Below are 194515 nucleotides of genomic sequence, written 5' to 3' on the forward strand. Positions count from 1 at the left end.
GCTGATCTCTTCCTTCAACACCTCGTCACGCTTGTCACGGGCCGAGGCTGGGCGATGTTTGCGCGCATAGTAAGTACTCGGAGCGATCTTCACGCCGGCAGCACGCAGCGTGGCACAGATCGGCTCGTGCTGGTCGGAGTTTCTGCCCACAGCTCGCGTGTTTTCTTGGCTTCCTCAGCGGTGTCGATAATGCGGACAGCGAACTTCTCGTGTGCCACATCGTGAATCGCGGGGTACTCGATGAGCAGATCGAGATCTGTATGCCACTCGTCCCATCGAGCCATAGTCGCGTTGTGGCGAGTGACAGCTATTGCAGGTTCACTCCACACCTCGGCGGTACGCGTCTTGTTGAACGAGCGATGCAGGCGAATCTCGGTGAGGTGGGCGGTCAAGAGTAGAAGAACTGACCCCACCGCCAGAATTGCGACGAAACCAATTAGCAGCGTCAAGAAGTCGTGGCCGAGACCGGACGTCATGAATGTAAGCCAATCTTTGACTTCCACCTGCTCTGAGGTACTGGCGATTGTGTCCGTGGTCATGACCGGTCACCCGTGATCATGCTCAGGTTCTTGACCGCCTTCCGCATGGACCCGGCCGTATCCTGGTCGGTCAGCACTGACCGGACACTTGGTCCGCTGCTGTCCAGCGCGGTCAGTAGGTCGGTCAGCACGGCGACCGTGTCCGCGACCTCCTGACCGAGGTCCGTGATCTGCTCCAACTCGAACTGGTCACTGTTGGCCAGGCCGGTCGCGAAAGCTTGCTCAAGGAGTTTGGACTTCTTCTTGACCAGCGGCAGAGGTGCCCGTGTGCCTGCGTTCAGTTCGTTGACCACCCGGACAATGTGCGCCCCGGACAAAGGAGCGTCCGTGCCGGTCATGGTGACCGTGATCGGCTCGATTCCCAGGTCCGAGGCCAGCCGGTCAGTGTCCGGCACCTGACCGGTCATGCGCCACGACTCTTCGTACTCAATGACCTCGGCATCCACGATGTCTTCTGACCGGTCAGCCGGGGGAGTTGGACGCTGAGGCTGGTAAGACTTGCCGTCCAAACCGATGACCGGGGCAGGGGCCGCAGGTGAATCATTTGGCTCACCTGCGCGGCCTGTCGTCTCAGGTGTCCCATTTGGGACACCTGCATCAGCTACCCGGCGGTCAATTGTTGACTTACTGATATCAGTGGCGGCAGCGATGCCCCGCACGCTCATTCCTGCTGCGCGAAGTTCCCCGATCACTTGATCCTCGAGATCCTTCGGCGGGCGAAGGCTTACATCTCTGAATTCTTCGTCGAGGTAGTCCTGCCATGATTCGTAACCAAGAGCTAACCAGATGCGCCCTTGCCATGCAGTGGAAATTTTAACTTGCAGGGAACCGTAGTCGCCCTTTAGCTCTTCCGTCAGTTCGCGTGCCTCAGCTTCCGTGAACTTCGACTCCAGTGTGATGCTCATTGATTGACACCTCGATCCACGGCAGCCAGCTCATCGGCTTCATCCAGGTCTACGAGGAAGTTCGAAATAGGAATGTTGAGACCTGCCGCGAGCGATATCAGTTCACCAACTCGGAAGCCTTCATTGCGTTACATGCGATCCGAGAACGTGGCTTGAGAGACACCGGCCATTTCGGCGGCTTCTCGTTGAGACTTGCCAGCTCGGGCTAGTTCGATCCGTATGTTCCGTCTGACTACTTCAATCCATCTCATGAAACGCAGACTATCGGCTCACACGATACTTTGCAACGAAAATGATCGCGTGTCCCGAATTTTGCACGCCTCATCCGTTGAACATCGTCTCAGGCTTGATAGGGTTGGAGTATGACGATTTCAGAGATGGATTCCCAGATGACCACGCACGATACTCCTGCGACGGACGCCGCCATGGAGGTCAAGCTCTGGACGGTGCGCAAGCGAGTAACACAGAAGAGGCTCTCTGGATTGCTGGGGTTGCCGCAGAGTTCGGTCTCTGCGCGCCTGAACGGGAAGAAGCCGTTCAGTATTGACGAGCTCTATAAGATCGCAGGCTTGATGGAGCTGAGCCTTGGTGAGCTGCTGGGAGAGCGGTTGGTGAATGAGAAGAACCCCCAGCCAGTTGAACTGGCTGGGGGTTCTGCCACCTTGGTGGCGGGGGAGGGATTTGAACCCTCGACCTCCGGGTTATGAGCCCGGCGAGCTACCGAACTGCTCCACCCCGCGTCGTGGTCTTAACTTTACATGAGGGGTCACCTCACGGCCAAACCGAATACAGGTGACCTCCGACACATGGTCACCGGCTGTTCACTCGCAGGGGTTGCACATGGTTGAAAATTGAACTATATTCTATCTCGTACTTCAAATTTCAAGCAAAAGGAGAAATCATGACTGCTCTGCCACAGGGACTCATCGCCGGAACCTGGAACATCGACCCCGTCCACTCGGAGTTCACCTTCACTGCTCGCCACGCGGGCGTCTCGAAGGTCCGCGGCCACTTCGAGGAGATCTCCGGCAGTGTCAATGTCGGAGAGACTCTCGAAGACAGCGTCGTGTCCGCCGAGGCTTCCGCGGATTCGATCAACACCCGCAACGAACAGCGCGACGGTCACCTCAAGAGCGGTGACTTCTTCCTGGCCGAGGACCACCCGAAGCTGAGCTTCAAGTCGACTGCGATCAAGGCTGATGCCGCTGATGAGTTCGCGACCGTCGGTGAGCTGACGATGCGCGGCGTGACCAAGGAAGTCACCTTTGCAACCGAATTCGCCGGTGTGGCCACCGACCCGAACGGCAACCAGGTCGCCGGCCTCTCAGCCACCGCCACGGTCAACCGCAAGGACTTCGGAATGACCTTCGAAGCCGTCCTGGGCGGGGGAGAACTCCTCGTCTCCGACAAGATCAAGATCGAGCTCGAACTTGAGCTTGTCAAAGCCTGATCTTTCCTGAGCAGCACTGCCGCTGACCGGCCGGTGTGCCGTCAGCAAAAGCCTGAGTCAGCAGGCCGGAGTCGGCACGCCTGACTGTCGAGGCGGCGTGGCTGCCCGATGCAGAAGGGGCGAACCGCATGTGCGGTTCGCCCCTTCCCTCATATCTCGGCAAAGCGCTTCCTGCGCGCTGTCGTCTGGCGTGTTCTCAGCGCAATCGACCAGAGGCCCGATAGCTGTTCAGGGCCTTCGCCGCAGAGCCGCCGGGTTCTCCCGCAGATGCCGGCCGAGGGACATGAACAGCTGCGCACCCTTGTCGACGTCGGCGTCGGACTTGCAGAAGGAATACCGAATCGATGCCCGATAGGTCTCGTGTGCCGGGCTTCCCTGCCTGCACAGTGCCGGTACGGGAATCCCGACCAACGAATATTCCCTTGCCAGCAGATCATTGAGCTCAAAGGCATCGAGGTCGGTCAGCGCAGAGAAGTCAACCACTGTGAAATAGCCGGCGCGCGGAGTGGACACTTCAGCGCCCGGCACCGAGCGACAGGCGGGCACGAGAACCTCGGCGCGTGCCCGCAGCGAAGCTCGGTTCTCGGCGACGAACTGCGAATCGCCGACCAGCATATCGGCCATTCCGATCTGCATCGGACCGCCGGCCGTGAACGACAGGAACTGCTTGACGGTCTGAACGGCCTGGCGAACCTCGGGAGAGGCGATGACCCAGCCGATCTTCCACCCCGTCGTGTTCCATGATTTGCCCGCCGAGGAGACCGTGACGACGCGTGCAGACTCCTCGATGGCAACTGCGGGAGGGACATGCCCCAGATCAGTGAGGACGAGCTGCTCGTAGACCTCATCGGAGAGCACCCAGGCGTCGACCGCCTCGGCGGCTCGACCGATGCGAGCGAGATCAGCGGCAGAGAAGATGAACCCGGTGGGATTGTGCGGAGTGTTGACGAGGATGATCGCCGGATCGACCTCGGCGATCACTCGGTCGAAAGCCTCCCAGTCCGGGGAGAAGTCACCACGGCCATCGGGGAGGATCGGCACCGTGTGCAGAGTTCCGCCGGCAGCGGCGACCGCCGCCGGATAGGAGTCGTAGAACGGTTCGAAGGCGACGAGGGAGCCGCCGCGCGGCAGCAGTGCGAGGATCGCAGCGGTCAGGCCCTCCGTGGCGCCTGCAGTGTAGAGCACCTCGTCAGGATCGACGTGCTGGCCGAAATCGCGTCCGCGTTGAGCGGCCACAGCCTCGAGCAGCTGCGGGTATCCCTGACCGGGGGCGTACTGATTGAAACCGGCCCGCATCGCCTCTTCCGTTGCGGCGATGAGCTCGTCCGGGGGCTCCGTGCCTGGAGCGCCCTGCCCCAGGTTGACGGCTCCGACCTCGGCGGCGAACTTCGTCATCTGCCCGTAGATCGTCTCACCGATCGACCCATCAGGATTCGTCAGACCGGCGGCCCTGGCCATCTCATGCCACAGCGGGGCTCCCATCATGTCCGGCATCAGGAGGCCTCCGCGGGAGCGACCCGACCGAGTCGATCGAGTGCGGCTTCATGGAGTCGAGAATTGCTGGCCAGCGCATTGCCGCCGAACGGCCCCGGAACACCGGCCGTGTTCGTGAAGGTGCCTCCGGCTTCGAGGATGATGGGTACGAGCGCTCCCATATCGTAGAGCGCGAGCTCGGGTTCGCAGGCGAGGTCGACAGCCCCCTCGGCGAGCAGCATATAGGAGTAGAAGTCGCCGTATCCGCGAGTGCGCCACAGCGAATCGCAGAGATCGAGGAACTCATCGAGGATGCCGAGTTCCTTCCAGCCCGAAAGCGACGAATATGACAGGGACGCATCGGCGAGAGAATCGACGGATGACACAGCGATGCGTTCGGCCGGGGAGCCGAGCTCGGTCGCGTAGGCGCCTTGGCCCGTTTCCGCCCACCATCGGCGCCCGAGCGCTGGAGCGGAGACGACTCCCAGCAGCGGCTGATCACCGTCGTAGAGGGAGATCAGCGTCGCCCACACCGGCACTCCGCGCACGAAGTTCTTCGTTCCGTCGATGGGATCGATGATCCACCGTCGCGATGACTGCCCGTGTGCACCGAATTCCTCACCGAGCACGCTGTCATCGGGTCGAACCTCTGTGAGGTGATCCACGATCGCCTTCTCCACTGTTCGGTCGCATTCGGTGACCGGGGTGAGATCGGGTTTGGTTTCGACGGCGAAGTCCTGTGCCCGGAAGTGCGGGTGGCTGATGGCATCGGCGAGATCGGCGAGTTCGATCGCCAGGTCGAGGTCGTTCATGCCTCCAGCCTATCCAGTCGAGGGCAGCAGCCGGCGCAGAGACTCCAACCGTGAGACTCCTCCCGGTCCGGCCTTGCCATCGGCCACCCATTCATCGAGTCGGCAGCCGGGAGAGTCCGTGAGGTGAGTGCATCCGCGGGGGCAATCGGCCGTGGCCTCGACGAGCTCGGGGAAGGCGGAGAGCAGGGTCTCCCGGTCCACATGGGCCAGGCCGAAGCTGCGCACTCCCGGGGTGTCGATGAGCCATCCGCCGCGTTCCAACGGCAGGCACACGGCCGAGGACGAGGTGTGACGTCCGCGCCCGGTCACATCGTTGACATGGCCCGTCGCGCGGTCGGCGGCGGGAACGAGAACGTTGGTCAGCGTGGATTTGCCCACCCCGGAATGGCCGACGAGGACGCTGATGCGTCCACGGAGACGCTCGGCCACCTCGGCGTGGGGTTCTGTCTCGTCGCGGGCCGCAGCGTTCGCGGTGATTGTCGCATCGGTCGGCTCAGAATCGGGAACGATGGAGGATTCGACGATGTCGATCCCGGAGGCGGAGAAGCGTTCCTTCAGTTCCGTCGCCGGGTGCAGATCCGTCTTCGTGACGATGATCACGGGGGTGATCCCCGCGTCGAAGGCCGCAACGAGGGCCCGGTCGATGAGGCCGAATGAGGGCTCGGGATCCATGGTGGCCGTGACGATGCCCATGACGTCGACGTTGGCCACGAGGACGCGCTCGGTCGGGTCGGTGTCATCGGCGCTGCGGCGCAGCAGGGTCTGCCGTTCGGTGATCTCCACAAGCCTGGCCAGGGATCCTTCCGTCCCGGAGGTGTCGCCGACGAGACGGACGACGTCTCCGGGAACGATTGCCTGTTTGCGCAGGTGCGAGGCGCGCACCGCCGTCACCGAGGTGGCCCCCCGTGACCGTTTGCCCTTCTTCCGAAGCGGGGGACTCGACGGGAAGTTTCCGTCGTCGTCAGCGAGGATGACGCGGTACCGACCCCGGTCGACCGCGGTGACCAGGCCGGATACGGCATCCTTGTGGTCGGGGCGGTTCTTCGTCCGAGGGCGTGAACCGCGGCGGTTCGGTCGGGGACGGTAGTCCTCGTCGTGGAAGATCTTCGCCATATCAGGCTCCGGGGGTGAGCATGGCTTCCCACAGCTGAGTGAAGGCAGGCAGGGTCTTGGCCACAGTGCCGGCGTTCTCGATGACCATCCCGTCATTGCGCAGGGCAAGGACGGCACCGGCCATGACCATGCGGTGGTCGTGGTAGGTATGCCACAGCGCCGGGCGAAGGTGAGTGGTGCCGGTGATCGTCAGGGCCTCGGCATGTTCGACGACATCGACGCCGATGGCACCGTACTCTCTGGTCAGAGCCGCCAGACGGTCGGTCTCGTGCCCACGCAGATGCCCGATACCGCGCAGCTGCGACGTTCCCTCGGCCAAAGCTGCGAGAGCCGAGACCACTGGGGTGAGTTCGCCGACGGCCGACAGGTCGAGATCGACCGCGGTGAGCCGGTCCGGGCCCTGCACATGCAGACCTTCCCTATCGAGGCGCACCGTGGCTCCGAACGCCTCGGCGATCCCGCGGAAGCCGTCGCCTGCCTGCGTCGTGTGCACGGGCCAGTCGGCGATGGTCACGGATCCGCCGGTGGCCACAGCCGCCGCTGCGAAGGCAGCGGCATTGGACAGGTCGGGTTCGACCTGCACGTCGAGACCGCGCGGAAGTCCTGGTTCGACGATCCAGCGCTCGGGTTCGGGCTCGCTGATGTCGACGCCTGCGTCGCGGAGGACTTCGATCGTCATATCCACGTGCGTCCGGCTGGGCACCGAGTTTGCAGTGTTGGTGAGTTCGAGTCCCAAAGGCATGACGGGAGCGGCGAGGAGCAGACCAGAGACGAACTGGCTGGAGGCGCTGGCGTCGATGCCGAGGTGGCCGCCGCGCAGCTGAGAGTCGGCGTGGATCGTTATCGGCAATGTGCTCGCGGCGGAGGTGATCGACGCACCGAGCTCCCGCAGCGACTCGATCGTCACCGACATCGGCCGCACCCGGGCCTGCTCATCGCCGTCGAGGAGGACCTCACGGCCGGTGAGCGCGGCAAGTGGGGGGATGAAGCGCATCACGGTTCCGGCGAGACCGCAGTCGATGGTGATCGGCGCGGAATCCTGCGCAGCTGCGTCTGTGGGCGCGTGCCCGCCTGAGAAAGGGATCGGCTCGATGTGGAGCGCATCGCCGTCTTCGTCGATCACGGCGCCGAGGCGACGCAGGGCGTCCACCATGAGCAGGGTGTCGCGGCTGCGCAGCCACCCCTTGAGATCGGATCCGGAACGGGCGAGAGCCGCAAGGATGAGATAACGGTTCGTCAGGGACTTGGAACCGGGAACGGACACTGTGGCAGAGACGGCGGAACCGGCGACCGGCGGCTGCCAGTCGCCGGTCGCCGGGGGAGTGTGCGTGGAGATGTCAGTCAACTCCGAGTGCGCTCAGAGCCTGTTTCGAGGTGTCTTCCACGCTCGACCACAGGTCTTCGGCGGCATGCTGGGTCCGCCACCACAGGCCGGGGCGTCCAGCAGTGTCGACGGCGGCGAGCAGGGCACCGCCGAGCATCGAGGTGCGCAGCAGAGTGCGCTCGTTGCGGGCTTTCTTCTCTTCCTTCGACGTCGTCTTGTCAGCAGACAGACGCTCACCGACGGTGTCGAGCAGGTAGGTGCCGACGAGGATCGATGCGCTGAGGCGGGGGAAGCGTCCGATGGCGAGCATCGAACCGGCAGCGACCTGTGCAACACCGGTGGCTCGGGCGAGAGTCACTGCGTCGACGGGGACGTCGACCTGCTTGCGAGCCTGGTTGAGGAGCGGGCCGACCGATGCGGCCGCTGCCTCCGGCTTGCGCAGTCGTTCGACTCCGTTGAGGATGTAGCCGGCGGCCAGCATGGGCCGTGCGATAAGACGAATGGGAGACACAGTGGTCCTTCCTACGTGGCGGGCATCTCACTCGCAAGCATAACTGCTGCGGTGGGAATAGTGGGACGTCAGTCCGATGTTGTACGGGGTGAAGCCATTCGACGGGTGCACCCGTCTGGAAGTCGACAGGCAGAAGGAGAAGTCTATGAGCGCCACTGCCGTCCTGGAGAGAACGGGCGTACCATTGACTGCGATGACCGAATCAGTCAAAGAAGCCCCCGAAACCGACGCCGAGAGGTCGGCGCGTTTCGAACGGGATGCTCTGGAATATGTCAACCAGCTCTACGCAGCTGCTCTGCGTATGACCCGTAACCCGGCAGACGCCGAAGACCTCGTCCAGGAAGCCTATGCGAAGGCGTATGCCGCCTTCCACCAGTACAAGCCCGGAACCAACCTCAAAGCCTGGCTGTACCGGATCCTGACGAACACCTTCATCAACAACTACCGCAGGAAGCAGCGTCAGCCGCAGGAACACGGCAGCGAAGACATCGAGGACTGGCAGATCGCACAGGCGAACAGCCACTCGTCCTCCGGCGGTCGTTCCGCCGAACTCGAAGCCCTCGACCACCTTCCCGACTCCGACGTCAAGGAAGCACTCTCTGCACTGCCCGAAGACTTCCGCATGGTCGTCTACTATGCCGATGTCGAAGGCCTGCCGTACAAGGAGATCGCCGAGATCATGGAGACGCCGATCGGCACTGTGATGTCCCGACTGCACCGCGGTCGCCGACAGTTGCGGGAGATGCTGGCCGACTATGCCGCCGAGCGCGGTTTCGTGAGTCCTGAGGGAGGTGCGAAATGAGCGACGAAGGCTGCTGCGAAAGCGTCAGAAGCGAGTCTCTGATGCGCATCTACCACTACCTCGACGGGGAACTGACGACGACGGAGATCCGCGAGATCTCGATCCACCTCGAACAGTGTCCGTCGTGTCATGACGAGTACGAGATCGAAGCGCTGCTCAAGGAGCTCGTCCGTCGATCGTGCAGCCACGACCGTGCCCCGATGGGACTGCGCGAGAAGATCCGCCAGCGGATCGCACTCGAACAGAACTCCTGACCGGAGGCTCGAGTGCTGTCCGGGAGTCCGGACACAGCGAAGGCGGGAAGAGAATGAATTCTCTTCCCGCCTTCGTCATTCACCGAACGTATCAGCGAATCATGAGTTCGGACGCTTGCCGTGGTTTGCTTTCTTACGACGGCGATCGCGACGCTTCCGGCCACGCTTGCTCATTGTGCCCTCCTTTGATAGACGGTTAATTCTCTCATGATCGCCCGAGCAGAGCAAAGTCGAACCAGGTCACAGACCTCGCCGGTCGGGCGCCTCGGGACGTCGCGGTTCGTCACCGAGCTTGCTGTGCGGCATGGAGCCGCACAGGGGCCTCAGCTGTCGCCGAGGACGTCCTGGACTCCAAGCCAGTTGAACCAGCCGCGGTGGAGTACCAGCCAGGCCAGCAGGCCATAGCCTTCCTGCGCCGGCAGATGGTCCCGCGACGAAGCGACCTCACGCTGCCATACGGGATGGCCGAGGAGCGGAGTGAACGTGTCGACGTAGGTGATGCCGCGCCTCTTGGCCACATCGGAGAAGCTGGCATTGAGCTCAGCGATGCGACGATTGCGATCCCCGTCGTGTTCCGGCGGCGGCCCCAGCACGAACGTCGGGACCTTCCGGGTCAGAGCCTCGTCGAGGATATTGGCCACATCGAGGCGAGCCCTGGCCACGGAACGTCCCGAATCGAGATCCCCGGATCCCAGAGCCAGCACCAGGCGGTTGTCTCCGTCCGGAGTGAATCGCAGAGACGCCTCGGCGATCGTGCGCGCATGCAGGCCGGCGGAATCCTCGGTCGGCACGGCCAGCGGGTACACCTTGAGTTCCGGGAGGCTCGGCAGGGTCCTCGCCGTCACCCGACCGACCCAACCGAGGCCACGGCCATCGCCGTGGCCGGCGACCAGGGGGCCTCCGACCACGGCGACGGTTGTGGTGATGTCGCTGCTCACCGGCTGAAGATCCGGTCGACGAGTTCCTTCTGCTGACCATCGTGGAAGTGCTTGAGCCCGGTCGAGGTGGCGGCAGAAGCCGCACGAGAAATGACCTTGACCTCACGGCCACCGAGGAGCTGGGGGAGGTGCAGTGCCATGAACGGCCATGCTCCCTGGTTCTCCGGCTCTTCCTGAGCCCAGACGATCTCGGCATCGGCCGGGAAGCGATCGAGCACGGCGGTGATGGCCGCCTCATCGAGCGGGTAGAGCTGCTCGAGGCGGACCAGAGCCATCCTCGTGTCGTTGTCCTTCTCGCGCTTGGCCTTGAGGTCCCAATAGAGCTTCCCGGCGACTAGGACGACACGCTCGACCTGCGAGGCATCGACATCCGTATCGTCGACGACGGCCTGGAACTTACCCGAAGTGAAATCCTCCGGTGAATTCGCAGCGGCCTTGAGGCGCAGCATTGACTTCGGGGTGAACACGATGAGCGGGCGTTTGTTCGTCGTCGAGGCGTGGCGGCGCAGCAGGTGGAAGTACGAGGCGCCCGAGGACGGGTAGGCCACCGTCATGTTGTTCTCCGCGCACAGCTGGAGGTAACGCTCGATGCGACCCGAGGAATGGTCGGGTCCCTGCCCCTCGTAGCCGTGGGGCAGGAGCATGACGACACCGGAGTTCTGCTGCCACTTCTGCTCGGAGGAGGAGATGAACTCGTCGATGACGGTCTGCGCACCCTGTGCGAAGTCACCGAACTGAGCCTCCCACGCCACGAGGGCGTCCTTGCGTTCGACGGAGTAGCCGTATTCGAAGCCGACGGCGGCGTACTCGCTGAGCAGGGAGTCGTAGACCCAGAATCGAGCCTGCTCCTCGGTGAGGTTCTGCAGCGGCGTCCATTCGTTGCCGTTGACCGAGTCGATGAGCACCGAGTGGCGCTGGACGAAGGTCCCGCGACGGGAGTCCTGGCCTGCCAGCCGCACCGGCACGCCGTCCATGAGCAGCGAACCGAAGGCCAGCAGCTCGGCGAAGCCCCAGTCGATTCCGCCCGACAGCGACATCTCCTTGCGCTTCTCGAGCAGCGCCCGCAGCTTCTTGTGAACCGTGAAGCCCTCGGGGATCTCGGTGAAAGCCTCGCCGATGCGCTGCAGCGTCTCGGGACTGATGGCCGTCTCGGCATCGGAGAAGGCCTCGATGTCGCTGGGCTCGTAGGGAGCGTTGAACGCCTCTCCATCGTAGGGGCCGGTTTCGGCCTCCTTGGTCTCGGCGAAGGCCGATTCCAGCTTGGCCTGATAGTCCTTGAGCGCTTCGGCGGCCTCTTCGTCGGTGATGCACTTTCTGCCCACGAGCGATTCGGTGTAGAGCTTGCGCACCGAACCCTTCTTCTCGATGAGCGAGTACATCGTCGGCTGGGTCATCGACGGATCGTCGCCCTCGTTGTGGCCGCGACGGCGATAGCACACGAGGTCGATGACGACGTCCCGGTTGAACTCCTGGCGGTATTCGAAGGCCAGGCGGGCGGCCCGGACCACGGCTTCGGGATCATCGCCGTTGACGTGGAAGATCGGAGCGTTGATCGACTTGGCGACGTCCGTGCAGTAGAACGAGGAACGCGCCGAGGCAGGGGGAGTGGTGAACCCGACCTGGTTGTTGATGATGACGTGGACCGTTCCGCCGGTGCGGTAGCCGCGCAGCTCAGAGAGGTTGAGCGTCTCTGTGACCACGCCCTGTCCGGCGAATGCGGCGTCGCCGTGGACGAGGACCGGCAGCACGGTGAAACCGGACTCGCCCTGGTCGACGAGATCCTGCTTGGCGCGTACGATGCCTTCGAGGACCGGATCGACGGTCTCGAGGTGGCTGGGGTTGGCCGCGACGTAGACGCCGGTGGTGTTGCCTGCCGGCGAGGTGAACGAACCCTTGGTGCCCAGGTGGTACTTGACATCGCCGGAGCCCTGGACGCTGTCCGGAGACATGGTTCCGTCGAACTCACGGAAGATCTGCGCATAGGACTTGCCGGCGATGTTCGTCAGCACGTTGAGGCGACCACGGTGGGCCATGCCGATGGCGACCTCATCGAGGCCGGTGTCGGCGGACTGGTTGAGGATCTCGTCGAGCAGGACGATCGCGGACTCTCCGCCTTCGAGGCTGAAGCGCTTCTGTCCGATGTACTTCGTCTGGAGGAAGGTCTCGAAGGCCTCGGCGGCGTTGAGACGGCCGAGGATGTGTCCCTGCTCCGAACGGGTGAGCTCCTGATGCGGGACCTCGATCTTCGACTGGAACCAACGGCGCTGGACCGGGTCGGCGATGTGCATGTATTCGAAGCCGGTGGTCCGGCAGTAGCTCTCACGCAGCAGTCCGAGGATGTTGCGGAAGGGCATCATCGGCTTCGATCCGAACCCGCCGGTGGGGAACTCGCGTTCGAGATCCCACAGGGTCAGACCGTGCTGATTGATGTCGAGATCCGGGTGGGACCGCTGACGGTAGACCAGAGGATCGATATTGGCCATGAGGTGACCGCGCGTGCGGTAGGCATCGATGAGCTCGATGACGCGTGCGGTCTTGTTGACGTCGTCCTGGTCTTCGGCCGAGACGTCGGGAACCCAGCGCACCGGCTCATAGGGCAGGCGCAGGGATTCGAAGACATCGTCGTAGAAGCCGTCTTCGCCGAGCAGGTAGCTGTGGACGAGCTTGAGGAACTCGCCCGAACCGGCTCCCTGGATCACGCGGTGATCGTAGGTCGAGGTCAGGGTCAGCACCTTGGACACGGCCAGAGAGTTGATGGTCTGCTGGCTGGCACCCTGGAACTCGGCGGGGTAGTCGAGCGCGCCGACGCCGATGATGCAGCCCTGGCCCTTGGTCAGACGCGGAACGGAGTGGACCGTGCCAATTCCGCCGGGGTTCGTCAGCGAGACGGTGGTGCCGGCGAAGTCGTCGGCGGTGAGCTTGCCCTGCCGTGCCTTGTCGACGAGGCCGTCGTAGGCGTCGACGAACTGGCGGAAGGTCAGCGTCTCGGCCTTCTTGACGTTGGGCACCAGCAGGGTGCGTGATCCGTCCTTCTTCGGCACGTCGATGGCGAGGCCGAAGTTGATGTGGGCGGGGGAGACCATCACGGGCTTGCCGTCGCGGACGTCGTAGGAGACGTTCTGCGAGGGGAAGTTCTGCAGGGCGCGGATCACGGCGAAGCCGATGAGGTGGGTGAAGGAGACCTTCCCGCCTCGGGTGCGCTTGAGGTGCGAGTTGATGACGATCCGGTTGTCGATGAGCGCCTTGGCAGGCAGGGCCCGGACCGAGGTGGCGGTCGGGACTTCGAGCGACTCATCCATGTTCTTGGCGATGAGCTTCGCGGGGCCGCGCAGGGGAGTGATCGTCTCCTCCGGTGCGGGCTTCGGTGCGGCTTCCTTCGCGGTGACCTTCGGCACGGACTTGGTCTCTGCCTTCAGCGTCTCGGACTCAGCCGAAGACGGGGAGACGCCGCGAGAGGTCTCACGGGAGGTCGCCGGGGCTGCAGCTGAGGCAGGGGCCTTGGCATCCGACTTATTCGCGGCCGGCTTCGCCTCCTGCTCGGCGGCTGGCTCGGCAGCGGACTGAGCGCCTCCGCCGTTCTTTTCGTACTTGTCGAAGAAGGGCCACCAGGACTGGTCGACCGAATTCTTATCTGACTTGTACTGCTCATACAATTCCTCGACCAGCCACTCATTCGACCCGAAGTCTTCAACGGTGCGGTTCGGAGTATTGACGGACACGGCGTTGATCGCCTACTTCCTGATTCAAGACTTGCTGCTTAACGACATCTCCAAGCCTAACGTGATGTGCCATCGAATGTGCAGTTAAGGGACAATAGTGTTATGCGTTTCATCTCAAATGACCCGAACACCGATCTCACCTACTCCGATGTCTTCCTCGTGCCGAACTCGTCGGGGCTGACTTCGCGCTTCGAAGTCGACCTCACGACGACCGATCCGACCGGGTCGACGACGCCGCTCGTGGCAGCGAATATGACCGCGGTGTCCGGTCGACGGATGGCGGAGACGATGGCACGTCGCGGAGGACTGGCGGTGCTGCCCCAGGACATTCCGCTGAACGCTGCGCAGGAGACCATCGCCTGGGTCAAGAGCCGCGACCGAATCTTCGAATCCGCGCTGCGCTTCTCACCCGAGGACACAGTGCTCAATGCTCTGCACGTGCTGGCCAAGCGTCCGCACGGCTTCGGCGTCGTCGTCGACGACGCGGGAAGGCTCGAAGGCATCATCAATGCCGCAGATCTGCGCGGAGTCGATCGCTTCACCTCGGTGGCGGAGCTGTTGGACTCCTCACCGCATGTCATCCGCGCCTCCGAGGTCGACTGGGAGGACGCTGCGCAGCTGGAGTCCCTGTTCGAGTCGATGACGGAGTCGCGTGCCGATTTCGCCGCCGTCGTCGACGATGAGAACACGGTGCTCGGCAGCCTGACTCCGAAGTCGCTGCTGCGCTCGTCCATCTACACGCCCAATGTCGACGATCGGGGACGGCTGAAGATCGCCGTGGCCATCGGCGTCAACGGTGCCGCGGTCGAACGTGCCACTGCGCTGGTCGAGGCCGGTGCGGACGTCCTCGTCGTCGACACCGCCCATGGCCATCAGGTGAAGATGCTCGACACACTGTCGGCGATCGCGGATGACGAACTCGGGGTGCCGATCGTGGCCGGAAACGTCGTCACCGCCGAAGGGGTCCGCGACCTCGTCTCTGCCGGTGCCGACATCGTCAAGGTCGGAGTCGGCCCGGGCGCCATGTGCACGACCAGGATGATGACCGCGGTCGGTCGTCCCCAGTTCTCCGCGGTGCTCGAATGCGCCGAGGCGGCTCGCGAGCTGGGTGCCCACGTGTGGGCCGACGGCGGGGTCCGCTACCCCCGCGATGTCGCTCTGGCCCTGGCGGCCGGGGCCTCTCAGGTGATGGTCGGATCCTGGTTCGCCGGGACCCACGAATCGCCCGGCGACCTGCTCGTCGACGGAGAGGGCCGGAAGTACAAGGAGAGCTTCGGCATGGCTTCGGCTCGGGCCGTGGCCAACCGGACCAGAGCGGAATCGGCCTTTGCGCGCGCTCGGAAGGGACTGTTCGAAGAGGGCATCTCTTCGTCAACCATGTACATCGACCCTGAATCTCCTGGGGTCGAGGACCTGCTCGACGGCATCACTTCGGGCGTCCGCAGCTCCTGCACCTATGCCGGAGCCGGTGATCTCGGAGAATTCGCCCGTCTGGCCGCGGTCGGTGTCCAGAGCGCCGCCGGCTACGAAGAGGGCCGACCGCTGTCGGGAAGTTGGTAAGATCTCTTCATGCACAGTGACAGTCCCGGCCGGCGGGAAGCCGGCGCCCCAGATGACGACCCTCACCCCGCGAGGGTCTCACACCTCACCTGCTCTGCTGAGCAGATAGCGAACGGCGGGGACAGCCACTGATGGAATGGATACTCCTCGCCCTCGCACTGCTGCTCATCCTCGGCACCGGAGTCTTCGTCGCAGCCGAATTCTCGCTGTTGACGCTCGACCGCCACACAGCCGATAAGGCGGTTGAAGAAGGTATCGTCGGCGCGAAGACGCTGCGGCGTTCGATGACCCACTTGTCCACCCAGCTCTCGGCAGCGCAGGTGGGCATCACGATCACCACTCTGCTCACCGGTTACCTCATGGAACCGTCCTTGGGCAGGCTGCTGGCGCCGCTGTTCGAGGCCTGGGGCGTCGGCCCCGGCCTCGCGGCCCCGCTGGCGCTGACCATCGCCCTCATCGTCTCCACCGTGGGATCGATGATCTTCGGAGAGCTCGTGCCGAAGAACCTCGCCATCGCTGTGCCGCTGGCGACCGGTCGCATCGCCGCACCGATGCAGTACGTCTTCTCGATCGTCTTCAAGCCCGTCATCGCCGTCCTCAACGGCACGGCGAACAAGATCCTCATGTCGATGGGCATCGAGCCGCAGGAAGAAGGTTCGGTGGGGCGTTCCCCGGAGGAGCTGACCTCACTCGTGCGGCATTCCGCCGAGGAGGGCGTGCTCGATGAGCAGACAGCAGGTCTGCTGGAGAGGACTCTGAGCTTCTCCGATCGCACCGCGGAAGACGTGATGACTCCGCGCACGCGCATGTCCACGGTGGACAAGGACACCACGGCTCGACAGATCATCGAACAGGCCCGGGACACCGGATTCTCCCGGTTCCCCGTGGCTGACGAGGACAAGGACCACATCGTCGGAGTCGTTCACGTCAAACAGGCCTTCGCCGTGCCTCCGAGCAACCGCGACGACGCCTACGCAGGAGGGCTGATGACCGAGGTCCGTGAGATCCCGGAGACGCAGCGCCTCGACCCGCTGCTCTTGGAGCTGCGCGCAACCGGCCTGCAGATGGCTGTGGTCGTCGATGAGTTCGGCGGCACAGCTGGAGTGGTCACCCTCGAGGATGTCGTCGAGGAGCTCGTGGGAGAGGTCGCCGATGAGCACGATCGGATGCGCGTCGCGGCACGACCGGCTCGCGACGGCTCCTGGATCGTGCCCGGTCAGCTGCGACCCGATGAGATCTCGTCGACGATCGGGGCCACCATCCCGGAGGACTCGGACTATGAGACTCTGGCCGGATTCGTCCTCAAGGAGCTCGGACGGATTCCCGAACCGGGTGACGAGGTCCGCATGGAGGACGCCCGCATCGTGGTCGAACGGATGCACGGACGACGCATCGAACGCCTCCGGGTCGTGCTGCGCGCCGCCGACTCAGGGGCATTCGAAACCGGAGGTGAGACTCGATGAGCGCCGATTGGTTCGGACTGGTCTGGCTGGTCGTTCTCCTGCTGGGCAACTCCTTCTTCGTCGCCGCCGAATTCGCGGTGGTCGCTGCCAAGCGATCACAGATCGAACCGCGAGCGGCCGAAGGCTCCGCGGCGGCCAAGACCGCTCTCTATGCGATGGAGCACGTGTCACTGATGCTGGCGATCTGCCAGCTCGGCATCACCGTGTGCTCCCTGCTTCTGGGCAATGTGGCCGAACCGGCCATCCACCACCTGCTAGCCGGTCCCCTCGAGGGCCTGGGCATTCCCGCCGGACTGTCCTCGACGATCTCCTTCGTCCTGGCGCTCGGCGTCGTCACCTACCTGCACGTGGTCATCGGTGAGATGGTGCCGAAGAACCTGGCGCTGGCCGCCTCCGGTCAGGCCGTGATGCTGCTGGCGACACCGCTGGTGTTCCTGGCGCGGGTCTTCGGTTTCGTCATCCGCCCCCTCAACGGCCTGGCCAATGGGGTCCTCCACCTGTTCAAGATCGAGGCCCGTGACGAGGTCAACGAGGCCTATACGATCGAGCAGGTCGAATCGATCGTGGCCGAGTCGAAGCGTGAGGGACTGCTCAGTGATGACACGGGGCTGCTCAAGGGTGCCATCGAGTTCAGCGACAAGACTGCGTCCGACATCATGGTCCCGATGTCCGAACTCATCACGATCTCGGACAAGGTGACCCCGAACGAGCTTGTGACCTTGGTCGGCAAGACAGGCTTCTCCCGATACTTCGTCGTCGGTGACGACGGGTATCCGCAGGACTACCTCCACATCAAGGATGTCCTCTACGCGGACACCGAAGAGGCCTTCGACGCTCCTGTACAGAGCAAGCGATTCCGCCCCCTGTTCACGGTCACCGCCGATGACGAGGTCGAGGAGGCGCTGGCGCAGATGCAGAAGGCGGGAATCCATGTCGCCCGCGTCATCGACTCGCAGGCGCAGGTCCTCGGCCTGCTGTTCCTCGAAGACGTGCTCGAGGAGCTCGTCGGCGAAGTCCAGGACGCGATGCAGCGGGGACGATTCGACCTCCGCCGCTGAGCATTCTGCGCCGGCCGATCCGCCCGGCTCACCCATTCGCCTCGACGCCGGTCTACTGATTGCGGGGAAGCGGCCGTCGAGGCGTCGCGTCCGCACCCGGCGCTGTGCCAGTGCGCGGGGCCATGCGTTCGGCCGTGAGGCCATGCCTGTGCTCGTGGGAAGTGCCGTCCGGCGCGGAGTTCCAAACGTGACCGACTGTGTAACGGTTCGTAACGAAACAGTGATTCAGGACACCTGGAGTGGGGCGCCTGTAGTGATTTTTGACCACACATCGTCAGAGAATGACCTGGTCACACGCTGAGTATGAACTTAAAGTGACATTCTGTAACGATGTCGTTATAGTGTTGTGACATAAGCTTTCGGGCGCCCGGCAGAGGGCTTCCACCGCACAATCTTCACCAACAGTATGGAGCACTATGTCGAGTGAGCTCTCGACCGTCGAGGCGCCGCCGGTCCGCCGACGTGATCTGCGGAAGCAGAACGCCTCTTCGCAGGTTTCGACGATCAACTCTTCGCATCCCGTGACATCGCAGTCGCGGAACAGCGCATCCGCAGCCCTCTCGCCTCGTCGCGCGGCGATGGCCGCCGAGGCCCGCGCAGCTGCGGGCTCACCGCGACGGGCAGCGATGTCCAAAGAGGCTTCTCGGCCGATGACCCCTGCAGGTCATACGTTGACGCTGGCCGCGGCTCAGCTCGGCAACCGCGGTTCCGACGGTTCGCTGCTGCGTTCGGTCCGCCGCCGTCAGGTCACCACCTTCTCCGCTCTGGCCACCGTCTCGGTCACCGGCACCGCCATCGCTGCCGTGATGGTCGCCGGCAACATGAGCGGCAACCAGGAAGTCAAGGTCGATGACACGGCCGCACAGTCCCAGCCACGTGCGATCAACGCCGAATCGGTGTCCGCCGACCTCAAGGTCGACGACGATGACAAGACCTCGATGACCATCGGCGCTCCGAGCGCCAAGCAGACCAAGGTCGACGCGGCATCTCGCGCGATCACGAAGACCGTTCTGCCCGGCTGTGACGAAGCAGCACCGAAGGGCGAGGCGAGCAACGGCGAGCTGCCCGACGGATGGCTGTGCGAGATCGGCGTGGGCAACCACAAGCTGCGCTCCGATGCGGCCGTGTCGTTCGCGAAGATGAACGCTGCCTTCAAGAAGGACACCGGCAAAGACCTCGCAGTCACCGACTCCTACCGGTCGCTGGAATCACAGGTCTCCGTCGCCTCACGCAAACCCGGCTTCGCAGCTCGTCCCGGAACCTCCAACCACGGTTGGGGCCTGGCGCTGGACCTCGGTGCGGGAACGCAGAACGGAACCGGCCAGCAGTACGAATGGCTCGTCGCCAACGCCGAGAAGTTCGGGTGGGAGAATCCGGACTGGGCCAAGCGCAATTCCTATGAGCTCTGGCATTGGGAATATGTGCCCGGCCGCAAGGCTATGAAAGGTGCCTGATCTGCTCGAACATCGCTGATCACAGCCCCTCGACACCGCGGGCAGTCCTCGAAGGGCTGCCCGCGGTGTCGTTTTGGGAGGTGGTGCCCAACGGTGATAGAGTTGCATCCGTTGCCCGCGTAGCTCAGTGGATAGAGCGTCTGCCTCCGGAGCAGAAGGTCGTAGGTTCGAATCCTGTCGCGGGCACCGCGACGCCGCCCATCTCAACTTCTGAGGTGGGCGGTTCTGCATAGGCGGTCCGAGTGGTCGGAGGCGCAGACAGGATCTAAGGTAGTCGGAGACGAGACCCGGACCGCGATGTGAGGCATACGATGTCGGAACCTGCTGAAGAGCCCGTCCAGACCAGCGCGGCGGATGATGAGATCGTCCTCCGAGCGCAGGGACTGCGCAAGAGCTTCGGTCGCGGTGATACGGCAGTCGACGCTCTCGATGACATCAGCGTCGACTTCGAATCGGGACGCTTCACCGCAATCATGGGACCCTCCGGATCCGGAAAATCGACGTTCATGCATGTGCTTGCCGGGCTCGACCGTGTCGATTCGGGTTCGATCATCATGCGGGGCCAGGACATCACCCGTCTCAACGACCGGCAGCTGACCCAGCTGCGGCGTGACCGCGTCGGCTTCATCTTCCAGGCCTTCAACCTCGTCCCGACGCTGAGCGCTGAACAGAACATCGAACTGCCGGTCTCGCTGGCCCGGAAGAAGATCGATCGTGAGTGGAAGGCCGAAGTGGTCGAACGCCTCGAACTCGGCGATCGTCTGCAGCATCGTCCGCACGAGCTCTCGGGCGGTCAGCAGCAGAGAGTCGCCGTGGCCCGGGCTCTGCTGACGCGGCCGGATGTCATCTTCGCCGATGAGCCGACGGGAAACCTCGACTCCCATGCCGGAGCGGAGGTCTTGTCCCTGCTCGGTCGGGCCACGACTCTGTACGGGCAGACGATCATCATGGTCACCCACGACCCCGTCGCGGCATCGCACGCCGGCCGGGTCGTTCTGCTCAAGGACGGGCGAGCCACGGGTGAAGTTCGTCAGCCGACGCGCGAGAGCGTGGTCACGGCGCTGAGTGAACTGAGCTCTCTGTGATCGCAGTCGCCTTCGCGCAGATTCGGATCCACTGGGCCCGATTCCTCGCAATCGGCCTCGGCATCGCATTGGCTTCCGGATTCGTCGCAACCACCCTGATCATCAACTCCTCGCTGCAGGACAGCCTCGAACACGCCGTCGGCCGTTCTTTCGAGAAGGCCGACCTCACCGTCGTCCCGGACAGAGACGTCTTCGTCGGGGGAGACGAGGCCTCTCCGCTACTGCGCCCCTTGGCCGAAGTCGACGGGGTCGCTACCGCGTCGTTGTCGGCCCGCACAGTGACCACGGGCCGAAGTGCCGCATTCTCCGAAAGCTCTTTTGCGCTGTCTCCGGTGCCTGCCGATGAACGGCTCGACACGTTCGATATGGTCTCCGGTCAGCGACCGGAAGCGACGACGGACCTCGTGCTCGACACTCGCACGGCCAGCGATCTCAACGTCGGAGCCGGCGATGAGATTCGCTTCACCGTCGATGCGGTGCCAGTGGAGAGCGGAAACGATGACATGCCGATCTACCGGGGTCCGAGTCAGAGCAGCGTCACCTTCTCCGTCGTGGGCATCGCCGAACTGGGGCAGGATCCGGCCCTGCCCGGCGCCACTCGAGCGCTGACGACAGCATCGGGCTATCAGGAGTATTTCGCCCAGCAGGGCGATGTCATCGCCATTCAGATCGCCCTCGAGAGCGGCGCGGACCCAAAGGCTGTGCGTACTCAGCTGCAGAGGGTCATCGACGGTTCGGAACTGAGCGGCAGCCTCGAAGCGCTCTCCGTGGACGATGCCGTGAAAGCGAAGACCGACCGCCTCTCCGGCGGCAACGCCGTCGTGACCGGTCTCCTGCTCGTCTTCGCCGGAATCTCCGTCATCGTCGCCATCCTCGTCGTTTCCAACACCTTCTCCGTCATCGTCGCCGGACGCCGTCGGGAATTCGCTCTGCTGCGCTGCCTCGGCGCAACCCGCCTGCAGATGTACGGCTCGGTCGTGGCCGAAGGGCTCTTCGTCGGATTGCTCGGGTCGATCTTCGGTGTGCTCGCCGGGGTCGTCGGCAGTCGCGGACTGATGGCTGTGGCGGTGCGCTACTGGCCGCAGGAGTTTCCCTACGACACTCTCACCGTTCCCGTCTCCGCCTTGGTCAGCGGTGTCGTCGTCGGGGCCCTGCTGACGATTGTGGCCACCATCCGACCGGCTCGCAGTGCCATCGCTGTGACACCGCTCGAAGCACTCCAGCCCTTCGACGTCTCCACCTCGCCGAGCACCCGCGCCCGTCCCCGCCATCTCGTGGGTTTCGGCTGCATCGGGCTGGGAGTGGTTCTCGTTATCGTCTCGGTCTATGCGGTGTCGGCTTCGCAGCTCTGGATCCTCGGCGGAGCGCTGGGTGGGGGACTCGTGGTCACTGGGCTGGTCATCAGCGCGGCGAAGATCATCCCGCCCGTCGTCGCATGGACGGGGGAGGTGCTGTTCAGCCCTTGGGGCGTTCCCGGTCAGCTGGCGACCCTGAACACATTGCGCAATCCGCGTCGCACCGCGGCCACAGCCACGGCGCTCATCATCGGTGTGACCTTGGTGGCAACGATCCTCGTGGGCGGCATGTCGACGAAAGCGACGATCAGCCACGGACTCGACCAGCGTTATCCCGTTGACATCTCCGTGCCGCTGTCGGGCCTCGTCGATGATGATCAACTCGACGATGTGCGCGAGATCCCCGGCGTGTCCACCGCGGTCATCGCCCACCGCGCCGAGGCGGTCGAAGACTTCAAGGGCTCCCGCCCCGAGATCTTCGTCATCGACCCGGACAGCGCCGAGACTGTACTCGGAGGCGGGGCCGCGAATATCGTGTCCGGACGAGTCACAGTCCCCGAAGATTATCCTTCACCGACAGTGCGGGTGAAGGGGCTCAACGAGATGAGCGTGCCCGTGCACAGGGACGGCCTCTCCAGTCTCGCTTTCTTCACCACCCCCGACGTCGGCAACGATCTCGGCATCTCGGCGACGACGACGGCCGTGCTCGTCCGCCTCGACGAGGATGTCGACGTCGACGAGATCACCCGCATCCGTCAGTCCGTGGCCGAGACGCTCGACGTCTCCAGCGACGAGGTCGGCGGCTCGGCCGTCGCGCGGGGCGCCTATTCCGAACTCATCGATGTCATGCTCGCCGGGGCCGTGGCTCTGCTCTTCGTCTCCGTGGTCATCGCGCTCATCGGCGTCTCGAACACGGTCAGCCTCTCCGTCATCGAGCGCCGCCGGGAGAACGCGCTGATGCGGGCGCTGGGGCTGAGCATTGCGCAGCTGCGGACTCTGCTGGCGCTCGAGGCGGTCCTCATCTCATCGGTGGCCGCACTGCTGGGACTCGTGCTCGGCGGTGCCCTGGGCATCGTCGGCACACGGTTGGTCACCCACGACTACTCCACCGACCTCATCGTCCACTTCTCTGCCCCGTCCTTCCTGGGCATACTCGGAGTGGCGGTCGTCGCCGGCATCCTCTCCGCTCTGGCACCGGCCAGGCGAGCGTCCCGACTCTCACCGGTCGAAGGTCTCAAACTCGACTTCTGATGGGCCCCGGCCACCGAACCAGGCGTCGGTGTCTGATAGGAAAGAGCTCATGAACTCCGCGCGCATCCGCATTCTGATCGTCCTCGGAATCGTCTTCGCTGCCTTCAATCTGCGCCCCGGAGTCACCGGGCTCTCGCCTCTGCTCGACGCCATGGGCGAAGAGATCGAACTGAGCGCGGTGTTCCTGGCCGTCATCGGAATGCTGCCGCCGCTGCTCTACGGCATCAGCGGTTTCATCACCCCGCGGCTCTATGCCCGCTTCTCCGGACTCGCCCTGACCTTGGCTGCCATGGTGATGGTCATGATCGGACTGAGTGTCCGCGCGGTCATCGTTTCGCCGTCGCTGTTCCTGGCGCTGAGCGTGTTGGCCCTGCTGGGAATGGGCATCGGCAACGTCGTCCTCCCGCCTCTGGTGAAATCGTATTTCCCCGACAGGGTGGCCCTCATGTCTACCGTGCACGTCGGGCTCCTTCAGTTCGGGACGTTCATTCCGCCGCTCGCGGCGGTTCCCCTCGCCTCCGGTGCCGGTTGGAGAGGCTCACTGCTCGTCTGGGCCGGTTTCGCAGCTCTGGGTGCGGTCGTGTGGATCGTCATCCGCATCGTCAGGCCCGCACCCGCCGCCGAGGTGGCCGTCGCCGTCGTCGGGGGCAGTGAGCTCTCCCGCCTTCTGCACAGCCCTCGGGCCTGGGCGCTGATGACGATGACGGGTCTGACGTCATTCAACAACTTCATCCTCTTCACCTGGCTGCCGGGCCTGCTCACCCGCTCCGGGTTCGATGCTGCCTTCGGCGGGGCGATGCTGGCGCTGGTCACCGCCATCCCTCTCGTCCTCGGATTCGTACTGCCGACCCTGGCTCAGAAGATGACCTCGGCCTATCCCATCGTCGTCGGCTTCTGCCTCAGCCTGGCCGCGGGGTACCTGGGTCTGTGGCTGCTGCCGACAGCGGCTCCCGTGCTGTGGACTGTGCTGATGGGCATCGGCATCTCCACGTTCCCACTCGCTCTGACGCTCATCACCCTTCGCGCGCGAAATGCCGAGGCGGCGGCTTCCCTGTCCGGCTTCGTCCAGGGCGGCGGTTACCTCCTCGCGGCCACCGGCCCGCTGATCTTCGCCTTTCTCCTCCAGAGCTTCGACAGCATGTGGCCGGCATTCGTCGTGGTGCTCGCCTCGGTGGCCGTCAAATTCTTCGTCAGTCACGCCGCCTGCCGACCCGGCGCGATCTGAGGCCCAGCGGGCATCCGTCTCGTCATGAGAGCGAAGATGACATCGGATTCGTCGTCGCCGTCCGGGCCCGAGTACTCTGTTCGAGTGACCCCGGAAGACTTGCAGACTGCACTCGCGCGCGCCTTGGCGACGGCCGAGGCAGGCCTCGTCGCACCGGGGTTCATCATGCAGATCGATGTCCTGGCTCCGAACCGTTCCGAACTCGGTGACTGGACGACACCCGTGGCGCTGCGCGCCGCCGCTGCACCCGAGCAGCGGACCGAGCTCGCCGCACATCTGTGCATCGAACTGCGTGCCCTGACCGGGGTGGCGGATGCCGTCATCGCCGGGCCCGGCTTCGTCAACGTGACCCTCACTCCCGCTGGCCGAGCACATGTGCTCAGCGACATCATCACCGCAGCGGGGGAGACCGATTCGATCGTGGGAGCGGAACACGACGAGTCGCCGCTGCGCACACTGCTCGTCGCTGCGGACCGGGAATCGGCACAGGCGCCTGTCGCCGGTGATCTCGACCGTGACGTCGACCCGGTCGCGGTGAACAGCCTGCAGCGCAGCCATGCCGCCGCCTGCCGGGAGCAGCGGCGGGCGCACCGGGCGGGAATCCTGTCCGAGGCCGTCGACGCGGCGAGACTCGACGATCCGAGCGAAACTCGATTGCTCAATGCCGTGGCGGGACTGCCGTCAGCGCTGGAACGCTCGCGCCGCCTCGGCGAGAACGATCTGTTCGTCAACGCTCTAATCGAGCTCGGCGATGCCGTCGAGGACTGGATCCGCCGCTGCCCGGTCACTCCGACGGTCGATGAGGACATCACCGTCACCCATGCCTCCCGGCTCTTCGCTCTGAGAGCTGTAATCATCGTCCTAGCCGCAGGACTACGACAATTGGGCGCTTCGGCCCCGGAGAGGATCTGATGCCCGCACATATCGCAGGGACACTGCACGCGACACCTGCCCCGGTGTGGCTGCCCTATCCCGATGACGTCAATGCGCTGCTGCCGAGTCTGTGGTCGGACAACGTCACGAAGACCGACGACGGAGTGCTCACGATCGCCGGTCATTCCGTGACGGACCTGGCCGAACGCTACGGGACCCCCACTCTCGTCATGGACGCCGCTGACTTCCGCAGCCGTGCCGAGGTCTACCTGAGCACGTTCTCCAACGCCTTCTCCGTGGAGAAGGGACTGGCCGGAGCCGATGTGTTCTACGCCGGGAAGGCCTTCCTGTGCACAGCTGTGGCCCGCTGGGTGCATGAGGCCGGGCTCGGCCTCGACACCTGTTCCCTGGGCGAGATGATGATCGCCCGCGCCGCCGGTGTCCCCGGCGACCGCGTCGGGCTGCACGGAAACAACAAATCGGCGGCGGAGCTCGAATACGCCCTCGACTACGGCGTGTCCAGGATCTTCGTCGACAGCCTCGATGAGGTCGCACGTCTGGAATCCATCGCTGCGGCCAGAGGAACGGTCGCCCCGGTCATGCTGCGAGTCACGGTCGGCGTCGAAGCGCACACCCACGACTTCATCGCCACGGCCCACGAAGACCAGAAGTTCGGGCTCTCTCTCGCCGACGGCACCGCCGCCCGGGCCGCCCGTCTGGTCGTCGAATCCGAACATCTGCGTCTCGACGGTCTCCACTCCCATATCGGTTCGCAGATCTTCGACATCTCCGGATTCCAGGTCGCCGCCGCCCGCGTACTCGCCTTCCGAGCCGAGATCATGGGTGAACACGGCATCGACCTTCCCGATGTCGACCTCGGCGGCGGCTTCGGCATCCGCTACACCTCCCAGGACACCCCGATCCCGGTCGCGGAGATGGCCGCAGAGCTCGCCGCCGTCGTGGCCAAGGAATGCCGGGGCCTGGGCACGAGCGTGCCCAGGATCTCCATCGAACCAGGTCGCGCCATCGTCTCCCCGGCGGTGTTCACTCTCTACGAGGTCGGCACCGTCAAACAGGTGAGCACGGACAGCGGCACCCGCACATATGTCGCTGTCAACGGGGGAATGAGCGACAACATCCGCACGGCGCTCTACGACGCGGACTATTCGTGCACCCTGGCCAACCGGAACTCGAACGCCGAGCCTGCGATCGTGCGGGTCGTCGGCAAGCACTGTGAATCCGGTGACATCATCGTCCGCGACGAATACATGGGTGCAGACGTCACCGCAGGCGATCTCGTCGCGGTCCCCACCACCGGGGCGTACTGCCGCTCGCTGGCCAATAATTACAACCATCTGCCCCGGCCGGGCGTGCTGGCCGTCGAGGCCGATAGAGTTGAGTGGATCGTGACCCCCGAAGACCACACGCAGATGTTCGCCACGGATCCGGGAATGGCCGGGGGAGAGGCGTCGAACTGATGAGTGTGAGAGACAAGAGCGGAAAAGGTGAGGAAATGCAGGCACTGAAGGTTGCCATGCTCGGATGCGGAGTCGTCGGCACGGAGGTCGCCGCCCGAATCCAGAATCGTGCGGAGGGCCTGGCCGAGCGCATCGGCGCTCCGTTGGAGCTGAGCGCCATCGTCGTCCGCGATGCCTCGAAGGCCCGTCCGGGAATCGACGAGAAGCTGTTGACGACCGACGCCGAGGCGGCCATCGCCGGAGCCGATATCGTCGTCGAGCTGATGGGCGGAATCGAACCCGCCCGCTCGCTCATCACCGCAGCGCTGCGCCAGGGTTCATCGGTCGTGACCGCGAACAAGGCTTTGCTGGCCGCCAGCTACGGCGAGCTCATGTCCGCTGCCGACGCCGCTGGTGTTCGCCTCGAGCACGAAGCGGCGGTGGCAGGGGCTATCCCGATCATCCGACCAGTCGGCGATTCGCTGGCCGGCGACCGGATCGAACGCATCATGGGCATCGTCAACGGCACGACGAACTACATCCTCGACCAGATGGACTCTGAGGGCTGGGATTTCGACCAGGCGCTCACCGCCGCCCAAGGGCTCGGATACGCAGAGGCCGATCCGACCGCTGACATCGGCGGACACGATGCGGCGGCGAAGGCTGCGATCCTGTCGTCTCTGGCATTCCATGCACCCGTGTCGATCGACGACGTCCACGTCGAAGGCATCGAAGGCGTCACCGCCGAGATGGTCGAGACCGCCCGGGACCAGGGCTTCGTCATCAAACTCCTCGCCGTGTGCGAACGTGTGGCCTCATCACCGGCGGGCGCCGGACTCTCGGCGCGCGTCTATCCGGCGCTTCTCGACCAAGGGCACGCACTGGCATCCGTCCGCGGTGCCTTCAACGCCGTGTTCATCGAGGCCGAAGCCGCCGGCGAGCTGATGTTCTACGGACAGGGAGCCGGGGGAGCACCGACCGCTTCCGCCGTGCTCGGCGACCTCGTGTCCGTGGCCAGGCGCAAGGTGCTCGGCGGACGCGGACAGTACGAACGCCCCTTCCACGAGGACTACCCGATCCTGCCGATCTCGGCGATCACGACCAGGTACCACATCACCCTCGACGTGGTCGACCGTCCTGGTGTGCTCGCCGCGGTCTCCGAGGTCTTCGCCGATGAAGGGGCATCCATCGAACTGATGCGACAGACGATCGGGGACATCGACGACAACGGCGTCCAGCACGCGAAGCTCGTGCTGGCCACCCACTCGAACACCGACTCGACTCTGCAGAAGACGGTCGATCGACTCGTCGATCTGCCTGTCGTCCACACCGTCAAATCCGTGATCCGCGTAGAAGGACAGTGACTATGAACTACCCCAGACACCAGTGGCAGGGCGTCGTCGAGGAATATCGCAGCCTCCTCGACATCTCCGCTGATACTCCTGCCGTCACACTCGGTGAGGGCGGGACCCCGCTGATCAGGGCGGAGAAGCTCAGCGCACGCACCGGTGCCCAAGTGTGGGTGAAGTACGAGGGCCTCAATCCGACTGCGTCGTTCAAAGACCGTGGTATGACGATGGCGATCACAAAGGCTGTGGCCCATGGTGCCAAAGCCGTCATCTGCGCCTCGACGGGCAATACCTCGGCCTCTGCCGCCGCCTATGCCACGAAGGCCGGACTGACCTGCGCTGTGCTCGTGCCCACCGGGAAGATCGCGCCGGGGAAGATGAGCCAGGCCATCGCCCACGGAGCGACTCTGCTCGAAGTCGACGGAAACTTCGACGACTGCCTGACGCTGTGCCGCAAGCTCTCGGAGTCTTACCCGGTCCATCTCGTCAACTCGGTCAATCCCGATCGTATCGAAGGTCAGAAGACCGCGTCCTTCGAAATCGTCGACGTCCTCGGCGACGCTCCCGACATCCATGTTCTGCCCGTCGGCAACGCCGGCAACATCACGGCGTACTGGAAGGGCTACAACGAATACCGCGAACACGGGATCTCCAAACAGCTGCCTCAGATGTGGGGCTTCCAGGCCGCCGGTGCCGCACCGCTGGTGCTCGGTCACCCCGTCGACGAACCGGACACGGTGGCGACCGCCATCCGCATCGGCAACCCCGCCAGCTGGACGCAGGCCGAAGCGGCGCGTGACGACTCGGGCGGTCTCATCGATTCGGTCACCGACGACGAGATCCTCGCCGCCCACAAGATCCTGTCCAGCGAAGAGGGCATCTTCGTCGAACCCGGTTCGGCCGCCTCGGTGGCGGGTCTGCTGAAGATGGCCGACGCCGGTCGGGTCCCTGCCGATGCGACGATCGCGGTCACCGTGACCGGTCACGGACTCAAGGACCCCAGCTGGGCACTGCACACCGCCGATGGGTCCGATATCGAGACCAAGCGGGTCTCCGTCGACGCCGTCAGCGCCGCACGCGCCCTGGGACTCGAGGACAGCTGAGGGTGCGCGTCCGACTCGAGGTCCCGGCCACCTCGGCGAATCTGGGACCTGGCTACGACTCGTACGGGCTGGCCCTCGACATCATCGACACCCTCAGCCTCACCGTCCACGACGCAGCGGTCGATCCTCACCGCTGCGTCGAGGTGACGGGGGAGGGCGCCGAGGTGCTGCCCCGGGACGGCTCGCACCTGATCATGCGCATCATCGGTGAGGTGCTCGACTCGGAGTTTCCCGCCGTCGCGGCGGATTTGAAGCCGCGTCTGTCGCTGGAGTGCGACAACCGGATTCCTCATTCCCGCGGACTCGGCTCCTCGGCCGCGGCCGTCGTGGCCGGCATCGGCCTCGCAGCGGAACTCGGAGCCTGGTCGACCGGAGTCGAGCTGAGCCGGGACCGGATCCTCGAGATCGCCACCGCCGTCGAGGGGCATCCGGACAACGCTGCCCCCGCAATCTTCGGCGGACTCACCGTCTCTCTGTCGGAGCCTGTGAAGTCGTGGCAGGTGCCAGTGCGCACCGTCGAGACGGTCACTGTGCTCGTGCCGTCGTTCCGCCTTGACACCGAGGTTGCACGTGGACTCATTCCCGCCGGCATCGATCACGCGATCGCGGCTGACAATTCGGCTCGGGCGGGCCTGCTCGTCCACGGGATGAGCAATGACTCCCAGGTGCTCTACGAAGCCACCCGCGACCAGCTCCATCAGGAATTCCGTCGCGGCGCCTATCCGGAGTCGATGGCGCTGGTGGACGCACTGCGCGCCGAGGGTCTCCCGGCCGTGGTCTCCGGCGCCGGACCGACGGTGCTCGTCCTCGCCGAGGCGGTGCCCGACGCACTCGTGGCAGAAGGCTTCGTCGCTCAGCGCACCGCGATTGACCTCGGTGGTTACCGGGTGCGCCGAGAAATCTGAGGAAACGATTCGCCAGATCGTCTCCGAACAAGTAGACTGTGGGTGTTCCGACAGGGCACGGCTTCCCGCTGTTCTACACAGGTCCGTCGCCGATGTCATACATTCTGGAACATCTCCTGCTCATTCTTTAGCAGGTTTTCTTTCACAACGCACCGTCAATGGTGTTTCCGTCGCCGTGAGCAAACGGCACATGCCGCACGGCCGAAAGAGGGAGAAGGACCTTCGTGTCTGAAACCACCACTCAGGATTCCACCCCGCGCACAGGCAGCCTCACAGCGCTGCGGCTGCCTCAGCTCCAGGAAATGGCTGCCGGGCTGGGAATCAAGGGTTACCGTCGCCTTCGCAAGAGCGAACTGATCGACGCCATCAACAGCCACTCGGGCGGATCCGCTGAGAAGAAGTCCGCCCCCACCGAGAAGAAGCCCGCCGCGGAACCGGCCGCCCAGACCGAGAAGCCGGCGGTGAAGCAGGACGAGAAGAAGCAGGAGTCGACGAACCGTCGCTCCTCGCGTCGCTCTGCCGCTTCCGCGTCCGAGGACGCCCCGGCGCTCATCATCGAACCGAACTCCGAGTCCTCGTCGTCTTCGACGGCGAACGAGTCCGGTGCGGACCAGTCAGGGGGAGCACCCTCCGAGGAGAACGGCGGCGACCAGGATCGTCAGCGCTCTCGCCGCAGTCGTTCTCGCTCCCGGGGCTCCGAGCCCCAGACCGAGGGCCGCGACGGCAGCGGTGAGGAAGCGGCCGACCACGGCGGCCAAGATCGCTCCGGCGACCAGGACCGCTCCGACCGTGACCACCGCGGAGGGCGCGACAACGACCGTCGCAGCCGGAACAACGACCGTACCGACGACAACCGAGGCGGCAATGACCGCAGCGGCGGCAACGGTCGGGGCAACAATGACCGGGACGGCGGCAACGATCGCGGCCACCGCAGCGAACGGGGCGGCAACAACGACCGCAACGATCGTCGCAACCGCAGCAACGACGATGACGATCGCGGCAACAACCGCCGCGGACGGGGCCGTGACCGGAAGCGCCGCGGCCGCGGCAACGACGAGCCGGACATCCGCAACGACGATGTGCTCATCCCCGTCGGCGGCATCCTCGACGTCCACGACAACTACGCCTTCCTCCGCACCTCGGGTTACCTGCCGGGACCGAACGACGTCTATCTTTCGGCATCCATGGTGCGGAAGAACGGTCTGCGAAAGGGCGACGCTGTCGCCGGTGCGATCCGTCAGCCGCGTGAAAACGAACAGCGTAACAACAAGCGCGAGAAGTTCGATGCTCTCGTCCGCCTCGATTCCGTCAACGGGCTCACCGTCGACGATGCCCGCAGCCGTGTCGAGTTCTCGAAGCTGACTCCGCTCTACCCGCAGGATCGTCTGCGCCTCGAGACCACCTCGAAGCTGCACTCGACCCGTCTCATCGATCTCATCACACCCATCGGCAAGGGTCAGCGCGGACTCATCGTCGCGCCTCCGAAGGCCGGCAAGACGACGATCATGCAGCAGATCGCCAACGCGATCACGGAGAACAACCCCGAAGCGCACCTCATGGTCGTCCTCGTCGACGAACGTCCCGAGGAAGTCACGGACATGCAGCGTGCGGTCAAGGGCGAAGTCATCGCCTCGACCTTCGACCGTCCGGCCGACGACCACACCACGATCGCCGAACTCGCCATCGAACGCGCCAAGCGTCTCGTCGAGATGGGTTCCGATGTCGTCGTGCTGCTCGACAACATCACGCGCCTGGGACGTGCCTATAACATCGCCCAGCCTGCATCCGGTCGGATCCTCTCCGGCGGTGTCGACGCCAATGCGCTCTACCCGCCGAAGAAGTTCTTCGGTGCTGCACGCAACATCGAAGGCGGCGGCTCGCTGACCATACTCGCCACCGCTCTCGTCGAGACCGGCTCCAAGATGGACGAAGTCATCTTCGAAGAGTTCAAGGGCACCGGCAATATGGAGCTGCGTCTGAGCCGTCAGCTTGCCGACAAGCGCATCTTCCCGGCCATCGATGTCAACTCCTCGAGCACCCGCCGCGAAGAGATGCTCATGACCAAGGAAGAGACGAAGGTCATGTGGCAGCTGCGCCGACTGCTCTCGGGCCTCGAGCAGCAGCAGGCTGTCGAACTGCTCATGTCGAAGCTCAAGGAGACCGGCTCGAACGTCGAGTTCCTCATGCAGGTGCAGAAGACGACCCCGCTGCCGAAGTCGTCGACCGACAACAGCTGAGATGGTCGACGACACCCTCACGGCCAGCGTCAGCGCACTGCTCGATGAGCACGCCCGGGTGCAGGAGGAACTCTCCGACCCCGCGGTTCACGCTGACGCCGGCCGGGCCAAGAAGCTGACCAGGCGGTACGCGGAACTCGACAAGGTCGCCGCGGCCGCCCGGCACTTCGCCCAACTCGCAGCCGACCACGCAGCCGCCGTGGAGCTGGCCGAGGACGACGCCGACTTCGCTGCGGAGGCCAAGCGTCTGTCCGCAGAGATGGAGACGGCCGAGGGTGAGCTCAAAGATCTCTTGGTACCCAGCGACCCGGATGACTCCCGAGACGCCATCATCGAGATCAAAGCCGGCGAAGGCGGAGACGAATCCGCACTGTTCGCCGGAGACCTGCTGCGGATGTACCAGCGGTGGATCGACTCGCGCGGCTGGTCGAGCCAGATCCTCGACGCCACGCATTCGGACCTCGGCGGATACAAGGACGTCACCATGGCCGTCAAGGCGAAGAACGACGGCGCCTACGGCTGGGTGAAGTTCGAAGGCGGAGTGCACCGTGTCCAAAGGGTGCCGGTCACCGAATCGCAGGGACGCATTCACACCTCCGCAGCCGGGGTGCTCGTCTTCCCCGAAGTCGATGAACCCGAAGAGATCCAGCTGGACGAACACGATCTGCGCATCGACGTCTACCGCTCGTCCGGACCCGGCGGCCAGTCCGTGAACACCACGGACTCCGCGGTGCGCATCACGCACCTGCCGACCGGTATCACCGCGAGCTGCCAGAACGAGAAGTCCCAGCTGCAGAACAAAGACGCAGCGATGCGCATGCTCCGTGCTCGGATCTTGGCCAAGCAGGCCGAAGAGGCCGCAGCGGAAGCAGCAGACATCCGTCGTTCGCAGGTGCGCACCGTTGATCGCTCGGAGCGCATCCGCACCTACAATTTTCCGGAGAACCGGATCACCGATCACCGCACCGGGTACAAGGCCTACAATCTCGATCAGGTGCTCGCTGGCGAACTCGACCCGGTCATCGGATCCTGCCGCGACGCGGACAAGGCCGCACGCCTCGACGCACTGGGGGACTGACCTGGACACCGTCAGGCCGACTCTCGTCTCCGACCTCCTCCGCGGGGCGACCACACTCTTCACCGAAGCAGGCATAGCGAGTCCCGAAGCCGATGCGCTCGTGCTGCTCGCCCACGCATGGTCGATCGACCGGGCAGCGCTGAGCCGCCGCCGTCTCTTCGACGAACCCGTGCCGGAGTCGGTGAGCACACGATTCGCCGAACTCTGTGACCAGCGGCGGCAGCGGACACCGTTGCAGCATCTCACCGGCATCGCCCACTTCCGGCATCTGCAGCTGCAGGTGGGCCCCGGAGTCTTCGTTCCCCGGCCGGAGACGGAGCTGCTCGCCGGAGCCGTTCTGACCGAATTGTCCGAACTCGCCGAAACTGACTCGACGACGAAGAACGACAAGGCTCGGCGCCCCTTCGTCATCGACCTGTGTTCCGGTTCGGGAGCGATCTCCCTGTCCGTGGCCACCGAATTCGACCGCGTCGACGTCCTCGGCGTCGAACGCGAACCCGCCGCCCTGGAATGGTCGCTGAAGAACCTCGGGCAGTGCCGCCTCGGCGCGTCGACGGTCGAGTTCATCTCCGACGATGCGACGACGATCGCGAATGCTCGGCCCGATCTGTGCGGGCGTGCCGACATCGTAGTGACGAACCCGCCCTATGTTCCCGATTCCGCCGTGCCGCGGGACCCGGAGGTCGCCGAACACGATCCCGGGGCCGCGCTCTATGGTGGGGATTCAGGCTTGGAGATTCCGGGACTCATCATCAGTCAAGCCGAACAGCTGCTGAGATCCGGCGGACTCTTCCTCATGGAACACAGTGAGGAACAGGGTGAAGGGGCACGGGAACTCCTGGCGGCCACGGCCAGTCTGAGACACGCTGCCACATTCCAGGACTACACTGGACGCGACCGCTATACAGTGGCGCGCCGCGAGGCGTAGGAGACCGCGGAGACCAATCCGGTGCCCCCCCCCACGGCCCAGCACCGAGATCACACCGAACATACGAAACGGAGAACTCGTGTCGAGACGATTCGACGTCAGCCAAGAAGAGATCCGTGAACTCGTCTTCGACGAGTGCGCGCGAGTCGTCGACACAGGCAACCTGCTCGTCATCCCCACCGATACGGTCTACGGGATCGCCGCCGATGCCTTCAGCGCATCGGCTGTCGCGGCTCTGCTCGCGGCCAAAGGCCGGGGGCGGGACATGCCGCCTCCGGTTCTCGTTCCACGCGCGGAGACCATCTTCGGACTCGTCGACGGGGTCGATGAGACCGTGCTGGCACTGACCGCGAAATTCTGGCCCGGACCGCTGACGATCATCGCGAACGCTCAGCCCTCCCTCGATTGGGACCTCGGTGATACCCACGGAACCGTGGCCGTGCGCATGCCCGACGACGAATCGGCGCTGGCCCTGCTCGGCCGCACCGGGCCGCTGGCCGTGTCGAGCGCGAACATCTCCGGACAGCCCGCCGCCCGGACCGCCGACGAAGCGCAGGAGATGCTCGGCGACGATGTCGACATCTACGTCGACGGCGGAGTGCGGGAGTCGGGAATGTCCTCGACGATCATCGACCTCAGCGGCGACGTGCCCCGCATCCTGCGCCGCGGCCCGATCACCGCCGAGGACCTGCGTGAAATCGTCCCCGAACTCATCGACCTGGACGGCTGAGTGCGCGCCTACCTCTTCATCCTCGTCGTCTCCGCCCTCGTGGCGTACCTGCTGACCCCCATGGTCAAGCGGGTGGCCGAACGAGGAAAGATCTTCTCACCGCTGCGTGACCGCGACGTCCATTCCGTTCCGACGCCGAGGCTGGGCGGAGTCGCGATGTTCGGCGGTCTTCTGGCCGGCCTCATCTTCGCCTCCCAGATGCCCTTTCTCAATCGGATCTTCGTCGAATTGGGCCCGATCATCGGAATCGCCGGAGCCGCCGGCCTGCTGTGTCTGCTCGGAGTCATCGACGACATCTGGGACCTGCATTGGATGGCGAAGCTCGCCGGTCAGGCTCTCGCCGCAGGCTTCATGGCGATCAAGGGAGTGGCGCTGCTGTCGATTCCCTTCGGCGGAGTCATCATCGGCTCCCCGCGGATGTCGATCATCGTCACGGTCCTCGTCGTCCTCGTGACCATCAACGCGGTGAACTTCGTCGACGGACTCGACGGTCTCGCCGCGGGCGTCGTCGCCATCGGCGGCAGCGCCTTCTTCATCTACTCCTACTGGCTCGCTCGTGACGCTTCACCGGAGTCGTATGCGAACCTCGCCTCGCTCATCATCGCGATCCTCGTCGGCGCCTGCCTCGGTTTCCTCCCGCACAATTTCAATCCGGCGAGGATCTTCATGGGCGACTCCGGGTCGATGCTCATCGGTCTGCTGCTCGCCGCCTCGACGATCAGGGTCACCGGCCAGGTCGACCCGGCGCTGATCGGTCAGGAGCGAGCGTTCGCCACTTTCATGCCGATCATTCTGCCGGTGGCCGTCATGTTCCTGCCGCTGCTCGACCTCGGACTGGCCGTGGTGCGCAGGCTGCGTGCCGGACAGTCTCCGTTCTCCGCCGATGCCAAACATCTCCACCACCGGATGCTGCGTCTGGGACATTCCCACGCGCGTGCGGTGCTCATCCTCTATACCTGGACGGCGCTCATCGCCTTCGGATCGGTGCTGCTCCTGTTCAAGGGTTGGCTGTTCTCGGCCTGCGTCATCGGCGGCCTCGCTGCCATCACCCTGATCTTCACCTTCTATCCCCTTCGCATGCGTCAGAAAGCCAGAGAGGAAATCGCGTGACCGACCCGATACCGCGCCGAGAGACCGAAGTCGAAGCAGCCTGGACCCGCGTCTGGAGGACCCTGCTCATCCGCGGCATCATCCTCGTCCTCGTCGTCGCGGCCCTCGGAATGGGCATCGGCTGGCTGGTCTCGGGGATGACGGGACTCGTCGGCGGAGCCGTCGGCGGGGGACTGGCTGCGGTCTTCATCATCATCACCCTCGTCGTCATGTACGTCGGACGGAACATGGGACTGACCGCGATCGCCGGGTTCCTCGGCATCGGCTTCCTCTTCAAGGCCTTCATCTTCATGATCGTCATCTGGCGCATCAAGGATGCGGCTTGGCTCGACGGCACGGTCGCCTTCTTCACGATCGTGGTCGCGGTGATCGGCACCTCGCTCGTCGAGGCGATCACCGTGGTCAAGGGACGCGTTCCCTATGTCGATCCGGAGGCGAGATAGTCGAGCGGAGACCAATCGTCGCACCCATCTGAGACGCGTCATCGGGTGAGGCGCAAGACGAATGACGCGTCGTATAAAATCGTTGACAGAAATTGCACAGAGAAGCCTGATGAATTTGTCGGTCACTCTCTACAGTTGGTAGAGTAGACCCGGTGCTTGGGCGGATCTTCGCCCTTTGTCGCTCCTGAACCTCAAGCCTCGCCATCAGTGTGGGGCCAAGGCCAGGCCATCAGGGCCCTTGACCATGGGAGAGTAGTAAAAACGTGGGAACACTCAACGCCGCGAACACAACAGTCAGTGCTGCAGAAGGCGGCTTCCACGCACCGTCGATGGCTGAATTCTTTCCAGCCTCGTTCCTCTTTGAGGGCACACCGTTCGAAATGAACCGCGTGATGCTCATCCGCATCATCGCCACCGTCGCCGTCGTTGTGCTCCTGGCCGTCTGGGCCAAGCGCATGAAGCTCATTCCGTCCCGCTTCCAGTCGAGCATGGAGCTCGCCATGGAATTCGTGACCGTCGGCATCGCCGAGGACACGATGGGCAAGGAGAAGGCCAAGAAGTTCATGCCGCTGATCGTGGCGATCTTCTTCGGCATCCTCTTCTGGAACGTCACGAAGCTCATTCCGTTCCTCAACATGCCCGGCACCGGCGTCATCGGCATGCCGATCGTGCTGACCCTCGTGGTCTATGTGACCTACCACTGGGCCGGCATCGCAGAGAAGGGCCTCGGCCGCTACCTCAAGGATTCGCTCATCCTGCCCGGCGTCCCGCCGGCGATGCACATCCTGCTCATCCCGATCGAGTTCATCACGAAGTTCGTCACCCAGCCGTTCACTCTGGCGATCCGACTCTTCGCGAACATGATGGTCGGCCACCTCCTGCTCGTCCTCTGCTTCTCCGCCACGAGCTTCTTCCTCTTCGACGCCGCCAACGGATTCCAGTTCTTCGGCATCGTCACCTTTGCCGGCGGCATGTTCGTCTTCATCCTGGAGATGCTCATCGTCGTGCTGCAGGCCTACATCTTCGCTCTTCTGTCCTGTGTGTACATCAACGCCGCGATCTCGGACGAACACTGAGATCACACCCCTAGATCCGTAACTCACGAGTTGCACGGTCGGGCCAACCACCCGACTTCATTATGAAAGGAAAAGCATCCTATGGATATGCTCGCCGAAGTCTCAGGTAGCGTTTCGACGATCGGTTACGGCCTCGCCGCAATCGGCCCCGGTGTCGGTGTCGGCATCGTCATCGGCAAGACCATCGAGGGAACCGCCCGTCAGCCCGAAATGGCCGGCGCCCTGCGCGGAAACATGTTCCTCGGTATCGCTCTGATCGAGGCCCTGGCCCTCATCGGTATCGCCACCCCGTTCTTCCTGCCCTGATCTCGAAGAGGACTGAAAGATGACTCCGGTAAACATCGTCGCCTCCGCGGAGAACCCGCTTCTCCCGGCGGCCTACGACATCCTCTGGAGTGCCGTCTGTCTGCTGATCGTCTTCCTGGTTGTCTGGAAGTACGTCCTTCCCGCCTTCAACAAGACCCTCGACGAGCGTGCTGAGCGCATCCAGGGTGGAATTGAGAAGGCCGAGAAGGTGCAGGCCGAAGCCGATCAGGCTCTGGCCGAGTATCAGAAGCAGCTCGCCGACGGTCGTGCCGAAGCTGCACGACTGCGCGCCGAGGCTCAGGAAGAGGGCGCCCAGATCATCGCCGACATGAAGGCCCAGGCTCACTCCGAGGCTGATCGCATCATCGCTCAGGCACAGACTCAGATCGACGCCGAACGTCAGTCCGCCATGGTGCAGCTGCGTTCCGAGGTCGGCACTCTTGCCACGGACCTGGCATCGCGCATCGTCGGTGAGTCACTCACCGATGACCAGCGTTCGGCCAATGTGGTTGATCGCTTCATCTCCGATCTCGAGTCCAACTCGTCCGCGCAGCCGGTCAAGGGGGCGTGATGCTCCAGTCGAGCAGATTGTCCCTGCAGGCTGTCCTCGAGACCGCGAATTCCGAGATCTCCGGGGGAGACTCCCGACAGATCGGTGAGGAGACTCTGGCACTCGTCGGCGTCCTCGCCGAGAATGTCGGGCTGCGCAAGGCTCTGGCAGACTCCTCCGAGTCGGCCGAGAGGAAGCAGCAGCTGCTGCGGACTCTGTTCTCGACTCGGATCATGGATGCGGTTCTGCGTATCAGCGACAAGGCCGTCGGTCACCGTTGGGCGCGGACCCAGGACCTCGTCACCAGCCTCGAAGTCGCAGGTGTGACAGCGATCGCCGCTGCCGCACAGGCCGACGGAAAGCTGGGGCAGGTCGAAGAGGAGATCTTCCGCTTCGCGCGTCTGCTGGAATCCAACCACGAGCTGTCCCGCGCGCTTGATTCGCAGGCCACCGATGAGAGCAAGCGCGCTCTCGTCTCGGACCTGCTCACCGGCAAGGCACAGCCAGACACCATCAAGCTGGTCGAACAGGCTGCCCTGCACCCTCGCGGACTCCGCGTGGCGAAGGCGCTCGACCAGTACAGCGATATCCTCGCCGCCCGCCAGCAGCGGTCGGTTGCGGACGTCACCGTCGCCCGGCCTCTGAGCGAGTCGCAGACCGAAAGGCTGCAGGCGGCATTGTCGGCCAGCTATGGTCGCGACCTCGTCCTCAATGTCCAGGTCGATCCCGATGTTCTCGGGGGAGTCCGGGTGCAGGTCGGCGACGAGATGATGAACTCGACCGTGGCCGATCGACTGGCCGATGTGCAGCGCAAGCTCGCAGGTTGACACTAGTGGCCGGCTTCTCCGGCATCGGCGGCCCACCGGTCGTCGGACGCAAGATTTGAGTAAAGGAAGCAGGGAAACCAGATGGCGGAACTGACAATTCGCCCGGAAGAGATCCGGGACGCTCTCGGGAAGTTCGTTGATTCGTACAACCCGGAGAGCTCGGAAAAGACCGAGGTCGGCAAGGTCGTCACCGCTGGTGACGGTATCGCTCACGTTTCGGGCCTGCCCGGCACCATGGCCAACGAACTCCTGCGGTTCGAAGACGGCACACTGGGCCTGGCACAGAACCTCGACGAACGCGAGATCGGCGTCGTCATCCTCGGTGAGTTCTCCGGAATCGCCGAAGAGCAGAACGTGTACCGCACCGGCGAGGTCCTCTCGATTCCGGTCGGCGACGGCTACCTCGGCCGTGTCGTCGATCCGTTGGGTCGTCCCGTCGACGGACTCGGCGACATCGAGACCGTCGGCCGCCGTGAGCTCGAGCTCCAAGCCGCCGGCGTCATGGACCGCCAGGAAGTGCGAGAGCCTCTCCAGACCGGTTACAAGAGCATCGACGCGATGATCCCCGTTGGCCGTGGCCAGCGTCAGCTGGTCATCGGTGACCGCAAGACCGGTAAGACCGCTCTGGCGATCGACACGATCATCAACCAGAAGGCCAACTGGGAGACCGGAGACCCGAAGAAGCAGGTCCGCTGCATCTACGTGGCCGTCGGCCAGAAGGGCTCGACCATCGCCGGCGTTCGCCGTTCGCTGGAAGAGGCCGGAGCGCTCGAGTACACGACCATCGTGTCTTCGCCTGCCTCGGACCCTGCGGGCTTCAAGTACCTGGCTCCTTACTCCGGTTCCGCTATCGGTCAGCACTGGATGTACGACGGCAAGCACGTCCTCATCGTGTTCGACGACCTGTCGAAGCAGGCTGAGGCCTACCGCGCCGTGTCCCTGCTTCTGCGTCGTCCGCCGGGCCGTGAAGCCTACCCCGGCGACGTCTTCTACCTGCACTCCCGTCTGCTGGAACGCTGCGCTAAGCTCTCCGATGAGCTCGGCGGCGGTTCGATGACGGGTCTGCCGATCATCGAGACGAAGGCCAACGACGTCGGTGCGTTCATTCCGACCAACGTCATCTCGATCACCGACGGTCAGATCTTCCTGCAGTCCGATCTGTTCAACGCCGGCCAGCGTCCCGCTGTCGACGTCGGTGTGTCCGTGTCTCGAGTCGGTGGTGCCGCTCAGACGAAGGCTCTCAAGGGAGTCTCGGGCACGCTGAAGATCTCGCTGGCACAGTACCGTTCGCTCGAAGCCTTCGCGATGTTCGCATCCGACCTCGACGACGCGACCAAGCGCGATCTGGCCCGGGGTGCGCGTCTGACCGAACTGCTCAAGCAGGGTCAGTACGCTCCGATGCCGTTCGAGAAGCAGACCGTGTCGATCTTCGCCGGAACCAACGGCTACCTCGACGAGATCCCTGTCGACGACGTGCTCCGCTTCGAGTCCGAACTGCACGATCACATCGAGCGCAAGACCGGTATCTTCACGACCATCCGTGAGACGCTGAAGCTCGATGACGACACGACCGAAGAGCTGAAGAGAGTCCTGGCCGAGTTCACCAAGAATTTCGCCAGCTCGGACCAGAGTGGTTCGAAGGTCGGCAGCGAAGACACCGCAGCCGCGTCCTCCGACGAGGTCGAGCAGGAGCAGATCGTTCGGCAGAAGCGTTGAACCTGTTCCGTAACGGCGAAAGGAAGAACTGATGGGAGCCCAGCAGAGGGTCTTCAAACAGAAGATCCGCTCGACTCAGTCCTTGAGGAAGATCTTCAAGGCGATGGAGCTCATCGCTGCTTCGCGGATTCAGAAGGCCATTGCCCGCTCGCAGGCCGCAAGTCCGTACGCGAACGCCCTGACCCGGGCCGTGTCGGCAGTGGCCAGCGAGTCGAACGTGGACCACGTTCTCACCACGGAGTCGGACAGCGTCAAGCACGCTGCCGTCCTCGTGATCGGACCCGACCGCGGATTCGCCGGTGCCTATTCGGCGAATCTGCTGCGCGAAGCCGAGGAACTCATTCGGCTGCTGCGCAACGAGGGCAAAAGCGTCGACCTATTCACGATCGGCAGCAAAGCCAAGAACTACTACACCTTCCGCGATCGCAAGATCGAGAAGTCCTGGACAGGCATCTCCGAGAATCCGCTGGCCGAGCACGCACGCGAGATCGGCGAGGCGCTGTTGGAGAACTTCGATCCGGAGTCGGCCGACTCAGGGATCGACGAGATCTACATCGTCTTCACCCGTTTCGTCTCCAGCGTCACGCATGATCCGGAATACCGGCGCCTGCTTCCGCTGGAGGTCGTCGACGCCGAAGAGGCATCGACCGGCGGACAGGCTGGGGAATCGTCCGACGCACCCGCGTTCCCGCTCTATGAGTTCGAACCGAGTGCGGAGGCTGTGCTCGACGCACTGTTGCCGCGATACATCGATTCGCGCATCCTGTCGGCGCTGCTCAGCGCAGCAGCATCCGAGCAGGCCTCGCGACAGGCGGCGATGAAGACAGCCACGGACAACGCGGATGATCTCATCAAGACCTACACCCGGTTGGCCAATACGGCTCGCCAGGCGGAAATCACCCAGGAACTCACCGAGATCGTCGGTGGGGCGGATGCCCTCGCGGCATCGGCAGCCGGCGACTGACCGGCGAGAGCAGAGAGAAAGAGACCATGACTGCCACAGCAACGGAAACCTCTCCGGCACAGGGCACTGCCCTCGGCCGGATTTCCCGAGTCATCGGCCCGGTTGTCGACATCGAGTTCCCGCTCGACTCCGTGCCCCAGATCTACAACGCACTGACCGCGTCGGTGGAACTGTCCGAAGGAACCCGGAAGCTGACCTTCGAGGTCGCACTTCACCTGGGCAACGGACTGGTCCGCGCAGTGTCGCTGCAGCCGACCGACGGACTTGTCCGCGGACAGGAAGTCGTCGACACCGGCGCACCGATCTCCGTTCCCGTCGGAGACGTGACCAAGCACCACGTGTGGAACACCACCGGTGACTGCCTCAACCTCGCCGACGGCGAGGAGCTGGAGATCTCCGAGCGGTGGCCCATCCACCGTCCGGCACCGTCCTTCGACGAGCTCGAGTCCAAGACAGAGATCCTCGAAGTCGGCATCAAGAGCATCGACCTCCTGACCCCCTATGTCCAGGGTGGAAAGATCGGTCTGTTCGGCGGCGCCGGCGTCGGCAAGACCGTCCTCATCCAGGAGATGATCTTCCGTATCGCGCACAACCACTCGGGCACCTCGGTGTTCGCCGGTGTGGGCGAGCGTACCCGTGAGGGCAACGACCTCATCATGGAAATGGATGAGGCAGGAGTCTTCAAGGACACCGCGCTGGTGTTCGGCCAGATGGACGAGCCGCCAGGCACCCGTCTGCGCGTGGCGCTGTCGGCACTGACCATGGCGGAGTACTTCCGCGATGTGCAGAACCAGGACGTGCTGCTGTTCATCGACAACATCTTCCGTTTCACCCAGGCCGGTTCCGAGGTCTCGACCCTGCTGGGTCGCATGCCCTCGGCCGTGGGCTACCAGCCCAACCTGGCTGACGAGATGGGTCTGCTGCAGGAGCGCATCACCTCGACGCGTGGTCACTCGATCACGTCGATGCAGGCGATCTACGTTCCCGCCGATGACTACACCGACCCGGCGCCTGCGACGACATTCGCCCACCTCGACGCGACCACGGAGCTCAGCCGTGACATCGCTTCGCGCGGTCTGTACCCGGCGATCGACCCGCTCGCGTCGTCCTCGCGCATCCTCGATCCGCTGATCGTCGGTGACGAACACTACCGCGTGGCCAACGAGGTCAAGGCGATTCTGCAGAAGAACAAGGAGCTGCAGGACATCATCGCCATCCTCGGTGTCGACGAACTCGGTGAAGAGGACAAGCTCGTCGTTCACCGTGCACGTCGCATCGAGCAGTTCCTCTCGCAGAACACCTACACCGCTGAGAAATTCACTCAGGTTCCCGGTTCGACCGTGCCGCTGGCCGACACGATCGAAGGCTTCTCGAAGATCTGCTCGGGCGAAGTCGACCACATCCCGGAGCAGGCATTCTTCAACGTCGGCGGCCTCGACGACGTTATGCGCAACTACGAAGAGATGCAGAAGTAAGCCATGGCGACGCTCGAAGTGAATGTCGTGGCTGCTGATCGCGAGGTATGGGTCGGTGAGGCCAAGCGCGTCATCGCCCGTACCCTCGACGGCGAAATCGGCATCCTGCCGGGCCACGAGCCCGTGCTGGGTGTCGTCGCCGACGGCGAAGCACGGATTCTTACCCCGGGAGAGGACACCATCAGGGTCAAAGCCGATGGCGGATTCCTCTCGGTGGAGAACAACCGTGTGATCATTGCCGCTGATCAGGCCGAACTTCTCTGATCCGCAGGTTACACTGGCAACCGTGAACCCTTCTGTCCTGCTGATCGTTCTGCTCTCGTTGGTAGGACTCGCGCTTGCTCTGATCGTGGTCGTCACGATCCGACGCAGGTCGATCTCGAAGCTCTCGGGTGCCTTTGACTGTTCCATCAACGTGGGCGAGGAGTATTCTTCTCGCCCACGTTGGCGTTTGGGTGTCGCCGTGTTCTCGGTCACTTCCCTGGACTGGTATCCGGTCTTCGCACTGACGCGGCGCGCCGCGTTCCGATTGCCGCGCGCGGATCTCGACATCCTCGTTCGGCGTAAGCCCACCTCCGGTGAGCAGTACTCGGTTCTGCCCGAAGCGGTCGTCGTCGACTGCTCGTATGGCAAGGCGGACGGTCGTCCACGTTCCGTGTCTCTGGCAATGGACACCGAATCCCTGTCCACGATGGCTTCGTGGCTCGAATCATCACCTCCTGGCTTCAATCCGACGATGGGACGTTTCACTTAATGGATGTCTTCCGCTTGACCGGGCCCGCACAGTTGGCGGGAACCATCGATGTCAGAGGCGCCAAGAACAGCGTCCTCAAACTCATGGCCGCGAGTCTCCTCGCCGTAGGACGCACGACCATCACCAACGTTCCGGCCATCCTCGACGTGCGGATCATGGTCGAACTGCTCGTCCGCCTCGGCTGCGAGGTCGACTATGACGCCGAAGAAGGCGTCGTGAGCATCGACGTCCCCGCCGAAGTCGGCATCCAAGCCGACTACGAACTCGTCCGCGCAATGCGGGCTTCGATCTCCGTCCTCGGCCCGCTGACCGCACGGATGCGAGCCGCACATGTGGCTCTTCCCGGTGGTGATGCCATCGGATCCCGGGGACTCGACATGCATCAGGCCGGTCTTGAAGCCCTGGGCGCTGTCGTCCACCTCGACCACGGCTATTTCGTCGCAGAGGCTCCGACGGGTCTGCGCGGTACCGAGATCGTCCTCGAATTCCCCTCCGTCGGAGCCACAGAAAACCTCGTCATGGCGGCGACTCTCGCCCATGGCACCACGACCATCGCCAACGCCGCGCGCGAACCCGAGATCGTCGACATCTGTACGATGCTCGTCGAGATGGGGGCGCAGATCGAAGGGATCGGCACCTCTGACCTCACCATCACCGGTGTCGAATCGCTGCAGCCGGTCACCCACCGCACCGTCGGCGACCGCATCGTCGCCGGAACCTTCGCCTTCGGCGCCGCATTGAGCGCGGGCGATGTGACCATACGCGGAGTCGGGCTCGACATCATGCCCAATATCGGAATGAAGCTTCGGGATTCGGGCGCCACGGTGGAAGATCTCGGCGAGATCATCCTCGGTGACGGCACGCAGGGCAGGGGATTCCGCGTCATCGGCGCGTCGCGTCCTCATGCCATCCGGGTGGCCACCATGCCGTTCCCGGGATTCCCTACGGATCTGCAGCCGTTCGTCATCGCATTGAATTCGGTGTCCGACGGTATCGGTCTGCTGTCTGAGAATCTGTTCGAAGCGCGCTGGCGGTTCGTGCAGGAGATCGCCCGCCTCGGTGCGAAGGTCCGTATCGATGGCAACCATGCACTCGTCACCGGCAGCGAGAGTCTTTCCGGTGCCGAAGTCGAAGCTTCCGACATCCGCGCGGGAGCGGGCTTGGTCATGGCCGCCCTCCGGGCCGGGGGAGTGACCGAGGTATCGGGAATCGATCACATCGAACGCGGCTACGAGAATTTCGTCGACAATCTTCGCGCACTCGGTGTCGACATCGAACGCGTCGAGAAGCGCGACGTCCTCAGCTTCGACTAGGTCTCTCCAGACGAACTCCGCGGACCCTGGCTGTCAGGAGTTGCCTCGTTCGTGCAAGTCGGCCCTCGGCTTTCGGTAGTCGTCGCGCTCGTTCCAGCCGGCCCCCGTCTGTCCGAGGTTCGCTCTCTCGTTCAAGGTCGCCCTCGTCTGTCGATAGGTAAACGGCGCGGAATTCGCGCTTCGCCTTGAACGGCGACTGCGACCGAACGCCGTTCGAGGGCCTGCGCGGTGCTTCCGCGGGCCTGCACGTCGGCCGATCCTCATTACGATGCGGTCTGTGCGGAGGAGTCGAGGGTTGTCCACGGCCCGACTTCTCATCCTGGTTCTCCCGCGTCTCGTCACCCATGTTTGAAGGCATGTATGGATGTCTGTCGACTGTCGCACTGCTCGCGGCCGGGTGGGACTGTCACCGGATCAGAGCCGCCGAACGATGCTGTCTGCGACGATTGGAACGCGGGCGATATGTTGTCACCGCAGAATGTTCTGATCCGGCACTCAGTTTCGTCAGTGCGATAGCGGCGGCTCACACAACCACACTGCCGATAGAGTCGTCGCGCCTGCGCAAACGCGTGGTGGATCTGAGAATCCTCGTCCGGTCGTACGTCGATCTCCTGCTTCCGGACGCAGTATTCTCTCACCGCAGCGCACTCATCGTTCTCGGCCTTCCAAGTCCATACGTCGAGCGGGACGACGTCTTCGCCGTATCGGTGAGTCCGCGCAGCGGTGTTCGTCTGGCGAAGGTGCTTGTGCGGCGACGCGTCTTAGAGCGTGCAGAGCACGAGTTCGTCGATGGGATCCCGGTGACGACGGTCCTGCTGACGCTGCTCGACATTGCTCGGGACTGTCCGCTCGCATTCTCTGTCGCAACGCTCGATGCAGCTGTGCGCAGCTCGGTCGTGACTATCGACCAGATGAGTTCCTTCAGCGAAGCGCATCCTGTTTGCACAGGCACACGGAAGATCGTCAAAGTATTCGAGAACGTCGATGCACGCCACGAGAGCGTCGCTGAGTCGATCTGCGCGGTGCGGTTCGGCGAGCATTCGATTCCGGGGTTCGAGCCGCAGGTCGACATTCGCGATGGAAACGGCAAGCACTTGGGCCGTACCGATTTCGTCAATAGACGGGCGAAGGTCATCGCAGAGTTCGATGATGTAGGAGATTACCACCTCGACGGAGCGGATCCGCAAGTGACTTTCGAACGTGAACGGCGCCGCGAGTATGCGTTGCGCTACGAGGGTTGGTTGGTGGTCTTCCGCGTCCGGTGGAGCGTTCTCTTCTCCGCCGATCTCTTCCTGCGTATCGGAGAGTCAGCGCGACGACGACTGGTCATGGACGACAGCCGTCACGAAGCATGATCCTGACGCTCTATCAAGGCGGACAGCGTAAGTCGCTACGTAGACGGGGCGATAGACGCTGTCCGTCTTGATCGACGGTGTGGGCCTGCGCTGAGGAGCTATGGACGCTGCACGAAGGGAGCACCACGGCTCGGCTTGATCGGCGAGGCTGGAGTGGGCGGAGGGGTATTCCGCGGGTTGATCGGCGAGGTGGGAGTGGGTGGCCGACTATCCCGCGGGTTGACCGTGAGCTTATACGCCTGCTGACCGTGGGTGATCAGAAGAGGCGCGTCTCGGGGTCGTCCATTCCGCGGAGAGCATCGTAGTCGAGAACGACGCAGCGGATGCCGCGGTCCTCGGCGAGAGTGCGTGCCTGCGGTTTGATCTCCTGAGCAGCGAAGACTCCGTTGACTGGGCTGAGGAGAGGATCGCGATTCATCAGCTCGAGATAGCGGGTCAGCTGTTCGACACCGTCGATATCGCCGCGGCGCTTGATCTCCACCGCCACAGACTTCTGTCCGTCGTCACGAGCCAAGATGTCCACCGGACCGATCGCGGTCATGTATTCGCGGCGCACCAGACTGTAGCCTTCGCCGAGGGTCTCGATATGCTCGGCGAGCAGTTCCTGCAGATGCGCTTCGACTCCGTCCTTGACCAGCCCGGGATCGACACCGAACTCATAGTAGTCGTCAGCGAGAACCTCGGCGATGGAGATGACGAGACGGTCTCCGGTCTTCGTCTGCGAAACCTCCCACAGCTCCGTCAGACCGGCCTCTGCCTGCTCCGCGTCGGGCTCGATATGCCGAACCGTGCACGGGGGAGTCATCCAGTTCAGCGGCTTATATGAACCGCCATCGGAATGGATGAGCACCGAGCCGTCAGACTTGAGCATAATGAGGCGGGTGGCCATCGGAAGGTGGGCGGTCAGACGACCGGCATAATCAACGGAGCATTGGGCAATGACTAGACGCACGCGCTTCAGCCTACGTGAGACAATGACTCAATGCCACGATCTTCATCCTCGCGTCGCAAGAACAAATGGCAGCAGGCTCCCCGCGATCTGTCCGACTCTGTGGCAGGCATGAGGACAAGCCGTTCATTTCCGGACGGAACCTGGTCCGTGCAGACCGTCAAAGGAAACGAATCCGGCAAGGTCTATGTCTGTCCTGGCTGCGGCCGTGATGTCAGTGCTGCCTCGAGTCATATCGTTGCGTGGCGTCAGGACGCTCCCTACGGTATCGAGATCGGGGTTGAGAGCAGGCGGCACTGGCACCAGCACTGCTTCGACCGTTTCCGGTGAGGGCAGGGTGAGATCAGATGATCTCTGGGCTGTCGGAAACAGGGCTGGAGTCGACTGAGACCTCAGACAGCCAACGTGCCTCACTATGACGAAGGGACCCGCATCAGCGGGTCCCTTCGTCATAGTCGATTCGGCCGGTCTCAGTTCGATTCGTCTGGACCCAGTCGGTCTCGACTCAAACGATCTCAGCGCAGCGAGTTGCGCGAGCGCGAGGTCTTCGAGCTGTTGTCGTTCGAGCCGGAGACCTGAGCGTTGATCGAGATGGTGTCCTCGTCTGTGGCGCCGTTGGGCAGATCCTCGCCAGCAGTGTCCTTGTCATCAGCGGCAGAGTCAGCGTTCGACTCTGAAGCGTTCTTCGATGCAGGAGTCGACTTCGAGCTTTCGGCCGCCTCGTCGGAAGCCTTCGCAGGGCCGTTGTCCTCGGCTCCGGCACCATCGTTCTTCGCAGGACCGGTCGACTTCGAATCCCCGCCAGAAGCGGATCCGGACTTCGAGGTTTCGGCGTCGCTCGACCCTGCGTCATCGGTCGACTTCGCGGAGTCGTCGGACTTGGGCGCATCCGACGTGTCATCGTCGGCCAACAGGTCTTCGAGCTCCTGACCGTCGGCGATCTGCTCGGTGGCGTGAGACGCCGATTCGGCCTTCGCCGGATCCACCGAGTCGCCGCCCATGACTCCGGGCATAGCGAACAGCGAACGGAGCTGATCGAGCTGAGCAGTGATCGTCTTGCGCTGCTTCGTGAGCAGATCGACCTGCGACTGCGCGGAGGCGACATTGCGTTTGGCCTCCGCCGCGGATTCCTCGATGGTCGCCTCTGCGGTGGCGCGAGCTTCCGCAATGAGCGTCTGTGCGCGGGACTTTCCGTCGGCGATGATCTCGTCGGCCTTCTTCACCGCGTCGGTGCGAGTCTGCTCCGCACGCTCGGCAGCTTCCTTGGCCTCGGTGTCGGCCTTCGCTGCGCGTGCCTGAGCCTCTTCTACGAGCTTCTTGTTCTCGACCTGAGCCTCTTCGTAGCGCTTCTTGCGCTCGGTCTCAGCTTCCTTGCGCTTGTTCGCGAGCTCGACGTCGAAGTCGTTTCGGGCCTTCTTCGAAGCCTCGTCGCGAGCCTTCGCGGACTTGAGCAGTTCATCGGCCTGTGCCTGTGCAGCGGCCACTGTCTCCTCTGCCTCGGTCTTGGCCTCGGCACGCAGATCCGCAGCTTCCTTCTCAGCGGTCGCCCGCAGTTCGGAAAGCTCGAGATCGAGACTCTCACGAGCCTCCTTGGCGGAAGCGGCATTCGCCTCCTTGGCCTGATTGGTCTCGCGTTCGGTGGTCGCGCTGAGTTCGGCTGCACGCTTCTCAGCGGCTTTGATCGTCTCTTCGGCGCGCAGCTCGGCCGAGGAAATGATCGCATCGGCTTCCGAGCGAGCATTGGACAGTGTGTCGTTGCTCTCGGTGTGCATCCGAGCGCGAGCGGATGCCGCCTCGGCGCGGGCCTTGTTCCGGATCGTCTCGGCATCCGAATTGGCCTGAGCCAGGGTCTCGCGAGCCTGCGACTCGGCGATCTTGAGAAGATGGTCGATTCGGCTCCCGGGAGGCCCTGCCGCCTCTGCGTTGTCGTTGGCAGCCTTCTTCAGCTGTGCTTTGGCTTCGGAGAGCTCACCTGCGATCTGCAGCTTCGCCCGATCTGCATTGATGACCTGACTGCGCGCATCGGCCAGGGCCTTGCGGACCGACTCGACCTCGGTGCGCAGCTGCTGCAGTCGCGAATCGACTTCACTCTTCTCGTAGCCGCGCATCGCTGTGCGGAATTCTTCGGTGGGCGTCACTGAAGCGAACTCCTGTCATCTTGGAAAGGGGGTGTTCTTAGGCTGTCCTCGTCCTACTCTAACGGAGACTCCATGAGTGTTGGGTGCGAATGCGAGGGTGTGGACGAGGGCTTGATCCATGGCTGCGCGGACCCCGTGATGCAGGCCACATGGGCCTCGACTAGGCTGGTGGGTGTAGAAATGCATACGTGTTGCGGACTCGCGTCCGCAACGCGGATATCCGAGGAGGAAATATGGCTGATGCAGTGATCGTCGCCGGAGCGCGCACACCGTTCGGGCGACTGCAGGGAGAGCTGTCGAAACTCAGTGCCGTCGACCTCGGCGCCGAAGCCATCGCCGGGGCACTCGATCGTGCCGGCATTCAGGGCTCCGACGTCGACTATGTGATCATGGGCCAGGTTCTGCAGGCTGGTAATAGTCAGGGCCCCGGTCGACAGGCGGCAGTCAAAGCCGGCATTCCGATGTCCGTTCCGGCTGTGTCGGTCAACAAGCTGTGCCTGTCGGGCATCAACACGATCACCCAAGCGGCTCAGCTGATCCGAGCCGGCGAGTACGACGTCGTCGTGGCGGGCGGGCAGGAATCGATGAGCCAGGCGCCGCACATGCTGATGAAATCGCGTTCGGGGTACAAGTACGGTGATGTCGTCGCCAAGGACCATATGGACTACGACGGACTCTGGGACGCATTCACCGATCAGGCTATGGGCGGACTGACCGAAGAGGCCAATGCCGGTGACCGCGAGTTCTCCCGCGCCGAGCAGGATGAGTTCTCCGCTCGTTCGCACCAGCGCGCGGCGACGGCACAGAAGGCCGGTGTCTTCGAGAGCGAAATCGTGCCAGTGACCATCAGCTCGCGCAAGGGCGATGTAACCATCTCCGCAGACGAGGGTGTGCGTCCTGACACGACTGCCGAGTCCCTGTCCAAGCTGCGGCCGTCCTTCCGGAAGGACGGAACGATCACCGCCGGCAACGCTTCCCAGATCTCCGACGGAGCCTGCGCTGTCGTTGTCATGTCGCGTGAGAAGGCCGAAGAGCTCGGCGCTCCGATCCTCGCCGAGATCCGTTCGCATGCCTGGACCGCCGGACCGGACTCGACTCTCCAGCACCAGCCCTCACAGGCGATCAAGGTCGCTGCCGAACGTGAAGGCGTCGCAGCCGACTCCTTCGACCTCTATGAGATCAACGAAGCCTTCGCCGCCGTCGGCCTGGCCAGCGCCAAGGACCTCGGCATCGACGAGGACAAGGTGAACGTCAACGGCGGCGCCGTCGCGTTGGGCCACCCGATCGGTGCCTCGGGAGCCCGGATCGTCCTCACCCTTGCCCTCGAACTCCAGCGCCGAGGCGGCGGCATGGGTATCGCCGCTCTCTGCGGAGGCGGCGGGCAGGGTGACTCGCTCATCGTGACAGTGCCCGCTCAGGCCTGAGCCGAGTCGTTCGACCTCAATTCAGCCAGATGAACCGGTGGGGAGCCGATCGGCTCCCCACCGGACCGGACAGAAGGGACCACCAACATGCTCGCAGCTTTCTCAGTCGCTCCCAGTGGGGGAGAGGGGACCGATGCCTCGGTCCACGATGCCGTGGCAGCGGCTGTCGAGATCGTCCGCAATTCCGGTCTACCGCACCGGACGGACTCGATGTTCACGACCATCGAAGGGGAATGGGACGAGGTCTTCGCGGTCATCAAAGAGGCCACCGAGGCTGTGGGCGAGTTCGGCACTCGAGTGTCCCTGGTGGTCAAGGCCGATATCCGTCCCGGTTATACCGGCGAGATCGACGGCAAACTCGAGCGTCTGGAGAAGGCGATCGACGCTCGGGGCGAAGGCTGAGACGAATTCTTCTGAAATTCTCAGTGAGGTGAGTCTCATCTGGCGTTAGTCTTTCTCCATCGGATGCATCGATCGAAGGAGATGGACAATGAATGGTGCAAAGCTCTTCTCAGTTGCCACGGCACTCACGCTTATCGCGTTGCTGGGCTTCATGCTCGCAGGGTTCTTCCCGATCATCGTCGACTTCGCCTTCGGGATCGAAGCCGTGGCAGTCATTCTTGCGATGACAGGAGTGGTGGCCGTGTCATTCGTGACGGTGAGGAAGTCGATGGAGAACGCAGCCCGTCACTACTGAGATGTTCCTGCCGATCTTTCACGGCAGCGCGTTGGCCCCGGTTCGAGGCGACGGACGAGACAGACCGCACCGACCCGGGGCCGCTTTCTGTTCTCATCCGGGCATCGGTTACGATATTTGAGCCTCCGTAGCTCAGTCGGATAGAGCAACCGCCTTCTAAGCGGTAGGTCGCGGGTTCGAGCCCCGCCGGGGGCGCTTACCATGCCCGCACCCGTTCAACGGGTGGGTCCGTCTGATCCCTGCTGTCGCTGAGCAATTCCGCGCCGCTACGGCGTGGCAGTTGGTGCCGAGCTGGGAAAACATAGAGAGTGGAGGCGTGATGACTGAGAGCAAGAGCGCCGTGACGCCGCCGGTCGGCCAAGCGTTGAACGATATCGTCAAGCGAGTTTCGGAGACGCGCTTCACCCTGCGCAGCGAAGACTTCGCCGACGCTTGCACAGCACACTCGACACTGACTTCGGAACTCAACGACTACGTGCTGCCGCGGATCAATCGTTCGCGGACTCCGTTCCTCATCGCCGTGGGCGGATCGACAGGTGCTGGAAAATCGACTCTGGTCAACTCCCTCGTAGGGCGCAATGTCAGTCCTGCCGGCGTGCGTCGACCGACGACGGGCAACCCGGTCGTCATCTTCAACCCCGCCGATGCGAAGTTCTTCGAATCAGAGCATTACCTGCCTGACCTACCGCGCAGCTCCGACCCTCAGTCGGCCATACCCGGAGTCGTGCTCATCGCAGATGAGAACATCGAGGCGGGCACGGCCCTCCTCGACTGTCCGGATATCGACTCCATCTCGGAGACGAACCGCGCGCTCTCGCGCAGGGTTCTGCTCAGCGCCGACCTGTGGCTTTTCGTGACGACGGCGAACCGGTACGCAGATGCCGCCCCGTGGGCCCTGTTGAAGACGGCCGCTGCGCGAAGCACTTCGGTGGCCATCGTTCTCGATCGGGTTCCGCCCGAAGCCAACCGCGAAGTCAGGCATCACCTGTCGAGTCTTCTCGCCGATGCAGGACTTGCGAACTCACCGATCTTCTCCGTCGCCGAGCTCGAGCTGGAAGACGGTCTGCTGCCTCATGCGGCGATCTACCCGATTCGCTCCTGGATCTCTCAAGTCGGCACGGAGGGCACCTCACTCGAGCGCATTCGCAATCGCACGCTGACGGGTGCGATCGCTGCGCTGCCCGCACGGGTCAGGGAGCTTGCCGACTTCGCCGAAACTCAAGAACAGGCCCACATCGCCCTGGTCGGCTCAGTGGAGAAGAGGTTCCGATCGGCTCAATCCGGGCTCGCCGAAGTCTTCTCCGACGGACGGGTCCTGCACGGAGAAGTCAATGCTCGCTGGCAGGACTTCGTGGGCACAGGCCAGCTCTTTCGCGGACTGGAGCCGACGATGGCTCGAATGCGCGATCGCATCTCAGCTGCGGTGACCGGCAAACATGACGCGGCCACTCCATTGCATGTTGCCATCCTGCGCAGCGCGGCTGTGTCCCTGCGCGAACAGGCCATCGATGTGGTTGACGAAGTCAATGCCGAGTGGCGAAACACCGCTGCCGGTGCGTCACTCATCGAAGATCAGCCTGAACTGCGCACGGTGGGCGTGGGGCTCGAGGACTCAGTGAAGTCGGCGGTGGCCACGTGGTCGGACGAAGTCAACGCGCTTGTGCGCGATATCGGTCAGGGCAAGAAGTCCAAGGCTCGAATCCTCTCCTTCGGCGTTGCAGGAGTCTGCGCTGTCGTCGAATACGCGGCCTTCTGGGATCCGCGGAGCTCCCGCGATGGCGGGCAGAGCACCCGACAAGGTGCAGGAGTCGCACTCAACCTCGCGGAGACGATCTTCGGAGCCGACGAGGCGGCCGGGCTCATCGCATCGATCCGACAGCGCTTCCTCGACGCGGCTGTGGGCATCGTGGCGGGTTGCCGTACTCCTTTCGACAACGCATTGAGACTATCCGCGGTACCGGCGCGGCAAGCGGGCGCCCTGCGCGCCTCCGGTGAACGACTTGAGGTGGCATTGTGAACAGTTCCGCACAGACCGAGATCCGGCGCCTGGCCGAGGGTATCCGACATGCCCTGTCGCTGAGTGAAGACAAGCTCGGCGGAGACGTTCGCACCGATGCGCAGAATCTGCTCGATCGGGCGGAAGACCGTCTGGGCCTGGGGGAAGACTTCACCGTCGTGGCATTCGCCGGGTCGACGGGCTCCGGCAAATCATCACTGTTCAACGCAGTGGCCGGCCTCGAAATCGCCCGTGTCGGTGTGCGCAGGCCGACGACTTCACGACCGACCGCATGCGTCTGGGGCGAGGGCGGAAACGATGTCCTCGACTGGCTGCATGTGCCCGAACGCAGCCGCACCTGGCGCGAGTCCGCGCTTGATGGCGACGATCAGAGACGCCTGCACGGTCTGATCCTGCTCGATCTGCCCGACCACGACTCCACGGCAGTCGAACACCGTGTCGAGTCGGATCGTCTGGTGGGACTCGTCGACGTGGTCTTCTGGGTCGTCGACCCACAGAAATACGCCGACTTCTCATTGCACTCCGAGTACCTGACCAAACTCGCCGAGAACAGCGGGAACATGGTCGTGGTACTCAACCAGATCGACAAACTCAGTCCGGAGGAGCAGAGGGCCGCAACCGACCATCTGCGCCAGCTGCTCAACGAGGATGGGCTGAGTGAGACGAATGTGCGAATCTCCTCGGCCGTGACCCGAGAGGGCATCCCGGAGATCCGCAGCATCCTGGCCGACACGGTCGACTCGAACGACGCCGCGGCCGAGAGGCTGTTGGCCGATATGCAGGCGATGGCCAATCGGATTCGGAAGGAACTCGGAGAACCGGTCTCCTCGCCGGACGAATCGGCCGGCGCATCCCGACTGGTCGAGACGATGTCGGAAGCCGCCGGTGTCGAAGCCGTGGCACAGACCGTGCACGATGATTACATCCGCCGTTCCTACCGCAAGACCGGGTATCCCATCCTCGCGTGGGCCCAGCGCAATGCGCCCGATCCGCTGGGTGCCAAGCACGGTCAGGACAGAGACGAGCTCGTCCGCGCTTCGGTGCCGGCGACGACGAAGGCGCAGAGCTCCCACGTCCGGCTCATGGCGCATGAACTCATCGCAGAATCCGTGTCTACCATGCCGCAGGCATGGCAGAACGAGGCTGCGGAAGCAGAGAAAAAGAGCACCGACGAGCTGTCGGCGAATCTCGACTCGGCCGTCACGGCTGTGGATATCACTCGCCAGAGCCCCGGTTGGTGGTCGCTGGCACACACCCTGCAGATCATCTTCTTCGTCGCCTCGATCATCGGTCTCCTCGGCATCATCGTCTCCGCCCTCGTCGCCGCAATCGGTTCGGGAGCCCTGCCGATGTGGTGTTGGATCGTCAGCATCGGGCTGTTCGTGATCGGCTGCATCGGTTCATTCGTGACTTCTCTGGTGGCGAAGTCGGCGCGCGCCAGAGGCGCCAAGGAGGCGGCCTCCGAGGTCGACGGCAATCTGCGAGACGCGGTCGGCCGCGTCGCCCAGAGCTCGTATCTCAACTCGGTGAAGAGCGTCATCGGAGAGCACCGACGGGCATACGAGATGCTCGGCTGAGACGCAGACGCGCATCTCCGACTCGAACACACCCCGTGGGCGACTCGGACAGTGAAGCCCTGTGGACGGAGAACCTCTGTCCACAGGGCATTTCATGTTTCTGGACACTGGAGCGAAGGACCGGGCTGACTGGAGGTCCATGCGGACACAGACGACCGTATGGTTTCATCACACCGACTTGGAGACACAGATGTCCGCAATCCCGATCACCGTCACCGGCACCATCGCCACCGAGCCGAGCGCACGAACGCTGCCGTCCGGGCGAGCCTGCGCCTCGTTCAGGTTGGCCGTCAACCACTGGAGAATCGACAAGAGCACCGGTGAGTTCGTCCCAGACGGCACCTCGTGGTTCGGAGTCGACTGCTACGGCGACCTGGCGAGCAATTCCGCGATGTCGCTCAGCACCGGCGCCGCGGTGATCGTATCGGGCAACCTGAGGAATCGAGAATGGGCCACCGAGGAGCGCAGCGGAATCTCGCCGACGGTGGTCGCGGAACATATCGGCCCCGACCTGAGGTACGGAACCGCTCACTACAAGCGCGCCAAAGCAGCCGACCGCTCACAGTCGACTTCGGGAGAGACGACCTCTGAGTCATCAGGACCGAGCGATTCGGTCTGGAACGCCTTGGGCACCGCCGAAACGCCGCCGGAGTCCGAATCCGACGGCGACACCGATCATGGCGACATCGTCGATGCCGCGAGCGGCGTCGATGCCGGCATCGACACCGGTGCCGAAGATGATCCGATCGCACAGGAGACCGCAAAAGCCGCGGCGCCCTTCTGATCGCGTGAATTCCTTGCAGTCCTGGAGAATCGATGCGCCTCGCAGCTCGTGACATCCGCTAGAGTGAGACTGTCAATCGTCCCCTCTCGCCGAGGTTGCAGATGCGTCTTGTTCCTGTGCTGAGTGCTGCGGCACTGACTCTGGCATTGTCGGGCTGTTCGTTTCTCGGCTTCGGTGCCGATGATTCGCAGCCGCAGCCGAAACAGACCCAGGCGAAGCCCGTTGCCGAAGTCGACAAGGTGCTCAAGGCACTCAAACCGCTGACGGGTGACAAGGAATCGGTGCCGTCGACGAAGAAGTTCTTCTCCACGATGCTCGACGCCGGATATGAGCCCGAACAGCTGGAGGCGACGATCGACGAATCGCCGCTCGGCAATGAAGTCCCTTCGAAGATGTTCGGAGTCAAGACCGACAAGGGCTGCGTCGTCGGCGAGATCCGGAAGGGCAAAGCCACCGCCGACCTCGTCCAGCCCACCGAATCGACGGGCTCCTGCCTGTTCGGCGAAGTGGAACGGCCGAAAGGTGTCAAAGCACCGAAGGGCGAGAAGCGCGACGAAGACGGCGACTCGAACGGTGCCGGCCACCTGCCCGGCGAGGACATCAACGGCAAGGACGGTGAAACCGAGAGCCCCGCGCCGAGTGAAGACGACTCCGCGTCGGCAAGCACCGGGGGAGCGGAAGGGACTGCGGGATCAGAAGGCACCGACAGTGTCCAAGGCACCGACGGCTCTCAGGGCACCGATGGGTCCTCCGGTGAGGGCGGATCCGAGGAGACCTCGAGCGAAGGTGACACTTCGGGTGAAGCCCCGTCTCTCGGCGGTGGCTGAGCACTTCCCAACGCAGGTCGGACCGCCTCGGCGGAAGTTCGGTCATCCTCGGCGGATGCCGAGCGTCAAGTGGCGCTGGGGTGCGCCGAACCGATAGCCTGAGTGCACTATGGCCGAATTCATCTACACCATGCACAAGGCGCGCAAAGCGCACGGTGACAAAGTCATCCTCGACGATGTATCGATGTCGTTCTACCCCGGAGCGAAGATCGGTATGGTCGGCCCCAACGGCGCCGGCAAATCAACCATTCTGAAGATCATGGCGGGTATCGAGCAGCCCTCCAACGGTGAAGCTCGACTCAGCCCGGGGTACTCGGTGGGCATCCTCATGCAGGAGCCGCCCCTGAATGAAGAGAAGACCGTCCTCGGCAACGTCGAAGAAGGCGTCGGCGAGATCAAGGCAAAGGTCGATCGTTTCAATGCCATCTCCGAGGAGATGGCCGATCCCGATGCGGACTTCGACGCCCTCATGGAAGAGATGGGCAAGTTGCAGGAGGCCATCGACGCCGCTGACGCTTGGGATCTCGACTCCCAGCTCGAACAGGCGATGGACGCTCTGCGGTGCCCGCCGCCGGACGCGGACGTCTCTGTACTCTCCGGTGGTGAACGTCGCCGTGTGGCACTGTGCAAGCTTCTGCTCGAGAAGCCCGATCTGCTGCTCCTCGATGAGCCGACGAACCACCTCGATGCGGAATCGGTGCTGTGGCTCGAGCAGCACCTGAAGACCTACCCAGGCGCTGTCATCGCGATCACCCACGATAGGTACTTCCTCGACCACGTGGCCGAATGGATCGCTGAAGTCGACCGTGGGCATCTCTACCCCTATGAGGGCAACTACTCGACTTACCTCGAGAAGAAGCAGGAGCGCCTTCAGGTCCAGGGCAAGAAGGACGCGAAACTCGCCAAGCGGCTGAAAGACGAACTCGAATGGGTGCGTTCGAACCCGAAGGCGAAGCAGACGAAGTCGAAGGCCCGTCTGGCCCGCTACGAGGAGATGGCCGCCGAGGCGGAGAAGACGCAGAAGCTCGACTTCGAAGAGATTCAGATTCCAGCCGGCCCCCGCCTCGGTGATGTCGTCATCGAAGCGGACAAGATCGAAAAGGGCTTCGATGGGCGCAAACTCATCGACGGCCTGAGCTTCTCCCTGCCGCGCAACGGCATCGTCGGCGTGATCGGACCCAACGGCGTCGGAAAGTCGACGCTGTTCAAGACGATCGTCGGCATGGAAGAGCTCGACGGCGGAGATCTCAAGGTCGGAGAGACCGTGAAGATCTCCTATGTCGACCAGTCCCGCGGCGGAATCGATCCGGACAAGAACCTATGGGAGGTCGTCTCCGACGGGCTCGACTTCATCCAGGTCGGCAAGGTGGAGATGCCCTCCCGTGCCTATGTCTCCGCGTTCGGATTCAAAGGGCCGGACCAGCAGAAGAAGGCCGGAGTCCTCTCCGGCGGTGAGCGCAACCGCCTCAACCTCGCACTCACCCTCAAACAGGGCGGAAACCTGCTCCTGCTCGATGAGCCGACGAACGACCTCGATGTCGAAACCCTCGGCTCGCTGGAGAACGCCCTGCTCGAGTTCCCCGGCTGCGCCGTGGTCGTCTCGCACGATCGCTGGTTCCTCGACCGTGTGGCCACGCACATCCTCGCGTGGGAGGGCACCGAAGAGAACCCGGCGAACTGGTACTGGTTCGAAGGCAACTTCGAAGCCTATGAGAAGAACAAGGTCGAGCGACTCGGCGAAGATGCGGCCCGCCCGCACCGAGTCACCCACCGTCGTCTCACCCGAGACTGAGCTCAGTTCGGTGGGAGCCGAACCGGTTCCGACTCTTCTTTCGCATCTTTCGGATACAGTCATGCCCCGGTCATAGAGACCGGGGCATCACTGTATCCGTGCGGAACATGTGGACGATGAACGCGCCCGCACAGAATCGGTGGGAGACGTGCGCTGCATCCGCTGGCGCACCGTCCAAAACGGGCCGGCCCGAAGCCGCGACCGCGTGAGGAGAAGAGTCAGTCCTCTGAGCGGCGGGCGAGTCCGCCGAGGTTCGCGATCCCTCTGAACAGCAGACGGACGAGAATCGTGCCGATGACTCCACATACGAGGGCCAACAGCCCGCAGACCGCCATATGCAGATCCGTGCGTCCCATGAACGCCACGAGGCTGAGCAGCCCGATGACGAGAAAAAGCGCCAGGTTGACCAGTCGGCTGAGGATGGTGCCGATGATGTCCATCATCGTCGGGTCCTTACTCGTCACTGAACCTCCTTGACCCGCACCATGCCTTCCTGGGCCACAGTGGCCAGCAGGGTTCCGTCCTGAGCGAAGATACGGCCGTAGCCGAGACCGCGTCCACCCTGTGCGGCAGGAGACTCCTGCACATAGAGCATCCAGTCGTCGACGCGCACCCGGTGGTGCCACCACATCGCATGGTCGAGGCTGGCCACCCGCAGCCCCGGGGTTCGCCACGTCAGCTCGTGATGACGAAGAACCGGTTCGAGCAGGTTGAAGTCACTGGCATAGGCCAGAGCCGCGGCATTGAGCACCGGATCGTCTCCGAACTTCGAACTGGCCCGGAACCAGGAATGCTGTTCGGTGATCGAAGGATCCGAGAATTCCGAGGTGTGCAGAGACGGCTCGACAGGACGGACTTCGAAGGGACGCTTCCGCAGCCAGTCGCTGACGACCGGAGAATCCTCATCGCCGATATAGTCAAGCAGTTCCGGGCAGTCCTCGGGAGCCGGCAGACCGGTCGGCATCTGCTCGGCATGGCTGAGACCCGGTTGGTCGTCCTGGAACGAAGCGCTCAATGACAGGATCGGCGAGCCCTTCTGATAAGCGTGGACGCGGCGGGCAGAGAACGAACGGCCATCACGCAGCCGCTCGACGCCGAATTCGATAGGCTCACTGACATCGCCGGCGCGCAGGAAATATCCGTGAAGCGAATGGATCAGGCGGTCACTGGGAAGTGTGGCAGCGGCTGCGACGACACACTGTGCGAGCACCTGCCCGCCGAAGACCCGACCGTCAGGTTTGTACTGGCTGTGCCCGATGAAGAAGTCCGTTTCGCTGGACGCCGCAGTGAACTCGAGCCGGCGCAGATCGAGGATCTCGTGCAGCCGAGCTACGTTCGCCTCCGCTTCGGAGGATGCTTCGTCGGTCATGGGCTTCTCCCTCGGATGACTGGGCCAATCGTGCGTACGAGTCACGATCCTATCGCGTGCGGCACCGTCGTGATGAAGGTGGCATGATGGGAGGCATGCACTCTGGCGCCACCAACCCCCTTCTCGACGAATTCACCCGCGTACTGTTGGAACTGAGATGGGGTGATATGGACGCCTACGGCCATGTGAACAACGTCACCCAGCTCAAACTGCTGGAAGAGGCGCGCGTCCGTGCCCTCGGCTCTCCCACCCACAGCTCCGATGCACCGACCACGCCGGGACAGCATGGGGTGTCCGAGACGGTCAGCGGGGTCGAGATACCGACGATCTTCGCCGACGCCTCTGCCACCACCGAGCTGCTCGTGGCCTCCCACGCAATCGAATACCGTGCCCCGATTCCCTATCGGACCGGACCCATAGCGGTCGATCTCGTCATCAGCGATGTGCGACCCGCCTCGGTGACAGTGGGCTATGTCATCTGCGAACCGGACGGTTCGCGCACCTACACGGTCGCCGAGACCGTCATCGTCTTCATCGACATCGACAGCGGCCGGCCGCGACGCCTCAGGCAAGCCGAGACCCTAGCCATGGAATCGGTGCTCGGTACACCCGTGCCGCTGCGGAGGGCCCGACGATGACGGATCTGCAGATCAGCGACCCGCTGGCGATGCGGGATCTCTCCGCCTTCGCTTCTCTGGCCCACAGGGCAGATGCTGACGGAGCGATGCGACTGCAGGTCGCCTCCGACGTCCTGGCCGTCACCGTGGCACCGTTGTTCCCGCACGGACTCGGCGATTCGACACCGCTCGTGCTGGCCATGCGAATGCTGCGCCTGGGCGACCACGAACAAGACGGATTCGACGAGGCGGTGCCGCTGTCGAATCTGCTCGACCGCTTCGCCCGCGACGAGAATGGAACCACTCTGCCGGTGCCGCCGAACTCGGTGCTCGTGTCGTGGACCGGGATCGCGCCTCCGCGCGGAGGCTGGTCAGAATACGACACGATCAGCGTCGGGCGGCTCCACGAGACTGCGGAGTCAGGGATCGCCGAGATCAGCACCGGTGCGCCCGACGGTTCCGGTGGACACGCGGTCAAGGCTCTGCGTTCACGCGTGTGGTCACGTCCGATGGCGGGCGAGCAGGGAACCGGGATGCCAGGAGGATTGGCCTTTGCCGCCGCTGCGCTGCGCTTCATTCCACCCGCGGGTCGAGACGACAACCGTCAGCTGCGCATCATGGAAGCCGGAGGCTGGCTGCGACTTGTGGCCCCAGGCGGTCACCTTCTCACGCGTGCCCGCGGACTGTGATCAGCGGATGTTCGGGTTCGTATTCACCATCGCGGTCGCTGCCCGCTGGAAGTAGTCCCAGAACATCTCGTCGTACAGCGGCGGCAGGCTCACATCGTCGAGAGCCGCACGCATGCACCGCAGCCAGCGGTCCCGGGCATCGAAATCGATCGGATAGTCGAAATGCCGCATCCGCAGTCGCGGGTGACCTCGCTGCTCCTGGTAGGTCGACGGACCCCCGAAGTACTGCTCGAGGAACATCTGCAGACGTTGCTTCGCCCCCTCCAGCTCATGGCCGTCGGGATACATCGCAATGAGCTGAGCATCCGCATCGACATGCTGGTAGAACACGTCGACGAGGCGGGTGAACGTGTCGTGCCCGCCGACGGCCTCGAAGATGGAACCGTCAGTTGTCTGCGACATCGCTCGATCCTTCACTGGGGGAGTCCTCCTGCACGTTGCTGCGGATCTCCTGGTCACTGGGCAGAGGCGAGGGATTCTCGGAATCCTCGGCGACTGCCGGAGCCATCGCCTTCTCCTGAGCGGGCAGGGTGCGCAGAACCGTCTCCTGCACCATACCGATCTGTCCGCCGCGCTTGGCCAGCTGGGTCATCAGTTCGGCACGGAAGGCACGCTCGACCATCCACTGCAGGTTCGGCTTGGTCTTGACCATGGTGCGGATGACCCGGTGGGAGCCCGACAGCGACTGGACGCCGGCGATCTCGGGATCCTCCAACATCGCATTGGCCAGCTCGGGATCCTTCCGCAGAGTGCGCGTGATGTCCGCGGTCATCTCGCGGTACTCATCCATCGAGGTCCGGTAGTCGAGCGGGATGTCGAGCACGGCACGAGCCCAGCCCTGGGACAGGTTGCCCACACGCAGGATCTCGCCGTTGCGCACATGCCACAGGGTGCCGGTGAGGTCACGGATCTGGGTGCGGCGCAAACCGACGTCCTCGACTTCGCCGACGGCTTCGCCGAGGTCGACGGTGTCACCGATTCCGTACTGGTCTTCGATGACGATGAAGAATCCCGACAGATAGTCGCGGACGAGTTCCTGGGCACCGAAGGCGATGGCAACACCGGCGATGCCGGCAGAAGCGAGGATCGGGGCGATATTGAAGCTCAGCGCATCAAGGATCATGAGGACCGCAATGACGCTGACGAGGATCGTCGTCACGGACGACAGCATCCGCCCCACGGTCTTCGCCCGCTGGGCCCGGCGTGCTTTGATCGTCTGCTCATCGATTCCGGTCCGCTGAGCCTCCATCGCGGTGGCGGAGAATTTCGTGCGACCGGCGCTTTCGGCTTTCTCGCTGCCGACGGTGCCCTTGGCCACCGCTGTGGTGAACCGGCGGATGAAGAGCCGGATGACGAGGTTGATGACGATCGCGCCGATGATGATCACGGTGATCTTCAGCGGCGCGCCGAGAAGGAAGGCCCCCCAGTCGAATTCACTTGCGTTCTGAACAGTGGAATCTATTGAAACAGAAGTCATGATCGTTCGAGCCTAGCTGTGAAGGTTCAATGATCCCTTGGAAGCGCTGGACACACGCTGAACCTGCAGAGCGCGGTTCGCATCGGCGAGGTTCTCATTCATCAGACGGACCAGGCCCTTCGGCGCGGAGGGGTGATTCTCGAGCCACCGTGAGGTGGCGTCGACTGTGGCAGAACTCACCGGCGGATACAGCCGCAGAGTCATCGTCTGCGCCATCTCCAGCGTGCGCGTCTCCCACCAACCGGCGACACGTGCGAAGTATTCGTCGGCGAACGACCGCAGCGGTGACTCTGCGGTGATGAGGTCTCCGGAGGCCGTCTGCAGACCGGTTCCGAAGCCCAGCGCGAGCGCGCCGAGCTCCGAGTTCGGCAGATTCGCATCGTCGACCATTCGTATGAAGGTCTGCGACTTCGACGCCGAGGTGGGCCGGGAGGCGCGCGCGGTCGCGGCGTGGCGCACACCGGTGGCGCTGGGATCCTGCCGGCTCATCTCCTCGACGATCGAATCGTCGACGGCGTCGTTCGAGCACAGCCCGATGATGATCTCCCAGGTCAGGTCCGTGTCCAGAGCGATCCCATAGATGCGTTCCGTGTCGGGGCGCAGCCAGGACTTCAACCGGTCCAGCTGAACGGATGTGGTTGCATGGCGGATGAACCCTCGCACGAACTGGAACGCTTGGTCCGTTCCCTCCTCGGTGGTTTCGAGCAGTTCGATGAACCGGTCGGACACCTGGGCGTGCATCTGCTCCCGCTCCCGTGGGGGCAGATAGGATGCGATCGCGGTGTCGAGCTGACGCATCTGTGTGAGCAGTCCGGAGGAATGGGTGATGGCGCTCAGGTGGGTGAGCACGGTGTTGATGTAGTCGTGGACGGGCCGTTCGCCGTCACGAACCTCATCCCACAGCGTTGCCAGCACGAGGAGCTGGGTGAGCGAATCGTCGAAGTCACCCAGTCTGTTCGCCGCCGTTTCCATGCTGCGGGCGTCGAAGCGGACCTTCGCATAGCTGAGATCGGCGTCGTTGACGACGACGACATCGGGCAGAGCCAGGCCTCGGGCCTCGTCCACTTCTGCCGATTCTCCGTCGATGTCGAGGGGGAACGAATAGGTGCGTTGCAGACGTCCCTGTCCGTTGTCCTTATAGAAGCCGACGGCCAATCGGTGCGGACGCAGCGATGGGGCGGGCTGTCCCGCAATCGACCAAGGCTTCTGAGTCACGAGCAGGCGCGAGATCGTCTGCTCGTCCGTTCCCGATGCCTCTGCCGTGCCATCACCGGCCTCAGTGGTGACGACGGCTTCGAGGAGGTTGACCCCGGACTCTTCGAGCCACAGCTTCGACCAGCTCTCCAGATCGCGGCCCGAGGTGGATTCGAGCTCGGTGAGGAGGTCTGAGAGCTCGGTGTTCGACCATGCGTGCTTGTCGAAGTAGTTCTTGAGACCGGAGAAGAATTCGTCTCGACCGACCCAGGCCACGAGCTGTTTGAGCACGGAAGCGCCCTTGGCGTAGGTGATTCCGTCGAAGTTGACCTCGACGTCGGCGAGGTCCTCGATGGGGGCGACGATCGGGTGAGTGCTCGGCAGCTGATCCTGACGGTAGGCCCAGGACTTCTCGATCGTGGCGAAGGTCGTCCACGCATCGGCGAACTCGGTGGCCTCCGCTGTCGCCAGGGTCGACATGAATTCGGCGAAGGACTCGTTGAGCCACAGATCGTTCCACCAGCGCATCGTCACAAGATCGCCGAACCACATATGGGCGAGCTCGTGGAGGATCGTCACCGTCCGGCGTTCGACGAGAGCCTCGGTAGGTCGGGACCGGAACACATAGTTCTCGAGGATCGTCACGGCACCGGCATTCTCCATCGCTCCGGCATTGAACTCGGGCACGAAGAGCTGATCGTACTTCTCGAACGGATAGGCGACACCGAACTCCCGTTCGAAGAACTCGAAGCCGGCCTTCGTGATCCGAAACAGCTTCGTCGCATCGAGGTGCTCAAGCAGGGACGCGCGGCAGTACAGTCCCAGAGGAACAATCGAACCGTCGGAGGAAGTCAGCTGCGAATGCACAGATTCATACGGACCGGCGATGATCGCGGTGATGTACGACGAGATCGGCGTGGTGGGGGCGAACTGCCACACGGCCATGCCCTCCTGCGGTGTCTCTCCGAGCTCGGCGAAGGTCTCCTTCGGGTCGCTCGGTGTCGGAGTGGGGGAGTTCGAGACGACGGTCCATTTCTCCGGTGCGACGACGGTGAAGGAGAAGGGAGATTTGATATCAGGCTGCTCGAACACGGGGAAGACACGTCGGGCGTCGGGGACCTCGAACTGGGAGTAGAGGTAGATCTCGTCATCGATCGGATCTACGAATCGGTGCAGACCTTCTCCGGTGTTCATATACGTGAAATGGGCGTCGACGATGAGTTCGTTCTCAGCGGCAAGACCCGGAAGGGTGATGCGAGCCGGTGCGACCACCTTGGCGAGGTCGAGGTCGGCGCCGTTGAGGTGCACGCGTTCGACACTGGCGGTGATGGCGTCGATGAACGTCGTCGACTCCGGTGCTGCGGTGAAGCGGATGCGTGAACGGACACGGAAGCTCTCACCGACTCCTGTGAGGATCAGAGTGTGCTCGTAGCTCGAGACGTCCACGATGGCGGAACGTTCGCGCGCTTCGCTGCGGCTGAGATTGTGTTGCGGCACAGTGAGGTGACCTTCGCTTCGGGAACCGGATGTACCCGGTCATTCTTTCATGGACGCGCCCAGGTGCGGTGATAACGGCAGCACTGATCACGATTCGACCGCAGTCCCCGCATTCGGCTGGTCTTGATAGATTGAACACCGACACGAAGGGTGCCCGGCACGGGGCCCACAAGCTTGCGACAGAGGAGAGACTGTGAGCAGAGAAACACTCGATCTGTGGTTCGACACGGCCTGCCCGTGGGCATGGATGACCTCACGCTGGGGTCTCGAAGTGGCGAAGGTCCGCGACATCGAGGTGAAGTTCCACCCGATGAGCCTGAACTTCCTCAACCGTGACAAGGACATTCCTGAGGACTACCGGGCGCTGATGAACCGGGCCCTGGCCCCGATGCGCATCGTCACGGCCGCGATCGCCGAGCACGGTGAGGAGATCACCGAACCGCTCTACACCGCGATCGGCACTCGCATCCACCCTGGAGGGGAGAAGGATTTCGAGAAAGCCGTCTCCGAGGCGCTCACCGAACTGCAGCTGCCCGCCGAGCTGATGAAGTACGGCGAGACCGACGACTACGATGCACAGCTCCAGGCCTCCCATGACGAGGCTCTGAGCTTGGTCGGCGACGATGTCGGCACACCGATCTGCCGGGTTGCCGGAACCGCATTCTTCGGTCCCGTCGTCACTCCCGCTCCAAAGGGAGAGGACGCCGGACGGCTCTTCGACGGAGTTCTCGCGGTCGCCTCGACGCCGGGATTCTTCGAACTCAAGCGCACCCGTGACCAGGGCCCGAACTTCGACTGAGGCTCTCAGTCACGCTCAGCTGAGGCGTCCAGCCCAGCTGCGCAGTCCCGTCCATGCACGGGATCAATCGATCACCAGATCCCACCGAAAGGCACAGATATGAAGGTTCACCTCGGCACCGACCACGCCGGATTCGAATTCAAAGAGGTCCTCAAGGCTCATCTCGAGACCGCAGGACACGAAGTCGTCGACCACGGCGCCCACGAGTATGACGCTCTCGATGACTACCCGGCATTCTGCATCGCTGCGGCACAGGGCGTCGTCGATGACCAGGCAGCCGGTGTCGACGCTCTCGGCGTTGTGATCGGCGGTTCGGGCAACGGCGAACAGATGGCCGCGAACCTCGTCAAGGGCGCACGCACCGCTCTGGCCTGGAACCCGGAGATCTCGAAGCTGGCCCGTCAGCACAACAATGCTCAGATCGTCGCCGTCGGTGCCCGCCAGAACCCCGAAGCCGAGGCCATCGCCATCGTCGACGCCTTCCTGGCCGAACCGTTCTCCGGCGATGAGCGCCACGAACGTCGCATCGACATCATGGCGAAATACGAGGAGCAGGGCCAGCAGGCTCTGTGAGAGGGAGAGCACTGTGAAGATACAGGGCGCTGTGCTGCGAGAGATGGAACGGCCTCGGCCCTTTGCGCAGTCGAAGCCGATTGCGGTAGAGAGCCTCGAACTCGATGCGCCGGGTCCCGGTGAGATGCTCATCCGGATGACGGCTGCAGGAGTCTGCCATTCGGACCTCTCCGTCGTCGATGGCAACAGGCCCCGCCCGCTGCCAATGCTGCTCGGTCACGAAGGGGCGGGAATCGTCGAGAAACTCGGCGACGGCGTCGATGATCTCGAGATCGGGCAGCAGGTCGTCACGGTGTTCCTGCCGCGATGCGGGGAATGCGCGAACTGCCGCACTGACGGGAAGCTGCCCTGCACGCCTGGCAGTGCGACGAACGGAGCCGGGACCCTGCCGTTCGACGGACACAAGGTGCGTCTCCACGACGACTCCGGCGCCGAGGTGCTCCACCACCTCGGTGCGTCCGTGTTCGCCACTCACGCAGTGGTCAACCGGGCATCAGTGGTTCCCGTCGGCGCCGATGTTCCCGCCTCCATCGCTGCGGTGCTCGGCTGCGCCGTGCTCACCGGCGGGGGAGCGGTGCTCAACGCGGGACGGCCGGGACCGGATGACGAGGTGATGATCGTCGGCCTCGGCGGAGTCGGAATGGCCGCGCTCATCACGGCTCTGTCGATCGAGACCGCCGGAGTCATCGGCGTCGACGCGAACCCCGATAAGCTGGTGCGGGCGAAGGAACTCGGCGCCGTCGAGGTCTACACCCCCGAGCAGCTTGGCCAGAGGACAGCGCCGATCGTCATCGAATGCGTCGGGCATGCTCGGGCCTTCGAGACCGCGTTCACGGCCACAGCTGTCGGTGGGACGACTGTGACGGTGGGGTTGCCAGCCCCGGATGCGCAGTCTCACATCACCCCGGTGACCCTGACAGCCGAGGCCCGGACCGTGATCGGCTCCTATCTGGGTTCGGCCGTGCCGAGTCGGGATATCCCCGTCTATGCTCAGCTGTGGAGAGAAGGCAAGCTGCCCGTCGAGGAGCTCATCTCCGACACGATCAAGCTGAACGACCTCAACGAGGCCTTCGACGCGCTCTCCGACGGGACGGTCGTCAGGCAGGTCATCGACTTCGAGGCGTGAGCGGCGGCAGCGACATCAGGCTGACCTCAGGCAAGCGTGTCGGGACATGAAGAAGCCGCCCGGACCGATTGGTCCGGGCGGCTGAAGTCTGTCGGGATGACAGGATTTGAACCTGCGACCCTCTGTTCCCAAAACAGATGCGCTACCAAGCTGCGCCACATCCCGCGACGGCTCCTATCTAACCACAGGCGGGTCGCGACGTGCACCTTGCGAATCGCGCAAACCCGTCAATGCGACGCACCTCACAGTGAGATCGCAGGAGTGACGCAGGTCACCGAATGTGGATTTGGCGCTCGGTGAAGTTCTCGACTATAGTCGAACTCGCAACACGGGGATGTAGCTCAATGGTAGAGCCTCAGTCTTCCAAACTGATGGTGCGGGTTCGATTCCCGTCATCCCCTCCACGAACCGGTCTGACCTGATAGTCAGGCCGGTTTCTTCGTTCTCGGACGGGTAAGATCCTCAGATGACCACAGTGGATCAGCCGCCGCAGAGCACGCCCTCTCGCGATGAGCGGGACATTGCGTCCGCTATCGCGCGGCCCAGCCGGCGAGCGATGCTCACCGGAGCGGTCGCCGGGATCGGTGTGATCGGTCTCGGTTCGGCGATCACCGCAGCCCTCGCCGAGGCGGCCCAACCGGATCCCGTCCGCTCGGTCACCGCCGCCTACACCGGATCGGGTCGGCGTGAAGCCCTCGACGCCGTCGCCGCGCGACGCCTGCCCGCACAGTCACGAGTCATGCCGGATCTGTCCGATCCGGGCCCGGCCCGGAGGCAGCGGGAATTCCTCGACAGATGCGAATCGTGGCTGGGATCTCTGCCTGCCCATCGCCGCGACCTCGCTGTCTCCGCCCTGCTCGACCTATGGGTCCTCAGTGACGAGCTGCCCGCGCCGGTCGCCGGATGGGCCGATGCCTGGCGTTATGTCTGGCCGCGGGACACCGCGTTCTCTGCAGTGGCTCTGGCGCGGGTCGGGTTGTCGGAACTGTCATGGAGCCATCTGCGCTGCCTGCAGTCCGTACAGGCGGTCGACGGGTCGTTCGCCGCCCGCGTCGACCCGTCGACCGGGCTGGCCCCGGACGATCGCGAGTCGCAGTTCGACTCCCTCGGTCTCGCCCTGTGGGCGATCTCCGAAGTGCATTCGGTGTCCACAGCAATGGCCGCGCAGTTCGACCTCGGTGAGTTCGATGACCTTCTGCGACGGACCACTCGGCGTCTCTTCGATCTCACCGATCGCGGTCGCAGCCTGCCTCCGGTCGGCCCTGACTATTGGGAAGTCGGAGAATCCCAGGTCTCACTCGGCCTGGCCGGGCCGACTCTGGTCGGGATGAACTCACTCACCGCACTGACCAAGGCTGATGGGGATCTGTGGAGTCGCCTCGGCGAGGACGCGGCAGCCGTCCTGCTCGCAGCGGATGATTTTCGTGCGACCTTCGCTCGGACCTTCGGAGCCAATGGGATGCAGCGGTACCCCACCTCGGGCGGTTCGGATTCGGCCATTGCCTACCTGCCAGCGGCCGGGCTCGTGCCGGAGCGATCAGAGGGGATCTACGCGCTCGAACCCGAGCTTCTCGCCGGAGTCTGGGACCGCCTCGAACAGCCGGCCGGAGGGATCAAGCCCGGACACGGCTGGATCATCGACCGGTCCAGCTGGACGCCGTCGACGTCGCTCATGGGGCTCGGCTTCGCGCGCCTCGGGCTCAGCGAGCGGGCCGAATCGATTCTCGACTGGCTGGCAGAACACCGCACGAGCGCAGGGTCTCTGCCGGAGAAGATCAGCGGGGACGGCGTTCCGGTCTCCGTGGCGCCGCTGTCGTGGACGGCGGCCAATGTCATCATCACCCTCGACGAACTCTACGGGCACAGAGGTGGAGCGAGCTCGTGAAATCACCCCGGTTTCGCGTATCGGGCGGGGTTTCGCGTAACATAGGGGATTGCGTCTTGCGGACGTGCGCGAACTATTCGTGGACTTTCGCTCCCTCTAAGGTCACGAGATGACCGATCAGGCTGTGAGATGGCCGTTTGCGGTCACGAACCCGGATGATCAGGTCGGAGATGACCGAAATTGCATGACTGTCGAATTTGAAAGGTCACACTGTGAAGAGCTCCGTCGAGCAACTCGACCCCACCCGGGTCAAGATCAGCGTGGAAGTCCCATACGCCGAACTCAAACCGAGCGTCGACGAGGCATACAAGACCATCGGGGCCCAGGTCACCGTCCCCGGGTTCCGTAAGGGCAAGGTCCCCGCGCGCATCATCGATCAGCGCATCGGCCGTCCTGCTGTGATCCAAGAAGCCATCAACAACGGTCTTGACGACTTCTACCGCAACGCGGTCGAAGAGCACGACCTCAAGCCGATGGGCCAGCCCGAGGTCGAGATCTCCGAGGTTCCCGGTCTCGACGGAACCGAAGACGGCGAACTCGGCTTCACCGTCGAGGTCGACGTGCGCCCCGAGGTCACGCTGCCTGCCTACGACACGATCTCCATCGAGGTCGACCCCATCGAGGTCACCGACGCCGATGTGGACGAAGAGCTCGAGCAGCTGCGCACCCGCTTCGGAACACTCGTCGCCGTCGATCGCCCCGCGGCCAAGGACGACTTCGTCACCCTCGACCTCATCGCCACCATCGGTGACGAAGAGATCGACACCGCCTCCGACATCTCCTACCAGGTCGGTGCCGGAACGATGCTCGAAGGCATGGACGAAGCGCTCGACGGCCTCTCCGCCGGAGAGACCACGACCTTCGAAACCACCTTCGCAGGTGGCGAGCACGCCGGCGAACAGGGCACTGTGAAGATCACCCTGGGCGCTGTGAAGGAACGTGAACTGCCCGAGGCCGACGACGACTTCGCTCAGCTGGCCAGCGAGTTCGACACGATCGACGAACTGCGGGAGGACCTGCGCGTCCAGGCCGGCAAGGCCAAGGAGACCGAACAGGGCGTCCAGGCACGAGACAAGGTCCTCGAACACCTCATCGAGACCCTCGACGTCCCGGTCCCGGCCAAGATTGTCACCGACGAGGTCGAGCGTCACCTCGAGTCCGAGAACCGTTCGGACGATGACGAGCACCGCAAGGAGGTCACCGAGGAGACCGAGCGCAATCTGCGCACGCAGTTCATCCTCGATGCGGTCTCCGAAGCCGAGAACGTCGAAGTCAGCCAGCCCGAACTCATCGAGTACCTGATCTCCGCTTCACAGCAGTACGGAATGAACCCCAACGAGTTCGCCCAGATGCTCGACAGCTCCGGCCAGGTCAACGCCCTCGTCGGCGAGGTCTCGCGCCGCAAGGCCCTGGCCGCCGTCCTTGCCGGTGCCACGGTCAAGGACACCGCCGGAAACGTCGTCGACATGGAGGCCTTCACCTCCGCCGGTGACGACGCCGAAGAAGCCGCCGCCGAGGATGCCGACGCGAACGCGCAGAGCGCGGAAGCCGCGGACGAAGCATCTCCAGAGGCTGCCGAAGAGAACTGAGGACGAGCCGCCTCGGCGGTGGAATCCTGAAGAGACGGTGGGTACGGATCACGATCCGTACCCACCGTCTTCGCATCTGCGCAGGTCCCGATCACGCTGAGGGCGAACACAGGCCTCGCCGCGGACTAAAACCTGGGGGAGAGCGGTTAGAGTCCATAACAAGCCATCCACAGAACACAGGAGTGAAACGTGAGCGCATACGACATGACAGCTCCCGTCGGCCTCGACGCCGGTGGGGGAATGGGTCTGGACGACCACATCTTCAATCGTCTTCTCAAAGAGCGCATCATCTGGCTCGGTTCGGAAGTGCGTGACGACAACGCCAACGCCATCTGCGCGCAGATGATGCTGCTGGCCGCCGAAGATCCCGAAGCGGACATCTCGCTCTACATCAACTCGCCCGGCGGCTCCGTCACCGCCGGTATGGCCATCTACGACACGATGCAGTACATCAAACCCGACGTCTCCACCGTGGCCATGGGCATGGCCGCCTCGATGGGACAGTTCCTGCTCTCCTCGGGCACCCCGGGCAAGCGCTACGCCACCCCGCATGCCCGCATCCTCATGCACCAGCCGCTGGGCGGCATCGGCGGCACGGCCACCGATATCAAGATCCAGGCCGAGCTGATCCTGCACATGAAGAAGCAGATGGCCGAACTGACCGCTCAGCAGACCGGGAAGTCGCTCGAGCAGATCCTCCAGGACAACGACCGTGACCACTGGTTCACCGCCGAAGAGGCGCTCGAATACGGCTTCATCGACAAGATGGTCACCCGCGCGTCCGACGTCGAGAACAACTGAGCAGGAGTGAGGGAAGAATGAATTCAATGAATTTTATGCCGGGTTCGACGGCGTCGAACATGCCGCAGTCGCGTTATGTGATGCCGCAGTTCGAAGAGCGCACACCCTATGGCTTCAAGCGCCAGGATCCCTACACCAAGCTCTTCGACGACCGTGTCGTATTCCTCGGCGCGCAGGTCGATGACACCTCCGCGGACGATGTCATGGCTCAGCTGCTCGTCCTCGAATCGCAGGATCCTGACCGCGACATCACTCTCTACATCAACTCGCCGGGTGGGTCGTTCACGGCGATGACGGCCATCTACGACACGATGCAGTACATCAAGCCGGAGATCCAGACCGTCTGCCTCGGCCAGGCCGCCTCCGCAGCCGCCGTGCTGCTGGCCGCCGGCACTCCCGGCAAGCGTCTGGCTCTGCCGAACGCGCGAGTGCTCATCCACCAGCCCGCGATGCAGGGGCAGGGGCAGGGTCAGGCCTCTGACCTCGAGATCCAGGCCGCTGAGGTGCTGCGGATGCGCGAATGGCTCGAGGGCACTCTGGCCAAGCACTCGAACAAGGAGGCCGCACAGGTCTCGAACGACATCGAACGCGACCTCTTCCTCACGGCCGAACAGGCCAAGGACTACGGTCTGGTCGACCAGGTGCTCTCTTCGCGCAAGAACGTGAGCTGATCACCTGTCGGAGGACAGGGAAACACTGAGAACGGGTTCGTGCGATTTCGATCGGGCGGACCCGTTCTGGGTTCCTTCCGCCGACACACCGAGTCGTGGCTGGGGGCTCGTGTCAGCCACGTATGGGAAGCTATTGAGGTACAGGAAACACGAGCGGTAGAGTTGGGGCCAAGCGTCCTGGCGAAAGGTTGTGACAGTGGCTCGCAGTGCGGACGGAGCAGACCTGCTCAAATGCAACTTCTGTGGGAAGTCTCAGAAGCAGGTTCGGAAACTCATCGCCGGACCTGGTGTTTACATCTGCGATGAATGCATCGGATTGTGCAATGAGATCATCGAAGAGGAGCTCAGCGAATCCAGTCCGGAGCAGGCCGAACTCGAGCTGCCCAAACCTCGTGAGATCTTCGACTTCCTCCAGGAGTACGTAGTCGGTCAGGAACCGGCGAAGAAGGCACTGTCGGTAGCCGTCTACAACCACTACAAGCGCATCCGATCGCTGCAGTCCGGTGATGAGAAGACCCTCGGTTCCGACGATTCCGAAGTTGAGATCGCGAAGTCGAACATTCTGCTCGTCGGTCCCACCGGCTCGGGAAAGACCTACCTCGCCCAGTCGCTGGCCAAGCGTCTCAATGTCCCATTCGCGGTCGCCGATGCCACCGCGCTGACCGAAGCCGGCTACGTCGGCGAAGACGTCGAGAACATCCTGCTCAAACTCATTCAGGCCGCGGAGTTCGATATTCAGCGTGCCGAGCACGGAATCATCTATATCGACGAGATCGATAAGATCGCTCGCAAGTCGGAGAACCCGTCGATCACCCGTGACGTGTCCGGTGAGGGCGTGCAGCAGGCACTGCTGAAGATCCTCGAAGGCACCCAGGCGTCGGTGCCGCCGCAGGGCGGGCGCAAACACCCGCACCAGGACTTCCTGCAGATCGACACGACCAATGTGCTCTTCATCGTCGCCGGCGCTTTCGCCGGGATGGAGGAGATCGTCGCCGGCCGCAAGGGCAAGCACGGCATCGGCTTCGGTGCCCTGCTGCAGTCGAAGAACGACGAAGAGGACCTCTACGCGGATATCCTTCCCGAAGATCTGCTCAAGTTCGGTCTCATTCCCGAGTTCATCGGCCGCCTGCCGGTGCTGGCCACCGTATCCAACCTCGACCGGGCTGCGCTGATGTCGATCCTCACGGAACCGAAGAACGCCTTGGTCAAGCAGTACCAGCGGATGTTCGAGTTCGACAATGTCTCTCTGACGTTCGAGACTGAGGCACTTGAGGCCATCGCCGACCTCGCTCTGCTGCGCGGTACGGGCGCTCGAGGCCTGCGCTCGATCATGGAAGAGGTCCTGCAGCCGGTCATGTTCGATGTGCCTTCACGCGAAGACATCGCCGAGGTGGTCGTGACCAAGGACGTCGTCGAATCCAATGTCGCCCCGACCCTCGTGCCTAAGTCACGGAACAGGACGAATAAGAAGTCTGCCTGAGTCTCTTAGCGCATGAGACTCCTGGCCGACACACGCCCACTGCGCTACGCGTCGTTCCGACGACTGTGGGTGGCCAATATCGTCACCGTCATCGGTGCGCAGATGACTGTTGTGGCGATACCCGCACAGATCTTCCACATCACCGGGTCGTCCGGGTACGTCGGGCTCGCGGGTGCATTCGGGCTGGTTCCGCTCATCGTCTTCGGACTGTGGGGCGGGTCGCTGGCCGATGTCGTTGATCGACGCAGACTGCTCGTGATCTCGACGGTCGGTCTGATCGTCACGAGCGCGATACTTGCTCTCATCGCGGTGCTCAGCATCGACAATGTCTGGCTGTTGCTGTCGGTGTTTTCGATGCAGCAGGCATTCTTCGGTCTGAACCAGCCGGCGAGGGGAGCTCTGCTGCCCTCGATCATCCCGCTCGGCCTGCTGCCCGCGGCGAACTCGCTGAACATGACCGTGATGACATTGGGCGCCGTCGTCGGCCCTGTCGTCGGCGGAGCGCTGATCCCTCTGTTCGGGTACCAGCTGCTCTACGTCATCGATGCCGTGTTCCTGTTCGCTACGCTCTATGCAGTGATCCGACTGCCGTCGCTGCCGCCGCAGAAACAGCCCGATACACGGTCTGGATTCAAAGGCATCGTCGACGGATTCCGGTATCTGCGGACGAACACCGTCGTCATGGTCTCTCTGCTGGTGGACATCATTGCAATGGTCTTCGGAATGCCGCGGGCACTGTTCCCGCAGATAGCCGCGGAGACCTTCGGCGGTCCGCCCGAGGGCGGCATCGTCTTCTCGCTGCTCTTCGCTGCGCTGGCCGGCGGAAGCGCATTGGCCGGGATCTTCTCCGGGTGGGTCTCACGTGTGGAGCGCCAGGGGCTGGCCGTCATCGTCGCCATCGTCGTCTGGGGTGCGGCAATGACGGTGTTCGGACTGTCTCTTGAGCTGGCGGCTGGGTTCTGGCTGACCGCGCTCGTCGTCGCCTTGGCCGCGATGGCGGTCGGCGGCGGAGCCGATATCGTGTCCGGCGCCTTTCGGCAGACGATGCTCCAGGAAGCCGCAACCGATGCCATGCGCGGTCGGATGCAGGGAGTGTTCATCGTCGTCGTCGCCGGCGGACCTCGTATCGCGGACGTCCTCCACGGCTCCGTCGCGGCCGTCACAGACACCACGGTCGCCTCGGCGGGTGGCGGCATCGCCGTCATCGTTCTCGTGCTCGCCTGTGCAGTGGCCTTTCCGACCTTCCGGAAATACCGGGTCGAACGCGGCGGCCACGAGCACACTGTCCCCACTGCCTGATCAATCGAGTAGACCTGACGTTCGACCGAGCTCGTACTACGAGTCGTCGCTGAATCAGCGCGAGTCGTCGCTCCGGAGGGCCTGCTCCATTCCGGCCAATATCCCCGGCCACCCCGAGCCCATGCCCTTGAACGCCTGCCGGCCCAGTGGAGTGTCGACGTCGAGCCCCGAATGAGCCATAAAGAGTCGGGTGCCCGTGCCTTCGGGCACGAGGGTCCACGTCAGCGTCGAATCCAGCGTGCCCTCGGAAAACGTATAGGCGAGGAGGCACTGCGAATCGACTCGGGTGACCGTGCACGGCTGTTTCCCGAATCCGCCCATGTCGAGAGTGAAAGAATGTCCGACGACAGGGGCGATGTCGCCGGAAGCCCACCACCGTGCCATGACATCCGGCTCTGTGAGCGCCCGCCAGACGGTGGCAGGGGAGTGGGAGAGGAACTGGTCGATTTCGATCGTGCGTTCGTCGGTCATGAGCTGTGTCCTAGTCTGTGCTGCGGTTGTCTGCGGGTTCCGATTCCTCGAGTTCGTCCAGTGCCAGCGACAGATCGTCGAGGCGGTCGCGCCAGTACCGTTCGAAAGGATGGAGCCAGTTCGCGAGTTCGGCGAACGGTGCGGCCTCGAGGTGATAGATGCGCTTCTGACCCTGTGGCTCCTCACGGACCAAGCCGGTGTGCCGGAGTATTCGCAGGTGCTCGGAGACCGCTGGACGACTGAGCTCGAACAGGGCGGTCAGCTCGGACACCGAACGCGGTTTTGTGCGCACCGCCTCGAGGATCGATCGCCGGGTGTCGTTGGCTACGGCCGAGAAGACATCGGAATTCACACGAACGAGCGTATGTCGGGTTTCTCCGACATGTCAAGATAACCCGACATATCCGAGTTTTCGGGTATTGTCGCGCAGCCTGCCGCGTCGCTCTCACACCGGATTGCAAGAGCCATGACGCCCCAGTACTCTCGTATCTCTCACCGTTGCTCTCACACCACCGCGCCGGTGGCATACGGCCCCGGTGTTGGCGATTCCCTCACCCGTCCTGCCGAAATAGCGTCGTGCACCAAGACGTTGAGTGACGACGGGTGAGGGGACGCCCGATGCGGCGACATGGGGAGAAGCGCGGGGGAGACGACGACACCCCCGACTCGCTGCCGAAGCAGCAGGTCGGGGGTGCGTCAGCGTAGTGATGCTGCGGACGGTCGTCAGGTGGGTCAGCTGGTGGTGGCCGAGTAGACGGCGTTCTCTGCGGGCTGGACGACGACGAATCCGGGGCCGTGGAATGCCAGCTGCACGGACTCACCGGAGCCGCGACCGAAGAATGTGCCGACGCTGACGTCGGTCTTGATCTGCGGGGCCAGCGCCGACGACCAGCAGACGGCGGCCTGCGGATCGACGAAGGTCGGCTGCTGCGAGCAGTCGAGGACCATGGGCTCACCCTTGCAGCAGATGGCGGCAGTGCCCTGTCCGGCAAGTTCGAGGTTGAACAGTCCCGAACCGCTGACCATCGCACCGACACCGCCCTTGATGCGTTTGATCTCCCAGCTGAGCACGTCGTCGAAGGCGAGCAGATTCGCGGTGTTGACGGTCAGTGCGTCCTGCGGACCTTCGAGCGCCATCATGAAGATGTTCGAGGCCTCCCTGGCGAAGAACACTTCCCCGTGTCCCTCGACTCGCATGACGTTTCCGCCCTCGCCGGTGGCTGCCTTCTTCATGAACTGGCCGACCGACTTCGACCCCTGGTGGGTGAAGCGGACATCTCCCTGATAGGCGACCATCGCGCCCTTGGTGGCGATCATCGGTGCGTTCGGCGTGACCACCGAACGCAGCATCTTGTTCGACTGGAGCGTCCACCGCTCTTGGTTCTGGACTTCGGCGTTGCGCTTGGAAAAGAGTTCGCTTCTCACGGTTCTGGGGACCTTTCGTTCAGGGAGGACTTCGGTGTTTCTTCAGTGGTCGATAACCATAGTACGGCGGAGAGAACGCAGACCCCGGTCATTTCGTGTATCCGTTCCGGAACATGAACAGAGCCCCACGGCATCCGCTGCTCCGGCGCTGCGGAGGAACGGATGTCGCAGGCCTCTGCGGGACCAGCTCGGGTCTCTCCAGTTCACCCGGTGGGGTCGGAGGCTGCTCTGGCTGGCAGTTAGGGCCGGCTGGTGTTCGGCTCAGTCCTGGTCGACGAAGTCGATCGAGGCAATGGTGATCTCCTCGCCGGCTTCCTCGGTGCTCAGGGACTTGATACGGCCCGCGGCCTTGAGGTCGCTTTCAGCCGCCGTGATCGCGGAGACGACGGCGTCCGGCGCCTGAATGGTCACGGAAGCGACCTCGGTCTTCTGCGATACCTTGGCCTCGGTTTTCGTGCGGCGGATCTCGGTCAGTGCGGCTGCCACCGAGGCCAGCAGCTCGGGATCGACGGACGATTCCGGATGGCTCAGCGCCTCATCTGCCGGCCACGGCGCACGGTGGACCGAACCGGTGCGCCACCAGGACCAGACCTCTTCGGTGACGAACGGAGTGAACGGAGCGAACAGACGCAGCAGGACATCCAGAGCAGCAGCCAAGGTGACGTGCGCCGACAGCTGATCATCTGATCCCGACGAGCCGTAGGAACGGTCCTTGACGAGCTCGACATAGTCATCGGTGAACTCCCAGAAGAAGCTCTCGGTCACACGCAGTGCATGAGAATAGTCGTAAGCGGCCATATGCTTCCCGGCCTGCTCGACGACCTCGGCAAGCTTCGCCAGCAGGGCCCGATCGAGATCGTGGGTGACGGCGCCGAGCTGACCGATGAGACCGGCATGCACTCCCTGTGCCAGAGCGAACTTCGATGCGTTGAGCAGCTTCATCGCCAGCCGACGGCCGATCTGCATCTGCGTGACGTCATAAGCGGTGTCCGCACCGAGTTTCGCGCTGGCCGCCCAGTAGCGGACCGCGTCAGGACCGAATCCCGGCTTCGCCTCGCCGAGGATGTCCGACGGAACCACGACATTGCCCTTGGACTTCGACATCTTCTTCCGGTCCGGATCGAGGATCCACCCCGACAGGCCGGCATGCTTCCACGGTGCCGCATCGTTGAGCGAGTTCGCCCGGACCACGGTGGAGAACAGCCAAGTGCGGATGATGTCGTGTCCCTGTGGACGCAGGTCGAAGGGGAAGACCTTGTCGAAGAACTCCTCGTCACGCGACCAGCCGCCGAGCAGCTGCGGCGTCAGCGACGACGTGGCCCAGGTGTCGAGGACATCCGGGTCTGCGGTGAATCCGCCGGGCACATCACGCTGGTCGTCGGTGAAGCCGGCAGGAGCCTCGGCGATGGGGTCACACGGAAGCGACTCGGGCACGATCGGGTCATCGTAATCGGGCTGGCCATCAGCGTCGAGGCGGTACCACAGAGGAATCGGGACACCGAAGAACCTCTGCCGGGAGACAAGCCAGTCGCCGTTGAGGTTCTCCACCCAGTTCTCATAGCGGGAGCGCATGTACGCCGGATGCCATTCGATCTCGCGACCGCGGGCGATGAGCGCATCCCGCAGCTCGGCCGACCGCCCGCCGTTGCGGATGTACCACTGACGGCTGGTGACGACCTCGAGCGGCTTGTCGCCCTTTTCGTAGAACGGGACCGGATGCGTGATCGGCTCGATCTCACCGATGAGGTCACCGGAGTCGATGAGCATCTGCGCAATGTCCTTGCGCGCAGAGAACGTCGTCTTTCCTGCCAGTGCCTCATAGTTGGCCACAGCATCGGACTTCGGTGAGTTCGCGATCCACTCGGGCACCTCGAGGTTGAGGCGGCCGCCGCGGTTGATCACCGCACGGGTCGGCAGATCGAGTTCACGCCACCACGTGACGTCGGTGAGGTCGCCGAAGGTGCAGACCATAGCGATGCCGGTGCCCTTATCGGACTTCGCAAGCTCATGGGCGCGGATCTCGACGCTGACACCGAAGAGCGGCGAAACGACATTCGTGCCGAACAGGGAGGCGTAGCGTTCGTCATCGGGATGGGCGACGAGCGCCACGACAGCGGGAATGAGCTCCGGACGCGAGGTGAGGATGATGATCGGTTCCGCCGAGGTGTCGGCCTGGCCATCAGCGCCCTCGGGGAAGAACTTCACCTTGTGGTACGCGCCTTCGCGCTCACGATCCTCGAGTTCGGCCTGAGCCACAGCAGTGCCGAAGGTGACGTCCCACATGGTCGGGGCGTCCTGCGAATAGGCATGCCCGTTCTTCAGATCGGTGAGGAAGGCCCGCTGGCTCACCGCACGCGAATCGTCATCGATCGTGCGGTAGGTGTACTTCCAATCCACGGACAGTCCGGTGGATCGGAAGAGGTCTTCGAACACCTTCTCGTCCTCGGCGGAGAGCTTCTCGCACAGTTCGATGAAGTTCTGGCGGGAGACCTTGACGAAGTCGCGCGAATTCTTCGGCGCCTTCTCCGGCGGCTGGAAGTCCGGGTCGTAGGGCTGGCCGGGATCGCAGGTGACTCCGTAGTAGTTCTGCACGCGACGTTCGGTCGGCAGGCCGTTGTCGTCCCAGCCGAGAGGATAGAACACGTTCTTGCCGGTCATCCGCTGATAGCGGGCGATGATGTCGGTCTGGGTGTAGGAGAACACGTGTCCGACATGCAGCGACCCCGAGGCGGTCGGCGGGGGAGTGTCGATCGAGTAGACCTGCTCGCGATCGGTGTCGACGTCGAAGGCGTAGACGTTCTGCTCGCTCCACGCGGCGTCCCATTTGTCCCGCAGCCCCTCGAGGGCCGGCTTGTCAGGAAGGTTCACTGACTCGTGCGTCGAGTCCGAAAAGGCAGGTGTGTTCATAATTGCTGATTTTCTCACCCGGTTCGCGATCGGCCAAACCGGTTCGCGCCCGTGGCCGCGCGAAGTCCCACCGGAGCTCGAGTGCAGCACTCGCCCGGAGCTTGAGTGCAGCACTCGCGCCTCGACTGCCCAGTCCGACAGCGTGGGACGGCTCACACCCTGAAGGCGCAGTGAGTCGCCTGAGCCGCGGGCAATGACATCATGGACACATGGCGCCCTTGGACCGAATTCCGGCAGAGAATCCGCCGCCCACGTCGACCGCCTGGATGAATCCGGCACGTGCGATCGCGATCATCGCCGTCGTAGCCATCCATTCCCTGGGCACCGTCGTCGAAGAGAACTTCGCGAGTATGGGGCCCGACTGGTGGCTGGCCAACACCATCGACTCCGCCTGCCGGTGGTCGGTGCCCGTGTTCATCATGATCTCCGGGGCTCTGGCCCTCGACCCCGACCGGGGCGGCAAACCGCGGAAGTTCCTGTCCAAACGTGTCTGGCGAATCGGCATCCCCCTCGTGTTCTGGACAGTCGTGTACGTTCTGTTCCGCCGCTACTACCTGCAGCCCGACGATGACACCTGGAACCCGGGCATTGCGATCCTCACCGGATCGCCCTTCGTTCAGCTCTACTTCCTCTACGTCCTTGCCGGTCTGACCCTGCTCACTCCGTTCTTCCGCCTGCTGAGCGTGCACGGGTCCCGCCGTCTGCAGTGGGGGACCGGTCTGATCTTCCTCGGCATCGGCATGGCCGACCAGTGGGTGTCGATGGTCTTCGACGTCGGCGAAGCCAATATCGCCACCCGGTTCCTGCCGATGGCCGGTTTCTACATCCTCGGCTGGGTGCTGCGCGATATCGTGCTCTCGGTCAGAGGCGCAGTCCTGGCGTGGGTCAGCTTCATCATCGCGGTCGCCGGAACCGCGGTCTGGGCCGGTCTGGGACCGGGTGAGAAACCGTGGATGTTCCCGTACGAGTATCTCGCCCCAGGAGTCGTCCTCGCTTCCATAGCCGCCTACCTCCTCCTGCATTTCCATCTGCGCGAAGGTTTCGGACTGCTGCATCGTTTCTACCCGTATTCCTTTGGTGTGTTCCTCCTCCATCCGCTCCTGCTCTACCCGGTGCGCAATGCCATGGGCCTTCCGGACACCGTGCCAGGCGTTCTTCTCCACGCCGTGATCATGCCGATCGCCTATGCGATCATCTGCGCCGCCATCACCTGGGTGGCGGTGAAGGTCCCCGGCTTCCGTGCCGTCTTCGGCGAAGGCGGGCCCCGCAACCCGCATACTCGACCGAGCGTGAAGAAACACCGACCTGGGGCGAAGGGATCCCCGACCGTCACGACGACCCCGGAAGAAGCGGCTCCGTCCGATCCCGCCCGGAGCCGACCGATCGAGACCCACCTCGGCTCAGAAGACGCCGCTCGCGGCCGAGAGCCGACTCCGTAGACTGTGACCCGAACAGGAGAACCCCGCTTCCGGAATCCAGACTCAAACCCGCCGACAGACCCGACAGAGGAGAACACAGATGGAAAAGCTCAGAGCAGTAGTCACAGGAGCCAGTTCCGGAATCGGTGCGGCCACGGTCCGACAGCTGCGCGAGCAGGGCTGGGACGTCGTCGCCGTGGCCCGCCGTGAGGACAAACTCAAGGCCCTCGCCGAGGAGACCGGAGCCGAATACATCGTCGCCGACCTCACCGATGACGCCGCTGTGGCGTCCATGGCCGAACAGGTGCTCGCCGGCGGAGTCGTCCATTCCCTCGTGGCCAATGCTGGTGCCGCCTTCGGAACCGACACCGTCGCCGAGGCATCGGTCGACGGGTGGCGGGACATGTTCGACATCAACGTCCTCGGCGCCCTGCGCGTCGTCAAGGCACTGCTTCCGGCCCTCATCGATTCCGGTCGCGGGGACATCGTCGTCATGTCCTCGACCGCGGGCCATCAGGCCTATGAAGGCGGCGGTGGCTACGTCGCTGCGAAGCACGGCACCCATTCGATGGCAGCGACCCTGCGCCTCGAGCTCGCCGGCGAACCCGTGCGCGTCATCGAGATCGCACCAGGAATGGTCGCTACCGACGAGTTCACCTTCAAGCGCGTCGGTGGTGATGAGTCGAAGGCTGCGAAGGTCTACGAAGGCGTCGAGAACCCGCTGACCGCGGACGACGTCGCCGACGCCGTCGTCTACACGCTCACCCGGCCCCACCATTTCAACGTCGATCTCATGGTCATCCGACCGATCGCCCAGGCCGCTCAGCACAAGGTCGCCCGCAACCGGGGACTGTGAGCACCCACGGCTCCTGACCGGGGCCGCCTCGGCGAGGGAGATCCCCCGCGCCGCCGAGTGGTCTCGGGCGGAGTCGACGGTATACGATTGTCTTGCGTCGATCCGGCTATCACCGGGGAGCATCCGGAAGAACGGAACAAGCGTTCGAAACGCTGCGTTCTCAGTAGACCCGGACGGGTGGACCCGTCATCGTCTGAGTGAATGAGCGATCCGCTGACCGACCTGAACAGGTCGGACTGCGGATAAGCGAGGTGGTACCGCGGCAGACTGTCGTCCTCGTGACAGTGACCGCAGTGACCCAGAAGGACGCTCATGACTCAGCCTCTCTATCCCAAGGTTTCGACCTCGACCTTCGGACTCTCGTCGTCCCCGAACTTCCCTGCCATCGAAGACGCTGTGCTGCGCTACTGGCAGGAGGACGACACCTTCAAGGCGTCGATCGCCCAGCGCGATGCCGGCGAGAACGGCGAGAACGAATTCGTCTTCTACGACGGCCCTCCCTTCGCCAACGGCCTGCCCCACTACGGACACCTGCTCACCGGCTACGTCAAGGATGTCGTCCCGCGCTTCCAGACGATGCGCGGCAAGAAGGTCGACCGCCGCTTCGGCTGGGACACCCATGGCCTGCCGGCCGAGCTCGAAGCCGAACGTCAGCTGGGTATCACCGACAAGTCCGAGATCGGCCGCATGGGACTGGCCGCATTCAACGACGCCTGCCGCTCCTCGGTGCTGCGCTACACCCAGGAATGGGAAGAATATGTGACCCGTCAGGGCCGGTGGGTCGACTTCGACAACGACTACAAGACGCTCAACGTCGAATACATGGAAAGCGTCATCTGGGCGTTCAAACAGCTCTGGGACAAAGGGCTCGTCTACGAGGGCTACCGCGTGCTTCCGTACTGCTGGAAGGACGAGACGCCTCTGTCGAACCATGAGCTGCGCATGGACGACGACGTGTACAAGATGCGTCAGGATCCGGCCGTGACCCTCGGATACAAACTCAAGGACTCAGACGAGTGGGTCCTCATCTGGACGACGACCCCGTGGACGGTTCCGTCGAACCAGGCCGTGGCCGTCAACCCGGAGATCCCGCTCGTCGCAGTGATCCCCGGAGAAGACGGAGCCGAAGAACTTCAGGGCAAGACCCTCATCCTCGCCGAGGCGCGCCTGGGTGCCTATGCCCGTGAACTCGGTGCCGAACCGCAGGTTCTGCGCACCTTCCCCGGCAGCGAACTCGTCGGCGCATCCTACGAACCTCCGTTCCCGTACTTCGAGGGCCGTCAGGAGGAGTTCGGCGAGAACATGCACACGATCCTGGCCGCGGACTTCGTCACCGTCGAAGACGGCACGGGAATCGTCCACCAGTCACCCGCCTTCGGTGAAGAGGACAAGGAGCTCACCGACTCCTACGGAATCACCGCCGCCCGTCCCGTCGACGACGCCGGTCGCTTTGATACGACCGTTCCCGACTATGCCGGCCAGCAGGTCTTCGACGCCAACAAGGCGATCATCAAGGACCTGCGCAACCACACGGGTCCGATGGAATCGCGGGGTGCTCTGCTGGTCCGCCACGAATCCTACGAGCACTCCTACCCGCACTGCTGGCGCTGCCGGAACCCGCTGATCTACCGTGCGGTGTCCTCCTGGTTCGTCCGCGTCACCGAGTTCAAGGACCGCATGGTCGAACTCAACGAGCAGATCAACTGGGTGCCCGACAACGTCAAGCACGGACAGTTCGGCAAATGGCTCGAGAACGCCCGCGACTGGTCGATCTCGCGCAACCGCTTCTGGGGCTCGCCGATCCCCGTGTGGGTCTCCTCCGATCCGGCCTACCCGCGCACCGACGTCTACGGCTCCCTGGCCGAGATCGAAGCCGACTTCGGACGTCTGCCGCGCAACGACTCCGGAGACGTCGACCTCCACCGCCCGTGGGTCGATGACCTCACCCGCCCGAACCCGGATGACCCCACCGGAAAGTCGGTGATGCAGCGCATCCCGGAGATCTTCGACGTATGGTTCGACTCCGGTTCGATGAGCTACGCCCAGGTGCACTATCCGTTCGAGAACTCCGAATGGTTCGACAACCACTTCCCGGCCGACTTCATCGTCGAATACGTGGGACAGACCCGCGGCTGGTTCTACCTGCTGCACGTTCTGGCCACAGCGATCTTCGACCGTCCCGCATTCACGAACTGCATCTCCCATGGCATCGTGCTCGGCTCGGACGGGCAGAAGATGTCGAAGTCCCTGCGCAACTACCCCGATGTCAACGAGGTCTTCAACCGCGACGGCTCGGATGCCATGCGCTGGTTCCTCATGGCTTCGTCCATCCTGCGCGGCGGCAATCTCGTCGTCACCGAACAGGGCATCCGCGACGGTGTCCGTCAGGTCGTGCTCCCGCTGTGGAACACATGGCAGTTCTTCGCCACCTACTCCAACGCGGCCGATGGTCCAGCGGGGGAGAAGACCGGCTATCAGGCACAGTCCCGCTACGACTCGTCCCAGGTCCTCGACCGGTACCTCCTGGCCAAGACGCACGACCTCATCACCGAGTTCGCCGAAGCGATGGAAGGCCTCGACATCTGGGCGGCATGCGAACTCGTGCGCAGCTACCTCGACATGCTCACGAACTGGTATGTGCGTCGTTCGCGTCGCCGGTTCTGGGACGGCGGCACCGACACGCATGAGTCCTTCGACGTGTTCTATACCTGCCTGGAGGCATTCTGCCGTGTGGCCGCACCCCTGCTGCCGTTCACGGTCGAAGAGATCTATCGCGGACTGACCGGGCAGCGGTCGGTGCACCTGGCCGACTACCCGGACGCCGAGGCGTTCCCTGCCGACGCCGACCTCGTCGCGGAGATGGACCTCACCCGCGATATCTGCTCAACGGCCTCCTCGGTGCGAAAGGCCAACCAGCTGCGGGTGCGCCTGCCGCTGTCGCAGCTGACCGTCGCCACCGACACGGACCTGAGCTCCGACTTCACCGAGATCATCGCCGATGAGCTCAATGTGCGTACCGTCGAGGTCCTCGACGTCGCCGAGGCGGAGGCCGCCGGATTCTCCCTGTCACAGAATCTCGTCGTCAACGCCCGTGCCGCCGGACCCCGTCTGGGCAAACGGGTCCAGCAGGTCATCAAGGCTTCGAAGTCCGGCGACTGGTCCGTCACCGACGGCACCGTCGTGAGCGGCGGAATCGAACTCGTCGACGGGGAGTACACCGTCGAATCCGTGGCCGAATCCGGTACCGAGGGCATGGAGCTCGCGGCTCTCGATTCCGGCTTCCTTGCCCTCGACACGCGGGTCACACCCGAGCTCGAGGCCGAGGGCATGGCACGTGATGCCGTGCGCGCCATCCAGGGCATCCGCAAGCAGCTCGATCTCGACATCTCCGACCGGATCGCCGTGACCGTCGAAGCCGGCACCGAGGTGGTCGCCGCGCTCGAGCCTCACATCGACCTCATCGCCGGTGAGACCCTGACGACCACTCTGAACTTCGGCCCGGTCGCGGCCGATGCCGAGGTCTTCAGCCCCGAAGAGCTCCCCGGCGGCACCCGTCTGGCGGTGAAGCGGGCATGACCGAGGACAACACCCCGATCGACGGGCCCCTCCCGGACGTGGACCCCACCTCCGACATGGAACCGCAGAGCGTGGACGAAGAAGCTTCGGAGCCTCTTCCCGGACCGGTCGTCGATGAGGCCACTCGGGCCGAGCTCGCCCGGGTCTATGCCCTGCTGTTGGCCCGGGCGGGGGAGACGCAGGTCGAGCTGCGCCTCGATGCGACTCGGCGGGCGTGTGAGATCCTCGGCGATATCCACACTGCGGCCCCGACGATCACGATCACGGGCACGAATGGGAAGACGTCGACGGCCCGGATGATCGATTCGCTCATCTCCGCTCATGAGCTCCGGGTCGGCCGGTTCACCAGTCCGCACCTGCATTCGGTGACCGAACGGATCTCCGTGGACGGCGCCCCCGTGTCCGCTCACGCCTTCGTGCGCATCTATGACGAGATCGCCCCGTACCTCGAGATCGTCGATGCCCAGCTCGAGGCCGAAGGACGCGCGAAGCTCACCTACTTCGAAGCGCTGACCGTGCTGGCCTTCGCCGTGTTCGCCGATGCTCCGGTCGATGTCGTCGTAACCGAGGTCGGCATGGGCGGACAATGGGATTCGACGAACGTCGCCGATGCCCAGGTGTGCGTGTTCACGAAGATCGGTCTCGATCATCAGGCGTTCCTCGGCGACACCATCGAGGAGATCGCCGCGACCAAGGCTGGGATCCTCGATCGGAGCGTCGAGGACAGCCCGGCTCCCGAACCTGTTGCCGTGTCTGCTGTCCAGGACGAGGCCGCCCAGGCGGTCCTCGACGAGGAAGCCGCCCGCCGTGAGGTTCCGCTGGCCGCTGAGGAGCGGGACTTCCGTCTCCTCGAACGGCAGCGGGCCGTCGACGGTCAGCTCATCACGGTGCAGGGCCGCAGAGACGTCTACTCCGACCTGTTCCTGCCGCTGCACGGAATTCACCAGGCCCACAATGCCGCGGTCGCGATCGTCGCAGCCGAGGCCTTCCTGGGAGCCGAAGACAAGCCGCTCAATCAGGAGACGGTGGCCGAGGGGCTGGCCCGTGTGACGTCACCGGGCCGCGCGGAACTCCTGCGCACGGGACCGAGCGTCGTCGTCGACGGTGCCCATAACACGGATGCCGCGCATGTGCTGGCCGACACCCTCGCCGAGGCGTTCGACTTCGACTATGTCGTCATCGTGCTGGCGATGCTGGCGGACAAGGACAGCGACGGTGTCATCGAAGAGCTTCATCGCAGCGCAGATGTGTTCGTCGTCAGCGAGAATCTCAACTCCCGTGCGCTGCCGGCAGGCGACCTCGCCGAGGCGGCGCGGGAATGGGTCGACGAGGATTCCGTCATCGTCGCCTCCGATCTCAATGCCGCTCTGATGAAAGCCATCGACCTGGCCAACAGCGTCGATGCGAAGAGTCCGGGGATCGTCGTCACCGGCTCCATCTACACAGTGGCCGAAGCGCGCCTGCTGCTCGGACGAGGGGAGGAACGATGAAATCGAAGTACCCCGTTCTCTGCGGATCAATCCTCATCTGCGAGCTCGTCGTCGTCTACTTCGCCGTGCTCACGACATTCGGCTTGTCGGTGAAGTCAGCGCAGACCCTGACCCTGGCGCAGCTGCTCATCGGTGCCTCGGTCATCGCAGTGTTGGCCATCATCGCCGTCATCCTGCTGCCGCGGCGGATCGGTGAGAAGCGTCCCGGTGTGATCATCGGCTGGGTCGTGCAGGGGCTGCTGCTGGCCTCCGGCTTCGTGCTCACCTCGATGTTCTTCGTCGCAGCGCTGTTCATCGCTCTGTGGGCCGTGGCCGTGTACTGGTCGGCTCGCATCGATCGTGAGGTCGCCGTGCGCGGCTGAACTGTGAGTACGCCGAGGCGGGAGCGCCTCGGTGCCCGGGTAGACTGTGGACCGACGTCCACACGACATTGGAAGGACCGGAATGGAACGTACGCTCATCCTCATCAAGCCCGACGGAGTCGCTCGCGGACTCGTCGGACAGATCGTGGCCCGAATCGAAGCCAAGGGCTATGCGATCGACGCCTTGGATCTCCGTTCGGCCACCGCCGCCGAACTGGCAGCCCATTACGCCGAGCACGAAGGCAAGCCCTTCTACCAGCCGCTGGTCGACTTCATGTCCGAAGGGCCGATCGTCTCGATCATCGCCTCCGGACAGGGCGTCATCCCCGGCTTCCGGTCCCTGGCCGGCGCCACCGACCCGACGGCAGCTGGTCCCGGCACGATCCGCGGCGATCTCGGTCGCGACTGGGGTGAGAAGGTGCAGAAGAACCTCGTCCACGGATCCGATTCCACCGAATCGGCCGAACGCGAGATCGGAATCTGGTACCCGGCCGAAGGCTGATGACAGGCAGAAGACCGATCGAGGCCGACGTCTGAGCCGAGCCGGTCGAATAAGTGAGGGTGCCCCACCGTTTGGAGGGGCACCCTCACTGCATCTGATTCATGTTCAGAGCAGACTGGAGAAGAACGCCCAGAACTGCACGACGATGCAGGCGAAGATGATGAGCATCCACAGCACAGACAGGGCGATGTTCTCCTTCGCCAGGACCCTCAGCACGGCGTTGTCGGCGGCGCGCCGACCGAAGCCGCCGGTGAGCAGATTGCGGGCGGTGACGGCCATGAACATCGGAATCGTCACGGTCCACACGATGATGCACCACGGGCAGCCGACTCCGATCTTGTAGATCGAGACGTAGAACAGGAACATCACCAGCGCCACGCCGCAGCCCAGTCCGATGTTCAGTCCCACCATCACCCAGCGGGGCAGCCGGGTGCCGGATAGGATGAGCACACCGAGCAGCAGCGGGATGATGAAGGCCGCCACGCCCATGAGCTGATTGGGAAAGCCCAGGAGCTCGGCTTCGGGATGTTCCATGACCGAACCGCACGAGAAGAACGGGTTGAGGTCGCACGAGAGCACGACGTCCGGGTTCGCCAGCTTCTCGTACTTCTCCGCCGACAGGGAGAACGAGGCGAGGAAACCGATGGCAGAGGAGATGACGAGGAAGATCCCGAACGGCACCGATCTGAGCACCCACGACGAGGCGGTGTCGGCGGACTCGAGATCATCGGATTGAGTCGGAGTGGTGTTCACTCCTCAAGAATGCCTGGCTATGTCCCGTGCGGCAAACCCCGTCCCCATCGAAACCTCAGCGCAGAGGCACTTCTGTGACATAATGGTCGGACGGATACCTGTTCTCACACCGAGCAGGAGAAGTGCCTCCACCGAGTCGAGGGTATGACCTCGCAGGTCGACAACAAGATGAGGCAGCACGGAAGGCCTACGCGCTGAGCGCGAGCCGGATGTGCCATCCACAGGTTTCGGTCCATTGCGGACCATGCAAGGATCCGAAGATCCGTACGGTGTGGACGGCGTCTTCGGACTGGGAGATACGATGAACGATACCGACGGCACAGAGTCGACAGACCCGACCGAAGGCATTCTCGCGGACCTCGCGAATCTGCAGCAGTCGGCGGGTGCCAAGAACGCCGAACACGAGGATGTCGACGACAGCGTGCGTGCGCGCCTCGATGACATCGCCGAGGCGGCCGAGTCGCTGCGTATCGGCGATGCCGATGACAGCGACGACGAGGAGGACGAAGAACCGACCCCTCGCCGAGGCGGGCAGAAGTCCGCACGCGATGCCGTGGCCAATCGGGGACTCGTCTTCGAGGAGTTCGTCCGCGGAGACTCGGACGACGATGACGATGATCACGACGACGCTGACAATGCCGATGGCGACGACGAGGACGATGAGTCCGATGCTGCGTCGCAGGCAGCGCCGAGCTTCGACCCGCGCAATCCCTTCGCGGCCCCGGCCGCTCCGGCTGCCGCACCCGAACCCCGCACCACTCCAGCCGTGCCCTATGACGGCGGCCTGATCTTCCAGGTGCCGAAGGCCGAACACGCCGAGGTCATCACGATCGAAGACGATGACTCCGACGACGACTGGGATGATTCCCACGACTCCGACGGCGACACGTCGTCCTCACAGGAGAACCGCCAGAACGACCGCGGTGAGGACGATTCCTCCAACGGTCCGCGCCGGCGGCGAGGCGGCCGCGGGCGCCGATCGCGCAATCGCGATGACTCCCACGACGATTCCTCGGACTCCGACGACGACTCGAAGGACTCCGAGGACGACTCGAAGGACTCCGCCGGCAACCAGGACGCGAAGTCGTCGAAGCGGGGATCTCGGTCGAGCAATCGCGGTTCGAAGCGCTCGGATGCGGACGCCGAGGACTCACATTCGAAGTCGGATCATCAAGATTCCGATCACAAGGAGAACGACCACAGGGACTCCGACGATTCGGATTCGGACGATGGTGATGACGACTCCGACGGCGGTTCGCGCCGTCGCCGCCGTCGCCGGTCTCGCACCCGCAGCACCGACCGCGACGAAGTCACCTCGCTCAAGGGTTCGACCCGCCTCGAGGCAAAGCGCCAGCGTCGTAAGGAGGGCCGCGAAGCCGGACGTCGCCGCCCCATCATCACCGAAGCCGAATTCCTCGCTCGACGTGAGTCCGTCGAGCGGACCATGCTGGTGCGGGAGAGCGGCGACCAGACTCAACTCGTTGTCGTCGAAGACGGGATCGCTGTCGAGCACTACCTCAAGGAGAACCGTCAGCAGTCCTCGCTCATCGGCAACGTCTACCTGGGCAAGGTCCAGAACGTGCTGCCGAGCATGGAGGCGGCATTCATCGACATCGGCAAGGGCCGGAACGCCGTGCTCTACGCCGGTGAAGTCAACTGGGACGCCCTCGGCATGGACGGCAAGGCGCGGCGCATCGAAACCGCGCTGAGCCCCGGAGATGCCGTGCTCGTGCAGGTGACGAAGGATCCGATCGGACACAAGGGCGCCCGCCTGACCAGCCAGATCTCTCTGCCCGGGCGGTTCCTCGTCTACGTTCCCGGCAATTCGATGACCGGAATCTCGAGGAAACTGCCCGACAACGAACGCTCACGACTGAAGAAGCTGCTCAAACAGCTCGTCGGCGATTCGAACGGCGTCATCGTGCGCACCGCTGCCGAGGGCGCCACCGACTCCGATCTCTCGCGTGATGTCGAACGTCTCGCCAAACGGTGGGAGACGATCGAGAAGAAGTCGAAGTCGACGAAGGTGCTGGCCCCACAGCTGCTCTACAGCGAGCCGGACATGATCGTGCGCATCATCCGTGATGTCTTCAACGAGGACTTCAGCTCGCTCGTCATCGACGGCGACGGCGCATGGAACACCATCCACGAGTACGTCGAATCCGTCGCCCCGGACCTGCTCGATCGCGTCCACAGCTACAACGAGGACGAGGACATCTTCGACCACTACCGGATCGAAGAGCAGGTCCAGAAGGCGCTGCAGCGCACGGTCAACCTGCCCTCGGGAGGTTCACTCGTCATCGACCGCACCGAAGCGATGACGGTCGTCGATGTCAACACCGGCAAGTTCACCGGCTCCGGGGGCAATCTCGAGGAGACGGTGACCCGCAACAACCTCGAAGCCGCTGAGGAGGTCATCCGGCAGATCCGCCTGCGCGACATCGGCGGAATCATCGTCGTCGACTTCATCGACATGGTGCTCGAGTCCAACCGCGACCTTGTGGTGCGCCGCCTCGTCGAGTGCCTCGGTCGCGATCGGACGAAGCATCAGGTGGCAGAAGTGACATCGCTGGGACTCGTGCAGATGACGCGCAAGCGCATCGGCACCGGGCTCGCCGAATCCCTAGTCAGCGCCGGTGAAGACCTCACCGGCCGTGGACTGCTTCTGCCGGGTTCGGAAGAAGACGGATCGAAGGCGCACCGCGGCGGCCGCTCGTCGAACCACGACAACCGCCGTGACCGCAAGCGCCGGGTAGACTCAGGCTCGAAGTCCAAGCACAATGAGTCCGAGTCGACAGATGAGACAGTGTCATCGGACGCTTCTCGGTCAGCCGTCGCCGCGATCGCGAAGGCCACCCTGAAGAAGGATGATGCCGATTCGCCCGAATCGACGTCCGACGCTCAGACTCAGTCCGATGATTCGGCGAACAACGGCGAGAACGGCAAGTCCCGATCGCGTTCACGGAACGGCCGGCGACGTTCGCGCTCGAGCCGGAGCGACGACTCGCAGGCCGAGACGCCCGACGAGAAGCCCAGTGGCAACGAGAAGTCGAACGGTGCTGAGCACACACCGGCGGAAGCGGCGCCTGCGAACGAGCAGACACAGTCCGCTGAACAGAAGCCGGCAGTCGTGCAGAAGCCGGTCGCAGATGAGCCGAAGGATCTGCCGTTGATGATCGGCGCGGACAGCGAGACGAAGGTTGCCGCCGCTGAACCGGTCAAGAGCACTCCGGCGAAGAAGCGCGAACCGGCGAAGAGGGCCCCTGCCCTCAAGCAGGAGCAGCTGCCCACCTCGTTCGTCATCATCGGTGAGGACTGAACGCCTCTCGTGAGCTGAGACAGAAGACAGCGCTCCGCCGACGGATGACGTCGACGGGGCGCTGTCGTGTGCGGTACACCCAGCTCCGGGAGCTCAGCCTGCCGACTGCTGATTGCGGGTGGTGCTGATCGTCGGCTGTGCGGCCTGGTCACCGCAGAGGACGATCATCAGGTTCGATACGAGGTCGCTTCGTTCGGTCTGTCCGAGCCTGACGATCTGGCGTCCTTCGATCTCCTCGATCGCCGTCTCGACCATTCCCACAGCTCCTTCGACGATGAGCTGACGGGCAGCGACGACGGCCGTGGCCTGTTGCCGCTGGAGCATGGCACGGGCGATCTCCGGGGCGTAAGCCAATTGGGTGATGCGCGATTCGATGATCGTTACGCCCGCAGCCATGACCCGGGCAGCGACTTCATCGGAGAGCCGCGACGTGATCTCGTCGGCGTTGTCACGCAGCGACATGCGGCCGGGATCCGACGAATCGTAGGCATAGGAGTTGGCGATGTGCCGAACCGCGGTCTCTGCCTGGATGGCGACGAACTCTTCGAAATCATCGACCTCGAACATCGCCTGTGCGGTATCGCGGACCTGCCAGACGACCACGGCGCCGATCTCGATCGGATTGCCATCGTGGTCATTGACCTTCAGCGTCGAGGTCTCATGGTTGCGGATGCGCGTCGAGATCTGATCCTTCGTGTAGAAGGGATTGACGAATCGCAGACCCGACTGCCTGACCGTTCCGACGTACTTGCCGTAGAGCTGGAGGACGACGGCATGTCCGGGCGCGACCGAGGTGCATCCCTTGAACAGGAACATCGACGCGATGAAGAAGAGGACGGCGACGATGAAGAGGATGACCCCGACGACGGCTTGGGCGAAGGTCATGACGAACCCGATGATGCCCAGCAGCACGGCGGCGAGCAGGAGGACGATGGCGCCGACGATGGCAAAGTAGCCCGAGACACCGCCTGCCGGCTTCTCTCGGACACGTTCGCCATCGGGGGAGACGATGCGGGTGGGGGCCGAATTCGGCCGGCCCGGGTCCGATGTCCCTCTGCGGGGACCCGACGTCTGAGCCGAGTGGCGACCGGGACCACGGTTCGGTGCCTGGGCTGGAACAGGTCCGGAGCCGAGGGCCTGACCTGAACCGTCGGGTTGTCCGGCCGAGCGACGATTCTGCGGCGCCGGTGGCAGCGGGGCGCCTTCACGGTGGTGGGGCGGTGCACCGGTGTTCGCCTGGGCACCGGCCGGCGGACCATACGGTGCCGTCGACCCCGAACCGCCGATCGCTCCGGACTGAGCGCCCTGCGAACCATAGTGCCCATTGGGATTCGTCACTGCCTCGGCCCCGGGGTACGCCGCGGGCTGACTGTGGCCGGTCTGGATATGCGTGCTCGGGTCACCACTGGGGACGGGGCCGCGATCGGGGGTCTGGTTCGACGGTCGATTCGGCTGCTGACCGGGCTGCTGGGCATTCTGAGTCATGCTCCCAGTCTAGGCCAGGTAATGAGACGCGAATCTCAAATAGCCGAGGAAGACCCTATTTGGTAACGGTTCGATAACTGAACGGGTGCCACTACATGGAACGCTTGAATGTGACGCAGGTCTCAGTAGGTTGTCACACTATGACTGATCTTCATATCTCAGCAGCGCCGGTCTCGCCGGTCGACGATGCCATCAATTCCTGGTTCGACCCGATCGCCACATGGTTCGGCAGCATCATCTTCTTCCCGATCACCATCGGAGCGATCTCGTTTCCCTTCGTCGTCCTGTGGCTGATCTTCGCGGCAGCCGTCTTCACCGTGTACTTCGGCTTCATCCAAGCGCGAGGTGCGAAGCTGTCGCTCGAGATCATCCGCGGAAAGTTCTCCTCGAAGTCCGACCCGGGCGAGGTCACCCACTTCCAAGCCCTGGCCTCCGCCCTGTCGGGAACCGTGGGCCTCGGCAACATCGCCGGTGTCGGCGTGGCTATCGCGCTCGGCGGCCCCGGAGCGACCTTCTGGATGATTGTCGCCGGCCTGCTCGGCATGTGCACTAAGTTCGTCGAATGCACCCTCGGGGTGAAGTACCGTGAGATCGACGAGAACGGAGTCGTCCACGGCGGGCCGTTCAAGTACCTCCCCGTTGCGTTCCGACGCTTCTCGAAGCCCGTGGCGACCGCTCTGACCGGACTCTTCGCCATCGCGATCCTCATCTTCGGTGTCGTCGGCGGCGGCATGTTCCAGGCCAATCAGACCTTCGCCCAGGTCCGCACCGCCACCGGCGGCGATGACGGCTTCCTGGCCGGCCCCTTTGCCTCACTCGTGTTCGGGCTCATCTTCGCGGGACTCGTGGCCCTGGTGATCCTCGGCGGCATCCGCTCGATCGCAAAGGTGACCGACAAGCTGGTTCCCGGGATGGCCATCTTCTACGTCGTCTCGTGCCTCCTCGTGCTCGGGCTCAACTACGCGAACATCCCGAATGCCATCGGCGAGATCTTCGCCGGGGCCTTCAACCCGCAGGGCGTGGCCGGCGGCATCGTCGGTGTCATGATCATCGGCTTCCAGCGTTCGGCGTTCTCGAACGAGGCGGGCATCGGCTCCGCAGCCATCGCGCACTCCGCAGTCAGGACTCGTCGCCCGATCTCCGAAGGATTCGTCGCACTGCTCGAGCCCTTCATCGACACGGTGATCGTCTGCACCATGACCGCGCTGACGATCATCGTGGCCAACCAGGCCTCTTACCGCAACGACCTCGGTGAAGGTGAGATCGGCGGTGTCGCCCTCGCCTCGGACGCCTTCTCCACCGTCGCCTCGTGGTACCCGATCCTGCTGGCCATCGCCGTTGCCCTCTTCGCGTTCTCCACCCTCATCACATGGGCATACTACGGAGAACGGGCGTGGAGCTATCTGTTCGGGCGTTCGAAGGCCACGATCATGATCTTCCGTACTCTCGTCTGCATCTTCGTCGTCGTCGGCTGCATCGCCAGCTTCTCCAAGGTCGTCGAATTCGCCGATGCGGCCCTGTTCATGTGCGCCTTCATCAACATCCTCGGCCTCTACATGCTCATGCCGGTGGTCAAGAAGGAGATGAAGAAGTACCTCGCCGACCGCAGGGCCGGTACGTTGAACGACCCGGACACCGCCGACGCCGTCCCGGTCGAAGAACCCGCCTGAGAATCTCGAGCTCCGGCTCGCAGCGAAGGAAGCTGCCGCGACCAAGGCTGTCTGTGCGCCGCGCCCATACGGACGCGGCGCACAGACAGGTTCGGGCGTCGATAGACTGGGGGCGTGGATGAGAACAGAGATGACAGAACACGCGCAGTCGAACGGCTGCAGGAGCTGCGAGGCAGCATCGACAACATCGATGCCTCCCTCGTTCACCTGCTCGCCGAGCGCTTCAAACTCACCGAACGCGTCGGCGAACTCAAAGCCGACCACGGTCTGCCCCCGGCCGACGAGTCTCGGGAAGCCAGGCAGGTCGCCCGACTGCGAGAACTCGCCGAGGAGTCCCATCTTGATCCGGAGTTCGCAGAGAAGTTCCTGGCGTTCATCGTCGCCGAGGTCATCCGCCGGCACGAGCGCATCGCGGAGACGCGCGAAAGCTGAGTCGAAGTGCCCGGGGAGCCGCCTATCTCCGGGAGTGAACGAGAGATGGCTCACAATGGACAGGTCTTCCCCTTGAGCATGGGCGGCGGGTTTGCCGTTGCTGTGCACTCTCGACTAGAATTGATCGTCGGTGCGCGTGACGCACCACGGCTGGTGATTCCTCTCAATGGGATGTCTGCGGGACTCGTTCTGCGGCAGCCAAGGGACAACCGCCGTTCGTTTGTTTTCAACAGAAAGAGGGTTCGACCATGGTCTATGCCATCGTCCGCGCCGGAGGCCACCAGGAAAAGGTGAGCGTCGGCGACATCATCACAGTCAACCGAATGAAGGCGAAGGCTGGAGACAGCGTCGAACTCGATGCCGTACTTCTTGTCGACGGTGAGACGGTCACGACCGATCCCGACGCTCTGGCGAAGGTCTCGGTCAGCGCTGAGGTCGCCGGTGAATTCCGCGGTCCCAAGATTGTGATCCAGAAGTACAAGAACAAGACCGGGTACAAGAAGCGTCAGGGCCACCGCCAGGACCTCACCCGTCTGAAGATCACGAACATCAAGTAAGAGGAGACTTCTCACATGGCAAGCAAAAAGGGAGTCAGCTCGACCCGCAACGGTCGCGACTCGAACCCACAGTACCTCGGCGTGAAGCGCTTCGGCGGCCAGGCCGTCAAGGCCGGCGAGATCATCGTCCGCCAGCGCGGAACCAAGTTCCACCCCGGAGCCAATGTCGGCCGTGGAGGAGACGATACCCTCTTCGCTCTGACCGCCGGTGCCGTGGAATTCGGAACCCGCAACGGTCGCAAGATCGTCAACATCGTCGGAGCCTGATCCTTTCCGGATCCGTTCCATCGTCAATATGATCTCTCCCTGAAAAGGGAGCATGAAGGGTGAGTCAAACGACTCACCCTTCATCTGATATAAGGACATTATGGCCACCGAGTTCGTAGACCGTGTCACCGTTCACCTCGCCGCAGGCGCAGGTGGGAACGGGTGTGCCTCGATCAGGCGCGAGAAATTCAAACCGCTCGGCGGGCCCGACGGCGCCGACGGCGGCAACGGCGGCAACATCATCTTCCGCGTCGACCGTCAGACCACCACCCTGCTTCCCCTGCACCACCGTCCGCACGTGCGTGCCGACGACGGCGGGATCGGCAAGGGCGATCTGCGCCACGGCGCCGACGGCAGAGACCTCATCGTCGACGTGCCCGAGGGCACCGTGGTGAAGAACACCAACGGCGACGTCATCGCTGACCTCGTCGAAGACGGAACCGAATTCACCGCAGCCGCCGGTGGCCGTGGCGGGCTCGGAAATGCCGCGCTGGCCTCGACGAAGCGCAAGGCCCCCGGCTTCGCGCTCCTCGGAGAGCCAGGGCAGACGCTCAGCCTCGTGCTTGAACTCAAGACGATCGCCGATATCGCCCTCGTGGGATACCCATCGGCGGGCAAGTCGAGCCTGATCGCTGCGCTATCGGCCGCCAAGCCGAAGATCGCCGACTATCCATTCACGACACTCGTGCCCAACCTCGGGGTCGTTCAAGCCGGCGACACGCGCTACACGGTCGCCGACGTTCCCGGACTCATCCCCGGCGCATCGGAGGGCAAGGGACTCGGCCTCGAGTTCCTTCGCCACGTCGAACGCTGTGCCGGCCTCGTCCATGTCATCGACATGGCCACCTGGGAGCCCGGACGCGATCCCGTTTCCGACCTCACAATCATCGAATCCGAACTCGCCGCCTATGCCGTCGACCTCGACGACGGGAGCGGACTCCTGCCGCTTTCACAGCGCCCGAAGCTCGTGGCGCTGAACAAGGTCGACATCCCCGACGGTCGCGACCTCGCCGATATCGTCCGGCCCGATCTCGAAGCCGCCGGATATCGGGTCTTCGAGATTTCGGCAGTCAGCCATGCCGGCCTGCGGGACCTCTCGTTCGCCATGGCCGAGCTCGTGCTCGCCGAACGGGAACGTCGCGCCGAGATCGAAGCGACACCGCAGCGCGTGGTCATCCGCCCGAAGGCCGTCGACGATCGCGGATTCGAGGTCCGTCCCGAACGCACCTCCGACGGACCGCTGTTCCGCGTCCTCGGCGACAAGCCTCGTCGCTGGGTGCAGCAGACGGACTTCGGAAACGACGAAGCCGTCGGCTACCTCGCCGACCGCCTCGAGCACCTAGGCGTCGAAGAGGCTCTTTTCAAGGCCGGAGCGAAACCCGGCGACACCATCGTCGTGGGCGGAGACGACGGCGTCGTCTTCGACTGGGATCCCACAACCGTCGGCGGAGCAGAACTGCTCGGCTCCCGCGGATCGGACGCCCGACTGGACGAGGAAGCGCGCTCCACACGCAAGGAACGCAAGGCCGCTTATCACGAGAAGATGGACGCGAAGGCCGCCACGCGGGCCGAGTTCGAACAGGAGCGGTTGGCCGAACGTGCCCACCGCGAGAGCCGCCTCGGTGCACCTGCGACAGAGTCCGGTGAAGGAGCCGGCGAGGAGTGAGCGCTGCAGCTCAGGCGGACTCTTCCGCAGGATCGTTCCGTGACGACATCGCCCGAGCCCGTCGCATCGTCGTCAAGGTCGGATCGTCCTCGCTGACGACGATCGACGGCGGACTGGACGAAGCCAAACTCATCGCGCTCACCGATGTCATCGGCGCTCACCGGTCTGCCGGTCATGAGGTCATCCTCGTCTCCTCCGGCGCGATCGCAGCCGGGCTGGAGCCGATGGGGCTGAAGAAACGCCCTCGAGACCTCGCCAGCCAGCAGGCGGCGGCCGGGGTCGGTCAGGGACTGCTCATGGCCGCATACACGCGGGCGCTGGGACGCTACGACCTCGTTCCCGGCCAAGTGCTGCTCACCGCCGATGACCTGATCCGACGCACCCAGTACAAGAACGCCCAGCGCGCCATCGACAAACTCCTGACCCTGGGCACGCTGCCCATCGTCAACGAGAACGACGCCGTGGCCACCGAGGAGATCCGCTTCGGAGACAACGACCGGCTGGCAGCTCTCGTCGCTCACCTGGCTCACGCCGATGCGCTCGTGCTGCTCTCCGATGTCGATGCGCTCTACTCCGGGCCCCCGGATCAGCCCGGCTCCCGCCTGATCAGGCGTGTGCACGGACCCAGCGACCTCGATGACCTCGCCATCGGCGGTGTCGGGACAGCCGGAACCGGCACGGGCGGAATGGCCACGAAGGTCGACGCCGCCATCATGGTCGCCGATTCGGGGATCCCGGCGGTGCTGACCTCGGCACCGCAGGCCGCCTCGGCGCTGGCGGGGGAGACCGTGGGCACATACTTCGCTGTCACCCACAGACGACGGGGCACTCGCTTGCTGTGGCTGCGCCACCTCGCCCGGACCTTCGGATCGGTCACGATCGACAGAGGGGCCGAAACGGCCGTACTTTCCCGGGGGACGTCCCTGCTCGCCGTGGGCGTCACCTCCTGCAGCGGGGACTTCGAAGCAGGGGACCCGGTCGAGATCCGCAATCTCGACGACGAGGTCATCGCCCGCGGCATGTCGAACTTCTCCTCGGACGAGCTTCCTCTGATGTTCCGTTCCACGACCGAGGAACTTGGCACCCGTCTGGGAAATGATTACCGTAAAGAGGTCATCCATCGAAACGATCTCGTTCTCACACAGGTGAGCGGGGGGAGATAGTCCATGACAGCATCAGCCGAGATCCACCCGAAGACCGTGCGCGGAGTGACCCGCATCGTCCGCAACGCCAAGTCCGCCTCGAGCCTGTTGGCAACGACCTCGACAGCCGAGAAGAATGCCGCTCTCGGCGCCATCGCCGAGGCGCTGCGCAGCAACACCGACCGCATCGTCAAAGCCAATGACGCCGACATCGCCGCCGGCACTGAGAACGGGATGAGTGAGTCTCTGCTCGACCGACTGCGCCTCGACGCCGATCGCATCGCCGCGATCGCGAATTCCGTCGAGGACGTCATCGACCTCGCGGATCCCGTCGGCGACGTCGTCGTCGGACGCACACTGCCCAACGGCATTCGCCTCACCCAGAACCGTGTGCCGATGGGCGTCATCGGCGCGATCTACGAAGCTCGTCCGAATGTCACCGTCGACATCGCCGTCCTCGCGCTCAAATCCGGCAACGCCTCGGTCCTGCGCGGAGGATCGGCTGCACAGAACTCGAACACTGAGATCATCTCCATCCTCCGCCGCGCCGTCGAGTCGGCAGGACTGCCTGCCGACTCGATCAACGGTATCGACCAGTACGGACGCGAAGGAGCGAACGTGCTCATGCACGCCCGCGACTACGTCGATCTGCTCATTCCCCGAGGCAGCGCCGACCTCATCAACATGGTCGTACAGGAATCGATCGTGCCCGTCATCGAAACAGGTGTGGGCAATGTGCACATGTTCATCGACTCCACAGCCACGGTGAAGACCTCCGTCGACCTCGTCCTCAACTCGAAGACACAACGGCCCAGTGTGTGCAACTCGCTGGAGACCCTCCTCGTCCATGAGAAGGCCGCGAAGAGAGTGCTGCCGAAGATCCTCGAGCGCCTCGATGGCGCAGGGGTCATCGTCCACGCCGACTCGGACGTCTCGGCATTGGCACCGGCAGGTATGAAGATCCGACGGGTGTCGAGACGCGACTGGGCCAAGGAGTACCTGGGACTGGAGATCGCGATCAAGCTCGTCTCCGGCATCGAAGAGGCCATCGACCATATTCGCGCCTACAGCTCCGGCCACACCGAGGTGATCGTGACAAAGGACCTCGACAACGCGGACACCTTCGTCACCGCCATCGACGCAGCGGCGGTGGGCGTCAACGTCTCCACACGATTCACCGACGGGGGAGAGCTCGGCTTCGGTGCGGAGGTGGGCATCTCCACCCAGAAGCTGCATGCTCGCGGCCCAATGGGACTCGAACAGCTGACGACCACGAAATGGGTGATGATGGGCAACGGCCAGGTCCGTTCCTGAATCCGAATCGACTCCGACACTCCGCGATCAGGGTACTCACCACCCGACCAGCGGAGACATCGGAGGGGAAGAAGTCATGTCGATGCCGGATTCCCCGATGGTTCATGAGAAACTGAGAAGGTAACGACCCCGAAGCGCTCCGCGCGCGACGGATCACTGAGTAAGGAGAAATGACGTGAACGCAGCCATTATGGCCGCCGCAGCCGAAGGTGGGGAGCACGCAGCCCACGTGGAGCTGCCGATGGATCCGATCTGGTACGGACTCATCACCCTGGCGATCTTCATCACGATGGGCATTGTGTCTCGGTCGTGGAAGGGCATCTCGCACCGCCACTGATATGGCAGACCACAGACGCAGAGTCGGTGTCATGGGCGGCACCTTCGACCCCGTCCACAACGGCCACCTCGTCGCGGCAAGTGAGGTCCAGGCGACCTTCGACCTCGACGAGGTGGTTTTCGTCCCCACGGGACGGCCGTATCAGAAAGACGTCGAAGAGGTCAGCAGCGCCGAGCACCGGTACCTGATGACCGTCATCGCCACGGCATCGAATCCGCGGTTCACCGTCTCCCGAGCCGACGTTGACAGACCGGGTCCGACCTACACGATCGACACGCTGCGCGACCTCGCCAGCAGCTACGGTCCCGATACCGAGTTGTTCTTCATCACCGGCGCGGACGCTTTGGCTCAGATCTTGACGTGGAAGAATGTGGATGAGCTGTTTTCCCTGGCACACTTCGTCGGGGTCAGCCGGCCCGGGCACGAACTCCACGGTGAGGGACTGCCGGTCGACCGGCTGAGTCTCGTGCAGATCCCTGCGCTGGCGATATCGTCCACGGATTGCAGACAACGGGTGATGGATGGTGCACCCGTCTGGTACCTCGTACCGGACGGCGTAGTGCAGTACATCGCGAAATACGAGTTGTACAGGAGTGAGAATGGCTGAGGAGCAGTTCACGTCACGTCGAGCACGGCGAGAAGCCGAAAGGCTGGCGGCGGAACAGGCGTTCGAAGCACGAGAGGTTCCTGAGCAGCCGAAGGAGGCTCCGAACTCTCGCGCCGGACTCCTCAGCCCGCTGCCCCCGAAGAAGCCCGGTGCGAAACCCGCCGCCGAGACCAGCGACAACACCGCCTCGCGCATCGACCCCGAACCCTCGCCGCGGACCAGCCACGAACGCGGCGCCCTGGCATCGGACCATCCGCAGGAGTCCCGGCCGCCGGTACATGCCGAAGACCGTCTCGACCCGACACGGACTCCGCTGCCGCACTTCCAATCGCGTGCCGAGAAGAAGCGATACCTGCGCGAACACGGACTTTCGCAGTACGGCGATCTGTCCACCGGTGCGATGCCCGTTGTGGCCGATGAGAAGGAACTGGCAGAACGCCAGGCCGCAGCCGAAGGTCGACTGACCGGACCGAACCCGGAAGTCTCGGATTCTGAATCTGCGGACTCTGACTCGGAATCAGCGACGCCAACAGCAGACTCCGCCGAAACTCAGGCCTCGGCAGCCGCCGCGAAGGAATCGGCAGCCGATTCGCAACCCGACACGAAGTCCGCCGCGACGGAGCACGAATCCTATGACACCGCCGGTTTCGGGGGAGCGTCCGACGAGGTCGCCGCCCGCGACTTCGAAGCCCCTGTCACTCCAGCCTCGGCTCCGCGACCGACGACCGTGGAGAGCGAACCCCATGACGCGCTGTCGATGCCGTACTCGGCGCTCGACGGCGACGCTCCTGCACTGGGCACCGAGGACGAGAGCGAGAAGCCTGCCGAGACCTCAGCCGAGCCGGACGCAGAGGATCAGAACACCTCAACCGACAATCCAACCACGAGTGCTGCCGCTGCAGCAGCCCCCGCGGATGAACCTGCCCCGGAAGACAAGCTGGCTGCGAAGCCTGAGGAAGATGCCGACGACGAGCCCGAGCATACGTCCCGGTCGCGGCGGATGCCGATCGTGCAGCCGCCTTCGACATCCGGAGTCCGCGTCGTCACGGCCGCCTCGGCGCAGATCCCCGAGATCGATGAACCCCGCAAGAGCGGTGCTCGCGGGCCGCAGACACATGTGTCCGGTCGAGCCGGCGAGTCGCAGTCCGGCTCAGCGTCCGAGCGGGCAGACGAATCGGCCGGCGACACAGGCTCCGATGACGCGGCACGCGCCCTGGCCGCCAATCCGGAGACCCGGCCGATGGATGCAGTGCCCGAAGCCTGGTCGCTGCCGAATGCCGACTACGAAGACGAAGAGACCGTCAACCCTCCCGGCTCACGCATCCGTGCCAGCTCGGTGACCGGGCACGACGGTCAGATCCTGATGGGCGAAGAGCCTTCGAAGATGCCCTATATCGTCCTCGGCGTGGCCGCGTTCTTCGCCCTGGCGCTCATCGTCATCGCCCTCGTCATGTTCCTCTGAGCAACACCCGGGACACACCACCTCGACAACCGCATCCATGCGAAAGGATCTTGTGAGCGAGATCGCCGAATCAACCCAGCTGCTTCGAACCGCGGCCAAAGCCGCGGACGAGAAGCTCGGAACCGACATCATCGGCCTCGATGTGAGCTCCACGCTCTACATCACCGACGCGTTCCTCATCGTCTCCGCCGACAACGAACGCCAGATCGGTGCGGTCGTCGACGCGATCGAACAGGAAGTGCAGCTCGTCCACGACCGCACCCCGCTGCGCCGCGAAGGCCGGGGAGGGGACTGGGTGCTGCTCGACTTCGGCGAGATCGTCGTCCATGTCTTCTCCGCCGAACAGCGCGAATACTACGCGCTCGAGCGGCTGTGGAAGGACGTCCCGGTCATTGATCTGCAGCTGCCCGAACCCGGCTCGGACACATGACGAAGACCGTTCTGTTCTGGCGTCACGGACAGACGGACTTCAACGTCGCCGGACGGTTCCAGGGACAGTCCGACGTCCCCCTCAACGACACCGGCCGAGCGCAGGCCGATCAGGTCGCCAGGCGGCTCGCCGATCTCGAACCGGAACTCATCGTCTGCTCCGACCTCTCGCGCGCCGCTGCGACCGCCGACAGCTTGGCGACACTCGTCGCTCTCGAACCCGTTCGCGATGAGCGGCTGCGTGAGACCGCCTTCGGCGAATGGGAAGGCTCCACCCGCGCCGAGGTGGCAGAGACCTGGCCGGACGAACTCGCCGAATGGGCCTCCGGCGCCGATATCGCACCTCCCGGAGGAGAATCGCGTACCCAGTCGGGCCGCCGCGTCGCCGACGCCATCACCGATATCGTGCAGTCCGCTGAGGCCTCGACGATCGCTGTCGTCGCCCACGGTGCGGTGCTGCGCGCCGCCGCCGAGATCCTCCTGGAGATGAACGGGACCGGCCGGCTCGGCGTCCTCAGAAACTGCGGTCACGGAGAGTTCGGGTATACCGGCGACCAATGGGTTCTGCGCAGTTGGGGCACGGTCTTTCACTGAGACTTTCGGTCGCACCGCTGCGGGCTCGGCCATCGGCTGCTGCGCCGCTGTCGAACCGGAGGCGGTCATCCGTGCATCGGTGTCCGCGCGGACTCAGCCCTCTGTCTCGCGGTTGGCAGCGACTGATCTGATGAGGTCGACCAGTGAGTCTGCCGACTTCGTCCAATCGAAGACCTGTGACTGAAGCCTGCCGGCCGCGGACTGCTCCGCCCACCTGCCTGCATCGGTGAGCCGCTCGACCGCGTTCGCGATCGAGCGCGGATCTTCCGGGTCGAAGTATTCGGCCGCCTCGGCGGCGATCTCCCGGAAGATCGGAATATCCGACACGGCCACGGGCACTCCCTTGGCCATCGCTTCGATCACGGGCAGACCGAAGCCCTCCTCCCGCGAAGCCGTGACCAGGGCAGTCGACCCGTCGAGCAGACGTGCATACTCCTCATCGCTGATTCCCCGATGGAAGACGACCCTCGCCCGGTCGGGAATGAGAGCTCGCAGCTGAGCTTCCCTCTGGCCATCGATGCGGCTGGCGATGTGCAGGGTCCACCCTGGCAGGTGCTCGAGCGCGCGGATGAGGGATTCGACGTTCTTGTACGGCAGGAACGCACCCATGTAGATGAGCGTCTTCGCATCATGACGGTTCACTGTCCGCGCCGGCGTGGCGACCGCCTCGGCGGCATTGGACACCACCTGCACCGGACGATCCGTCAGCCGGTTGGCGGCGATGAGATCTTTCGTCGTCTCGGAGACGGCCGCCACGGCATCGGCACGATTGAGCAGCAGCCGCTGCGGGACGAAGCTCAAGTGATACGCCCGCCACAGCAGCCTCACTGGCAGCGGCAGATCACCCGGCGGCTCGGGGTGGGAGTAGTAGATGAGGTCGTGGATGGTCAGGATGAGGCCGTAGCGGCGCCCGAATGAGCCCATCGTCTGCATCGTCGAGAACACGACATCGGCGCCCAGTGCATTGAGCTTCCCGGCGATGGCCACCTCGGCAGGGGAGGTGGGATCGCTCAGCTGCACCCACGAGCATTCGGGAAGCAGAGCCAACTGAGCCTCATCGCTGATGATCACGGTCACGTCGATCTCCGTGCCCTCGACGGCCGTCAGCAGGGCCGAGAGCAGACACGAACCGTACCGGGAGATCCCGTCGTGATGAGTCGTGCGGGTGAAGCGTGCGTCGAAGAAGACCGACAGCCTCCGGGATGGTTTGAGGCTCTTTGCGCTTTTGCTCATGGAACTCCGAGTCGATAGTCTGAATCTTCGAAAGTCTGTGTCTGTCAGAATGCGCACGAAGGATCAGTGAGTGAAGGAACGATCACCTGTGCCCGCGGCCGTTGAGGCCCGGTCATGATCCTAACGCTAATCGCTCTGGCCGCACTCGTCGCGCTCACACCCGTTCTCACCCGTTTCGTCGGTCGGGAGAGCGGCTGGCCGTTGGCGATCGCCTATCTCGGCGTGGCAGCCCTGTTCACTCCCACCGCCGCCGAGGTGATGGCCGGTCGGAATCCGGAAGTGTCCTACCCCTGGATTCCCAGCTTCGGCGTGGACCTGGCGCTGCGCGCTGACGGAATCGGTGTCGTCTTCACCTATATCGCACTGATCATCGGTGCGGTCGTGTTCGTCTATTCGACGCGCTATCTCAGCCCTGGACGCAATACGAGCTTCTATTGGCTGATGGTGATCTTCACCTTCTCCATGGTCGCCCTCGTGCTGACCAACGATGTGCTCGTGCTGTTCGTGTGCTGGGAGCTGACTTCCCTGGCATCGTTCTTCCTCATCGCCCGGTCCGGATCCCCCGGGCAGGCACCGGCCCTGCGGACGATGTTCTTCACCTTCATCGGCGGCCTCAGTCTGCTGGTGGCCACCGGAGTGATCGTCGCCGTGACCGGTACGACGAACCTCGCCGAGGCGATCAGCTCCCCGGTGTGGGCGGGCCAGCCCGAAGTCACGACGCTCGTGGCTCTGCTCGTCGGCGTCGCAGCCATGACGAAGTCGGCTCAGTTCCCGTTCCACCCATGGCTGCCCGACGCGATGGCCGCCGCCACCCCTGTGTCGGCCTATCTGCATGCCGCAGCCGTCGTCAAGGCCGGCATCTTCCTCATGCTCCGGTTCTCACCGACCTTCCACGCGACACCGGCATGGAATGTCCTGCTCGTGACGGCAGGACTCCTCACTGCCTGCCTGGGCGGCTGGTTCGCGCTCAACCAACATGACGTGAAGAAGCTCATGGCCTATTCGACCGTGTCCCAACTCGGTCTCATCACCGCGGTCATCGGCGTCGGCACCGAGGCTGCGATCGCTGCCGCCACCCTCCACGTCATCGCGCATGCACTGTTCAAGTCCGGCCTGTTCATGATGGTCGGCGTCGTCGACCACCTCGCCGGCACCAGAGACCTCGCACGGATTCCGAAGCTCCTGCGCACCGCTCCGGCGGCGTTCACGGTGATGATCATCGGCTGTGCGTCCATGGCCGGGATTCCGCCGCTGTTGGGATTCGTGTCCAAGGAGGCTCTATTCACTGCGCTGGGGGAGACCCCGGGCGGGCCCTGGGCCGGTTGGGTGGCTCTGCTCGTCGCCGTGGGTGCCTCGGTGCTCACCTTCGCCTACTGCGCGAAGACGGTCTGGGGCAGCTTCATCGACGGTCGCGAACCCGAGGAGCGTCGCATCCACCGCGGTTCACCCGTCATGCTCATCGCAGCGGCCCTGCCGATCCTGGCCTCGGTGCCGCTGAGCTTCGTCCTGTTCCTCCTCGACCCCCCGCTCGACCAGGTGGTGCGGGCAGCGGTGCCGACAGCCTCGGAGCATGTGCACCTGGCGCTGTGGCACGGGTTCAACATCGAACTGCTCGCCTCCGGGCTCATCATCGTCATCGGCGTGTTCATCATCCTCCGCCGGTCACGAGTCTTCGTCTTCTTCCACAAGGCCACGCTGCCCTTCGACGGTTCCGATGTCATCGACTCGCTGACGAAGACTCTCAAACGCCTGGGATACGGGCTCTCCGCCTTCGTCCGTCCCATGAACTCAGGGCCGTATCTCGCTCTGTCCCTGGGCGGACTGAGTGTGCTCGCCATCGGGGCCCTGCCTGTCGTCTACGCCGAACTGCCGCCGCTGCAGGAGAACCTCAGCCGCCCGGTGGACTTCATTCTGCTCATCCTCATCACCGTGGCTGTGCTCGTCCTCTGCACCTCGCACTCACGGCTGACCACCGTTGTGGCGCTCTCGGCCATCGGCATACTCGCGACCGTGCAGATCCTCGCCCTCGGCGCCCCCGACGTCACCCTGACACAGCTGCTCGTCGAAGCGATGACGATCATCGTCATCATGCTCGTGCTGCAGAAGCTGCCGCGCTCATTCTGGAAGTACCCGAAGCGCAAGCAGACACCGCGTCTGCTCCTGGCGATCATCGTCGGCGCGAGCGTCTCCGGACTGACTCTGGCGCTCAACGGCCGTCGGGGACGCTCTGCCCTCGGCCAGTATTACCTCGACAAGGCTCCGGAGATCAGCGGCGGAGACAACATCGTCAACACCATCCTCGTCGAATTCCGTGCCCTCGACACCCTCGGTGAGCTGACCGTCCTCGGCATGGCCGGAATCGCGATCGTCGCGGTGATGTCGACGGTCAAGGACAAGTTCATCGACCCGCCGGCCGAGAACATCCCGGAACCTCCGCGGCCCCCGTGGGTGTCGATCCGCCCCAAAGGCACCTCCGCATATCGAGCCGTCCACGAGGCGTGGCCGAACGTCATCCCTCTGCAGCTGACCCTGAAGGTTCTCGGGCCGCTGCTGGCGCTGAGTTCCCTGCTCATCTTCTGGCGCGGTCACAACTCCCCTGGAGGCGGGTTCATCGCCGCCCTCGTCGGTTCCGCGGTCATCGGTCTGGCCTACCTGTCCACGCCGAAGGACCGGGCTCTCGGTCCACCGCGTGCGCCCCTCTACCTCATCGGCTCCGGAGTCGCCACGGCTGTGGTCACAGGAATCGTCGGTCTCCTGTTCGCCGGTTCGTTCCTCCAGCCGCTGCACACGGAATTTGCCGGTCAGCATTGGACGACATCGATGCTCTTCGACGTCGGCGTCTACTTGGCGGTACTCGGCCTCATGCTGCTCTCGTTCAACCTCCTCGGTGTCTCGGACTCCGCGGCCACTCCGGCCGGAGACGATGTGCTCACCAACGGCATCATCCGCCGCGACGTCGAACGCACACGCGAACGTGCCGATGAACTGCTCTACGGTGAGCTGAGCGGTCCGATGGAGGCTATCCGCGGGGAACGCCCCGAACGCAGCCGCCGCCGCGGTGTCGAAGCGTCCGGGGAAGCGAAGGTGCGCGCGAATTCGACGCATATCCTCCACGGGGATCCACCAGCCGACGGAGATGAGGAGGAAGCATGATCCTGGCACTGACGATCGGCGTCCTCACCACAGGCGGCGTCTACCTCATGATGCAGCGCTCCATGGTCCGGGGAGTCTTCGGACTCACACTCATCTCCCATGCCGCGAACTTCATCCTGCTGTCGGCCGGAGTCGGGGCCTGGCGAGGCGAACCGCTGGCCGGACGCGGAGACCTCACCGAGGCGGCCGATCCGCTGCCTCAGGCCTTCGTCCTCACAGCCATCGTCATCACCTTGGCGGTGACTATCTTCATGCTAGCGCTGGCCGTGCTGGGCCACGATGACGATCAGAAACGCAATCCCGAGACAGGGGAGGAGCGCGACTCATGAACTCCGCACTGCTCCTCCTGCTCATCGGCATCCCGCTCCTGGCCTCGGCCCTGAGCGTGCTCATCACCTCACGCGCCTTCGACCGGCTGCTCCTGCTCGCCGTTCCTGTGCTCGTCGGCGGCAGCGGCATCGCCCTCCTCGGGGTGCACGCCTCGATCCCGGTGATCGCCCATTCGGTCGGTGACTATGTGCCCGGCCTGGCGATCGTGTTCGTCTCGGACACGTTCACCGCGCTCATGCTCGTGCTCACCTCGCTCGTGGCGCTCGTCAGCAGCCTGTTCCTCATCTCCACCGGAGAGGACCAGTACAGATTCGTCCCGGCTCTCATCCTGATGATGCTCACCGGCGTCTACGGTGCGCTGCTGACCGGTGATCTGTTCAACTTCTTCGTCTTCGTCGAAGTCATGATGCTGCCTGCCTATGCGCTGATCGCCGTCACCGGCACCTGGCGCAGGCTCGGCATCGGACGTCTCTACGTCATGGTCAACCTGCTGACCTCGACGATGCTGCTCATCGGTGTCGGGTTCGTCTACGGAGCCACCGGAACCGTCAACCTCGCCGTCCTGGCAGATCAGGGCCGCCCGACCGGACAGGCCGCGATCGCTCTGGGCGTGGTGCTGCTCTCCCTGTTCATCAAGGCCGGCGGCGCGCCCTTCCACGGGTGGCTCGTCCGCACCTATCCGAACACCTCGGCGGGCATGATGTCGCTGTTCTCCGGCCTGCATTCGAAGGTCGGGCTCTATGCGATCTATCGCATCTACACCACCGTCTACGGTGAACCTGCCCCGTGGGCGACCGTCATCCTCATCGTCGCGGTGGCCAGCATCCTCATCGGTGCGATCTCCGGGTTCGGGCAGGTGCGGGTGCGCAACGTGCTCGGATTCCAGATGACGGCCGGTGTGGGCCATATCCTCATCGGCGTCACCCTGCTGACTTCGGCGGCTCTCGGTGCCGGTGCCTTCTACATGATGCACCACATGATCACGATGGCAGGCCTCCTGCTCATCATGGGTGCCGTCGAACAGACCTACGGCACCGGTTCCTTCCGCAAGCTCTCGGGGCTCGCCTCACGGGAGCGGTGGGCGACCGTCCTCATGATCCTCGGACTCTTCTCACTCGTCGGTCTGCCGCCGACCTCGGGACTGTGGGGCAAGGTCGGACTCGTCAGGGCCTCCACGGACACCGGCGGCGGCTTCGGATGGGTCCTGGTCGCCGTCATCGTCGCGGGCGCACTGATCAGTCTGCTGGCGCTTCAGCGCACCTGGCGCAACACCTTCTGGGGACCGCCGATGCAGACGTACCGTCCGGACTCGGCTGAGACCGGGCGTGCTCCGGCCGAACCGATCACGCGCAGCGTGCGCATCCCGGGCCGACTGCTGGTGCCCGCCACGATCATGATCGGGCTGTCCGTTGCGCTCTTCTGCTTCCCGGAGCCTCTGCTCGCCCTCACTCATCGGGCAGCCGAAGGTCTGCTCGACCACAGTGACTACATCGAGGCGGTGATGGCACCGTGATGCGAGTCATCCACGGCATCTCATACGTCGGCTTCATCGTCTGGGCGATCATCACGGGCTCAGCGACCATCATCTCCCGACTCTTCCGCAGCGACTACGCCCAGCCGATGATCGTCGAACTGCCGATGCGCTGCGCCACCGACCTCGAAGTCACGCTCTTCGCATCGTCGATCACCATCACTCCCGGCACCCTGGTGACAGCGATCGCCGCCGGCACGTCGACGACCCCGCCGGTGATCTTCGTCCATGCTCTGTTCGAGGAGTCGGAGGAATCCGCTCTCGCCGGACTCATCGATATGGAATCCCGACTGCTGTCCATGACCCGCGGACGAGCACCGGGGCCACACACCGATCCGCAGGGAGGCCGTCCGTGATCGTCATCGCAAGCATCTGCGCGGTCATCCTCGCCGCCGCCATCATCATCGGCCTCATCCGCGTGCTCACCGCTCGCGATCAGGGCTCACGCGCGGTGGTCTCGGACCTCATCTACTTCTCGGCGATCGCCATCGTCACCATGCTCGGCATCACCGTGTCCTCGTCGATCGTCCTCGATGTGATCTTCCTGTCGTCCATGGTGGGCATCCTCGCCACGATCGCTTTGTCCCGAATCCTCACGAGGGGGCACCGCTGATGAATGAAGCACTCGCCACGACTCTCGTCGGGATCTTCGGAATCACCGGCTCCCTGCTGCTGCTCGGCTCCGCTCTGGCGATGTTCAGGGTCCGTGATGCCCTGTCTCGGATCAATGTGTTCTCTCCGGCCACCGGACTGGGCATGCCGTTCATCGTCATCGCGGCCTTCATCTACGACCTCTACGCGTCCGGGTTCTCCTGGAGTTCGCTGATCATGGCGGTCATCGCCGTGCTGTGCCTGATCATCGTGTCCTCGGTTGCGAGCAACACCCTGGCCAGGTCGGCGGTGCTGTCCGGACAGCCGGTGTTCCGGAAGACGTCACCGAATCGGCTGGCAGCGCCGCCCGAAGGGGTTGTCGACGTCGACCCCGACGCGAAGGACTCCTGAGCCGACTCAGTCAGTTGGGTCTGCCCGGCCATTGATCACGTGAGCTCAGTCCCGTCCGGTCGTGCGCATCGTGATGTTGATCCTGCCCCCGCCGAGGTGATTCAGTCGTCCCGCATCCGGTGCAGTTCCCGGCTGGATCGACCTGACCCCGTGGTAGGCGAAGCGGGCAGGCCCGCCGAAGACGAAGGCGTCACCCGAAGCCAACCGCAGATCCTCGAAGGGACGGCTGCGTGTCTCCGTGTTCCCGAACCGGAAGAGGCAAGTATCGCCCAATGACAAGGAGACGACAGGGGCAGGATCGAATTCGTCCTTGTCCTGGTGCATACCCATCTTCGCGTGCTCGTCGTAGTAGTTCACGAGGGCCACATCCGGGTGGTAGTCGGCGGGGTCGAATCCCCACGCGGCGGCGGTACCCGGGGCGAGATCCGGTGCGGCCTCGACGACCGCTGCTGTGGACTGCAGAACCTGGCGGCCCAGACGGGCCATCCAATCGGGGAAGGGCAGCACCACCTTGTCGTTGACGTCGACGGCGCGGCGGTCGTAGCGCCCGGGCTGCCAATGCCAACCCAGCCCGATCGTCGTGACACTCATCGGATGCCCTGCGATCATCGTCGCATGGGGAGGAACCGGACCGGACTGCCAATCGGCATAGCGGGCGATGATCCACTGCTGCGCCTCGGCGCTGAGGAAACCCGGTACCCAGACCGCGCCGGGGGCGACGATTCTCGGTCGGCGGTCGAAGGCCTCATCGGCGAAGAGCGAATCCATGTCTACCAGGATGCCAGAGCGGGATCGAGAGTGATCACGAGGCCAGAGGAGTCGCGATGAACGCAGCCAATCCGCAATTGATCTTCCTCCACGGCGCCGGTGAGCGCGCCGACGTCTGGGACGACGTCATCGCCGAACTGCGGGCCGATTGGTCGGGCAACGCCATCGACCTCGGCGAACTCGGCGTCATCGACGATGGAATGTTTGACTTGTCCGACGCCGCGGATCGAGTTCTGCAGGCGATCGAAGCGGAGCAGTCGACAGTGGTCTGCGCACTCTCTCTCGGTGCGATGGTGGCGACGGCGGTCGCGGCCCGAGCCGACCCCGGCGCCCTCGACGCGCTGATTCTCCAGTCATCCGGCGGCGTTCGCAGCGCACCTGCGCGAATACCTCTCTGCCACGTCGGCACGCACGCCGCGGGGCCGGTGACATTCGGTCACCGGCCCCGCGGAGTCGACGATGGATCGCCGATCGGTCCGACTCGGACGTTCTCGGACTCAGAGTTCGCCGACCGGCACCTGTTCGTCGGCAAGACGGTCGGCGCTCACTTCCTTGCCGATGAGGGCGCGAAGCTCGTCGCCGTAGTCCCAGACATTGACGTTCATGGCCGCGGTGACCTTGCCGCCTCGGTGCCAGAACACGATGAGTTCGCCGCTGGACTTGTCGCCGCGGATGACAACGTCGTCCTCGGATCCGCCTCGACCGACGTATTCCATGCCGAGGTCGAACTGGTCGGTGTAGAAATACGGCTGCCAGTCATAGGACTTGGTCCCGCCGCTGATCGTCGAGGCAGCGACCTCGGCCTGGCGAACTGCATTGTCCCAGTGCTCGACGCGCAGACGTTCACCGCGCAGAACGTTCTTCGCATTCGCGATATCGCCGATGGCAAGAATGCTGCCATCAGAAGTGCGCATCTGTTCGTCGACGATCACGCCGTTCTCGGTCGTCAAACCCGCCGAGGAGGCCAGATCGACGGCGGGATCCGCGCCGATTCCGATGACGACGAGATCGGCGGGAACATTTCCGGCAGACGTTTCGACGGCCTCGACAGCGGAGTCACCGGTGAAGGCTGTCGTGTCCGCGTTCTTGAGGAAGTTCACTCCGTTCTTTCGGTGCAGGTCTTCGAAGTACTCTCCGAGTTCCTGCCCGAGGACACCGGAGAGCGGGGGAGCATCGGTGTTGAGGATGACCGTGACATCGCAGTCGTGAGACTTCGCCGCGGCCGCAACTTCGAGGCCGATCCAGCCGCCGCCGATGATCGCGACTTTCTTGCCCTCGCCGAACTGGGACCGGATGGCCACGGCATCCCCGGCGTCGCGGAGAGTGTGGATATTGCCCAGTTGAGCGCCGGGGACATCGAGAGTTCGGGGCACCGATCCGGTCGCGAGGATCACCTGACCATAGGACATGTCTCCGCCGTCGTCGAGTGTGAGGGTCTGAGCATCTGGGTCGACCGAGGTCACCGAGGAGCCGAAGAACGTCTCGACGTCGTGGGCCGAGTACCAGTCTTCTCCTCGGAGGGCCGAGTCGGCGGGATCCGAACCCTCGATCATCACCTTCTTCGACAGGTCCGGGCGGTAGTACGGAGCCGCGGGATCGGTGCCGACGAGCGCGATCCGAGCGGTGTAACCGGCATCCCGCAGCGATTCGACCACGGTGCCTCCTGCCAGGCCTGCGCCGATGACGACTGTTCCGAATTCTTCTGCCATTGTGGGTCCTTTCGTAGAGGGGACTCCCTTTCGACTGTACTCGCCGAGTTCAAGTGGCTCCACCGGGTCCGCCCCAGGTGACACACTGTGCCTCACGAGGTCCCATACCGCTTGTGCGATTTTGATCAAGGGCAGGGGGCAGGCGTAAACTGAAGTCGAAAAGGGGCTATAGCTCAGTTGGTAGAGCGTCTCGTTCGCAATGAGAAGGTCAGGGGTTCGATTCCCCTTAGCTCCACACATCTCTCCGTCGACTCGTTCGATGCCGAACAGTGCGTTGTGGACCTCATGCAATCGGAGCCGGACTCCGGGTCAGGCATCGCGTCGACGCGAGCAGGAGTCAGGACGGACGTGCAATGAACACGAAGACGGCGGTCATGACCGGCATCCTGGGCCTTGCCGGGGTTGCCCATTTCACCCGACCCAACCTGTTTGACTCCATCGTCCCGCCTCGGTTGGGCAATCCACGATTCTGGACCTACGCCAGCGGCATCGCCGAACTCGGTTGTGCAGGACTGTTGGCCAACCCGGCCACCCGTCGCCTCGGCGGTGTCGCTTCTGCCGCGCTCATGGTCGGCGTCTTCCCGGCCAACATCTACACAGTGGTCAAGCAGTGGGACAATCCGAAGGGCCGAGCCATTGCCTGTGCGAGGCTGCCTCTGCAGATCCCGCTCGTGTGGGCATCGGCGGCGATTGCCGCTGAAACCGACTGATTTTCCTCCTGCGCACCCGATCCTCCCGCTGCGATCAGTCCTCGGCTGACCGGTCGCGGCGCCCCCTGCGCGCCGCCCGTCGTCCTCGTAGAGCGAAGACCCGGCTGCCAGGTTCCGCATCGTCTGTTGCAGGCCCTCACCAACCGTGACATATTCGACTCATGGTGGGGAATCTTCCAAGCAATTTCGAGACTTTGTCCGGAATGCACTTCTCTGCGGCCACAGCTGCCTTCCAGATCGAAGGGGCGCGCAGCGCAGATGGTCGCGGCCGCAGCATCTGGGATGACTTCGTTGACACTCCCGACAACATCCTCGACGGCAGCACCGCCGAACCCGGTCCCGACAGCTACCACCGCCTCGATGATGACGTCGCGATGCTTGCCGACCTCGGCGTCGACCGGTACCGGTTCTCAATCTCCTGGACCCGTGTCATTCCGCATGCCGGGACGGACGCCTCGGTGAATTCGGCGGGGCTCGACTACTACGACCGCCTTGTCGACGGACTGCTCGCAGCCGGGATAACACCCGAACCGACGCTCTACCACTGGGACCTGCCGGTCGCGCTCGAGGCGAACGGCGGATGGCTCAACCGCGACACAGCCCACCGCTTCGGTGACTACACGCAAGTGGTAGCCGGTCGCCTCGGTGACCGCGTCCGTCATTGGTACACGATCAACGAACCCGCATCGACATCGCTGCAAGGCTATGCGCTTGGGGAACTGGCCCCCGGACGTACTCTGCTCTTCGATTCCCTGCCCACCGTCCACCACCAGCTGCTGGCCCACGGGATCTCCGCTCCCATACTGCGCGGGCACGGCGCAGTTCAGGCGGTGCCGACGCTCAACCACAGTCTCGTCCTCCCCGCGTCCGAGACTGCCGCCGACCAGGCCGCTGCCGACCTGCTCGATGCGATTCACAACCGCCTCTTCACTGACCCGTTGCTCACGGGACGATATCCCGACCTCAGCACCTTCGGCGTCGAGCTGCCGGTGGCCGACGGCGATATGGACCTCATCTCCACACCGAACGAGATCTACGGCTTCAACTACTACAACCCGACTACGGTCCGTGCCTCGGCAGGACCGGTGCCGTTTGAGACGGTGCCCACCCCCGGGGCGCCCGTGACCGGGTTCGGTCCCATGTGGCCGATCCGACCGGATACGATGCGGGACTTCCTCATCGACATGGGTCGACGCTACGGGTCCGCACTGCCGCCGATCATCATCACCGAGAACGGAGCGTCGTTCCCCGAACCCGACGCCACGGATACCGAGATCGTCGATTCCGAGCGGATCGACTATCTGCGTGACCACCTCGGCGCGGTGATCGAAGCGAAAGCAGCGGGTGTGCGCATCGACGGGTACACCGTCTGGTCGCTGTTGGACAATTTCGAATGGGCTGAGGGATGGAGCCAGCGCTTCGGCCTCGTCCACGTCGATATGAACACCGGAACGCGGACGCCGAAAGCCTCGTTCCGCTGGTATCGGGATCTCATCTCCGCGGTTCGGTCATGAGCGCGGTCAGCCCTCCGCCTCACCGAGGCGGTTCCGCTTCGCGAGCACGCGTATCGGTTGGGTGGATGGTGTGGTTCACGCTCGCCTGGTTGGCGATCTGGACGGTTCAGCTGACACCGATCCAACTCCTGCTGCCGCTTCAGCTCGACACTCAGAGCGGACACTGGATCGACGGAGTCGTCTGGTCCGGACTCGTCCTCTCGGCCGGGGGCCTGGCCGGAATCGCTGCCGCACCCGTGGCCGGTCGGCTTTCCGACCGCACCCGGTTGCGGTACGGCCGGAGACGTCCTTGGGCGGTCGGAGGATCGGTGGTCGCGGCACTCGGTCTCGTCCTCACCGGCAGCGCTGAAGGGCCCCTGTTGGTCGGGGCGGCGTGGGTGGTCACCTCGGTCGGCGTGTCCGCGGCTTCTTCGGCGTTGACTGCGCTCATCGCCGATCAGCTCGATGAGCAGCGCGGTGCGGCCTCGGCTGCCGCCAGTTCGGCTCAAGCGGTCGGCGTCGTCGTCGGCGTCGCCGCGATCGTGCTGCTGGGTCTGAGCACCGGCGCGTCCTATGCGGTGCTGGCCTGCTTCATCCTCGTCATCGGCACGGTCACTGCGCTGCTGCTGCCCGATCCGCCGCTGCCGCATGCCGCCGTGCTCGAGTTCCATGCCCGTCGTGATCTCATCCGGCCGCGAGTGTCCTCACTTGTCGACCCGAGCTTCACCCGGCTGCTCCTCAGCCGCTTCATCGTCAACGTCGGCAATTCGTTCGGAACGTCGCTGCTGCTGTTCTTCCTGCTCTACGGGATCATGATCCCCGCCGCCAACGCCGAGAACCGCCTGCTCATCCTCATCGTCATCTACACAGTCTTCGTGGTGGCCGCCTCGATCCTCGTCGGCATGGTCACGGACAGACGAGGCAGCCGACGCTTCTGGGCGGCGATCTCGGCCCTGGTCCAGGCCTGTTCCGGAATCATCATCCTCATCAGCCCGAACTTCACCATGACAGCGGTGGCGGCCGGAGTCATGGGGGCCGGATACGGAGCTTATATGGCGGTCAGCCTCGCACTGGCCACGGACCTTCTGCTCGACCCGGACGACCACGCCCGTGACCTCAGTCTCGTCAACAGTTCCGCGAACCTCGGACAGCTGATCGGTCCGCTCCTGGGTGCCGGGCTCGTTGCTTTGGTCGGTGGGTTCTGGCTCCTGTTCGCGGCCGCCGCGGTCGTCTCCGTGCTTGGAGCAGGGCTGACGCTGACTGTGCACCCGACACGTGCCGTGCTGCGGGCTGCGCAGCCGGACTGATGCCCATCCGACTCGTCGGTCGGATGGGCCCTGGCTCAGGCCAGCCCGAGCAGCTTTCCGCTCTTCGACAATTCCGGGTCCGTACATGAGGACAGATCGAAGCAGCAGGGACGACGTTTGCCGGACTCGAGCTTCGAGATTGCGACGTCGACACGGCGTGCCCGTGTATCGGCGTTCTTCGTGGACTTGATCCAGCGCACCCATTCCCACCGGGCCATCGGCGTGAGTCCGGCCCAGACATCGTCGAGATCACCGGCACCGTCGAAAGCCGCACGGAGGTCCGAGGGAACCGTCACCTCCGGCCAGTTCTTCGTCGGAGTCAGGCCGACCTCGATCCCCGCTCCTTCTCTCTTCCCGAGCTTCTCCCACTGGTCGTCATCGAGACTGATCCAGTGACCTCGACGTCCGTCGGGTTCGATGACAGTGCTGAATTCGGTGCCATCGAGGGTGCCCGTAACTGCGACCTGTCCGCGTGAGGGCAGCTGATTGCTGGCGTCCTGAGGCAGGCGCAGAATCGGCCGGTCGTAGAGCAGCTCGGCGTTCGCAGTGAAAGTGACGTCGGCAGTCGTGGCGGTCATGGTGACTCCTCATAGTACGGATGCTCGGGTCGGAACACTCGGCTTCTGGTGAAGCAATGAATTTCACAATAGTGGCACGAGGCGGTGCTGGCTTCTTGATTCCTGACGTCTTTCAGCCGATCGCCCGACCGACCCAATCCGGGCGCTCCATGTCGATCTGTGAGATCCGTTCCGCCACAGTGTAAGGGAAGGGCACGACTCGGTCCTCCGCCTGGTCGACGTGGAGGGCCATGATCTCCTCGGTCGATATGAGCCGGTCACCGACGTACATCTCATAGGCCAGGTGCAGCTTCTTCTCAGCGGCACTCACGAGGTGCGGGACGACGGTGAGCCTGTCGCCGAGGGCTGCCTCGTCGAGGTAGCGGATATGGGATTCGACGGTGTACAGGGACGCTTTCGCACTTTCCCGGTAGGCGGCATCGAGGCCGAGCTGATCCATCACCTGATCGGTGGCGAAACCGAACACGAGGACGTAGAAGGCTTCGGACATGTGCCCGTTGTAATCGATCCACTCGGACACGACTCCGGTGCTGTATGACCCGAGTGTCGTCGCCGAGGCGGTCCGCGCCGGCGATGCAGATGCTGGGGGAGCGGCGGCAGAGGGTGGGGGAGAGACCGCCGGGCCTTCTGGCGACTCACCGCCGACGGAGCCTGCCGTGGTGGTGGCTAACTGGTCGGTGAGTCGACGCAGGGCGATGATTCCGGCGTCACGATGCGCCACGAGGTCGGCGATGGAGCGATCACCGGCCTCGATGTCACAGCCGGCCACGACATCGTCACGCAGCTGTTGACTGAGCTCCGGGGCGGTCAGCCGCGTCCACGGAGACTTCAGCGAGGGGCCGAAATGGTCGAGCATATGCGCCATTCCGCCCTCACCGCCGGCGAGGTGGAAGGTGAGCATCGGTCCCTGGAACGGCCACCGCAGACCGGGGCCATCGGTGATCGAGCGGTCGATCTGCTCGACTGTGGCCTCGCCCTGCTCGACCATGTACAGGGCCTCGCGCCATTGAGCTTCCTGCAGACGGTTGGCGATGAAGCCGGGGACTTCGCGGTCCATGCGGATGACGGACTTGCCGATATGGCTGAAGAAGCCGGCGGCCCAGTCGACAGCGGCTGCCGACGTGGACCGGCCCCCGACGACCTCGACCAAGGGGATGAGGTAGGGCGGGTTGAACGGGTGGCCGACGACGAGTCGTTCGGGGTGGGCCGCCTCGGTGGCCATTTCGGTCATGCTGTATCCCGAGGTCGACGAGCTGACGACGATATTCGGCGAGCACACCTCGTCGATCTGGGCGAGCAGTCCGCGCTTGAGAGCGAGGTCCTCGGGTGCGGACTCCTGGACGAATCCGGTGCCGGCGAGCGCCTCGGCGAGATCGGTGTGGATCGACCAGGCGGTGCGGTCGGCTGACTCGACCATGTCGAGTTCGGCCAGGGCCGGCCAAGCCGCATCGAGGAGGCGCGCGAATTTCTCGCCGGCGTCCGGAGCTGGGTCCCAGATCTTCACCCGGTAGCCCTGTGCGAGGAAGTATGCGGCCCAGCCGCCGCCGATCGTTCCGGCGCCGACGCAGGTGACGGTGTCGATCGCGTCGAAGCCGAGGAACTCCGGCGTGTCGGGAAGGGGCGCGGCGGGGGTGGAATCGTTCACAGAGCGCCTCCGGTGATGGTCGGTGTCTGCACGCGCAGATCGAGGATCTCGCGGGCCTCGTCAGGAGTGGCCACGGATGCGCCGAGGCCGGTGATGATGTCGACGGCGCGAGCGGTGAGGTCGGCGTTCGTGGCCTTGACGCCCTTGGACATGTAGAGGTTGTCCTCGAGTCCCACGCGGGCATGACCACCGGCGAGGACGGAGTGGGCCACCCACGGCAGCTGGTTGGCACCGATGGCAAATGACGTGAACTGCGCACCTTTGGGCAGCATGTTCACCATTGCAGCCAACAGGCCAGGATCGGCCGGGGCACCGTAGGGGATGCCCATGCACAGCTGGTACAGGGGCGGAGCGTCGACGAGTCCCTCCTCGACCAGCACATTGGCGAACCACAGATTGCCGGTGTCGAAGATCTCCATTTCGGGACGCACTCCCAGAGCCTGGATGCGCTTCGACCCTTCACGGAGCATGTCGGGGGTCGAGACGTAGAGGTTCGAACCTTCTCCGAAGTTGAGGCTGCCGCAGTCGATCGTGCAGATCTCGGGAAGCAGCTCCTCGACGTGGGGGAGTCGGTCCAGGGCGTTGATGAGATCGGTGCCCGGCATCGTGGTCAGCGGATCCTGCGGATCGATGACGAGGTCGCCGCCCATCCCAGCGGTCAGGTTGATGACCGGATCGACATCGGCGGCGCGGACGCGACGAACGACCTCACGGTAGTACGCGACCTCCCGTGAACCCTGTTTCGTCTCGAGGTCGCGGACATGGATATGGACGACCGACGCCCCGGCGCGGGCCGCAGCAATGGCATCGTTAGCGATCTCTTCGGGGCTGACGGGAACGTGTTCGCTTTTGCCTGTGGTGTCTCCGGCTCCCGTGACGGCACAGGTGAGGATGACCTTGCGGTTCAAAATGACTCCTTCAGTCGATCGGCGGATGTTGCGGTTGTGGGTTCTGTGTCGGTCGTGGGTTGTTCTGCGGCGGACGGCGCGGCTGCTGTGCTCGCAGCAGTCGCTTCCCGCGACGGATGCATGATGGCGCGATCGAGATAGGAGTGGAGACGCTGGGAGAAGACCTCGGTGTCCATCACGCCTGTGAGCACCTTGATGCCGAGTCCGTCGAGGAGGGAGGTCAGCTCGTCGGCCATGGCACGTGGATCACCGGCTCGGAAGCAGCCGGTGCGCTGACCGTCCTCGAGCGTCGTCTGGACGGTGCACGACCAGCGTTCGTAGCTGAGCGGATAATTCGACAGGGCCGAACCTTCGAGGGCCATTCGAGTCCACGTCTGCAGCCAGATCGACCATTCGCCGCGTTCCGTGCGTCCCAGCGGGGACTGCAGCTTCAGCAGACGTTCGAGTCTCTGTGCGGGGTCCGCGATGTCGTTGAGCCACGCGATCTGACGGTCGAAGGCGAGTTTGACCGAGTAGTCGAGAGCGGCATCGAAGAGCTCGGCCTTGTTGGCGAAGTAGTAATGGATGCTCGGCGAAGAGACCCCGGACGCAGCCGCGATATCGGCGATGCGCACAGCGTCGAATCCGTACCGGCCGAACAGCGTCCACGCCGCCTCGGCGATCGTGCGTTTCGGGTTGGCGTCGTCGTCGCTGGCCGCAGCGGCTACTGAGTTCGGCGGAAGCGCGGAGACTTGGGACTCGTCGCCGAGCAGCCACCGGACTGTCACACCCGTGGCGGTGGCCACGCCGAGGAGCTCATCGGCGGTGAAGCGGCGGCGACCTGACAGTGCCTTGGACAGCTTCGTCTCGTCGATGCCGATCACCGAGGCGATCTTGCGCTGCTTCAATCCAGACAGCCGGATCGCCTCCCGGACGCGGAGTCCGGTGGCCTCGGAACCCTTGCCGACCGTGCCGCGGGTATGGTCCCTGGCGTCGTTCGCCTGCCCACCTGTCATGGTGCTGAACCTACCTCAGCAACGAGTCCGTTCGCAAGTAAATATGAATAAGAATCAAAACTTGCGATTAGTGATCGTGGAGAGGACTTCGTGTCGATCCGGATCACCCGAGGCACCACAAATCGGTCCTATGCGGTTAGTCTCGTAATCGGTGGGCGATCCCCATCACCATCGACCGCGCCGAGGAGCCCCAATGACCGACAGTCTTCATTCCCGCATGCACGTTGTCTCCGATGAGACCCGAAACCTTGTCAACCTCGTGCTCGAGTACTCACGTCGCCGGACTCTGGCCGAGGACACTCCGCTCGACCATCCCACGTCCGAAACCGAGCTGCGTCGACTGGCCGGCCCCACCGTCACCGAGGAGGGGCTGGGGTCAGCTCGGGCGCTGGCGATCTTCGAACACATCTTCGCTCCCGCCTGCATCTCCACCGACCATCCGAAGTACCTCTCGTTCATTCCCAGCGCCCCTACGAAGGCAGCTGTGGCCTTCGACCTCGTCGTCTCTGCCAGTGCTCTCTACGGCGGTTCGTGGCTGGAAGGAGCCGGCGTCGTCCACGCCGAGAACGAAGTCCTGCGCTGGCTGGCGGGAGAATTCGGGCTGCCCGCAGGAGCCGGGGGAGTCTTCGTCCAAGGCGGCACGATCGGCAACCTCTCCGCGCTCGTCGCCGCCCGCAACGCACAGAAGGAGAAGCTCGGTGAGACTCGGCCGGGACGCTGGGTCATCGTGTGCAGCGCCGAAGCCCATTCCTCGGTCGCCTCCGCAGCCGAGGTCATGGATGTCGAAATCGCCCCGGTGGCCACAGGCGAGGACGGTATCCTGCGACCCGACGGCGTGCGTGAGGCCTTGCTCGAACATGGGGACGCCGTGATCGCGGTGGTCGCCACCTCGGGGACGACGAACTTCGGCACCATCGATGACATCGCCGGCATCGCCGCTCTCAAGGACGAATTCGACTTCTGGCTCCACATCGACGGCGCCTACGGTCTGGCCGCGATGCTCTCACCGCAGGCACGCCACAAGTTCGCCGGAGTGGAGAAGGCCGATTCGCTCATCGTCGACCCTCACAAATGGCTCTTCGCCCCCTTCGACGCCTGTGCGCTCATCTACCGCGATCCGAATTCGGGGAGGCGAGCGCACACGCAGAAGGCCGAATATCTCGATACGCTCACCGACGCTCAGGATTGGAGCCCCTCGGACTTCGCCATCCAGCTGACGCGGCGACCGCGTGGGCTGCCGCTGTGGTATTCGCTGGCCAGCTATGGTGCTGAAACGTATCGGGAGGCGATCGGCCATTCGATCGATCTGGCGCGTGAGATCGCCACGGAGATCAAGCATCGTGAACATCTGCGGCTCGTGCGCGAACCCGAACTCTCGGTCGTCGTGTTCGAGCGCCACGGTTGGCAGCGGTCGGACTATGACGCATGGTCGGATCGTCTGCTCGAGGATCAGCGCGCCTTCGTCGTCCCGAGTTCGCACCAGGGGCGGCCGAATGCCAGATTCGCGATCGTCAATCCGCTGACGACGTTCGACGATCTCACCGACATCCTCGATTCGATGGAGTGAATGGAAGCGTTCGGTCCGTCCTTCAGCGAGGTCCTCGAACTTCTGAGGGCCGCACAGAGGTGACGGTCGCTCAGTCTTCGGGGACATCCTCGGCGGCGGTCGTCGGCTTCGACCGGGGACGGAGTTCGACGGTGAAGGCGGGAAGCAGAGCCTGGGTGATCGGGCCGATCCCCAAGGCATAGAGCACTGTGCCGACGCCGACGACTCCGCCGAGGAGCCAGCCCACGGCGACTACGCTGACTTCGATGAGGGTGCGCACCAGTCGGATCGAGCGTCCGGTCACGCGGGAGAGCCCGGTCATCAGCCCATCGCGGGGGCCCGGCCCGAATTGGGAGCCGATGTACATCGCCGAGGCGGCCCCGTTGAGGACGACGCCCGTGCCCATGAGCGCGATGTTCCATCCGAGTTCTTCGGGCCGGGGCAGGAACAGGCGGGTGAGGTCGAGCGCCGGCCCGACGAGGAGGGCGTTGAGTATTGTGCCGATCCCCGGCTGCTGGCGCAGCGGGATCCAGATGAGCAGCACGAGGAACGCGAGAATCGTAATGATGGTGCCGAAGGTCAGCGGCACGTGATTCTGAATGCCGGAGTGGAGGACGTCCCACGGCATCATGCCCAAGCCGGCGTTGACCATCATCGCCATCGAGGCACCGAAGAGGTAGAGGCCGAGGATCAGCTGGGGGAGACGCCGCCACAGCCGTCCGCCGCGCAGCTGTGCGATGGGACCGACGTTGGCCAACTGACGCTTCGGGGCTCTCATCTTCGTCATGCGGTGGCTTTCTGAGGATTGCGATCACAGGGACAGATCCATCTTGACCCAAATTGGTCTTGTGCGAAATAGCCACTTGCTGGAAAGTGGTCCCATGAGGTCAGAATCATGAGCACACCGGTCCTGGGAGCCAAACGACTCATCGGCATCATCGGAGACGGACCGCGGAAGGCGCCCGCATACGAATCGCTGGCCGCCGCGGTGGCCGCAGCGATCACCGACGGCCGACTCCCGGTCGGCACGAGGCTGCCGAGCGAACGCGAACTCGCAACCGCGTCCGGTCTTTCGCGCACGACGACGGGACGGGCCTACGCTCAGCTGCGGGAACAGGAATACATCCTCACCCGCCGCGGCTCCGGCAGCATCGTCCAGCTGCCCAGCGTCCCTGGCGGGCGCATCGATCACCTGCTCTCACCTGCCGGCGGCGACGAGTCGGAGGTCGATCTCACGTGCACCGCTCCGGTCGCACCTCCGGATATCCTCGACGCCTACGACCGGGCGCTGTCACGTTTGGGTGCCTACCTGCCCGGCACCGGGTACTATCCTTCCGGGCTGCCGGTGCTGCGGGAGATCATCGCCGATCGCTATACCCGGCGCGGCGCTCCGACCGACCCCGATCAGATCCTTATCACCTCCGGGGCACTCGGCGGTGCGGCCATCGCAGTCCGCGCCCTCCTCGACGTCGAACCCGATGAGTCCGCGCGCCTCGGCGGGGCACGGTCGACCTCGCGGGTGCTCATCGAAAGCCCCACCTATCCGAATGCGATCGCCACACTCGAAGGCGCGGGCGCCGCTCTCGTGACCTACCCCCTCGAGTTCGGAACTCAGGGGCACTATTGGGACATCGACGTCATGGAGCAGCTGATGGGACAGACACGTCCGCGCAGCGCCTATCTCATCCCCGACTTCCACAATCCGACCGGCGCACTGCTGCCCGAAGCCCAGCGCAGTGAGCTCGCGGAGGCTCTTCGTCGGCATCGAGTCGTCCCAGTCTTCGACGAATCCCTCGTCGAACTGGAACTCGAGGACGGCATAATGGCCACCCCGATGTCCGCGCTGATCACGGACTCGGTGACAGTGGGCAGTGTGAGCAAGATCTATTGGGGAGGCCTGCGCATCGGATGGATGCGCATTCCCCGCCACCGGATAGGTCATTTCGCGTCCTCCCGGCTCGGACTCGACCTGGGAGCACCGGTCCTCGAACAGCTCGTCACAGTCGAACTCATGAGCAATCACGATGCTGTCGTCGCCGACTGCCGCTCCCGACTCAGAGCCGCCCGAGACCTGCTCGCCGCACAGGTGAGGTCGTGGCTGCCCGAGTGGAATCTCATCGTCCCATCCGGTGGAATGGCGCTGTGGGCCGAACTGCCGGAGGCACGTTCCGGCGTACTCTCGATCGCTGCCAGAAACCATGGTCTCCGTCTCGTCGCAGGGCCGAACTTCGCCCCCGCCGGTGGACTCGATCGGTGGGTGCGCCTGCCCTATACGGTGACGGAAAGCGAACTGCAGCAGGTGGGGCCGCGACTGTCCGCGGCCTGGGAGGAAGCCAAGTCGATGATCGGGCGTGGACCGACCGATCGGGCCTGCATCGTGGCGTGAACACCGCGGGCACGCGGCCAGAACCTGAGTACGATGACCGTATGGGAGACGACAGCGGACTCAGTCACGATGGGCAGTATTCGACGGCGACGACGGTCGAGGAGTTCCGGGCCAATATCGCCGAGGTGGAGCGCCGGATCGCCGCTGCGGCCGAGCGCGCCGGTCGGGACCGGGCCGACATCGAGCTGCTTCCAGTGAGCAAGACCGTACCCCAGGAACGCATCCGCCTCGCGGTTGCCGCCGGTTGTGCGAAGTTGGGTGAGAACAAGGTTCAGGAGGCCCACCGCAAATCCGAGGAGATGGCCGATCTCGACATCGATTGGGCTGTGATCGGGCACCTCCAGTCGAACAAAGCCAAGGACGTGGCGAAGTTCGCCAGCGAATTCCAGGCGCTCGACCGACTCAAGGTCGCCAGAGCCCTCGACCGTCGGCTCGAAGCGGAAGGCCGCAGCCTCGATGTGTATGTCCAGGTCAACACCTCCTCTGAGGACTCCAAATTCGGCATGCCGCCGGAGGAACTCCTGGGCTTCCTCAAGGAGGTGCGAGCATTCGAGACTCTCAAGGTCCAGGGACTGATGACCTTGGCAGTCTTCTCCTCGGATATCGACCGTGTCCGTCCCTGCTTCCAGCTTCTGCGCGGTCTGCGCGACCAGGTTCGCGAGACCGATCCTGACCTTCTCGGTCCGGGGCGGCTGTCGATGGGCATGTCCGGTGACTTCGAAGTTGCCATCGAAGAGGGCGCAGACTGCGTCCGTGTGGGTCAGGCCATCTTCGGTCGACGAGCGCTGCCGGACTCCCACTACTGGCCCGAATCCGACTGATCGGCCGATCGGCTGTGCCTCCTTCCCGCCCGGAGTCCGGACGCGACAAGCCGTCGGCTCAGACGAGTTCGGACGCCGTTCGCAGCCCCTCGACGCAGACGCTCTGGTGGTTCGGCGGTGCCGTGCTCGGTGTCGTCCTCGGTGCCGGAGTCTCCGGATTCGCCGCTCTGGCCGAATGCGCCTTGACGCCGTGCCTCATCGCTCTGCTCTTCCTCACGTTCCTCGACATCCCCTTCGAAACGGGCCTGCGTGCGGTTGGCGATCTGCCTCTTCTTGCCGTGACGGCGGCGTTGAACTTCCTCATCGTCCCGCTGGTCGTCGCCGGTCTCATATCGGTCTTCGACATCGCTGATCCGCTGCTTCCGGCTGTGCTCATCGTGCTGCTGTGTCCCTGCATCGACTACGTCATCGCATTCACACGCGCGGCCGGAGGCGCCGCCGATCGGCTGCTGATGCTCACTCCCATGCTCATGATCGCTCAGCTGCTGTTGCTGCCAGTGATGCTGTGGGCGGTCACCGGAGGGCGGCTGAGCATCGATCTGCCTGTTCGCCCGCTCGTCGGCGCACTGGTGCTGTTCATCATCATTCCTCTTACGGCCGCTATCGTCGTTCGTCGACTTGCCCGTCATACGCCACGATTGGAGCTGCCCCTCGCCGCGAGCGCACGTCTGATGGATCCGGTCATGACTCTGACGCTGCTCGTCATCGCTGCCTCGGTCGCCCCGAGGATCGCCGGTTCCGCCGGACAATTGGGTACCGTGGCTGTCGTCTTCTTCGTCTTCGCCGTCGTGATGGCCATGATCGGATGGGGAGTCACCCGGACTCTGCACGTCAGTCCGCAGCGATCGCGTGCTGTGATTCTCTCCGCCGTCACGCGCAATTCCCTGGTCATGCTTCCGATCGTTCGTGCGATCACCGGGGAGGGCATCGGCCCTGCAGGGGTCGTGACGCAGACCCTCATCGAGCTTCTTGTCCTGATAGTCCTCATGCGCGTCCTCCCTCTCCTGGTGCGAGCCACTGCCGTGACCGAAAACCGCTAGTAATCGTTCTCCTCGGAGCGGACAATGGAACTATGTTCACCTCCGACCAGTGCTATCAGGCAGTCACTTCCCGCGACCGCCGCTTTGATGGAATGTTCTTCACTGCGGTGCGTACCACCGGGATATTCTGCCGTCCGTCGTGTCCCGCGAGGACTCCGCGGCGGGAGAACGTGGACTTCTTCCTGACCGCTGCGGCCGCAGCGGATGCCGGTTTCCGGGCCTGCCGACGGTGCCGCCCGGACGCCAGTCCGAATTCGCCGCAATGGGACACCCGCGGAGACGTCGTGGCCCGAGCCATGCGCCTCATTCGCGACGGTGCCGTCGACCGCGGAGGAGTCGCAACCCTCGCCGCCGAACTCGGCTACAGCACTCGCCAACTCGGGCGCCTCATCCATTCCGAGCTCGGTGCCGGACCTCTGGCGCTGGCTCGCACCGAACGGGTACGAACCGCAAGGACGCTCATCGAGGCCACCTCGATGCCGATGAGCGAGATCGCCTTCGCCGCTGGCTTCTCCAGTATCCGACAGTTCAACGACACCTTCCGCGCGATGTATTCGATCAGCCCACGACAGCTGCGCAGAGACGGTGCCGAAAATTCGGTGACCGACGAAGTCGTACTCCGATTGGCGTATCGCCCGCTCTTCGACTTCGCGCATCTGCTGGGGTACTTCGAGACAAGAGCCGTTGCTGGGATCGAGAAGGTCTCGGACGGTGCTTATACCCGGTCGATGCGTCTGGCTCACGGTCCCGCCGTGATCACGGTGAGGCAAGGGCACGGCGACTTCGTGGACTGCCGCATCCGCCTGGCCGACACCCGCGACCTCGGCAGCGCCGTCGCACGGGTCCGGCGCCTCTTCGACCTCGATGCCGACCCTGAGGCGATCGCCGAGACTCTGCGTTCGTCGGGTCTGCGCCGTCTCGTCGACGAACATCCAGGACTTCGTTCGCCGGGCCACAGCGACCCCGTCGAACTGGCTCTGCGGACAGTCCTCGGACAGCAGATCTCCTTGGCCGCCGCCCGCACCCATCTGGAACGCCTCGTCGCAGGTGTTGGAGAATCACTGCCGAAGGAGCTGAGCCTCGAAGGCGTCGACAGGGTCTTTCCCACCGCCGAGGCGATCGCCGCAGTCCCTGCATCCGAATGGGCGTTGCCTTCGAGTCGGATCAGGACGATTCAGACACTGTCGCAGGCGTTGGCCGACGGCAGTGTGGACCTCGGCGCCGGCAGCGACCGCGAGGAAGCGAGCCGGAACCTGCTGGCACTGCCCGGAATCGGTCCGTGGAGCACCGGCTATATCCGGATGCGCGCCCTCGGAGATCCCGACGTCTTCATGGACTCAGACCTCGGCGTGAAGAAAGCCATCGCCGATCTCGATGCGAGTTCAGCGACACCTGTCGATTGGAAACAGGTCGCAATGAACTGCAGTCCCTGGCGCTCCTACCTCACCCACCTGCTGTGGGCACATCACGCCCGCAGCCCAGCAGCCTGACCGGCCGACACCGAGCAACGAATGATTCTACCCATTATTCACCGACACTAAGGACACGCAGACATGACCACGCCGACAACGATCCAACCCGACACTGCACGGACGTTCACCGCTGCCATGGAGCAGCCGACCGCCTCGGCGCCGGTATATACGACGATCCTCGATACGGACCTGGGACCGCTCCTGCTCACCTCGGATGGGGCCCACCTGACCGGGCTCTATCTCGAGGTCTCCGAGGCGATCGATGCTCGACTCGACAGAACGTTCGGAGTCGAACCGATTCCGGAAGACGATCTGGAGATCTTCCAGCGCACCGAGGAACAGCTGGGGGAGTACCTTTCAGGCCAGCGCACACAGTTCGATCTGCCCTTGGCGGCGAAGGGAACGGAATTCCAACGCTCGGTGTGGCAGGCGCTGACGCAGATTCCGTTTGGCAGCACAGCAGGTTACGGTGAGTTGGCCGAGATGCTGGGAAGACCCGGCGCGGCACGTGCTGTGGGGGCCGCCAACGGCAAGAACCCCATCAGCATCATCGTGCCCTGCCACCGAGTCATCGGAGCGGACGGATCCATAACCGGCTACGCATGGGGAGAGGAAAAGAAACGCACCTTGCTCACCCTAGAGACCCGCCCCTAATTGCTACCTGACGGGGGCCCAGCAACCTGGCGCCAGGTTGCTGGGCCCCCGTCAGGTAGCAAGAAGGGCGGGGATCCTTGTTTGGATCCCCGCCCCTTCAGCGGTGGAGGTAAGGGGATTCGAACCCCTGACCTTCTCCATGCCATGGAGACGCGCTACCAACTGCGCCATACCCCCGCTTGCCTGATCAATACTACCCACGTGTGGGTGAGAGACCAAATCGGCGGAGAGTGACGCTCGCCACAAGGGCGGGAATACTGGAACCCCGTGTTCAGGCACTGATCGGGGACGGCCCCGCAGCCCGAGTCCGATGAACTCGGGCAGCGGCGAGTCAGCTATCCGCCGAGGATTCTCCGCGGTGGATCAGATGAACGGCCGGACCTGGCTGAGGTAGCGCACGATATCCCGCTCGCGCAGTTCTCGTACGCGCTGCTCGCGAGCGTGTTCGCGCAGACGAGCCTGCTGACGACGGGCAGCCTTCAGGCGGCGGGATTCGGGTGTTGGGGCTGGGCGGCGCGCCCACCGGATGAGCTTCATTCCGGTGCTCAGGGCCCAGCGTCGTGGATAGGTGAATGGGAATGTGGTGGACACAATTCTTCCTCGTGGTTTTCGGGCAGGGGATATCCGCAAATGGGCAGGCGATATCCCGGAATGATGGTCAGATAAAAGTTGCCGAAAAAGCCGTGACAATGACGATGAATCGCCCGCACAAGGGTGGATATGACAAAGGCGGCTAATTGCCAATATGTCAACAGGTCATTGAAATGACAGATTCACTGAGATGGCAACGGAATACGATAGGCGATGAATCCGAACTGGTCGGCTGCACAGCGGAAGGCGCCGGGTGGTACGGCGCACTCGCGAATGCAGCAGATCGGAGCGAACTCAATGATGTCGGCGTGAAGCGGCCGGATCAGGTTCGGCAACTGACGGTGCTATGCACCGCAGGGATGCAGAAAGTGATACTGGACATAAACCAGGCGTGAAGAATGCCGGATATCAGGCAACCGGTGGCTCAGAGGACAACGGTGGCCGGAAGCCAACCGGTGGAAAAGACGTAGGAGACGGCTGTGTCAGCCGACGAGTCCTTGTCCGCCAATCGGGCAGGCAGCGTATTCATGCCAAGGCGTCCGAAGGTCAAGGCCTGTAAGAAAATTCATCATCGTAACTGCTCTCCTTTCATGGTCGTGGATCTCGTGGGGACGGCGTCAACGTCCGCTATTGTCAAGGTGCAATCAGGTTGGTGTCTGCGAATCCGTAATTGCACTGCCGAATTTAGCACAGCTTTCATTGCGTGTGGGAGTTTTGTTCATTATTTTCTCAGATATTTTCACTTCGTCTGTTCGGGAGAGAAAGACGGTGCGTGAAAACTGTTGGTCGAAGCGCAGTCTGGGCCGACGTAGAATCAGGGGAGACGTGCATCAGTCGGACGCGCAGCTTGAGGAGTTGAGGATGTCAGAGACCGCCACCACCAGACGTCTGGTCGTCGGATACATCGCCACGGATAGGGGTCGGGATGCGATCTCACTGGCCATTTCGATCGCGCGGTCCATCGACGTCGAGCTCGTGGTCACCATCGTCCGTCCGGAATCATCGACGGTTCTCGCCGGCAGCGCCGTGCCCAAGGACGGGGCCGGGATCGTGGCCCAGCAGATCGACGATTGGCTGGACGAAGCCCTGGCACTCATCCCCGATGACATCCGCGCCAGAGGCTGCATCCACATCGCCGCGAACGAAGCCAAGGGCCTCATGGAGGTCGCCGAGCAGGAAGGCGCACTGGGCATCATCATCGGTGCACGGGCCACCACACTGATGCGGCAACTGCGCATCGGCACGGTCGCTTCGTCGCTGCTGCATTCGTCGACGGTGCCCGTCGTGCTCGCCCCGTCGGGCAGATCCGATATCGGGCCGATCTCGCGGGTGACCGCACTCTACGGGGCTCGCCCAGGTGCTTCGTCACTCATCGGAGCGGCCGTCGAATCGGCTGTCGGCCTCGGAGTCGATCTCAGACTGCTGTCCCTGATCGAGAACGACGGACTCTATGACGACGAGGTCGCCGAGATCACCGAATTCGCCGAACAGTACGGGGGAGCGGTGCTGGCCGACGACGCTTCGGAGATGCTGGCTTCTGGCCGCGCGACGGTGAGAACCAAGGCCGGAGCCGATATCGAAGAGGCCGCCGAGACCATCGACTGGCAGCCCGGCGAACTCGCCTACATCGGATCGAGCCGCTTGGGCCACGGAGGCAAGGTCGCGATCGGTGCGAGGGCTCGCCGTCTGCTGCGTGTCCTGCCCGTTCCGGTCGTGATCGTGCCCCGACGCGCCGTGAGTCGACTGCACACCGCCGAAACCGACTGAGGTGCGGATACGAGAATCACAGCGGGCCGACATCCGGCTGGACTCACACCGCACGGCCGCGTGGGTCTATCCGGGTGACCGGCGCCGGCGTCCGCTGCTGATGGTGCATGGCTTCCGTGGGGACCATCATGGAATGGACCTCATCGCCGGCAGCATCTTTGACCGTGAGGTGGTCGTGCCCGACCTGCCCGGGTTCGGTCTCACTGCCCCGCTGGATTCGGGTTCGTCGCTCTCTGCCTTCGTCGATCATCTCCTCGCTCTACGCGCCGAGGTGGGCAGGCAACGGGGCGTGACACCGATCCTGGTGGGGCACTCCTTCGGGTCGATCCTGGTCAGCCACCTAGCGGCCTCCCACCGGGACGTCGTCGACGAGCTCGTGCTCATCAATCCGATCACCAGCCCCGCCCTCGAAGGGCCCGCACGTTTCCTCACCGCGGTCACCCGCGCCTATTACGCCCTCGGCGCGCGGCTGCCCGAGCGAGTCGGCCGCTCCCTGCTGAGCAGCCCCGTGATCGTCCGCGCCATGAGCGTGGCCATGGCCACGACTCGCGATCCCGGCCTGCGTTCGTACATCCATGATCAGCATCTGCGGCACTTCTCGTCGTTCGCCGACCGCACGTCCCTGTCAGAGGCCTTCACGACGTCCGTCGCGCACACCGTCACCGAGGTGGCCGACCACCTGAGTATGCCCACGCTCGTCATCGCCGGCGATCAGGACGCCATCGCCCCGATCGGACCGACCCGCGCATTCGTGGAGAAGCTCCCCGACGTCGAATTCGTGGAATTGGGCAGGGTGGGCCACCTCGTGCACTATGAGCGCTCGGAGGAAGCCGCCTCGGCGATCTTGGATTTCTGTCACCGGCGAATCGACCGGTGATTCGGCACGTGACAAGGCGCGAGGAAAGCCGGTGAATCGATGAAGGGCCGCTGCGCATCAGCGCAGCGGCCCTTATCTTGAGCCGTGCTGGAGATCAGCGGCGGGAGTCGCGTGCCCAGCGGTAGAGGATAGGCACGAGGAATGCGAAGCACGACGCGAGCAGACCACCCCAGAAGACCCAGAATTCGGTTCCCTCAGGTGAGGAGAATGAGGCTCCGAAGAGGTAGAGTCCGAACACGAACAGAGCGAAGGCGAAGACGAAGACGATGACATCGGCGAACGATGCTGAATTGCGGGTTCTCTTCGGGGCGGCGATATCGGACATGGTCTCCTCCGGCGATGTTTCTGGTGGTCAGCTGACTCTCAGCAACAGTCTACATCGCGTAGAGGAGTTTGCTCATCTCCGGTCGTGTTCGGCGCTTCGCTCCGGGACCAGCCAACCGAGCAGAGTCGAGACGATCGAGACGATGATCGCAGCGAAGATGGCAGAGAAGAAGAACGAATCGATGGTGAACTCGAACGGGGTGAACCCGCTGAGCCAACTCGTCAGCGCCAACATGATCGCGTTGATGACGATGGAGAACAGTCCCAGGGTCAGACACGTGATCGGAGCCGAGACGAAGCTGAGGATCGGTTTGATGAAAGCGTTCGCCAACCCGAAGATGAGGCCGATGACGAGGTAGGAGATGATCATCGCCGGAATGGCTCCGGCCTGCTCCTCGACGACCCGGTTCCCTGTGATCGTCACACCCGGCAGGATCCAGGCCGCCACCCAGATCGCACAGGCGTTGACGATGACGCGAGACAAGAAGTTCATAGCCGTCATCCTCGCAGACCGATCTGCGTTCTTTCTGAGTCGCGGATGGGAATGAGGTCCGTGCCACGGTGATCAAACTCAACTTCGCTTGGTGCACTGACACTCGAATCGGATCGCCAAACACAGTAGCCTGAAGGTGAACCCTTCGGTTCGACTTACTCAGACCAACAGCGTGCACCTACCGAGTGATTTGATCCAGGTCACCACGGCGGCACGACCTCCCGGACGAGCGGGAGCAGAAACTGGATTGATATGACAGACAACGACATACCCGCCTCGGCTCGGCGCACCACCGTGCAGCAGTCCTCACCGACTCTGTTCTCGGCCGTCGGGCGCAGCTATTTCCCGATCGCCTTCGTCGCCCGCATGCCATTCGCCATGATCGTCGTCGGGGTGCTCACCCTCGTTGTGGCCGGCCGCGGATCGCTCAGCTTGGGCGGGATCAATTCCGCCATGGTCGGCTTGGGCACGGCTCTGTTCGGATCCTTCATCGGGGCGGCCGCCGACCGGTGGGGTCAGCGCTACGTTCTGCTCATCGCCGGGATCCTCAACTGCCTGGCGCTGACCTTCATGGCGTGGGTCGTCTTCAGCCCGCTGCCGGATTTCGTCGTGTTCATCGCAGCCTTTGCGATCGGTGCCACCTCACCACAGGTCGCGCCGATGTCGCGGTCACGCATCGTCGACATCGTCATGTCTGTGCTGCCCTTGGCGAGGCGGCCGAAGGTGCTCAATGCCACGATGGCCTACGAATCCGCTGCCGATGAGGTCATCTTCGTCTTCGGACCCTTCCTGGTCGGACTCTTGGCGACGTTCTTCACCCCGGTCGCACCCATCATCGGGGCGATCGTGATGACGCTCGTCTTCGTCTCCGCCTTTGCACTCCATCCGACGGGTCGGGCGCGTTCGACGGGGACATCGAGCAGGCTCGGCGAGCGTGCTCCGGCCAAGGACATGTTCACCGCCGGTGTCTTCGTCATCATCCTCGGCGTCTTCGGCGTCGGAATGGTGTTCGGCTCCACCCTCACCGCCCTCACCGCGCTGACCAACGACATCGGCCGACCGGAGGAAGCCGGTCTCATCTACGGAGTCATGGGCATCGGCTCTGCAGTGCTGGCGATCTCGGTGGCGCTGTTTCCCTCGGCATTCGCGCTGTGGGCGAGGCTGCTGTGTTTCGCGCCGGTTCTGGTGGCGGGATCGGTCATCCTCGCGTCGACGGAATCGATGCCGATCATCGTCATGGCTCTGCTGCTCATGGGCACGGGAATCGGCCCGAGCCTCGTCACCCTCTTCAGCCTCGCCGCCGAACGTGCGCCGCTCGGTCGTTCGGCGACGGTGATGTCGATGGCAGGGTCGGCGATCATCGTCGGCCAATCGGTGTCCTCGGCGATCAACGGAATCCTCGCCGAGGATCAGGGAACGGCCGTGGCGATGGCCGTCCCGGTGGCCGCCTCGGCGATCGTCCTATGTGCCGGTGTCCTCAATCTGTTCGTCGGGAGGCGCGGCGATCGGAACGCTGACAAGCCGTCACGGCAGCGCGTCAACGGAGCCGAAGAAGAGATCTGAATCACTCTATCTTTCCGCCTTTTGGGATGGCGCGTCCCAGGCATTGCCAGGTGTGACCGGGACATGACCGAAGAGTAGGATGTCCGCTGGTCCATCGTGAAATGCGCCACGGATCGTGGCCTCTCACACCACTACGGAAAGCACACAATGTCTTCAACCACCTCGACGACCGAGGCCGTCCGCAGCGATACCCGCTTCTTCGGACACCCTCTGCCGCTCATGCAGCTGTTCAGCCTGGAACTGTGGGAGCGATTCTCCTATTACGGTATGAATGGCATCCTCGCCCTCTACCTCTACTTCAGCGTCACCGACGGCGGCATGGGGATGGAGCAGGGTACGGCCGTGGGAATCGTCGGTGCGTACGGCGGTGCCGTCTTCCTCGCTACGATCCTCGGCGCTTGGATCGCCGACCGACTCGCCGGAGCGGAAAAGGTCCTCTTCTACTCCGCAGTCATCATCATGATCGGCCATATCTGCCTGGCGTTCATCCCCGGTTTCGGGGGAGTGGCGGTCGGCCTCATCCTCGTCGCGCTCGGCTCGGGCGGTCTCAAGGCGAACGCCTCGGCACTGGTCGGCGAACTCTACGAAGAGAAGGACCCACGCCGTGACGCCGGCTTCACCATCTTCTACATGGGCGTGAACATCGGAGCCTTGTTCGGACCGCTCATCACCGGTCTGCTGCAGTCGAACATCGGCTTCCACTACGGATTCGGGGCCGCCGCGGTCGGCATGGCCCTCGGTCTCGTCATCTACCTCACCGGCCGGAAGAACCTGCCTCCGGAGTCGCGCGTCGCGGTCAATCCGCTGCCGAAGAACAAGCTCTACCTCTTCATCGTGGCCATCGTTGTCGTCGTTCTCCTCGCCGTCATTCTCTGGATGACGAAGATCGTCAATCCGGAGAACCTCGATTGGTGGATCGCCGGAATCTCTGCCGGTGCGGCCGCATGCTACTTCATCGTCATGTACACCTCGCCGCAGACGAACGGCGACGAGCGGTCCCGCGTCCTCGCCTATATCCCTTTCTTCATCACCGTGGTCATCTTCTGGTCGATGTACCAGCAGATCTTCGGCGTTCTGACCGTCTACTCGGATACACAGCTCAACCGTTCGATCTTCGGATGGGAGATGCCGATCAACTGGATCCAGCTGATCCCTGCGTTCTTCGTCATCGTCTTCGCCCCGCTGTTCGCGACGATGTGGATGAAGCTCGGACCCAAGCAGATCTCGACACCGGTCAAGGCCGGTCTGTCTCTCGTACTCATCGGCATCGGCTTCCTCATGTTCCTGCCTTTCGCTGAGGCCGGTCCCAATGAGACTCCGCTGCTGTGGGTGGCGCTGACCCTGGCCGTGTTCGTCTTCGGTGAACTGCTCATCTCGCCGGTGGGCCTGTCGTTCTCGACGAAGGTCGCTCCGAAGGTCTTCCAGTCGCAGATGATCGCCGTGTTCTTCCTCGCCTCGGGCGTCGGTACGGCACTGTCCGGTGTGCTCGGCGGGTACTTCGACACTGCCAACCAGGCACCCTACTGGCTGTCGGTCGGCGGATCGTCGGTCGTGCTCGGCCTCCTCGCGCTGACGCTGACGAAGCCGATGCTGGGGCTGTTGCGCGGAATCCGCTGATTCAGTCGCTGCGCGCATAGTCAGTCCAGCTCGCAAGGCCCCTGTGAGTCGCCGACTCACGGGGGCCTTCGGCGTCTCCGGGCGGGCTTTCCTCACCTGCAGTGTCGATTCAGCGTATTGCAGCCCGAGGGTGTGGTCGGACGGATGAGGGGTGCCGGAGCAACGGTGTGTATTGCTGCTAGTGGGAGGCCGTGCGACCGACAGGAGGCCGTGCGGCCGACGGACGGTGACGCTGACCGGGGAAATCGCGAGCACAGCGCCGCACAGCGTCGGCGAGCGCGTGGGACTCGACCCCCGAGTCAGACGCCGATGAAGATAGGCAGCGCGTCAGGGTGGTGGGCGTGGACGATCGTGAGGAACACGAACGCGTCGAAGAGCAGATGCACCGAGACCGTATAAGGGAGTGATTTCGTGCGAGTGAAGATGAAGGCCTGCACGAGCGCGAAGGGGATCGTCAGCAGCGGACCGATCGACCGGTAGCCGAGCTCCCAGAGGAACGAGACGAAGATGATCGTGGTGAATAGGTTCGCAGTCCAGAACGAGAAGTGTTTGCGCAGGAGCGCGAAGACCGTGCAGATGAAGAACAGTTCGTCCCAGATGCCCACGGCGTTCACCCCGAAGAACAGACGGATGATCTCCGACCAGTTCGTCAGCGGAGGCCAGTTGAGGTAGACCCCGGTGCGCATGAAGTACTGCGGCAGCACTGCCCAGGCGACCACAACGACGAAGACCAGCCATGCCCACTCCAGCCGCGACCAGGGCTGGCCGCGACGCAGCGGAAACTGGATCGTCTTGTCCTCGAACACATGACGAGTCACGAGCCAAGGGCCGATGACGACGGCGGAGAGCACAACGCCCATGCGTGCGATGTTCGACCACGAGATATCGGCTTCGACCGATATCGCCGAGATGAGAGCGAGACAGGCGGCGATGATGCTGAGGTCTCTGGCGAAACTCCGATTGACACTCCACGCGATGACCAGGGCCGCGAGCATCGGGGCGTATCCGAAGGCGCGGACCTGCGGAAACGTCGTTCCCAGGCCGAAGAGCACAACCGCCGAGACCGCCAGCGAAGCAGCCGCAGCGGCCTCCCAGCTGAGCGATTTCAACTGCGAGGATTCGATGGTTACTGCTCGGTCAGTGTCCACGCTCCACACTGTAGACGAACCCGGCCCGAGCCGCACCGGACCATCGGGCCCAGCCGTGCCGAATCGCAAGTAGGATCGGAGCGAGGGAAGGACATCATTGGATCCAGAGGACTACTCCGAGCTCATCGCCGAACTGGCACCGATTCTCCACACCGAGACGACGCCGGTACGCAGCGCCGTCGGGCGCACCACGCCAACGGACATCAGAGCTCCGCGATCGGTGCCCGACTTCGCCGCCTCGGCGATGGATGGCTTCGCCCTCGACGGCGCCGCCCTGAACTCCGCCCGCGACGGCAATGCCATTCGAGTCGTCGGCGACACTCCCGCCGGACGTTCCGCCGTCACGCTGAAGACGGGATGCGCAGTGCGCGTGATGACAGGTGCTCCCGTTCCCACCGGCGCCGAGGCGGTCGTCCCTGTCGAGCTGACAGACGCCCGACAGACCGGGCCGGCTCCCGTGGCAATCCGAATCGATTCCCTTCCCGAGTCAGTGCCTCCGGAGTGGAACATCCGCTTGATCGGTGAGGACATGAGCAGGGGCGACATCGTCCTGACCGCGGGGGAGCGGATCACCTCGGCCGGGGTCGGCGTGCTGGCGATGCTCGGCATCACCGAGATCGACGTCGTCCGCAGGCCCCGCATCGGTCTGATCGTCACTGGGGACGAAATCCAGGGGGCCGACCAGACAGGTGAGAGCCGCACCGAGGCGGCCGCCTCCTCGATCTTCAATTCGAACCTGCCGATGCTCGCCGCCGCAGTCCGCGGCTTCGGTGCCGAACCCATCGAAGCCACGTGCAGCGACGACGCCGACGAGCTGCGCGGTGTGCTCATGGCGATGAGCACCGAGGCCGACCTCGTGGTGACGACCGGAGGTATCAGCGCCGGTGCCTTCGAAGTCGTCCGTCAGGTCCTGGAACCCGACCATTCGACATTCCGCCGATTGGATATGCGACCCGGATCGCCTCAGGGATTCGGACGCTTCGGCGCACTGCCGCTCCTCCATCTGCCCGGCACGCCGCAGGGAGCCTTCGTCGGCTTCCACCTCTTCGCGGGCTCGCTGCTGACGGGTCGGACTCTGCGGCAGAGATGGCGGAAGGGAATTCTCGCGGGCCCCGGCCTGCTCCCGCACGGAAACGCCGTCACTTTCCGTCCCGGCACCTTCACCGATTCAGGGAAGATTCTCCCCGCTGACCGGGCCAGACTACCGAACTTCGCCTCGGCCGATGTGATCATCAGAATCCCACCGGGTACCGATACCCCGCATGGTTCAGCAGAACCGTGCGCAGGCACGGCGGTCGACTACCTCGAGTCCTGATGCCGTCCGCCCTGTCGGATTAGGATGGGGGCATGTCCACTTCACGCCTGAGCCCTGCCGACCGGACCCGCTACGCACGGCAGATCCGGCTGTCCGGATTCGGCGAAAGCGCGCAAGCGGCGCTGCTCGACTCACACGTCCTCGTCATCGGCGCCGGGGGACTCGGCGCTCCGATTCTCAGCTACCTCGCGGCCGTGGGTATCGGCACGATCACCGTAGTCGATCCCGATATCGTCGAACTGAGCAATCTGCATCGACAGGTCATCCACACCGAGGCGGCCATCGGCACTCGTAAGATCGATTCCGTTCAGCAGCGGATGAACGCGATCAACTCCTCGATCGAGGTCCGCACGATTCCGCAGCTGCTCACTCCGGACAACGCTCTCGAACTCTTCGAAGGCGTCGACATCGTCGTCGACGGCAGCGACAACTTCGCCACCCGCTACCTCGCCAATGATGCCTGTGAGATTGTCGGAATCCCTCTCGTCTGGGGCACGATCCTCGGCTTCGACGGCCAGGTCGCCGTCTTCGATGCCGAACGCGGCGCCACCCTGCGCGACCTCTATCCTGAAGTTCCCGCTCCGGGCAGTGTGCCCGACTGCTCGGTCGCCGGAGTCCTCGGACCACTGTGCGGAAGCATCGGATCCGCCATGGCGATGGAGGCCATCAAGGTGCTCACCGGAATCGGCACGCCGCTCTGCAACAGCGTGGCGATCCACAGCAGCCTCGACACCAGCTGGGAGACGGTCCCGGTCAGCCCGATCCCCGGCAGATCTCCGGTCACCGACCTCGAGCAGCATCGCGGCGACTACGCCCAGCACACGTTCGACTCTCTCAAGACCGACGACGACACCGCAGAGAGGACAGCCGGCTCGACCACAGGGGAGGACCCTCTGGGACCGGCCACCGTCACCTGGGCGGACGTCGAGGCCGACTCCATGCTCGTCGACATCCGCGATCACGATGAGGTCGCCTCGGGGATGGTTCCCGGTGCCATTCACATTCCGATGGACGAGCTGCTCGCCGATCCCAGCCTGTTGCCGACTCCCGGCACAGCGGACACATTCGCCATTTCTGACGCCGGCTCCGCACGGCCGTACGGGATAGCACTGTACTGCCGGTCGGGGGTGCGCTCGGCGAGGACCGCTGCGCAGCTGCGTTCAACCGGCATTGCGGTGACGTCAGTCAACGGCGGATATCTCGCTTATCTGTCACAGCCGGCTCCGCAGCAGAGCTGACGAGGCTTCAACCGATCTCGCCGATCAGAGTCTCACCCGCCGGCGAACGGCGGGAGGACATCGACGGTGTCACCCTCGGCCAAGGGTGCCGATTTGTCGGTGGCGGCCACGGAATTGACGAGGAAGCTCGAGCGCGACAGCACGGTCGCGGCTTGGGGGGCGGCCGCCTCGGCGAGGGTCGTGACGAGCTCTTCGACGGACCCGGCACGGATCTGTGATTCGCGGGCGCCGAAGGCCTCCCGGGCTGCGGCGAAGAACCGAACGGTGATGGCAGGCACTTATCCTCCGATGGCGCTCATGGGTCGTTGGGGCTGCTCGAACGAATCCGTGTCCATCCCATGACCGGCGAGCTTCTTCCAGTGGGCACCCTTCCACAGGTTCGCAATCGATTCGTCGGAGGCGCCATCGCGCATCGCCGTGAGCAGATCGACCTCGGTGCGAGAGAACAGGCAGGTGCGCACACGTCCCTCCGCGGTCAGGCGGGTGCGAGTGCAGTCGGCGCAGAAGGGACGCGTGACCGAAGCGATGATGCCGACAGTGCCGAGGATCGAATCGGGTCGGCGTCGATCAGCGACGAGGAACTTCTCGGCCGGGGCCCCGTTCCGCGGGGCCGAATCCGGGGTGAGTACGAATCGGGGCTCAAGTAGGGCGAAGATGTCGGCTGCGGTGATCATCGACGTCCGCTCCCACGAATGTCCGGCATCCAGGGGCATCTGTTCTATGAACCGCAGGCTCAGATCCTGTTCGAGACACCACTGCAGAAGATCAGGTGCCTGTGCATCGTTGACCCCCGGCAGCAGCACAGCGTTGATCTTCACAGGGTTGAGACCGGCGGCTTTCGCCCCGTCGATGCCCTCGAGCACACGCTTGAGGAACGGGCGCCGGGTCATGGTCGCGAAGGTCTCCGGATCGATCGTGTCGAGAGAGACGTTGATGCGATCCAGTCCCGCGGCTTTCAGTCCCGCGGCGCGTTTGTCCAGACCGATCGCGTTCGTCGTCAGTGCGATGTTCGGTCGCGGCTCCAGTGCCGCGACACCGGCGATGATCTCGTTGATGTCCTTGCGGGTGAGAGGTTCGCCTCCGGTGAAGCGGACCTGGTCGACGCCGAACTTCTCCACAGCGATGCGGACGAAGCGGACGATCTCGTCACCGGACATTGCGGAGTCGCGAGACATGAACTCGACGCCCTCTTCCGGCATGCAGTAGGTGCAGCGCAGATTGCAGAAGTCGGTGAGGGAGATGCGGAGGTCGCGAGCGCGGCGATCGAAGGTGTCGAGCAGCGCCTCCTCATTGTGAGCGGTGAACTCCTCGCCCGGGTTGACCGTCGGAGTTCTCAGCACCGGCATGGGCAGGCCGATCTTCTCCATTGCGTCATCCTCCTTGAACAGCGTGTCGATATCATCGTCCCATGACTACTGCGAAGATGCATCGTGAGCGCGTATCCGAGATCATATCGCCGCTGACCGGTCCGGTGAGCCTGCCGCTGAGTTCGCTGCTGGAGGCGCCGAGGCGACTGACCGCCGATGTGGAATCGCCGATCGATGTGCCCGGCTTCGACAACTCGAGCATGGACGGCTATGCCCTGGCCGCGGCCACCGTGGAAGAGATGGGCGGAAGCCCGATTCCCGTAGGCGGTCGCGTCGCAGCGGGCGCCCGTGGTGAGACAGTCCAGCCGGGGACCGCGGTGGAGATCATGACCGGAGCACCGCTGCCGAAGGGCACCGATATGGTCGTCAAGATCGAAGACACGGCACCGGGACGCTTCGGCGCCGTGTCCATCTCCCTCGACGCCGGTGCAGAACCACGCCCGGGAGCATTCGTCCGCCCCCGCGGTTCCGACGTGAGTGCCGGTCAGACCGTGCTGACAGCGGGCACCATGCTGACGCCCGCCCACCTCGGCGTGGCCGCCGCGTGTGGAGTGAACGAACTGCCCGTGCTCGACCTGCCGCGTGTCCTCGTCGTGAGCACGGGTGATGAGATCGCCGCCGAGGCGGCCGCCGGAATCAACGACGCGAATTCCGTGACGCTTAACGCCGGGCTCCGCCGCCTCGGAGTCGACACCGAGGTCGCGTTCGTCCCCGACGACCCGCAGCAGCTGCTCGACCGAGTCCGCGACAGCGACGCTCAGCTGGTCATCTCGACCGGCGGCATCTCGAAGGGAGCGCACGAAGTCGTCAGACTCGCTGCCGACATTGATGCGGACTCTTCGATGACCTTCGAGCCGATCGCCATGCAGCCGGGGGGACCGCAGGGCTGCGGACGCCTGGCCGACCACGCGTGGGTCGCGCTGCCCGGCAACCCGGTGAGCACACTCATCAGCTTCGAGCTCTTCATCCGCCCCGCCCTGCTCGGTCTACCCGATCACGAGGCACCCCGGGAAGTCGCTCACCACCGACTGGCTCACGGATTCGACGAAGCCCCTCCGGCCGGAAAGCTGCAGGTCCGCCGCGCCAGACTGACTGAGGCTGGCCTCGAGTTCATCGGCGACTCCCGATCCCACCTGCTCCACAGCTATGCCGAAGCCAGCCACCTCGTCTTCGTCTCACCCGAGGATGCAGGCGCAGGCGATCCGTTCTCAGCTGTGGGAGATAGGCTGATGACGTGGAAGATCGCATGAAACTCAGCCACGTCGACGCATCGGGGACAGCCCAGATGGTCGACGTCGGCGACAAGGACGTCACGAAGCGCCGGGCAGTCGCGTCCGGCCTCATCACCACTCGGTCCGAGGTCATCGACCTCATCGCCGAGGCGGGACTGCCGAAGGGCGATGCCCTGCCCGTGGCCCGCATCGCGGCCGTGATGGGCGCCAAGCGCACCAGCGACCTCATCCCGCTGTGCCATCCGCTGCCGCTAACGGGAATCGAAGTGGAGTTCGAACTCCGCGAGGACGCGGTGGCCATCACCGCCGCGGTCAAGACCGTGTCGAAGACCGGCGTCGAAATGGAAGCGCTGACGGCTGTGACCACGGCGGCGCTGACGATCTTCGACATGATCAAAGCCGTCGACAGTCACGCCGTGATCGGCGACATCAAGGTCATCGAGAAGACCGGCGGAAAGAGCGGCGATCGGACACGAGAGTCATGAGCACCGGAACCGTCGTGACCACGGGAGTCGTCGAGACCCCGATTTCGACCCAGGAACTCGAACCCGAGGTCCTCACCGACGCCTGTGGTGCCGCCGTCAGCTTCTCCGGTGTCATCCGCGACCACGACGAAGGCCGTGGAGTGAGCCGATTGCACTATGAATCCCACCCCCTGGCCTCAACTCAGCTCGCCGAGGTGGCGGCAGACGTCGCTGCCCGTCATCCCGCGGTCAGGCTCTCCGTCGTCCACCGCGTCGGTGACCTCGAGATCGGCGACGTGGCCCTGGCCGCGGTCGTCGCCTCCGCTCACCGGCAGGATTCCTTCCGCGCCTGCTCCGAGCTCATCGACGAGGTCAAGGCCCGGGTCGCTATCTGGAAACACCAGCACTTCAGCGATGGCACTGACGAATGGGTAGGAGCCCTCGAGTGACCCGACTGCGTATCAGCGATGCGGCACGCTTCCTCGGAGTCAGCGATGACACGGTGCGACGGTGGGTCGCCGATGGTCGCCTCTCCCAACACAAAGACGCATCGAACCGGGCGGTCGTCGAAGGCAGTGAGCTCGCCGCTCTTGCCCAATCATCGTCCGGTGCTCTGCCCGACCCCAGCGGAGTCGTGAGCTCCTCGCGCAACCGCTTCGCCGGACTCGTCACAGACGTCAGCATCGACGGAGTGATGGCCCAGGTCAGCATGCAGTGCGGTCCCTTCCGCGTGGTATCGCTGATGTCGGCCGAAGCCTGTCGCGAACTCGAACTCGAACCGGGAAGCCTCGCGACCGCCTCGGTGAAGGCGACGATGGTGTCGATCGACACCGTTCCGGGTTCATGAGGGGCAGCCGACCCTTCCACGCCGCACGAACTGTCCGAGTCTCATAATCGGAACTGAAGTCGACACGGAACCGCATCTGCGGGTTCAATGGGTCTATGAAGAAAACCCTGCTGGGGCTCTGCACCGTCGCAGCCCTGACCCTGACCGCCTGCTCCTCGGGACCCGACTCGGGGGCCGAAGCGGAACAGCCGGAAGAGATCACCGTCTTCGCCGCCGCTTCGCTCACCGAGGTATTCGAAGACATCGCAGATGAATTCAAGGCCGCCGATCCGAACGCACCCGATGTGAAGTTCTCCTTCGCCGGATCGTCCGACCTGGTCTCCCAGATCTCCGAAGGCGCCCCCGCCGACGTCATCGCCACCGCTGATGAGAAGACGATGGACACGCTGGAGAACGATGACCTGCTCGCAGGCGAGCCTGAGATGTTCGCTTCGAACACGCTCACCCTGGCCGTGGCCGACGGCAATCCGAAGGCGATCAAGAGCTCCGAGGACTTCTCCGGCAACGACCTCGTCGTCTGCGCGCCTCAGGTGCCCTGCGGAGCCGCGACGGAGAAGTGGGCCGACCTCAATGCCGTCGAACTCGATCCGGTCAGCGAAGAGAACTCGGTCACCGATGTCCTCGGCAAGGTCGGCGCAGGACAGGCCGATGCAGGAATCGTCTACGTCACTGACATCGCGCGCGGCGACGGCAAGGTCGAACAGGTCGATCTCGACGGCGCTGACAAGGTCGTCAACAGCTACCCGGCCGCCACCGTCAGGGCCAGCGAGAACCAGGACCAAGCCGATGCTTTCGTGAAGTTCCTCGGCTCCGACACGGCCCAGAAGCTGCTGCGCGACGCCGGTTTCGCCGCAGGCTGACAATGCCCACGCCCTTCCCGAACCGACCGGCGGCGTCCTCGCCCCGCCGATCGAGGCGGCTCAGATCGGATCCGCTCATCCCCAGCTGGCTGTGGCTGCCCGCCGTCATCGGCATCGTCTTCCTGCTCCTGCCGATCATCGGCCTGCTCACACGGGTCGAACCGCAGGGTCTGCTTGCCGTGATCACGGCCGAGGAATCCCGACTGGCGATGAAGCTGTCCCTGCTGAGCTCGGTGACCTCGGCCCTCATCAGCGTCCTCATCGGCTTTCCCCTCGGGTACCTGCTCGCCACCCGAACGTTCCCCGGCCAGCGCATCGTACGCACCCTCATCCTGCTGCCCCTCGTACTGCCGCCGGTGGTCAGCGGTCTCGCGCTGCTCTACACCTGGGGCCGGTCGGCCTTCCTCGGCGGGGGACTCGAAGCGGCGGGACTCAGCCTCGCCTACACCACCTCGGCGGTGATCGTGGCGCAGGTCTTCGTGTCTCTGCCGTTCATGGTCATGTCTGTGGAGACCGCCACCGCGGGGCTCGGCCGCCGCTATGAGCTCACCGCCGCCGAGCTCGGCGCGAAACCCAACCGCGTCTTCTTCACCGTCACCCTGCCGCTGCTCCGACACGGGATCATCACGGGTGCCGTTCTGTGCTTCGCTCGCTCGCTCGGAGAGTTCGGGGCGACGCTGACCTTCGCCGGGTCGCTGTCCGGTGTCACCAGGACGATGCCGCTGCAGATCTATCTCGTGCGCGAATCCGACCCACAGGCAGCCATCGGCCTCTCGCTCCTGCTCATCGCCATCGCCGTGCTCATCATCATCCTCGCCTACCGGTCCCCGCACGCTCCCCGCCTGAAGTCCCCGCGCAGTTCCCCGACACCGACTCCCGTCGACACGGTCCCGGCTGCCGCCCCCGCCGAGGCGGCCCCGCGCTCCTCGACGGATGTATCCGAACGTGGGGGAGCGGAGAACACAGACGCGCAATCCGCGGACCCCGGGCAGGGTATCAGTGCCGAAATCCGACTCAGTGCCCGTGGAATCGCACTGGATCTCAGTTCACCTCGACCGGGAACCACCGCGATCATCGGTCGCAACGGGGCCGGAAAATCCACCCTGTTCCAGGTCCTCACCGGAGCCCTCGTACCCGACTCCGGACGACTCCGCATCGGGGAGCACACGGTGTTCGATATCGCCGCGGGCTTGTGGCCACCCGTCCACGATCGCGGCATCGTCCATCTCGCGCAGAACCCGCTCCTGTTCCCACATCTCAGCGTTATCGAGAACGTCAGCTTCGGTCTGCGGGCTTTGGGCGCGTCTCGCGGCGCCGCACATGAACGCGCGCAGGCGATGCTCGACCGCCTCGGCGTGGGGCAATGCTCGAACCGCAGACCGGACGCCGTCTCCGGCGGGCAGGCCGCCCGCATCGCTCTGGCTCGTGCTCTCGTCGTCGAACCGAAGCTGCTGCTGCTCGACGAGCCTCTCGCCTCCCTCGACGCGGACGTGGCGGTCGAGACCCGGCAAGTGGCGGCCCGACTGCTCAAGGGGCGCAGTGCACTGCTCGTCACTCATGACGTCGACGATGTCACCGCCTTGGCCGACTCCCTGGTTCTGGTCGAGAACGGAAGCGTCGCCCACTCGGCTCCCATCGGGCAAGTCGACCCCGCATCCGCAGGTGAGGCCGCCGAATTCCTCCTCAGCTTTTGCATGCGGGACCGTGACGGAATAGTGTGCAATCAGTCACAGTGAAAATTGGCATGCAAGGGAGCACACCGCAGTGTCCGAATTGTCTTACTCGTCGGGAACTTCGACGGAACCGCTGCTCGGGATCACCATCGCCGAGCACATCAAACGCACCGCAGCCGAGAATCCCGAAGCGCTGGCCTTGGTCGATCGGCATTCGAACCGGAGATGGACGTACTCCGACTTCGATCGTGATACCGATGCACTGGCCATCGGCCTTCTCGAACGTGGGGTGAAGAAAGGCGACCGCGTCGGCATCTGGGCGCAGAACGTCGGCGAATGGGCGCTCGTCCAGTACGCCACGGCGAAGATCGGGGCGATCCTCGTCAACGTCAACCCCGCCTATCGCAGCCACGAACTCGAGTTCGTCGTCGAACAGTCCGGAATGAGCCTGATGATCTCGCAGATCGTCGCACCTCCGCACTCGGACTTCCATGCCATCGCCACCGAGGTGGCGGCGAAGATCCCCGGCCTCGACCTCGTCTTCCTCGACACTGTCACCGAGGACCTCATCGGCGGTGTCATGGTGGGCGAGCGCGAGTCTTTCGCCCACCTCATCGGGCAGGGTCGCGAGATGCTCGACGACGAAGGGGCGAAGTACGCGGTGCGGCTGCAGCAGCTCATCGACGACCTCTCGGCCGATGATCCGATCAACATCCAATACACGTCCGGAACGACCGGATTCCCCAAGGGCGTGACGCTCAGCCACCACAACATCCTCAACAACGGCTTCTTCATCGGCGAGATGCTCTCGTACACCCCCGCCGACTCCGTGGTCGTTCCCGTGCCGTACTACCACTGCTTCGGCATGGTCATCGGCAACCTGGCCGCACTCAGCCATGGCGCAGCGATCGTGCTTCCGGCTCCCGCCTTCGACCCGGTGGCGACGATGCGGGCGGTCACCGAGGAGAAGGCCACATCGCTCTACGGTGTGCCGACGATGTTCATCGCGGAACTCGAGCATCCACAGTTCGCGGAATTCGACTTCTCCTCGCTGCGCACCGGTGTCATGGCCGGTTCGCCCTGCCCGGTCAATACGATGCGTCGAGTCATCGACGATATGAACATGTCCGAAGTCGCCATCTGCTACGGCATGACTGAGACCGCGCCGGTGTCGATGATGACGCGCGTGGATGACTCATTGGAGAAGCGCACCGAGACGGTCGGCCGAGTCATGCCCCACCTGGAGATCAAGATTGTCGACCCCGTCACCGGACAGACCGTTCCGCGCGGCCAGAAGGGCGAATTCTGCACTCGCGGATACGCTGTCATGCTCGGCTATTGGAATCAGCCGGACAAGACGGCCGAGACCATCGATGCGGCTCGCTGGATCCACACCGGCGACCTGGCCATCATGGACGACGATGGGTACGTCGACATCTCCGGACGGATCAAGGACATGGTCATCCGCGGCGGCGAGAACATCTATCCGCGCGAGGTCGAGGAATTCCTCTACCATCATCCCGCGATCCGCGACGTCCAGGTCGTCGGCGTCTCCGATGAGAAGTACGGCGAGGAGCTCATGGCGTGGGTGATCCTCAAGGACGGATTCGACTCGCTCACTGCCGACGAGGTCCGTGAGTTCTGCTCCGGCAAACTCGCTCATTTCAAGATCCCCCGCTATGTCGAAGTCCGTGAGTCGTTTCCGATGACCGTGTCGGGCAAGATCCGCAAGATCGAGCTGCGCAGAGAAGGCGAGAAGCTCGCTCATACCGTCGACGACTGAGGGCGACGGACACATCCCGGCAGGAGCTGCAGCCGGAGGAGTGTTCGAGGTCACAAGTCGGTTGCAGTTCTGTCTGCCCGGGGCGTGCCGTACTTCTGCGCGCCCATATTCACTAGGATCACAACATATGAGAGCTGAATCACCACCACTGGTGTCCTTGAGCCATGTCGAGAAGCACTACGGCGACTTCCACGCGCTGAAGAACGTCAACCTCGATATCGCCGAACGTGAGGTCGTCGTCGTCATCGGCCCCTCCGGCTCGGGCAAATCGACCCTGTGCCGGACGATCAATCGGCTGGAGACCATCACCTCCGGCACCATCACGATCGATGGCAGGGAACTGCCCGCCGAAGGCGCTGCCCTGGCTCAGCTGCGCTCAGACGTCGGCATGGTGTTCCAGGCCTTCAACCTCTTCGCCCACAAGACGATTCTCGAGAACGTCACTCTGGGACCGATCAAGGTGCGAAAGATCCCGAAGGCCGAGGCGGACAAGCAGGCGATGGCGCTGCTCGAACGCGTCGGCGTCGCCCACCAGGCCGACAAGTATCCGGCTCAGCTCTCCGGTGGTCAGCAGCAGCGTGTTGCGATTGCCCGGTCTCTGGCGATGAAGCCGAAGGTGATGCTCTTCGACGAGCCCACCTCGGCGTTGGACCCGGAGATGATCAACGAAGTCCTCGACGTCATGGTCGGACTCGCCGAGGAGGGAATGACCATGGTCGTGGTCACACACGAGATGGGCTTCGCCCGCAAAGCCGCCCATCGCGTGGTGTTCATGGCCGACGGGGAGATCGTCGAAGTCGCCGAACCCGAGGAGTTCTTCACGAACCCCCAGAGCGCCCGAGCCAAAGACTTCCTGTCGAAGATCCTCACCAACTGACACCACCGCTTTCAATCAGCACTACCTCACTCACAAGGAGAGACCATGAAGAAGCTCAGACTGGCGGTCGCCTCGGTGGCCATCGGAATGCTGGCACTCAGCGGCTGCGGCCAGGGCGGAACCCCGGACGCACCTGCTGACGGCGACGGAGCCAAGGCAGAAGCACCCGAATACACGGTCAACGAAAGCGCGGACATCGCCGACTCGAAGACGTGGAAGGCGGCGAAGGACGCCGGCGAGATCACCATCGGCGTGAAGTACGATCAGCCGGGTCTCGGAAACGTCTCGGCCGGATCGAAGACGCCCGAGGGCTTCGATATCGAGATCGCGAAGATGGTCGCCGCACAGCTCGGATTCAAGCCCGACCAGATCAAGTACACGGAGACCGTCTCGGCCAACCGTGAGCCGTTCCTGCAGCAGGGCAACGTCGACATGGTCGTCGCCACCTACACGATCAACGACGAGCGCAAGAAGGTCGTCGACTTCGCCGGGCCGTACTACGTCGCCGGTCAGGATCTGCTCGTGGCCGAGGACTCTGATATCGCCGGTCCTGAGGATCTCGACGGCAAGAAGGTCTGCTCCGTCGACGGTTCGACTCCGGCACAGAACATCAAGGACAAGTACAAGAAGGCCGAACTCGTCACCTACGATGCCTACTCGAAGTGCGTCACCGACCTGCAGTCGGGATCCGTCGACGCGGTAACCACCGATGACGCGATCCTGCGCGGCTATGCCAAGCAGTACGAAGGCGAATTCAAAGTCGTCGGCAAGCCCTTCACCGAAGAGCCCTACGGCGTCGGACTGCCCAAGGGCGACAAAGCCCTGCGGGACGCGGTCAACGATGCACTGGAGAAGGGCATGGACGACGGCGATTGGAAGAAGGCATTCGAATACACACTCGGATCGACCGATGGTGTCGACATGCCCAAGGTCGACCGCTACTGACCCAGTCCACAGATTGACATGATGCGAGGGCACCGGCTGCGGTGCCCTCGCATCGATTAAGGAATCTGCCATGGATTTCCTGGAGCTTCTCCAGATGTTCCTCTCCGGCGCGTGGGGAACGATCAGACTCTTCACCGTCGCCCTGATCGGATCGATGATCCTCGGTACGGTGCTAGCCGCCATGCGGGTCTCACCGACCCCGGTGCTGCGCATCGCCGCGTCGACGTACATCAACGTCGTCCGGAACACTCCGCTGACGCTCGTAATGTTCTTCTGTGCATTCGGACTACCGTTCCTTGACATCCGATTCGGTTCGACGAGTTCTTTCAACTCCTTCGTCTACGCCACGATCGCTCTCATCGCCTACACCGCGTGCTTCGTTGCGGAGACGCTGAAGTCGGGAATCTCGACGATTCCCGTCGGACAGGCCGAAGCCGCCCGCGCAGTGGGCCTGAGCTTCGGACAGACCTTGAGTGAAGTGGTTCTGCCGCAGGCCTTCCGCACGGTCATCCCGCCCCTGGGCAGTGTGATCATCGCGATGCTCAAGAACACCTCGATCGCCTCTGCGTTCAACAACCGAGAGCTGATCTCCGCGATGCGCAATGCCATCGAAATCCGCGGTGACCTCGTCATCCCGATTCTTTTCGGCACCGCATTGGCCTATCTGATCCTGGCTCTGCTGCTCGGCCGTGTCTTCGACTACCTGGAGAAGAAGCTGGTGATTCTGCGATGAGCGCACCCACGCAAGTGCTGTTCGACGAACCGGGGCCGAAGTCCCGCCGGAACAACATCATCCTCTCGATCGTGTCGCTGATCGTGCTGTTGGCTCTCGTGGCGTTTGTGATCTGGAAATTCGCCGACGCCGGTCAGCTCGAACCCGAGAAGTGGTACCCCTTCACCTTCGCGCAGATTCAGACCGTCCTGCTTCAAGGCATGCTCGCGACCCTCAAAGTCGCGGTCGTGGCTTCGGTCCTCGCGTTGGCAGTGGGCGTAGTCTTCGCCCTCCTGCGGCTGTCGAGCAAGAAGGTCATCTCGGTTCCCGGAACGATCGTCCTCGAATTCTTCCGCGGCGTGCCCGTACTGCTGCTCATCTTCGCGATGTTCCTCCTCTTCGGCAACGAGATCGGTGCCTTCTGGTCGGTCGTCTTCGGCCTGACCCTCTACAACGGAATGGTGCTGGCCGAGATCATCCGCGCAGGCATCCTCGCCGTCCCCACCGGGCAGCGTGAAGCGGCCATGGCGATCGGGCTGCGCTCGGGACAGGTGATGAGCCTGGTGCTCATGCCGCAGGCGCTGCGAGCGATGATGCCGACGATCATCGCCCAGATCGTCGTGCTCCTGAAGGATTCGGCCCTGGGCTTCATCGTCACGTATCAGGACCTGCTCTACCAGGTGAACCTCATCGGCCGCGAGTACAACAACCTGCTGCCGACGTTCATCGTCGGTGCGGCCCTGTTCATCATCATCAACATGATCGTCGCCGGGTTCGCCCGCTGGCTCGAATCCCGACTCCAGCGCAAGACCACCGCCGACACCGAGGCCGACGGCCTGACCTCGAAGATCGTCGACTGACTCTGCAGTCGCGAACGGGCCCGGTCGACAGCGACCGGGCCCTCGTTCGACCATGTATCGTTCACATAGGAGTCGGCCATGAAGGAGTGCATCAATGCCACAGCCTCAACTCAGCCCCACACCGGTTCGAGTGGTGAAGAACATCGACCGCGAACGGTACGAGCTGTTCACCGATGATCCCCCGGGAGAGTTCATCGGGTTCCTCGCCTACCAGGTCATCGATGACCACACCCTGGAACTCCAGCACACGATCATCTCCGAAGGCTTCTCCCGACGTGGCTTCGCACGTACCCTCGTCACCCACGTGCTCGACCTCATCCGGGCCGACGGGTCGACCATCGTGCCGACCTGTTCGTACGTGCAGGACTACCTCGAGCGGTTCCCGCAGTACGGCGATCTCGTGGCCCATCAGTGACGGAGAGACATCGAGGCGGCGGAGCGGGCCGTTTCGCTCCGAGCCCGAGCGGCGACCTCCACATCGGCAATATCCGCTCCGGGCTGCTCAGCTATGTGCGTGCCCGGCAAACGGGCCGGCGGTTCCTGTGGCGGATCGAAGACCTCGATCGGGTGAAGGCCGGCGCGGCCGACTCACAGCTTCAGGTCTTCGCCGAACTCGGCATCGTCCCAGACGAGGCGCCTCTGGTCCAATCCGAACGCACTGCCGACTACGCCGCTGCGATTGCGAAGCTGGAGGCGGACGGACTCGTCTACGAATGCTATTGCTCACGCAAGGACATCGCTCAGGCCCCCAGCGCACCGCACGCACCACCCGGAGCATACCCGGGGACCTGCCGCCGCCTCGGGGAAGAGGAGCGAGAGTCCGCCCGCCTGAGGCTCGAAGCGAACGATCGGCGGCCGGCGCTGCGTCTGCGCGCGGATAATCGAGTCCACAGCATCGACGATGTGCTGCTCGGCCGGGTGGAGGCGGTCGTCGACGATCTCGTGCTGCGGCGAGGTGACGGTGTCTTCGCCTACAATCTCACCGTCGCCATCGATGACGCAGCGACCGGAATCGACGAGATCCTGCGCGGGGACGATCTCGGTTCTTCGGCACCCAGGCAGGCGTATCTGGCACGGCTGCTTGGTCTGCCCGAACCGGGCTGGGTGCATGTTCCACTGGTGCTCAACGAGGGCGGTCAGCGGTTGGCCAAACGTGATGGAGCGGTGACTTATCAGCAGCTGCGCGGCCTCGGATGGACCAATGAGGACCTCTTCGCCTGGATGCAGCAGTCGCTGGGATTCGGCGGAGACGGTGGCCCGTGGAGATCCGTCGACGATATGGTCAGCGGCATCGATTTCGCCCGGATGTCCACGACGCCGACGGTCTTCATCCCGCCTGCGGGTTCCTAGGGCCGAATCCGCTCAGGTCGGCGCCTCGTCAGGCAGCTTATTCTTCAGGCTGCGGACGAGTCGACGGCGTCTCGGATGACTCCGTCGTAGATCGCTTCGAACGTGTCGAGAGTGTATTCGATATCGTGTTTGGCCACGACGTCGAGCGACGCCTTCGACATGGCATCGAGTTCATCATCGGGCATCCGGCAGATGCGGGTGAACCGGTCAGCCAGCGCATCTGTGTCGCGCGGCGGGAACAGGTACCCGTTGACGTCGTCGCGGACGAGGTGCGGCAGAGCCACCGCATCGGCGAGGACCACAGGTTTGCGCGACGCCAGCGCCTCCAACGTAGCGATGGACTGCAGCTCAGCGGTCGAGGGCATGCAGAAGAAAGTGCAGCGCTGGTAGGCCTCCATGAGCGCCTTGTCACTGATCTTCCCGAGCACATGCACACGATCAGCGATGCCGAGTTCGGCAGCCAGGTGCTTCAGCGGCTCCTCCTGGTCACCGCCGCCGACGATATCGGCTTCGAGCCCCAGCGCGGGATCGGTCTTCGCCACGGCCTCGACGATGTCGGCGGCGTGCTTCTCCGAGGAGAGTCGGCCGACGAAGAGAACACGTGGGGGAACGGCCCGCGACGCGGCGCAGTCGAGTTCGCGCAGATGAGCAAAGCGTTCCAAGTCGATCCCGCAGGACACCGCCCTGATGGGCGAGGAGAACCCGTTCTCGGTGAGCAGATCGGCGGCCAGCTGCGTAGGAACCGTGATGAAATCGGCGGACTGGAACTTCCGGCGCAGATCCCACCAGGCGATGGCGGTGCCTCCGTCGAGAACGGCCTTCGGAGCTTTGAGGTAGGGGCGGACATTGTCGGGCATGAAGTGGTTCGTGGCTACGACAGGGATTCCGCGCCTGATCGATTCGGAGAACGCATAGCGGCCGATGACGAAGTGCGCCTGAGTATGTACGACATCGGGGCGGACACTGTCGAGAAGTCGCGAGAACTCGGGCTTCGTCTCCCACGGCATGCAGATCATCCACGTCGGGTGCAGGGGCCACCTGTGAGCGGTGAGTCGGTGAACGGTGACCCCATTCTCGACACTGACCGAGGGTTTGCCCGTGGCCGAGGGGCAGGCGACGTGGACGTCGTTGCCACGGGCGGCGAGGCCTTCGGCCAGCCGTTCGGCGAATTTCGCGGCACCGTTGACTTCGGGGGCGTACGTCTCCGCCGGGATGAGGATGCGGCGTTTCGGGGTGGGACGGTGCGCAGACAGGATTCAGCTCTCCTCGGTGTCGGTCATGGTGTCGGAACGGCGGGCGTTCCTGCGCTGAGCTTCTCGATCTCTGACATCGGGATGATACCGCGACAATACAACGACGGCGGCGCAGGCGACCAATCCGGTGAGAGAGATGAGGATGATGAGCCAGACGGGGGAGTGGGCAGCCTCGCCGAGGACGACGGTGCCGAGGATCACGGCACCGATCGGGTCGATGACGGTCAGACCGGCGATGACCATCTCCGGCGGGCCCGCGGCATAGGAATTCTGGACGAACAGTGACCCCAGGGCCACTGCCGCCAGCAGCGCTGCGACATTGATCCAAGTGACCTGATCGAGACCGGCCTGGAGGAACTGGACGCTGACCAGGTGAGCGTTCGTCGCCACACAGGCGAACAGCAGGCCCGCGGCGATGATGAGCACGAGCTGAGGGGCGTGGCGGAAGGCCAGAACGATCACCAGCCCGACCGCCACGGCGACGGCAGTGATCCAGAACAGCGGCATCGCATCGGCTCCGAGGTGGACCTCGGACTGTGCCGTCGTCGCCGAAAGCGCGACGAAGAGCGTCACCCCAGCGGTGCACCACACGACTGACTGGACGAGTCGCCTGTTGACCTTGAGCCCGCGGTGGCGGACGCCGAGCAGCACCGAGACGATGAGTGAGAACGCGCCGATCGGCTGCACGACCATCACCGGAGCCAGCGCCAGGGCAACGAAATTGCCCGCCGTTCCCACTCCGAGGATGATCAGCCCGAGCAGCCACCGACGATTGCGCAGCAACTCGGTGAAATGGGCCCAGCTGAGTCCGTTGTGAGAGTCATCCTGCCCGGCGACCGCTTCGTGCTGATACAAGGCACCATAGGCCAGTGCCACGGCCGCGAGGACGGCGAGGGCGATTGCCACTATGGTCACGATGAGTCTTCCGGTATCGACGGTGTGGATGTGGGGAGCGGATCGCTTCGAGTCTATCGCGCGAGGCGGCGGCGAAGATGGCCGCAGACTGTGTTTGTCCTGACTGTAAGGCAACCCTGCGGCGACAGGTGGGGAAACCCTCAGACCTGTGGCCGAAGCAACCTCAACTCTGTGAGCTAAAGCACTCGACGTGGTTTTGTTCGCCGGCCGGGGGATTTGCTAAGCTGAGACACACATCCGCAGGAAATTGCGGCATTCCTCCGTAGCTCAGTTGGCAGAGCATTCGACTGTTAATCGAAGGGTCGCTGGTTCGAGCCCAGCCGGGGGAGCAGCCAAGGCCCCGTCCGTTTGGACGGGGCCTTAGTCGTGCCTCGTGGCTCTTGCCGCTGCGATCTGATTGGGGAATAGGCTCTGCACGCGGCGGGTTGAACTGGCATGAAGTCTTTCGGATTCCTCAGTTTTGGTCACTACGACAACGGCGGCGACCTCGACGCTGGGCAGATGCTGCGCGATGCGGTGGAGATCTCCGTCGGTGCCGACGAGCTCGGCGTCAACGGCGCCTACTTCCGAGTCCACCATTTCGCGACCCAGGCGGCCTCTCCGATTCCGCTGCTGTCGATGATCGCCGCGAAGACCAGCAACATCGAGGTCGGTACCGGGGTCATCGACATGAGATATGAGAACCCGCTCTACCTCGCCGAGGAGGCCGCCGCCCTCGATCTGCTCTCCGACCAGCGAGTGGCGCTGGGTATCAGTCGCGGATCCCCGGAGCCGGCCCTGCGCGGTTGGGAAGCCTTCGGCTACGAGGATCACATCGAGCGGAAGGCCGCGAACATGGCCAGAGAGAAGTTCGATCGTTTCCTCCGCGCCATCCGCGGCGAGGAACTTGCCCCGGCCGATCCGCAGCAGTTCGGTCCGGGGAAGCTCCTGCGCATCGAACCGCATTCCCCCGGACTCGATCGACGCATCTGGTGGGGAGCTGGATCCGCCTCCACCGCAGAATGGGCTGCACAGCAGGGCGTGAACCTGATGAGTTCGACTCTGCTCACCGAGGCGACCGGCGCCGCATTCGGAGACCTGCAGGCCGAGCAGATCGCCAGATACCGTCAGGCATGGAGCGCCGCGGGGCACGGATGGACTCCACGAGTGTCCGTCAGCCGCAGTATCTTCCCAATCACCACCGACATCGACGACCTCTACTTCGGTCGGCGTGGGGCAGGCCAAGAGGATCAGATCGGCATCATCGACGACACACGTTCGACGTTCGGCCGTACCTACGCGGGCGAACCGGACAAGCTGATCGAAGAGCTCAAGGCGGACGCGGCTATTGCGGCAGCCGATACCCTCATGCTCACCATCCCCAGCCAGCTCGGAGTCGACTACAACCTGCACATCCTCGATTCCTTCGCGCAGCACGTTGCGCCGGCACTGGGCTGGGTTCCTGCCGGACAGAGCTGAGACACGGGGCCGAACCGAACTTCATGAACGTAGGATGAGACGAGGCAGAGACGATGAATGGCTGAGGGGGCCGCGTGAGCGAGCACACGAAGATGACGCAGACGCAGAAGCGCATCCTCCTCATCGGCCTCGTTCCCCTCTTCATGTCCCTGCTGTCGGTGTCCAGCATCAACGTCGTCCTGCCGTCGATCGCTGCTGATATCGACGCTTCCACTTCGGCGCTGCAATGGGTGCTCACCGGATATGCGCTGTCCTTCGGTGTGGTCCTCGTCGCCGCCGGACGTGCCGGAGACGTCTTCGGGCGCGGACAGCTGTTCGCCATCGGAGTCGGCCTGTTCGGCCTGTCCTCGCTGGTGGCCGGAATCGCCCCTGATCCGCTGACGCTCAACATCTCCCGAGTGACCATGGGGCTGGGCTCGGGATTCCTCAACCCACAGGTCGTGGGCCTGCTGCAGCAGTACTTCCAAGGGCCGCCACGCGGTCGCGCATTCGGGCTGATGGGCACCACCGTCGGCTTGTCGGTGGCTATCGGCCCTGTGCTCGGCGGTTCCCTCATCGCACTGTTCGGCAGCGACCTCGGCTGGAGAGCGACCTTCCTGGTCAATGTGCCCTTCGCCATCGCGTCCCTCATCCTCGCCCGGGCCTGGCTGCCTGCCGGCGCATGGCGACCCGCCGTCGACCAAAATGCGAAGAACTCAGATGGCGGCAAGGATCTCGACCCCGTGGGGGTCACCCTCCTCGGCGTGGGCGTCCTCCTCATCCTCCTGCCCTTCGTCGAATCATCGCTGGGCTGGTTCATCTGGCTGTCCCTGCCGATCGGCATCGGCATGATCTGGGTGTGGGCCCGGTGGGAACGTCGGTACGCGCGTCTGGGCCGTCCCCCGATGGTCGATCTCGATCTCTTCCGCACCCGCAGCTTCAGCAACGGTTCGATCATCATCGCTCTCTACTTCCTCGGCGTCACCAGTGTTTGGGTTCTCGTCGCCATGTACATGCAGCAGGGGCTGGGACATACAGCCCTGGCCGCGGGGATGATCGGTCTGCCGGCCGCGCTGTGCTCGGCGGTCTCAGCCGATGTGTCCGGACGGTTCGTCTTCCAGATCGGCCGCCGCCTCGTTGTCTGGGGGATCGCGCTGTGCCTCGTCGGTCTGGTGGCCACGATCGCCGTCGTTGCGCTGCTGTCCCAGGGCATCGGCAGCGAGTGGTGGATGCTGCTGACTCTGGCGTTCATCGGCACCGCGCAGGGCATGGTCATCAGCCCCAATCAGACTCTCACTCTGCAGGAGGTTCCCCTGAGATACGCCGGATCCGCGGGAGGAGTTCTGCAGACAGGGCAGCGCATCGGCACTTCGATGGGGCTGGCGATCATGACCGCGCTGGCGTTCTCGATCACCGCGGTGAGCAATTGGCATTGGGGGATGATGGGGGCGTTCGTCGCGATCGCCGTCATCGTCATCCTCGCCGGAATCGTCGGTCTCATCGAGGTTCGCCGAGGCGGCCCCCGCCGGGCTTGAGGGCCGTTCGCGGCGCGCCCGGCCGAGTCAGGCAATCGTCAGCTGTCAGCGCAATAATGTTACGGATTTTAGACAATCCGCTGTGTCCGAATGTGGAAGACTGTGAACGCACATCAGCCCATGGAAGGAAACACAGTGGTCGAGGCCGTACCCGATGACGAGCTGGAGCTCGAGGAACTCGTGCGCTCGGGAGGGATAGAAACCTATTTCGCCCCCGTCGTCGACGCACTGACCTTCCAGCGGGTCGGCCACCAGATTCTGCAGGCTCCCACAGGTTCCCCGGAGTTGGGTCGTGCCGAGTCGGAGAACCTGCGCCGCGCCATGCGCGCCTCGACGATCACGGGTGATATCGACGCCTCTCTGCGAGACTCCGCGCTGCGCACGGCAGAAGGTGCCGGACTGCCGAAGTCGAACCGCCTGTTCCTCCACGCCGAAGCTGAGTCTTTCGCGACCCTCGAGGAACGTACCGGAGAACCCGACCGCTCGGTCATCCTTCAGCTCGACGCGACCCGTGTCGCCTCGTCCCCGGCCTCCGTGCTGCGTTCGGTGCGCTCCGCACGGGCCATGGGGTGGGGAGTGGGCATGTCTTCGGTAGGTGCCGACCTGCGCAGCACCGCCTTCGTCCCGCTGGTCAATCCTTCGGTGGTCGGACTCCATCCGGACGTTCTGCGCATCGACTGCGATTCTCATCTGGCCGAACTCAACCGCCTTCTCCACGCCCATCTCGAACGCACGGGAGCGGTCATCCTCGCTGACGGTGTCGAGACCGATGACGATCTGGACCGTGTTCGTGCGCTGGGGGCAAGGTTCATGTCCGGGCCCTACTTCGGTGAGGCCACCAAGCAGCCGCAGGCGTTCTCCGAGCCGAGTGAGGACGCCCTCGTCTCTCACTACTCTCGCAATCTGCCGGCACTGGGCACCCCGTATTCGATCTCTCAGGGACTGCGGCGGGAGCCTCTGGTGATGAACCGCGAACTCCTCGTCGCTCAGATCGCTGCCCTGGAAGAACGTGCTCTGGCATCGGGTACCGCAACCATCACCCTCGGCGTGTTCGGGGAGGACGACGAATTCTCCGAGGCGACGCGACTCCGCTATGAGAAGATCCGCGACACCGTGGGGCTCACGGCGATGTTCTCCGGCGGCTTCGACGGACCGCCGATTCCCGGAGTGCGCACCGGACTCGTCGATGCGTCCGATCCCATCCGCAACGAACACGGCGTCGTCGTGGTCGGGCCGGACTGGTCGGGCATGGTTGCCGCGTCGAAACGCAACGATCCGGGCAGCGACGGACAGACCGTCTTCGATGTCTACATCACGACCGACCGATACACATGCGTCGACGCCGCACGCAGCGTTCTCACTCGAGTCGCACCTCTTACCGCAACGGCGAACCTGCGCGCCTGAGCAGAGCGAGTCCGGGTGTCTCGACTCCGCAGAACCCGCGTGTGTTCCGAATGGGGAAGCGGACTCCGATGGTGCTAATGTTGTCTCGGCTGGCCCCCGTAGCTCAGCTGGTTAGAGCAGGGAACTCATAATTCCTTGGTCGTCGGTTCAAGTCCGACCGGGGGCACCACGAACGAAGGCCCCGCGATCCCTGTAAATACAAGGGAAAGCGGGGCTTCTTCGTTGCCAATTCGATAGAGATGCACACTGAGGTGCGGTTGTCAAATGTACCGGCGTGTCACCCCTGATTCTCTTAGCGACTTGCAGAGTTGTTGCAGAGTTTAGTGTTGCACTAGGGTGCGTTCGTCCCAGAGTTCGAACGCCGCATAGGTGAGGGCAACCCCAATCCCCATTAGGTTGTTCATCGATGTGTAAGGGTTTTCAGGTTGCGGCATTTTCATTGCCCATCTCATTGCATGAGCGTGTCCGCTGCAGAGCCGCCAGTAGCTGAGAACTTGGGTGTGGTCGCAGCGGTCTTGCTTTTCTAGCGTGCGTGCGGTGTAGTCGACAATCCACGTATCGTCGGGCTTTTCCTTCGGCGGAACACCGAGGCTCTGCCAGACATTCGCAATTCGGCTACGTTCTTTCTCAATCTCGTCAGCGAAACTGAGGGATGACTGCTCCTGGTCTCCAACGAGTGGACGCTGGAAGCCGTCAATGTTGACTAAGTTCTCTTCTAAGAGACTGAGTCCGCGCCGAATCCTATGCTGGTACTTCCTTGGTGCCAATAGCCAATATGCAGTTGAGGCAGCAAGCAGCGGCGGGCGTGCGATGGAGAAGAACGCTGTGTCGTGAAACTCCAAAGACTCGTGTTCGTAAAGCTTCAGCAATGCGGCGAGATTGTCGACAGAGGCCACCAGCGCTGTCCAGGCCAGTATCGGTGTCTCCGCATAGAGTTCCTTAGCTAGCTGGCATCCAGGAAAGACATCAGGCTTAATTTTGGTGCGCTGGTCCCAGCTGCGAATCATAGGTGCGTATACGTCGAATACCGGGTCATCCATATATTGTTCGCTGTTCATGACTCAAGTGAAGCTGTACCCCGCGCACTTGTCGATGCCGATCAAATAACAAAAGCCCCGGCGTTATGGCCGGGGCAGTGCTGATGCCTATGACTTAGACGCTTTTTAACGCTGTGTAGAGCGTCTGCTTCGAAACCCCGAGGTCTCGGGCCAGGTCGGCCACGCTCGCGCCGTCCTGCCGCTTCTGAGCCGCTTCCGAGATCTGCTCGGAAGTGAGGGACTTCTTTCGTCCGAACGGCTTGCCAGCAGCCTTAGCGGCTGCGATGCCCTCACGCTGACGTTCATTGATTAGGTCTCTCTCGAATTTTGCGAATGCCGCGAACACTGTGAGCATGAGTTCTCCTTGGGCGGTGCCCATGTTCATCCCGGGGTTGTCGATGAACTCTAGACTGACTCCCTTGTCGGCCAGCTTCTCGGCAATCTCCAGGAGGTCGCGGGTATTCCTGGCGAGTCGGTCTGTGGACTTCACACGGATCACGTCGCCGTCCTCGGCCAGCTCGTCAATGAGCACGCCCAGCATTGGCCGATCCTCGGTGTTCTTGCCTGACTTCTTCTCGGTGATGAGCTTGTCCACGTCGGCCAGTGCCTCGCGCTGGCGGTCGAGGTTCTGATCTGTCGAGCTGACTCGGGCGTATCCATAGACGGTCATGGTCTGTCTCTCTCGTGAGGGCTTTTGGCTTCTGTCCAGAAAGTCTAGGGACTTCTTGGATCCGAGTCAAGAAATATCTTGACGGGCTTTTTTGGACGCTAGATCTAGACTCGTTCAGATCGTCTAGAAAAGTACACCTTTGTGGATTCCCTGCGTTCGGCTTGAATGTAGCTTGGTTACGTCATGATGATTGGCAGCAGAGCGGTGCATCGGGCACCCCCTGAGCTGAAAGGCGCGAGTGGTGGGCGGCAACGGTATCGAGAGCCGGAGTCTGAGTGACTATCCAGAGGTCATGACGAGAGCGCAGGTTGCGGAGTACCTGCAAGTCAGCGTGTCGACCCTGAGTCGATGGGCGCGAGACGGGATCGGTCCCCGCTGCATCTACCTGGCCGCTTCGACCCCTCGGTATCGACGCGAAGATGTTCGTGAGTTCATCGACGAGTCAGGATAGTCCGCCGCCGTGCTCGTCCCCGCGATCATGCGGCGTCGCAGAGGGGGCATGCCCCCTCCCGCCTCGGCCACCTGGACCGGTAGTGGATAGCAGGAGCGGTCGCTCCCGGATGAAAAGCTCGTAGCCATGCCAGTGGTTCGCCCCTCGGCCCCGAGGTCTCGGGCCTCGCTCGCCTGCCCTAGGGTTACTCAACCGTCCTGTCGAGTAACTTAGGATTGAAACCATTCGGCCCCGGTCGAGCCGCGCGGCAACGTCGGCCCTGAAAATTGCAAACACTCTGGGAAGTCCGCAGATACGACAAAAGCGGGGCAAGGCCGTGAAGCCCTGCCCCGCCTGATCGGTGCTCGGTCTAGCTCATCGCATGGCGACGGTGCTCACACCGTCCGGTGTCGTGGTCATGCCCTTGACCACGTTCCCGTGGATGTCCCGGGTCAACATAGGTCGGCCTGTCGGTGCCGTGTATTGGAACGGCTGTGCACCGCCCTGGCGCTCGGCCTGCCGGTACGCCTCGTACCGCTCGCGTTCTTCCTTGCGCTCGGCTTCGAGCGCGGCGCGTTCTTCCCGCTCTCGCTTGGCCTCGGCCTCCAGCTCAGCATCGTAACGGCTGTCTCGGATCGACTCGCGCAGCGCGTCGAGTCCGGTCGAGGGGATCGCAGGACTCACGCCCTGCCCGTCTAGGGTGAGCAGCGGCCCTCCGCTGGTGAGCTGCACTCGAACCCGGCTATCCGGGTGTTGAGCTATCGAGTCGAGGCCGATGGACTTGCCGAGCATGATCGCCTCGGTTTCCAGCTCGTTCACGTCATACAGCTGCCCGAGGTACTTATCCGCGATTGCCTGAGCTTCGGCGGCGAACTCTGCCGCCCACTCGTCATCGTCAAAGGCCGCGACCGCCTCGGCGCGGTCGAGGCAGCGAGCCTCGGTGAGCGCAACTTCGGCGCGGTCGAACTCGGCCCGGGCCTCAGCGACGGCCCCCGTCGCACGCTCCACGCGCTTACGGTGGAATGTCACGGCTCCCTCGCGTTCGGCCCCGTCGTGGGCCGCGTTCTTCGGCAGCGTCTTAGCTGCATCCAGTCGAGCATTAAAATTGTCGAGGTCAGCCTCAGCCGCGCTCAGGGCTTTCTGCTCGGTGGCAAGATTATCGAGTGTTTTGGCAAGTGCGCTCTTGGCGTTGTCGTGTGCTGGCTGGGCGTTGTTCTCGTGTGTGTTCAATGTAGATTCCTTATATCGTGTTGTAAAGCTTGATTCTGCGATTGATTGCCCGTCCTGAACTGGGGTGGGGTAGTTCGACCCCGGTGCCCAGGACGGGCATGGAATGCCCTAGGCGACAGCCTTGGGCGCGTATTGCGGTGCGGTGTGCTCAGTGAGTTGGTTCCAGCCGTTAGCGGCTGTTACGGGGAATGCCGCGACGATCACCGAGCACGGCAGGCAGGGCGGCTTCACGTTGGAGAATCCGAGCTGATGCCCCCAGGCGGCTTGTGCGCAGCAGCGCGGGCACAATCCCGCGCGGTCGTACCAGCCGTAGACCCCTTGCCACCGACGTGCCTGTCGAGAGGTTTCGTGCCCCTGAGTGGCTAGGGAGGGTGATCGCACCGGGATATCCGTGACGGGCAGTGAATCGCCGTTGCCGGTAGTCTCAGCAGGTATTCCCCATTGCTCCGCAAGCTGGTCTGCCATCGGGCCGCTGTTGATCGGCCCGAGGATGTGAGTCTCGATCCAGCTGTCAGCGAACTCGCCGGGGCCGCGCCCCGAGCCTGTGGCGGTGTCGGTCGCCTCGGTGTCGCCGTACCACCACAGTTCACGCTCGCCAGTGTCGAACACGACCACGGCGACCGGTGCAGTCTTGCGCAGCTCCACGACCTCGGCGGTCTTGCCGTCGATGGTCACTGTCTCGCTTACGTTCATTCGGTTTTCTCCAGTTCTTCAAGGGCATCGGTCGCTCGACCGATCTGCTTCACAAGCACTCTGATCCGTCCCGCACGCCTTCGGCTCGGGGACGAAAGCTCACGGCTTTCGAGTCGGTTGAGATGGGCCTGTAGTCGTTCAAGCTCTGCAGAGGCGAGCGCGACGAAGAGCTCACGGTCAATCACGGATCGACCAGGGGTTCGATCCTCTGGAGATGTCAGCTCGCCTGTCATCGTCAAGCGGCCACCCCCTGAGCCAGCACGCTATTGGGCCAACTGTCTGAACTGAGGCTGATGTGCTCACGCCCTGTGAACGATCGGGTGCTGAACGATTCGGCAGCGTCGGCGATCCTGGCGCCGACTTCCTCCGGAGGAACTACCAGGACTTCGAGATCACCCCGGAAGTAGGAGCGGGTGTAACCTCGGCCACCTGGCCCAACTATCGTTGTCGCGTCATACTCGGCGCGGCCCCCGCGCCCGGTGTGCTTTCCGACAAGAATGTATGTCAGTGGTGATGAGGTCGAGAGCGTGTACGCCTCGCCTACTTCGAGGTCTGCAATAGGGGACCATTCGAGGTCTGAGCTATGTGTCATTGTGTTTGATTCCTTTGCGTTTGATTCGTGCCGCGAACCTGTCGAGTTCGTCGGCCTTGGCCGGATCATCCGGCCTCTCGGGGTCGTGCTTGATTCGTTTGCGATCAAGCTCGCGTTGTTGCACCGCGTCGGGATCGTCCGATTCGATCCAGCGGTTATAGGCGCCCGTCACCGGCACCAGGTGCCCGGGCCTCACACATGCCGGGACTCGGCATAGGTGGTGCAGCTCCCGATCACCCCGGTGCCCACCGAAGAAGTAGACATAGAGGAAGCGGTGTGCCAACCAGTTCAGACCGTTCGATAGGAGCTTCGTCCGCGTCCGGTCATCGTCGGGACTCGGCACGTAGCCGTTAGGCTGTGTGCCTCGGTATTGCCAGCAGCCGAGTTCACCGACCTCGGCGGTGTTGTCTGCTATGTAGTCGAGACTCGACTCGAGTTCATCCACGTTCTCCGTCTGATAGCCTTGCTCGTGCGTTCTACAGAAGCGCGGGCCGTCCCGCTTCTGGCCGAACCGGACTACACCGTCGCACCCGCGAACAAAGCAACGGTTCTTGGTTGCTCGGTCGTGGCGCATTCGATGTTTAGGGCAAACAAACTTGCCCTCTACGTTGTGGCGACCATCGTTCTCGCAGTCGTCCATCTCGCAAGGGCGTTTGTCCTTTCGTGGTCGTCCCCGGCCACGCGGTTTTGGTGTGCACAAATATTCGTCAGTCGATGCTGCTCAACCTCCTTTCGGCCTAGATGCTCGGCGGGGGAGCGGTCCCTCAATGAGGGCCGCGTTTCGATGGGGGCATTCCCGTTGTATGTATCTATGCCTTTGCTCTCTTGCTCTTGCTCAAGCCCCCGCAGCCCTAGCGGAGGGGGCTAGCCTCAGTACTTCACTTCCTGTTGCGAGATCCACGCATCAAGTGACTCGACTCGGTACCGAACTCGGCCGCCGATCTTGAGGTGTGGCGGTGCCGCAGGCGACCGCCGATTGTTGCGCAGCCAGTACTTCGTGATCCCGAGGTATTCGGCAGCCTGCTCGTCGTTGAGGACGGCAGGCGTGATGTTGCTGCTCATGGTGCTATCCGTTCTGCCCGCGTTCGGGCATAGAAAAAGCACCGTCCCGATTGGGCGGTGCTGTTGTCGTGGTGGTTCTATTTGCTAGAGGGTGTGAATCCAGAGGGTAAATTCACAATGCCTCTGTGTGATTTCAGGAACGTTTGGGAACGTTCACTTATTAGAGGGTGTCAGTGGGAGCTGTCGCTGACATGGAGAGAGTGTGAGATGTGCCACGCGGCGGCCTAAGCCGTTCGCGTTGCCTCTCATCTACTAGAGGGTGTTGGTAGAACATCCCCACAACATGCTGAACCTGTGAGTTCCATCCCATGACTTACTGCCTCTACTTATTAGAGGGTGTCGAATCGGCGGTTTAGTGACATGACGCCCTAGTGATCTTGATTACAGACCTTTATGTTCCCCTACATCTAGGTGCACACGGGAGCGTGCGACCGATACGAGACCGTGAACAAAACGTACTAAACCCGGTTCGGCTGCGGATCAGGTTCCGTTCGACCAGGGAACTGGCCACTGTAGACTTGCAGACATGAGCATCACGGATGAGCGGCAGAAGCTCCGCGAGAAGACCGGCGACCCCAGGGCCGAACTCGGCCCGAGGGAGCTGCGGTGGACATGCCTTTATCCCGTCCCGGACGGGGGAGGGCGGAGTTATAAGCGGAAGAAGTTCCGCGTCCGCAAGGAAGCGGAGGACTTCGACCGCAAAGCGCATGAAGCGTTCGACAATCACAATGCGGTAGATCAGTCCAAGGCCCAGAAGATCACGGTCGGCCAGCTCCACCGCGAGTACATGGACTACCTCAGGAAGTCAGGCGGTCGCGGCCCCGAGGGCGCGGCCCCGAGTTCCTTGGAGAAGTACGAGAAGATCTATAAGTCCGTGATCAAACCCCGCTGGGACATGGCACCGCTTTCGACGGTGACACCGGCATCTGTCCGCGATTGGGTAGAGCGCGGAGACTTCCCGACCCGAGGGCAAAAGACCGCAGGGGTCAAGCAGTTCAACCGCCTCATCACCTACGCCGATGGACGGTACATGAACGGCAACCCGGTTAGGCCACTGCTCAAGCAGCTCCCGAAGTCCGGGGAGTCGGGTGACGCGAAGCGTCTTGCGCTCAAGATGCCTCAGGTTCTCAGGCTCTCAGCATGTGCTCCAACGCACTACGCTGAGATGTTCATCTTTCTTGCGTTGACTGGTCTTAGGTTCGGAGAGCTTGCGGCTCTCCGTGGCCGTGATGTGGACGGGAGTGTCCTCAGGGTTCGGAGGACTCAGCGGACGGTCGACAACCGGATTAGTTACGCTGACACGACCAAGGGTGGAGGTCAGCGTGACATACCGCTTACTCAGGTCGCTTTGGAGATTGCAGAGTCACGTCGTCGTGGTCTTGACGATCTCCTGTTCACCGCGTCGCGAGGAGGGGATTTGATCTATCAGGGATTCGCTAACCGTGGTCTCAAGCCTGCTCTCGCCGTGGCTGCGTCTGCTGTCGAGCGTCTGCAAGACGCGCTCGGAGTCTCGGAGTATCGCGGTGACTTCCACGTCTACGGCCCCGAGACGGCCCGAGCCGTCGAGCAAGCCCAGCGCGATCACGACCTGCCTGTCACTGGCACCGCCGACCCTGCCACTCGGCAGGCTCTCGGTCTTGATGATGCCGAGCATGACTACACGCTTGAGCGTGGCGAGACCGACTTCCCCGAGGACTTCACAGCGCACGGCTTTCGGCACACATGTGTCTCTCTGGTGGTGGGTGCGGGGGCGAGCGTCGTGGTCGCTTCCAAGTTTGCCGGTCACTCTAAGGTGTCCACGACACTCGACACGTATTCTCACCTATTCAACGACGATCTAACCTCGGTTGCCGATGCGCTCGGCAAGCTCTATGCGGATGCTAAACGCGGCCAGGCTCGAGAGCTGCCAAGCTCGCCCGAGTAAAACTGACTTGCAGAGTTGTTGCAGAGTTGGGACGCGATCCCAGTGCTGGCAACGAAAACTCAGTGATCTCATAATTCCTTGGTCGTCGGTTCAAGTCCGACCGGGGGCACCACGAACCATCGAACCGGTTTGGACGACCTGCCCAGGCGGATGAACAGGGTACGACCGAGCTCATGCGTCGTCGTTCCTCCGCCTCGTCGAACAGCCGTGCGAAGGCTGATTCCGCCTTCGGGTTACCGGCGGAATGCTCAGCCCGCATTCGCACAGTTTCCGCGTCCTCCTCAGATGAAGAGATCTCGACGACGAACTGCGGGCCGACTTCGGCAGAAACGAGTCGCGCGAGACGCACGCCCTGCTCGGCGAAAGTGCGCCGGACAGCCCCGTGTCCTCGTAGTCGATGGGCATGCTGATCCACAGCACCGTATCCGCATTGTCTGGGAACATGCGGATGGTCCGCAGCGGTCGTTCGTCGGTCGTATGCTCCTCGGCTATCGCGCCAGCCTGACGGCAGCCGTACGCGCGGCACAGACACCCGACGCCACCAGCATCTTTGATGCTTGGCTGCACGCCGAACATCGACTATCATGTGGACAGCACCTCCTTTCGGATCGTAGGGGAAGACGTATCCGAAGTAGGAGGCAGAAATGGATATGACTCAGGGCGTACTCTTCGTCCACTCAGCACCTCGTGCGCTGTGCCCTCACATCGAGTGGGCAGCGGGCGGGGCCATCGGCGCACAGGCACGCTTCGACTGGACACCCCAGCCGGCAGCTCCAGGTCTCGTGCGCGCGGAAGTCTGCTGGCGCGCGCCGGCAGGCTCCGGAGCTCGCATCGCATCCGCTCTGCGCGGCTGGGACTCGCTCCGCTACGAAGTCACCGAGGAGCCCTCGGCCGGAGTCGACGGCGGTCGATGGAGCCACACACCCGATCTGGGCATCTACCACGCTGTCACCGACACGGCCGGCAATATCCTCGTCCCTGAAGACCGCATCCGCTCCGTGATGGAACGCGCCGCCGGGGACCCAGCGAAGTTCTCCTCGGAGATGGCGATCGCCCTCGGTGAAGCGTGGGACGAGGAGCTCGACGCGTTCCGCCACGCAGGTGAGGGCGCACCAGTGCGCTGGCTGACAAAGGTCGGCTGAGCCGCTCTCCCCTCCGTGTCCGCGCCGTACAGGCACGTGACTGATCGGACCGCTCAGTTCTGCTCAATGGGCACACCTTCCTGCCTCGGGTGTGCCCATTTCGCATGCTCTCGTGCCTGAGCGCCTTATGCAGGAGGCTCTACGCAGACCACCTTCCCAGGCACAGATCGCGTCCCGCTGTCCTAATGGAAACGGCCCACTCTGAGTCGGAAAGCACAGTTGTGAAACTGTTCTTTCCGACTCAGAGTGGGCCGTAGAGCTGTCTGAGTGAGCTCGGAACCTCAGACTGAGCGGAACGCGACGACGGCGTTGTGACCGCCGAAGCCGAACGAGTTCGTGATCGCTGCGATATCGCCGGCAGGCAGATCCGCAGGAGTGTCACGGACGATGTTGATCCCCTTCACCTTCGGGTCGACTTCGTCGATGTTGATGGTCGGGGGAGCGGTGCGAGTCTGCAGCGCCTTGACCGTGAGGATCGCCTCCACGGCCCCCGTACCTCCGAGGAGGTGTCCGGTCATCGACTTCGTGGCCGAGACCAGTGCATCGGAGACGTTGTCACCGAGGAGTTCGCTGATGGCCAGCGATTCCGGGATGTCTCCGACCGGAGTCGACGTGGCATGCGCGTTGACGTGCTTGACTTCGGCGGCGGTCAGCCCGCCGGCGTCGAGTGCCTGCTGCATGGCAGCCAGCGCGTGCTTGCCCTCCGGCTCTCCGCCGGTGATGTGGTAGGCGTCGTTCGAGATGCCCCAACTGGCCACCTCGGCGTAGATCTTCGCTCCACGAGCCTTCGCATGCTCCTCAGTCTCGAGGATGAGCGTGCCCGCACCTTCGCCCATGACGAAGCCGTCGCGGTCGACGTCATAGGGACGCGAAGCGGTCTCGGGCGAATCGGTCCGACGTGACAGCGCCTGCATCGAATTGAACGCGGCAAGAGTGATCGGGTGGATCGCTGCTTCTGAACCGCCGGCGATGATGATGTCGGCCTTGCCCGAAGCGAGAACGTCATAGGCGTGGCCGAGGCTCTCGGTCGATGAGGCGCAGGCGGAGACCAGGGTCTGCACACCGGCACGAGCCTTGAATTCCATGCCGATGGCGGCCGCAGGTCCGTTGGGCATGAGCATGGGAACAGTCAGGGGCATGACCCGGCGAGGGCCTTCTTCCTGCAGGGTGTCCCAGGCGTCGAGCAGAGTCCAGACTCCGCCGATCCCGGTGGCCCAGGAGACGGCGGTGCGTTCCGGATCGGTCTCCTCGAGACCAGCGTCGGCCATGGCTTCACGAGCAGAGATGAGTGCGAACTGGCTCGAAGGATCGAGGCGTTTGGCCTGGACCCTTTTGAGATTGTCGGGCACGACCTGTGGGTCGACCTGCGCTGCGAAGTCCACGGCGAGGCCGTACTTCTCTGACCAATCGTTGTCCATTGTGTGGACGCCGGACTGACCGGCCAGAATGGCTTCCCAAGTGGCATCGACAGTCGCGCCCAAGGGGGTTACCGCACCGATTCCGGTGACGACAACTTTAGATGTCATGGTACAAACCTCGTCGATAGTGTGGACACGGCCCGTCTGTGGACGGGCCGTGTTCGGCTGCTGTGTGTCAGGCTTCCTGAGCCTTGTTGATGTAGTCGACAGCGTCCTGAACGGTGACGAGGTCCTTGACGTCGTCATCGGGGATCTTCACGCCGAACTTCTTCTCAGCGTTGACGACGATGGTCATCATCGAGATGGAGTCGATGTCGAGGTCATCGGTGAACGACTTGTCGGCTTCGACTGCTTCGACGGCCAGGCCGGTCTCTTCGTTGACGATCTCTGCCAGCCCAGCGAGGACTTCAGCTTCGGTGAATGCCATTTCTTTCCTACTTTCTGATTTCGGTCGAGGGTTTTTCGACCGTTTGAGGAACTTTTCGACGAGTGTCCCGCCGAATATCTTAGGACATTCACGGAGAGTTTTCCGTGAATGGGTGTGTCTCAGGGCAGGCGTACTACCTGAGCCCCGTAGACGAGGCCCGCGCCGAAGCCCATCTGCAGGGCGAGACCGCCGCTGAGTTCGGGCTGTTCGCGCAGGAGCCGTTCGGTGGCCAGTGGGATCGACGCAGCCGAGGTGTTCCCGTTGTCGGCGATGTCACGTGCGATGACAACGGACTCGGGAAGCTTCAGCTGCTTGGCGAGTTCGTCGATGATGCGCATGTTCGCCTGGTGCGGGATGAAGGCAGCGAGATCCTCGGCCTCGATGCCGGAAGCAGCGAGAGCCTCCTTGGCGACCTCGGCGCCGTCCCACACAGCCCAGCGGAAGACGGTCGGCCCGTCCTGACGCAGGGTCGGGAAGGGCAGTTCGCGGTCGTCGCGGATGTCGTAGAGGGAATCCGTCATCCGGATGGTCGACCAGTTCTCGCCCTTCGAGCCCCACACCGTCTTCGAGATGCCGGGTTCGTCGGAGGAGGACACGACGACCGCGCCGGCGCCATCACCGAGGATGAACGAGATCGAACGGTCCTCGGGGTCGATGACCTCGGAGAGCTTCTCGGCTCCGATGACGAGGACATTGTCGAGCGTGCCTGCACGCACCAGCGCATCGGCCTGCGAGATGCCGTAGCAGTAGCCGGCACATGCCGCGCTAATGTCCCAAGCCGGGATCGGCCCGGTCCCCAGTCGTGCGGTCAGTGCCGCAGCCGCTGAGGGTGTGAAGTACTCGAACGTGACGGTCGAGATGATGATGCCGCCGATGTCCTCCGGCTTCAGCCCCGCCGAGGCGATCGCCTCGAGTGCGGCTTCCTCGGACATGTCGAGGACGCCGACGTCCTTGCTGGCACGACGGCGAGTGACGATGCCCGTGCGCTGACGGATCCATTCGTCGGAGGAGTTGATCGGTCCGGCGATATCGTCATTGGTGACGAGGTTCTCCGCACGGTAGGCACCGATTCCGGCAATGCGGGAGAAAGTGCCGGGCTCGGCAGTCTTGAGTGTAGGCATGGCGTCTTCTTTCGATTCTCAGGCGTGGGCTGCCGCGAACTCACGCGCGCCGTCGAGGTCGGCGGCCGATTTGATGGCGAATGTCTCGACGCCCTTCATGGCGCGTCGAGCTATTCCGGTCAGCGTTCCACCGGGGACAAGTTCGATCATTCCGGTGATCCCGGAGTTCAGCAACGCTTCCTGACACAGGTCCCAGCGCACCGGGTTCGTGACCTGCTTGACCAGACGGTCGACATACTCGCGACCGGCCTCGACCGCAGTGCCGTCGGAGTTGCTGAGGATCGTGACGGAGGGGTCGGAGACCTCCATCGCCGAGGCGGCGGCATCGAGATCGGCTGTGGCGGCAGCCATGAACTCGGTGTGGAAGGCGCCGGCCACTGCCAGCGGGATGACCCGAGCACGTTCGGGCGGGTTCTCGGCCAGCGTCTCAAGCGCCTCGAGCGAGCCGGCAGCCACGGTCTGGCCTCCACCGTTGACGTTGGCGGGGCTGGCACCAGCGGCCTCGATCGCGGCGAGAACATCCTCGGGCTGGCCGCCGACGACGGCGGACATGCCGGTCGGAGCGGCGGCGGCAGCGGCGGCCATTCCATCGGCACGGACCTTGACGAAGGCCATGGAGTCGGCCGGGGTGAAGATGCCTGCGATCTGTGCGGCTGCGATCTCTCCCACGGAGTGGCCGGCGACGACGGCAGGGCTGACGCCGAGCTCAGCGGCGCAGGCGATGGCGGAGGCGACGAGCAGAGGCTGTGCCACCGCGGTGTCCTTGATCGTCTCGTCATCGGATTCGGTTCCGTGCAGACGCAGATCGATTCCCGAGGCGGTCGAGAGTTCGTCGATCTGTGCCGAGAAGGTGTCGAGTTCGAGGAACGAACTCAGGAAACCGGTCTTCTGGGCTCCCTGGCCCGGACAGGTGATTGCAAGCACTCAGTTCTCTTTTCGTTGGGTTCCGTTGATCAATCTAATGGACACTGGACCGATCTCGGTGAGATTTGTCGTTGTTCGACAATACGCCGTCCTGGGACAGTCGCCCATACACCAAGGCGATGTGGATGACGAAGGCATCACGCGAAGTCGTCGGATCGAGCCCGATGGCGTCGGTGATCTTCCGCAGTCGGTAGCGCACAGTATTCGGGTGCACTGAAAGTGCCTTGGCCGTGGCTTCGAGCGAGGACCCGAATTCGACATAGGCGCTCACAGTCTTCAGCAGCTGACCAGTTCCCGAGGTCAGCGGTTCGTAATAGCGTTCGATGAGTTCGGTCAATGCGATCTGGTCCCCGGACAGAGCGCGTTCGGGCAGGAGATCATCGGCTTTCACCGGGCGCGGGGAATCGGGGCGGGCGGTCGACGCCTTGAGTGCGCGGATCGCCGCCTTCGCCGAGGTGGCCGCTTCGGCAAGTCCCGGCACTGCCGGTCCGACGATGACTTCGGAGGGCCCGAAGCAGTCCGAGAGGTCCTCGACGGCATCGTCGAGTTCCGTCACACCGCCGAGGACGATGAGCAGTCTGTTGTCGTGGATGCCCACAAGAGCATCATCGGCCCAGCGACTGGCCTTGCGGCGGATGCCGTCCAATCCCTTCTTCGCCGAGCGCTGCGGTGCGCGGCCGACGATGACGCACACGGGGCCTTCTGACTGCCAGCCGAAGGCAGCGGTGCGGCTGGCGAGTTCGTCGACGGAGTCTCCGCGGACGAGGGCGTCGACGACCATCGCCTCGAGTCGTGCGTCCCAGCTGCCTCGGGCCTCTGCGGCCCGGGCGTAGACATCGGCCGCGGCGAACGCGATCTCCCGGGAGTAGATGAGCACGGCCTCGCGGAGCGCCGGCTGCTCGACGGGGCGAGCGATGTCCGGAACCCGTTCCTCGACGACTTCGACGACGATCTTGAGCAGCTGCAGGGTCTGCTGCAGGCTGATGGCCCGGATGAGGTCGCGTGGCGCGGTCTTGAAGATGTCGGAGACCACACGCAGATTCGTATCGGGCTTGCGGTACCAATCGACGAACGAGGAGATGCCCGATTGGGCGAGCAGCCCCACCCAGGAGCGATCGGACGACGACATCGAGCGGTACCAGGGCAGCTGAGCCTCCAGCCGCTGCAGAGTCACCGATGACAGGACGCCGACTCCGGCACGCAGTCTGCGGGCGGTTTCGGCACGACGGCGCAGGGTCTCGGCATCAGACATCATGAGCACGAGTTTAGATGAACGAGAACAATCCGATTGTCAGCGACATACAAAGTGTCGAGAAAAGCGACAAATATGGCCGGAGTCTTGGAGGCTCCGGCCATATTCGCTTTCAGTGTGCGGGCGAGATCAGGCGCCTGCCCCCTCGGTGGAACCCGAGTTGCCGGCACGGACATCGTTGAGCTGGTACTTCTCAGCCGCCTCGGCGGCCTTGTCGATCGAGATCTTTCCGGTATCGGCCAGCGAGATGAGCGCCTGCGTGACCACGGACGGACCATCGACGAGGTAATAGCGTCGTGCCGCAGGACGGGTGTCCGAGATTCCGTATCCGTCGGTCCCCAGCGAGGTGAAGTGGCTGGGCACGTACTGACGGATCTGATCCGGCACTGCACGCATATAATCCGAGGTCGCGATGACCGGGCCCTCGGTCTCGGCCATCATCTCGGTGACATACGGAGTCCGCGGTTCGGATTCTGGGTCCTTCAGACGCTCGTTCTCAGCGTCGAGTCCATCACGGCGCAGCTCGGTCCACGACGTCACCGACCACACATCGGCCGAGACGCCCCAGTCCTGATCAAGCAGCTCCTGAGCCTCGAGCACCCACGGCACACCGACGCCGGAGGCCATCAGCTGAACCTTCGGCCCGCCGTTGTCGGGTCCCTTCTTCAGGAGGTAGAGACCCTTGAGCATGCCTTCGACGTCGAGATCCTCCGGTTCGGGCGGCTGGACCATGGGCTCGTTGTACATCGTGATGTAGTAGAGCACGTCAGGGTCTCGCTCATCGGCGGGATCGTACATCCGGTGGATGCCGTCCTTGACGATATGCGCGATCTCATAGCTGTAGGCCGGGTCATAGGAGACCACGGACGGATAGGTCGACGCCAGCACATGCGAATGTCCGTCGCCGTGCTGGAGGCCTTCGGCCACCAGAGTGGTGCGTCCCGCGGTGGCGCCGAGGACGAAGCCGCGAGCCATCTGGTCACCGGCGGCCCAGAAGAAGTCACCGGTGCGTTGGAAGCCGAACATCGAATAGAAGATGTAGAACGGGATCATCGGCTCACCGTGGGTGGCATACGAGGTGCCGACCGCGGTCAGCGCCGCGGTCGCCCCTGCCTCGTTGATGCCGACGTGGAGCAGCTGACCGTCCGTGGCCTCCTTGTAGGCGAGAAACAGGTCGCGGTCGACGGAGATGTAGTTCTGTCCGTGCGGATTGTAGATCTTCGCAGTCGGGAAGAACGAGTCCATGCCGAAGGTGCGAGCCTCATCGGGAATGATCGGCACGATCCGGTGTCCGAACTCCTTCTCCCGCATGAGGTCCTTGAGCACGCGTACGAAGCCCATCGTGGTGGCGATCTCCTGTTTGCCTGATCCACGACGACCGGCCTGGTAGGCCTTGTCCGAGGGCATCTTGAGATCGATATGGGTCGACCGACGCTCGGGGGAGTAGCCGCCGAGCTCCGCGCGGCGCTCCTGCATGTACTTGATCTCGGGTGCGTCGACGCCCGGGTGGTAGTACGGAGGCAGCTTCGGATTGTCTTCGAGTTCCTTGTCCGAGATGGGGATCTGGAAGTGGTCGCGGGCGAGCTTGAGATCGTCGACCGTGAGCTTCTTCATCTGGTGTGTGGCGTTGCGGGCCTCGAAGTGCGGTCCGAGCGAGTAGCCCTTGACCGTCTTGACGAGGATGACGGTGGGCTGTCCGGTGTGTTCCATCGCGGCCTTGTAGGCGGCGAAGACCTTTCGGTAGTCGTGGCCGCCGCGCTTGAGGTTCCAGATCTGCTCGTCGCTGTAGTCCTCGACCATCGCCTTCGTCCGCGGGTCGCGGCCGAAGAAGTTGTCGCGCACGAAGCCGCCGGACTCACCCTTGTAGGTCTGGTAATCGCCGTCGGGGGTGGCATTCATGAGGTTGACGAGCGCGCCGTCACGGTCCTTGGCCAGCAGTGCGTCCCATTCCCGGCCCCAGACGACCTTGATGACGTTCCAGCCTGCACCGCGGAAGTACGACTCGAGTTCCTGCATGATCTTGCCGTTGCCGCGAACGGGGCCGTCGAGACGCTGCAGGTTGCAGTTGATGACGAAGTTGAGGTTGTCGAGCTCTTCGAAGGCAGCGACGTGGAGCATGCCGCGGCTCTCCGGCTCGTCGAGCTCGCCGTCACCGAGGAAGGCCCAGGTCTGCTGCTGTGAGGTGTCCTTGATCCCACGATTGTGCAGGTACTTGTCGAACTGTGCCTGCGCGATCGCGTTCATCGGTCCGAGACCCATCGACACCGTCGGATGCTCCCAGAAGTCGGGCAGCTGGTGTGGGTGGGGGTAGGACGGCAGTCCCTGCGGCTTGCCGTCGATGAAGTGCGACTGCTGCTGACGGAAGCCGTCGAGCTGTTCGGCGCTCATCCGGCCCTCGAGGTAGGCGCGCGCATACATGCCGGGGGAGGCGTGGCCCTGATAGAAGATATGGTCGCCGCCGCCTGGATGGTCCTTGCCGCGGAAGAAGTGGTTGAGGCCGACCTCGTAGAGGGTCGCCGAGGAGGCGTAGGTGGAGATGTGCCCGCCGACCTCGACGCCGGGACGCTGGGCCCGGTGGACGAGCATGGCGGCATTCCAGCGGTTCCAGCGACGGTAGCGGCGTTCGACCTCTTCATCTCCGGGGAACCAGGGTTCGTTCTCCGGACCGATGGTGTTGACGTAGTCGGTGGCAGTGAGGCTGGGTACGCCGATCTGCTTCTGGCGAGAGCGCTCGAGCATGCGCAGCATGACATAGCGTGCTCGAGTCCGACCGCCCTCGTCGATGAGGCCATCGAGGGAGGCCAGCCATTCAGCGGTCTCCTCCGGGTCGATGTCGGGCACCTGGCTGGGCAGCCCGTTGAGGATGGGCCCGCCCTGATTCCGATTGTCCACGATGTGGTCCTCTCTTCAGCTCCACGATCTTCTTTGGTGTAGAGATCATGACCATCGGATGGTGTGTGCTCCGCAGGTTGTCTGAGCTCAGAGGCCACCCGATCTACCTGTCAGCCTAGTACTCCCAGCCGAACTTCGCGCTCCCGCGAAGTTGTGATCTCTCTGACGAATCTGCACACTGTGCTGCCAGGCTCACAGTCCGGTGTGCCGATTGAGTGCCGTTTGAGTGCGCTTGCCGCGCGCGGGCGCGCCGATATTTGCACCTTGACCACTGTTGGCGGAAGAATACAGGCATGAGCAACTCCGCTTCTGAAAGGACATCCTCCACTTCGACCCTCGCAAACGAGCTGGGACACAACCTCGGCTTGGAAAAGGGCGACTATGTGCAAGAGGTCGGCTATGACGACGACGTCGATCAAGCACTCTGCGAGGCGATCGAGAACATCATCGGAGACAAGATCGCCGATGGCGAAGAGGATGACGTCTACGACGTGATCCTCATGTGGTGGCGGTCGGACGACGATGACCTCGTCGACGGTCTCGTCGACGCCCAGACCACACTGAAGGAGGGCGGAGTCGTGTGGCTCCTCAGCCCGAAGGCGAACCGTCCGGGACACATCAGCCCCGCCGACATCTCCGAAGCGGCTCCCACCGCCGGAATGCACGTGACCTCCACGGTCAGCGCCGCCGACGATTGGGCCGGATTCCGGCTCGTGGGCAAGAAGAACTATTCATGATCCTGCGGCCCGGTGATCGGGCCCCGGATCTCACCCTTCCCGATCACCTCGGATCGGTCATCACCCTCACCGAGGCGGCCCCGTTCACCGCTCGTGTGCTCGCATTCGTTCCGTTCGCCTTCTCTCCGATCTGCGGAGACGAACTCGCCGCCCTTGACGAGTGGCAGGAACGGATGCGAAAGAGCTCCCATGCCGTCGACGTCGTGGTCGTCTCAACCGACTCCAAGTACACCTTGGCGGCGTGGGCCCGGCAGACGAGGGTCGACGTCGCTCTCGCATCGGATTTCTGGCCCCACGGTGAAGCGGCTCGCGCGTTCGGCGTCTTCGATGAGCTCCACGGTATCGCCGAACGAGGAGTCTTCGTCATCTCACCTGCGGGTACGATCGTGAGTGGCAGGCATGTCGCCCGCGCCGAGACTCGGGACTTCTCCGAGGATTTCGCCGCGGCGCTTTCCAGCCTCTGAGAATCGAGCCCCCGCCGAAGAACCGATCGACGGCACCTTCGGCGCCTGTTGAGGAGGACACCTTATGGCCACGCTGTTCACGAAGATCATCAACGGAGAGATTCCCGGCACCTTCGTCCATCAGGATGACAAGTGCGTCGCATTCCTCGATGTCGCTCCGATGACCGAGGGCCATGTGATGGTCGTCCCGCGCGACGAGATCTCCCACTGGATCGACGCCGACGCAGAGCTTCTCGCCCACCTCACGGCAGTGGCGAAGAGGATCGGAGAAGCCCAGAAGGCGGCCTTCGACTGCGAGCGGATCGGCCTCCTCATAGTCGGCTACGAGGTGCCCCACCTGCACATCCACGTTCTGCCGACGAACTCCATGGATGACTTCGACATCTCCGACCGTGCTCCGATGCAGACACCGGAGCAGCTGGAGGCGCCCGCCGAGAAGATTCGGCAGGCGCTCTCCGAACTGTCCTGATCCGGTGCTGCTCGGCTCAGATCGACTCAGAGGCCTTTGGCTTCGAGGTAGTGGTCGAGTGAGTCTCTGACGAGCCCGGCTCCCACGGTTCCGCCGTAGTTCGCGCCGAACCGCGGGTCGTCGACATACATCTGCCCGAGACCGTGCACGTATCCTGCGAGGTCTCCGTCGAGATCATCGGCGGGCGTGCCCGGAACTTCTCGCAGCCATTCGATATGGCGTCGGGCGAGGTCCTGGCAGCGGTCCGATTCGGGCCGTGCCCCCGCCTCGGCGGCGGCGATCCAGTCCTCGGAAAGAGCGGAGACTCGGGCCTTCCACTCCCGTTTCTCGGCCGGCGACTGGCTGGACCACCATTCGTCTCCTTGCCTGTAGGCGTCGGTACCCCAGCGCCTGGTCACTTCCTCTTCGTATTCGCGATGGTCGAAACCATCGAACATCTCTTCAGCCATGACCGGCTCACCTGCTTTCAGTCGTGTGATAGTAGCGGTGACGGCGGCGAGCTGTCGGTCGAGCCGGTCTCTCTCACGTCTGAGTGAGACCAGATGCTGCGACAGCGCCTCGACCGGATCGTCTCTCCGATCGAGCACCTCGGCGATCGTCGTCAAGGGCAGTCCCAGCTTCTTGAGCAGCAGGATGCGCTGGAGGCGCACCAGGGCCGCTTCGTCGTAGCAGCGATAGCCGTTGGCGGCGATGGAGGTCGGAGGCAGCAGACCGATGGCGTCATAATGACGCAGGGTTCGGCTCGTCGTTCCCGTCAGCCGTGCGATTTCCTGAATGGACCAGTCCATGCCTGACAGCTTAGAAGTTGACGCAGCGTAAAGGTCAAGAGTCGGTTTTGAAGTTCGACGTGTGCGTGGTGTCAGGCCGCTTCGCGGATGGCGTCCAGCGCTGTGAACAGGTCGCGGGCGAGGTCGTCGACATGTTCGAGCCCGACCGACAGGCGGACGAGGCCGTCTCCGGGCTTCGCCGTCGCGGCTACGGGCCGGTGTGTGAGTGAGGCCGGATGCTGGACGAGGGTATCGGCGCCGCCGAGCGAGACCGCGTGCACGATGAGGTCGCAGTGTTCGACGAAGGTGCGGGCCGCTTCGAATCCACCGGCGAGTTCGATGGCGATCATCGCCCCTCCGCCGTGCATCTGCGAACCGACCAAGCCTCGCGGATCGGACCCGGCGACACCGGGGTAGTGGACCTTGGCGACCTCGGGGCGCGTCTGGAGACGACGAGCGAGGTCACCTGCGGTGTCTTGAGCTGCGCGCATCCGCACGGCCAGCGTCCGCAGCCCGCGATGGAGGAGGTAGGCGCCCATCGGGTGCAGGAGGGCCCCGGTGATGGCGCGGACCCGGCGCAGACGCATGGTCCATTCGGCGTTCGTCGCGATGATTCCGCCCATCGCGTCGCCGTGACCGCCGAGGTATTTCGTGGCGCTGTGGAGGACGAGGGCGGCCCCGTGATCGATCGGCCGTTGGAGCACCGGGGTGCAGAAGGTGTTGTCGACCAGTACCGGCACATCTCCCGCTGCGGTGACGACCGAGCCGATGTCGACGAGGTCGAGGCTGGGGTTCGCCGGTGTCTCGACGATGACGAGCCCGGTGTCGTCGCGAATCGCCTCGGCGATCTGGTCCTCTTCCGCCCAGGTCACCGACGTGCCGAGGAGGCCTGACTCGAGCAGGTGGTCACTGCCGCCGTAGAGGGGACGGACAGCGACGATATGGGGCGTCCCGGCTTCGACTGCAGCGAGGAGTGCGGCGGTCATGGCGGCCATTCCCGTGGCGAAGGCGACGGCAGATTCGGCGTTCTCCAATTCGGCGAGCGCGGATTCGAATCGCGCCACACCGGGCTGCCACAGACGTTGGTAGACGGGGGAGTCCCCTTCTTTCAGGGGATGTCCGCCGGCGAGGCTCTCATAGGAATCTCCTCCCGTGCGGACGTCGTCGACCGGGTTGGTGGTGGAGAGGTCGATGGCGGGAACGTGGACGCCTGCGGCCGCGAGGCCGTCCATTCCGCCGTGAACCATACGGGTCTCAGGGTGCATCGAAGTCATAAGCGCATTCAATACACTTCTCCCGGTCTGTGCAATGAATGTGCAATCTCCTCCATGTATTCGGCCGTTTCCTGAATAGTCTGCGATCAGATATGGGAGACTGTGACTCATGTCGCAGAACGTCTCACTAGATGACACCGATCTTCGCCTTCTGCAGGAACTCAACGCTGATGCCCGGGCATCAGGTGCGGTCTTGGCTGCAGCCATCGGGATCTCCGAATCGACGGTCTCCCTGCGTCTAAAGAGACTGAAGTCGCTCGGCGTCATCCGCGGCTTCCATATCGACGTCGATCCGGCTGCGCTCGGGGTTGGACTGCAGGCGCTCGTGTCGATTCGGCTGGCCAAACACGATCGGGCCGAGATCGACGCATTCACGGCGGCTGCGCCGAAGTTCCCGGGGGTGGTGCGGATGTACCACATGGCCGGAGCCGATGACTACCTGCTGCATATCGTCGCCACCGACACCGCTGCGGTCCAGTCCTTCGTCCTCGACTACCTCACCCGATATCCAGCTGTCGCACATACGCGCACGAACCTCATCTATCGGGTCGAAGACGGTTCTGCTTGGATTCCGCCGGAGGCCTGAACTGCCATACTGGCTTCATGGCAGAGAACAAGACCCAGCCGACCGATGCCGATGTCACCGCTTACCTCGATTCGGTGACTCCCGAGAAGCGTCGCAAGGATGGAGTCGCTCTCGAAGCGATCTTCCGAGAGGTCACCGGTGAGGATCCTGTGATGTGGGGACCCTCAATCGTCGGCTACGGCCGGTACCACTATCGGTCGCCCGTGAACCCGCGCAACCACGGAGAGTGGCCGGCCACGGGATTCTCCCCGCGCAAGAGTCAGCTCTCTCTGTACGGGCTCAAGGATCTTCCCGAAGGAGCGAAGCTGCTCCCGCAGCTCGGAAAGTACACCGAGGGGGCCGGGTGCGTCTACGTGCGTCGTTTGGAGAACATCGACGAGGCGGTGCTGCGCAGACTCATCGCGATCGCTGCTGCCCGTCCCGACGATCCCGAACCGGGCAGCTGATTACATACGCTGACGGCCGATGACAGATCCTGTCCGAGAGATCGCAGAATGACCTCGGCGGCCGAGAACGTCGCAGTGTTCAACTGCGGGTCGTGATGCTCAGCCCCGATTTGCGCTGATGGACCGAGAAGTACTGCAGTCCCGCCTCGGCGTCGGCCAGGAATCGACGGCGGGAGCGACGGGGCAGCCACACGATCTGACCGGGGTACAGGTCGATCGTTCCGGTTTCAGTCTCAAGGGTGCCCCCTCCGGCGAGGACGTGGATGAGTACGTCGAGAGATGGGCCGGTGTGTTCGCGGATCTCGCCGCCGGGGGCGAGCGCGATGACATTCGCATCCAGGTCACGGTGCTGCGTCGGCAGCTGCCAGACGGAACCGGAATCCTCGACAGTCTCGCTGAGCTCGGCGACATCGAAGACGACGCGGGGTGCAGGGGTGGCGGCACGACGGATTATGCGCACCCGGGCCTCACTCTCTGCGCTGTCCAGCGGCTCCCACCCGACCGCCTCGGCGAACTCTCGGACCATCTCCACTCGCAGGCCCTCGGGGGCGTGATCGTTGATGAGTATCAGACCGGTGCCTACTTCAAGTTCCTCATACGCCTTGATGATGAGCGGATGCCGCTCAGGCTTCGGTATGTTCCTGACGTCGATGACGGGTTCGTCTGCCACGGCAGCCCCTCTCAGCTGTTTCGATGACTCTAGAACGAAACTTATCACCGGTGTGATGACTGCTGGCCTACGCCGGCGAGCGCAGCCGGGCATGGAACCTGCGGATCCTGCAGGAACACGAAAAAGGCACCCCATAAACACAGGATGCCTTGACGGTGGGCCCAGAGGGACTCGAACCCCCGACCCTCTCGGTGTAAACGAGATGCTCTAGCCAACTGAGCTATAGGCCCCACCTGCGTCGTCGATGTCTCCGAAAGCGCTTGATCAGTATGCCACATCCGAGGGTGACCGGCGAAACGGGATCGCCGGCGGTCGCGGGACCGGTCAATGCGTCGGTCCGGTCTGTCATCAGGAGGATCGGAGCAGCCGGGCCGCATTGGCAGCGAAATTCTCAGCTGCCTCTGCGGTGTCGACATCGAAGATCCTGCGATTCTGCTCTACGGCTACGGCACCGAGTGTGAGGGTGAGGATTCCGTGCGAGAGTTCGGCGCCCAGGCGATCAGCTCCCAGAGCCTGAGGGGCAACGTCTGTCGGAGCGATCGAATACCCCAGCAGCACGATCTCTGCTCCATCACGGTACTTCAGTAGCACCTCGCGCAGAGACATGGCCGCAGCGAGCGGATCAGCAGCAGCGGGGCACAGGGCGTCGACTTCGGCTTTGAGCGAACGTGAAATGAGGATGAGCAGTGACTGCTTGTCCTTGACGTGCCAGTACAGCGCAGAGGGCTGAACGTCGAGTTCACGGGCGAGCCGGCGCATGGACAGATCGCCCAGACCGTACTGCGAAAGGATGCTCAACGCAGTGCTGGTGATGCTTTCGGCTGTCAGTGCCAATGAGACATACCTTTCATTCTCGAGCAGAGGTCCTTCCCGATTTTTCAGATCGCGTTCCCATCGCTATAGTAGTTCCTGGTCACGGGATATAGCGCAGCTTGGTAGCGCGCCTCGTTCGGGACGAGGAGGTCGTGGGTTCGAATCCCGCTATCCCGACCAAGGGAGAGTGCCGCACCATCGCTCAGGCGATGCTGCGGCACTTCTGCATTCCCGGACCGTTCCGCGCCGGCCGGAAACCACTCCGCGTCCAAACCATCGAGACGCGAGCAGACGCCTAGGACGAGAAGTAGCGCACGACCACACCGAAAGTGGTGCGGTGCGTTCTCGCCGTGGTGCAGGACCAATCGAGTTCTGACCAGATGATCGAGTTTGACCCCGATGACTGGTCCAGATCTCGATGAATGATCCAGAACTCGATGGTGAAATGCACAAAGGCGATGGGGCGCACTGCTCGAAACGGCAGCACGCCCCATCGCCTCAACTCGTGCTCAGGCGGGTGATCGCGGCTCTTGGGATGAGCCGTCCGTCGCGTCGGAAGCGAACGGGTGGGTCGCCCGGCCCCGTCGAGGAGCCTGCGGCGCATCGGTTCGGTCGGCCGCCTCGGCGAAGTTCTCTGTCACGTTGTCAGGGTCGGTGCCCCTCCATCGGGCGATCGCCTTCATCACCTGATAGATGATGATCGCCGAGGCGGTGCCCAGGGCGATGCCTTCGAACTGCAGTCCGCCCGGGGTCCACGTGAAGTTCGCGATGGCGACGATGAGTGAGACCGCGGCAGTGTTGAGATTGATCGGATTGGAGAAGTCGACCTTGTTCTCCACCCAGATGCGCACGCCAAGCATGCCGATCATTCCGTAGAGCACGGTCGCCGCTCCGCCGAGGACTCCGGGAGGGATCGTGGCAATGATCTCGCCGAACTTCGGCAGCATGCTGAGGATGAGGGCGATGACCGCCGCGCACAGGTAGGCGGCAGTGGAGAAGATGCGCGTGGCTGCCATGACGCCGATGTTCTCGGCATAGGTCGTCGTTCCCGAACCGCCGCCGGATCCGGCGAGGATGGTGGAGAACCCGTCGGCGAAGAGCGTCCGGCCTGTCAGGTGATCAAGGTCGCGGCCGGTCATTGCGGAGACCGATTTCACATGGCCGATGTTCTCGGCGATGAGGACGAGGACGACGGGCAGGAACAGGCCGAGGTAGCCGAGATCGAACGCCGGTGCATGGAACGCGGGCAGTCCCACCCAGTCGGCCTTCGTGACGGTGGAGAAGTCGAGCTCACCCTGCAGCCATGCCGCACCGTAGCCGACCAGGACGCCGATGAGGATCGAGAGTCGGCCGAGCATCCCGCGGAAGAGCACCGTGGTCAGCAGAATTGCGACGATCGTGATCACGGCGGTCAGGGGAGCGGTCTTGACCCAATCCCAGGCGGCCGGGGCCAGGTTGAGGCCGATGAGAGCCACGATGGCCCCGGTGACCACTGGTGGCATTGTCACTTCGATCCATCGGACGCCGACGAAATGAACAACGAGCCCGACGAGCGCCAAGGCGACTCCCACCGAGATGATTCCGCCCTGGGCTAAAGCCATGGCTTGAGGCTCGAGAGCCTCTCCGGACGTCGCCGAGAACCCCGTGACCGCCCCGATCGGAGCGAGCAGCCCGAACGACGAACCGAGATAGGAGGGCATCATGCCCTTCGTGATGAGCAGGAACAGCAGCGTGCCGATGGCGGTGAAGAACAGCGTCGTCGACGGCGGGAACCCGGTGAGAAGGGGTACGAGGAACGTTGCGCCGAACATCGCCACGACGTGCTGTGCGCCGATGCTGATGGTCCGCGGCCAGCTCAGACGCTCCTCCGGCAGAACCCTCTCACCGGGAGCGATCGTCCGCCCGTTTCCGTGCAGACGCCAGCCGCGGCGATTGTCTGTTCCTTTGTGGGTGTCCGTGGGTGCCGACTCCGCCATTGTGTTCCTCGTTCCGTTCTTCCCTGTACTGGGTCGTTGGCCGGCGGTCGGGCAGCGCTCCGGGCCGGCGAAAGAATTCTATGCTCCAGGTCACCTGCACGCCGACTCGTCGGCTGACGAACCGGTATCGACTGCATGGGATCTCAGCCTGCCTCAGCGACCCGGGGCGGCCTTCTGATAGCGTATTGAACGGTGTTCAGGAGATCTGAACTCGACCGACTCTGACCTTGTTCAATCGCCCGGAGACAAAGGACCAATCGATGATGACTGTGAACCCTGACCAACTCGCCGACTCCATCCTCAACGGGAAAGCGGCTACTGAAGCCGACGCACTCGCGCTCCTAGCTGCGCCGGACGAGGAGCTGCTCGGTCTCGTCCATGCCGGGTCGCGACTCCGCCGAGAGCACTTCGGCATGACGATCAAGTTGAACTATCTCGTCAACCTCAAATCGGGAATGTGCCCGGAAAGCTGCACCTACTGCTCACAGTCACTGGGGTCGAAGGCCGAGATCCTCAAATACTCGTGGCTGAGCGCCGACGAGGCCATGGACCAGGCGAACATGGGCATCGCCGGCGGAGCATCACGGGTCTGCCTCGTCGCGAGCGGTCGTGGACCGAGCCGTCGCGACGTCAGCCGCGTCGGTGAGATCGTCGAACGCCTCAAAGACGAGAATCCCGAAGTCGAGGTGTGTGCGTGTCTGGGAATCCTCAAGGAAGGTCAGGCCGAGAAGCTCAAAGAAGCCGGCGCCGATGCCTACAATCACAACATCAACACCGCGGAATCCTTCCATGACAATATCGTCAAGACCCACACCTACGAGGACCGCACGAACACTGTCGAACATGCCAAAGCGGCGGGACTCTCACCCTGCAGCGGCCTCATTGTCGGGCTCGGTGAAAGCGACGAGCAGATCGTGGAGGCGCTGTTCGCGCTCAAGGCCCTCGGCTCCGAGTCGATCCCGATCAACTTCCTCGTCCCGTTCGACGGAACACCGCTCGAAGGACAGTGGAACCTCACGCCCGTGCAGTGCATGAAGATCGTCGCGACAGCCCGATTCGTCTGCCCCGACCGCGAGATCCGTCTGGCCGGCGGTCGCGAGATCCACCTCAAATCCCTCCAGCCGATGGCGCTGCAGCTGGCCAACTCGATCTTCCTCGGCGACTACCTCACCGCCGAGGGTCAAGCCGCCGCCGACGACCTCGCCATGATCCGCGACAACGGATTCACCATCCTCGGCCAGGAGGCCGGGGAAGGAGGGGATGCCCGAACGGACGATTCCGCTGGAGGATGCGGTGGGGAAGCCGGCTGCTGTTCCGATTCGCAGACCACCGCCGAGGCGGCCACCCACACCGAACCCGTCATCCGCAGGCGCGGTGCAGGCACCGCTGAAGTCGCCAACGCCTGAGCGGCCGCATGCCCTCAGGCTTGGCGCAGGCTCCGCTTGAGGATCTTCCCGGCCGAGTTCTTCGGCAGTTCGGCAACGAACTCCACCCGCTTGGGCACCTTGAATCCGGCCAAACGGGACTTGACGTGACCGATGACCTCTTCGGCCGACAACGGCGGGTGGCCGTCCTTGAGGACGACGAAGGCGGCGACTGCCTCGATCCACTTCTCATCGGCAATCCCGACCACTGCCACCTCGGCGACCTGGGGCAGTTCGAAGACGGCGTCCTCAACTTGGCGGCTGGCGACCAGCACGCCTCCCGTGTTGATCACGTCCTTGACCCGGTCGACGACCTCGACGAAGCCCTCCTCGTCGACCTTGACGAGGTCCCCGGAGTGGAACCAGCCATTGTCGAACGCCTCGGCGGTGGCCTCCGGCCGGTTCCAATAGCCTTCGCACAGCTGCGGCGACCGGTAGAGGATCTCGCCTTCCTCGCCGGGGCCGACCTCGTCACCGCCGGCGTCGACGACGCGGGTTTCGACGAACATGACCGGGCGACCGGCCGAACCCGGATGATCGTCATGCTCTTCGGGACGCAGCACAGTGCACAACGGGCCGAGCTCCGACTGGCCGAAGCAGTTGTAGAAGCCCAGTTGCGGAAGCCGCTGGCGCAGGCGCTCGAGGATCGGTCCGGGCATGATCGAAGCACCGTAGTAGGCCTTGTGGAGGCTGTCGAGGTTGCGGGTTTCGAGGTCAGGGCTGTTGGCCAGCGCCACCCAGACGGTGGGGGCGGCGAAGAACGAATTGATCTCCCGTTCCTCGAAGATGGCGAGAAGCTGCTCGGGCACGGGAGCGGGGACGATGATGTTGTGCGCGCCGATCGACAGAAGCGGCAGCAGAAAGACGTGCATCTGCGCCGAGTGATAGAGCGGCAGGGCGTGGACGGCGCGATCTGTCGCAGCGAAGTCGAGGGACATGAGGGACGACAGGTACTCGTGCAGAAGGGCGCGATGGGTCATCACCGCACCTTTCGGCGCCGAGGTGGTGCCGGAGGTGTAGAGCAGCTGAGCCACGTCCGTGTCGTCGACGGAGAATTCTGCGATGTCTGCAGGGGCGATCTCCTCCGCGGTGGCGACCGGGACGAGATCGGCGAAGTCGATCACCCGCGCCTCGGCTCCGGTCGGGGTTGAGGCGACGGCGGACATGAGGTCGGAATCGGAGAAGACGATTTCGGCGCCGGAATTGCTGAGGATGTAGTCGAGTTCGTCGTTCTTCAGCTGATAGTTGACCGGTACGTGGATGAATCCGGCGCGTGCGCAGCCTAGATAAAGGAGGACGAAGAGGTCGGAGTTCTTCCCATAGGCGGCGACACGGTCGCCCTTCGTCACACCGAGACAGACGAGTTCGCGGGCCACCGCGGTCACTGCAGAGTCCAGTTCTGCATAGGTCCAGGTCCGGTCCCCGAATTCGAGGGCTGTGTCGGTGGGGAAACGGCCGGCGCTGCGGCGGATGAGATCCGAGACCGTGGACGAGTTTCTGATGACGGGTGATTCGGAGGAGATGCGTGTAGATGTCATGATCCCAATATATGAGCTAGATCACGTTCTCCGAAAATCGTCCGTCGATCTCTGGGCAGGGTCCTCGGTCCCGCGGCGCTGGCGATGCGCCCCGGTCCGGATGTAATAGTGTGGGGGGCATGAGACATCCGAAGGTGAGTGACTGCGTAGAGGTGTTCGACTCACTGTGGCCACCGGCTTTGGCCGAGCCCTGGGACTCCGTGGGCCTGGCCGTCGGCGACCCCGACGCCGAGGTCCAGTCGATCCTCTTGGCTCTCGATCCGATGGACGCCGTGATCGCCGAGGCCGTCGTTCTCGGCGCAGACCTGGTTTTCAACCATCATCCGCTCATGCTCAAACCCGTGAAGTCGGTGAACGCCGCAACTTTGAAGGGCGGAGCCGTACACACTCTCATCAGCAACGATATTGCGCTGTTCAATGCGCATACGAACGCTGATTCGGCCCGCGGCGGAGTCTCCGATGTGCTCATCTCATTCCTGGGCATCGAGGGCGCGCAGCCACTGTCCCCGCATGACGAGGCTGATGATTCGGGACGCGGCTCGCTGCCGACCGGAATCGGCCGCGTCGGCGACCTCGACCGGCCCACACCGGTCCGGGACCTTGCCAGGCGATTGGCTGCGCAGCTGCCGCGCACCACGACCGGTGTGCGCATCGCCGGCGACCCTGCTGCGACAGCGACCCGTGTCGCGGTCTGCGGCGGCGCCGGCGACTCGTTGTTCGACGAGGTCCGGGCCAGCGGCGCCGACGTCTACGTGACCGCCGACCTCCGCCATCACCCGGCCACTGAGGCGCTTGATGCGGCGAATCGTCGAGAGAGCGGATTCTCGCTCATCGACGTCTCCCACTGGGCGTCTGAGACAGTCTGGCTGAATGCGGCTGCCGAGGCACTCGAGACCGAATTCGCGCGGCGCGGGTTCACTGTCTCGCTGCAGCACTCGGCAGTCAACACCGACCCCTGGGTCGAACGGTATTGACAAGGAGACCGACGATGCTCATCACCGACAGCCAGAGAACTGCGCTGCAGACCCTCATCGAACTCACCGCCCACGGGCGCGCCCTCCAGTTCGAACATGACAACCCGAAGAGGGCAGAGGAGCTGCAGGACCTCATCTCCCGCCACAAGGAGCTCGGAGAGAAGCGGACCGAGGCCGCCGCTGTCGTCGACGGCCATCAGGACGCCATCACCGAAGCCACCGGACTCATCGAAGCACAGCGATCGAAGATCGAGAAGAAGACCGCCGAGCTCAACGACGGAACCGGTCTGACCAGCAAAGATATGGTGAATCTGCAAGAGGAGATCGCCGGTCACGAAGCTCGGGTCGCCGAACTGGAAGAATCGCAGCTGGAGGAGATGGAGAAGCTCGAAGCCGCTGAAGACGAACTCGCGGCAGTCGATGACCGAATCGCCGAAGTCACGTCCTCCGGCAAAGAGGTGCAGACCGCGGTGAAGGACAGGAAGACCGAACTGCGGGAACTCATCACCGAGAACGAGGCCGCGGCGTCGGGCGCGAGGAGCGAGCTGCCGCAGCAGCTGCTCACGACATTCGATGCCAATGTCCGGCAGGGCGGTCCCGGTGCCGCCCTGCTCAACGGTCCGAACTGTCAGGCGTGCGGACAGGAGATCGGAGGAGCAGTCTGGCACGGAATGCTCGGCGCCGATGTCAACGAGACCTATGAATGCGAAGAATGCGAGGCGGTGCTGCTGCGTCGCAGCTGATCCTGTCTCGACTGATCTCGTCAACCTTGGAGGACAGGGCCGTTGTTGACGCGCATCTCAGCCGCGGAGGACGATCATGAGGTTCGCCGGCTTCGAGCTCGTTGAGGCTGTGAATTCAACCTCATAGAATTCCTCGGCCCGGCACACAAGGTCTTGAGCGGTCTCCGGCAGGGCTCGATCATCGGAGAGCAGCCGACCGGCGAACTCGCCTCGGTAGAATTTCGCCCAGTGGGAGACGACGCGACGTTTCCCGCCGCTGACGGACACGGCACCCATGGTGACGACCTGATCGGTGGGACCCGGCCACACGGACCGGTAATCGCTCGAGCGGCAGTCGAGGGCCACCTCGGCGGGGTCGAGAGAGCAGGAATTCGCCAGAATCGGCTTCCAATAGGAAGTCAGCTTTCCCAAGGTCCCCAGATCGGTCTTCATCGCCAGTCGGTAAGCGGGGATCTCATCGAGTCCGTGCACCCGGCCGAACAGGGCCGAGAATACGTGAACGTCGTGGAGGCGGTCCCGCAGCTTATCGTCATCGTTCGACTGCGCCACCAGCTCGCTGGCGCCCATCGCCTCATAGAGCACACCGGAATAGGTGAGCAGCGCGGGGGCACAGGGGATCTCATCGAGGACGGTATTCCGTTCGACGTCCGCGGCGAGTGACGCGCCGACGCCGAGCTTCTCGAGGGCATCTCGGCGCTTCGAGACCTTCTTCAGCGCAGCGAGCACACGCTTGCGCTTCGTGGTGAGGTCCGGAGCCGAGAGACCGTCGAGATCGAGCGTGGGACCGGTCGGCGACGGAGTCTTGCCCTCGGAGGGCGGCAGCAGGATCTTCACCACCCCATCGTATGATCACGCAGTGACGCGGCTGGGACCGGGCGCGGATGAGGTTGATCACTTTCGATGTCCGGCCTCCGCTGCGTGTGGGGGCTGTGTGCGTGGGGGAGTCGCTGAGCGACTACACTGGGATGCTTGAGGACAGGTCACCAGACGGTCGCGGCTCTCTTCGTGAGGGCTGAGGAACGTCCGGGCTCCACAGAGCAGGGATGGTGGGTAACACCCACCCGGGGCGACCCGCGGGCCAGTGCAACAGAAAGCAGACCGCCCAGTTCCGACTGGGTAAGGGTGAAACGGTGGTGTAAGAGACCACCAGGGCGGCGGGTGACCGTCGCTGCTGGGTAAACCCCATCCGGAGCAAGATCAGACAGACGACGTTCGAGGCTGCTCGCCGAGTCGTCGGGTGGATTGCTTGAGGCCGGTGGCAACATCGGTCCCAGATAGATGACCGTCAGGCGAGAAGGGCAACCGACTCGTCGACAGAACCCGGCTTATCGGTGGCCTGTCCTCACCCTCGTCCTCCGCTGCGACGCGTCTTTCAGGACGGACTGCGACGAACCTTCGCCTTACCGTCGTTGACCGCGATCATCGCAGCTCCCACGATTCCGGCGTTGTTGTACAGCTTCGCCGGCTTGAGTTTCGCCCGCGTCTCGATGAGCGGCAGGAACTGGTCATGGGACTTCGAGACTCCGCCGCCGACGATGATGACGTCCGGAGCGACCAGCAGTTCGATCTGCGAATAGTACTGCTGCAGCCGAACCGCCCACTCCGGATAGGTCAATCCCAGCCGGGTCCTGACCGATTCCGCGGCCTGCGTCTCGGCATCGACGCCGTTCATCTCGATATGGCCGAGTTCGGTGTAGGGAACCATCCGACCGTGAGTGAACAGGGCGGTTCCGATTCCCGTGCCCAGCGTCGTCAGCAGCACTGTCTTCTTCCGGTGCTTGCGTCCGGCCCCGAAAGTCATCTCGGCCAGTCCGGCGGCATCGGCATCGTTGAGGAAGTACACGGTGCGGCCAGTGCTCTCGCCGATGTTGTCGGCGATGGGCGAACCGATCCAACTCTGGTCGAGGTTCGCCGTGTATTCGACGAGTCCTTCGCGGATGACGCCGGGGAATCCGCAGCCGACAGGCAGGGAGTCGATAGCGGCACGATCGGCGACGAGTTCGAGTTCGACGGCACGTTCGCTCAGCGCATCCAACACCGTGGCGATCGTCGCAGCCACGGCATCCGGGGTGCTCGGCTTCGGAGTGAGCTCGCGCAGCCGTTTGAACGGCAGTTTGCCCGTCACCGTGTCGACGAGTGCCGCTTTGATCCCGGTGCCGCCGATGTCGATTCCGATCGCAAAGCGTGGTGAGGTCTCCGCGCTCATCTCAGCTCTCCTCATGTGCGGGTCCGGCGGCAATCGCGGTATCGGCATCGGGCAGAGTCAGGATATCGGCGCCGGACTCGGTCACCACCAGTGTGTGCTCGAACTGAGCGGAACGCTTGCGATCCTTCGTCACCACGGTCCAGGAATCATCCCAGACGTCCCAGTCGATCGTACCGAGATTGAGCATCGGTTCGATCGTGAAGATCATTCCCGGTTCCATCGTCTCGGCGTGGGCGGGAGCCGCGTCATAGTGCGGGATGATGAGCCCGGAGTGGAATTCGCGTCCGACTCCGTGCCCGCTGTAGTCGCGCACGACTCCGTAGTCGAAGCGCTTCGCGTACTTCTCGATCACTCGTCCGATGACGTTGATCTGACGGCCCGGTTTGACCGCCTTGATTCCTCGCATCATCGACTCGTAGGTGCGTTCGATGAGGAGACGGGACTCCTCATCGGCGTCACCGGCGGTGAATGTGTAGTTCGTGTCTCCGTGCATGCCCTGGTAGTAGGCGGTGATATCGACATTGACGATGTCGCCGTCTTCGATGACGGTTGAATCAGGGATGCCGTGGCAGACCACCTCGTTGACGGAGGTGCACACGGATTTCGGGAACCCGCGATAGCTCAGCGTCGACGGGTACGCCCCGTGATCGCACATGAACTCGTGCGCCACCCTGTCGATGTCGTCGGTCGTGATGCCGGGGGCGATCATCTCGCCGACGGCGGCCAGGGCGTTGGCTGCGATCCGACCGGCCGCCCGGACCACTTCGACTTCCTCGGGGCTGTAGAAATTGTTTCCCCGGCCTTCATCGGCGTCGGCGCGACCGACGTACTCCGGGCGAGCGATGTCCTTCGGCACACCGCGTTCGGGCGAAATGGTGCCGGGCGTGAGCAGGCGAGTGTGAACAGTCATGATGGTGTCGATCCTATGCTGGAAACGCGGCTTTGTCCCGCTGCCCGGTCGCCTGTCGATGCCGCGGTGCGGGACCTGTGGAGTCTAGAATCGGAAGCAGCCGTGCCAAGGAAGCGGGAGGCAGATTGAGCGACGACACGACATCAGCGGGCCACGAGTTCGCTGGACTGGGCGAAGTGGTGAGCCTGACGAGCGCACCGCAGCAGATCGCCGACCACATCCTCTCCGGAATCGCCGTCGGAGCGTTGCCGGAAGGCACCCTGCTGCCGGGCGAACGGACGTTGGCCGCAGATCTGCAGGTGTCCCGCTCGAGCGTGCGCGCAGCCCTGCTGCGGCTAGAGCGTCTCGGAGTCGTCGAACGCCGCCGCGGCCGCGGGGGAGGGACGTTCGTCAAGACCGCCCGCCCCGAGGCGCTGGCTCCTATGGCCGGCAGAATCGACGAGTTCCATGCCGAGAGGCGGAACCTGCTTGACGCCCGCGCCGTCTTTCAGAATTCCCTGGCGGCGACCGCAGCCCTGCGACGCACCGAGGAGGAGCTGAACGAGCTCCGGGAACTGGCCGAAGTCTATTCCCAACGTGCCGAAGCGGCCGCCGCGCGCACCGCGGACGCGCAGTTCCACTTCGCCATCGCCCGTGCCGGTCACAACCCGGAACTCGTGCGCATGGCCATCGACCTCGATACGAAGATCAACGCCGGTTTCCGTCATGACCCGTTCTCGGCAGAGCTCTTCGATCACGCCGTGGACGACCATGCCGCGATCGTCGAGGCCATCGCTGCCGGAGACGCAGAAGCTGCGGGAAGACTCTGCGAGGAGCACTTCAGGTACACGACCATCGTCCCCCGCCCCTAACCTAATTACTACCTGACGGCGGCCCAGCAACCT

General features: G+C 63.8%; 181 protein-coding genes, 11 tRNA genes and 1 other RNA gene. 129 read left to right on the plus strand and 64 right to left on the minus strand.

Features of this window, described 5'->3' with window-relative positions; genetic code table 11:
• Positions 1-89 precede the first annotated feature (89 nt).
• Positions 90-539 carry a hypothetical protein gene (locus tag D3I60_RS13220; protein WP_262776761.1) on the minus strand — a complete coding sequence of 150 codons (450 nt, stop codon included), beginning with the start codon at positions 537-539 and terminating at the stop codon, positions 90-92.
• Positions 536-1444, minus strand: a complete 909-nt coding sequence (locus tag D3I60_RS13225; RefSeq protein ID WP_262776762.1) for a helix-turn-helix domain-containing protein — start codon at positions 1442-1444, stop codon at positions 536-538. The genes D3I60_RS13220 and D3I60_RS13225 overlap by 4 nt, the downstream gene beginning before the upstream one ends.
• 425 nt (positions 1445-1869) lie before the next feature.
• Between D3I60_RS13225 and D3I60_RS19365 the strand changes: the two genes are divergently transcribed.
• Positions 1870-2151: a helix-turn-helix domain-containing protein gene (locus D3I60_RS19365; RefSeq protein ID WP_369415291.1), complete on the plus strand. Its 282-nt coding sequence runs from the start codon at positions 1870-1872 to the stop codon at positions 2149-2151.
• On the opposite strand, the gene D3I60_RS13230 is transcribed toward D3I60_RS19365, so the two are convergent.
• Positions 2108-2184: transfer RNA gene (locus D3I60_RS13230), tRNA-Met, on the minus strand. The two genes, D3I60_RS19365 and D3I60_RS13230, sit on opposite strands and share 44 nt — an antisense overlap.
• Before the next feature lie 161 nt (positions 2185-2345).
• Between D3I60_RS13230 and D3I60_RS13235 the strand changes: the two genes are divergently transcribed.
• A complete protein-coding gene (locus D3I60_RS13235; RefSeq protein ID WP_262776763.1) occupies positions 2346-2894 on the plus strand; it encodes a YceI family protein in 549 nt (182 codons plus the stop codon).
• Between the two features lie 228 nt (positions 2895-3122).
• On the opposite strand, the gene D3I60_RS13240 is transcribed toward D3I60_RS13235, so the two are convergent.
• Genes D3I60_RS13240 through D3I60_RS13260 form a run of 5 tightly spaced genes read right to left on the minus strand, consistent with a single transcriptional unit; the run spans position 3123 to position 8127 of the window.
• Positions 3123-4388: an aminotransferase class I/II-fold pyridoxal phosphate-dependent enzyme gene (locus D3I60_RS13240; RefSeq protein WP_262776764.1), complete on the minus strand. Its 1266-nt coding sequence runs from the start codon at positions 4386-4388 to the stop codon at positions 3123-3125.
• Complete coding sequence (gene hisN, locus D3I60_RS13245; protein ID WP_262776765.1) at positions 4388-5179, minus strand: histidinol-phosphatase; 792 nt, start codon at positions 5177-5179, stop codon at positions 4388-4390. Before hisN ends, D3I60_RS13240 begins: the two co-directional genes overlap by 1 nt.
• A gap of 9 nt (positions 5180-5188) precedes the next feature.
• Positions 5189-6292 (minus strand): ribosome small subunit-dependent GTPase A, encoded by a 1104-nt coding sequence (rsgA, locus tag D3I60_RS13250; RefSeq protein WP_262776766.1) that lies wholly within the window; start codon positions 6290-6292, stop codon positions 5189-5191.
• Position 6293: 1 nt separating this feature from the next.
• Complete coding sequence (gene aroA, locus D3I60_RS13255; RefSeq protein ID WP_276584618.1) at positions 6294-7637, minus strand: 3-phosphoshikimate 1-carboxyvinyltransferase; 1344 nt, start codon at positions 7635-7637, stop codon at positions 6294-6296.
• A complete protein-coding gene (locus tag D3I60_RS13260; protein ID WP_139907894.1) occupies positions 7630-8127 on the minus strand; it encodes a DoxX family protein in 498 nt (165 codons plus the stop codon). Before D3I60_RS13260 ends, aroA begins: the two co-directional genes overlap by 8 nt.
• A 145-nt stretch (positions 8128-8272) precedes the next feature.
• Here D3I60_RS13260 and D3I60_RS13265 point away from each other — a divergent pair, with 145 nt between their 5' ends.
• Together D3I60_RS13265 and rsrA are read left to right on the plus strand one after the other, a co-directional pair.
• Complete coding sequence (locus D3I60_RS13265) at positions 8273-8929, plus strand: sigma-70 family RNA polymerase sigma factor (RefSeq protein ID WP_369415289.1); 657 nt, start codon at positions 8273-8275, stop codon at positions 8927-8929.
• Positions 8926-9183 carry a mycothiol system anti-sigma-R factor gene (gene rsrA, locus D3I60_RS13270; RefSeq protein ID WP_262776768.1) on the plus strand — a complete coding sequence of 86 codons (258 nt, stop codon included), beginning with the start codon at positions 8926-8928 and terminating at the stop codon, positions 9181-9183. Before D3I60_RS13265 ends, rsrA begins: the two co-directional genes overlap by 4 nt.
• Before the next feature lie 99 nt (positions 9184-9282).
• On the opposite strand, the gene D3I60_RS19520 is transcribed toward rsrA, so the two are convergent.
• The 3 genes from D3I60_RS19520 to D3I60_RS13280 all read right to left on the minus strand — a co-directional run bounded on the left by D3I60_RS19520 (position 9283) and on the right by D3I60_RS13280 (position 13840).
• On the minus strand, positions 9283-9357 hold the full coding sequence (locus D3I60_RS19520) for a 50S ribosomal protein bL37 (protein WP_157689234.1): 75 nt from the start codon (positions 9355-9357) through the stop codon (positions 9283-9285).
• A gap of 149 nt (positions 9358-9506) precedes the next feature.
• Complete coding sequence (locus D3I60_RS13275) at positions 9507-10121, minus strand: GDSL-type esterase/lipase family protein (protein WP_262776769.1); 615 nt, start codon at positions 10119-10121, stop codon at positions 9507-9509.
• Positions 10118-13840, minus strand: a complete 3723-nt coding sequence (locus D3I60_RS13280) for a multifunctional oxoglutarate decarboxylase/oxoglutarate dehydrogenase thiamine pyrophosphate-binding subunit/dihydrolipoyllysine-residue succinyltransferase subunit (protein ID WP_262776770.1) — start codon at positions 13838-13840, stop codon at positions 10118-10120. Before D3I60_RS13280 ends, D3I60_RS13275 begins: the two co-directional genes overlap by 4 nt.
• Positions 13841-13942: 102 nt before the next feature.
• Between D3I60_RS13280 and D3I60_RS13285 the strand changes: the two genes are divergently transcribed.
• The 30 genes from D3I60_RS13285 to D3I60_RS13430 all read left to right on the plus strand — a co-directional run bounded on the left by D3I60_RS13285 (position 13943) and on the right by D3I60_RS13430 (position 46780).
• Entirely contained in the window at positions 13943-15400 is a 1458-nt protein-coding gene (locus D3I60_RS13285; RefSeq protein ID WP_262776771.1) for a GuaB1 family IMP dehydrogenase-related protein, read from the plus strand.
• A 131-nt stretch (positions 15401-15531) separates the two neighbouring features.
• Positions 15532-16863 carry a hemolysin family protein gene (locus tag D3I60_RS13290; RefSeq protein WP_262776772.1) on the plus strand — a complete coding sequence of 444 codons (1332 nt, stop codon included), beginning with the start codon at positions 15532-15534 and terminating at the stop codon, positions 16861-16863.
• Positions 16860-17921 carry a hemolysin family protein gene (locus D3I60_RS13295; RefSeq protein WP_262776773.1) on the plus strand — a complete coding sequence of 354 codons (1062 nt, stop codon included), beginning with the start codon at positions 16860-16862 and terminating at the stop codon, positions 17919-17921. The genes D3I60_RS13290 and D3I60_RS13295 overlap by 4 nt, the downstream gene beginning before the upstream one ends.
• Before the next feature lie 416 nt (positions 17922-18337).
• The gene (locus D3I60_RS13300) at positions 18338-19375 is read left to right on the plus strand and encodes a M15 family metallopeptidase (RefSeq protein WP_262776774.1); all 1038 of its coding nucleotides are present in this window, start codon (positions 18338-18340) and stop codon (positions 19373-19375) included.
• A 113-nt stretch (positions 19376-19488) separates the two neighbouring features.
• Positions 19489-19561 (plus strand) — tRNA-Arg (locus D3I60_RS13305).
• Between the two features lie 125 nt (positions 19562-19686).
• Positions 19687-20460: an ABC transporter ATP-binding protein gene (locus tag D3I60_RS13310; RefSeq protein ID WP_262776775.1), complete on the plus strand. Its 774-nt coding sequence runs from the start codon at positions 19687-19689 to the stop codon at positions 20458-20460.
• A complete protein-coding gene (locus tag D3I60_RS13315) occupies positions 20457-23006 on the plus strand; it encodes an ABC transporter permease (protein ID WP_262776776.1) in 2550 nt (849 codons plus the stop codon). The genes D3I60_RS13310 and D3I60_RS13315 overlap by 4 nt, the downstream gene beginning before the upstream one ends.
• 49 nt (positions 23007-23055) lie before the next feature.
• Positions 23056-24231 (plus strand): MFS transporter, encoded by a 1176-nt coding sequence (locus D3I60_RS13320; protein ID WP_262776777.1) that lies wholly within the window; start codon positions 23056-23058, stop codon positions 24229-24231.
• Between the two features lie 84 nt (positions 24232-24315).
• Entirely contained in the window at positions 24316-25143 is an 828-nt protein-coding gene (locus D3I60_RS13325; protein ID WP_262776778.1) for a DALR anticodon-binding domain-containing protein, read from the plus strand.
• Positions 25143-26582 carry a diaminopimelate decarboxylase gene (gene lysA, locus D3I60_RS13330; RefSeq protein ID WP_262776779.1) on the plus strand — a complete coding sequence of 480 codons (1440 nt, stop codon included), beginning with the start codon at positions 25143-25145 and terminating at the stop codon, positions 26580-26582. The genes D3I60_RS13325 and lysA overlap by 1 nt, the downstream gene beginning before the upstream one ends.
• A 35-nt stretch (positions 26583-26617) precedes the next feature.
• Positions 26618-27925, plus strand: a complete 1308-nt coding sequence (locus tag D3I60_RS13335) for a homoserine dehydrogenase (protein WP_262776780.1) — start codon at positions 26618-26620, stop codon at positions 27923-27925.
• 2 nt (positions 27926-27927) lie between these two features.
• A complete protein-coding gene (gene thrC, locus D3I60_RS13340) occupies positions 27928-29013 on the plus strand; it encodes a threonine synthase (RefSeq protein ID WP_262776781.1) in 1086 nt (361 codons plus the stop codon).
• A 2-nt stretch (positions 29014-29015) separates the two neighbouring features.
• Positions 29016-29918 (plus strand): homoserine kinase, encoded by a 903-nt coding sequence (gene thrB, locus D3I60_RS13345; RefSeq protein WP_262776782.1) that lies wholly within the window; start codon positions 29016-29018, stop codon positions 29916-29918.
• A 224-nt stretch (positions 29919-30142) separates the two neighbouring features.
• Entirely contained in the window at positions 30143-32155 is a 2013-nt protein-coding gene (rho, locus tag D3I60_RS13350) for a transcription termination factor Rho (RefSeq protein ID WP_262776783.1), read from the plus strand.
• Position 32156: 1 nt separating this feature from the next.
• Positions 32157-33233: a peptide chain release factor 1 gene (gene prfA, locus D3I60_RS13355; protein WP_262776784.1), complete on the plus strand. Its 1077-nt coding sequence runs from the start codon at positions 32157-32159 to the stop codon at positions 33231-33233.
• 1 nt (position 33234) lies between these two features.
• On the plus strand, positions 33235-34161 hold the full coding sequence (gene prmC, locus D3I60_RS13360; protein WP_262776914.1) for a peptide chain release factor N(5)-glutamine methyltransferase: 927 nt from the start codon (positions 33235-33237) through the stop codon (positions 34159-34161).
• Between the two features lie 79 nt (positions 34162-34240).
• On the plus strand, positions 34241-34891 hold the full coding sequence (locus tag D3I60_RS13365; RefSeq protein ID WP_262776785.1) for an L-threonylcarbamoyladenylate synthase: 651 nt from the start codon (positions 34241-34243) through the stop codon (positions 34889-34891).
• Positions 34892-36001: an MraY family glycosyltransferase gene (locus tag D3I60_RS13370; RefSeq protein ID WP_262776786.1), complete on the plus strand. Its 1110-nt coding sequence runs from the start codon at positions 34892-34894 to the stop codon at positions 35999-36001.
• A complete protein-coding gene (locus D3I60_RS13375) occupies positions 35998-36444 on the plus strand; it encodes a hypothetical protein (protein ID WP_262776787.1) in 447 nt (148 codons plus the stop codon). The genes D3I60_RS13370 and D3I60_RS13375 overlap by 4 nt, the downstream gene beginning before the upstream one ends.
• 329 nt (positions 36445-36773) lie before the next feature.
• On the plus strand, positions 36774-37520 hold the full coding sequence (gene atpB, locus D3I60_RS13380) for a F0F1 ATP synthase subunit A (RefSeq protein ID WP_039211199.1): 747 nt from the start codon (positions 36774-36776) through the stop codon (positions 37518-37520).
• Between the two features lie 81 nt (positions 37521-37601).
• Positions 37602-37826 carry a F0F1 ATP synthase subunit C gene (gene atpE, locus D3I60_RS13385; RefSeq protein WP_025776917.1) on the plus strand — a complete coding sequence of 75 codons (225 nt, stop codon included), beginning with the start codon at positions 37602-37604 and terminating at the stop codon, positions 37824-37826.
• A gap of 19 nt (positions 37827-37845) precedes the next feature.
• The gene (locus D3I60_RS13390; RefSeq protein WP_262776788.1) at positions 37846-38397 is read left to right on the plus strand and encodes a F0F1 ATP synthase subunit B; all 552 of its coding nucleotides are present in this window, start codon (positions 37846-37848) and stop codon (positions 38395-38397) included.
• Positions 38397-39203 carry a F0F1 ATP synthase subunit delta gene (locus tag D3I60_RS13395; RefSeq protein WP_262776789.1) on the plus strand — a complete coding sequence of 269 codons (807 nt, stop codon included), beginning with the start codon at positions 38397-38399 and terminating at the stop codon, positions 39201-39203. Before D3I60_RS13390 ends, D3I60_RS13395 begins: the two co-directional genes overlap by 1 nt.
• A gap of 81 nt (positions 39204-39284) precedes the next feature.
• Positions 39285-40919, plus strand: coding sequence for a F0F1 ATP synthase subunit alpha (atpA, locus tag D3I60_RS13400; protein ID WP_262776790.1), 1635 nt, complete (start codon positions 39285-39287; stop codon positions 40917-40919).
• Positions 40920-40950: 31 nt separating this feature from the next.
• The gene (locus D3I60_RS13405) at positions 40951-41883 is read left to right on the plus strand and encodes a F0F1 ATP synthase subunit gamma (protein ID WP_262776791.1); all 933 of its coding nucleotides are present in this window, start codon (positions 40951-40953) and stop codon (positions 41881-41883) included.
• A 26-nt stretch (positions 41884-41909) separates the two neighbouring features.
• Complete coding sequence (gene atpD, locus D3I60_RS13410; RefSeq protein ID WP_262776792.1) at positions 41910-43358, plus strand: F0F1 ATP synthase subunit beta; 1449 nt, start codon at positions 41910-41912, stop codon at positions 43356-43358.
• Positions 43359-43361: 3 nt separating this feature from the next.
• Positions 43362-43622: a F0F1 ATP synthase subunit epsilon gene (locus tag D3I60_RS13415; protein WP_101545515.1), complete on the plus strand. Its 261-nt coding sequence runs from the start codon at positions 43362-43364 to the stop codon at positions 43620-43622.
• Between the two features lie 22 nt (positions 43623-43644).
• Positions 43645-44112: a DUF2550 domain-containing protein gene (locus D3I60_RS13420; RefSeq protein WP_025776910.1), complete on the plus strand. Its 468-nt coding sequence runs from the start codon at positions 43645-43647 to the stop codon at positions 44110-44112.
• A complete protein-coding gene (murA, locus tag D3I60_RS13425) occupies positions 44112-45425 on the plus strand; it encodes a UDP-N-acetylglucosamine 1-carboxyvinyltransferase (protein ID WP_262776793.1) in 1314 nt (437 codons plus the stop codon). Before D3I60_RS13420 ends, murA begins: the two co-directional genes overlap by 1 nt.
• A 569-nt stretch (positions 45426-45994) precedes the next feature.
• A complete protein-coding gene (locus tag D3I60_RS13430; protein ID WP_262776794.1) occupies positions 45995-46780 on the plus strand; it encodes a hypothetical protein in 786 nt (261 codons plus the stop codon).
• 256 nt (positions 46781-47036) lie between these two features.
• Here D3I60_RS13430 and nucS read toward each other — a convergent pair whose 3' ends face one another.
• Entirely contained in the window at positions 47037-47732 is a 696-nt protein-coding gene (gene nucS / locus D3I60_RS13435; RefSeq protein ID WP_262776795.1) for an endonuclease NucS, read from the minus strand.
• 512 nt (positions 47733-48244) lie between these two features.
• On the minus strand, positions 48245-49867 hold the full coding sequence (locus D3I60_RS13440) for a cell division protein (RefSeq protein ID WP_262776796.1): 1623 nt from the start codon (positions 49865-49867) through the stop codon (positions 48245-48247).
• Positions 49868-50100: 233 nt separating this feature from the next.
• On the opposite strand from D3I60_RS13440, the gene D3I60_RS13445 reads away from it, so the two are divergent.
• The 9 genes from D3I60_RS13445 (at position 50101) to ettA (ending at position 58985) form a co-directional block, all read left to right on the plus strand.
• Positions 50101-51291: an acetyl-CoA C-acetyltransferase gene (locus D3I60_RS13445; protein WP_262776797.1), complete on the plus strand. Its 1191-nt coding sequence runs from the start codon at positions 50101-50103 to the stop codon at positions 51289-51291.
• An 87-nt stretch (positions 51292-51378) separates the two neighbouring features.
• A complete protein-coding gene (locus tag D3I60_RS13450; protein ID WP_262776798.1) occupies positions 51379-51693 on the plus strand; it encodes a thiamine-binding protein in 315 nt (104 codons plus the stop codon).
• An 88-nt stretch (positions 51694-51781) separates the two neighbouring features.
• Positions 51782-51988, plus strand: coding sequence for a hypothetical protein (locus D3I60_RS13455; protein WP_262776799.1), 207 nt, complete (start codon positions 51782-51784; stop codon positions 51986-51988).
• Between the two features lie 121 nt (positions 51989-52109).
• Positions 52110-52183: transfer RNA gene (locus D3I60_RS13460), tRNA-Arg, on the plus strand.
• 124 nt (positions 52184-52307) lie between these two features.
• A complete protein-coding gene (locus D3I60_RS13465) occupies positions 52308-54005 on the plus strand; it encodes a dynamin family protein (RefSeq protein WP_262776800.1) in 1698 nt (565 codons plus the stop codon).
• Complete coding sequence (locus D3I60_RS13470) at positions 54002-55582, plus strand: GTPase (protein WP_262776801.1); 1581 nt, start codon at positions 54002-54004, stop codon at positions 55580-55582. Before D3I60_RS13465 ends, D3I60_RS13470 begins: the two co-directional genes overlap by 4 nt.
• 190 nt (positions 55583-55772) lie before the next feature.
• Positions 55773-56366: a single-stranded DNA-binding protein gene (locus tag D3I60_RS13475; protein WP_262776802.1), complete on the plus strand. Its 594-nt coding sequence runs from the start codon at positions 55773-55775 to the stop codon at positions 56364-56366.
• Positions 56367-56467: 101 nt separating this feature from the next.
• A complete protein-coding gene (locus D3I60_RS13480; protein WP_262776803.1) occupies positions 56468-57193 on the plus strand; it encodes a DUF6993 domain-containing protein in 726 nt (241 codons plus the stop codon).
• 109 nt (positions 57194-57302) lie between these two features.
• Positions 57303-58985 carry an energy-dependent translational throttle protein EttA gene (ettA, locus tag D3I60_RS13485; RefSeq protein WP_262776804.1) on the plus strand — a complete coding sequence of 561 codons (1683 nt, stop codon included), beginning with the start codon at positions 57303-57305 and terminating at the stop codon, positions 58983-58985.
• Positions 58986-59203: 218 nt separating this feature from the next.
• On the opposite strand, the gene D3I60_RS13490 is transcribed toward ettA, so the two are convergent.
• Together D3I60_RS13490 and D3I60_RS13495 are read right to left on the minus strand one after the other, a co-directional pair.
• The gene (locus D3I60_RS13490; RefSeq protein ID WP_262776805.1) at positions 59204-59449 is read right to left on the minus strand and encodes a hypothetical protein; all 246 of its coding nucleotides are present in this window, start codon (positions 59447-59449) and stop codon (positions 59204-59206) included.
• Positions 59446-60354, minus strand: coding sequence for an acyl-CoA thioesterase (locus D3I60_RS13495; RefSeq protein WP_262776806.1), 909 nt, complete (start codon positions 60352-60354; stop codon positions 59446-59448). Before D3I60_RS13495 ends, D3I60_RS13490 begins: the two co-directional genes overlap by 4 nt.
• Before the next feature lie 95 nt (positions 60355-60449).
• Here D3I60_RS13495 and D3I60_RS13500 point away from each other — a divergent pair, with 95 nt between their 5' ends.
• A complete protein-coding gene (locus D3I60_RS13500; RefSeq protein ID WP_262776807.1) occupies positions 60450-60992 on the plus strand; it encodes an acyl-CoA thioesterase in 543 nt (180 codons plus the stop codon).
• Positions 60989-61660 carry a hypothetical protein gene (locus tag D3I60_RS13505; RefSeq protein WP_262776808.1) on the plus strand — a complete coding sequence of 224 codons (672 nt, stop codon included), beginning with the start codon at positions 60989-60991 and terminating at the stop codon, positions 61658-61660. Before D3I60_RS13500 ends, D3I60_RS13505 begins: the two co-directional genes overlap by 4 nt.
• Here the strand turns inward: D3I60_RS13505 and D3I60_RS13510 are convergent, their stop codons facing one another.
• Genes D3I60_RS13510 through pepN form a run of 3 tightly spaced genes read right to left on the minus strand, consistent with a single transcriptional unit; the run spans position 61661 to position 65828 of the window.
• Positions 61661-62062, minus strand: coding sequence for a globin (locus D3I60_RS13510; protein ID WP_173154004.1), 402 nt, complete (start codon positions 62060-62062; stop codon positions 61661-61663).
• Positions 62046-63137 carry a mechanosensitive ion channel family protein gene (locus tag D3I60_RS13515; protein ID WP_262776809.1) on the minus strand — a complete coding sequence of 364 codons (1092 nt, stop codon included), beginning with the start codon at positions 63135-63137 and terminating at the stop codon, positions 62046-62048. Before D3I60_RS13515 ends, D3I60_RS13510 begins: the two co-directional genes overlap by 17 nt.
• A 12-nt stretch (positions 63138-63149) precedes the next feature.
• On the minus strand, positions 63150-65828 hold the full coding sequence (gene pepN, locus D3I60_RS13520; protein WP_262776810.1) for an aminopeptidase N: 2679 nt from the start codon (positions 65826-65828) through the stop codon (positions 63150-63152).
• Positions 65829-66021: 193 nt separating this feature from the next.
• Between pepN and D3I60_RS13525 the strand changes: the two genes are divergently transcribed.
• From D3I60_RS13525 to D3I60_RS13535, 3 genes are all read left to right on the plus strand, one after another.
• Positions 66022-66627 carry a mycothiol-dependent nitroreductase Rv2466c family protein gene (locus tag D3I60_RS13525; RefSeq protein WP_346659572.1) on the plus strand — a complete coding sequence of 202 codons (606 nt, stop codon included), beginning with the start codon at positions 66022-66024 and terminating at the stop codon, positions 66625-66627.
• A gap of 99 nt (positions 66628-66726) precedes the next feature.
• Positions 66727-67200, plus strand: coding sequence for a ribose-5-phosphate isomerase (locus D3I60_RS13530; protein ID WP_262776811.1), 474 nt, complete (start codon positions 66727-66729; stop codon positions 67198-67200).
• A 13-nt stretch (positions 67201-67213) separates the two neighbouring features.
• Entirely contained in the window at positions 67214-68326 is a 1113-nt protein-coding gene (locus D3I60_RS13535) for an alcohol dehydrogenase catalytic domain-containing protein (protein ID WP_262776812.1), read from the plus strand.
• Between the two features lie 91 nt (positions 68327-68417).
• On the opposite strand, the gene D3I60_RS13540 is transcribed toward D3I60_RS13535, so the two are convergent.
• Positions 68418-68491: transfer RNA gene (locus tag D3I60_RS13540), tRNA-Pro, on the minus strand.
• A gap of 165 nt (positions 68492-68656) precedes the next feature.
• On the opposite strand from D3I60_RS13540, the gene D3I60_RS13545 reads away from it, so the two are divergent.
• The 7 genes from D3I60_RS13545 (at position 68657) to D3I60_RS13575 (ending at position 76051) form a co-directional block, all read left to right on the plus strand.
• A tRNA-Gly gene (locus D3I60_RS13545) sits at positions 68657-68730 on the plus strand.
• Positions 68731-68792: 62 nt separating this feature from the next.
• Positions 68793-70211, plus strand: a complete 1419-nt coding sequence (locus D3I60_RS13550) for a hypothetical protein (protein ID WP_262776813.1) — start codon at positions 68793-68795, stop codon at positions 70209-70211.
• A gap of 212 nt (positions 70212-70423) precedes the next feature.
• Complete coding sequence (gene tig / locus D3I60_RS13555; protein ID WP_262776814.1) at positions 70424-71800, plus strand: trigger factor; 1377 nt, start codon at positions 70424-70426, stop codon at positions 71798-71800.
• Between the two features lie 204 nt (positions 71801-72004).
• Complete coding sequence (locus D3I60_RS13560; protein WP_101545567.1) at positions 72005-72601, plus strand: ATP-dependent Clp protease proteolytic subunit; 597 nt, start codon at positions 72005-72007, stop codon at positions 72599-72601.
• Positions 72602-72627: 26 nt separating this feature from the next.
• Positions 72628-73272 carry an ATP-dependent Clp protease proteolytic subunit gene (locus D3I60_RS13565; protein ID WP_262776815.1) on the plus strand — a complete coding sequence of 215 codons (645 nt, stop codon included), beginning with the start codon at positions 72628-72630 and terminating at the stop codon, positions 73270-73272.
• A gap of 196 nt (positions 73273-73468) precedes the next feature.
• Positions 73469-74752, plus strand: a complete 1284-nt coding sequence (clpX, locus tag D3I60_RS13570) for an ATP-dependent Clp protease ATP-binding subunit ClpX (RefSeq protein ID WP_262776816.1) — start codon at positions 73469-73471, stop codon at positions 74750-74752.
• Between the two features lie 12 nt (positions 74753-74764).
• Positions 74765-76051, plus strand: coding sequence for an MFS transporter (locus D3I60_RS13575; RefSeq protein WP_262776817.1), 1287 nt, complete (start codon positions 74765-74767; stop codon positions 76049-76051).
• Positions 76052-76105: 54 nt separating this feature from the next.
• Here the strand turns inward: D3I60_RS13575 and D3I60_RS13580 are convergent, their stop codons facing one another.
• From D3I60_RS13580 to valS, 4 genes are all read right to left on the minus strand, one after another.
• On the minus strand, positions 76106-76522 hold the full coding sequence (locus D3I60_RS13580) for an SRPBCC family protein (protein ID WP_262776818.1): 417 nt from the start codon (positions 76520-76522) through the stop codon (positions 76106-76108).
• 10 nt (positions 76523-76532) lie between these two features.
• Positions 76533-76874 carry an ArsR/SmtB family transcription factor gene (locus D3I60_RS13585; protein ID WP_262776819.1) on the minus strand — a complete coding sequence of 114 codons (342 nt, stop codon included), beginning with the start codon at positions 76872-76874 and terminating at the stop codon, positions 76533-76535.
• Positions 76875-77254: 380 nt separating this feature from the next.
• A complete protein-coding gene (locus tag D3I60_RS13590; RefSeq protein WP_262776820.1) occupies positions 77255-77947 on the minus strand; it encodes an AIM24 family protein in 693 nt (230 codons plus the stop codon).
• 261 nt (positions 77948-78208) lie between these two features.
• The gene (gene valS / locus D3I60_RS13595) at positions 78209-80854 is read right to left on the minus strand and encodes a valine--tRNA ligase (RefSeq protein WP_262776821.1); all 2646 of its coding nucleotides are present in this window, start codon (positions 80852-80854) and stop codon (positions 78209-78211) included.
• A 209-nt stretch (positions 80855-81063) separates the two neighbouring features.
• Between valS and D3I60_RS13600 the strand changes: the two genes are divergently transcribed.
• From D3I60_RS13600 to ndk, 6 genes are all read left to right on the plus strand, one after another.
• Entirely contained in the window at positions 81064-82293 is a 1230-nt protein-coding gene (locus D3I60_RS13600) for an acyltransferase (RefSeq protein WP_262776822.1), read from the plus strand.
• 79 nt (positions 82294-82372) lie between these two features.
• The gene (locus D3I60_RS13605) at positions 82373-83128 is read left to right on the plus strand and encodes an SDR family oxidoreductase (protein WP_262776823.1); all 756 of its coding nucleotides are present in this window, start codon (positions 82373-82375) and stop codon (positions 83126-83128) included.
• 312 nt (positions 83129-83440) lie between these two features.
• Complete coding sequence (gene ileS, locus D3I60_RS13610; RefSeq protein WP_262776824.1) at positions 83441-86704, plus strand: isoleucine--tRNA ligase; 3264 nt, start codon at positions 83441-83443, stop codon at positions 86702-86704.
• Positions 86701-88194, plus strand: coding sequence for a bifunctional folylpolyglutamate synthase/dihydrofolate synthase (locus D3I60_RS13615; RefSeq protein ID WP_262776825.1), 1494 nt, complete (start codon positions 86701-86703; stop codon positions 88192-88194). The genes ileS and D3I60_RS13615 overlap by 4 nt, the downstream gene beginning before the upstream one ends.
• On the plus strand, positions 88191-88556 hold the full coding sequence (locus tag D3I60_RS13620) for a DUF4233 domain-containing protein (protein WP_262776826.1): 366 nt from the start codon (positions 88191-88193) through the stop codon (positions 88554-88556). Before D3I60_RS13615 ends, D3I60_RS13620 begins: the two co-directional genes overlap by 4 nt.
• Positions 88557-88638: 82 nt before the next feature.
• The gene (ndk, locus tag D3I60_RS13625) at positions 88639-89058 is read left to right on the plus strand and encodes a nucleoside-diphosphate kinase (protein ID WP_262776827.1); all 420 of its coding nucleotides are present in this window, start codon (positions 88639-88641) and stop codon (positions 89056-89058) included.
• A 105-nt stretch (positions 89059-89163) separates the two neighbouring features.
• Here the strand turns inward: ndk and D3I60_RS13630 are convergent, their stop codons facing one another.
• Complete coding sequence (locus tag D3I60_RS13630; RefSeq protein ID WP_262776828.1) at positions 89164-89811, minus strand: vitamin K epoxide reductase family protein; 648 nt, start codon at positions 89809-89811, stop codon at positions 89164-89166.
• A 301-nt stretch (positions 89812-90112) separates the two neighbouring features.
• On the opposite strand from D3I60_RS13630, the gene D3I60_RS13635 reads away from it, so the two are divergent.
• Complete coding sequence (locus D3I60_RS13635) at positions 90113-93130, plus strand: Rne/Rng family ribonuclease (protein ID WP_262776829.1); 3018 nt, start codon at positions 90113-90115, stop codon at positions 93128-93130.
• A 93-nt stretch (positions 93131-93223) separates the two neighbouring features.
• On the opposite strand, the gene D3I60_RS13640 is transcribed toward D3I60_RS13635, so the two are convergent.
• Positions 93224-94615, minus strand: a complete 1392-nt coding sequence (locus tag D3I60_RS13640; protein WP_262776830.1) for an SPFH domain-containing protein — start codon at positions 94613-94615, stop codon at positions 93224-93226.
• 140 nt (positions 94616-94755) lie between these two features.
• Here D3I60_RS13640 and D3I60_RS13645 point away from each other — a divergent pair, with 140 nt between their 5' ends.
• The 12 genes from D3I60_RS13645 to D3I60_RS13700 all read left to right on the plus strand — a co-directional run bounded on the left by D3I60_RS13645 (position 94756) and on the right by D3I60_RS13700 (position 105092).
• A complete protein-coding gene (locus D3I60_RS13645) occupies positions 94756-96285 on the plus strand; it encodes an alanine/glycine:cation symporter family protein (RefSeq protein ID WP_262776831.1) in 1530 nt (509 codons plus the stop codon).
• Positions 96286-96399: 114 nt separating this feature from the next.
• A complete protein-coding gene (locus D3I60_RS13650; RefSeq protein WP_139467033.1) occupies positions 96400-96717 on the plus strand; it encodes a chorismate mutase in 318 nt (105 codons plus the stop codon).
• Positions 96718-96965: 248 nt separating this feature from the next.
• The gene (gene rplU / locus D3I60_RS13655; protein ID WP_262776832.1) at positions 96966-97274 is read left to right on the plus strand and encodes a 50S ribosomal protein L21; all 309 of its coding nucleotides are present in this window, start codon (positions 96966-96968) and stop codon (positions 97272-97274) included.
• 15 nt (positions 97275-97289) lie between these two features.
• Positions 97290-97541, plus strand: coding sequence for a 50S ribosomal protein L27 (gene rpmA, locus D3I60_RS13660; protein WP_025776788.1), 252 nt, complete (start codon positions 97290-97292; stop codon positions 97539-97541).
• A gap of 100 nt (positions 97542-97641) precedes the next feature.
• Positions 97642-99207, plus strand: coding sequence for a GTPase ObgE (obgE, locus tag D3I60_RS13665; protein WP_262776833.1), 1566 nt, complete (start codon positions 97642-97644; stop codon positions 99205-99207).
• Positions 99204-100370 (plus strand): glutamate 5-kinase, encoded by a 1167-nt coding sequence (gene proB / locus D3I60_RS13670; RefSeq protein WP_262776834.1) that lies wholly within the window; start codon positions 99204-99206, stop codon positions 100368-100370. Before obgE ends, proB begins: the two co-directional genes overlap by 4 nt.
• A gap of 3 nt (positions 100371-100373) precedes the next feature.
• Complete coding sequence (locus D3I60_RS13675) at positions 100374-101663, plus strand: glutamate-5-semialdehyde dehydrogenase (RefSeq protein WP_262776835.1); 1290 nt, start codon at positions 100374-100376, stop codon at positions 101661-101663.
• A gap of 175 nt (positions 101664-101838) precedes the next feature.
• The gene (locus D3I60_RS13680) at positions 101839-102000 is read left to right on the plus strand and encodes a hypothetical protein (RefSeq protein ID WP_167443897.1); all 162 of its coding nucleotides are present in this window, start codon (positions 101839-101841) and stop codon (positions 101998-102000) included.
• A gap of 1 nt (position 102001) precedes the next feature.
• Positions 102002-102607, plus strand: coding sequence for a nicotinate-nucleotide adenylyltransferase (gene nadD, locus D3I60_RS13685; RefSeq protein WP_262776836.1), 606 nt, complete (start codon positions 102002-102004; stop codon positions 102605-102607).
• Complete coding sequence (locus D3I60_RS13690; protein ID WP_262776837.1) at positions 102600-104069, plus strand: hypothetical protein; 1470 nt, start codon at positions 102600-102602, stop codon at positions 104067-104069. Before nadD ends, D3I60_RS13690 begins: the two co-directional genes overlap by 8 nt.
• A 52-nt stretch (positions 104070-104121) precedes the next feature.
• The gene (gene rsfS, locus D3I60_RS13695; RefSeq protein ID WP_262776838.1) at positions 104122-104499 is read left to right on the plus strand and encodes a ribosome silencing factor; all 378 of its coding nucleotides are present in this window, start codon (positions 104122-104124) and stop codon (positions 104497-104499) included.
• Entirely contained in the window at positions 104496-105092 is a 597-nt protein-coding gene (locus tag D3I60_RS13700) for a histidine phosphatase family protein (RefSeq protein ID WP_262776839.1), read from the plus strand. Before rsfS ends, D3I60_RS13700 begins: the two co-directional genes overlap by 4 nt.
• A gap of 93 nt (positions 105093-105185) precedes the next feature.
• Here the strand turns inward: D3I60_RS13700 and D3I60_RS13705 are convergent, their stop codons facing one another.
• Positions 105186-106325, minus strand: coding sequence for a glycosyltransferase family 4 protein (locus D3I60_RS13705; protein ID WP_262776840.1), 1140 nt, complete (start codon positions 106323-106325; stop codon positions 105186-105188).
• Between the two features lie 114 nt (positions 106326-106439).
• Here D3I60_RS13705 and D3I60_RS13710 point away from each other — a divergent pair, with 114 nt between their 5' ends.
• Genes D3I60_RS13710 through D3I60_RS13735 form a run of 6 tightly spaced genes read left to right on the plus strand, consistent with a single transcriptional unit; the run spans position 106440 to position 112341 of the window.
• Complete coding sequence (locus tag D3I60_RS13710; RefSeq protein WP_262776841.1) at positions 106440-109478, plus strand: DUF4040 family protein; 3039 nt, start codon at positions 106440-106442, stop codon at positions 109476-109478.
• Positions 109475-109807 (plus strand): sodium:proton antiporter, encoded by a 333-nt coding sequence (locus D3I60_RS13715; RefSeq protein WP_262776842.1) that lies wholly within the window; start codon positions 109475-109477, stop codon positions 109805-109807. The genes D3I60_RS13710 and D3I60_RS13715 overlap by 4 nt, the downstream gene beginning before the upstream one ends.
• Entirely contained in the window at positions 109804-111321 is a 1518-nt protein-coding gene (locus D3I60_RS13720; RefSeq protein WP_262776843.1) for a monovalent cation/H+ antiporter subunit D family protein, read from the plus strand. Before D3I60_RS13715 ends, D3I60_RS13720 begins: the two co-directional genes overlap by 4 nt.
• Positions 111321-111695: a Na+/H+ antiporter subunit E gene (locus tag D3I60_RS13725; protein ID WP_262776916.1), complete on the plus strand. Its 375-nt coding sequence runs from the start codon at positions 111321-111323 to the stop codon at positions 111693-111695. Before D3I60_RS13720 ends, D3I60_RS13725 begins: the two co-directional genes overlap by 1 nt.
• A complete protein-coding gene (locus tag D3I60_RS13730; RefSeq protein WP_139467051.1) occupies positions 111692-111952 on the plus strand; it encodes a monovalent cation/H+ antiporter complex subunit F in 261 nt (86 codons plus the stop codon). The genes D3I60_RS13725 and D3I60_RS13730 overlap by 4 nt, the downstream gene beginning before the upstream one ends.
• Entirely contained in the window at positions 111952-112341 is a 390-nt protein-coding gene (locus D3I60_RS13735) for a cation:proton antiporter (protein ID WP_262776844.1), read from the plus strand. The genes D3I60_RS13730 and D3I60_RS13735 overlap by 1 nt, the downstream gene beginning before the upstream one ends.
• A gap of 45 nt (positions 112342-112386) precedes the next feature.
• Here the strand turns inward: D3I60_RS13735 and D3I60_RS13740 are convergent, their stop codons facing one another.
• Together D3I60_RS13740 and D3I60_RS13745 are read right to left on the minus strand one after the other, a co-directional pair.
• Entirely contained in the window at positions 112387-113109 is a 723-nt protein-coding gene (locus D3I60_RS13740) for an alpha-ketoglutarate-dependent dioxygenase AlkB family protein (protein ID WP_262776845.1), read from the minus strand.
• A gap of 497 nt (positions 113110-113606) precedes the next feature.
• Positions 113607-114818, minus strand: coding sequence for an NAD(P)/FAD-dependent oxidoreductase (locus tag D3I60_RS13745; RefSeq protein WP_262776846.1), 1212 nt, complete (start codon positions 114816-114818; stop codon positions 113607-113609).
• Between the two features lie 162 nt (positions 114819-114980).
• Here D3I60_RS13745 and D3I60_RS13750 point away from each other — a divergent pair.
• The 4 genes from D3I60_RS13750 (at position 114981) to D3I60_RS13765 (ending at position 118328) form a co-directional block, all read left to right on the plus strand.
• A tRNA-Ala gene (locus tag D3I60_RS13750) sits at positions 114981-115053 on the plus strand.
• 118 nt (positions 115054-115171) lie between these two features.
• The gene (locus D3I60_RS13755) at positions 115172-115528 is read left to right on the plus strand and encodes a DoxX family protein (protein ID WP_262776847.1); all 357 of its coding nucleotides are present in this window, start codon (positions 115172-115174) and stop codon (positions 115526-115528) included.
• 203 nt (positions 115529-115731) lie between these two features.
• Complete coding sequence (locus D3I60_RS13760; protein ID WP_262776848.1) at positions 115732-117042, plus strand: GH1 family beta-glucosidase; 1311 nt, start codon at positions 115732-115734, stop codon at positions 117040-117042.
• Entirely contained in the window at positions 116934-118328 is a 1395-nt protein-coding gene (locus tag D3I60_RS13765) for an MFS transporter (protein WP_346659573.1), read from the plus strand. The genes D3I60_RS13760 and D3I60_RS13765 overlap by 109 nt, the downstream gene beginning before the upstream one ends.
• 35 nt (positions 118329-118363) lie before the next feature.
• Here the strand turns inward: D3I60_RS13765 and D3I60_RS13770 are convergent, their stop codons facing one another.
• The 4 genes from D3I60_RS13770 to D3I60_RS13785 form a co-directional block, all read right to left on the minus strand.
• A complete protein-coding gene (locus D3I60_RS13770; protein ID WP_262776850.1) occupies positions 118364-118906 on the minus strand; it encodes a YdeI/OmpD-associated family protein in 543 nt (180 codons plus the stop codon).
• A gap of 112 nt (positions 118907-119018) precedes the next feature.
• Positions 119019-120551 (minus strand): 3-hydroxyacyl-CoA dehydrogenase NAD-binding domain-containing protein, encoded by a 1533-nt coding sequence (locus D3I60_RS19190; RefSeq protein WP_262776851.1) that lies wholly within the window; start codon positions 120549-120551, stop codon positions 119019-119021.
• Positions 120548-121459, minus strand: coding sequence for a 3-keto-5-aminohexanoate cleavage protein (locus tag D3I60_RS13780; protein WP_262776852.1), 912 nt, complete (start codon positions 121457-121459; stop codon positions 120548-120550). Before D3I60_RS13780 ends, D3I60_RS19190 begins: the two co-directional genes overlap by 4 nt.
• Positions 121456-122454 (minus strand): TetR family transcriptional regulator, encoded by a 999-nt coding sequence (locus tag D3I60_RS13785; RefSeq protein WP_262776853.1) that lies wholly within the window; start codon positions 122452-122454, stop codon positions 121456-121458. The genes D3I60_RS13780 and D3I60_RS13785 overlap by 4 nt, the downstream gene beginning before the upstream one ends.
• Positions 122455-122647: 193 nt before the next feature.
• On the opposite strand from D3I60_RS13785, the gene D3I60_RS13790 reads away from it, so the two are divergent.
• On the plus strand, positions 122648-124021 hold the full coding sequence (locus D3I60_RS13790; RefSeq protein WP_262776854.1) for a pyridoxal phosphate-dependent decarboxylase family protein: 1374 nt from the start codon (positions 122648-122650) through the stop codon (positions 124019-124021).
• Positions 124022-124091: 70 nt separating this feature from the next.
• On the opposite strand, the gene yczE is transcribed toward D3I60_RS13790, so the two are convergent.
• Complete coding sequence (gene yczE / locus D3I60_RS13795; RefSeq protein WP_262776855.1) at positions 124092-124787, minus strand: membrane protein YczE; 696 nt, start codon at positions 124785-124787, stop codon at positions 124092-124094.
• Between the two features lie 108 nt (positions 124788-124895).
• Here yczE and yczR point away from each other — a divergent pair, with 108 nt between their 5' ends.
• The 5 genes from yczR (at position 124896) to D3I60_RS13820 (ending at position 130373) form a co-directional block, all read left to right on the plus strand.
• A complete protein-coding gene (gene yczR / locus D3I60_RS13800; protein ID WP_262776856.1) occupies positions 124896-126386 on the plus strand; it encodes a MocR-like transcription factor YczR in 1491 nt (496 codons plus the stop codon).
• Positions 126387-126427: 41 nt separating this feature from the next.
• A complete protein-coding gene (locus D3I60_RS13805; RefSeq protein ID WP_262776857.1) occupies positions 126428-127207 on the plus strand; it encodes a YggS family pyridoxal phosphate-dependent enzyme in 780 nt (259 codons plus the stop codon).
• 14 nt (positions 127208-127221) lie between these two features.
• The gene (locus D3I60_RS13810; protein ID WP_262776858.1) at positions 127222-128247 is read left to right on the plus strand and encodes an arsenic resistance protein; all 1026 of its coding nucleotides are present in this window, start codon (positions 127222-127224) and stop codon (positions 128245-128247) included.
• Positions 128248-128279: 32 nt separating this feature from the next.
• Positions 128280-129737 (plus strand): DNA-3-methyladenine glycosylase 2 family protein, encoded by a 1458-nt coding sequence (locus D3I60_RS13815; protein WP_262776859.1) that lies wholly within the window; start codon positions 128280-128282, stop codon positions 129735-129737.
• A gap of 63 nt (positions 129738-129800) precedes the next feature.
• Positions 129801-130373, plus strand: a complete 573-nt coding sequence (locus tag D3I60_RS13820) for a methylated-DNA--[protein]-cysteine S-methyltransferase (RefSeq protein ID WP_346659574.1) — start codon at positions 129801-129803, stop codon at positions 130371-130373.
• A gap of 104 nt (positions 130374-130477) precedes the next feature.
• On the opposite strand, the gene D3I60_RS13825 is transcribed toward D3I60_RS13820, so the two are convergent.
• A tRNA-Ala gene (locus tag D3I60_RS13825) sits at positions 130478-130550 on the minus strand.
• A gap of 186 nt (positions 130551-130736) precedes the next feature.
• A complete protein-coding gene (locus tag D3I60_RS13830) occupies positions 130737-130964 on the minus strand; it encodes a hypothetical protein (protein ID WP_262776860.1) in 228 nt (75 codons plus the stop codon).
• Between the two features lie 173 nt (positions 130965-131137).
• Between D3I60_RS13830 and D3I60_RS13835 the strand changes: the two genes are divergently transcribed.
• From D3I60_RS13835 to D3I60_RS13845, 3 genes are all read left to right on the plus strand, one after another.
• Positions 131138-131359, plus strand: coding sequence for a hypothetical protein (locus D3I60_RS13835; RefSeq protein ID WP_262776861.1), 222 nt, complete (start codon positions 131138-131140; stop codon positions 131357-131359).
• Between the two features lie 466 nt (positions 131360-131825).
• The gene (locus D3I60_RS13840) at positions 131826-132731 is read left to right on the plus strand and encodes a universal stress protein (protein ID WP_262776862.1); all 906 of its coding nucleotides are present in this window, start codon (positions 131826-131828) and stop codon (positions 132729-132731) included.
• Between the two features lies 1 nt (position 132732).
• Positions 132733-133608, plus strand: a complete 876-nt coding sequence (locus D3I60_RS13845) for an alpha/beta fold hydrolase (RefSeq protein ID WP_262776863.1) — start codon at positions 132733-132735, stop codon at positions 133606-133608.
• A gap of 94 nt (positions 133609-133702) precedes the next feature.
• Here the strand turns inward: D3I60_RS13845 and D3I60_RS13850 are convergent, their stop codons facing one another.
• Both D3I60_RS13850 and D3I60_RS13855 read right to left on the minus strand, forming a co-directional pair.
• Positions 133703-133933, minus strand: a complete 231-nt coding sequence (locus tag D3I60_RS13850) for a hypothetical protein (RefSeq protein ID WP_139467084.1) — start codon at positions 133931-133933, stop codon at positions 133703-133705.
• 72 nt (positions 133934-134005) lie between these two features.
• Positions 134006-134425 carry a phage holin family protein gene (locus D3I60_RS13855; protein ID WP_262776864.1) on the minus strand — a complete coding sequence of 140 codons (420 nt, stop codon included), beginning with the start codon at positions 134423-134425 and terminating at the stop codon, positions 134006-134008.
• A gap of 252 nt (positions 134426-134677) precedes the next feature.
• Here D3I60_RS13855 and D3I60_RS13860 point away from each other — a divergent pair, with 252 nt between their 5' ends.
• Together D3I60_RS13860 and D3I60_RS13865 are read left to right on the plus strand one after the other, a co-directional pair.
• Positions 134678-135988 (plus strand): MFS transporter, encoded by a 1311-nt coding sequence (locus tag D3I60_RS13860; RefSeq protein ID WP_262776865.1) that lies wholly within the window; start codon positions 134678-134680, stop codon positions 135986-135988.
• 147 nt (positions 135989-136135) lie between these two features.
• Positions 136136-137605, plus strand: coding sequence for a peptide MFS transporter (locus D3I60_RS13865; protein WP_262776866.1), 1470 nt, complete (start codon positions 136136-136138; stop codon positions 137603-137605).
• A 299-nt stretch (positions 137606-137904) separates the two neighbouring features.
• On the opposite strand, the gene D3I60_RS13870 is transcribed toward D3I60_RS13865, so the two are convergent.
• Positions 137905-138753, minus strand: a complete 849-nt coding sequence (locus tag D3I60_RS13870; RefSeq protein ID WP_262776867.1) for a CPBP family intramembrane glutamic endopeptidase — start codon at positions 138751-138753, stop codon at positions 137905-137907.
• Between the two features lie 97 nt (positions 138754-138850).
• Between D3I60_RS13870 and D3I60_RS13875 the strand changes: the two genes are divergently transcribed.
• Both D3I60_RS13875 and D3I60_RS13880 read left to right on the plus strand, forming a co-directional pair.
• Entirely contained in the window at positions 138851-140068 is a 1218-nt protein-coding gene (locus D3I60_RS13875; RefSeq protein ID WP_262776868.1) for a molybdopterin molybdotransferase MoeA, read from the plus strand.
• A 32-nt stretch (positions 140069-140100) separates the two neighbouring features.
• Entirely contained in the window at positions 140101-141306 is a 1206-nt protein-coding gene (locus tag D3I60_RS13880) for a ThiF family adenylyltransferase (RefSeq protein ID WP_262776869.1), read from the plus strand.
• A 32-nt stretch (positions 141307-141338) separates the two neighbouring features.
• Here D3I60_RS13880 and D3I60_RS13885 read toward each other — a convergent pair whose 3' ends face one another.
• Together D3I60_RS13885 and moaA are read right to left on the minus strand one after the other, a co-directional pair.
• On the minus strand, positions 141339-141584 hold the full coding sequence (locus tag D3I60_RS13885; RefSeq protein ID WP_262776870.1) for a MoaD/ThiS family protein: 246 nt from the start codon (positions 141582-141584) through the stop codon (positions 141339-141341).
• Positions 141585-142673, minus strand: a complete 1089-nt coding sequence (gene moaA, locus D3I60_RS13890; RefSeq protein WP_262776871.1) for a GTP 3',8-cyclase MoaA — start codon at positions 142671-142673, stop codon at positions 141585-141587.
• Positions 142674-142714: 41 nt separating this feature from the next.
• Here moaA and D3I60_RS13895 point away from each other — a divergent pair, with 41 nt between their 5' ends.
• The 13 genes from D3I60_RS13895 (at position 142715) to gluQRS (ending at position 154276) form a co-directional block, all read left to right on the plus strand.
• On the plus strand, positions 142715-143923 hold the full coding sequence (locus D3I60_RS13895; RefSeq protein ID WP_262776872.1) for a molybdopterin molybdotransferase MoeA: 1209 nt from the start codon (positions 142715-142717) through the stop codon (positions 143921-143923).
• Positions 143920-144390, plus strand: coding sequence for a cyclic pyranopterin monophosphate synthase MoaC (gene moaC / locus D3I60_RS13900; RefSeq protein WP_262776918.1), 471 nt, complete (start codon positions 143920-143922; stop codon positions 144388-144390). Before D3I60_RS13895 ends, moaC begins: the two co-directional genes overlap by 4 nt.
• Positions 144387-144818 (plus strand): molybdenum cofactor biosynthesis protein MoaE, encoded by a 432-nt coding sequence (locus D3I60_RS13905; RefSeq protein WP_262776873.1) that lies wholly within the window; start codon positions 144387-144389, stop codon positions 144816-144818. Before moaC ends, D3I60_RS13905 begins: the two co-directional genes overlap by 4 nt.
• Complete coding sequence (locus tag D3I60_RS13910) at positions 144815-145216, plus strand: TOBE domain-containing protein (protein WP_101546732.1); 402 nt, start codon at positions 144815-144817, stop codon at positions 145214-145216. The genes D3I60_RS13905 and D3I60_RS13910 overlap by 4 nt, the downstream gene beginning before the upstream one ends.
• 95 nt (positions 145217-145311) lie before the next feature.
• Positions 145312-146076 (plus strand): molybdate ABC transporter substrate-binding protein, encoded by a 765-nt coding sequence (gene modA, locus D3I60_RS13915; protein ID WP_262776874.1) that lies wholly within the window; start codon positions 145312-145314, stop codon positions 146074-146076.
• A gap of 2 nt (positions 146077-146078) precedes the next feature.
• A complete protein-coding gene (locus D3I60_RS13920) occupies positions 146079-147812 on the plus strand; it encodes an ABC transporter permease (protein ID WP_262776875.1) in 1734 nt (577 codons plus the stop codon).
• Positions 147813-147840: 28 nt separating this feature from the next.
• The gene (locus D3I60_RS13925) at positions 147841-149532 is read left to right on the plus strand and encodes an AMP-binding protein (protein WP_262776876.1); all 1692 of its coding nucleotides are present in this window, start codon (positions 147841-147843) and stop codon (positions 149530-149532) included.
• Positions 149533-149659: 127 nt separating this feature from the next.
• Positions 149660-150409 (plus strand): amino acid ABC transporter ATP-binding protein, encoded by a 750-nt coding sequence (locus D3I60_RS13930; protein ID WP_440588578.1) that lies wholly within the window; start codon positions 149660-149662, stop codon positions 150407-150409.
• 45 nt (positions 150410-150454) lie between these two features.
• Positions 150455-151354 carry a glutamate ABC transporter substrate-binding protein gene (locus tag D3I60_RS13935; protein WP_172169335.1) on the plus strand — a complete coding sequence of 300 codons (900 nt, stop codon included), beginning with the start codon at positions 150455-150457 and terminating at the stop codon, positions 151352-151354.
• Positions 151355-151424: 70 nt separating this feature from the next.
• On the plus strand, positions 151425-152087 hold the full coding sequence (locus tag D3I60_RS13940) for an amino acid ABC transporter permease (RefSeq protein WP_092014068.1): 663 nt from the start codon (positions 151425-151427) through the stop codon (positions 152085-152087).
• Positions 152084-152926 (plus strand): amino acid ABC transporter permease, encoded by an 843-nt coding sequence (locus D3I60_RS13945; RefSeq protein ID WP_262776877.1) that lies wholly within the window; start codon positions 152084-152086, stop codon positions 152924-152926. Before D3I60_RS13940 ends, D3I60_RS13945 begins: the two co-directional genes overlap by 4 nt.
• 94 nt (positions 152927-153020) lie before the next feature.
• Positions 153021-153341 (plus strand): GNAT family N-acetyltransferase, encoded by a 321-nt coding sequence (locus tag D3I60_RS13950; RefSeq protein WP_262776878.1) that lies wholly within the window; start codon positions 153021-153023, stop codon positions 153339-153341.
• A complete protein-coding gene (gene gluQRS, locus D3I60_RS13955) occupies positions 153338-154276 on the plus strand; it encodes a tRNA glutamyl-Q(34) synthetase GluQRS (protein WP_262776879.1) in 939 nt (312 codons plus the stop codon). The genes D3I60_RS13950 and gluQRS overlap by 4 nt, the downstream gene beginning before the upstream one ends.
• A 44-nt stretch (positions 154277-154320) precedes the next feature.
• On the opposite strand, the gene D3I60_RS13960 is transcribed toward gluQRS, so the two are convergent.
• Both D3I60_RS13960 and D3I60_RS13965 read right to left on the minus strand, forming a co-directional pair.
• Positions 154321-155532: a glycosyltransferase gene (locus D3I60_RS13960; RefSeq protein WP_346659575.1), complete on the minus strand. Its 1212-nt coding sequence runs from the start codon at positions 155530-155532 to the stop codon at positions 154321-154323.
• Positions 155533-156444 (minus strand): DMT family transporter, encoded by a 912-nt coding sequence (locus D3I60_RS13965; protein WP_262776880.1) that lies wholly within the window; start codon positions 156442-156444, stop codon positions 155533-155535.
• A 256-nt stretch (positions 156445-156700) separates the two neighbouring features.
• Here D3I60_RS13965 and D3I60_RS13970 point away from each other — a divergent pair.
• The 5 genes from D3I60_RS13970 (at position 156701) to D3I60_RS13990 (ending at position 160989) form a co-directional block, all read left to right on the plus strand.
• Positions 156701-156773: transfer RNA gene (locus D3I60_RS13970), tRNA-Asn, on the plus strand.
• Positions 156774-156879: 106 nt separating this feature from the next.
• Positions 156880-157902: an LLM class flavin-dependent oxidoreductase gene (locus tag D3I60_RS13975; RefSeq protein WP_262776881.1), complete on the plus strand. Its 1023-nt coding sequence runs from the start codon at positions 156880-156882 to the stop codon at positions 157900-157902.
• Positions 157903-157994: 92 nt separating this feature from the next.
• Positions 157995-159416 (plus strand): MFS transporter, encoded by a 1422-nt coding sequence (locus tag D3I60_RS13980; RefSeq protein WP_276584640.1) that lies wholly within the window; start codon positions 157995-157997, stop codon positions 159414-159416.
• A gap of 135 nt (positions 159417-159551) precedes the next feature.
• On the plus strand, positions 159552-160820 hold the full coding sequence (locus tag D3I60_RS13985) for an EAL domain-containing protein (RefSeq protein WP_262776883.1): 1269 nt from the start codon (positions 159552-159554) through the stop codon (positions 160818-160820).
• 92 nt (positions 160821-160912) lie between these two features.
• Positions 160913-160989 (plus strand) — tRNA-Ile (locus tag D3I60_RS13990).
• A 151-nt stretch (positions 160990-161140) separates the two neighbouring features.
• On the opposite strand, the gene D3I60_RS13995 is transcribed toward D3I60_RS13990, so the two are convergent.
• Together D3I60_RS13995 and D3I60_RS14000 are read right to left on the minus strand one after the other, a co-directional pair.
• A complete protein-coding gene (locus D3I60_RS13995) occupies positions 161141-161878 on the minus strand; it encodes a hypothetical protein (protein ID WP_262776884.1) in 738 nt (245 codons plus the stop codon).
• 94 nt (positions 161879-161972) lie between these two features.
• Positions 161973-162527: a recombinase family protein gene (locus D3I60_RS14000; RefSeq protein WP_262776885.1), complete on the minus strand. Its 555-nt coding sequence runs from the start codon at positions 162525-162527 to the stop codon at positions 161973-161975.
• A 292-nt stretch (positions 162528-162819) separates the two neighbouring features.
• Here D3I60_RS14000 and D3I60_RS19370 point away from each other — a divergent pair, with 292 nt between their 5' ends.
• Positions 162820-162978 carry a helix-turn-helix transcriptional regulator gene (locus tag D3I60_RS19370; protein WP_369415290.1) on the plus strand — a complete coding sequence of 53 codons (159 nt, stop codon included), beginning with the start codon at positions 162820-162822 and terminating at the stop codon, positions 162976-162978.
• Positions 162979-163332: 354 nt separating this feature from the next.
• Here D3I60_RS19370 and D3I60_RS14005 read toward each other — a convergent pair whose 3' ends face one another.
• From D3I60_RS14005 to D3I60_RS14020, 4 genes are all read right to left on the minus strand, one after another.
• Positions 163333-164187 carry a hypothetical protein gene (locus D3I60_RS14005; RefSeq protein WP_262776886.1) on the minus strand — a complete coding sequence of 285 codons (855 nt, stop codon included), beginning with the start codon at positions 164185-164187 and terminating at the stop codon, positions 163333-163335.
• 108 nt (positions 164188-164295) lie between these two features.
• Positions 164296-164880 carry a hypothetical protein gene (locus D3I60_RS14010; RefSeq protein ID WP_262776887.1) on the minus strand — a complete coding sequence of 195 codons (585 nt, stop codon included), beginning with the start codon at positions 164878-164880 and terminating at the stop codon, positions 164296-164298.
• A gap of 581 nt (positions 164881-165461) precedes the next feature.
• On the minus strand, positions 165462-166112 hold the full coding sequence (locus tag D3I60_RS14015; protein ID WP_262776888.1) for a hypothetical protein: 651 nt from the start codon (positions 166110-166112) through the stop codon (positions 165462-165464).
• 230 nt (positions 166113-166342) lie between these two features.
• Positions 166343-166534, minus strand: coding sequence for a helix-turn-helix transcriptional regulator (locus D3I60_RS14020; protein ID WP_262776889.1), 192 nt, complete (start codon positions 166532-166534; stop codon positions 166343-166345).
• A 526-nt stretch (positions 166535-167060) separates the two neighbouring features.
• Between D3I60_RS14020 and D3I60_RS14025 the strand changes: the two genes are divergently transcribed.
• Entirely contained in the window at positions 167061-168458 is a 1398-nt protein-coding gene (locus D3I60_RS14025; RefSeq protein ID WP_262776890.1) for a peptidoglycan-binding protein, read from the plus strand.
• 650 nt (positions 168459-169108) lie between these two features.
• Positions 169109-169600 (plus strand): DUF3145 domain-containing protein, encoded by a 492-nt coding sequence (locus tag D3I60_RS14030; RefSeq protein ID WP_039211244.1) that lies wholly within the window; start codon positions 169109-169111, stop codon positions 169598-169600.
• A 281-nt stretch (positions 169601-169881) separates the two neighbouring features.
• Here the strand turns inward: D3I60_RS14030 and D3I60_RS14035 are convergent, their stop codons facing one another.
• The 6 genes from D3I60_RS14035 to aceE all read right to left on the minus strand — a co-directional run bounded on the left by D3I60_RS14035 (position 169882) and on the right by aceE (position 177634).
• The gene (locus D3I60_RS14035; RefSeq protein WP_262776891.1) at positions 169882-171126 is read right to left on the minus strand and encodes a beta-ketoacyl-[acyl-carrier-protein] synthase family protein; all 1245 of its coding nucleotides are present in this window, start codon (positions 171124-171126) and stop codon (positions 169882-169884) included.
• 67 nt (positions 171127-171193) lie between these two features.
• On the minus strand, positions 171194-171445 hold the full coding sequence (locus D3I60_RS14040) for an acyl carrier protein (RefSeq protein ID WP_025776743.1): 252 nt from the start codon (positions 171443-171445) through the stop codon (positions 171194-171196).
• A 119-nt stretch (positions 171446-171564) separates the two neighbouring features.
• On the minus strand, positions 171565-172566 hold the full coding sequence (locus D3I60_RS14045; RefSeq protein WP_262776892.1) for a beta-ketoacyl-ACP synthase III: 1002 nt from the start codon (positions 172564-172566) through the stop codon (positions 171565-171567).
• 18 nt (positions 172567-172584) lie between these two features.
• Positions 172585-173490, minus strand: coding sequence for an ACP S-malonyltransferase (locus D3I60_RS14050; RefSeq protein WP_262776893.1), 906 nt, complete (start codon positions 173488-173490; stop codon positions 172585-172587).
• 34 nt (positions 173491-173524) lie between these two features.
• Positions 173525-174745, minus strand: coding sequence for a PucR family transcriptional regulator (locus D3I60_RS14055; RefSeq protein WP_262776894.1), 1221 nt, complete (start codon positions 174743-174745; stop codon positions 173525-173527).
• A gap of 126 nt (positions 174746-174871) precedes the next feature.
• Positions 174872-177634 (minus strand): pyruvate dehydrogenase (acetyl-transferring), homodimeric type, encoded by a 2763-nt coding sequence (gene aceE, locus D3I60_RS14060; RefSeq protein WP_262776895.1) that lies wholly within the window; start codon positions 177632-177634, stop codon positions 174872-174874.
• Positions 177635-177927: 293 nt separating this feature from the next.
• Here aceE and D3I60_RS14065 point away from each other — a divergent pair, with 293 nt between their 5' ends.
• The 3 genes from D3I60_RS14065 (at position 177928) to D3I60_RS14075 (ending at position 179304) form a co-directional block, all read left to right on the plus strand.
• The gene (locus tag D3I60_RS14065; RefSeq protein WP_262776896.1) at positions 177928-178371 is read left to right on the plus strand and encodes a DUF3052 domain-containing protein; all 444 of its coding nucleotides are present in this window, start codon (positions 177928-177930) and stop codon (positions 178369-178371) included.
• Positions 178368-178835: a redoxin domain-containing protein gene (locus D3I60_RS14070; protein ID WP_262776897.1), complete on the plus strand. Its 468-nt coding sequence runs from the start codon at positions 178368-178370 to the stop codon at positions 178833-178835. The genes D3I60_RS14065 and D3I60_RS14070 overlap by 4 nt, the downstream gene beginning before the upstream one ends.
• Positions 178836-178899: 64 nt before the next feature.
• The gene (locus tag D3I60_RS14075) at positions 178900-179304 is read left to right on the plus strand and encodes an HIT family protein (RefSeq protein WP_262776898.1); all 405 of its coding nucleotides are present in this window, start codon (positions 178900-178902) and stop codon (positions 179302-179304) included.
• Positions 179305-179330: 26 nt separating this feature from the next.
• Here D3I60_RS14075 and D3I60_RS14080 read toward each other — a convergent pair whose 3' ends face one another.
• A complete protein-coding gene (locus D3I60_RS14080) occupies positions 179331-180092 on the minus strand; it encodes a MerR family transcriptional regulator (protein WP_262776899.1) in 762 nt (253 codons plus the stop codon).
• Positions 180093-180163: 71 nt separating this feature from the next.
• A complete protein-coding gene (locus tag D3I60_RS14085; protein ID WP_262776900.1) occupies positions 180164-181345 on the minus strand; it encodes a trans-sulfuration enzyme family protein in 1182 nt (393 codons plus the stop codon).
• Between the two features lie 109 nt (positions 181346-181454).
• Here D3I60_RS14085 and D3I60_RS14090 point away from each other — a divergent pair, with 109 nt between their 5' ends.
• Both D3I60_RS14090 and D3I60_RS14095 read left to right on the plus strand, forming a co-directional pair.
• On the plus strand, positions 181455-181931 hold the full coding sequence (locus tag D3I60_RS14090) for an Lrp/AsnC family transcriptional regulator (protein ID WP_262776901.1): 477 nt from the start codon (positions 181455-181457) through the stop codon (positions 181929-181931).
• Between the two features lie 17 nt (positions 181932-181948).
• Positions 181949-182377, plus strand: coding sequence for a DUF1801 domain-containing protein (locus D3I60_RS14095; protein ID WP_262776902.1), 429 nt, complete (start codon positions 181949-181951; stop codon positions 182375-182377).
• Between the two features lie 79 nt (positions 182378-182456).
• On the opposite strand, the gene D3I60_RS14100 is transcribed toward D3I60_RS14095, so the two are convergent.
• The 3 genes from D3I60_RS14100 to D3I60_RS14110 form a co-directional block, all read right to left on the minus strand.
• Complete coding sequence (locus D3I60_RS14100; protein ID WP_262776903.1) at positions 182457-183047, minus strand: DUF2249 domain-containing protein; 591 nt, start codon at positions 183045-183047, stop codon at positions 182457-182459.
• A gap of 156 nt (positions 183048-183203) precedes the next feature.
• Positions 183204-183277, minus strand: a tRNA-Val gene (locus tag D3I60_RS14105).
• 118 nt (positions 183278-183395) lie between these two features.
• The gene (locus D3I60_RS14110; protein ID WP_262776904.1) at positions 183396-183881 is read right to left on the minus strand and encodes a TetR family transcriptional regulator; all 486 of its coding nucleotides are present in this window, start codon (positions 183879-183881) and stop codon (positions 183396-183398) included.
• A gap of 82 nt (positions 183882-183963) precedes the next feature.
• Here D3I60_RS14110 and D3I60_RS14115 point away from each other — a divergent pair.
• A tRNA-Pro gene (locus D3I60_RS14115) sits at positions 183964-184040 on the plus strand.
• A 329-nt stretch (positions 184041-184369) separates the two neighbouring features.
• Here D3I60_RS14115 and D3I60_RS14120 read toward each other — a convergent pair.
• Complete coding sequence (locus tag D3I60_RS14120) at positions 184370-185836, minus strand: uracil-xanthine permease family protein (RefSeq protein ID WP_262776905.1); 1467 nt, start codon at positions 185834-185836, stop codon at positions 184370-184372.
• 263 nt (positions 185837-186099) lie between these two features.
• Here D3I60_RS14120 and bioB point away from each other — a divergent pair, with 263 nt between their 5' ends.
• Positions 186100-187242 (plus strand): biotin synthase BioB, encoded by a 1143-nt coding sequence (gene bioB, locus D3I60_RS14125; RefSeq protein ID WP_262776921.1) that lies wholly within the window; start codon positions 186100-186102, stop codon positions 187240-187242.
• A 14-nt stretch (positions 187243-187256) separates the two neighbouring features.
• Here the strand turns inward: bioB and D3I60_RS14130 are convergent, their stop codons facing one another.
• Positions 187257-188798: a fatty acyl-CoA synthetase gene (locus D3I60_RS14130; protein WP_262776906.1), complete on the minus strand. Its 1542-nt coding sequence runs from the start codon at positions 188796-188798 to the stop codon at positions 187257-187259.
• A 119-nt stretch (positions 188799-188917) separates the two neighbouring features.
• Here D3I60_RS14130 and D3I60_RS14135 point away from each other — a divergent pair, with 119 nt between their 5' ends.
• Positions 188918-189772 (plus strand): Nif3-like dinuclear metal center hexameric protein, encoded by an 855-nt coding sequence (locus D3I60_RS14135; protein ID WP_262776907.1) that lies wholly within the window; start codon positions 188918-188920, stop codon positions 189770-189772.
• A 14-nt stretch (positions 189773-189786) separates the two neighbouring features.
• Entirely contained in the window at positions 189787-190515 is a 729-nt protein-coding gene (locus D3I60_RS14140; RefSeq protein ID WP_262776908.1) for a zinc ribbon domain-containing protein, read from the plus strand.
• Positions 190516-190572: 57 nt separating this feature from the next.
• Here D3I60_RS14140 and D3I60_RS14145 read toward each other — a convergent pair whose 3' ends face one another.
• Complete coding sequence (locus D3I60_RS14145; protein ID WP_262776909.1) at positions 190573-191349, minus strand: YaaA family protein; 777 nt, start codon at positions 191347-191349, stop codon at positions 190573-190575.
• A gap of 141 nt (positions 191350-191490) precedes the next feature.
• On the opposite strand from D3I60_RS14145, the gene rnpB reads away from it, so the two are divergent.
• Positions 191491-191859, plus strand: an RNA gene (gene rnpB, locus D3I60_RS14150) — RNase P RNA component class A.
• 28 nt (positions 191860-191887) lie between these two features.
• Here rnpB and ppgK read toward each other — a convergent pair.
• Together ppgK and map are read right to left on the minus strand one after the other, a co-directional pair.
• Positions 191888-192721 (minus strand): polyphosphate--glucose phosphotransferase, encoded by an 834-nt coding sequence (ppgK, locus tag D3I60_RS14155; RefSeq protein WP_262776910.1) that lies wholly within the window; start codon positions 192719-192721, stop codon positions 191888-191890.
• 1 nt (position 192722) lies between these two features.
• Positions 192723-193631, minus strand: a complete 909-nt coding sequence (map, locus tag D3I60_RS14160) for a type I methionyl aminopeptidase (RefSeq protein WP_262776911.1) — start codon at positions 193629-193631, stop codon at positions 192723-192725.
• A 125-nt stretch (positions 193632-193756) separates the two neighbouring features.
• On the opposite strand from map, the gene D3I60_RS14165 reads away from it, so the two are divergent.
• Positions 193757-194482 (plus strand): FadR/GntR family transcriptional regulator, encoded by a 726-nt coding sequence (locus tag D3I60_RS14165; protein ID WP_262776912.1) that lies wholly within the window; start codon positions 193757-193759, stop codon positions 194480-194482.
• Positions 194483-194515 lie beyond the last annotated feature (33 nt).

The sequence above is a fragment of the Brevibacterium permense genome (assembly GCF_025506275.1).
Lineage (GTDB): Bacteria > Actinomycetota > Actinomycetes > Actinomycetales > Brevibacteriaceae > Brevibacterium > Brevibacterium permense_A.

What these genes read in the sequence shown, in the direction of transcription:
- nadD (WP_262776836.1), top strand. Translation starts at nt 102,002, where the DNA reads ATGGCAGACCACAGACGCAGAGTCGGTGTCATGGGCGGCACCTTCGAC.
- D3I60_RS13995 (WP_262776884.1), bottom strand. Translation starts at nt 161,878, where the DNA reads ATGAACAGCGAACAATATATGGATGACCCGGTATTCGACGTATACGCA.
- D3I60_RS13785 (WP_262776853.1), bottom strand. Translation starts at nt 122,454, where the DNA reads ATGACAGGTGGGCAGGCGAACGACGCCAGGGACCATACCCGCGGCACG.
- rplU (WP_262776832.1), top strand. Translation starts at nt 96,966, where the DNA reads ATGGTCTATGCCATCGTCCGCGCCGGAGGCCACCAGGAAAAGGTGAGC.
- D3I60_RS13895 (WP_262776872.1), top strand. Translation starts at nt 142,715, where the DNA reads ATGACTACTGCGAAGATGCATCGTGAGCGCGTATCCGAGATCATATCG.
- D3I60_RS13390 (WP_262776788.1), top strand. Translation starts at nt 37,846, where the DNA reads ATGACTCCGGTAAACATCGTCGCCTCCGCGGAGAACCCGCTTCTCCCG.
- D3I60_RS13850 (WP_139467084.1), bottom strand. Translation starts at nt 133,933, where the DNA reads ATGTCCGATATCGCCGCCCCGAAGAGAACCCGCAATTCAGCATCGTTC.
- D3I60_RS13710 (WP_262776841.1), top strand. Translation starts at nt 106,440, where the DNA reads ATGATCCTAACGCTAATCGCTCTGGCCGCACTCGTCGCGCTCACACCC.
- D3I60_RS13560 (WP_101545567.1), top strand. Translation starts at nt 72,005, where the DNA reads ATGACAGCTCCCGTCGGCCTCGACGCCGGTGGGGGAATGGGTCTGGAC.
- D3I60_RS13465 (WP_262776800.1), top strand. Translation starts at nt 52,308, where the DNA reads ATGACTGAGAGCAAGAGCGCCGTGACGCCGCCGGTCGGCCAAGCGTTG.
- D3I60_RS13790 (WP_262776854.1), top strand. Translation starts at nt 122,648, where the DNA reads ATGACCGACAGTCTTCATTCCCGCATGCACGTTGTCTCCGATGAGACC.
- ileS (WP_262776824.1), top strand. Translation starts at nt 83,441, where the DNA reads ATGACTCAGCCTCTCTATCCCAAGGTTTCGACCTCGACCTTCGGACTC.
- D3I60_RS13820 (WP_346659574.1), top strand. Translation starts at nt 129,801, where the DNA reads ATGACCACGCCGACAACGATCCAACCCGACACTGCACGGACGTTCACC.
- D3I60_RS19370 (WP_369415290.1), top strand. Translation starts at nt 162,820, where the DNA reads ATGACGAGAGCGCAGGTTGCGGAGTACCTGCAAGTCAGCGTGTCGACC.
- D3I60_RS13935 (WP_172169335.1), top strand. Translation starts at nt 150,455, where the DNA reads ATGAAGAAGCTCAGACTGGCGGTCGCCTCGGTGGCCATCGGAATGCTG.
- D3I60_RS13450 (WP_262776798.1), top strand. Translation starts at nt 51,379, where the DNA reads ATGCTCGCAGCTTTCTCAGTCGCTCCCAGTGGGGGAGAGGGGACCGAT.
- D3I60_RS13770 (WP_262776850.1), bottom strand. Translation starts at nt 118,906, where the DNA reads ATGACCGCCACGACTGCCGACGTCACTTTCACTGCGAACGCCGAGCTG.
- D3I60_RS14010 (WP_262776887.1), bottom strand. Translation starts at nt 164,880, where the DNA reads ATGAACGTAAGCGAGACAGTGACCATCGACGGCAAGACCGCCGAGGTC.
- D3I60_RS13690 (WP_262776837.1), top strand. Translation starts at nt 102,600, where the DNA reads ATGGCTGAGGAGCAGTTCACGTCACGTCGAGCACGGCGAGAAGCCGAA.
- D3I60_RS13745 (WP_262776846.1), bottom strand. Translation starts at nt 114,818, where the DNA reads ATGGCAGAAGAATTCGGAACAGTCGTCATCGGCGCAGGCCTGGCAGGA.
- D3I60_RS14020 (WP_262776889.1), bottom strand. Translation starts at nt 166,534, where the DNA reads ATGAGCAGCAACATCACGCCTGCCGTCCTCAACGACGAGCAGGCTGCC.
- D3I60_RS13300 (WP_262776774.1), top strand. Translation starts at nt 18,338, where the DNA reads ATGTCGAGTGAGCTCTCGACCGTCGAGGCGCCGCCGGTCCGCCGACGT.
- D3I60_RS13600 (WP_262776822.1), top strand. Translation starts at nt 81,064, where the DNA reads ATGGCGCCCTTGGACCGAATTCCGGCAGAGAATCCGCCGCCCACGTCG.
- D3I60_RS13945 (WP_262776877.1), top strand. Translation starts at nt 152,084, where the DNA reads ATGAGCGCACCCACGCAAGTGCTGTTCGACGAACCGGGGCCGAAGTCC.
- D3I60_RS13765 (WP_346659573.1), top strand. Translation starts at nt 116,934, where the DNA reads ATGGAGCCAGCGCTTCGGCCTCGTCCACGTCGATATGAACACCGGAAC.
- D3I60_RS14065 (WP_262776896.1), top strand. Translation starts at nt 177,928, where the DNA reads ATGAGCAACTCCGCTTCTGAAAGGACATCCTCCACTTCGACCCTCGCA.
- D3I60_RS13290 (WP_262776772.1), top strand. Translation starts at nt 15,532, where the DNA reads ATGGAATGGATACTCCTCGCCCTCGCACTGCTGCTCATCCTCGGCACC.
- D3I60_RS14015 (WP_262776888.1), bottom strand. Translation starts at nt 166,112, where the DNA reads ATGGACGACTGCGAGAACGATGGTCGCCACAACGTAGAGGGCAAGTTT.
- D3I60_RS14095 (WP_262776902.1), top strand. Translation starts at nt 181,949, where the DNA reads ATGGCAGAGAACAAGACCCAGCCGACCGATGCCGATGTCACCGCTTAC.
- D3I60_RS14135 (WP_262776907.1), top strand. Translation starts at nt 188,918, where the DNA reads ATGAGACATCCGAAGGTGAGTGACTGCGTAGAGGTGTTCGACTCACTG.
- D3I60_RS14070 (WP_262776897.1), top strand. Translation starts at nt 178,368, where the DNA reads ATGATCCTGCGGCCCGGTGATCGGGCCCCGGATCTCACCCTTCCCGAT.
- D3I60_RS13495 (WP_262776806.1), bottom strand. Translation starts at nt 60,354, where the DNA reads ATGACCGACGAAGCATCCTCCGAAGCGGAGGCGAACGTAGCTCGGCTG.
- D3I60_RS13580 (WP_262776818.1), bottom strand. Translation starts at nt 76,522, where the DNA reads ATGACCGACGAACGCACGATCGAAATCGACCAGTTCCTCTCCCACTCC.
- D3I60_RS13480 (WP_262776803.1), top strand. Translation starts at nt 56,468, where the DNA reads ATGCGTCTTGTTCCTGTGCTGAGTGCTGCGGCACTGACTCTGGCATTG.
- D3I60_RS13635 (WP_262776829.1), top strand. Translation starts at nt 90,113, where the DNA reads ATGAACGATACCGACGGCACAGAGTCGACAGACCCGACCGAAGGCATT.
- atpD (WP_262776792.1), top strand. Translation starts at nt 41,910, where the DNA reads ATGACTGCCACAGCAACGGAAACCTCTCCGGCACAGGGCACTGCCCTC.
- D3I60_RS13760 (WP_262776848.1), top strand. Translation starts at nt 115,732, where the DNA reads ATGCACTTCTCTGCGGCCACAGCTGCCTTCCAGATCGAAGGGGCGCGC.
- yczE (WP_262776855.1), bottom strand. Translation starts at nt 124,787, where the DNA reads ATGACGAAGATGAGAGCCCCGAAGCGTCAGTTGGCCAACGTCGGTCCC.
- D3I60_RS13940 (WP_092014068.1), top strand. Translation starts at nt 151,425, where the DNA reads ATGGATTTCCTGGAGCTTCTCCAGATGTTCCTCTCCGGCGCGTGGGGA.
- D3I60_RS13575 (WP_262776817.1), top strand. Translation starts at nt 74,765, where the DNA reads ATGAGACTCCTGGCCGACACACGCCCACTGCGCTACGCGTCGTTCCGA.
- D3I60_RS14120 (WP_262776905.1), bottom strand. Translation starts at nt 185,836, where the DNA reads ATGGCGGAGTCGGCACCCACGGACACCCACAAAGGAACAGACAATCGC.
- D3I60_RS13740 (WP_262776845.1), bottom strand. Translation starts at nt 113,109, where the DNA reads ATGGATTCGCTCTTCGCCGATGAGGCCTTCGACCGCCGACCGAGAATC.
- map (WP_262776911.1), bottom strand. Translation starts at nt 193,631, where the DNA reads ATGACTGTTCACACTCGCCTGCTCACGCCCGGCACCATTTCGCCCGAA.
- D3I60_RS13475 (WP_262776802.1), top strand. Translation starts at nt 55,773, where the DNA reads ATGTCCGCAATCCCGATCACCGTCACCGGCACCATCGCCACCGAGCCG.
- moaC (WP_262776918.1), top strand. Translation starts at nt 143,920, where the DNA reads ATGAAACTCAGCCACGTCGACGCATCGGGGACAGCCCAGATGGTCGAC.
- D3I60_RS14080 (WP_262776899.1), bottom strand. Translation starts at nt 180,092, where the DNA reads ATGGACTGGTCCATTCAGGAAATCGCACGGCTGACGGGAACGACGAGC.
- D3I60_RS14030 (WP_039211244.1), top strand. Translation starts at nt 169,109, where the DNA reads ATGACTCAGGGCGTACTCTTCGTCCACTCAGCACCTCGTGCGCTGTGC.
- prfA (WP_262776784.1), top strand. Translation starts at nt 32,157, where the DNA reads ATGGTCGACGACACCCTCACGGCCAGCGTCAGCGCACTGCTCGATGAG.
- D3I60_RS13240 (WP_262776764.1), bottom strand. Translation starts at nt 4,388, where the DNA reads ATGCCGGACATGATGGGAGCCCCGCTGTGGCATGAGATGGCCAGGGCC.
- atpA (WP_262776790.1), top strand. Translation starts at nt 39,285, where the DNA reads ATGGCGGAACTGACAATTCGCCCGGAAGAGATCCGGGACGCTCTCGGG.
- atpE (WP_025776917.1), top strand. Translation starts at nt 37,602, where the DNA reads ATGGATATGCTCGCCGAAGTCTCAGGTAGCGTTTCGACGATCGGTTAC.
- D3I60_RS13550 (WP_262776813.1), top strand. Translation starts at nt 68,793, where the DNA reads ATGACCACAGTGGATCAGCCGCCGCAGAGCACGCCCTCTCGCGATGAG.
- D3I60_RS13530 (WP_262776811.1), top strand. Translation starts at nt 66,727, where the DNA reads ATGAAGGTTCACCTCGGCACCGACCACGCCGGATTCGAATTCAAAGAG.
- D3I60_RS13225 (WP_262776762.1), bottom strand. Translation starts at nt 1,444, where the DNA reads ATGAGCATCACACTGGAGTCGAAGTTCACGGAAGCTGAGGCACGCGAA.
- D3I60_RS13500 (WP_262776807.1), top strand. Translation starts at nt 60,450, where the DNA reads ATGCACTCTGGCGCCACCAACCCCCTTCTCGACGAATTCACCCGCGTA.
- D3I60_RS13505 (WP_262776808.1), top strand. Translation starts at nt 60,989, where the DNA reads ATGACGGATCTGCAGATCAGCGACCCGCTGGCGATGCGGGATCTCTCC.
- D3I60_RS14075 (WP_262776898.1), top strand. Translation starts at nt 178,900, where the DNA reads ATGGCCACGCTGTTCACGAAGATCATCAACGGAGAGATTCCCGGCACC.
- ettA (WP_262776804.1), top strand. Translation starts at nt 57,303, where the DNA reads ATGGCCGAATTCATCTACACCATGCACAAGGCGCGCAAAGCGCACGGT.
- D3I60_RS13805 (WP_262776857.1), top strand. Translation starts at nt 126,428, where the DNA reads ATGGGAGACGACAGCGGACTCAGTCACGATGGGCAGTATTCGACGGCG.
- D3I60_RS13675 (WP_262776835.1), top strand. Translation starts at nt 100,374, where the DNA reads ATGACAGCATCAGCCGAGATCCACCCGAAGACCGTGCGCGGAGTGACC.
- D3I60_RS13755 (WP_262776847.1), top strand. Translation starts at nt 115,172, where the DNA reads ATGAACACGAAGACGGCGGTCATGACCGGCATCCTGGGCCTTGCCGGG.
- D3I60_RS13510 (WP_173154004.1), bottom strand. Translation starts at nt 62,062, where the DNA reads ATGTCGCAGACAACTGACGGTTCCATCTTCGAGGCCGTCGGCGGGCAC.
- rpmA (WP_025776788.1), top strand. Translation starts at nt 97,290, where the DNA reads ATGGCAAGCAAAAAGGGAGTCAGCTCGACCCGCAACGGTCGCGACTCG.
- D3I60_RS13285 (WP_262776771.1), top strand. Translation starts at nt 13,943, where the DNA reads ATGCGTTTCATCTCAAATGACCCGAACACCGATCTCACCTACTCCGAT.
- D3I60_RS13640 (WP_262776830.1), bottom strand. Translation starts at nt 94,615, where the DNA reads ATGACTCAGAATGCCCAGCAGCCCGGTCAGCAGCCGAATCGACCGTCG.
- D3I60_RS14035 (WP_262776891.1), bottom strand. Translation starts at nt 171,126, where the DNA reads ATGACATCTAAAGTTGTCGTCACCGGAATCGGTGCGGTAACCCCCTTG.
- D3I60_RS13565 (WP_262776815.1), top strand. Translation starts at nt 72,628, where the DNA reads ATGAATTTTATGCCGGGTTCGACGGCGTCGAACATGCCGCAGTCGCGT.
- D3I60_RS13335 (WP_262776780.1), top strand. Translation starts at nt 26,618, where the DNA reads ATGCAGGCACTGAAGGTTGCCATGCTCGGATGCGGAGTCGTCGGCACG.
- D3I60_RS13950 (WP_262776878.1), top strand. Translation starts at nt 153,021, where the DNA reads ATGCCACAGCCTCAACTCAGCCCCACACCGGTTCGAGTGGTGAAGAAC.
- D3I60_RS14055 (WP_262776894.1), bottom strand. Translation starts at nt 174,745, where the DNA reads ATGATGTCTGATGCCGAGACCCTGCGCCGTCGTGCCGAAACCGCCCGC.
- D3I60_RS13720 (WP_262776843.1), top strand. Translation starts at nt 109,804, where the DNA reads ATGAACTCCGCACTGCTCCTCCTGCTCATCGGCATCCCGCTCCTGGCC.
- thrC (WP_262776781.1), top strand. Translation starts at nt 27,928, where the DNA reads ATGAACTACCCCAGACACCAGTGGCAGGGCGTCGTCGAGGAATATCGC.
- D3I60_RS13645 (WP_262776831.1), top strand. Translation starts at nt 94,756, where the DNA reads ATGACTGATCTTCATATCTCAGCAGCGCCGGTCTCGCCGGTCGACGAT.
- D3I60_RS14130 (WP_262776906.1), bottom strand. Translation starts at nt 188,798, where the DNA reads ATGACATCTACACGCATCTCCTCCGAATCACCCGTCATCAGAAACTCG.
- atpB (WP_039211199.1), top strand. Translation starts at nt 36,774, where the DNA reads ATGGCTGAATTCTTTCCAGCCTCGTTCCTCTTTGAGGGCACACCGTTC.
- D3I60_RS13920 (WP_262776875.1), top strand. Translation starts at nt 146,079, where the DNA reads ATGCCCACGCCCTTCCCGAACCGACCGGCGGCGTCCTCGCCCCGCCGA.
- D3I60_RS13865 (WP_262776866.1), top strand. Translation starts at nt 136,136, where the DNA reads ATGTCTTCAACCACCTCGACGACCGAGGCCGTCCGCAGCGATACCCGC.
- obgE (WP_262776833.1), top strand. Translation starts at nt 97,642, where the DNA reads ATGGCCACCGAGTTCGTAGACCGTGTCACCGTTCACCTCGCCGCAGGC.
- hisN (WP_262776765.1), bottom strand. Translation starts at nt 5,179, where the DNA reads ATGAACGACCTCGACCTGGCGATCGAACTCGCCGATCTCGCCGATGCC.
- D3I60_RS13700 (WP_262776839.1), top strand. Translation starts at nt 104,496, where the DNA reads ATGACGAAGACCGTTCTGTTCTGGCGTCACGGACAGACGGACTTCAAC.
- D3I60_RS13515 (WP_262776809.1), bottom strand. Translation starts at nt 63,137, where the DNA reads ATGACTTCTGTTTCAATAGATTCCACTGTTCAGAACGCAAGTGAATTC.
- D3I60_RS13265 (WP_369415289.1), top strand. Translation starts at nt 8,273, where the DNA reads ATGAGCGCCACTGCCGTCCTGGAGAGAACGGGCGTACCATTGACTGCG.
- D3I60_RS13980 (WP_276584640.1), top strand. Translation starts at nt 157,995, where the DNA reads ATGACGCAGACGCAGAAGCGCATCCTCCTCATCGGCCTCGTTCCCCTC.
- D3I60_RS13615 (WP_262776825.1), top strand. Translation starts at nt 86,701, where the DNA reads ATGACCGAGGACAACACCCCGATCGACGGGCCCCTCCCGGACGTGGAC.
- D3I60_RS13455 (WP_262776799.1), top strand. Translation starts at nt 51,782, where the DNA reads ATGAATGGTGCAAAGCTCTTCTCAGTTGCCACGGCACTCACGCTTATC.
- yczR (WP_262776856.1), top strand. Translation starts at nt 124,896, where the DNA reads ATGAGCACACCGGTCCTGGGAGCCAAACGACTCATCGGCATCATCGGA.
- D3I60_RS13860 (WP_262776865.1), top strand. Translation starts at nt 134,678, where the DNA reads ATGACAGACAACGACATACCCGCCTCGGCTCGGCGCACCACCGTGCAG.
- D3I60_RS13445 (WP_262776797.1), top strand. Translation starts at nt 50,101, where the DNA reads ATGGCTGATGCAGTGATCGTCGCCGGAGCGCGCACACCGTTCGGGCGA.
- rsrA (WP_262776768.1), top strand. Translation starts at nt 8,926, where the DNA reads ATGAGCGACGAAGGCTGCTGCGAAAGCGTCAGAAGCGAGTCTCTGATG.
- D3I60_RS13975 (WP_262776881.1), top strand. Translation starts at nt 156,880, where the DNA reads ATGAAGTCTTTCGGATTCCTCAGTTTTGGTCACTACGACAACGGCGGC.
- D3I60_RS13235 (WP_262776763.1), top strand. Translation starts at nt 2,346, where the DNA reads ATGACTGCTCTGCCACAGGGACTCATCGCCGGAACCTGGAACATCGAC.
- rsgA (WP_262776766.1), bottom strand. Translation starts at nt 6,292, where the DNA reads ATGGCGAAGATCTTCCACGACGAGGACTACCGTCCCCGACCGAACCGC.
- valS (WP_262776821.1), bottom strand. Translation starts at nt 80,854, where the DNA reads ATGAACACACCTGCCTTTTCGGACTCGACGCACGAGTCAGTGAACCTT.
- D3I60_RS13840 (WP_262776862.1), top strand. Translation starts at nt 131,826, where the DNA reads ATGTCAGAGACCGCCACCACCAGACGTCTGGTCGTCGGATACATCGCC.
- D3I60_RS13725 (WP_262776916.1), top strand. Translation starts at nt 111,321, where the DNA reads ATGCGAGTCATCCACGGCATCTCATACGTCGGCTTCATCGTCTGGGCG.
- D3I60_RS13415 (WP_101545515.1), top strand. Translation starts at nt 43,362, where the DNA reads ATGGCGACGCTCGAAGTGAATGTCGTGGCTGCTGATCGCGAGGTATGG.
- ppgK (WP_262776910.1), bottom strand. Translation starts at nt 192,721, where the DNA reads ATGAGCGCGGAGACCTCACCACGCTTTGCGATCGGAATCGACATCGGC.
- D3I60_RS13310 (WP_262776775.1), top strand. Translation starts at nt 19,687, where the DNA reads ATGTCGGAACCTGCTGAAGAGCCCGTCCAGACCAGCGCGGCGGATGAT.
- D3I60_RS13405 (WP_262776791.1), top strand. Translation starts at nt 40,951, where the DNA reads ATGGGAGCCCAGCAGAGGGTCTTCAAACAGAAGATCCGCTCGACTCAG.
- D3I60_RS19365 (WP_369415291.1), top strand. Translation starts at nt 1,870, where the DNA reads ATGGAGGTCAAGCTCTGGACGGTGCGCAAGCGAGTAACACAGAAGAGG.
- D3I60_RS13880 (WP_262776869.1), top strand. Translation starts at nt 140,101, where the DNA reads ATGTCCACTTCACGCCTGAGCCCTGCCGACCGGACCCGCTACGCACGG.
- D3I60_RS13220 (WP_262776761.1), bottom strand. Translation starts at nt 539, where the DNA reads ATGACCACGGACACAATCGCCAGTACCTCAGAGCAGGTGGAAGTCAAA.
- D3I60_RS14045 (WP_262776892.1), bottom strand. Translation starts at nt 172,566, where the DNA reads ATGCCTACACTCAAGACTGCCGAGCCCGGCACTTTCTCCCGCATTGCC.
- D3I60_RS14140 (WP_262776908.1), top strand. Translation starts at nt 189,787, where the DNA reads ATGCTCATCACCGACAGCCAGAGAACTGCGCTGCAGACCCTCATCGAA.
- D3I60_RS13815 (WP_262776859.1), top strand. Translation starts at nt 128,280, where the DNA reads ATGTTCACCTCCGACCAGTGCTATCAGGCAGTCACTTCCCGCGACCGC.
- D3I60_RS13605 (WP_262776823.1), top strand. Translation starts at nt 82,373, where the DNA reads ATGGAAAAGCTCAGAGCAGTAGTCACAGGAGCCAGTTCCGGAATCGGT.
- D3I60_RS13320 (WP_262776777.1), top strand. Translation starts at nt 23,056, where the DNA reads ATGAACTCCGCGCGCATCCGCATTCTGATCGTCCTCGGAATCGTCTTC.
- D3I60_RS14000 (WP_262776885.1), bottom strand. Translation starts at nt 162,527, where the DNA reads ATGACCGTCTATGGATACGCCCGAGTCAGCTCGACAGATCAGAACCTC.
- D3I60_RS13855 (WP_262776864.1), bottom strand. Translation starts at nt 134,425, where the DNA reads ATGAACTTCTTGTCTCGCGTCATCGTCAACGCCTGTGCGATCTGGGTG.
- murA (WP_262776793.1), top strand. Translation starts at nt 44,112, where the DNA reads ATGGATGTCTTCCGCTTGACCGGGCCCGCACAGTTGGCGGGAACCATC.
- D3I60_RS13735 (WP_262776844.1), top strand. Translation starts at nt 111,952, where the DNA reads ATGAATGAAGCACTCGCCACGACTCTCGTCGGGATCTTCGGAATCACC.
- ndk (WP_262776827.1), top strand. Translation starts at nt 88,639, where the DNA reads ATGGAACGTACGCTCATCCTCATCAAGCCCGACGGAGTCGCTCGCGGA.
- D3I60_RS14040 (WP_025776743.1), bottom strand. Translation starts at nt 171,445, where the DNA reads ATGGCATTCACCGAAGCTGAAGTCCTCGCTGGGCTGGCAGAGATCGTC.
- D3I60_RS14085 (WP_262776900.1), bottom strand. Translation starts at nt 181,345, where the DNA reads ATGACTTCGATGCACCCTGAGACCCGTATGGTTCACGGCGGAATGGAC.
- D3I60_RS13905 (WP_262776873.1), top strand. Translation starts at nt 144,387, where the DNA reads ATGAGCACCGGAACCGTCGTGACCACGGGAGTCGTCGAGACCCCGATT.
- D3I60_RS14090 (WP_262776901.1), top strand. Translation starts at nt 181,455, where the DNA reads ATGTCGCAGAACGTCTCACTAGATGACACCGATCTTCGCCTTCTGCAG.
- D3I60_RS13715 (WP_262776842.1), top strand. Translation starts at nt 109,475, where the DNA reads ATGATCCTGGCACTGACGATCGGCGTCCTCACCACAGGCGGCGTCTAC.
- D3I60_RS13930 (WP_440588578.1), top strand. Translation starts at nt 149,660, where the DNA reads ATGAGAGCTGAATCACCACCACTGGTGTCCTTGAGCCATGTCGAGAAG.
- D3I60_RS13395 (WP_262776789.1), top strand. Translation starts at nt 38,397, where the DNA reads ATGCTCCAGTCGAGCAGATTGTCCCTGCAGGCTGTCCTCGAGACCGCG.
- moaA (WP_262776871.1), bottom strand. Translation starts at nt 142,673, where the DNA reads ATGGAGAAGATCGGCCTGCCCATGCCGGTGCTGAGAACTCCGACGGTC.
- D3I60_RS14025 (WP_262776890.1), top strand. Translation starts at nt 167,061, where the DNA reads ATGAGCATCACGGATGAGCGGCAGAAGCTCCGCGAGAAGACCGGCGAC.
- bioB (WP_262776921.1), top strand. Translation starts at nt 186,100, where the DNA reads ATGACTGTGAACCCTGACCAACTCGCCGACTCCATCCTCAACGGGAAA.
- modA (WP_262776874.1), top strand. Translation starts at nt 145,312, where the DNA reads ATGAAGAAAACCCTGCTGGGGCTCTGCACCGTCGCAGCCCTGACCCTG.
- D3I60_RS13295 (WP_262776773.1), top strand. Translation starts at nt 16,860, where the DNA reads ATGAGCGCCGATTGGTTCGGACTGGTCTGGCTGGTCGTTCTCCTGCTG.
- D3I60_RS13620 (WP_262776826.1), top strand. Translation starts at nt 88,191, where the DNA reads ATGAAATCGAAGTACCCCGTTCTCTGCGGATCAATCCTCATCTGCGAG.
- D3I60_RS13705 (WP_262776840.1), bottom strand. Translation starts at nt 106,325, where the DNA reads ATGAGCAAAAGCGCAAAGAGCCTCAAACCATCCCGGAGGCTGTCGGTC.
- lysA (WP_262776779.1), top strand. Translation starts at nt 25,143, where the DNA reads ATGCCCGCACATATCGCAGGGACACTGCACGCGACACCTGCCCCGGTG.
- D3I60_RS13835 (WP_262776861.1), top strand. Translation starts at nt 131,138, where the DNA reads ATGACAGATTCACTGAGATGGCAACGGAATACGATAGGCGATGAATCC.